Origin of the sequence: Streptomyces chartreusis (assembly GCF_008704715.1) — a bacterium.
Taxonomy (GTDB): Bacteria; Actinomycetota; Actinomycetes; order Streptomycetales; family Streptomycetaceae; genus Streptomyces; species Streptomyces chartreusis.
On record NZ_CP023689.1, the window covers coordinates 2,805,052 to 3,035,737 of the forward strand.

188 protein-coding genes, 1 tRNA gene, 3 rRNA genes and 2 pseudogenes (2 of these 194 running past the window's edge) are annotated in these 230,686 nt (G+C 70.0%); 68 read left to right on the plus strand and 126 right to left on the minus strand.

Annotated features, from left to right (window positions below; all coding sequences use genetic code 11):
• The 3 genes in view from CP983_RS11640 to CP983_RS11650 are tightly spaced (at most 47 nt apart) and all read left to right on the plus strand, a layout consistent with a single transcriptional unit that may run on beyond the window.
• Nucleotides 1–168 carry the end of a GTP cyclohydrolase II gene (locus tag CP983_RS11640; protein WP_150499550.1) on the plus strand. It extends 525 nt beyond the left edge of the window, so the window shows 168 of its 693 coding nt (coding positions 526–693); the start codon falls outside the window, past its left edge; the stop codon is at nucleotides 166–168.
• Between the two features lie 47 nt (nucleotides 169–215).
• On the plus strand, nucleotides 216–530 hold the full coding sequence (locus CP983_RS11645; RefSeq protein ID WP_150499551.1) for a DUF2218 domain-containing protein: 315 nt from the start codon (nucleotides 216–218) through the stop codon (nucleotides 528–530).
• Between the two features lie 34 nt (nucleotides 531–564).
• Nucleotides 565–1,512: an NADP-dependent oxidoreductase gene (locus tag CP983_RS11650; protein WP_150499552.1), complete on the plus strand. Its 948-nt coding sequence runs from the start codon at nucleotides 565–567 to the stop codon at nucleotides 1,510–1,512.
• 20 nt (nucleotides 1,513–1,532) lie between these two features.
• Here CP983_RS11650 and CP983_RS11655 read toward each other — a convergent pair.
• Nucleotides 1,533–1,929 (minus strand): annotated as a pseudogene (locus CP983_RS11655) (pyrophosphohydrolase domain-containing protein).
• Between the two features lie 118 nt (nucleotides 1,930–2,047).
• Between CP983_RS11655 and CP983_RS11660 the strand changes: the two are divergent.
• A complete protein-coding gene (locus tag CP983_RS11660; RefSeq protein WP_150499553.1) occupies nucleotides 2,048–3,043 on the plus strand; it encodes a TAXI family TRAP transporter solute-binding subunit in 996 nt (331 codons plus the stop codon).
• An 18-nt stretch (nucleotides 3,044–3,061) separates the two neighbouring features.
• On the opposite strand, the gene CP983_RS11665 is transcribed toward CP983_RS11660, so the two are convergent.
• Both CP983_RS11665 and CP983_RS11670 read right to left on the minus strand, forming a co-directional pair.
• Complete coding sequence (locus CP983_RS11665) at nucleotides 3,062–4,453, minus strand: sensor histidine kinase (RefSeq protein ID WP_125528946.1); 1,392 nt, start codon at nucleotides 4,451–4,453, stop codon at nucleotides 3,062–3,064.
• 8 nt (nucleotides 4,454–4,461) lie between these two features.
• Nucleotides 4,462–5,148 carry a response regulator transcription factor gene (locus tag CP983_RS11670; protein WP_107907445.1) on the minus strand — a complete coding sequence of 229 codons (687 nt, stop codon included), beginning with the start codon at nucleotides 5,146–5,148 and terminating at the stop codon, nucleotides 4,462–4,464.
• 288 nt (nucleotides 5,149–5,436) lie between these two features.
• Between CP983_RS11670 and CP983_RS11675 the strand changes: the two genes are divergently transcribed.
• The 8 genes from CP983_RS11675 to CP983_RS11705 all read left to right on the plus strand — a co-directional run bounded on the left by CP983_RS11675 (nucleotide 5,437) and on the right by CP983_RS11705 (nucleotide 12,554).
• Entirely contained in the window at nucleotides 5,437–6,213 is a 777-nt protein-coding gene (locus CP983_RS11675; RefSeq protein ID WP_107907444.1) for an amino acid ABC transporter ATP-binding protein, read from the plus strand.
• A gap of 141 nt (nucleotides 6,214–6,354) precedes the next feature.
• Nucleotides 6,355–7,197, plus strand: a complete 843-nt coding sequence (locus CP983_RS11680) for a glutamate ABC transporter substrate-binding protein (protein WP_167537686.1) — start codon at nucleotides 6,355–6,357, stop codon at nucleotides 7,195–7,197.
• Between the two features lie 96 nt (nucleotides 7,198–7,293).
• The gene (locus tag CP983_RS11685; RefSeq protein ID WP_125528945.1) at nucleotides 7,294–7,968 is read left to right on the plus strand and encodes an amino acid ABC transporter permease; all 675 of its coding nucleotides are present in this window, start codon (nucleotides 7,294–7,296) and stop codon (nucleotides 7,966–7,968) included.
• Nucleotides 7,965–8,897, plus strand: a complete 933-nt coding sequence (locus CP983_RS11690; protein WP_150499554.1) for an amino acid ABC transporter permease — start codon at nucleotides 7,965–7,967, stop codon at nucleotides 8,895–8,897. Before CP983_RS11685 ends, CP983_RS11690 begins: the two co-directional genes overlap by 4 nt.
• Nucleotides 8,898–9,074: 177 nt before the next feature.
• Nucleotides 9,075–10,721 (plus strand): FAD-dependent monooxygenase, encoded by a 1,647-nt coding sequence (locus CP983_RS11695; RefSeq protein ID WP_150499555.1) that lies wholly within the window; start codon nucleotides 9,075–9,077, stop codon nucleotides 10,719–10,721.
• Nucleotides 10,722–11,220: 499 nt separating this feature from the next.
• Complete coding sequence (locus CP983_RS45070; protein WP_309544753.1) at nucleotides 11,221–11,292, plus strand: putative leader peptide; 72 nt, start codon at nucleotides 11,221–11,223, stop codon at nucleotides 11,290–11,292.
• A 90-nt stretch (nucleotides 11,293–11,382) separates the two neighbouring features.
• Nucleotides 11,383–11,979, plus strand: a complete 597-nt coding sequence (locus CP983_RS11700) for a cupin domain-containing protein (protein WP_150499556.1) — start codon at nucleotides 11,383–11,385, stop codon at nucleotides 11,977–11,979.
• A 125-nt stretch (nucleotides 11,980–12,104) separates the two neighbouring features.
• Nucleotides 12,105–12,554, plus strand: coding sequence for a rhodanese-like domain-containing protein (locus CP983_RS11705; protein WP_150506557.1), 450 nt, complete (start codon nucleotides 12,105–12,107; stop codon nucleotides 12,552–12,554).
• A gap of 217 nt (nucleotides 12,555–12,771) precedes the next feature.
• Here the strand turns inward: CP983_RS11705 and recX are convergent, their stop codons facing one another.
• The 3 genes from recX to CP983_RS11720 form a co-directional block, all read right to left on the minus strand.
• The gene (gene recX, locus CP983_RS11710; protein ID WP_125529498.1) at nucleotides 12,772–13,704 is read right to left on the minus strand and encodes a recombination regulator RecX; all 933 of its coding nucleotides are present in this window, start codon (nucleotides 13,702–13,704) and stop codon (nucleotides 12,772–12,774) included.
• Between the two features lie 3 nt (nucleotides 13,705–13,707).
• On the minus strand, nucleotides 13,708–14,835 hold the full coding sequence (recA, locus tag CP983_RS11715) for a recombinase RecA (protein ID WP_093747493.1): 1,128 nt from the start codon (nucleotides 14,833–14,835) through the stop codon (nucleotides 13,708–13,710).
• A gap of 305 nt (nucleotides 14,836–15,140) precedes the next feature.
• Nucleotides 15,141–15,662: a GNAT family N-acetyltransferase gene (locus CP983_RS11720; RefSeq protein WP_150499557.1), complete on the minus strand. Its 522-nt coding sequence runs from the start codon at nucleotides 15,660–15,662 to the stop codon at nucleotides 15,141–15,143.
• Between CP983_RS11720 and CP983_RS11725 the strand changes: the two genes are divergently transcribed.
• Nucleotides 15,661–16,251 carry a helix-turn-helix domain-containing protein gene (locus tag CP983_RS11725; protein WP_150499558.1) on the plus strand — a complete coding sequence of 197 codons (591 nt, stop codon included), beginning with the start codon at nucleotides 15,661–15,663 and terminating at the stop codon, nucleotides 16,249–16,251. The genes CP983_RS11720 and CP983_RS11725 overlap by 2 nt on opposite strands.
• The gene (locus CP983_RS11730; protein ID WP_150499559.1) at nucleotides 16,248–17,408 is read left to right on the plus strand and encodes an MFS transporter; all 1,161 of its coding nucleotides are present in this window, start codon (nucleotides 16,248–16,250) and stop codon (nucleotides 17,406–17,408) included. The genes CP983_RS11725 and CP983_RS11730 overlap by 4 nt, the downstream gene beginning before the upstream one ends.
• 86 nt (nucleotides 17,409–17,494) lie before the next feature.
• Here CP983_RS11730 and CP983_RS11735 read toward each other — a convergent pair whose 3' ends face one another.
• Complete coding sequence (locus CP983_RS11735) at nucleotides 17,495–18,778, minus strand: AI-2E family transporter (RefSeq protein WP_150499560.1); 1,284 nt, start codon at nucleotides 18,776–18,778, stop codon at nucleotides 17,495–17,497.
• Nucleotides 18,779–18,838: 60 nt separating this feature from the next.
• Nucleotides 18,839–19,033, minus strand: coding sequence for a DUF3046 domain-containing protein (locus tag CP983_RS11740; protein WP_030946683.1), 195 nt, complete (start codon nucleotides 19,031–19,033; stop codon nucleotides 18,839–18,841).
• An 80-nt stretch (nucleotides 19,034–19,113) separates the two neighbouring features.
• On the opposite strand from CP983_RS11740, the gene CP983_RS11745 reads away from it, so the two are divergent.
• Nucleotides 19,114–20,058 carry a hypothetical protein gene (locus tag CP983_RS11745; RefSeq protein WP_150499561.1) on the plus strand — a complete coding sequence of 315 codons (945 nt, stop codon included), beginning with the start codon at nucleotides 19,114–19,116 and terminating at the stop codon, nucleotides 20,056–20,058.
• Nucleotides 20,059–20,064: 6 nt separating this feature from the next.
• Here the strand turns inward: CP983_RS11745 and CP983_RS11750 are convergent, their stop codons facing one another.
• From CP983_RS11750 to CP983_RS11760, 3 genes and pseudogenes are all read right to left on the minus strand, one after another.
• Nucleotides 20,065–20,373, minus strand: a complete 309-nt coding sequence (locus tag CP983_RS11750; protein ID WP_150499562.1) for an AzlD domain-containing protein — start codon at nucleotides 20,371–20,373, stop codon at nucleotides 20,065–20,067.
• The gene (locus tag CP983_RS11755) at nucleotides 20,370–21,092 is read right to left on the minus strand and encodes an AzlC family ABC transporter permease (RefSeq protein ID WP_150499563.1); all 723 of its coding nucleotides are present in this window, start codon (nucleotides 21,090–21,092) and stop codon (nucleotides 20,370–20,372) included. Before CP983_RS11755 ends, CP983_RS11750 begins: the two co-directional genes overlap by 4 nt.
• Nucleotides 21,093–21,123: 31 nt before the next feature.
• Nucleotides 21,124–21,951, minus strand: a pseudogene (locus tag CP983_RS11760) (AraC family transcriptional regulator); the annotation flags it as partial.
• Nucleotides 21,952–22,257: 306 nt separating this feature from the next.
• Here CP983_RS11760 and CP983_RS11765 point away from each other — a divergent pair.
• From CP983_RS11765 to CP983_RS11775, 3 genes are all read left to right on the plus strand, one after another.
• Nucleotides 22,258–27,252 carry an ATP-dependent helicase gene (locus CP983_RS11765; protein WP_150499565.1) on the plus strand — a complete coding sequence of 1,665 codons (4,995 nt, stop codon included), beginning with the start codon at nucleotides 22,258–22,260 and terminating at the stop codon, nucleotides 27,250–27,252.
• Between the two features lie 67 nt (nucleotides 27,253–27,319).
• Entirely contained in the window at nucleotides 27,320–28,237 is a 918-nt protein-coding gene (locus CP983_RS11770; RefSeq protein ID WP_150499566.1) for a DNA-formamidopyrimidine glycosylase family protein, read from the plus strand.
• Between the two features lie 32 nt (nucleotides 28,238–28,269).
• Nucleotides 28,270–29,034, plus strand: coding sequence for an SDR family NAD(P)-dependent oxidoreductase (locus CP983_RS11775; protein ID WP_150499567.1), 765 nt, complete (start codon nucleotides 28,270–28,272; stop codon nucleotides 29,032–29,034).
• A gap of 66 nt (nucleotides 29,035–29,100) precedes the next feature.
• Here CP983_RS11775 and CP983_RS11780 read toward each other — a convergent pair whose 3' ends face one another.
• The 9 genes from CP983_RS11780 to CP983_RS11820 all read right to left on the minus strand — a co-directional run bounded on the left by CP983_RS11780 (nucleotide 29,101) and on the right by CP983_RS11820 (nucleotide 43,518).
• Entirely contained in the window at nucleotides 29,101–29,385 is a 285-nt protein-coding gene (locus CP983_RS11780) for a hypothetical protein (RefSeq protein WP_150499568.1), read from the minus strand.
• A gap of 310 nt (nucleotides 29,386–29,695) precedes the next feature.
• Nucleotides 29,696–30,076 (minus strand): helix-turn-helix domain-containing protein, encoded by a 381-nt coding sequence (locus CP983_RS11785; protein WP_030960654.1) that lies wholly within the window; start codon nucleotides 30,074–30,076, stop codon nucleotides 29,696–29,698.
• A gap of 109 nt (nucleotides 30,077–30,185) precedes the next feature.
• Nucleotides 30,186–30,731 (minus strand): CinA family protein, encoded by a 546-nt coding sequence (locus tag CP983_RS11790; protein ID WP_107907426.1) that lies wholly within the window; start codon nucleotides 30,729–30,731, stop codon nucleotides 30,186–30,188.
• Nucleotides 30,728–31,519, minus strand: coding sequence for a CDP-diacylglycerol--glycerol-3-phosphate 3-phosphatidyltransferase (pgsA, locus tag CP983_RS11795; protein WP_150499569.1), 792 nt, complete (start codon nucleotides 31,517–31,519; stop codon nucleotides 30,728–30,730). Before pgsA ends, CP983_RS11790 begins: the two co-directional genes overlap by 4 nt.
• A complete protein-coding gene (rimO, locus tag CP983_RS11800; RefSeq protein ID WP_107907424.1) occupies nucleotides 31,516–32,997 on the minus strand; it encodes a 30S ribosomal protein S12 methylthiotransferase RimO in 1,482 nt (493 codons plus the stop codon). Before rimO ends, pgsA begins: the two co-directional genes overlap by 4 nt.
• Nucleotides 32,998–33,091: 94 nt before the next feature.
• The gene (locus CP983_RS11805) at nucleotides 33,092–33,928 is read right to left on the minus strand and encodes a helix-turn-helix domain-containing protein (protein WP_030957744.1); all 837 of its coding nucleotides are present in this window, start codon (nucleotides 33,926–33,928) and stop codon (nucleotides 33,092–33,094) included.
• Between the two features lie 281 nt (nucleotides 33,929–34,209).
• Nucleotides 34,210–36,948 (minus strand): DNA translocase FtsK, encoded by a 2,739-nt coding sequence (locus tag CP983_RS11810; protein WP_229914695.1) that lies wholly within the window; start codon nucleotides 36,946–36,948, stop codon nucleotides 34,210–34,212.
• 161 nt (nucleotides 36,949–37,109) lie between these two features.
• Entirely contained in the window at nucleotides 37,110–37,793 is a 684-nt protein-coding gene (locus CP983_RS11815) for a response regulator (RefSeq protein ID WP_150499571.1), read from the minus strand.
• A gap of 244 nt (nucleotides 37,794–38,037) precedes the next feature.
• Nucleotides 38,038–43,518 (minus strand): HAMP domain-containing protein, encoded by a 5,481-nt coding sequence (locus CP983_RS11820; RefSeq protein WP_150499572.1) that lies wholly within the window; start codon nucleotides 43,516–43,518, stop codon nucleotides 38,038–38,040.
• Nucleotides 43,519–43,899: 381 nt separating this feature from the next.
• Between CP983_RS11820 and CP983_RS11830 the strand changes: the two genes are divergently transcribed.
• Nucleotides 43,900–46,644 (plus strand): SpoIIE family protein phosphatase, encoded by a 2,745-nt coding sequence (locus tag CP983_RS11830; protein WP_150499573.1) that lies wholly within the window; start codon nucleotides 43,900–43,902, stop codon nucleotides 46,642–46,644.
• 58 nt (nucleotides 46,645–46,702) lie between these two features.
• Here CP983_RS11830 and CP983_RS11835 read toward each other — a convergent pair.
• From CP983_RS11835 to thyX, 8 genes are all read right to left on the minus strand, one after another.
• Nucleotides 46,703–46,778: transfer RNA gene (locus CP983_RS11835), tRNA-Thr, on the minus strand.
• 76 nt (nucleotides 46,779–46,854) lie between these two features.
• Complete coding sequence (locus tag CP983_RS11840; protein ID WP_107907420.1) at nucleotides 46,855–47,517, minus strand: DegT/DnrJ/EryC1/StrS family aminotransferase; 663 nt, start codon at nucleotides 47,515–47,517, stop codon at nucleotides 46,855–46,857.
• 113 nt (nucleotides 47,518–47,630) lie between these two features.
• Nucleotides 47,631–47,747 (minus strand): 5S ribosomal RNA (gene rrf / locus CP983_RS11845).
• A 90-nt stretch (nucleotides 47,748–47,837) separates the two neighbouring features.
• A 23S ribosomal RNA gene (locus CP983_RS11850) occupies nucleotides 47,838–50,957 on the minus strand.
• Between the two features lie 312 nt (nucleotides 50,958–51,269).
• Nucleotides 51,270–52,795 (minus strand): 16S ribosomal RNA (locus tag CP983_RS11855).
• Together the 16S, 23S and 5S rRNA genes form the textbook arrangement of a ribosomal RNA operon.
• A gap of 500 nt (nucleotides 52,796–53,295) precedes the next feature.
• On the minus strand, nucleotides 53,296–54,981 hold the full coding sequence (locus CP983_RS11865) for a ribonuclease J (RefSeq protein WP_125526530.1): 1,686 nt from the start codon (nucleotides 54,979–54,981) through the stop codon (nucleotides 53,296–53,298).
• A gap of 157 nt (nucleotides 54,982–55,138) precedes the next feature.
• A complete protein-coding gene (dapA, locus tag CP983_RS11870) occupies nucleotides 55,139–56,038 on the minus strand; it encodes a 4-hydroxy-tetrahydrodipicolinate synthase (RefSeq protein WP_030956132.1) in 900 nt (299 codons plus the stop codon).
• Between the two features lie 200 nt (nucleotides 56,039–56,238).
• On the minus strand, nucleotides 56,239–56,979 hold the full coding sequence (gene thyX, locus CP983_RS11875) for an FAD-dependent thymidylate synthase (protein ID WP_150499574.1): 741 nt from the start codon (nucleotides 56,977–56,979) through the stop codon (nucleotides 56,239–56,241).
• Nucleotides 56,980–57,189: 210 nt separating this feature from the next.
• Between thyX and CP983_RS11880 the strand changes: the two genes are divergently transcribed.
• A complete protein-coding gene (locus CP983_RS11880; protein WP_107902161.1) occupies nucleotides 57,190–57,426 on the plus strand; it encodes a hypothetical protein in 237 nt (78 codons plus the stop codon).
• A gap of 90 nt (nucleotides 57,427–57,516) precedes the next feature.
• The gene (locus tag CP983_RS11885) at nucleotides 57,517–58,071 is read left to right on the plus strand and encodes a PH domain-containing protein (RefSeq protein ID WP_107902163.1); all 555 of its coding nucleotides are present in this window, start codon (nucleotides 57,517–57,519) and stop codon (nucleotides 58,069–58,071) included.
• A gap of 82 nt (nucleotides 58,072–58,153) precedes the next feature.
• Here CP983_RS11885 and CP983_RS11890 read toward each other — a convergent pair whose 3' ends face one another.
• The 6 genes from CP983_RS11890 to eccD all read right to left on the minus strand — a co-directional run bounded on the left by CP983_RS11890 (nucleotide 58,154) and on the right by eccD (nucleotide 65,280).
• Nucleotides 58,154–58,606, minus strand: coding sequence for a tetratricopeptide repeat protein (locus CP983_RS11890; protein ID WP_125526528.1), 453 nt, complete (start codon nucleotides 58,604–58,606; stop codon nucleotides 58,154–58,156).
• Entirely contained in the window at nucleotides 58,606–59,358 is a 753-nt protein-coding gene (gene dapB, locus CP983_RS11895) for a 4-hydroxy-tetrahydrodipicolinate reductase (protein ID WP_125526527.1), read from the minus strand. Before dapB ends, CP983_RS11890 begins: the two co-directional genes overlap by 1 nt.
• A 36-nt stretch (nucleotides 59,359–59,394) precedes the next feature.
• Nucleotides 59,395–60,774, minus strand: a complete 1,380-nt coding sequence (locus tag CP983_RS11900; protein ID WP_107902169.1) for a M16 family metallopeptidase — start codon at nucleotides 60,772–60,774, stop codon at nucleotides 59,395–59,397.
• Nucleotides 60,771–62,999, minus strand: coding sequence for a polyribonucleotide nucleotidyltransferase (locus tag CP983_RS11905; protein ID WP_107902171.1), 2,229 nt, complete (start codon nucleotides 62,997–62,999; stop codon nucleotides 60,771–60,773). The genes CP983_RS11900 and CP983_RS11905 overlap by 4 nt, the downstream gene beginning before the upstream one ends.
• Before the next feature lie 336 nt (nucleotides 63,000–63,335).
• Entirely contained in the window at nucleotides 63,336–63,623 is a 288-nt protein-coding gene (gene rpsO / locus CP983_RS11910) for a 30S ribosomal protein S15 (RefSeq protein WP_020138875.1), read from the minus strand.
• A gap of 199 nt (nucleotides 63,624–63,822) precedes the next feature.
• Nucleotides 63,823–65,280 carry a type VII secretion integral membrane protein EccD gene (gene eccD / locus CP983_RS11915; RefSeq protein ID WP_150499575.1) on the minus strand — a complete coding sequence of 486 codons (1,458 nt, stop codon included), beginning with the start codon at nucleotides 65,278–65,280 and terminating at the stop codon, nucleotides 63,823–63,825.
• 274 nt (nucleotides 65,281–65,554) lie between these two features.
• On the opposite strand from eccD, the gene eccCa reads away from it, so the two are divergent.
• The 6 genes from eccCa to CP983_RS11945 all read left to right on the plus strand — a co-directional run bounded on the left by eccCa (nucleotide 65,555) and on the right by CP983_RS11945 (nucleotide 74,297).
• Nucleotides 65,555–69,499, plus strand: coding sequence for a type VII secretion protein EccCa (gene eccCa / locus CP983_RS11920; RefSeq protein WP_150499576.1), 3,945 nt, complete (start codon nucleotides 65,555–65,557; stop codon nucleotides 69,497–69,499).
• Nucleotides 69,500–69,653: 154 nt separating this feature from the next.
• A complete protein-coding gene (locus CP983_RS11925) occupies nucleotides 69,654–70,037 on the plus strand; it encodes a hypothetical protein (protein ID WP_126899460.1) in 384 nt (127 codons plus the stop codon).
• A gap of 85 nt (nucleotides 70,038–70,122) precedes the next feature.
• Nucleotides 70,123–70,440, plus strand: a complete 318-nt coding sequence (locus tag CP983_RS11930) for a DUF397 domain-containing protein (RefSeq protein ID WP_107902181.1) — start codon at nucleotides 70,123–70,125, stop codon at nucleotides 70,438–70,440.
• A gap of 111 nt (nucleotides 70,441–70,551) precedes the next feature.
• A complete protein-coding gene (locus CP983_RS11935) occupies nucleotides 70,552–72,489 on the plus strand; it encodes an ATP-binding protein (RefSeq protein WP_150499577.1) in 1,938 nt (645 codons plus the stop codon).
• A gap of 106 nt (nucleotides 72,490–72,595) precedes the next feature.
• Entirely contained in the window at nucleotides 72,596–73,918 is a 1,323-nt protein-coding gene (locus CP983_RS11940; protein ID WP_150499578.1) for an SUKH-4 family immunity protein, read from the plus strand.
• 70 nt (nucleotides 73,919–73,988) lie between these two features.
• On the plus strand, nucleotides 73,989–74,297 hold the full coding sequence (locus tag CP983_RS11945) for a hypothetical protein (protein ID WP_030949654.1): 309 nt from the start codon (nucleotides 73,989–73,991) through the stop codon (nucleotides 74,295–74,297).
• A 71-nt stretch (nucleotides 74,298–74,368) separates the two neighbouring features.
• Here the strand turns inward: CP983_RS11945 and CP983_RS11950 are convergent, their stop codons facing one another.
• Nucleotides 74,369–74,800, minus strand: coding sequence for a hypothetical protein (locus CP983_RS11950; RefSeq protein ID WP_150499579.1), 432 nt, complete (start codon nucleotides 74,798–74,800; stop codon nucleotides 74,369–74,371).
• A 215-nt stretch (nucleotides 74,801–75,015) separates the two neighbouring features.
• Between CP983_RS11950 and CP983_RS11955 the strand changes: the two genes are divergently transcribed.
• Nucleotides 75,016–75,564: an LppU/SCO3897 family protein gene (locus CP983_RS11955; protein WP_150499580.1), complete on the plus strand. Its 549-nt coding sequence runs from the start codon at nucleotides 75,016–75,018 to the stop codon at nucleotides 75,562–75,564.
• 89 nt (nucleotides 75,565–75,653) lie between these two features.
• Here the strand turns inward: CP983_RS11955 and CP983_RS11960 are convergent, their stop codons facing one another.
• Complete coding sequence (locus tag CP983_RS11960) at nucleotides 75,654–76,025, minus strand: hypothetical protein (protein ID WP_125526519.1); 372 nt, start codon at nucleotides 76,023–76,025, stop codon at nucleotides 75,654–75,656.
• Between the two features lie 196 nt (nucleotides 76,026–76,221).
• Between CP983_RS11960 and CP983_RS11965 the strand changes: the two genes are divergently transcribed.
• From CP983_RS11965 to CP983_RS11990, 6 genes are all read left to right on the plus strand, one after another.
• On the plus strand, nucleotides 76,222–76,806 hold the full coding sequence (locus tag CP983_RS11965) for a hypothetical protein (RefSeq protein WP_107902193.1): 585 nt from the start codon (nucleotides 76,222–76,224) through the stop codon (nucleotides 76,804–76,806).
• Between the two features lie 254 nt (nucleotides 76,807–77,060).
• The gene (locus tag CP983_RS11970; protein WP_229915072.1) at nucleotides 77,061–83,105 is read left to right on the plus strand and encodes a toxin glutamine deamidase domain-containing protein; all 6,045 of its coding nucleotides are present in this window, start codon (nucleotides 77,061–77,063) and stop codon (nucleotides 83,103–83,105) included.
• A gap of 47 nt (nucleotides 83,106–83,152) precedes the next feature.
• The gene (locus tag CP983_RS11975) at nucleotides 83,153–85,396 is read left to right on the plus strand and encodes an SUKH-4 family immunity protein (protein ID WP_167537687.1); all 2,244 of its coding nucleotides are present in this window, start codon (nucleotides 83,153–83,155) and stop codon (nucleotides 85,394–85,396) included.
• 137 nt (nucleotides 85,397–85,533) lie between these two features.
• Nucleotides 85,534–87,732: an ATP-binding protein gene (locus CP983_RS11980; RefSeq protein WP_150499583.1), complete on the plus strand. Its 2,199-nt coding sequence runs from the start codon at nucleotides 85,534–85,536 to the stop codon at nucleotides 87,730–87,732.
• Between the two features lie 288 nt (nucleotides 87,733–88,020).
• On the plus strand, nucleotides 88,021–90,054 hold the full coding sequence (locus tag CP983_RS11985; RefSeq protein WP_167537688.1) for an SUKH-4 family immunity protein: 2,034 nt from the start codon (nucleotides 88,021–88,023) through the stop codon (nucleotides 90,052–90,054).
• A 322-nt stretch (nucleotides 90,055–90,376) separates the two neighbouring features.
• Nucleotides 90,377–90,931 (plus strand): hypothetical protein, encoded by a 555-nt coding sequence (locus CP983_RS11990; RefSeq protein ID WP_229915060.1) that lies wholly within the window; start codon nucleotides 90,377–90,379, stop codon nucleotides 90,929–90,931.
• A 76-nt stretch (nucleotides 90,932–91,007) separates the two neighbouring features.
• Here the strand turns inward: CP983_RS11990 and CP983_RS11995 are convergent, their stop codons facing one another.
• The 7 genes from CP983_RS11995 to CP983_RS12020 all read right to left on the minus strand — a co-directional run bounded on the left by CP983_RS11995 (nucleotide 91,008) and on the right by CP983_RS12020 (nucleotide 95,414).
• Nucleotides 91,008–91,349: a hypothetical protein gene (locus tag CP983_RS11995; RefSeq protein ID WP_150499586.1), complete on the minus strand. Its 342-nt coding sequence runs from the start codon at nucleotides 91,347–91,349 to the stop codon at nucleotides 91,008–91,010.
• Between the two features lie 4 nt (nucleotides 91,350–91,353).
• On the minus strand, nucleotides 91,354–91,524 hold the full coding sequence (locus CP983_RS43940) for a hypothetical protein (RefSeq protein WP_167537689.1): 171 nt from the start codon (nucleotides 91,522–91,524) through the stop codon (nucleotides 91,354–91,356).
• Between the two features lie 18 nt (nucleotides 91,525–91,542).
• Nucleotides 91,543–92,673: a hypothetical protein gene (locus tag CP983_RS12000; RefSeq protein WP_150499587.1), complete on the minus strand. Its 1,131-nt coding sequence runs from the start codon at nucleotides 92,671–92,673 to the stop codon at nucleotides 91,543–91,545.
• A 99-nt stretch (nucleotides 92,674–92,772) separates the two neighbouring features.
• Nucleotides 92,773–93,153 (minus strand): hypothetical protein, encoded by a 381-nt coding sequence (locus CP983_RS12005; RefSeq protein WP_229915061.1) that lies wholly within the window; start codon nucleotides 93,151–93,153, stop codon nucleotides 92,773–92,775.
• A 305-nt stretch (nucleotides 93,154–93,458) separates the two neighbouring features.
• The gene (locus CP983_RS12010) at nucleotides 93,459–93,875 is read right to left on the minus strand and encodes a hypothetical protein (RefSeq protein ID WP_189749091.1); all 417 of its coding nucleotides are present in this window, start codon (nucleotides 93,873–93,875) and stop codon (nucleotides 93,459–93,461) included.
• 64 nt (nucleotides 93,876–93,939) lie between these two features.
• Nucleotides 93,940–95,040, minus strand: coding sequence for a WXG100-like domain-containing protein (locus CP983_RS12015; RefSeq protein WP_150499589.1), 1,101 nt, complete (start codon nucleotides 95,038–95,040; stop codon nucleotides 93,940–93,942).
• 47 nt (nucleotides 95,041–95,087) lie between these two features.
• Nucleotides 95,088–95,414, minus strand: coding sequence for a WXG100 family type VII secretion target (locus CP983_RS12020; RefSeq protein WP_107902222.1), 327 nt, complete (start codon nucleotides 95,412–95,414; stop codon nucleotides 95,088–95,090).
• Between the two features lie 456 nt (nucleotides 95,415–95,870).
• Between CP983_RS12020 and CP983_RS12025 the strand changes: the two genes are divergently transcribed.
• The 6 genes from CP983_RS12025 (at nucleotide 95,871) to CP983_RS12050 (ending at nucleotide 100,079) form a co-directional block, all read left to right on the plus strand.
• On the plus strand, nucleotides 95,871–96,122 hold the full coding sequence (locus tag CP983_RS12025; protein WP_150499590.1) for a hypothetical protein: 252 nt from the start codon (nucleotides 95,871–95,873) through the stop codon (nucleotides 96,120–96,122).
• A 30-nt stretch (nucleotides 96,123–96,152) separates the two neighbouring features.
• A complete protein-coding gene (locus tag CP983_RS12030) occupies nucleotides 96,153–96,761 on the plus strand; it encodes a hypothetical protein (protein ID WP_150499591.1) in 609 nt (202 codons plus the stop codon).
• 331 nt (nucleotides 96,762–97,092) lie between these two features.
• Nucleotides 97,093–97,413, plus strand: a complete 321-nt coding sequence (locus CP983_RS12035) for a hypothetical protein (RefSeq protein ID WP_150499592.1) — start codon at nucleotides 97,093–97,095, stop codon at nucleotides 97,411–97,413.
• Nucleotides 97,413–98,654, plus strand: coding sequence for a tropomyosin (locus CP983_RS12040; protein WP_229915062.1), 1,242 nt, complete (start codon nucleotides 97,413–97,415; stop codon nucleotides 98,652–98,654). Before CP983_RS12035 ends, CP983_RS12040 begins: the two co-directional genes overlap by 1 nt.
• A 28-nt stretch (nucleotides 98,655–98,682) precedes the next feature.
• Nucleotides 98,683–99,387, plus strand: a complete 705-nt coding sequence (locus CP983_RS12045) for a hypothetical protein (RefSeq protein WP_150499593.1) — start codon at nucleotides 98,683–98,685, stop codon at nucleotides 99,385–99,387.
• Between the two features lie 35 nt (nucleotides 99,388–99,422).
• Nucleotides 99,423–100,079 carry a hypothetical protein gene (locus tag CP983_RS12050; RefSeq protein WP_150499594.1) on the plus strand — a complete coding sequence of 219 codons (657 nt, stop codon included), beginning with the start codon at nucleotides 99,423–99,425 and terminating at the stop codon, nucleotides 100,077–100,079.
• 29 nt (nucleotides 100,080–100,108) lie between these two features.
• Here the strand turns inward: CP983_RS12050 and CP983_RS12055 are convergent, their stop codons facing one another.
• From CP983_RS12055 to eccB, 8 genes are all read right to left on the minus strand, one after another.
• Nucleotides 100,109–100,579 carry a hypothetical protein gene (locus CP983_RS12055; RefSeq protein ID WP_150499595.1) on the minus strand — a complete coding sequence of 157 codons (471 nt, stop codon included), beginning with the start codon at nucleotides 100,577–100,579 and terminating at the stop codon, nucleotides 100,109–100,111.
• 626 nt (nucleotides 100,580–101,205) lie between these two features.
• The gene (locus CP983_RS12060; RefSeq protein WP_308436559.1) at nucleotides 101,206–102,558 is read right to left on the minus strand and encodes a S8 family serine peptidase; all 1,353 of its coding nucleotides are present in this window, start codon (nucleotides 102,556–102,558) and stop codon (nucleotides 101,206–101,208) included.
• A 72-nt stretch (nucleotides 102,559–102,630) separates the two neighbouring features.
• Nucleotides 102,631–104,172, minus strand: a complete 1,542-nt coding sequence (locus tag CP983_RS12065; protein ID WP_150499596.1) for a WXG100 family type VII secretion target — start codon at nucleotides 104,170–104,172, stop codon at nucleotides 102,631–102,633.
• Between the two features lie 42 nt (nucleotides 104,173–104,214).
• Entirely contained in the window at nucleotides 104,215–104,547 is a 333-nt protein-coding gene (locus tag CP983_RS12070) for a hypothetical protein (RefSeq protein ID WP_150499597.1), read from the minus strand.
• 82 nt (nucleotides 104,548–104,629) lie between these two features.
• The gene (gene mycP / locus CP983_RS12075; protein ID WP_167537690.1) at nucleotides 104,630–106,006 is read right to left on the minus strand and encodes a type VII secretion-associated serine protease mycosin; all 1,377 of its coding nucleotides are present in this window, start codon (nucleotides 106,004–106,006) and stop codon (nucleotides 104,630–104,632) included.
• A 231-nt stretch (nucleotides 106,007–106,237) separates the two neighbouring features.
• Entirely contained in the window at nucleotides 106,238–106,522 is a 285-nt protein-coding gene (locus CP983_RS12080) for a WXG100 family type VII secretion target (protein WP_030943852.1), read from the minus strand.
• Between the two features lie 153 nt (nucleotides 106,523–106,675).
• The gene (locus CP983_RS12085) at nucleotides 106,676–106,987 is read right to left on the minus strand and encodes a WXG100 family type VII secretion target (RefSeq protein WP_030943862.1); all 312 of its coding nucleotides are present in this window, start codon (nucleotides 106,985–106,987) and stop codon (nucleotides 106,676–106,678) included.
• 253 nt (nucleotides 106,988–107,240) lie between these two features.
• On the minus strand, nucleotides 107,241–108,821 hold the full coding sequence (gene eccB / locus CP983_RS12090) for a type VII secretion protein EccB (protein WP_150499598.1): 1,581 nt from the start codon (nucleotides 108,819–108,821) through the stop codon (nucleotides 107,241–107,243).
• A gap of 408 nt (nucleotides 108,822–109,229) precedes the next feature.
• On the opposite strand from eccB, the gene eccE reads away from it, so the two are divergent.
• The 3 genes from eccE (at nucleotide 109,230) to CP983_RS12110 (ending at nucleotide 114,960) form a co-directional block, all read left to right on the plus strand.
• Nucleotides 109,230–110,549 carry a type VII secretion protein EccE gene (eccE, locus tag CP983_RS12095; protein WP_189749096.1) on the plus strand — a complete coding sequence of 440 codons (1,320 nt, stop codon included), beginning with the start codon at nucleotides 109,230–109,232 and terminating at the stop codon, nucleotides 110,547–110,549.
• The gene (locus CP983_RS12100) at nucleotides 110,549–111,388 is read left to right on the plus strand and encodes a hypothetical protein (protein WP_107902239.1); all 840 of its coding nucleotides are present in this window, start codon (nucleotides 110,549–110,551) and stop codon (nucleotides 111,386–111,388) included. The genes eccE and CP983_RS12100 overlap by 1 nt, the downstream gene beginning before the upstream one ends.
• Nucleotides 111,389–111,642: 254 nt before the next feature.
• Complete coding sequence (locus CP983_RS12110) at nucleotides 111,643–114,960, plus strand: SCO5717 family growth-regulating ATPase (RefSeq protein ID WP_268256309.1); 3,318 nt, start codon at nucleotides 111,643–111,645, stop codon at nucleotides 114,958–114,960.
• Between the two features lie 87 nt (nucleotides 114,961–115,047).
• On the opposite strand, the gene CP983_RS12115 is transcribed toward CP983_RS12110, so the two are convergent.
• From CP983_RS12115 to rimP, 9 genes are all read right to left on the minus strand, one after another.
• Nucleotides 115,048–115,995, minus strand: coding sequence for a bifunctional riboflavin kinase/FAD synthetase (locus CP983_RS12115; protein WP_126904138.1), 948 nt, complete (start codon nucleotides 115,993–115,995; stop codon nucleotides 115,048–115,050).
• A gap of 145 nt (nucleotides 115,996–116,140) precedes the next feature.
• Nucleotides 116,141–119,785 carry a trypsin-like peptidase domain-containing protein gene (locus tag CP983_RS12120; RefSeq protein WP_150499600.1) on the minus strand — a complete coding sequence of 1,215 codons (3,645 nt, stop codon included), beginning with the start codon at nucleotides 119,783–119,785 and terminating at the stop codon, nucleotides 116,141–116,143.
• Nucleotides 119,786–120,059: 274 nt separating this feature from the next.
• Nucleotides 120,060–120,965: a tRNA pseudouridine(55) synthase TruB gene (gene truB / locus CP983_RS12125; protein ID WP_107902248.1), complete on the minus strand. Its 906-nt coding sequence runs from the start codon at nucleotides 120,963–120,965 to the stop codon at nucleotides 120,060–120,062.
• Complete coding sequence (gene rbfA, locus CP983_RS12130; RefSeq protein WP_150499601.1) at nucleotides 120,962–121,408, minus strand: 30S ribosome-binding factor RbfA; 447 nt, start codon at nucleotides 121,406–121,408, stop codon at nucleotides 120,962–120,964. Before rbfA ends, truB begins: the two co-directional genes overlap by 4 nt.
• Before the next feature lie 32 nt (nucleotides 121,409–121,440).
• Nucleotides 121,441–121,734 (minus strand): DUF503 domain-containing protein, encoded by a 294-nt coding sequence (locus CP983_RS12135; protein WP_030944944.1) that lies wholly within the window; start codon nucleotides 121,732–121,734, stop codon nucleotides 121,441–121,443.
• A gap of 145 nt (nucleotides 121,735–121,879) precedes the next feature.
• Nucleotides 121,880–125,020: a translation initiation factor IF-2 gene (gene infB, locus CP983_RS12140; RefSeq protein WP_150499602.1), complete on the minus strand. Its 3,141-nt coding sequence runs from the start codon at nucleotides 125,018–125,020 to the stop codon at nucleotides 121,880–121,882.
• Nucleotides 125,021–125,168: 148 nt separating this feature from the next.
• Nucleotides 125,169–125,465: a YlxR family protein gene (locus tag CP983_RS12145; protein WP_125529584.1), complete on the minus strand. Its 297-nt coding sequence runs from the start codon at nucleotides 125,463–125,465 to the stop codon at nucleotides 125,169–125,171.
• Nucleotides 125,466–125,567: 102 nt separating this feature from the next.
• On the minus strand, nucleotides 125,568–126,554 hold the full coding sequence (gene nusA, locus CP983_RS12150) for a transcription termination factor NusA (protein WP_030958814.1): 987 nt from the start codon (nucleotides 126,552–126,554) through the stop codon (nucleotides 125,568–125,570).
• 2 nt (nucleotides 126,555–126,556) lie between these two features.
• Entirely contained in the window at nucleotides 126,557–127,054 is a 498-nt protein-coding gene (rimP, locus tag CP983_RS12155; protein ID WP_125529585.1) for a ribosome maturation factor RimP, read from the minus strand.
• Nucleotides 127,055–127,378: 324 nt separating this feature from the next.
• Here rimP and CP983_RS12165 point away from each other — a divergent pair, with 324 nt between their 5' ends.
• The 3 genes from CP983_RS12165 to CP983_RS12175 are packed head-to-tail and all read left to right on the plus strand — an operon-like array spanning nucleotide 127,379 to nucleotide 129,341.
• Nucleotides 127,379–127,930: a hypothetical protein gene (locus CP983_RS12165; RefSeq protein WP_150499603.1), complete on the plus strand. Its 552-nt coding sequence runs from the start codon at nucleotides 127,379–127,381 to the stop codon at nucleotides 127,928–127,930.
• The gene (locus CP983_RS12170; RefSeq protein ID WP_125529587.1) at nucleotides 127,927–128,391 is read left to right on the plus strand and encodes a DUF4439 domain-containing protein; all 465 of its coding nucleotides are present in this window, start codon (nucleotides 127,927–127,929) and stop codon (nucleotides 128,389–128,391) included. Before CP983_RS12165 ends, CP983_RS12170 begins: the two co-directional genes overlap by 4 nt.
• A 50-nt stretch (nucleotides 128,392–128,441) precedes the next feature.
• Nucleotides 128,442–129,341: an aminoglycoside phosphotransferase family protein gene (locus tag CP983_RS12175; protein ID WP_107902259.1), complete on the plus strand. Its 900-nt coding sequence runs from the start codon at nucleotides 128,442–128,444 to the stop codon at nucleotides 129,339–129,341.
• Between the two features lie 143 nt (nucleotides 129,342–129,484).
• On the opposite strand, the gene CP983_RS12180 is transcribed toward CP983_RS12175, so the two are convergent.
• The 4 genes from CP983_RS12180 to CP983_RS12200 all read right to left on the minus strand — a co-directional run bounded on the left by CP983_RS12180 (nucleotide 129,485) and on the right by CP983_RS12200 (nucleotide 132,763).
• Nucleotides 129,485–130,027, minus strand: coding sequence for a hypothetical protein (locus tag CP983_RS12180; RefSeq protein ID WP_229915063.1), 543 nt, complete (start codon nucleotides 130,025–130,027; stop codon nucleotides 129,485–129,487).
• 302 nt (nucleotides 130,028–130,329) lie between these two features.
• Entirely contained in the window at nucleotides 130,330–131,067 is a 738-nt protein-coding gene (locus CP983_RS12185) for a WhiB family transcriptional regulator (protein WP_150499605.1), read from the minus strand.
• A complete protein-coding gene (locus CP983_RS12195) occupies nucleotides 131,064–132,176 on the minus strand; it encodes a BN159_2729 family protein (RefSeq protein WP_229915064.1) in 1,113 nt (370 codons plus the stop codon). The genes CP983_RS12185 and CP983_RS12195 overlap by 4 nt, the downstream gene beginning before the upstream one ends.
• A complete protein-coding gene (locus CP983_RS12200) occupies nucleotides 132,173–132,763 on the minus strand; it encodes an RNA polymerase sigma factor (protein ID WP_229915065.1) in 591 nt (196 codons plus the stop codon). Before CP983_RS12200 ends, CP983_RS12195 begins: the two co-directional genes overlap by 4 nt.
• 313 nt (nucleotides 132,764–133,076) lie before the next feature.
• Between CP983_RS12200 and CP983_RS12205 the strand changes: the two genes are divergently transcribed.
• Together CP983_RS12205 and CP983_RS12210 are read left to right on the plus strand one after the other, a co-directional pair.
• A complete protein-coding gene (locus tag CP983_RS12205; protein ID WP_229915066.1) occupies nucleotides 133,077–133,499 on the plus strand; it encodes a helix-turn-helix domain-containing protein in 423 nt (140 codons plus the stop codon).
• A gap of 206 nt (nucleotides 133,500–133,705) precedes the next feature.
• Nucleotides 133,706–133,933: a hypothetical protein gene (locus tag CP983_RS12210; protein ID WP_229915067.1), complete on the plus strand. Its 228-nt coding sequence runs from the start codon at nucleotides 133,706–133,708 to the stop codon at nucleotides 133,931–133,933.
• A gap of 90 nt (nucleotides 133,934–134,023) precedes the next feature.
• Here CP983_RS12210 and CP983_RS12215 read toward each other — a convergent pair whose 3' ends face one another.
• From CP983_RS12215 to CP983_RS12245, 7 genes are all read right to left on the minus strand, one after another.
• The gene (locus CP983_RS12215) at nucleotides 134,024–135,727 is read right to left on the minus strand and encodes a proline--tRNA ligase (protein ID WP_150499607.1); all 1,704 of its coding nucleotides are present in this window, start codon (nucleotides 135,725–135,727) and stop codon (nucleotides 134,024–134,026) included.
• A 72-nt stretch (nucleotides 135,728–135,799) separates the two neighbouring features.
• Nucleotides 135,800–136,366, minus strand: coding sequence for a GNAT family N-acetyltransferase (locus CP983_RS12220; RefSeq protein WP_125529437.1), 567 nt, complete (start codon nucleotides 136,364–136,366; stop codon nucleotides 135,800–135,802).
• A gap of 26 nt (nucleotides 136,367–136,392) precedes the next feature.
• Entirely contained in the window at nucleotides 136,393–137,241 is an 849-nt protein-coding gene (locus tag CP983_RS12225) for a GNAT family N-acetyltransferase (RefSeq protein WP_150499608.1), read from the minus strand.
• Nucleotides 137,242–137,535: 294 nt separating this feature from the next.
• Nucleotides 137,536–138,693: a flavodoxin-dependent (E)-4-hydroxy-3-methylbut-2-enyl-diphosphate synthase gene (gene ispG / locus CP983_RS12230; RefSeq protein ID WP_150499609.1), complete on the minus strand. Its 1,158-nt coding sequence runs from the start codon at nucleotides 138,691–138,693 to the stop codon at nucleotides 137,536–137,538.
• A 169-nt stretch (nucleotides 138,694–138,862) separates the two neighbouring features.
• Nucleotides 138,863–140,155 (minus strand): M50 family metallopeptidase, encoded by a 1,293-nt coding sequence (locus CP983_RS12235; protein WP_176579152.1) that lies wholly within the window; start codon nucleotides 140,153–140,155, stop codon nucleotides 138,863–138,865.
• An 8-nt stretch (nucleotides 140,156–140,163) separates the two neighbouring features.
• Nucleotides 140,164–141,420: a 1-deoxy-D-xylulose-5-phosphate reductoisomerase gene (gene dxr / locus CP983_RS12240; protein WP_107902286.1), complete on the minus strand. Its 1,257-nt coding sequence runs from the start codon at nucleotides 141,418–141,420 to the stop codon at nucleotides 140,164–140,166.
• A gap of 121 nt (nucleotides 141,421–141,541) precedes the next feature.
• The gene (locus CP983_RS12245; RefSeq protein WP_150499610.1) at nucleotides 141,542–143,476 is read right to left on the minus strand and encodes an acyl-CoA dehydrogenase family protein; all 1,935 of its coding nucleotides are present in this window, start codon (nucleotides 143,474–143,476) and stop codon (nucleotides 141,542–141,544) included.
• Nucleotides 143,477–143,829: 353 nt separating this feature from the next.
• Here CP983_RS12245 and CP983_RS12250 point away from each other — a divergent pair, with 353 nt between their 5' ends.
• The 3 genes from CP983_RS12250 to CP983_RS12260 all read left to right on the plus strand — a co-directional run bounded on the left by CP983_RS12250 (nucleotide 143,830) and on the right by CP983_RS12260 (nucleotide 148,358).
• Nucleotides 143,830–144,882 carry a LacI family DNA-binding transcriptional regulator gene (locus CP983_RS12250; RefSeq protein ID WP_107902290.1) on the plus strand — a complete coding sequence of 351 codons (1,053 nt, stop codon included), beginning with the start codon at nucleotides 143,830–143,832 and terminating at the stop codon, nucleotides 144,880–144,882.
• Between the two features lie 209 nt (nucleotides 144,883–145,091).
• Nucleotides 145,092–147,122 carry a glycoside hydrolase family 31 protein gene (locus tag CP983_RS12255; protein ID WP_373309899.1) on the plus strand — a complete coding sequence of 677 codons (2,031 nt, stop codon included), beginning with the start codon at nucleotides 145,092–145,094 and terminating at the stop codon, nucleotides 147,120–147,122.
• Nucleotides 147,123–147,170: 48 nt separating this feature from the next.
• Nucleotides 147,171–148,358 carry a sulfotransferase family protein gene (locus tag CP983_RS12260; protein WP_150499612.1) on the plus strand — a complete coding sequence of 396 codons (1,188 nt, stop codon included), beginning with the start codon at nucleotides 147,171–147,173 and terminating at the stop codon, nucleotides 148,356–148,358.
• A gap of 35 nt (nucleotides 148,359–148,393) precedes the next feature.
• Here CP983_RS12260 and CP983_RS12265 read toward each other — a convergent pair whose 3' ends face one another.
• The 7 genes from CP983_RS12265 to CP983_RS12295 are packed head-to-tail and all read right to left on the minus strand — an operon-like array spanning nucleotide 148,394 to nucleotide 159,279.
• Complete coding sequence (locus CP983_RS12265) at nucleotides 148,394–149,110, minus strand: glycoside hydrolase family 12 protein (protein WP_167537691.1); 717 nt, start codon at nucleotides 149,108–149,110, stop codon at nucleotides 148,394–148,396.
• 50 nt (nucleotides 149,111–149,160) lie between these two features.
• A complete protein-coding gene (locus CP983_RS12270) occupies nucleotides 149,161–151,386 on the minus strand; it encodes a glycosyl hydrolase family 95 catalytic domain-containing protein (protein WP_150499614.1) in 2,226 nt (741 codons plus the stop codon).
• On the minus strand, nucleotides 151,383–153,362 hold the full coding sequence (locus tag CP983_RS12275) for a beta-galactosidase (RefSeq protein ID WP_150499615.1): 1,980 nt from the start codon (nucleotides 153,360–153,362) through the stop codon (nucleotides 151,383–151,385). The genes CP983_RS12270 and CP983_RS12275 overlap by 4 nt, the downstream gene beginning before the upstream one ends.
• The gene (locus CP983_RS12280) at nucleotides 153,362–155,536 is read right to left on the minus strand and encodes a sialidase family protein (protein WP_150499616.1); all 2,175 of its coding nucleotides are present in this window, start codon (nucleotides 155,534–155,536) and stop codon (nucleotides 153,362–153,364) included. The genes CP983_RS12275 and CP983_RS12280 overlap by 1 nt, the downstream gene beginning before the upstream one ends.
• Before the next feature lie 43 nt (nucleotides 155,537–155,579).
• Nucleotides 155,580–156,515 carry a carbohydrate ABC transporter permease gene (locus tag CP983_RS12285; protein ID WP_125526029.1) on the minus strand — a complete coding sequence of 312 codons (936 nt, stop codon included), beginning with the start codon at nucleotides 156,513–156,515 and terminating at the stop codon, nucleotides 155,580–155,582.
• A complete protein-coding gene (locus CP983_RS12290; protein WP_150499617.1) occupies nucleotides 156,512–157,555 on the minus strand; it encodes an ABC transporter permease in 1,044 nt (347 codons plus the stop codon). The genes CP983_RS12285 and CP983_RS12290 overlap by 4 nt, the downstream gene beginning before the upstream one ends.
• 26 nt (nucleotides 157,556–157,581) lie before the next feature.
• Nucleotides 157,582–159,279, minus strand: coding sequence for an extracellular solute-binding protein (locus CP983_RS12295; protein WP_150499618.1), 1,698 nt, complete (start codon nucleotides 159,277–159,279; stop codon nucleotides 157,582–157,584).
• A gap of 177 nt (nucleotides 159,280–159,456) precedes the next feature.
• Here CP983_RS12295 and CP983_RS12305 point away from each other — a divergent pair, with 177 nt between their 5' ends.
• Entirely contained in the window at nucleotides 159,457–162,294 is a 2,838-nt protein-coding gene (locus tag CP983_RS12305; protein WP_150499619.1) for a glycoside hydrolase family 3 C-terminal domain-containing protein, read from the plus strand.
• Nucleotides 162,295–162,429: 135 nt separating this feature from the next.
• Here the strand turns inward: CP983_RS12305 and CP983_RS12310 are convergent, their stop codons facing one another.
• The 3 genes from CP983_RS12310 to CP983_RS12320 all read right to left on the minus strand — a co-directional run bounded on the left by CP983_RS12310 (nucleotide 162,430) and on the right by CP983_RS12320 (nucleotide 168,222).
• Nucleotides 162,430–163,875 carry an aldehyde dehydrogenase family protein gene (locus CP983_RS12310; protein WP_150499620.1) on the minus strand — a complete coding sequence of 482 codons (1,446 nt, stop codon included), beginning with the start codon at nucleotides 163,873–163,875 and terminating at the stop codon, nucleotides 162,430–162,432.
• A gap of 383 nt (nucleotides 163,876–164,258) precedes the next feature.
• Nucleotides 164,259–165,935 carry a PucR family transcriptional regulator gene (locus tag CP983_RS12315; RefSeq protein ID WP_150499621.1) on the minus strand — a complete coding sequence of 559 codons (1,677 nt, stop codon included), beginning with the start codon at nucleotides 165,933–165,935 and terminating at the stop codon, nucleotides 164,259–164,261.
• Between the two features lie 166 nt (nucleotides 165,936–166,101).
• The gene (locus tag CP983_RS12320; RefSeq protein WP_150499622.1) at nucleotides 166,102–168,222 is read right to left on the minus strand and encodes an ATP-binding protein; all 2,121 of its coding nucleotides are present in this window, start codon (nucleotides 168,220–168,222) and stop codon (nucleotides 166,102–166,104) included.
• A 284-nt stretch (nucleotides 168,223–168,506) separates the two neighbouring features.
• On the opposite strand from CP983_RS12320, the gene gabT reads away from it, so the two are divergent.
• Both gabT and CP983_RS12330 read left to right on the plus strand, forming a co-directional pair.
• On the plus strand, nucleotides 168,507–169,841 hold the full coding sequence (gene gabT, locus CP983_RS12325; RefSeq protein ID WP_125526036.1) for a 4-aminobutyrate--2-oxoglutarate transaminase: 1,335 nt from the start codon (nucleotides 168,507–168,509) through the stop codon (nucleotides 169,839–169,841).
• Between the two features lie 222 nt (nucleotides 169,842–170,063).
• Complete coding sequence (locus CP983_RS12330; protein WP_229915075.1) at nucleotides 170,064–170,867, plus strand: phosphatase PAP2 family protein; 804 nt, start codon at nucleotides 170,064–170,066, stop codon at nucleotides 170,865–170,867.
• Here the strand turns inward: CP983_RS12330 and CP983_RS12335 are convergent.
• The 8 genes from CP983_RS12335 to CP983_RS12370 form a co-directional block, all read right to left on the minus strand.
• Nucleotides 170,855–172,648, minus strand: coding sequence for a chitinase (locus CP983_RS12335; RefSeq protein WP_150499623.1), 1,794 nt, complete (start codon nucleotides 172,646–172,648; stop codon nucleotides 170,855–170,857). The two genes, CP983_RS12330 and CP983_RS12335, sit on opposite strands and share 13 nt — an antisense overlap.
• 174 nt (nucleotides 172,649–172,822) lie before the next feature.
• A complete protein-coding gene (locus tag CP983_RS12340) occupies nucleotides 172,823–173,269 on the minus strand; it encodes a hypothetical protein (protein WP_150499624.1) in 447 nt (148 codons plus the stop codon).
• A gap of 129 nt (nucleotides 173,270–173,398) precedes the next feature.
• Nucleotides 173,399–174,826, minus strand: coding sequence for an NAD(P)/FAD-dependent oxidoreductase (locus tag CP983_RS12345; RefSeq protein ID WP_150499625.1), 1,428 nt, complete (start codon nucleotides 174,824–174,826; stop codon nucleotides 173,399–173,401).
• Between the two features lie 22 nt (nucleotides 174,827–174,848).
• Entirely contained in the window at nucleotides 174,849–175,649 is an 801-nt protein-coding gene (locus CP983_RS12350; RefSeq protein ID WP_107902325.1) for an ABC transporter permease, read from the minus strand.
• Nucleotides 175,650–176,576 carry an ABC transporter permease gene (locus CP983_RS12355; RefSeq protein WP_150499626.1) on the minus strand — a complete coding sequence of 309 codons (927 nt, stop codon included), beginning with the start codon at nucleotides 176,574–176,576 and terminating at the stop codon, nucleotides 175,650–175,652.
• The gene (locus tag CP983_RS12360; protein WP_125529372.1) at nucleotides 176,576–177,721 is read right to left on the minus strand and encodes an ABC transporter ATP-binding protein; all 1,146 of its coding nucleotides are present in this window, start codon (nucleotides 177,719–177,721) and stop codon (nucleotides 176,576–176,578) included. Before CP983_RS12360 ends, CP983_RS12355 begins: the two co-directional genes overlap by 1 nt.
• 7 nt (nucleotides 177,722–177,728) lie before the next feature.
• Nucleotides 177,729–178,976 (minus strand): polyamine ABC transporter substrate-binding protein, encoded by a 1,248-nt coding sequence (locus CP983_RS12365; protein ID WP_107902331.1) that lies wholly within the window; start codon nucleotides 178,974–178,976, stop codon nucleotides 177,729–177,731.
• Between the two features lie 74 nt (nucleotides 178,977–179,050).
• Nucleotides 179,051–180,586, minus strand: coding sequence for a gamma-aminobutyraldehyde dehydrogenase (locus CP983_RS12370; protein ID WP_150499627.1), 1,536 nt, complete (start codon nucleotides 180,584–180,586; stop codon nucleotides 179,051–179,053).
• A 167-nt stretch (nucleotides 180,587–180,753) separates the two neighbouring features.
• On the opposite strand from CP983_RS12370, the gene CP983_RS12375 reads away from it, so the two are divergent.
• Complete coding sequence (locus CP983_RS12375; RefSeq protein WP_150499628.1) at nucleotides 180,754–181,344, plus strand: NADAR family protein; 591 nt, start codon at nucleotides 180,754–180,756, stop codon at nucleotides 181,342–181,344.
• 44 nt (nucleotides 181,345–181,388) lie between these two features.
• Here the strand turns inward: CP983_RS12375 and CP983_RS44675 are convergent, their stop codons facing one another.
• On the minus strand, nucleotides 181,389–182,198 hold the full coding sequence (locus tag CP983_RS44675; RefSeq protein ID WP_229915068.1) for a DUF4190 domain-containing protein: 810 nt from the start codon (nucleotides 182,196–182,198) through the stop codon (nucleotides 181,389–181,391).
• Nucleotides 182,199–182,254: 56 nt separating this feature from the next.
• On the opposite strand from CP983_RS44675, the gene CP983_RS12385 reads away from it, so the two are divergent.
• The 3 genes from CP983_RS12385 to CP983_RS12395 all read left to right on the plus strand — a co-directional run bounded on the left by CP983_RS12385 (nucleotide 182,255) and on the right by CP983_RS12395 (nucleotide 185,962).
• Nucleotides 182,255–183,415: an adenosine deaminase gene (locus CP983_RS12385; RefSeq protein WP_107902337.1), complete on the plus strand. Its 1,161-nt coding sequence runs from the start codon at nucleotides 182,255–182,257 to the stop codon at nucleotides 183,413–183,415.
• 55 nt (nucleotides 183,416–183,470) lie between these two features.
• A complete protein-coding gene (locus CP983_RS12390) occupies nucleotides 183,471–184,160 on the plus strand; it encodes a glycerophosphodiester phosphodiesterase (protein ID WP_150499629.1) in 690 nt (229 codons plus the stop codon).
• 638 nt (nucleotides 184,161–184,798) lie between these two features.
• Nucleotides 184,799–185,962, plus strand: a complete 1,164-nt coding sequence (locus CP983_RS12395; protein WP_150499630.1) for a serine hydrolase domain-containing protein — start codon at nucleotides 184,799–184,801, stop codon at nucleotides 185,960–185,962.
• On the opposite strand, the gene CP983_RS12400 is transcribed toward CP983_RS12395, so the two are convergent.
• On the minus strand, nucleotides 185,952–186,488 hold the full coding sequence (locus CP983_RS12400; protein WP_150499631.1) for a hypothetical protein: 537 nt from the start codon (nucleotides 186,486–186,488) through the stop codon (nucleotides 185,952–185,954). The genes CP983_RS12395 and CP983_RS12400 overlap by 11 nt on opposite strands.
• A 125-nt stretch (nucleotides 186,489–186,613) precedes the next feature.
• Between CP983_RS12400 and CP983_RS12405 the strand changes: the two genes are divergently transcribed.
• Nucleotides 186,614–187,963 (plus strand): diacylglycerol/lipid kinase family protein, encoded by a 1,350-nt coding sequence (locus CP983_RS12405; protein WP_150499632.1) that lies wholly within the window; start codon nucleotides 186,614–186,616, stop codon nucleotides 187,961–187,963.
• Between the two features lie 20 nt (nucleotides 187,964–187,983).
• On the opposite strand, the gene CP983_RS12410 is transcribed toward CP983_RS12405, so the two are convergent.
• Both CP983_RS12410 and CP983_RS12415 read right to left on the minus strand, forming a co-directional pair.
• Entirely contained in the window at nucleotides 187,984–189,174 is a 1,191-nt protein-coding gene (locus CP983_RS12410) for a polyamine ABC transporter substrate-binding protein (RefSeq protein WP_150499633.1), read from the minus strand.
• Nucleotides 189,175–189,319: 145 nt separating this feature from the next.
• Entirely contained in the window at nucleotides 189,320–190,759 is a 1,440-nt protein-coding gene (locus tag CP983_RS12415; RefSeq protein ID WP_150499634.1) for a gamma-aminobutyraldehyde dehydrogenase, read from the minus strand.
• 168 nt (nucleotides 190,760–190,927) lie between these two features.
• On the opposite strand from CP983_RS12415, the gene CP983_RS12420 reads away from it, so the two are divergent.
• The 7 genes from CP983_RS12420 to CP983_RS12450 all read left to right on the plus strand — a co-directional run bounded on the left by CP983_RS12420 (nucleotide 190,928) and on the right by CP983_RS12450 (nucleotide 197,720).
• Nucleotides 190,928–191,446, plus strand: coding sequence for an Lrp/AsnC family transcriptional regulator (locus tag CP983_RS12420; RefSeq protein ID WP_030950898.1), 519 nt, complete (start codon nucleotides 190,928–190,930; stop codon nucleotides 191,444–191,446).
• Nucleotides 191,447–191,465: 19 nt separating this feature from the next.
• Complete coding sequence (locus tag CP983_RS12425) at nucleotides 191,466–192,839, plus strand: aspartate aminotransferase family protein (protein ID WP_125528973.1); 1,374 nt, start codon at nucleotides 191,466–191,468, stop codon at nucleotides 192,837–192,839.
• A gap of 216 nt (nucleotides 192,840–193,055) precedes the next feature.
• Nucleotides 193,056–193,796: an ABC transporter ATP-binding protein gene (locus CP983_RS12430; RefSeq protein ID WP_107905157.1), complete on the plus strand. Its 741-nt coding sequence runs from the start codon at nucleotides 193,056–193,058 to the stop codon at nucleotides 193,794–193,796.
• Entirely contained in the window at nucleotides 193,778–195,178 is a 1,401-nt protein-coding gene (locus tag CP983_RS12435; protein WP_150499635.1) for a hypothetical protein, read from the plus strand. The genes CP983_RS12430 and CP983_RS12435 overlap by 19 nt, the downstream gene beginning before the upstream one ends.
• A gap of 130 nt (nucleotides 195,179–195,308) precedes the next feature.
• Entirely contained in the window at nucleotides 195,309–195,728 is a 420-nt protein-coding gene (locus tag CP983_RS12440; protein WP_030959124.1) for a VOC family protein, read from the plus strand.
• A gap of 37 nt (nucleotides 195,729–195,765) precedes the next feature.
• Nucleotides 195,766–196,887 (plus strand): LOG family protein, encoded by a 1,122-nt coding sequence (locus CP983_RS12445; RefSeq protein ID WP_150499636.1) that lies wholly within the window; start codon nucleotides 195,766–195,768, stop codon nucleotides 196,885–196,887.
• A gap of 185 nt (nucleotides 196,888–197,072) precedes the next feature.
• A complete protein-coding gene (locus CP983_RS12450; RefSeq protein ID WP_229915069.1) occupies nucleotides 197,073–197,720 on the plus strand; it encodes an LAETG motif-containing sortase-dependent surface protein in 648 nt (215 codons plus the stop codon).
• Between the two features lie 208 nt (nucleotides 197,721–197,928).
• Here the strand turns inward: CP983_RS12450 and CP983_RS12455 are convergent, their stop codons facing one another.
• The 13 genes from CP983_RS12455 to rpsB form a co-directional block, all read right to left on the minus strand.
• Complete coding sequence (locus CP983_RS12455; RefSeq protein ID WP_150499637.1) at nucleotides 197,929–199,656, minus strand: DEAD/DEAH box helicase; 1,728 nt, start codon at nucleotides 199,654–199,656, stop codon at nucleotides 197,929–197,931.
• Nucleotides 199,657–199,741: 85 nt separating this feature from the next.
• Nucleotides 199,742–199,945 carry a cold-shock protein gene (locus CP983_RS12460; protein WP_031013754.1) on the minus strand — a complete coding sequence of 68 codons (204 nt, stop codon included), beginning with the start codon at nucleotides 199,943–199,945 and terminating at the stop codon, nucleotides 199,742–199,744.
• Between the two features lie 208 nt (nucleotides 199,946–200,153).
• Complete coding sequence (locus CP983_RS12465; protein ID WP_150499638.1) at nucleotides 200,154–200,945, minus strand: maleylpyruvate isomerase family mycothiol-dependent enzyme; 792 nt, start codon at nucleotides 200,943–200,945, stop codon at nucleotides 200,154–200,156.
• A 25-nt stretch (nucleotides 200,946–200,970) separates the two neighbouring features.
• A complete protein-coding gene (locus CP983_RS12470) occupies nucleotides 200,971–201,990 on the minus strand; it encodes an ABC transporter ATP-binding protein (RefSeq protein WP_150499639.1) in 1,020 nt (339 codons plus the stop codon).
• A complete protein-coding gene (locus CP983_RS12475) occupies nucleotides 201,991–203,670 on the minus strand; it encodes an ABC transporter permease (protein WP_167537693.1) in 1,680 nt (559 codons plus the stop codon).
• Entirely contained in the window at nucleotides 203,646–204,731 is a 1,086-nt protein-coding gene (locus tag CP983_RS12480) for a thiamine ABC transporter substrate-binding protein (RefSeq protein WP_150499641.1), read from the minus strand. Before CP983_RS12480 ends, CP983_RS12475 begins: the two co-directional genes overlap by 25 nt.
• A 218-nt stretch (nucleotides 204,732–204,949) precedes the next feature.
• Complete coding sequence (rlmN, locus tag CP983_RS12485) at nucleotides 204,950–206,056, minus strand: dual-specificity RNA methyltransferase RlmN (protein ID WP_150499642.1); 1,107 nt, start codon at nucleotides 206,054–206,056, stop codon at nucleotides 204,950–204,952.
• Between the two features lie 65 nt (nucleotides 206,057–206,121).
• Complete coding sequence (locus CP983_RS12490) at nucleotides 206,122–206,571, minus strand: SRPBCC family protein (protein ID WP_150499643.1); 450 nt, start codon at nucleotides 206,569–206,571, stop codon at nucleotides 206,122–206,124.
• Between the two features lie 147 nt (nucleotides 206,572–206,718).
• On the minus strand, nucleotides 206,719–207,873 hold the full coding sequence (locus CP983_RS12495) for a phosphatidate cytidylyltransferase (protein WP_107902361.1): 1,155 nt from the start codon (nucleotides 207,871–207,873) through the stop codon (nucleotides 206,719–206,721).
• Complete coding sequence (gene frr, locus CP983_RS12500) at nucleotides 207,873–208,430, minus strand: ribosome recycling factor (protein WP_030952117.1); 558 nt, start codon at nucleotides 208,428–208,430, stop codon at nucleotides 207,873–207,875. The genes CP983_RS12495 and frr overlap by 1 nt, the downstream gene beginning before the upstream one ends.
• Before the next feature lie 168 nt (nucleotides 208,431–208,598).
• A complete protein-coding gene (pyrH, locus tag CP983_RS12505) occupies nucleotides 208,599–209,357 on the minus strand; it encodes a UMP kinase (RefSeq protein WP_030048937.1) in 759 nt (252 codons plus the stop codon).
• Between the two features lie 195 nt (nucleotides 209,358–209,552).
• The gene (gene tsf / locus CP983_RS12510; RefSeq protein WP_107902363.1) at nucleotides 209,553–210,389 is read right to left on the minus strand and encodes a translation elongation factor Ts; all 837 of its coding nucleotides are present in this window, start codon (nucleotides 210,387–210,389) and stop codon (nucleotides 209,553–209,555) included.
• 155 nt (nucleotides 210,390–210,544) lie between these two features.
• Nucleotides 210,545–211,486: a 30S ribosomal protein S2 gene (rpsB, locus tag CP983_RS12515; protein ID WP_150499644.1), complete on the minus strand. Its 942-nt coding sequence runs from the start codon at nucleotides 211,484–211,486 to the stop codon at nucleotides 210,545–210,547.
• 341 nt (nucleotides 211,487–211,827) lie between these two features.
• Between rpsB and CP983_RS12520 the strand changes: the two genes are divergently transcribed.
• Complete coding sequence (locus tag CP983_RS12520; RefSeq protein WP_150499645.1) at nucleotides 211,828–212,460, plus strand: M23 family metallopeptidase; 633 nt, start codon at nucleotides 211,828–211,830, stop codon at nucleotides 212,458–212,460.
• Nucleotides 212,461–212,614: 154 nt separating this feature from the next.
• Here CP983_RS12520 and CP983_RS12525 read toward each other — a convergent pair whose 3' ends face one another.
• The 18 genes from CP983_RS12525 to proS all read right to left on the minus strand — a co-directional run bounded on the left by CP983_RS12525 (nucleotide 212,615) and on the right by proS (nucleotide 227,489).
• Nucleotides 212,615–213,172: a TetR/AcrR family transcriptional regulator gene (locus CP983_RS12525; RefSeq protein WP_150506568.1), complete on the minus strand. Its 558-nt coding sequence runs from the start codon at nucleotides 213,170–213,172 to the stop codon at nucleotides 212,615–212,617.
• A gap of 94 nt (nucleotides 213,173–213,266) precedes the next feature.
• Nucleotides 213,267–214,109 (minus strand): RNA polymerase sigma factor WhiG, encoded by an 843-nt coding sequence (gene whiG, locus CP983_RS12530; RefSeq protein ID WP_107902371.1) that lies wholly within the window; start codon nucleotides 214,107–214,109, stop codon nucleotides 213,267–213,269.
• Between the two features lie 312 nt (nucleotides 214,110–214,421).
• Nucleotides 214,422–215,576: a DNA-processing protein DprA gene (dprA, locus tag CP983_RS12535; protein ID WP_150499646.1), complete on the minus strand. Its 1,155-nt coding sequence runs from the start codon at nucleotides 215,574–215,576 to the stop codon at nucleotides 214,422–214,424.
• Nucleotides 215,573–217,198: a YifB family Mg chelatase-like AAA ATPase gene (locus tag CP983_RS12540; RefSeq protein ID WP_150499647.1), complete on the minus strand. Its 1,626-nt coding sequence runs from the start codon at nucleotides 217,196–217,198 to the stop codon at nucleotides 215,573–215,575. Before CP983_RS12540 ends, dprA begins: the two co-directional genes overlap by 4 nt.
• Nucleotide 217,199: 1 nt before the next feature.
• Nucleotides 217,200–217,562: a YraN family protein gene (locus CP983_RS12545; protein WP_107902378.1), complete on the minus strand. Its 363-nt coding sequence runs from the start codon at nucleotides 217,560–217,562 to the stop codon at nucleotides 217,200–217,202.
• A gap of 107 nt (nucleotides 217,563–217,669) precedes the next feature.
• On the minus strand, nucleotides 217,670–217,978 hold the full coding sequence (locus CP983_RS12550) for a DUF2469 domain-containing protein (protein WP_003965949.1): 309 nt from the start codon (nucleotides 217,976–217,978) through the stop codon (nucleotides 217,670–217,672).
• A gap of 56 nt (nucleotides 217,979–218,034) precedes the next feature.
• Nucleotides 218,035–218,547, minus strand: coding sequence for an NUDIX hydrolase (locus CP983_RS12555; RefSeq protein ID WP_030952221.1), 513 nt, complete (start codon nucleotides 218,545–218,547; stop codon nucleotides 218,035–218,037).
• Entirely contained in the window at nucleotides 218,537–219,310 is a 774-nt protein-coding gene (gene lepB / locus CP983_RS12560; protein ID WP_150499648.1) for a signal peptidase I, read from the minus strand. The genes CP983_RS12555 and lepB (CP983_RS12560) overlap by 11 nt, the downstream gene beginning before the upstream one ends.
• Before the next feature lie 238 nt (nucleotides 219,311–219,548).
• Nucleotides 219,549–220,514 (minus strand): signal peptidase I, encoded by a 966-nt coding sequence (gene lepB, locus CP983_RS12565; RefSeq protein ID WP_107902382.1) that lies wholly within the window; start codon nucleotides 220,512–220,514, stop codon nucleotides 219,549–219,551.
• Nucleotides 220,402–221,493 carry a signal peptidase I gene (gene lepB / locus CP983_RS12570; RefSeq protein ID WP_150499649.1) on the minus strand — a complete coding sequence of 364 codons (1,092 nt, stop codon included), beginning with the start codon at nucleotides 221,491–221,493 and terminating at the stop codon, nucleotides 220,402–220,404. Before lepB (CP983_RS12570) ends, lepB (CP983_RS12565) begins: the two co-directional genes overlap by 113 nt.
• Nucleotides 221,486–222,202 carry a signal peptidase I gene (lepB, locus tag CP983_RS12575; protein WP_150499650.1) on the minus strand — a complete coding sequence of 239 codons (717 nt, stop codon included), beginning with the start codon at nucleotides 222,200–222,202 and terminating at the stop codon, nucleotides 221,486–221,488. Before lepB (CP983_RS12575) ends, lepB (CP983_RS12570) begins: the two co-directional genes overlap by 8 nt.
• A 60-nt stretch (nucleotides 222,203–222,262) precedes the next feature.
• A complete protein-coding gene (gene rplS, locus CP983_RS12580; protein ID WP_018531094.1) occupies nucleotides 222,263–222,613 on the minus strand; it encodes a 50S ribosomal protein L19 in 351 nt (116 codons plus the stop codon).
• 134 nt (nucleotides 222,614–222,747) lie between these two features.
• On the minus strand, nucleotides 222,748–223,581 hold the full coding sequence (gene trmD / locus CP983_RS12585; protein WP_150499651.1) for a tRNA (guanosine(37)-N1)-methyltransferase TrmD: 834 nt from the start codon (nucleotides 223,579–223,581) through the stop codon (nucleotides 222,748–222,750).
• Nucleotides 223,578–224,123, minus strand: a complete 546-nt coding sequence (rimM, locus tag CP983_RS12590) for a ribosome maturation factor RimM (RefSeq protein WP_107902392.1) — start codon at nucleotides 224,121–224,123, stop codon at nucleotides 223,578–223,580. Before rimM ends, trmD begins: the two co-directional genes overlap by 4 nt.
• 82 nt (nucleotides 224,124–224,205) lie before the next feature.
• Nucleotides 224,206–224,445 (minus strand): RNA-binding protein, encoded by a 240-nt coding sequence (locus CP983_RS12595; RefSeq protein ID WP_003973401.1) that lies wholly within the window; start codon nucleotides 224,443–224,445, stop codon nucleotides 224,206–224,208.
• A 2-nt stretch (nucleotides 224,446–224,447) separates the two neighbouring features.
• Nucleotides 224,448–224,867: a 30S ribosomal protein S16 gene (rpsP, locus tag CP983_RS12600; protein ID WP_107902394.1), complete on the minus strand. Its 420-nt coding sequence runs from the start codon at nucleotides 224,865–224,867 to the stop codon at nucleotides 224,448–224,450.
• A gap of 348 nt (nucleotides 224,868–225,215) precedes the next feature.
• Complete coding sequence (locus CP983_RS12605; RefSeq protein WP_030953381.1) at nucleotides 225,216–225,812, minus strand: hypothetical protein; 597 nt, start codon at nucleotides 225,810–225,812, stop codon at nucleotides 225,216–225,218.
• A gap of 261 nt (nucleotides 225,813–226,073) precedes the next feature.
• On the minus strand, nucleotides 226,074–227,489 hold the full coding sequence (proS, locus tag CP983_RS12610; protein WP_125527048.1) for a proline--tRNA ligase: 1,416 nt from the start codon (nucleotides 227,487–227,489) through the stop codon (nucleotides 226,074–226,076).
• Between the two features lie 199 nt (nucleotides 227,490–227,688).
• On the opposite strand from proS, the gene CP983_RS12615 reads away from it, so the two are divergent.
• Complete coding sequence (locus tag CP983_RS12615; RefSeq protein WP_150499652.1) at nucleotides 227,689–228,552, plus strand: SAM-dependent methyltransferase; 864 nt, start codon at nucleotides 227,689–227,691, stop codon at nucleotides 228,550–228,552.
• Between the two features lie 30 nt (nucleotides 228,553–228,582).
• Here CP983_RS12615 and ftsH read toward each other — a convergent pair whose 3' ends face one another.
• Nucleotides 228,583–230,520 carry an ATP-dependent zinc metalloprotease FtsH gene (gene ftsH, locus CP983_RS12620; protein ID WP_150499653.1) on the minus strand — a complete coding sequence of 646 codons (1,938 nt, stop codon included), beginning with the start codon at nucleotides 230,518–230,520 and terminating at the stop codon, nucleotides 228,583–228,585.
• Nucleotides 230,521–230,636: 116 nt separating this feature from the next.
• Nucleotides 230,637–230,686: the final stretch of a signal recognition particle protein gene (gene ffh / locus CP983_RS12625; RefSeq protein ID WP_126902387.1), read on the minus strand. Its footprint extends 1,504 nt past the window's final position; 50 of the gene's 1,554 nt are visible here — the last part of the coding sequence; the start codon falls outside the window, past its right edge — the gene reads right to left on this strand; the stop codon is at nucleotides 230,637–230,639.

The window sequence follows — 230,686 nt, forward strand, 5'->3', positions numbered from 1 at the left end:
GGCCAGTTGCGCGACCTGGGCGTCCCCGTGCGCTTCGTGCGGCCGACCGGCGTCTTCGCCACCGACAGCAACGTCCGCTATCTGCACGCCAAGGCCGAGCGGACCCACCACACCATCGCGCTGCCCGAGCAGGCCGGCCCCGGCACGGTTGCCACGCTGGCCGGCTGACCGTCCCCGCCCGACAGGCACGGACCCGTCGACCCCGGAGCATTCCCATGCCCTCTTCCCTCGCCCGCGTCGCCACCGACGCCGCCCCGCGCTACGCCAAGCAGCTCGCCTCCCACTTCGGCCGGAAGATCCCGGTCGAGGAGACACCGGACGGCGGCCACCGCCTCACCTTCCAGAACACCGACGTCGTCCTCGAACCCCGACCCGAGCACCTGCTGATCCGCGTCACCGCACCCGACGCGTCCACGCTGGCCACCGTCCGGGACGTCGTGGGCAGCCACCTCGAACGCTTCGGCCGGCGCAACGAACTGATCGTCGTCTGGGACGAGCCCACCGCTCAGGAGAACCCCGCACAGGACTGACGCGCCCCCCGGCGTCCGAGAGAAAGGCACCGTCATGAAGGCCGTCACGATCACCGGCTTCGGGGCCGAGCCGCTCCTCACCGATCTGCCCGTGCCGGAACCCGGACCGGGCGAGCTGCTGGTCCGGCTGCACGCCGCCGCGCTCAACCCCTTCGACTGGAAGGTCGCCGACGGAGCCCTCAAGGGCCTGGTCGACCACGACTTCCCGCTGGTCATGGGCTCGGACGGAGCGGGCGTGGTCGAGCGCATCGGCCCCGGCGTCATCCACTTCCGGCCCGGCGACACCGTCTACGGCCAGTTCATGAACCTCGCGCACGGCCGCGGCTCCTACGCGGAGTACGTGATCGCCGCCGAGAACGGCACCCTCGCCCGGATGCCCGACGACCTGCCGTTCCCGGTCGCGGCGGCGCTGCCCACCGCCAGCGTGACCGCCTACCAGGCCATCGAGGCGGCCCGCCTCGACACCGGGCAGGTGATCCTCATCAACGGCGCGTCCGGCGGAGTGGGCCAGTCCGCGATCCAGTTCGCCGCGCTCCAGGGGGCCAGGGTGCTGGCCACCGCCACCGGCGACATCGCCGGTCACCTCCGTGATCTCGGCGCCGACGAGACCGTCGACTTCACGGCCGCGCCCACCGCCGAGCAGGTCCTGGCCGCCCATCCCGACGGCATCGACGCGGTCCTCGACCTGGTCACCGCACCCGGCGGTGACGTCGACGCCCTGGCGGGGCTGCTCAAGCCCGGCGGCACCTTCGTGAGCACCAACCGGGCCGCCGACCCCGACGCCCTGGCCGCCCGCGAGGTGCACGGCGTCAACCTCGTCAACGATCCGAGCCGCAAGGAACTGGAGTCCCTCGCCGCACTCGCCGACGCGGGCAGGCTCCGCATCACGATCGACGCCGAGGTGCCCCTGGCCGACGCCCCCGCGGCCGTGAATCGCGCCCGCGCGGGTGGCTCGCGCGGCAAGACGGTGATCCTGCTCTGACGCCACCCGGCGCCGGACGCTCACGCGCCCTCGGCCGCCCACCCCTGGCTGCGCAGCACGCCCGACACGTCCGGTGCCTCGTAGTGCTCGCCCTTGAGGACCTTGCCGTCGGCCCGGCGGGCGACCTGGCCGTCGGGGCCCAGCTTGGTCATGTTGGAGCGGTGGATCTCGGCCAGGACGGTCGATGCCGTGGACCAGAGCCGTGCCGTACGCGACATAGACGACGTCCGCCAGCTCGTGCGCGAGCCTGTCCAGCGGGCCGGTCACCGACACCTCGGCGACCTCCGCGGCCTCCTCGGCGAGCAGCTCCCCTCTGTGGGCGGCGAGGTCCCGGGACACCTCCGTCGGCGTACTGCGCGCGGCCAGCCCGAAGGCGAGGTGGAATTCACGGACCAGGTCGGCAGGAGAGGAACTCATGCGGCGACTGTAGCGACCGACCGGGACAGCCCCGGTCGCGGTTCCGATCATGGACGCGGCCTCCCCCTGTGACCTCGGCCCTGGTCAGCACGGCGTACCGGCTGGCAGGATCGCCGCCATGTCCAAGGCACTCGACCGCATCAGCAGGAGCCGGGCCGCGCAGGCCGCGGTCGCCGGGGTCGTGGCCCTGGGGTTGCTGCTGTGGTGGCTGCTGCCCCTGGGCGAGGACCCGCCGAGCGGCACGATCACGTTCAGCACCGGCACGCGCGCGGGGGTCTACCAGGAGTACGGCGAGCTCCTGCGCAACGAGCTCGCCAAGGACATGCCGCAGCTGAAGGTGAAGCTGCTGACGAGCGCCGGCTCGCAGGAGAACGTCGAGCGCGTGGCGACCGGCAAGGCCGACTTCACGATCGCCGCCGCCGACGCGGTGGACTCGTACAAGATGAGCGGCAGGCCCGTCACCGACCGGCTGCGCGGTGTCGCGCGCCTGTACGACGACTACGTACAGCTCGTCGTCCCGCCGGACTCGGACATCCGCTCCGTCGCGGACCTCAAGGGCAAGCGGGTGGCCATAGGGCTGCCCAACTCCGGCGTACGGCTGATCGCCACCCGGGTGCTGGAGGCCGCCGGCATCGACCCGGAGAAGGACATCACGCCCAGGTCGGACGGCATCGACACCGGGCCGAAGCGGCTGGGGCACGAGCTCGACGCCTTCTTCTGGTCGGGCGGCGTACCGACGGACGGACTGGAGAAGATCGCCGAGTCGTCCGCGTTCCGGTTCGTGCCGATCGACGCCGACCTGGTCGCCAAAGTGCACGCGCAGGGCGACACGGCGCACTTCTACAGGGCGACCAACATGCCGGAGTCGGCGTATCCGACCGTGCAGAACGGCGACACGGTGGCGACGATTGCCGTCTCCAATCTGCTGATCACCCGCAAGGACATGGACCCCCGCCTCACCGAGTGGCTCACCCGTACGGTGATCAAGAGCCGCGACGGCATCGGCGCCCACGTCCACTCCGCCCAGCTCGTCGACCTGCGCACGGCGATCTACACCGACCCACTGGCACTGCACGACGGGGCTCAGCGGTACTACCGCTCGGTCAAGCCGTAGCAGGCACAGAAGGGCTGGTCAGGCGGACGGTCCCGACCTCGGCACCGTCACCGTCACCCGCAACCCCCGCGGCTCGTGATGGCCGTACGAGATGGTGCCGCCCCCTGCCGAGAGCAGCGCTCGGGAGATCGACAGGCCGAGGCCCGAGCCCTTGATGTTCTGGTGGCGGCCACTGCGCCAGAAGCGGTCGCCGATGCGGGCGATCTCCTCGTCGGTGAGACCGGGACCGTGGTCGGCCACCTCGATCGTCGACATGGCGCCGACGGAGGTGACGGTCACCTCGACGCTCTCGTCCTCCGGCGTGAACTTCACCGCGTTGTCGATCACCGCGTCCAGCGCGCTGGACAGCGCGACCGGGTCGGCCCATGCCGTCGTGGGCGGGCAGTTCCCGACCAGCCGGACCCCCTTGGCCTCGGCGGTCGGCGCCCATGCCGCGACCCGCTCGGCGGCCAGCGCGCCGACGTCGGTCAGCCGCAGGTCGGCCGCGGTGTGCTCGGCCAGGGCGAGGTCGAGCAGATCGTCCAGGACCTGCGCGAGGCGCTTGCCCTCGGCCTGCACCGAGGCGATCTCCTCATTGCCCTCGGGCAGCTCGAAGGCGAGCAGCTCGATGCGCAGCAGCAGCGCCGCGAGCGGGTTGCGCAACTGGTGCGAGGCGTCGGCGACGAAGGCGCGCTGCTGCTCCAGCACGTCCTCGACGTTGTCCGCCATCTCGTTGAACGACCGGGCCAGCCGCCTTAGTTCCGGCGGACCGCTGGCCACCGCGACCCGTGACTTCAGCCGGCCGCTGGCGATCTCGTGGGTGGTGACGTCCAGTACGCGCACCGGCCTGAGCACCCAGCCCGTCAGCCGCAGGGCGGCGCCGACGGCCACCAGCATCGCGGCCGTGAGACCGCCGGCGATGATCAGCCAGCCGTTCAGGATCCGCGAGCGCATCTCGCCGGTGGGCGAGTCGGTGACGACGACCGCGACGACGTCGCCGTCCCGGATCACCGGCGAGGCGACCACGAGACGCCCGCGCTGCCAGGGCCACACCTGCTTGGGGTCGTGGCTGCGGCGGCTGAGCAGGGACTCCTCGAAGGCGTCGCGCACCTCACCGGTCTCGGGCAGGAACCAGGTCGTCGGTCCATTGGCGAGCGGCGTGTCGTTCGGCAGGAAGACGCCGGCCCGGATGCCGTAGACGTCGTAGTAGCTCTCCAGCTCCCGGCTCAGGATGCGCAGGTCGTCGCGGGAGCCGGAGGTGACGTCCGCGGCGGGCCGCGCGATGGCCGCGAAGTAGGCGGTGTCGTCGATCCGGTCGACGACCACGTTCTGCTGCTGGGCCGAGGCGAGGCTGATGCCCAGCGGCACGCCGAGCGCGAGCAGCACGGCCGCCATCAGAACGATGAGCAGCGGAAGGAGTCGAGTGCGCACCGTGCCCGCTACGAGGCCGGGGCGACGAGCCGATAGCCGACTCCCCGTACGGTCTCGATCAGTGCCGGCATGCGCAGCTTGGCGCGCAGGGACGCCACATGCACCTCAAGAGTGCGCCCGGTCCCCTCCCAACTCGTGCGCCACACCTCACTGATGATCTGTTCCCGGCGGAAGACCACCCCGGGGCGCTGGGCCAGCAGGGCGAGCAGATCGAACTCCTTGCGGGTCAGCTGGACGACCGAGCCGTCGACGCTGACCTGCCGGGTGGGCAGTTCGATGTGCACGGCGCCCAGGCGCAGCACGCCTTCGCCGCCCGGCCCGGTGTCCTCGGGCGCGGTGCGCCGGCTGACGGCGTGGATCCGGGCGAGCAGCTCCCCCGTGTCGTACGGCTTCACCACGTAGTCGTCGGCCCCGAGGTTGAGGCCGTGGATACGGGAGCGGACGTCGGAGCGCGCGGTGACCATGATCACCGGCGTGCTGGTGCGCTTGCGGATCTTGCCGCAGACCTCGTATCCGTCCTGGTCGGGCAGGCCGAGGTCGAGGAGGACGACGCCGAAGCCGTTCCCCTCCGGGACGAGCGCCTGAAGGGCCTCCTCGCCGCTGCGCGCGTGCGTGACGTCGAAGCCGTGCCGTGCCAGCACCGCGGACAACGCGGCAGCGACATGGTTGTCGTCCTCGACGAGGAGGAGTCTCATCCCGGCCTCCCTCAGTTCACCGGCCGTACGATTCGGATAGATACACAGTGTGTGCGCACGCGCGCGTGCACCATGAGAGTCACGCTGATGGACGAGGACGCCGTCAAGAGGGTTCCGGTTGCGGGCGGCTTCCGTTATCCAGCCGGTACGCGCGCAGGTCGCAAGTGCTACGACATGTGTCCGATTGCTATCGGATCGTGATGCTCAGATTCCCCTCAGAACTGATGACGCAGGTCGGCAACGGTTATTACTGTCCTCCGAAACCGAGGAGGACGGAGCCTGAGAGCGATGACCGATGTATCGGTGGCCAAGGAAGATGTGGCCGCGACCGGCGACCTGGTCGTCCTGAAGAACGTCAACAAGCACTTCGGCGCGTTGCACGTGCTGCAGGACATCGATCTGACGATCGCCCGCGGTGAGGTGGTCGTGGTCATCGGCCCCTCCGGGTCCGGGAAGTCCACCCTGTGCCGCACCATCAACCGCCTCGAGACGATCGACTCCGGCGCGATCGCCATCGACGGCAAGCCGCTGCCCGCAGAAGGCAAGGAGCTGGCCCGGCTGCGTGCCGACGTCGGGATGGTCTTCCAGTCCTTCAACCTCTTCGCGCACAAGACCGTGCTCGAGAACGTGATGCTGGGGCAGATCAAGGTCCGCAAGACGGACAAGAAGAAGGCCGAGGAGAAGGCCCGGGCGCTGTTGGACCGCGTGGGTGTGGGTACCCAGGCGGACAAGTATCCCGCACAGCTCTCCGGTGGTCAGCAGCAGCGTGTGGCCATTGCCCGGGCTCTGGCCATGGACCCCAAGGTCATGCTCTTCGACGAGCCCACGTCGGCGCTCGACCCGGAGATGATCAATGAGGTCCTGGAGGTCATGCAGCAACTCGCTCGCGACGGCATGACCATGATCGTCGTCACCCACGAGATGGGCTTCGCCCGCTCGGCCGCCAACCGGGTGGTCTTCATGGCGGACGGCAAGATCGTCGAGGAAGCCGTACCCGACCAGTTCTTCAGCAATCCGCGCAGCGACCGCGCGAAGGACTTCCTGTCCAAGATCCTTCACCACTGAGGATCCCGCACCACTGACGGAGTGCGCACCCGCTCCACGGACTGCGTCACCACTGACGGACTGCGTCTCGCAGCCGACGACCTGCGTCACCCCGCCGCTCCTGGCGGCACGCATCTCTTCTCCACACAAAGGATGTTCACCATGAAGCTCCGCAAGGTCTCCGCCGCGGCTGCCGCCGCCCTCGTCCTCTCCATCACCGCCACGGCCTGTGGCGGCGACGGCGACAGCGACAGCGGGTCGGGTTCCGGTGGTGGCGACAAGATCAAGATCGGCATCAAGTACGACCAGCCCGGTCTCGGCCTGAAGGAGCCCGACGGCTCCTTCTCCGGCTTCGACGTCGACGTCGCCACGTACGTGGCCAAGGAGCTCGGCTACGAGCCCGACCAGATCGAGTTCGTCGAGACGAAGAGCGCCGACCGTGAGAACGCGCTCGCCCGTGGCGACGTGAAGCTCATCGCCGCGACGTACTCGATCACCGACGAGCGCAAGGAGAAGGTCGACTTCGCCGGCCCGTACCTGCTGGCCCACCAGGACCTGCTGGTCAAGAGCGACTCGGACATCACCGAGGCCACGGACCTGAACGGCAAGAAGCTGTGTTCGGTGACGGGCTCCACCTCGGCGCAGAACGTCAAGAACGACTTCGCCCCGAAGGCCAACCTGACGGAGCGTGGTGGCTACTCGGAGTGCATCGCCGCGCTGCAGAGCGGCGCTGTGGACGCCCTGACCACGGACGACTCGATCCTCGCCGGCTACGCCGCGCAGGAGCAGTACAAGGGCAAGTTCAAGCTCGCCGGCCTCAAGCTGAGCAACGAGAACTACGGCATCGGTGTGAAGAAGGGCGACACCGAGACCGTGAACAAGGTCAACGCCGCCCTCGAGAAGATGGTCAGCTCGAAGGCCTGGGACAAGGCGGTCGCCGACAACTTCGGTCCGGCCGACTACAAGAACGAGCCCGCGCCGAAGATCGGCAACATCGTCCAGTAGCGCAAGGGTCCACCGGCGCGCCGCCGTCCACCGCGATCAGGGCGGCGGCGCGCCGCGCTATCCACGTACGCCACCCACCCGGAAGCGCGGGAGATCGTGTTCGATTTTCTTTCTGACTACAACGACCCGACCCTGTTGGGTGCCTTCTGGATGACGGTGAAGCTCACGTTCTTCTCCGCCATCGGTTCCATGATCCTTGGCACTCTCCTGGCGGCGATGCGGGTCAGCCCGGTCCCGCTCATGCGCGGGTTCGGCACGGCCTATGTGAACATCGTCCGGAACATCCCCCTGACGGTCATCATCATCTTCACCTCGCTCGGTCTCGCCGACATCTTCGGTGTGACGATGGGCGCCTCCGACTTCGGCGTCCGGGGCTTCCGCCTGGCGATCCTCGGTTTCGTCGCCTACACCGCGGCCTTCGTCTGCGAGGCGATCCGCTCCGGCATCAACACCGTGCCGATGGGCCAGGCCGAGGCGGCCCGCGCCATCGGACTGACCTTCAGTCAGACCCTCCGGCTGATCATCCTGCCGCAGGCTCTCCGCTCGGTCATCGGTCCGCTGGCCAACGTGTTGATCGCCCTGACGAAGAACACCACCGTGGCGGCCGCGATCGGCGTGGCCGAGGCCGCCTACCTGATGAAGACAATGATCGAGAACGAGGCTGAGACGGTGCTCATCGGCGCGGTCTTCGCCTTCGGTTTCGTGGTGCTGACCCTGCCCACCGGCCTCTTCCTCGGCTGGCTGAGCAAGCGACTGGCGGTGAAGCGATGAGTTCCGTTCTCTACGACTCCCCGGGCCCCCGCGCCAAGCGGCGCAATGTGGTCATCTCGGTGGTCTTCTTCGCGCTGCTCGCCCTGCTCGCATGGTTCGTCTGGGACACCCTGGACGAGAAGGGCCAGTTGGAATGGGCCCTGTGGAAGCCGTTCACCCAGTCGCAGGCCTGGACGACCTATCTGCTGCCGGGTCTGGCCGACACGCTGAAGGCCGCGGCCCTGGCCATGGTGATAGCTCTTCCCTTGGGCGCGTTCTTCGGTATCGCACGCATGTCCGACCACCGCTGGGTTCGGCTTCCGGCCGCCTGGGTCGTCGAGTTCTTCCGGGCGATCCCGGTCCTGCTGCTGATGCTGTTCGCCAACGAGTTCTACAACCGGTGGACGGACGTCAGCAGTGAGCAGCGGCCTCTGTACGCGGTCGTCACCGGTCTCGTTCTCTACAACGCGTCCGTCCTCGCCGAGGTCGTACGGGCCGGCATCCTCTCCCTGCCCAAGGGGCAGTCGGAAGCCGCCATGGCGATCGGCCTGCGCAAGGGCCAGACGATGCGGACCATCCTGCTGCCGCAGGCCGTCACCGCGATGCTGCCGGCCATCGTCAGCCAGCTCGTGGTCATCGTGAAGGACACCGCGCTGGGCGGCGTGATGATCGGGTTCACCGAGCTGCTCAACGCGCGCCAGACCCTGGCGGCCTTCTACGCCAACGTCATCCCCAGCTTCATCGTGGTGGCGATCATCTACATCGTCCTCAACTTCATCCTCACCAGCTTCGCGAGCTGGCTGGAGAAGCGGCTGCGGCGCAGCAAGCGGGGCACGGGTGCCGTGCTCAGCGCCGAGGACATGGAGGAGCTGAACCCGGCGGCGGTGGGTGGCAGCTTCGGGACCGGCGGCGAGGGCGGCGGCCTCCCAGGCAGTAGGACCTACACCTGACGTACAGTCAAGCAGCATGAGCGACACGGAGGGCAGTGGCATGATCGCCACTGCCCTCCGTCACTTGACGCAAGCACCGGCAATGGGTTGCATACGTTCTGTGATCGTGCACCCTGCTCCAACTTTCTGTTCACTCGCGTTCCTGGGGACACCGCTGCGGGCAGGGGGCGCCGCGCCGTGGACCCGGTGATCATCGTCGGAGCGGGGCCCGTCGGGCTCACGCTCGCCCTGGCACTGGCCCGCCAGGAAGTCCCCTGCGTCGTCCTCGACGAGGGCCCCGGCAAGGACGAACCCCGTCTCGCACGCTCCGTCGTGCTGCGCGAGGACACCACCGCCCTCATCGAACGTCTGACCGGTGTGCCGCTCGGCGAGGCCGGGACCCACTGGGCCGGATGGCGGTCGGTACGGCGCAAGCAGGTGATGCGCGAGGTCACGTTCGACGACGCCGCCGAAGACCCCGAGAACCTCGGCGCCCCGAACCCCGCTCCCCTGCACATCGCCCAGCACGTCCTGACCGGCGCCCTGCGTGCGGCACTCGCCGGCGAGCCGCTCGTCAAGATCGCCGTGGAGAGCCGCCTGGACGCCATAGAGCAGGAGACCTCGGGCGTCACGGTCCACACCCGCGGCCCGAAGGGCACCTGGTGGCGCGGCAGTTATGTGGTCGGCTGCGACGGTCCGCGCTCCACCGTCCGCAAGCTCATGGACATCCGCTTCCCCGGCCGTACGGCGGTCGAACGACACGCCGTGGCCGCGCTGCGCGTGGAACTTCCGTGGGAGGGCCAGGCGTTGCTCCATCGGATGCCGCCGTGGCGGACGTCCGGAGCCTCGGGCGGGGAGGTCACCGGACGACCGCTCCCGGAGGGGGTGTGGCGCCTGGACTGGCTGCTGCCACCGGGCAAGGACCTGGTCACACCCGAGCTGCTCGTGGGGCACGTCCGCGAGACGCTGGCCGGCTGGTCCGAGGGACCGGCACCGTCGTACGAGCTCCTCGACACCGGGGTTCACACGGTCCACCACCGCCTGGCGCGCCGCTGGCGCGTGGGCCGCGTCTTCATCGCCGGGGACGCGGCGCACTGCCTCGGCGCACTCGGCACGCACGGCCTCGACGAGGGCCTGCGCGACGCCGACAACCTCGCCTGGAAGCTGGCGCCGGCCTGGCACCAGGGGCCTCGCGAGGGGCTGCTCGACAGCTACCAGACCGAGCGGCGCGCGGTCGTCGCCGCCCGGTTGCGCGCCGCCGACCAAGCGCTGCCGTTGCTGCGCACGGGCAGCGGGCTGCGCTCGTACGTCCGCGGCTCCGCCCGGGGCCTGGACGCCCTTCTGACGGACGGCCACCTGGGGCAGGGAGCGATCGGTTCGCCCGGCACGTACGCCGAGTCGCCGCTCGCGCCCAAGGAACTGGAGGGCGAGGTCCCGGTGGACACGCCGCGCGGTGCGCCGGTCGCGGACGTACGGGTCACCGCGGAGGACGGTTCCTTCGTCCAGTTGCGGGATCGGCTCGGGCGCGGCGCCATGCTGGTCCTGCTGATCGCGCCGGGCACGGGCGTTTGGGAGCGCAAGCACTGGGCGACCGCCGGGATCATGCCCCGGCTCGCGGCCGCGGTGACGGCACTGCCGTATCCGGCCGAGCTGCTCGTCGCCGAGAGCTATCCGGGCGCGGCCGCACACACGGTCCTGCTGGTACGGCCCGACGGTCATCTGGTGACGGCACTGAGCGGCGTACGGCCCGCGGACCTGTACACGGCGGCCGAGACGGCACTGGGCGGACCGGCCAAGGCGAGCGCGGAAGAGGAGGAGGCGAGCGCGAAGGCGGGCTCGCGCTGAGTCCGGTCATCGCCCCGGGGTCCGACCGTCAGGGGCTGCTTGGCCGAGGGCCTGCCCGTCCGACGCCTGCCCGTCCGACACCTGCCCGCCCGACGCCTGCCCGTCCAAGCCTCGTCCGCCCGACGCCTGCCCGTCCAAGCCTCGTCCGCCCGACGCCTGCCCGTCCAAGCCTCGTCCGCCCGACGCCTGCCCGTCCAAGCTTCGTCCGCCCGACGCCTGCCCGTCCTGAGGGCTGCCACCCACGACCCCATCGTCGCCCCGATGCTGCTTCCAGCGACCCCGTCGTCGCCCCGGCGCTGCCTCCCGCAGCCCAGCGATCGCAGAGAGCCGCCCACCACCCGCCGGGCGGAATCGGAGGGCATCCGGGCAGGAGGTGATCACCCCCAGCACCGATCACGCCCGAAAGCAGCACTCACCGTCACTGTGCGGTCCGCATAGTGACAGTGAGTTGACCGGCCCCCACCGGCGTGGTGTACTCCGGATCGTGACCGACACCTGTGTGCGCCTGTGGCGGAGGGTCCATATGGACCTCGTCCGCTATGCGGGCTGCGTGTGTCGCCCGTCCTGCTGAATTCGCATCCCCCTTCTTCTTCCCGCACGTACCGCGCCCTCCGCCGGTGCCGTAGCGGGCTCTTCGCGAACTCTCATCAGGACGGTGCCCGTGTCTGTCTCTCCCGCCGCCGTCGGCGCTTCCAAGCCGGTTGCCACGCCGAACTCCGCTTCGGATCCCGCTCCCCACTCCACCCCGGCCTCTGCCCCGCACTCCTCCCCTACGCAGGCGGAACTCCTCGACTTCGTACGCCGCACAGCCTCCGACGCCGAGCTCATCGCCTCACTCACGCTCGACCCCGAGGGCCGTACCTGGGTACGGCTCGAAGGCCCCGGCGGCAGCGAGGCGTGGCTGATCGGCTGGCCGCCCGGCACCGGCACCGGCTGGCACGACCACTCCGACTCGGTCGGGGCCTTCGTGACGGCGGCCGGTGAGCTCAAGGAGCACTCCCTCGCCGTCCGCCTGCCGGCCGACGGCTGGAAGACCCTGGAGCTGGCGGACGACGTGGACCGCTCACGCCGTCTGCCGGCGGGCAAAAGCCGCTCCTTCGGCCGCCACCACGTGCACGAGGTCCTCAACGAGTCCACCGACCTGCACGCGATCTCCGTCCACGCCTACTACCCGCCCCTGCCACAGATGCGCCGCTTCAGCCGCAGCGGACCGATCCTGCGCCTGGAGCAGGTGGAACGTCCGGAGGACTGGCAGTGAGCGTGGCGGGAGGCGAGTCTGTGGTGCATGGTGTCGGCGAACGGCCCGTTGGCGGGCCGGAGTTGAGGGGCAGCGACGTGAGCGATGGGGGCGAGCAGCAGGCCGTCGGGAGCTTCCGATCGCCGGTGGGCGGCAACAGCACGGCTGAACCGCCGGTCGGCATCGACGAGTTCCTGGAGCGGGTACGCGCCGGCTACGAGCGGATCAAGCCCCAGGAGGCATACGAAGCCTTCCAGGGCGGCGAGGCTCTGCTGGTCGACATCCGGTACGCGGCCCTGCGCGAACGGGACGGCCTCATCCCCGGTGCCCTGGTCGTCGAGCGCAACGAACTGGAGTGGCGGCTCGACCCTCAGGGCAGCCATCGCGCCCCCGAGGCAACCAGCCATGACGTGCGGGTCGTGGTGATCTGCAACGAGGGATACGCGTCCAGCCTGGCAGTCGAGTCGCTACGGCGGCTGGGGCTGCGCCGGGCCACCGATCTGGTCGGCGGATTCCAGGCCTGGCGGGCTGAGGGCCTGCCGGTGACGACGGAGGTGGGCCCGCCTCCACCGCCCCGTGCCGTGCACTCCCCGTGATCAACGGCTCAGCCCGAAGCGCGCTGACCACCAACCACTGACCAGTGACCACCAACCACTGGCCACCGACCGGTCACCGCCCCGACAGGCGCGGCTACACACCCACACACGCCGATCCCGGCCCGGAACGCGATGGGCGCCCCCGCGCGTCCACAGTGCTCCGGGCCGGGATCCCGCGGCTCGGTCGGTCTGTCAGTGGGCGGGCGGGGAGCGACGCTCAGAAACCCTCGTCTCCCAGGAACTCCGTGTCCTCGCCCTCTTCCTCCAGTGCCTGCCGCACCACCCGCAGGGCCATGCCCTCGGGGTAGCCCTTGCGGGCGAGCATGCCCGCGAGGCGGCGCAGGCGTTTGTCGCGGTCGAGGCCCCGCGTGGAGCGGAGCTTGCGGTCCACGAGTTCGCGGGCGGTCGCCTCTTCCTGCTCGGAGTCGAGCTGGGAGACGGCCGCGTCGATCAGTGTGGAGTCGACGCCCTTGGTGCGCAGTTCCTGGGCGAGCGCGCGCCGCGCCAGCCCTCGGCCGTGGTGCCGGGACTCCACCCAGGCGTCCGCGAACGCACTGTCGTTGATGAGGCCGACTTCCTCGAACCTCGACAGCACCTCCTCGGCGACGTCGTCCGGGATCTCCCGCTTGCGCAGGGCGTCCGCGAGTTGCTTCCGCGTGCGCGGGGTCCCGGTGAGCAGGCGCAGACAGATCGCCCGCGCCCGCTCCACCGGGTCCGCTGGGGGCATCCTCTCCTCGGCCCTCGACGAGGAAGAGGCACCTCCGTCCTCACCGGACGACTCCGTACGACCGCGTCGACGACGCCCCCGTGAGCCGTCCGAGCCCCGAGTCCCACTGCGGCCACGACGCGAGCCGCCACCGGAGGCACCGGCGCTGTACGCCGGGCCCGACTCGTCGCCGTAATCGCCGTATCCCCCGTGAGAACCACCCGCGCCGTCCGAGTCACCCGTACCGTACGCATCGCCAGTGCCGTGAGAGCCACTCGCGCCGTACGGCGGCGTGCCGTCATTCCCCCCGTCCGCGTCATGGACCGTGTCTCCTCCGGCGGTGTGTCCGCCCATGCCGGAGGAGCCCTCGTCGCCGCCTCTCCCCCGCCCCCGCGGAGTGTCCGGATAGGCGGTGTACTCGGCCCAGTCGGTTCGCCGTGTCACGGATCAGCTCTTGGCGGTCGCGGCCTTGGTCTTGGCTGCCTTGGTCGCAGCCGGTGCCGGCACCGTCTTCGCGGCGTCGTCCGGGGTGGCGGAGACCGCGGCGTCCGCGCCCGGCTCGGCGGCCGGCTCCTCGGGCCGAACCCCGACACCCAGCTTCTCCTTGATCTTCTTCTCGATCTCGTTGGCCAGGTCGGGGTTGTCCTTCAGGAAGTTGCGCGCGTTCTCCTTGCCCTGGCCGAGCTGGTCGCCCTCGTACGTGTACCAGGCGCCGGCCTTGCGCACGAACCCGTGCTCCACGCCCATGTCGATCAGGCCGCCCTCGCGGCTGATGCCGTGGCCGTAGAGGATGTCGAACTCGGCCTGCTTGAAGGGCGGCGCGACCTTGTTCTTGACGACCTTGCAGCGAGTGCGGTTGCCGACCGCGTCAGTGCCGTCCTTCAGGGTCTCGATGCGACGGATGTCGATACGGACCGAGGCGTAGAACTTCAGCGCCCGGCCACCGGTCGTGGTCTCCGGGGAGCCGAACATCACGCCGATCTTCTCGCGGAGCTGGTTGATGAAGATCGCGGTGGTCTTGGACTGGTTGAGCGCACTGGTGATCTTCCGCAGCGCCTGGCTCATCAGACGGGCCTGGAGACCGACGTGGCTGTCACCCATCTCGCCCTCGATCTCCGCGCGCGGGACGAGCGCGGCGACGGAGTCGATGACGATGAGGTCGAGGGCGCCGGAGCGGACGAGCATGTCCACGATCTCCAGGGCCTGCTCGCCGTTGTCGGGCTGGGAGAGGATCAGGTTGTCGATGTCGACGCCGAGCTTCTTCGCGTACTCGGGGTCGAGGGCGTGCTCGGCGTCCACGAAGGCGACCTGGCCGCCGGCCTTCTGCGCGTTCGCCACCGCGTGCAGGGTCAGGGTCGTCTTACCGGAGGACTCCGGGCCGTAGACCTCCACCACACGGCCGCGCGGCAGACCGCCGACGCCGAGGGCTACGTCGAGCGCGGTCGACCCGGTGGGGATGACCTCGATGGGCTCATTCGGCCGCTCGCCCATGCGCATGACCGCGCCCTTGCCGAATTGCCGTTCAATCTGTGCGAGTGCGGCATCCAGGGCCTTCTCGCGGTCGGTTCCTGCCATGGGTTCCACCCGGTTTGCTTGAGTCGATCGCTTCACGTCAAAGACGCTAACGCCTGCCACTGACAATGCGCCCCGACGCCCGTCCGGCCTGTGGATAACTCGGGCACTTCTCCGTCGAAACCATGGCGAAATGCCTGCCGAGCGCCTCGCCGGCACTTCCATGAGAATGGATGTTCGATTTTCGTGTCAAGCGCACCACGCGACACCTGTGGACACACGCCCGCGACCGGCGCCACACGCACCACGACCGGACCCGGGCACGCCTCGACGGGCCCGCCAACTCCCGCTCGATACCGCCCTCGGCCTCAGCTCAACGCCAGCCTCATGAGCGTCAGATCGAGCCACCGGCCGAACTTCGTGCCCACCTCCGGGATTACGCCGACGCACTGGAACCCGAATCGCTCGTGCAGCCGGATCGACGAGGCGTTCTCCGACTCGATGCCGGCGATGACGACATGGTGGCCCGCCTCGCGCGCGGCGGTGATGAGCGCGGCAAGGAGCGCGGAGCCGATGCCGAGTCCGTGCCGGCCTTCGCGGACGTAGACCGAGTCCTCCACCGTGTGGCGATAGCCCTCTAGCTCCCGCCACGGCCCGTAGACCGCGAACCCGGCCACCTCGCCATCCACCTCGGCCACGAAGGCCGAGCCGCGCTCCAGGTGGGCGGCCAGCCAGGTCACGGCCTCGGCCGGGGACTGCGGCGTCTGCGTCCACAGGGCCGTCGAGTGCTCGATCGCGTGGTTGCGGATCGCACGGATGACCTCCACGTCGCCGGAGTCGGCCGGCCGCACTGTCACGACCGCCCGCTCTCTCTCGTATATTGGATTCATGTCCAACATAGTAGATCCTCTGGTGGGGCAGATCGCATCCCGCATCCGCACCGAACGGGAGCGGCGCCGCTGGACGCTGGCCCAGCTCGCGGACGCCTCCGGTGTCTCGCAGGCCATGATCAGCAGGATCGAGCGCGGCGAGAGCAGCCCCACCGCCGTCGTCCTCGGCAAGCTGTCGGCCGCCTTCCAGCTCAGCGTGTCCTCCCTGCTCGCCCTCGCAGAAGGAGCGCACGACGAGACGGACGGGCTCGGGGAGGTGCGCCGCCGGGCCGAGGCGGCCGAGTGGCGCGACCCCGCCACCGGCTACCGGCGCCGCCAGATCACCAGCCCCCACTTCCCCGCCGAGATCGCCGAGATCCGCCTGCCCGCCGGCGCCCGCGTCCCGTATCCGGCGGCGGCGTTCGCCTTCGTCCGGCAGGTCGTCTGGGTCCTCGACGGCCGTCTGACCTTCCACGACGGCGACACGGTCCACGAACTCGACGCGGGCGACACCATCGAGCTCGGGGAGCCCAGCGACCGCGTCTTCGCCAACACCACCGACACCGCGTGCCGTTACGCCGTCGTCCTCACCCGCGGCACCCAGCCGTGAGCCACGCCCTGCCCCGGGGCGGCACGTTCCTGCTCGCCTGCATAGCCGGTACGGCGATCGCGAACAACTACGCCATCCAGCCCGCGCTCACCGCCGTGGCCGCCGACCTGGACGTCCCCACCCCGGTGATCGGCCTCGTCCCCACGGCCGCACTGGTCGGCTGCATGTTCGGCTTCGCCTTCCTGCTGCCCCTCACCGACCACCTCGCCCCGGGCCGCCTGGTCACGGCGCAGCTCGGCACGCTGGCCGCCGCCCTGGTCCTCGCCGCGGCAGCGACCGGCCCGGTACCGCTGCTGGCCGCCTACCTGCTCATCGGCGCCTCCGCCAGCGTCGCCGCGCAGGCCGGCAACATCGCGGGTCGCCACGCCCCGCCCGGGCGCCGTGGGACGGGCGTTGCCACCGTGGCAGCCGGCATGTCGGCCGGCATCCTGCTCAGCCGTCTCGCGGGAGGGGCGCTCGCGGACATCGTCGGTTGGCGCCGGATGCTCCTCGTCTTCGCCGCCATCGCCCTGCTCGGCGCGATCGCCGCTCTCACCCTCCTGCCGAGGCAACGGCCCCGGCCGGACCGCAGCTACCGTGCCACCCTCGCCTCGCTTCCCCCGCTCCTGCGCCACCACCCGCAACTGCGCCGAGCCGTGGCCACCGGTGGCCTGTGGTACTTCGCCTTCAACCTCATATGGGTCGCCCTCGCCCTCACGCTGGCCCGGCCGCCGCACGCCCTGGACCCCACCGCGATCGGCCTGTACAGCCTGGCCGGGCTCCTCGGTTTCGCCGCGCTCCCCGTCACCGGGCGCCTCACCGACCGCTACACGCCCCGGACCGTGATCACCGCCTGCATGCTGACCGCCGCCGTGGGCACGGCCCTGCTCGCCACGGGCCTGGACAGCCCACCGGCCACGGCCCTCGGGCTCGCCCTGTTCGACGCCGGCTGCTTCGCCGCGCAGGCCGCCAACCAGAGCCGCGTCATCGCCCTCGATCCCCATCGTTCGGGCAGCCTCAGCAGCGTCTATCTGGTGCTCTACTTCACCATCGGCGCCATCGGCACGGCCCTCGCCGCACCACTGCTCGACTCGGTCGGCTGGCAGGGCACGGCACTCACGGCCATCACGGCGCTCCTCCTGGCCGCCGCCTTGGGACGCGCGCCCTCTGCCTCATAACTCGGACAACGCTCTATAAAGCTCGACGCTGCATGACTCGGACGACGCTTCCCCGCGTCACGCGCGGCAAGCCCACCCAGCCAAGGTCAATCCGCCCCGTCCCCCGACCCTCCTGATCCCCCGTCCCCCTCCGGGGGCTTCTTGCCGGGCTGTTCCGGCGGACGTATCCAGAACTCACGCGCGCGTGCGAACAACCCCTGCCCCCGCTCCCGGTGCCCGTGCACGCGGGGGTCGTCGGTGACGTCGTAGCGCTTCACGTACGCCCCCAGGAACGCCTGCAACGTGGCGACGGCCGGGATGGCGATCAGCGCGCCCACCGCACCCAGGAGCGCCGTGCCGGCGATGACCGAGCCGAAGGCGACCGCGGGGTGGATGTCGACGGTCTTGGCGGTCAGCTTCGGCTGAAGGACGTAGTTCTCGAACTGCTGGTAGACCACGACGAAGATCAGCACCCACAGCGCATACCAGGGATCGACCGTGAACGCGATCAGCATGGGCAGGGCGCCCGCGAGATACGTGCCGATGGTGGGGATGAACTGCGACACCAGACCGACCCACACCGCGAGCACGGGTGCGTACGGCACATCCAGGATCTCCAGCAGGATGTAGTGGGCGATGCCGGAGATGAGCGCCATCAGACCGCGCGAGTACAGATAGCCGCCGGTCTTGATGACAGCGATCTCCCAGGCACGCAGCACCTCGGCCTGCCGGGCGGGCGGCAGTACGGAGCACAGTGCGCGGCGCAGGCGGGGGCCGTCGGCGGCGAAGTAGAACGAGAACAGCGTGATCGTCAGCAGTTGGAACAGACCGCCGAGTACCTGGGCGGACACGTCCAGGACGCCGGTGGCGCTGTTCTGCACGTAGTTGCGCAGCCAGTCGGACTTGAGCAGGCCCTCCTGGACGTCGACGCGGCGCAGTTCGGTGTGGAAGTGCGCGTTGATCCAGTTGATGACGGAGTCGAGGTAGTTCGGGAAGTCCTCGACGATCTTGATGATCTGGCCCGCGAGCATGGACCCGAGCAGGGTCACGAATCCGGCCGACACGATGATCACGGCGAAGAACACAAGAGCGGTGGCCAGTCCCCGGCGCAGACCGCGCGAGGCCATCCAGCTCACCGCGGGCTCGATGGCGAGGGCCAGGAAGAACGCGATGAGGATGTTGACCAGCAACCCGGTGAGCTGGTGAAAGGCCCAGCTGCCCAGCTGGAACACGCCTACGAGCGCCAGCGCGAGCACCAGGGCGCGCGGCAGCCAGCGCGGCATACGGCCGTTCGCCCCGGCATCGCCCCCGACCGGAGGCGGATCGGGCGGCGTCGTGCCGAACGGGGACCCGTGCCGGGCGATCTCCCCGGTCTCGTCAGTGCGTGCCACGGAGCAAGTCTCGCCCACGCCACCGACAATCGGCCCCGGTCCGCCGATCTTCGTTACCGGTCAGCGCTTCTCCCCCGGAACGTTCATCACGGCACACACCACACGCCACACGTCCTTGGCCTCCCAGCCGGACTCCAGCGCCTCGTGCACCGTGCGTCCGCCGAGCTCCGCCATCACGTGATCGCGCGCGAAGGTGTCGGCGTACCCCGAACCGAAGTGCTCCGCCATCCGCTGCCAGAAGACCGTCAACCGCATGCCTCCAGTATCCCGCCCCTGGGGGTGGGCCTGAGCCGGGACCGCTTGCCGAGACCGCTTTCCGCCCTACGGTCTGACGCATGCCCGAACCCGGAGCTTCCGTACTCCCACCGACGCCCCCGGCGCACTCTCCGCTCTTCCGAGCCGAGCAGTTCGTCTGGCTCACCGCGCGCGTGCTGGAACAGCGCCTCTTCGCGTACCACTTCCTGAACGGCGCCGCCGACCCGGTGGAGACCGCCCTGGACGCCTACCGCAACGAGGACGGCGGGTACGGCCACGCGCTGGAGCCGGATCTGCGCGGCCCGGTCAGCCAGCCGCTGCACGTCGGTCACGCCCTCCACGTCCTGGACGCCGTCGAGCGCTGCGGCGGGCAGCGCGTGGACCGCGTGTGCCGGTATCTGACGTCGGTCTCCACGCCGGACGGTGCCCTGCCGGCGGTCCACACCGGCCAGCGCGGCTACCCGACGGCCCCGTTCATCCCGGTCGTGGAAGACCCGCCCAGCTCGCTCCTGGCGACCGGTCCGGTGGTCGGTCTGCTGCACCGCAACGAGGTCTGGCACGCCTGGCTGTTCCGGGCGACGGACTTCTGCTGGCAGGCGGTGGAGTCCTTGGAGAAGTCGCATCCGTACGAGATCGAGGCCGCCGTGGCCTTCCTGGACTCCGCTCCCGACCGCCCGCGCGCGGAGGCGGCCGCGGACCGACTGGGCCGCCTGGTGCGCGATCAGCGCCTCGCGGTACTGGAGCCGGACAACCTCGACTCGTACGCCGTCCCGACCGGCTACGCCCAGGGCGAGCACCACTTCCCGCACGACTACGCGCGGACGCCGCGCTCGCTCGCGCGCGCGTGGTTCACCGACGACGAGATGAGCCGCTCCCTCGACCACCTCGCCGGCGAGCAGCAGGAGGACGGCGGCTGGCCCGTCCGCTGGCGCCAGTGGACACCGGGCATCCTGTTGGAGGCCCGCCCCATGGTGACGATCCAGGCGCTGCGCACCCTCAGGGCGTACGGCCGCCACATCGGCTGACCGGCCTCAGCCACTCAGCGCCCGCACCCCGGCGGTCACCACCACGGCAGCTCCGACGACGAGCAGGAAGGGCGCTCTCAGGACGAGCGCCACGGCGGCGGCCGCGACCCCTGCCGCCCTCGCGTCCAGCACCAGCGCCTGCCCGTCGCCGAACGTCTGCTGGGCCGTGAGGGCGGCGAGCAGGGCGACGGGCAACAGGGCGGCAAGACGCCGTACGAGAGGCTTCTCCAGGGCGCCCGCCGGCACCAGGAGCCCTATGAGTTTGACGGCGTAGCAGCCGACGACGGTGGCGCCGATGGCGATCCAGGTGTTCACCGCGCCTCCCCGCCCAGACGCCGTCCCTGCGCCCACAGCACGACCGGCGCGGCGAGCGCGGCCACGAGTACGGGCACCCCAGCCGGCAGCACGGGCAGCAGCCCGAGCCCCAGAACCACCGCCAGCCCGGCGACGGCCCGCTCGGTGCCGGTCGTCAGCATGGGGGCGAGCAGCGCGAGGAACACGGCGGGCCCGGCGGCGTCGAGCCCCCAGGCGGCGGTGTCACCGATGGCCTCGGCCCCCAGTGCGCCCAGCAGCGTCGTGAGATTCCACAGCACGTAAAGGCTCAGCCCGGTCACCACGAACCCGATCCGCGCACTGCGCCGAGTGGGCTGCGCCAGTGCGACGACCGTCGTCTCGTCGATCACCCACTGCGCGGCGAACGGCCGCACCGCGCGCGTGAGGCGCAGCACCTGGGACAGCCGCAGCCCGTAGAAGGCGTTGCGCACGCCCAGGAAGAAGGCCCCGGCAGCCGCGGTGAACGGACTGCCACCGGCCGCGATCGCCCCGACGAGCGCGAACTGCGACGCCCCCGTGAACACCAGCAGGCTGAGCACACAGGTCTGCAGGAGCGTGAGCCCACTGCCCGCCGACGTCACCCCGAAAGCGAACCCGGACAGCCCGACGGCGACCCCGACGCCCAGGGCGTCCCGTACGACGGCGGCATCGGGCTTCTCCGGGCCGACGTGAAGATCTGTGAGAGCGTTCTGTTCTTGCACGCCCTCGACGCTAGGCAACCCGCTACCGCAGGTCTTGTACGTTCTTGCGCTCCCGCTGATAGGCCCCCGGCGGCACGCCGATGATCCGGGCGAAGTGCCGATTCAGATGCGGCTGATCGGTGAACCCCACGACGAGCGCCGCCTCCGCCGGCGACACCCCTGCATCCAGCAGCCTCCGGGCCCGCCGCACCCGCGCATCGGTCAGCCAGGTGTGCGGCGGCATCCCGTACACATCCCGAAAGGCCCGCAGCAGGGCGAACGGACTCGTATCAAGGTCGGCAGCCAGCTGCTCCAGACTCGGCGGCTCGGCCATCCGCCCTTCCAGCACCTCACGCGCGCGTACGGCGACGAGACCACCCGCAGTCCGCACCTCCCGCTGCGGCATCGCCCCACCGTTCAACCGGAGCAACCGCGTAACGGCCACCCGCAACAAGGTGTCCGCCGCCAGCGCATTCCCCTCGTCAGCGGCCCGCAGCACCTGATGAACCAGCCTCACCGCATAAGGATCATCAAGCACAGGCCGCACAAACCCGGGCGTACCCCGCACAGAAGTGGTCTCGGCAGCGATCTCAGCCACAAGCTCGGGCGACGGATACACGGCCCCGTACTGCCACCCCTCAGGCACCCCGGCCCGCCCGGTATGCGGCGTATCAGGATTGACCAACGCCAGCGCACCGGCCGCCGCGTACTGATCGGCCCCCCGATGATGAAAGACCTCCACACCCTCAGCGATCGCAGCGATCACAAAGTGCTCATGGGTATGCCGCACAAAGGTCTTCTCGATATACCGGGCCCGAAGCAGATCGACACCGGGCAACGCGGCATACCGCCAGTGCCGCGCCCGCTCCCGAGAACCCATACCCCCATTCTCCGCGAACGGTCAGGACACGCCGTCAGTGGCTTCCCCACAGCGCGGCACCCGCGTACGGCGGTGAGGGGACGTGCCGGGGGGTGTCCGCCCGCAGCGGCGGGCGTCAACGCCGAGCACCCTCCTGAGAGAGGGCAACCGCCCGACCGAGGACGGACACCCCCGGCACGTCCCCGACCCACCCCCCCCCACCCCCAGGCGCTACCCGCACCCCCACCGAACCCGCACAGGCCGCCGCAGGCACCACCATTCCCCCAGCTCAGCCCGATTGTCAGACCCCGGGTGCAGGATGGACGCATGGTCAGCAACCCACACCGAGCCTTGACCGGCTTCTCCCCCGCAACCCGCGGCTGGTTCACGGGCGCCTTCTCCGCGCCCACCCCAGCCCAGGCAGGCGCGTGGCAAGCCATCAACGAGGGCTCGGACGTGCTGGTCGTAGCCCCCACCGGCTCGGGCAAAACCCTCGCGGCCTTCCTCGCCGCCCTGGACCAGCTGGCCTCCACACCCCCACCGGCCGACCCCAAGAAACGCTGCCGGGTCCTCTACGTCTCCCCCCTCAAGGCCCTCGCCGTCGACGTGGAGCGCAACCTCCGCAGCCCCCTGACCGGCATCCGCCAGGAATCCGTCCGCCTGGGCCTCCCCGAACCCGAGGTGAAGGCCGGCATCCGCTCCGGCGACACCCCCGCCGCAGAGCGCCGAGCCCTGGCGACCCGCCCCCCGGACATCCTCATCACGACCCCCGAGTCCTTGTTCCTGATGCTGACGTCGGCCACCCGCGACGCCCTGACCGGCATCGAGACGGTGATCCTGGACGAGGTCCACGCGGTGGCGGGCACCAAGCGCGGCGCCCACCTGGCCCTCACCCTGGAGCGCCTGGACGAACTCCTCCCGAAGCCGGCCCGCCGCATCGGCCTCTCCGCGACGGTCCGCCCGGTCGACGAGATCGCCCGCTACCTCTCCCCCCACCGCAAGGTGGAGATCGTCCAGCCGAAGTCGGGCAAGGAGTTCGACCTCTCGGTCGTCGTCCCCGTCGAGGACCTCGGCGAACTGGGCGGCTCCCCGGTGGCAGACGGCTCCGAAGGCGCGGAGCGTCCCTCGATCTGGCCGCACGTCGAGGAGCGCATCACCGACCTCGTCCAGTCCCACCGCTCCACGATCGTCTTCGCCAACTCCCGCCGCCTCGCGGAACGCCTCTGCAACCGCCTCAACGAGATCGCCTACGAGCGCGCCACCGGCGAAACCCTGGACGAACACCACGCCCCGGCGGAACTCATGGGCGGCTCAGGAGGAGCCCAGGGCGCACCCCCGGTCATCGCCCGAGCCCACCACGGCTCCGTCTCCAAGGAGCAGCGCGCCCTCGTAGAAGAGGATCTCAAGGCCGGCCGCCTCCCCGCCGTCGTAGCCACCTCCAGCCTCGAACTCGGCATCGACATGGGCGCGGTGGACCTTGTGGTCCAGGTCGAATCACCCCCTTCCGTGGCCTCCGGCCTCCAGCGCGTGGGCCGCGCGGGCCACCAGGTCGGCGCCGTCTCCACCGGCGTGGTGTTCCCGAAGTACCGCGGCGACCTGGTCCAGGCGGCAGTGGTCACCGAGCGCATGCGCACGGGCGCCATCGAGTCCCTCAGGGTTCCCGCCAACCCTCTCGACGTCCTCGCCCAGCAGATCGTCGCGATGACGGCGATGGACACGTGGCAGTTCGACGACCTCCTCGCCACCGTCCGCCGGGCAGCGCCCTTCGCGTCCCTCCCGGAGTCCGCCTTCACCGCGGTCCTCGACATGCTCGCCGGCCGCTACCCGTCCGACGCCTTCGCGGAACTGCGCCCGCGCGTGGTCTGGGACCGGGTCGCCGGCACGATCACCGGCCGCCCAGGCGCCCAGCGCCTCGCCGTCACCTCCGGCGGCACCATCCCCGACCGCGGCCTCTTCGGTGTGTTCCTCGCCGGCTCGGACCCCAAGAAGGGCGGCGGCCGGGTCGGTGAGCTCGACGAGGAGATGGTCTACGAGTCCCGCGTCGGCGACGTCTTCACGCTCGGCACCAGTTCCTGGCGCATCGAGGACATCACCCGCGACCGCGTCCTGGTCTCCCCGGCACCGGGCGTACCGGGCCGCCTGCCGTTCTGGAAGGGCGACCAGCTGGGCCGCCCGCTGGAACTGGGCCGCGCGGTAGGTGCGTTCCTGCGCGAGGTCGGCTCGCTGTCCAAGGACGACGCCCGCCTGCGCCTGGTCACGGCGGGCCTGGACGCGTGGGCGGCCGACAACGTCCTGTCGTACCTGGACGAGCAGCGCGAGGCGTGCGGTCACGTCCCGGACGACCGCACGATCGTCGTCGAGCGCTTCCGGGACGAGCTCGGCGACTGGCGCGTCGTCGTGCACTCCCCCTTCGGCGCCCAGGTGCACGCCCCCTGGGCCTTGGCGCTGGGCGCGAAGCTCTCCGAGCGGTACGGCATGGACGCGCAGGTCATGCACGCCGACGACGGCATCGTGCTGCGCCTGCCGGACGCCGACCTGATGGGCCTGGACCTGCTGGACCAGGAGCCGCGCAAGGCCGGCACGGAGTACGACGCCGACCAGGCGCCCGTCGGCGCGGCGGACGTCGTCTTCGACAAGGGCGACGTCGACCAGATGGTCACCGATCAGGTCGGCGGCTCGGCGCTGTTCGCCTCCCGGTTCCGCGAGTGCGCCGCTCGCGCGCTGCTGCTGCCGCGCCGCAACCCCGGCAAGCGCACCCCGCTGTGGCAGCAGCGCCAGCGCGCGGCCCAACTGCTCCAGGTGGCGAGCGAGTTCGGCTCCTTCCCGATCGTCCTGGAAGCGGTCCGCGAGTGCCTCCAGGACGTCTTCGACGTGCCCGGGCTCGTGGAGCTGATGGGCGACCTGGAGTCCCGCAAGGTGCGCCTCGTCGAGGTCACCACCCCCGAGCCGTCCCCCTTCGCCCGCTCCCTCCTCTTCGGGTACGTCGCGCAGTTCCTGTACGAGGGCGACTCCCCGCTCGCCGAGCGCCGCGCGGCCGCCCTGTCGCTGGACTCGCGGCTGCTTGCGGAGCTGCTCGGCCAGGCGGAGCTGCGTGAGCTGCTGGATGCCGAGGTGCTGACCGAGCTGGAGCGCGAGCTCCAGTGGCTCACCGAGGACCGCCGCGTGAAGGACGCCGAGGGCGTCGCGGACCTCCTGCGCCTGCTCGGCCCGCTCACCGACGCCGAGTTGGCCGAGCGGGGCGCCGAGCCGCACTGGGCCCAGGAGCTGGCCGGCGCCCGCCGCGCCATCAAGGTCCGTGTCGCCGGCACCGACCACTGGGCGGCGATCGAGGACGCGGGCCGCCTGCGCGACGCGCTCGGTACGGCTCTGCCCGTCGGCGTCCCCGAAGCCTTCACCGAGCCGGTCAAGGATCCGCTCGGCGATCTCCTCGCCCGCTATGCCCGCACCCACGGCCCCTTCACCTCGGCCACGGCGGCGGCCCGCTTCGGCCTGGGCGTGGCGATCACCGACGGCGCCCTACAGCGGCTGGCGGCCGGCGGGCGCGTCGTACAGGGCGAGTTCCACCCCGCCGGCATCGGCCAGGAGTGGTGCGACGCGACGGTCCTGCGCCGACTGCGCCGCCGTTCCCTCGCCGCGCTGCGGCACGAACTGGAGCCGGTGCCGCCGGCCGCGCTCGCACAGTTCCTGCCGCAGTGGCAGCACATCGGCAAAGGCCACGGTCTGCGCGGCATCGACGGACTCGTCCGCGCCATCGAACAGTTGCAGGGCGCGTCCGTGCCCGCGTCCGCCCTGGAGAAGCTCGTCCTGCCGTCACGCGTCGCCGGCTACAACCCCGCGATGCTCGACGAGCTCACCTCGGCCGGCGAGGTCGTCTGGGCCGGAGCTGGCTCGCTCCCCGGGAAGGACGGCTGGGTCTCCCTCTATATGGCGGACGCGGCTCCACTGCTCCTGCCGCAGCCCCACCCCCCGGAGCTGACGGCACTGCACCAGTCCGTCCTGGACACCCTCTCCGGCGGCTACGGCCTGTTCTTCCGCCAGATCGCCGACCAGATCCGAGCGACCACCCACCCCGACGCCACCGATCCCCAACTCGCCGACGCCCTCTGGGAGCTGGCCTGGTCGGGCCGTCTGACCAACGACACCCTTGCCCCCATGCGTGCCCTGCTGGGTTCGGGCCGCACTGCGGGCTCCACGGCCCACCGCGCCAAGCGCACGATTCCCCGGGGCCGCTACGGCTCCCTCACGTCCGCCGCCCGCCCCGCGTCCCGCACCGGCCCGCCGACGGTCGCCGGCCGCTGGTCCGTGCTCCCGGCACACGAACCCGACCCCACGGTCCGTGCACACGCCCTCGCCCGCACCCTCCTCGACCGGCACGGCGTGGTGACCCGGGGAGCGGTCGGCGCGGAAGGCGTGGAGGGAGGCTTCTCGGCGACGTACCGCATCCTGTCCGTCTTCGAGGAGAGCGGCCAGGCCCGCCGCGGCTATGTGGTGGAGGGACTCGGCGCGGCCCAGTTCGCGATGGACGGCGCGGTGGACCGCCTCCGCGCGGTCTCCAACGCCCGCGACCGAGGCGACGACCTGCCGGGCCCGGCCGCTCCCGGCCCCTTCGGCCCAACTCCTCCGTACGGCACAGGGAATCCCGACGCCGACGGGGCCGGCACATCGGCGTACGACAACCCGGATGGCGCCCCCACGTCCGACAACCCCGACGGCTCTCCCGCCTACGAAAACCCCGACGGCACCCCCGCCTACGACATCCCCGACCTCGACCACGACTTCCTGGACGCCCACCTCGGACCGAGCGAATGGGTCTCGCCCCGCGACCTCGCCCCCGAGGCCGGCCGACGTACCCCGCAGGGGCCGGCCGGGCACAACGGCGGAAACCAGTACGGTCCCGGCACCGCCTCCCGCCGCACCCGGCCCACCCCTGACACCCGGGCCGTCGTACTCGCCGCCGCCGACCCGGCGAACGCCTACGGCGCCGCACTCGGCTGGCCCGAGCCCCCCACCGGCGCCGGGCACAAGCCAGGCCGCAAGGCGGGCTCCCTGGTGGTCCTCGTCGACGGGGAGCTGACCCTCTACATGGAGCGCGGCGGCAAGACCCTGCTGGCCTGGCCGTCGGCCCCGGACACCGAACCCACCGACGACCCCCGTCTGCACACGGCGGCGGAGGCCCTCGCCTCGGCCGCCCGCGCGGGCTCCCTCGGCACGGTCACCGTGGAACGGGTGAACGGCGCCTCGGCACTGACGTCCCCCATGGGCACCCTCCTGGAAGGAGCGGGGTTCATCGCAACGCCCAGAGGCCTGCGCCTACGCGCCTGACGCCGGAGACATGGCACCCAGCCCTGACCAGCCCACCCTGACCGTCCCCCCATGCCACCCTTGACCCATGCCCGAAGGAGACACGGTCTGGCAGACGGCGAAGCGGCTGCACGCCGCCCTCGCCGGCGGGACGCTGTCCCGTAGCGACTTCCGGGTGCCCAAGTACGCCACGGCCGACCTCACGGGCCGCACCGTCCTGGACGTCACCCCCCGCGGCAAACACCTCCTGACCCGCGTCGAAGGCGGCCTGACGATCCACTCGCATCTGGGGATGGAAGGCTCCTGGAAGATCTTCACCGACCAGCAGCGCTGGACAGGCGGCCCCGTCCACCAGATCCGAGCGATCCTCACCGCCACCCCCGCCCCCACCCACACGCCCAACACCCCAGCCACCCCCGACGCCCACCCAGCCACCTACACAGCCGTCGGCTACCGCCTCCCCGTCCTCGAACTCCTCCGCACCACCGAGGAAGACCGCGCCGTAGGCCACCTCGGCCCCGACCTGCTGGGCCCGGACTGGGATCCCGACCGCGCCCTCGCCAACCTCCTCACGGACCCTGCCCGCCAGCTCGGCGAGGCCCTGCTGGACCAGCGCAACCTCGCCGGCATCGGCAATGTCTACAAGAGCGAGCTCTGCTTCCTCCTCCGCGTCACCCCCTGGCTCCCCATCGGCGCGCTCCCCGCCGAGCACACGGCCCAACTGCCGCTCCTCGCCAAGAAACTGCTGGAAGCCAACCGCGACCGCCCGATCCGCAACACCACGGGCCGACGAGGCCAGGATCTCTTCGTCTACGGCCGTGCCCGCCGCCCCTGCCTGCGCTGCGCCACCCCGATCCGCGTGGCCGACCAAGGCGACGGTTCCCGCGAGCGCCCCACCTACTGGTGCCCCAACTGCCAGGCGGGCCCGACCCCCAGCCGGACACCCGGCGCCACCCCACACCACGGAACCCAGCACCGAGAAACCCAGCACCGTACGACCAATTGACGACCCGTCAGATTCACTCGTACCGTCCCTTCATGGCCGTAAAGGCGTACGACCTCACCGGACGCACCGCATTCGTCACCGGCGCCGCCAGCGGCATCGGCCGCGCGTCGGCCGTGCTGCTCGCCGAGGCCGGCGCGACCGTGCACTGCGCCGACCGTGACGCGCAGGGCCTGCACGACACGGCGACCCTGATCAAGTCGAGCGGCGGCACCGCCCACGTCCACCACCTCGACGTCACCGACCGCGCCCAGCTCGGCCAGGCCGTCGCCGCCTGCGAGCGGCTGGACGTGATGGCGGCGGTCGCCGGGATCATGCACAGCAGCCCGGTCCTGGAGACCCGCGACGAGGACCTCGACCGGGTGCTGAGCGTCAACTTCAAGGGAGTGCTCTACGCCTGCCAGGAGGCGGCCCGCGCGATGCTCGCCCAGGGGGTCCGGGGCAGCATCGTCACCATGGCCTCGGGCGCCGTGGACACCGGCGGCCCCGGCCTGCTCTGCTACGGCGCGGCCAAGGCAGCCGTCGTGCAGCTCACGAAGACGCTGGCGACCGAGATGGGCCCGCACGGAATCCGCGTGAACGCCGTCGCGCCGGGCTGGATCCGCACTCCCATGACCGACCGACACGACACCGAGGCACAGACTCACACCGAGACGTTCATGGCGCGGATGTCGCCGCTGGGCCGGGTCGGTGAAGCGGAGGACGTCGCGCACGCGGTGCTCCACCTGGCATCCGACGCGTCGGCCTTCACCACGGGCCAGATCCTGCGCCCGAACGGCGGTGTGGCAATGCCGTGGTAACGCCCCTCATCACGGCCCAGAACCTGCGCCCGAACCACGGTGTGGCACTGCCGAGGTAACCGCCCCTCACCACCGTCCAGATCCGGCATCCGAACCGCGAGTAGCCGCCGCGGCGACCCGCCCCGTCCGCCCGGCCCGCCAGGCCCGCGCCCACCGCCGTGGATCGACGGCGCCCACGGCCCGCGCCTTCGGCACACAGTGCACCGGCAACAGGCTCAGCCCCCATCCCCCGGCGGCGACGCCCGCTTCCAGCACTCCGGCGTCCGGCGCCAGCGCGAGCCGCAGCACGGCCCACCACCACAGCGCCCCGAACCCGAGAGCCGCCCCCCAGCGGACTATCGGCCGTGCCATCCGCTCACCTCCAGCCCGAGGCTAGGCCGCCCGCCACACCGGCCGGGAGGGCGCAGCAACGGCAACAGTGACGGCGCGGGCCAACGCCTTCACGCCGCGTCGCGCGCCATCACACCCACCATGACCGCGTGATCACACTCCGGCAAACGGACCCGACGGCGACGACAGACCCGCCGGCCCAGCCGAAGGCGCCGACCCCGGACAGCACGAAACCCCGGCCGCTCTCCCCCAGGTCTCCCTGGAGAAGCCCCGGCCGGGGTCTCACACAACTCCTCAGCGCATGGTCAGCCCATGCGCACGGGCGTCACCGTCACGCGGCGACCACGTCCACGGCCTCGGAAGGCGCCTTGATGGTCACCCGTTCCGGTGGCACACCGGTCACCGACACGGAACCCAGCATCGGACGGACCGACGCGGGTACAGGCTCGCTGGGTGTGGCCGCAGCAGACTGGGCCAGCTCGGCGAGGGCGAGCTCGTCGCTCACTTCCCGCATGAGCTCGGACATCCGTACGTCCAGCGCGTCGCAGATCGCGGAGAGCAGCTCGGAGGAAGCCTCCTTCTGCCCCCGCTCCACCTCGGAGAGATAGCCGAGTGAGACTCGGGCGGACGAGGAGACTTCGCGCAGAGTACGGCCCTGGCGCTGGCGCTGCCGACGCAGCACGTCACCAAGCAGGCGACGGAGCAGAATCATCGGTGGCTCCCTCCTCGGACCGCGTAGCCGCATCCTTCACGCCCCACCGTACCGCCTTGCGCCGCGGCCGTGCGGGGAGCGATGTCGTGTTCACTCAGGGCTGCAAACATCAAAACCCCCCGTTCCGTTCCGTATCCTGTGCCCGCTCATTCCCACTGTGTTCGCCCGCAAGCTCCTTCAGGAGCAGTGCGAGTACGCTCCGTACACTCTCCATACGAATTTCCTCGCGGCCGCCGTTCAACCGCAGGGCCTCCACTTTTCCGCCACCGGCAGAACCGGGACCAAACCCGATCGGGCCGTCCAGGGCGACGAAAACGGTCCCCACGGGGTGTCCGTCCTGCATGTCGGGCCCCGCGACACCGGTCGTCGCGATGCCCCAGTCGGCACCCAGCGCCTTCCGTACGCCGGCCGCCATCTGGGCCGCCACCTGCGGATTCACCGCACCGTGCTGCTCCAGCAGGGTGGCGTCGACGCCGAGGAGCCGGTGCTTCAGCTCGGTGGCGTAGGCAGTCACCGACCCCCGGAAGACCTGTGATGCCCCCGGGACGGCTGTGATGTCCGCCGCAACCAGCCCGCCCGTCAGCGACTCCGCCACAGCGAGCGTCTCACCGCTCACTTTGAGTAGTCGCACCACGTCGGTGGCCCGGGAACTCACGCTTCCGTCTCCTCCAACGCGGCCTTGCGCTCTGCGATTCCCTGCCTGCGCAGCACAATGGCTTGTCTCACATAGTCGAGCCCGGTCAGCACGGTCAGGACGACCGCTGCGGCCATCACCCACCACCGCAGGGTGGCCAGCCACCCCGTCAGCGCCAGGATGTACATCCCGACGGCCACGCCCTGCGTGAGCGTCTTGAGCTTGCCGCCCCGGCTTGCCGGGATCACGCCGTACCGGATGACCAGGAAACGCAGGAGCGTGATCCCGAGTTCCCGGCCGAGGATGACGCCCGTCACCCACCACGGCAGATCGTCCAGTGCCGACAGACAGATCAGCGCCGCCCCCATGATCGCCTTGTCGGCGATGGGATCGGCGATCTTCCCGAAGTCGGTGACGAGGTTGTACGTACGCGCCAGATGACCGTCGAACAGGTCCGTGATCATGGCGATGGCGAAGGCCGCCCAGGCGAGGGAGCGCCACGCCGGGTCGTATCCGCCGTCGGCCAGCATCAGTGCGACGAACGCCGGCACCAGGACCAGCCGGAGCATGGTCAGGAGGTTGGCGATGTTCCAGACGCTGGCCTGGTTGACGGCCGCGGCCGCGATCTTCCCGCCGCGCGGTGATCTCGCCCCGCCCTCGGCACCGGTATCGGCGCCGCCCGCCGTCGAACCGCCCGCCCTCGGGCCGACGCCCTTGGCCGAGCCGGCCTTGGACGAGCCCATCGCACTCGCCTTGCCCGCCGCACCCGCCTGGGAGCCTCCCGCGGCGGACGCCGGAACTCCGGTCATCTGTCCGCCTCCTCACTACACGCGAGCGAGCCCGGCAGCGGCTCGGCCACCAGGTCGACACCTTCCGTACCGACCACCTTCGCCTCGACCATACGGCCGACGCGCAGCCCCTCGCCGCTCGTGAGCAGGACCTGGCCGTCCGTCTCGGGCGCCTGGTGCGCCCCGCGGCCGTACGCGCCCTCCTCCGAGTCCTCGTCGCCCACCGACTCGACGAGCACGTGCACGGTCTCGCCGACGCGCTCCTCGGACCGCTGCGAGACGAGCTCCTCGGCCAGCCGGGAGACACGCGCCAGCCGCTCGGCGACGACGTCCTCGTCGAGCTTGTTGTCGTACGTCGCGGCCTCGGTGCCGTCCTCGTCGGAGTAGCCGAAGACGCCGATGGCGTCCAGCCGCGCGTGGTTCAGGAAGCGCTCCAGCTCGGCCAGGTCGGCCTCGCTCTCGCCGGGGAAGCCGACGATGAAGTTGGACCGCACGCCGGCCTGCGGGGCCTTGCCGCGGATGGTCTCGAGCAGTTCGAGGAACCGGTCGGTGTCGCCGAAGCGGCGCATCGCGCGCAGCACGTCCGGCGCGGAGTGCTGGAAGGACAGGTCGAAGTAGGGGGCGACCTTCGGCGTGGAGGTCAGTACGTCGATCAGACCGGGCCGCATCTCGGCCGGCTGGAGGTAGCTGACGCGGACACGCTCGATGCCGTCGACCTCGGCGAGCTCCGGCAGGAGGGACTCCAGCAGGCGGATGTCGCCCAGGTCCTTGCCGTAGGAGGTGTTGTTCTCGGAGACCAGCATGATCTCCTTCACGCCCTGTTCGGCCAGCCACCGCGTCTCGTTCAGCACATCGCTGGGCCGGCGCGAGATGAAGGAGCCGCGGAAGGACGGGATGGCGCAGAAGGAGCAGCGCCGGTCGCAGCCGGAGGCGAGTTTCACCGAGGCGACCGGGGAGCCGTCGAGGCGGCGGCGCAGGGGCGAGCGCGGGCCGGAGGCCGGAGCGAGCCCCTCCGGAAGGTCGACGGGGGCGTGCCCGGGCAGTGCGACGTCGGCCGCGGACTCCTGCCGTTCGGCAGGGCTGATCGGCAGCAGCTTGCGCCGGTCGCGCGGGGTGTGCGCGGCGTGGATGCCGCCGGAAAGGATGGTCTGGAGGCGGTCCGAGATGTCCGCGTAGTCGTCGAAGCCGAGCACTCCGTCGGCCTCGGGGAGGGCCTCGGCGAGGTCCTTGCCGTACCGCTCGGCCATGCAGCCCACCGCCACGACGGCCTGGGTTCTTCCATGGTCCTTGAGGTCGTTGGCCTCCAGGAGGGCGTCGACGGAGTCCTTCTTGGCGGCGTCGACGAAGCCACAGGTGTTGACGACCGCGACGTCCGCGTCGGCGGCGTCCTCCACGAGGTCCCAGCCGTCCGCCTCCAAGCGGCCTGCGAGCTCCTCCGAGTCCACCTCGTTACGGGCGCAGCCAAGAGTGACGAGTGCGACGGTACGGCGTTCAGACATGGGCTCAAGACTACTTTGTCTCACTGACAGCCCACGTCGACGGGGTTGGCCGATCTTGGCCAACCCCGTCCTCAGCTCGACCGTTCAGCCGGACTTATCCCGCCTGGGGGTCGCCCTTGGTGTACGTCAGGCGCTCCACGGCGCCCGGCTGCCAGTCGTCGTCGATCTTCTTGCCGTTGACATACAGGTCGATCGCACCCGCGTCACCGAGGACGAGGTTGATCTTCTCGCTGTCCTGGAAGGTCTTCGAGTCGCCCTTCTTGAGCAGGTCGTCGAAGAGCAGTCGGCCGTTGTGGTCCTTGACCCCGACCCAGCTCCTGCCGTCGACGGCGCTCACCTGGACGGTCACCTTGTCCTGCGGGACGGCCGCGATGGCGCTGTCCGAAGGCTCCGGGTCGGGATCCTTGGGCTTGTCGGTCTTCGGGGTGGGCGTGGTCTTGTCGGACGTCGGCGTCGAGCCGCCCTCGGCGACGGCGGACTTGCCGCTGTCGTCGCCGCCCTTGAACGCGGTGAATCCGACGAACCCGACCACCGCGACGATCGCGGCGACCATGGCCGCGGTCCAATTCGGCCCGCGCCGCTCGGGACGGATGCGCTCCGCCTCGAACAGAGGGGCGGCGGGGGTCGGCGCCGGCCGCCCGCCGTGCGAGTCGTCGTACTGGGCGAGCAGCGGAGCCGGATCGAGGTGGACGGCCTTCGCCAGGGTTCGGATGTGGCCACGGGCGTACACGTCGCCGCCGCAGGGGGCGAAGTTGTCCGCCTCGATGGCCTGCACGATGGCGATGCGGACCCTGGTGGCGTTGGTGACGTCGTCGACGGTCAGCCCGGCATCGAGGCGCGCCTGCCTCAGGGCACGGCCGATCGAGGGGCGGGCTTCCTCGGATACGTCTTCGAACGGACGCTCGTCTTCAGGGGAGTTGCCGATGGACACGGGGGCGCCTTTCGAGCGTTTAAGCCACCTGTGCTGGAGGTTCAGTCTAGGGGGGTAACGAAAGGGTGGGGCAACCGGGCGGTGGGACTTTGTACGCCATCGGTATGGCCGGTCAGACCGATGGTGGGGCACGAGAATGTCGCTTCCCTCAACTTGACGTACGCCGAACGGGAACGGTTGCTCAATGATCCCTTACGGGTGAGTCACGATCGGGCATCGGCTCCTCACCCACCCACCCGCGAGGCGACCACTGCACTCCCGTATTCCGCGTAGGGCTCGCTTTATGCCTCCCCGCGGATCACGGCGAGCACTCCGTCCAGCTCATCAGGTTTCACAAGAACGTCACGAGCCTTGGATCCCTCGCTCGGACCCACGATCCCGCGGGACTCCATGAGGTCCATCAGCCGCCCCGCCTTGGCGAAGCCGACCCGCAGCTTGCGCTGGAGCATGGACGTCGAACCGAACTGCGTGGAGACCACCAGCTCCGCCGCCTGGCACAGCAGGTCGAGGTCGTCGCCGATCTCCTCGTCGATCTCCTTCTTCTGCTTCGTCCCGACGGTCACGTCTTCCCGGAAGACGGGCGCCATCTGGTCCTTGCAGTGTTGGACGACGACCGCGACCTCTTCCTCGGTCACGAACGCGCCCTGCATACGCGTGGGCTTGTTCGCGCCCATCGGCAGGAACAGCCCGTCGCCCTTGCCGATCAGCTTCTCGGCGCCGGGCTGGTCGAGGATGACGCGGGAGTCGGCGAGCGAGGAGGTGGCGAACGCGAGCCGCGAGGGCACGTTCGCCTTGATCAGACCGGTGACGACGTCCACGGAGGGCCGCTGCGTGGCGAGCACCAGGTGGATGCCGGCCGCACGCGCGAGCTGCGTGATGCGGACGATCGCGTCCTCGACGTCACGCGGGGCGACCATCATCAGGTCGGCGAGCTCGTCGACGATCACCAGCAGGTACGGGTAGGGCTGGAGCTCGCGCTCACTGCCCTCCGGCGGCTTCACCTTGCCGTTGCGGACGGCTTCGTTGAAGTCGTCGATGTGCCGGTATCCGTACGCCGCGAGGTCGTCGTAGCGGAGGTCCATCTCCCGTACGACCCACTGGAGCGCCTCGGCGGCCCGCTTCGGGTTGGTGATGATCGGCGTGATCAGGTGCGGGATGCCCTCGTAGGCGGTCAGCTCGACGCGCTTGGGGTCGACGAGCACCATGCGGACGTCCTCCGGGGTCGCCCGCATCATGATCGAAGTGATCAAGCAGTTAATGCACGACGACTTACCGGAACCGGTCGCACCGGCGACCAGCACATGCGGCATCTTCGCGATGTTCGCCATCACGTAGCCGCCCTCGACGTCCTTGCCGAGCGCGACCAGCATCGGGTGGTCGTCCTCCGCGGCGGCCGCGAGGCGCAGCACATCGCCGAGGTTGACCATCTCGCGGTCGGTGTTGGGGATCTCGATGCCGACCGCCGACTTGCCGGGGATCGGACTGATGATCCGCACGTCCGGGCTGGCGACCGCGTACGCGATGTTCTTCGTCAGCGCGGTGATCCGCTCGACCTTCACGGCCGGCCCGAGCTCGACCTCGTAGCGCGTGACCGTCGGCCCGCGCGTGAAGCCGGTGACGCGGGCGTCGACCTTGAACTCGGAGAAGACGGTGGTGAGCGAGTCGACGATGGCGTCGTTGGCGGCGCTGCGCGACTTGCCCGGGCCACCGCGCTCGAGGAGGTCCAGCGACGGCAGCGAGTAGGTGATGTCACCGGACAGCTGGAGTTGTTCGGCGCGCGGCGGCAGGTCGCGCATCTCGTCGGGCGCGGACTTCGTGAGGTCCGGCACCCCGGACTTCACCGGGTCCGGCACCTCGGTCTTCGGGAGCTTCTCCTGCTTGGGGCGCGCGGCCGGGACGGGCGTCGGCACCGGGGTGGTCTCCGCGCGGTCGCCCACGCTGACGCCCTGGGTGAGGTCGGCGACGATCGGCGACGGCGGCATCCCGTGCAGGACGGCACCGTCGAGTGCGGCAGCGGCGGCCGCCGCGACGTCCACAGCGTCCATGGGACGGTCCATCTCGGGCTGCGGGACCGCGGAGCGCCTCGGCCGCCCACGACGCCGCGAGAGGGCCTCCTGTTCGGCGCCGTCGGGGTCGTACGCGGCGCGCGCCGGCGCCCGCTTGCGCCCCCGCGCCGCGGGCAGTGCCTCGCGCCACTGGTCGTCGTAGCGCTCGTCTTCGTCGGTGTACTCGTCGTCCTCTTCGGGGTCCGGCAGGATGCCGAGCTTGATGCCCAACTGCCGCAGCCGCTGCGGGATGGCGTTGACGGGCGTGGCGGTGACCACCAGCAGCCCGAAGATGGTCAGCAGCACGAGCAGCGGTACGGCGAGTACGTCGCCCATGATGTGCGTCAGCGGGGTCGCCGCGCCCCAGCCGATCAGCCCGCCCGCGTCCCGTATGGCGGACATGCCGTCGCTGCGGGCGGGCGAGCCGACGGCGATGTGGACCTGGCCGAGCACGCCGATGACGAGCGCGGACAGACCGATGACGATACGGCCGTTGGCCTCGGGCTTCTCGGGGTGCCGGATGAACCGCACGCCGATGACCGCGAGCAGTATCGGCACGAGGAGGTCGAGCCGGCCGAAGGCGCCGGTCACGATGATCTCGACGAGGTCGCCGACGGGACCGCGCAGATTCGACCAGGTGCCGGCGGCGACGATCAGCGCGAGGCCGAGCAGCAGCAGCGCGATGCCGTCCTTGCGATGGGCGGGGTCGAGGTTCTTCGCGCCCTGCCCTATGCCGCGGAAAACGGCGCCGACCGCGTGCGCGAGCCCGAGCCAGACGGCGCGCACGAGCCGGTACACGCCCCCGGTGGGGTTGGGCGCGGGCTTCGGCGGCGCGGCTTTCTTGGCCGCGGCCTTCTTCGCCGGCGCCTTCTTCGCGGGGGCTTTCTTGGCGGCGGCCTTCTTCGCCGGAGCCTTCGCTGAAGCGGCCGCCTTCTTCGCGGGCGGCTTCTTGGCTGCGGAGGAACGTGAGGCCATGGGTGTGAGGTTACCGGTGGAGAAGACAGTGGACACGTGTGCCCACTGCTTCACCCGTTCGTGTCGCCCTTGTGAGGGCGGCGGACTGACGCCGGTTCACGGACCCGTCACGCACAGGACTGTCGGGCGCCGCCCGCCCGCCAAGCGGAATAGACGCGGGGTCAGTTCTGCGAAGGCACCGACGAGTTGCTCCCGGCGCCCGGTTCCAGCGCGTCCAGCGCCCGCCGCAGTCCGGTGAGTTTGCGTTCGAGATGAGCCGCCGTGGCCACCGCGGCCGCGTCCGCGGACTCGTCGTCCAGCTGCTTGGACAGCGCCTCGGCCTGCTCCTCGACGGCCGCGAGCCGTGCCGACAGCTCGGCCAGCAGCCCCGCCGGCTCCTTGGAGTCGGCGCCCGCGGCCTTGCCGCCACCGCCCTCCAACTGGAGCCGCAGCAGCGCCGCCTGCTCCCGGAGCTGGCAGTTCTTCATGTACAGCTCGACGAACACGGAGACCTTCGCCCGCAGCACCCACGGGTCGAACAGCTTGGAGATGTAGTCCACCGCGCCTGCCGCGTAGCCGCGGAAGGTGTGATGCGGGCCGTGGTTGATCGCGGTGAGGAAGATGATCGGGATGTCCCTGGTCCGTTCCCGCCGCTTGATGTGCGCTGCGGTTTCGAAACCGTCCATTCCCGGCATCTGGACATCCAGCAGAATGACCGCGAAGTCGTCCGTCAGAAGTGCCTTGAGCGCTTCCTCCCCGGACGATGCCCGCACCAGGGTCTGATCGAGCGCAGAGAGGATCGCCTCCAGCGCAAGCAGATTCTCCGGCCGGTCATCGACCAGGAGGATCTTGGCCTTCTGCACCATGGCCCGCCCTCCTCGCCCCGGCAGTGCACCGGGCTCCGCCCCAGGGGACGACTCCCTTACGCCGCCCGCCCTCGTGCCGGTCATGGTAGCCGCACCCCGCCTGTCGCCACACCCTGTCACCGCGATGTCACTGTGCACGTAGCAGAAACGCAGCAGGAGACCAGAAGGTTCCCCGAATCCCGCACTTCTACACGACCTCGACCACACTGAGTCAGCAACTCCGTGTGAACACTTTCGGCTCTCGTCACTGGTCCCTCATCCACTGGTCCATCACCGCCAGGAGATGATCGGGATCGACCGGCTTGGTCACGTAGTCGGAAGCGCCCGACTCGATCGCCTTCTCCCGGTCGCCCTTCATCGCCTTCGCGGTCAGCGCGATGATCGGCAGCCCGGCGAACTGCGGCATCCTGCGGATCGCCGTGGTCGTCGCGTATCCGTCCATCTCCGGCATCATGATGTCCATCAGGACGACCGCCACGTCGTCGTGCTGCTCCAGGACCTCGATGCCCTCACGGCCGTTCTCGGCGTACAGCACCGACAGGCCGTGCTGCTCCAGGACGCTGGTCAGCGCGAAGACGTTGCGGATGTCGTCGTCGACGATCAGCACCTTCTCACCGCCGAACCGGATCCCGCGGCGCGACTTCGGAGCCGGCTCCCGCCGCTCCGGCGCCGACCACTGCTCCAGCTGCGACGGACCCTGCTCCAGCTCGTGCGCGGCCCGACGACGGCGCCTGAAGAGCGCGGCGGCGCCGTTCTGGGTCTCGCGGTACGACCGCACCTCCGCCGGCGTCTCGATCTCCACGTCGGACATCTCCGCCAGGTCGGCCGCCGACGCCACCAGGGCGCCCGCGTCGAGGGCCGGCAGCTGCTGCTGATAGCCCTGCGGGGGCAGCTCGCTGGGGTGCAGCGGCAGGTACAGCGTGAACGTCGAGCCGCGTCCCGGTTCGCTCTGCGCGTGGATCTCGCCGCCCAGCAGCTGCGCGATCTCCCGCGAGATGGACAGCCCAAGACCCGTACCGCCGTACTTGCGGCTGGTCGTGCCGTCCGCCTGCTTGAACGCCTCGAAGATCACCCGCATCTTGCTGGCCGCGATCCCGATGCCGGTGTCCGTCACGGAGAACGCGATCAGCGGCGCGTTCACCTCGGTCAGCGAACCGGCCTCCAGCAGCTGCTCCCGGATCACCTGCGGCACGTCCATCCCGGCGGGCCTGATGACCAGCTCGACCGAGCCGGAGTCGGTGAACTTCACCGCGTTCGACAGCAGGTTCCGCAGCACCTGGAGCAGCCGCTGCTCGTCGGTGTGCAGCGTGGCCGGCAGCTCCGGGGAGACCCGTACGGACAGGTCCAGGCCCTTCTCCGCGGTCAGCGGCCGGAAGGTGGCCTCCACGTAGTCGACGAGTTGCACGAGCGCGATGCGCGTCGGGGAGACGTCCATCTTGCCCGCCTCGACCTTCGACAGGTCGAGGATGTCGTTGATCAGCTGGAGCAGGTCGGAGCCGGCGCCGTGGATGGTCTCGGCGAACTCGACCTGCTTGGGCGAGAGGTTGCCCTCGGCGTTGTCGGCGAGCAGCTTGGCCAGAATCAGCAGCGAGTTGAGCGGCGTACGCAGCTCGTGCGACATGTTGGCGAGGAACTCGCTCTTGTAGCGCATCGAGACGGCGAGCTGCTCGGCGCGCTCCTCCAGGACCTGCCGGGCCTCCTCGATCTCGGTGTTCTTCACCTCGATGTCGCGGTTCTGCTGGGCCAGCAGCTCGGCCTTCTCCTCCAGCTCGGCGTTGGACGCCTGGAGGGCCTTCTGCCGGTTCTCCAACTCGGCCGAGCGCTCACGCAGTTGCTCGGTCAGCTCCTGCGACTGCTTCAGCAGCACCTCGGTCTTGGTGTTGACCGAGATCGTGTTGACGCTGGTCGCGATCATCTCGGCGATCTGGTTCAGGAAGTCCTTCTGGATCTGCGTGAACGGGGTGAAGGAGGCCAGCTCGATGACGCCGAGCACCTTGCCCTCGAACAGCACCGGAAGGACGATCACCTGCGCGGGAGGCGCCTCGCCGAGCCCGGAGGAGATCTTCAGATAGCCGCTGGGCGCGTTCTCCACGAGGATCGTGCGCTTCTCCTCGGCGGCCGTCCCGATGAGCGCCTCACCCGGCCGGAAGGACGTCGGCATGGAACCCATCGAATAGCCGTACGACCCGAGCATCCGCAGCTCGTAGGCGTCGTCGTTCTCGGCGGCCAGGTCGGTGCCGTCGAGGAGCGGCATGGCGACGAAGAACGCGCCGTGCTGCGCGGTCACCACCGGCGTCAGCTCGCTCATGATCAGCGAGGCCACGTCGTGCATGTCCCGGCGGCCCTGCATCAGCGCGGAGATCCGGGCGAGGTTGCCCTTGAGCCAGTCCTGCTCCTTGTTCGCGATCGTGGTGTCGCGCAGGTTGGCGATCATCTTGTTGATGTAGTCCTGGAGCTCCTGGATCTCGCCGGACGCGTCGACGTCGATCTTCAGGTTCAGGTCGCCACGGGTCACCGCGGTAGCCACGCGCGCGATGGCACGCACCTGACGAGTGAGGTTCCCTGCCATTTCGTTCACGGACTCGGTGAGGTCGCGCCAGGTTCCGTCGACGTCACGCACGCGTGCCTGGCCGCCGAGCTGCCCTTCGGTGCCCACCTCGCGGGCGACTCGGGTGACCTCCTCGGCGAACGACGACAGCTGGTCGACCATCGTGTTGATCGTCGTCTTCAGCTCGAGGATCTCGCCACGGGCGTCGATGTCGATCTTCTTGGACAGGTCACCCTTGGCGATCGCGGTCGTGACAAGGGCGATGTTGCGCACCTGGCCGGTCAGGTTGGACGCCATCTGGTTCACGGACTCGGTGAGGTCCTTCCACGTACCGGCCACACCCGGTACGTGCGCCTGACCACCGAGGATCCCGTCCGTGCCCACCTCGCGGGCCACCTTGGTGACCTGGTCGGCGAACGAACTCAGCGTCTTCACCATGGTGTTGAAGGTGTCGGCGAGCTGCTGGACCTCGCCGCGCGCCTCGATCGTGACCGTCCGCGTCAGATCGCCGTTGGCGACGGCCGCCGCGACCTGGGAGATGTTCCGCACCTGCATGGTCAGGTTCTTGGCCATCAGGTTCACGTTGCCGCTGAGGTCCTTCCAGATGCCCGTGACACCCGGAACGTGCGCCTGGCCGCCCAGGATGCCCTCGGTGCCCACCTCGCGGGCCACCCGGGTCACCTGCTCGGCGAAGCTGGAGAGCTGGTCGACCATCGTGTTGACGGTCGTCACGAGCTCGAGGATCTCGCCCTTGGCGTCGACGGTGATCTTCTTCGACAGGTCGCCCTTGGCGACCGCGGTCGTGACCTCGGCGATCTGGCGCACCTGAATGGTCAGGTTGTTCGCCATGAAGTTCACGGACTGGGTGAGGTCCTTCCAGGTACCGGAGACGCCCTGCACCTCGGCCTGACCGCCGAGCTGGCCCTCCGTACCCACCTCACGGGCGACCCTGGTGACCTCCTCCGCGAACGACGACAGCTGGTCCACCATCGTGTTCAGCGTGTTCTTGAGCTCCAGGATCTCGCCGCGCGCGTCCACGGTGATCTTCTGCGACAGGTCACCCCGGGCCACCGCGGTGGCGACCTGGGCGATGTTGCGCACCTGGGCGGTCAGGTTGCCTGCCATTCCGTTCACGGAGTCGGTCAGGTCCCGCCACACGCCGGCCACACCGGGCACCTGCGCCTGTCCGCCCAGCCGACCCTCGGTACCCACCTCGCGGGCCACCCGGGTCACCTGGTCGGCGAAGCCGGAGAGCTGGTCGACCATCGTGTTGATGGTGTTCTTCAGCTCCAGGATCTCGCCGCGCGCGTCGACGTCGATCTTCTGCGACAGGTCACCCTGGGCCACCGCAGTGGTGACCTGCGCGATGTTGCGCACCTGGGCGGTCAGGTTGCCTGCCATGCCGTTGACGGAGTCGGTCAGCTCCTTCCACGTACCGGCGACCCCCGGTACGACCGCCTGACCGCCCAGCCGGCCCTCGGTACCCACGTCCCGGGCCATCCGCGTGACCTGGTCGGCGAAGGACGACAGCTGGTCCACCATCGTGTTCACGGTGTTCTTCAGCTGGAGCATCTCGCCCGAGACGTCCACGGTGACCTTCTGCGACAGATCACCGTTGGCCACGGCCGTCGTCACCTGGGCGATGTTCCTCACCTGTCCGGTGAGATTCCGGAACGCGGTGTTGACGGAGTCCGTCAGGTCCTTCCACGTCCCCGCCGCCCCGGGCACCTGCGCCTGACCGCCCAGCTCACCTTCGACACCGACCTCACGCGCGACACGCGTGACCTCGGAACCGAACGCGGACAGCTGGTCGACCATGCCGTTGACGGTGTTCTTCAGCTCCAGCATCTCGCCGGCCACGTCGACCGTGACCTTCTGGGACAGATCACCGTTGGCCACCGCCGTCGTCACCGCGGCGATGTCCCGCACCTGAGTGGTCAGGTTCCGGAACACCGTGTTGACGGAATCCGTCAGGTCCTTCCACGTCCCCGCCGCACCCGGCACGTTCGCCTGACCGCCCAGCTGGCCCTCGGCACCGACCTCATTGGCGACACGCGTGACCTCGTCGGCGAAGATCCGCAGGGTCTCTGTCATCTGATTGATCGTGGTCGCGAGCTGGGCGACCTCGCCCCGCGCCGACACGGTCACCTTCTGCGACAGATCACCGTTGGCGACCGCCGTAGTCACCTGCGCGATACCGCGCACCTGCGCCGTCAGGTTGCCGGCCATGAGGTTCACCGAATCGGTGAGGTCCTTCCACACGCCGGCCACACCCGGCACCTGCGCCTGCCCGCCGAGCTCGCCCTCGGTGCCCACCTCGCGCGCGACTCGCGTCACCTCGGAGGAGAAGGACGACAGCTGGTCCACCATCGTGTTGACGGTGTTCTTCAGCTCCAGCATCTCGCCGGCCACGTGGACGGTGACCTTGCGGGACAGATCGCCCTTGGCGACGGCCGTGGTCACCAGCGCGATGTCCCTGACCTGCGCGGTCAGCCGGTACGCCATCGTGTTGACGGAGTCCGTGAGGTCCTTCCACGAACCCGACATCCCACGCACGCGTGCCTGCCCGCCGAGCTTGCCCTCGGTACCGACCTCACTGGCCACACGCGTGACCTCGTCGGTGAACGTCGAGAGCTGATCGACAAGGTTGTTGACGGTCCGCCCGACCTTGAGGAACTCACCCCGCAGCGGATGCCCGGTCCCGTCCGACCCCTGCGTACGCAGCTCCATGCGCGGCGACAGATCACCCTCGGCCACCGCGGTCAGCACCCGGCCGACCTCGGAGACGGGGCGTACGAGATCGTCGACCAGGGAGTTGGAGTTGTCGATCGCGACACCCCAGGAGCCCTCGCAGGCACCCGTCTCCAGCCGCTCGGTGAGCTTGCCCTCACGGCCGACCATCCGACGCACGCGCGCCAGCTCACCCGTGAGGTGGAGATTTCGGTCCGCCACCTCGTTGAAGACGGCGGCGATCTCCGACATCACGCCGTCCCCGGACACCGTGAGCCGCTTCCGGAAGTTCCCGTCGCGCATCGCCACGAGAGCCGTCAGCAGCCGGTTCAGGGCAGCCGTGTCCACGGCCGTGGTGCCGCCGCCACGCGACTTGCGCTCGTTCTTCAGGGACTGTCCGCCTTTCGCGCGCGTCTTAGTGCCCCGCGTCGCTGCGCCAGACTCCACTGTGTCCCTCCCGCAGGGGTCGACCGTTACTGCTGTGCTCAGGTTGCTACTAGCTCCGCGTACCCATTACTGCTGGGTATTCCTGCCGGATATACCAGGCCACACCCACGTGCTGCTGCCCGCGGTACGCGAATCACACTCAGCCTGCCCGGACCTTCACAAGAAGCTTGCCCAGTGTTTCACCCTGCCTGAACCCGGCCATAACAGTTCGGCAGCTTCGCACATCGTCCGCACACCCTCCGGGCGGAAACACTGCAGACCGGCATCCGCATGGACGGCGAAGGTAAGTAACCTTGCATGCGGCTGTCCAGCCGCGCCGGTCCCGTCCGGCCTGGGCGGTGACAGGAGGAGCACGAGCGGGCATCGGAGGGGCAGCCGGACATGACCACCGGACTGATCCCGGGGGGACCATCCCCGGACCGGCCGACGGGCGCGCACATGCCGCACCAGCGGCATGAGCCGGTCGGCCAGGTAGCCCTGCACGTCGACAACCGGACGAGGAGTTCAGTGATCACCGCGCGCGCGGCAGCCAGCTTCGATCCCGTCGGGCGATCGGTCGCGAGCGCCCGCTCCTTCGTCCGCGACACATTGCAGGGCTGGGGTTTCGCCGACATCGTCGACGACGCAGTCGTCCTCACCAGCGAACTGGTGACCAACGCCGTCGTACACGCCGGCACCTCCGCGGACGTCCTGTGCCTGCGCAGTGAAGAAGGCGTACGAATCGAGGTGGCCGACCGGTATCCGGAGCGCGAGATCCCGCTCCAGGGCTCACCGGTCAACATGGGCAGCCCCGACCGCGAGGGCGGCCGCGGCCTCCAGCTCTGCGCGGCCCTGGCCGGCCGCTGGGGCGTCGAGTACACACCGACCCACAAGCAGGTCTGGTTCCAACTCGACCTCCCCGAGCGCCCGGTGGGCACCCGCGCGGCCGGCCCGTCGCTGCCCTCCGACCTCCTCCCGCTCGCCGACGGCCGCGTCCGCGTCGCGGTGATCCAGATCGACCGCACGGGCTCCATCTCGTCGTGGAACGAGGACGCGGAAGAACTCTTCGGCTACGCGGCCGAGCAGGTCACCGGAAAGCCCCTCACCGACCTCGCCGCCTGGCCGCACACCCCGGGCACCAGCACCGGTATCGCCGAGGCACTCCAGCTCTCCCGCTGGGAGGGCAGCTACGGCATCCGGGGCGCCAACGGCCGCGTCACCCCCGTGTACGCCTCCCACCTCCGGGTCCGCGACACCGGCGGCGAGCCCTCCACGGTCTGCCTCCTGGTCCGCAACCACGAGCGCGCCGTCCTCCAGACCCCGCTGCGCGTCCCCGCCTCCGACTCCGCCAACGAGGCCACGAGCACCGACCCCTTCGAGGTCTTCATCGGCTCGCCCGCCCCGGACGACCTCGACGGCCTCCTCCAGCGCACGGTGGAACGCGCCCGCGACATGCTCGACGGAGACTCCGCCTTCCTGCTCCTCGCGACCGACGACGAGACGGAACTGGAGGTCCGCGCCTCCACCGGCCTGCCCTCGGCCCGCCAGCGCTTCGCACGCGTGCCCGTAGAGGCGGGCCCCGGCCGCTACGGCTCTGCCCGGATGCCGGCGGTCCACGAGGACCTCACCATGGTCCCGGGCGCCGTGCCCCTCCTCAGGGGCACCGGCATGCGCTCGGTCGTCACGGTCCCCCTGAAGGTCGAGGGCCGCCTCACCGGCTCCCTGGGCGTCGCGGCGGAGGGCCCGGCCAGATACTCCAACGAAGAGGCGCTGCGCCTCCAGTTCGCCGCCGACCGCATCGCGCTCGCGGTCGAGTCGGCCCGCCTCGGCGAACTCGAACGCCTGCGCCGCGGCTCGCTCAGCTTCCTCGTCGAGGCCTCCGACCTCCTCGCCGGCACCCTGGACCGCGACCAGACTCTCGCCCTGATGGCCCAGATGACGGTCCCGACCCTGGCCACCTGGTGCGCGGTCTACACGATCGCCGACCAGGCCTCGGAGCCGTACCTGTCATACGTCCTCCATGAGGACGAGGAACTCATCGACGGCATTAAGTCGTTGCTCTCCAAGATCCCCCCGCCGGACCCGGTACCCACCCCCGGCGCCCGCGTCTGGTCGGCCCCGGCCGAATCCGCCCATCAGGCCGCCCTGCGCACCTCCATGCGCAGCCTCGGCCTCGGCGAGCCCATCGGCCGCATCAGCGCCGGCATCGGCCCCACGCTGGCCACGGCGTCCGCGGTCGGCGGCGAGACGGTCGTCCTGCCCCTGGTGGCCCGCAACCGCGTCATCGGCATGCTCACCCTCGGCAAGCCCACCGACGAGCACTTCCGCCAGGAAATCCTGGAGTTGGCCGAAGACCTCTCCCGAAGGGCCGCCCTGGCCCTGGACAACGCCCGCCTCTATTCCGAGCGCACGGCCATCAGCCAGTCCCTCCAGCGCAGCCTGCTGCCGCCCGAGCTCCCCGAGATCGACGGCGTCGAGGTCGAGGTCATCTACCGCGCCGCCGGTGAGGGCAACGAGGTCGGCGGCGACTTCTACGACCTCTTCCCGATCAGCGACGGCGCCTACGGCTTCGCCATCGGCGACGTCTGCGGTACGGGCCCGAACGCGGCGGCGGTCACGGGCCTCGCCCGGCACGCCCTCCGCCTCCTCGCCCGCGAGGGCCTCAGCGGCCCGGCGGTCCTGGAGCGCCTGAACTCCGCGATCCTCGACGAGGGAGCCCGCAGCCGCTTCCTGACGCTCCTCTACGGCGAGTTGAGGCCCCAGGAGGACGGCAGCGCCGAGCTGAAGGTGGTCTGCGCCGGCCACCCGCTCCCCCTCCGCCTGCGCCAGGACGGCACGGTCGAGCCCGCTGCGGAACCGCAGCCCCTGCTCGGCGTCATGGAGGACCTGGAGCTCTACGAGCAGACGGTCACGCTCGACCCGGGCGACGTTCTGCTCTGCGTCACGGACGGAGTCACCGAACGCCGCGAAGGCACCCGCATGCTGGGCGACGACGGTCTCACCGACGTCCTCACGACCTGCACCGGCCTCACGGCGGGCGCAGTGGCGGCCCGCATCATGCGCGCGGTCGAACGCTTCGCCTCTGACGCCCCGTCCGACGACATGGCCATCCTGGCGATGCGGGTCCCCGGCATCCACAAGGACTGAGGCGGACAGGAAGAAGGGCATGAGAAAGGCCCCGCCCGAATGGGCGGGGCCTTCTGCGTGGAGCCCCCAAACGGAATCGAACCGTTGACCTTCTCCTTACCATGGAGACGCTCTACCGACTGAGCTATAGGGGCCGGCTGCCTTTTGCGAAGTTTCCCTCGCGGCAACGAAATAGAGCATACCCCGAACGCGCCGTGCTCCCAAACTCGCTCAGAAAGCGGGCTGAAGCAGTCCTCCGAGCGCATTGCAGGCGGACACCACGCGCTGCATGTCCCTCTTCGTCAGCGAGGCGTCAACCGGCAGAGCCAACGTTTCATCAGCGGCCCGCTCGGTCTCCGGCAGGGACACACACCGCCGGTACTCGGGCAGCCGATGCACAGGGGTCTTCACCGGCACCCGGCACTCAACTCCCCTGGCCCGCACGGCCCGAGCGAAGGCGTCCCGATCCGGCCGCCCGTTCCCGGGAACCCGCACGATGTACTGCTGGTATGTGTGCCCGTCACCGCCATCCGGCGTGTAGACACCCTTGAGCTTCGCATCCAGGTACGAGGCCCGCTGCCTGCGCTGAGCGATCTCGTCGTACGGAGCCTCGGACTCACCCTGCTCCAGCACCAGCAGCCCGTGCCGCTGCCCGATCTCGTGCAGCCGCGCGATATCGGCCGACCGCCCGAACCGGTGTACGGCCACAACGGCCGCCGTGCGCCGAGTGACAACCGCCGCGACAGCGCCGGCGTCCAGGCAGTACGTCACCGGATCTATGTCGGCGAACACCGGCAGCGCTCCGGCCAGGACCACGGCCTCGGCGACTTCGACGTTCCCGAAGGCCGGTACGACAACCTCATCACCGACACCTACGCCGGCAGCCCTGAGCATTGCAGCAGTACCCATGTGGGTGATGTTGGTTGCGGAACGTGAACGTCAGGTGACGGACAACAAAAAAGGGTTGGACCCGGAACCGAAGTTCCGGGTCCAACCCGATACAAGGAGTTCGGCGGCGTCCTACTCTCCCACAGGGTCCCCCCTGCAGTACCATCGGCGCTGTAAGGCTTAGCTTCCGGGTTCGGAATGTAACCGGGCGTTTCCCTCACGCTATAACCACCGAAACACTATGAAACTGTCGAACTTGCCGCACCGTATGTGGCCATACGGGGCTGTTCGTGGTTTCAGAACCAACACAGTGGACGCGAGCAACTGAGGACAAGCCCTCGGCCTATTAGTACCGGTCACCTCCACACGTTACCGTGCTTCCAGATCCGGCCTATCAACCCAGTCGTCTACTGGGAGCCTTACCCCATCAAGTGGGTGGGAATACTCATCTCGAAGCAGGCTTCCCGCTTAGATGCTTTCAGCGGTTATCCCTCCCGAACGTAGCCAACCAGCCATGCCCTTGGCAGAACAACTGGCACACCAGAGGTTCGTCCGTCCCGGTCCTCTCGTACTAGGGACAGCCCTTCTCAATATTCCTGCGCGCGCAGCGGATAGGGACCGAACTGTCTCACGACGTTCTAAACCCAGCTCGCGTACCGCTTTAATGGGCGAACAGCCCAACCCTTGGGACCGACTCCAGCCCCAGGATGCGACGAGCCGACATCGAGGTGCCAAACCATCCCGTCGATATGGACTCTTGGGGAAGATCAGCCTGTTATCCCCGGGGTACCTTTTATCCGTTGAGCGACGGCGCTTCCACAAGCCACCGCCGGATCACTAGTCCCGACTTTCGTCCCTGCTCGACCCGTCGGTCTCACAGTCAAGCTCCCTTGTGCACTTACACTCAACACCTGATTGCCAACCAGGCTGAGGGAACCTTTGGGCGCCTCCGTTACTCTTTAGGAGGCAACCGCCCCAGTTAAACTACCCATCAGACACTGTCCCTGATCCGGATCACGGACCCAGGTTAGACATCCAGCACGACCAGACTGGTATTTCAACGACGACTCCCCCTGAACTGGCGTCCAGAGTTCACAGTCTCCCAGCTATCCTACACAAGCCGAACCGAACACCAATATCAAACTGTAGTAAAGGTCCCGGGGTCTTTCCGTCCTGCTGCGCGAAACGAGCATCTTTACTCGTAGTGCAATTTCACCGGGCCTATGGTTGAGACAGTCGAGAAGTCGTTACGCCATTCGTGCAGGTCGGAACTTACCCGACAAGGAATTTCGCTACCTTAGGATGGTTATAGTTACCACCGCCGTTTACTGGCGCTTAAGTTCTCAGCTTCGCCCCACCGAAATGGAGCTAACCGGTCCCCTTAACGTTCCAGCACCGGGCAGGCGTCAGTCCGTATACATCGCCTTACGGCTTCGCACGGACCTGTGTTTTTAGTAAACAGTCGCTTCTCGCTGGTCTCTGCGGCCACCCCCAGCTCATGGAGTAAATCCAATCACCGGACGTGGCCCCCCTTCTCCCGAAGTTACGGGGGCATTTTGCCGAGTTCCTTAACCATAGTTCACCCGAACGCCTCGGTATTCTCTACCTGACCACCTGAGTCGGTTTAGGGTACGGGCCGCCATGAAACTCGCTAGAGGCTTTTCTCGACAGCATAGGATCATCCACTTCACCACAATCGGCTCGGCATCAGGTCTCAGACACATGTCAGGCGGATTTGCCTACCTGACGTCCTACACCCTTACCCCGGGACAACCACCGCCCGGGATGGACTACCTTCCTGCGTCACCCCATCACTCACCTACTACCACCTTGGTTCGGCGGCTCCACCACTCCCCTTTGCCCGAAGGCTCCAGGGCGGCTTCACGGCCTTAGCATTAATGGGTTCGATGTTTGACGCTTCACAGCGGGTACCGGAATATCAACCGGTTATCCATCGACTACGCCTGTCGGCCTCGCCTTAGGTCCCGACTTACCCTGGGCAGATCAGCTTGACCCAGGAACCCTTAGTCAATCGGCGCACACGTTTCTCACGTGTGAATCGCTACTCATGCCTGCATTCTCACTCGTGAACCGTCCACCACTGCCTTCCGGCGCGGCTTCACCCGGCACACGACGCTCCCCTACCCATCACAGCCTCCGTTGGGAGTATTGCTGCAATGACACGACTTCGGCGGTACGCTTGAGCCCCGCTACATTGTCGGCGCGGAATCACTAGACCAGTGAGCTATTACGCACTCTTTCAAGGGTGGCTGCTTCTAAGCCAACCTCCTGGTTGTCTCTGCGACTCCACATCCTTTCCCACTTAGCGTACGCTTAGGGGCCTTAGTCGATGCTCTGGGCTGTTTCCCTCTCGACCATGGAGCTTATCCCCCACAGTCTCACTGCCGCGCTCTCACTTACCGGCATTCGGAGTTTGGCTAAGGTCAGTAACCCGGTAGGGCCCATCGCCTATCCAGTGCTCTACCTCCGGCAAGAAACACACGACGCTGCACCTAAATGCATTTCGGGGAGAACCAGCTATCACGGAGTTTGATTGGCCTTTCACCCCTAACCACAGGTCATCCCCCAGGTTTTCAACCCTGGTGGGTTCGGTCCTCCACGAAGTCTTACCTCCGCTTCAACCTGCCCATGGCTAGATCACTCCGCTTCGGGTCTTGAGCGCGCTACTATACCGCCCTATTCGGACTCGCTTTCGCTACGGCTTCCCCACACGGGTTAACCTCGCAACACACCGCAAACTCGCAGGCTCATTCTTCAAAAGGCACGCAGTCACGAGATATGTGCAAGCACATATCCGACGCTCCCACGGCTTGTAGGCACACGGTTTCAGGTACTATTTCACTCCCCTCCCGGGGTACTTTTCACCATTCCCTCACGGTACTATCCGCTATCGGTCACCAGGGAATATTTAGGCTTAGCGGGTGGTCCCGCCAGATTCACACGGGATTTCTCGGGCCCCGTGCTACTTGGGTGTCTCTCAAACGAGCCGCTGATGTTTCGACTACGGGGGTCTTACCCTCTACGCCGGACCTTTCGCATGTCCTTCGCCTACATCAACGGTTTCTGACTCGTCTCACAGCCGGCAGACTGTGAAAGAGAGATCCCACAACCCCGCATACGCAACCCCTGCCGGGTCTCACACGTATACGGTTTGGCCTCATCCAGTTTCGCTCGCCACTACTCCCGGAATCACGGTTGTTTTCTCTTCCTGCGGGTACTGAGATGTTTCACTTCCCCGCGTTCCCTCCACTTGCCCTATGTGTTCAGACAAGGGTGACAGCCCATGACGACTGCCGGGTTTCCCCATTCGGAAACCCCCGGATCAAAGCCTGGTTGACGACTCCCCGGGGACTATCGTGGCCTCCCACGTCCTTCATCGGTTCCTGGTGCCAAGGCATCCACCGTGCGCCCTTAAAAACTTGGCCACAGATGCTCGCGTCCACTGTGCAGTTCTCAAACAACGACCAGCCACCCATCACCCCGCTGTCATCAGCGAGTTCACTGGGGCCGGCACCTGAAGGCAGCCTGACCGGCCGTACCTTCAGACACCCAACAGCGTGCCAGGCCGGACCCTGTCCGGAGATCATGCGTTCCACGCTCCGAAGAGCAGTACTGGCAAGCCTCCGACCCAGAAGATCGGCCGAATAATCAACGTTCCACCCATGAGCAACCAGCATCAGACATTCGCCGATGTACTGGCCTCTGACCAACCGGAGTTGGTGAGAAGTGCTCCTTAGAAAGGAGGTGATCCAGCCGCACCTTCCGGTACGGCTACCTTGTTACGACTTCGTCCCAATCGCCAGTCCCACCTTCGACAGCTCCCTCCCACAAGGGGTTGGGCCACCGGCTTCGGGTGTTACCGACTTTCGTGACGTGACGGGCGGTGTGTACAAGGCCCGGGAACGTATTCACCGCAGCAATGCTGATCTGCGATTACTAGCAACTCCGACTTCATGGGGTCGAGTTGCAGACCCCAATCCGAACTGAGACAGGCTTTTTGAGATTCGCTCCACCTCACGGTATCGCAGCTCATTGTACCTGCCATTGTAGCACGTGTGCAGCCCAAGACATAAGGGGCATGATGACTTGACGTCGTCCCCACCTTCCTCCGAGTTGACCCCGGCGGTCTCCTGTGAGTCCCCATCACCCCGAAGGGCATGCTGGCAACACAGAACAAGGGTTGCGCTCGTTGCGGGACTTAACCCAACATCTCACGACACGAGCTGACGACAGCCATGCACCACCTGTACACCGACCACAAGGGGGGCACTATCTCTAATGCTTTCCGGTGTATGTCAAGCCTTGGTAAGGTTCTTCGCGTTGCGTCGAATTAAGCCACATGCTCCGCTGCTTGTGCGGGCCCCCGTCAATTCCTTTGAGTTTTAGCCTTGCGGCCGTACTCCCCAGGCGGGGAACTTAATGCGTTAGCTGCGGCACCGACGACGTGGAATGTCGCCAACACCTAGTTCCCACCGTTTACGGCGTGGACTACCAGGGTATCTAATCCTGTTCGCTCCCCACGCTTTCGCTCCTCAGCGTCAGTAATGGCCCAGAGATCCGCCTTCGCCACCGGTGTTCCTCCTGATATCTGCGCATTTCACCGCTACACCAGGAATTCCGATCTCCCCTACCACACTCTAGCTAGCCCGTATCGAATGCAGACCCGGGGTTAAGCCCCGGGCTTTCACACCCGACGTGACAAGCCGCCTACGAGCTCTTTACGCCCAATAATTCCGGACAACGCTTGCGCCCTACGTATTACCGCGGCTGCTGGCACGTAGTTAGCCGGCGCTTCTTCTGCAGGTACCGTCACTTTCGCTTCTTCCCTGCTGAAAGAGGTTTACAACCCGAAGGCCGTCATCCCTCACGCGGCGTCGCTGCATCAGGCTTTCGCCCATTGTGCAATATTCCCCACTGCTGCCTCCCGTAGGAGTCTGGGCCGTGTCTCAGTCCCAGTGTGGCCGGTCGCCCTCTCAGGCCGGCTACCCGTCGTCGCCTTGGTGAGCCATTACCTCACCAACAAGCTGATAGGCCGCGGGCTCATCCTTCACCGCCGGAGCTTTTAACCCCCGTCCAGGAGGACAGGAGTGTTATCCGGTATTAGACCCCGTTTCCAGGGCTTGTCCCAGAGTGAAGGGCAGATTGCCCACGTGTTACTCACCCGTTCGCCACTAATCCCCACCGAAGTGGTTCATCGTTCGACTTGCATGTGTTAAGCACGCCGCCAGCGTTCGTCCTGAGCCAGGATCAAACTCTCCGTGAATGTTTACCGGTCATCCGGTGCACACACACGAGAGCGGAACCAGGAGAGGAATAGTCTCCCGGTTCACAGCGTCCTCGCTGTGTTATTTCAAAGGAACCTCGCCCCAACCGAACGGTCGGAGACGGGGTATCAACATATCTGGCGTTGATTTTTGGCACGCTGTTGAGTTCTCAAGGAACGGACGCTTCCTTTGTACTCACCCTCTCGGGCTTTCCTCCGGGCTTTTCCCTTCGGTCTTGCGTTTCCGACTCTATCAGATCTTTCCGATCCGATTTCCTCGGCGCTTTCCAGGTTCCCGCTTTCGCGTTTCCCTTTCCGGCGGTTCCAACTTTATCAGAGATTCTGAGTCGGAATTTCCACCGTCTCCGGGGACTGGTTCCGACGCACGAAGCGGTCGGGTTCCCGGTCAGGCGGAGCCGTAAACGTACTGGAGCGGGGCGCCCCGATGCAAATCGAGGCGCCCCGCTCCAGGTTCACGCAGTCGAACGTCCGACGGACCGTCAGACCTCCACCACCACAGGCAGGATCATCGGCCTGCGCCGGTAGGTGTCGGAGACCCACTTGCCCAGGGTGCGCCGCACCAGCTGCTGCAGCTGGTGGGGCTCGACCACGCCGTCCTGGGCCGACCGCTCCAGCACCTCCGTGATCTTCGGGATGACATCCCCGAAGGCGGAGTCCTCGATGCCGGAACCGCGGGCCTGGATGTGCGGGCCGCCCGTGATCTTGCCGGTGGACGAGTCCACCACCACGAAGACCGAGATGATGCCCTCGTCGCCGAGGATCTTGCGGTCCTTGAGCGCCGGCTCGCCCACGTCGCCGACCGAGAGGCCGTCGACGTACACGTATCCGGCCTGGACCTTGCCGGCGATCTTGGCCTTGCCCTCGATGAGGTCGACGACGACGCCGTCCTCGGCGATGACGATGCGGTCGTGCGGGACGCCGGTGAGGGCGCCCAGTTCGGCGTTGGCCCGCAGGTGGCGCCATTCGCCGTGCACCGGCATCAGGTTCTTCGGTCGGCAGATGTTGTAGAAGTACAGCAGCTCGCCGGCCGAGGCGTGGCCCGAGACGTGGACCTTGGCGTTGCCCTTGTGGACGACGTTCGCGCCCCAGCGGGTCAGGCCGTTGATCACGCGGTAGACCGCGTTCTCGTTGCCGGGGATGAGGGACGACGCCAGGATCACCGTGTCGCCGTCGACGATGCGGATCTGGTGGTCGCGGTTGGCCATCCTCGACAGGGCCGCCATCGGCTCGCCCTGGGAGCCCGTGCAGACCAGGACCACTTCGCTGTCCGGGAGGTCGTCGAGGGTCTTGACGTCCACCACCAGGCCCGGCGGGACCTTCAGGTAGCCCAGATCGCGTGCGATGCCCATGTTGCGGACCATCGAGCGGCCGACGAAGGCGACCCGGCGGCCGTACTCGTGGGCCGCGTCCAGGATCTGCTGGATGCGGTGGATGTGGCTGGCGAAGCTGGCCACGATGATCCGCTTGCGGGCACCCGCGAACACCTGGCGCAGGACGTTGGAGATGTCGCGCTCGGGCGGGACGAACCCCGGGACCTCGGCGTTCGTGGAGTCCGAGAGAAGGAGGTCGATGCCCTCTTCGCTCAGTCGTGCGAACGCGTGCAGATCTGTCAGACGGTTGTCCAGCGGGAGCTGGTCCATCTTGAAGTCGCCGGTGTGGACCACCATGCCCGCGGGCGTGCGAATGGCCACGGCCAGGGCGTCCGGGATGGAGTGGTTGACCGCGACGAACTCGCAGTCGAAGGGACCGATGCGCTCGCGGTTACCCTCCGCCACCTCCAGGGTGTAGGGGCGGATGCGGTGCTCCTGGAGCTTGGCCTCGATCAGGGCGAGGGTCAGCTTGGAGCCGATCAGCGGGATGTCCGGCTTCTCGCGGAGCAGGAAGGGGACGCCGCCGATGTGGTCCTCGTGACCGTGCGTGAGGACGATGCCCTCGATGTCGTCGAGGCGGTCCCTGATGGACGAGAAGTCCGGCAGGATCAGGTCGATTCCGGGCTGCTCCTCCTCGGGGAAGAGCACTCCGCAGTCGACGATCAGCAGACGGCCGCCGTACTCGAAGACCGTCATGTTGCGGCCGATCTCGCCGAGGCCGCCGAGCGGGGTGACCCGCAGGCCGCCTTCGGGGAGCGGCGGGGGCGGGGCAAGTTCAGGATGCGGATGACTCAAAAGACTCTCCTCACCACACGCGCCACGTACCGGTCGGGCACGTGGCGCGCGTGACGTTCGTGCAGAAGCAGTTGTCGTTGTGTGTAGTGCGCAGGCACCGGTGGCCCGCTTATTCAGTTGTGGAGTCTGCTGCGCGGCCGGCGCGCGAAGTCTGGTGTTAGAGCTGTACCCCGCCGGCGGCAAGATCGATCTTGAGCTGCTCGATCTCCTCGGGCGAGCACTCCGCCATGGGGGCGCGCAGCGGCCCGGCGGGCAGGCCCTGGAGGGCAAGCGCGGCCTTCGTCGTCATGACGCCCTGGGTGCGGAACATGCCGGTGTAGACCGGGAGCAGCTTCTGGTGGATCTCCGTGGCCTTCTGGACGTCGCCGGAGACGTGCGCGTCGACGAGCGCGCGCAGGTCGGGGGTGACGAGGTGGCCGACGACCGAGACGAAGCCGACCGCGCCCACGGAGAGCAGCGGCAGGTTCAGCATGTCGTCGCCGGAGTACCAGGCGAGGCCGGAGCGGGCGATGGCCCAGCTGGCTCGGCCGAGGTCACCCTTCGCGTCCTTGTTGGCGACGATGCGCGGGTGCTCGGCCAGGCGGACGATCGTCTCGGTGTTGATCGGGACGCCGCTGCGGCCAGGGATGTCGTAGAGCATGACCGGCAGCTCGGTGCTGTCGGCGATGGCCTTGAAGTGCCGGTACAGGCCCTCCTGCGGGGGCTTGTTGTAGTACGGCGTGACGACCAGCAGGCCGTGTGCGCCCACCTGCTGGGCGGTGCGGGCTAGCTCCAGGCTGTGGTGGGTGTCGTTGGTGCCGACTCCGGCCACCACGTGGGCACGGTCGCCGACGGCCTCCACGACCGCTCGTACGAGGTCGGCTTTCTCCGCGTCGCTGGTGGTGGGGGACTCGCCGGTGGTGCCGTTGATGATCAGGCCGTCGTTGCCTGCGTCCACCAGGTGCGCGGCGAGCCGCTGTGCGCCGTCGATGTCGAGTGCGCCGTCCGCCGTGAAGGGCGTGATCATGGCGGTGAGGACCCGCCCGAAGGGGGTCTGCGGAGTGGAGGTCGGAGCCATGGGTTACACGCTACTCGTTGCGCACGGCCGGGTCTGCCCTAGGGGGGTGCGGGTAAGTCCGGACAAATATGGAGCCCGGCACTGCCTGCTCGGGGGTTCAAGCAGTGCCGGGTCCGTTTGATCAGGCTAGATGAACTTCTCTAAATGCCGCAATACGGACACTTCATGAGGCTGACGCCTGCGGCCGTGCCCGGGTCGCGTTACGGCGCCATGCGGCCGTTCGCATTGAAGGCGGCGTACGTCAGCGGCATGAGCCTGGCCCACTCCGCCTCCATCTTCTCGCCGACCATCTCGATCTCCCGCTGCGGGAAGGACGGGACCTTGGCCAGCTCGTGCTGGGTGCGCAGGCCGAGGAAGTGCATCAGCGAGCGGGCGTTGCAGGTGGCGTACATCGAGGAGAACAGGCCGACCGGGAGGACGGCGCGGGCCACCTCGCGGGCGACGCCGGCGGCGAGCATCTCCTGGTAGGCCTCGTAGGCCTGCCGGTAGGAGTCCTCCATGGTGCGGCCGACCAGCTCCTGCTGGGCCTGGGTGCCCTCCACGAAGACGTACTTGCCCGGGCGGCCCTCCTGGACCAGCTTGCGGGAGGCGTCGGGGACGTAGAAAACGGGCTGGAGCTCCCTGTACCGGCCGCTTTCCTCGTTGTACGACCAGCCCACGCGGTGCCGCATGAACTCGCGGAAGACGAAGATCGGGGCGCTGATGAAGAAGGTCATCGAGTTGTGCTCGAAGGGGCTGCCGTGCCGGTCCCGCATCAGGTAGTTGATCAGGCCCTTGGAGCGCTCCGGGTCCTTGTTGAGCTCCTCCAGGGACTGCTCGCCGGCGGTGGAGACACGGGCGGCCCACAGCACGTCGGAGTCGGCCGCGCTGTGCTTGACCAGCTCGACGGAGACATCGCTGCGGAAGCTGGGCTTGAGGTCGTCTGCGGGGGTGTCGGTCACGGCTCGGGGGGTCCTTCCATCACTTCTGCGGGGCGGCGCCCACTCTACGGGGCGGCACTGACAACGGGGCGTTCGGTGCCGGGTCGCGACATACGTCCGCGAACGGCCGCGAATTTCTGTGAATTCGGTGAAACCGGGCACCTTTTGGGGCTCTCGCTCGTCTGTGTTGATGACGGTCACCCATACGATCCCGAGAGGAGAAGACTCCCGATGTTCCGTCGGCGCGAGTCCGTACCCTTCGCCTTCCTCGCCGAAGCCGACCGATTCCGCAGCAATGTCGCTCCCCCGCCCCGTGAGCGGGCGTCCGCCGGTCAGATGGCCGGCCGCTGGCTGCTGGGGCTCACCATCGTCGCAGGCCTTGTGGGCTCGCTGGTGGTCGGCATGCCGGCCCTGTCGACCGACACCGGCTCACCGACCCAGCAGTCCCAGGCGTCCCAGGGGCGCTGACCCCTTCGGACCCCCAAGGGTGGTGAGCGGGGACTCGGATAGATAGCCTCACCGGGCACAGCCCATGCATGGATTGAGTGAGGACCAGCCGTGCCCCTGCCCTTCCTGACGGCCGATCGCGCGTTCGAGGCAGCCGACGATGTCGCGCTGCCCTTCGACGACCACGAGCGCTGGCGGCGGCCCTACCGCCCCGGCCCGTGGCGGGTGGGCGCGGCCGCGCTGTGGCTGCTGCTCGCCTCGTACGTGCTGTTCGCGGCCGTCATCATCGCCCTGACCGGCACGCTCCCCGGCGCCGCTGCCGTCTTCGGCATCGCGCTCGCCATCATCGCCGGCGCGCTGCGGCTGCTGCGCATGGGCGTGTGGGTCAGCTCGCGCGGGCTGCGGCAGGTGAAGTTCCTCGTCACGCGGACGGTGCCCTGGGAGCAGGTCGCCGCGGTGCGCACGGTGCAGCAGCCGGTGCGCTGGCTGGGACTGCCGCGCACCGTGCAGGGCCAGGCGCTGATGCTCGTACGGCGTGGTCGCTCGGCGGACGACGTGCCGATGCTGATGACCACGCACAACGCCGACTTCCTCGCCCGGGTCGCGGCGTTCGAGCGGGCCACCGACTCGATCGAGGCGTGGGCCGCGGAGAACTCGCGCGGCTGACCTCGCGAAGCACGCGAAGGGGCCGGTCCGCAGCTGCGGACCGGCCCCTTCGGCATACGGCCAGGTCAAACGTTTCGGCCGGTCAGGCCTCGATGGTCCTGCCGTCGTGCAGGGCGATCGCGCGCTGCATCGCCTTGCGGGCGCGCGGGGTGTCGCGCGCGTCGTGGTAGGCGACCGCGAGGCGGAACCAGCTGCGCCAGTCGTCCGGCGCCTCCTCCGTCTCGGCCTTGCGCCTGGCGAAGACCTCGTCGGCCGAGTCGCGGTCGATGCGCCCGCCGGGCGTGCGCTTCAGCTCGTCGACGGGCAGGCCGCCCTCGGCGTCGAGCTGGGCGGCCAGCGCGTTGGCCCGGCGGACGAACTGGGTGTTCTTCCACAGGAACCACAGACCGATGACCGGCAGGATCAGCACCGCCACCCCGAAGGTGACGGTGAGGACCGTGCCGGACTGGATGAGCATCACGCCACGGCTGCCGACCAGGACGAAGTAGACGACCAGGACGGCGGCCGTTATGGCGTAGGACAGCTTTGCGCGCATCAGCCCAGGTCCAGGAAGTGTTCCAGGCCGAAGGTGAGGCCCGGAGTGGTCACCACGCGGCGGGCGCCGAGCAGGATGCCCGGCATGAAGCTGCTGTGGTGGAGGGAGTCGTGGCGGATGGTGAGGGTCTCGCCCTCGCCGCCGAGGAGGACCTCCTGGTGGGCCAGCAGGCCGCGCAGGCGGACGGAGTGGACGGGGACGCCGTCGACGTCCGCGCCACGGGCGCCGTCCAGGGCCGTCTCCGTGGCGTCCGGCGCCGGGGCGGTGCCGGCGGCGCGGCGGGCCTCGGCGATGAGCTGGGCCGTGCGCGTGGCCGTACCGCTCGGGGCGTCGACCTTCTTCGGGTGGTGCAGTTCGACGACCTCGACCGACTCGAAGTAGGGCGCGGCGATCTGCGCGAACTTCATGTTCAGGACGGCCCCGATGGAGAAGTTCGGCGCGATGAGCACGCCGGTCTCCGGGGAGGCGGCCAGCCAGCCGTTCAGCTGCGCGAGGCGCTCGTCGGTCCAGCCCGTGGTGCCGACGACCGCGTGGATGCCGTGGTTCACGCAGTAGTCGAGGTTGGCCATGACCGAGTCGGGCGTGGTCAGTTCGACGGCCACCTGGGCGCCCGTCTCCGCGAGGGACTCCAGCTTGTCGCCCCGGCCGAGGGCGGCGACCAGCTCCATGTCCTCGGCGGCCTCGACCGCCCGTACCGCCTCGGAGCCGATCCGGCCCTTGGCGCCGAGGACCGCCACGCGCAGCTTGCTCATCTCTTGTGCTTCCTTCAGCAGAGGGTTGTCGGGCTGTCAGGCCACGGCGTCGTTCAGCCGGGACGCCTGCTTGTCCTTCAGCGGGCCGATGACCGACAGCGAGGGCCGCCGGCCCAGGATGTCGCGGGCGACCGAGCGGACGTCGTCCGGGGTCACCGCCGCGATCCGGGTCAGCATGTCGTCGACGGACATCTGCTCGCCCCAGCACAGCTCACTCTTGCCGATGCGGTTCATGAGCGCACCGGTGTCCTCCAGGCCGAGGACGGTGGAGCCGCGGAGCTGGCCGATGGCGCGGTCGATCTCGTCGTCGGACAGGCCGTGTTCGGCGACGTGGTCGAGTTCGTCGCGGCAGATCTTCAGCACGTCGTGGACCTGGGAGGGCCGGCAGCCCGCGTACACGCCGAACAGGCCGCAGTCGGCGAAGCCCGAGGTGTACGAGTAGACGCTGTAGGCCAGGCCGCGCTTCTCGCGGACCTCCTGAAACAGGCGGGACGACATGCCGCCGCCCAGGGCCGTGTTCAGCACACCCAGCGCCCAGCGGCGGTCGTCCGTACGGGCCAGGCCCGGCATGCCGAGGACGACGTGGGCCTGCTCGGTCTTGCGGCCGAGGAGCTCGACGCGGCCCGCGGTGCGCAGGGCACGGCTGCCGCCCCGCGCGGCGATGGGGGCCGCGTCGCCGTTCTTGAAGGCACCCGCCTTCTCGAAGGCCGCGCGGACCTGCCGTACGACCTTGTTGTGGTCGATGTTGCCGGCGGCCGCCACGACCAGGTGCGTCGGATCGTAGTGCTTCTTGTAGAAGCGGCGGATGCGGTCGGCGGTGAGGGCGTTGACGGTGTCGACGGTGCCGAGGACCGGGCGGCCGAGGGGGTTGTCGCCGAACATGGTGTGCGCGAACAGGTCGTGCACGCAGTCGCCCGGGTCGTCCTCGGTCATGGCGATCTCTTCGAGGATCGCGCCCCGCTCGACGTTGACGTCGTCCTCGAGGATGAGCGAGCCGGTCAGCATGTCGCAGACGACGTCGATGGCGAGCGGCAGGTCGGTGTCGAGCACACGCGCGTAGTAGCAGGTGTACTCCTTCGCCGTGAACGCGTTCATCTCGCCGCCGACGGCGTCGATGGCGGCGGAGATGTCCAGGGCGGACCTGCGGGTGGTGCCCTTGAAGAGCAGGTGCTCCAGATAGTGCGTGGCGCCGTTCAGGGCCGGCGTCTCGTCGCGGGAGCCGACGTGCGCCCAGATGCCGAAGGTCGCGGAGCGGACCGAGGGCAGGGTCTCGGTGACGATGCGCAGGCCGCCCGGGAGGGTGGTCTTGCGGACGGTGCCGATGCCGTTCTCGCCCTTGATCAGGGTTTGGGTACGGGCGACGGCCCGCGCCTCCGAGGAGGTGCGGGCCGTCGTCGTGGAGCTACTCGACGTCACTTGTCGGAGTCGTCCTTCTTGTCCTCGGAGGCGTCGGCCCCTTCCTCGCCCTCGATCACGGGGACGAGGGAGAGCTTGCCGCGGGAGTCGATCTCGGCGATCTCGACCTGGACCTTCTGGCCCACGCCGAGGACGTCCTCGACGTTCTCCACGCGCTTGCCGCCGGCGAGCTTGCGGATCTGCGAGATGTGCAGCAGACCGTCCTTGCCCGGGAGCAGCGACACGAACGCACCGAAGGTGGTCGTCTTGACGACCGTGCCCAGGTAGCGCTCGCCGACCTCCGGCATGGTCGGGTTGGCGATGCCGTTGATCGTGGTGCGGGCGGCCTCGGCGGCCGGGCCGTCGGCGGCACCGATGTAGATGGTGCCGTCGTCCTCGATCGTGATCTCGGCGCCGGTGTCCTCCTGGATCTGGTTGATCATCTTGCCCTTGGGGCCGATGACCTCACCGATCTTGTCGACCGGGATCTTCACGGTGATGATCCGCGGCGCGTTCGGGGACATCTCGTCCGGCGTGTCGATCGCTTCCATCATCACGTCGAGGATGTGGAGGCGGGCGTCACGGGCCTGCTTGAGGGCCGCGGCCAGGACGGAGGCCGGGATGCCGTCCAGCTTGGTGTCGAGCTGGAGGGCGGTCACGAACTCCTTGGTGCCGGCGACCTTGAAGTCCATGTCGCCGAAGGCGTCCTCCGCACCGAGGATGTCGGTGAGGGTGACGTAGTGGGTCTCGCCCTCGATGTCCTGGGAGATCAGGCCCATGGCGATACCGGCGACGGGGGCCTTCAGCGGCACACCGGCGTTCAGCAGCGACATGGTGGAGGCGCAGACCGAGCCCATGGACGTCGAGCCGTTGGAGCTCAGCGCCTCGGAGACCTGGCGGATCGCGTAGGGGAACTCCTCGCGCGTCGGCAGGACCGGGACCAGGGCGCGCTCGGCGAGGGCGCCGTGGCCGATCTCGCGGCGCTTCGGGGAGCCGACGCGGCCGGTCTCGCCGGTGGAGTACGGCGGGAAGTTGTAGTTGTGCATGTAGCGCTTGCGCGTCACCGGCGACAGCGTGTCCAGCTGCTGCTCCATGCGGAGCATGTTCAGGGTGGTGACGCCCAGGATCTGGGTCTCGCCACGCTCGAACACGGCGGAACCGTGGACCCGCGGGATGGCCTCGACCTCGGCGGCGAGCGTACGGATGTCCGTCACGCCACGGCCGTCGATGCGCTTCTTCTCCTTGATCACGCGCTCGCGAACGAGCTGCTTGGTCAGGGAGCGGTACGCGGCGGAGATCTCCTTCTCGCGGCCCTCGAACTCCGGCAGGAGCTTCTCGGCGGCGAGCGCCTTGACGCGGTCCAGCTCGGACTCGCGCTCCTGCTTGCCGGCGATGGTCAGCGCGGAGGCGAGCTCCGGCTTGACGGCGGAGGTCAGGGCCTCGAGGACGTCGTCCTGGTAGTCCAGGAAGATCGGGAACTCGCCGGTCGGCTTGGCGGCCTTCGCGGCAAGGTCGGCCTGGGCCTTGCAGAGCACCTTGATGAAGGGCTTCGCGGCGTCCAGACCGGCGGCGACGACCTCCTCGGTCGGGGCCTCGGCGCCACCCTGGACCAGCTTGATGGTGCCCTCGGTGGCCTCGGCCTCGACCATCATGATCGCGACGTCGCCGTCCTCCAGGGTGCGGCCCGCGACGACCATGTCGAAGACGGCGTCCTCGAGCTCGGTGTGCGTCGGGAAGGCGACCCACTGGCCGCGGATCAGCGCGACGCGGACGCCGCCGATCGGGCCGGAGAAGGGCAGGCCGGCCAGCTGCGTGGACGCGGACGCGGCGTTGATCGCCACGACGTCGTACAGGTGGTCGGGGTTGAGCGCCATGATCGTGGCGACGACCTGGATCTCGTTGCGCAGGCCCTTCTTGAAGGACGGGCGCAGCGGGCGGTCGATGAGGCGGCAGGTGAGGATGGCGTCCTCGGAGGGGCGGCCCTCACGGCGGAAGAAGCTGCCGGGGATCTTGCCGGCGGCGTACATCCGCTCCTCGACGTCCACCGTCAGGGGGAAGAAGTCGAGCTGGTCCTTGGGGTTCTTGGAGGCGGTGGTGGCCGACAGCACCATGGTGTCGTCGTCCAGGTACGCCACGGCGGAGCCGGCGGCCTGCTTGGCCAGGCGGCCCGTCTCGAAGCGGATGGTGCGGGTGCCGAAGGAGCCGTTGTCGATGACGGCCTCGGCGTAGTGGGTCTCGTTCTCCACTAGCGTTTTCTCCGTTACTTGTCGTCTTTTGTCCCGTCGCTGCCCGTGTGGCAGGGGGACGGTGGCGGAGAAGCGCTCCGTGCGGTGCGGGCCGGTCTTCGATCGAAGCACCCGGGGCTCGCTCCCCCGGGGGCCACTACCGAGGACCGGCGGCGGCTAGGCGCGCTTCTCCTCTGTTCGTACTCGTCGTGCTGTGTCGTCCGTACTGCGTTGTGCTACCACACTACAAAGCGTGTGTGACACTCCGCATGTTTCCGCACGCACGGTTGACTTTCCGTACGTACGGCAAAGGGAGCGGCTCCCGATCGTTCCGGGAACCGCTCCCCTCATGGCGTCTTACTTGGCGCCCGCCGCACCGCGGCGGATGCCGAGGCGGTCGACCAGCGTACGGAAGCGCTGGATGTCCTTCTTCGCCAGGTACTGGAGAAGGCGGCGACGCTGACCGACGAGGATCAGCAGACCACGACGGGAGTGGTGGTCGTGCTTGTGCGTCTTGAGGTGCTCGGTCAGGTCCGAGATACGGCGCGAGAGCATCGCGACCTGGACCTCGGGGGAGCCGGTGTCGCCCTCCTTGGTACCGAACTCGGTGATGATCTGCTTCTTCGTAGCGGCGTCGAGCGACACGCGTACTCCTCGTGAGTCTTCTGTTGCCACCGAGTGCCCCTGGTCTGCTTCTCAGGGGGGCTTCCGTGACTCGGGTGGCGGGGATCCGCTGGGCGCTTCCCCCAGGTGAACCGGAGGCGCGTACACAAACGGCCGTCACACAGCGTACCAGCACGCGGGCACGCTCCTGACCGGCGGTGCCCCGGGGCACCGCCGGGGTTCAGATGCCGCCGCGGACCTTGCCGTAGACGTCGAGGACGGCCAGGCAGATCGGGATGAGGGAGAGCAGGACCAGGGAGTCGGCGAGGTCCAGCATGCGGCCCCAGAAGGGGGACAGACCCTTCTGGGGCACGATCAGCGCGATCGCGATCAGCAGCAGCACACCGGCCCCGACGGAGGCGCCGAGCCAGAGGGTGCGTACGTCGACCGGGCCGGAGTCGCCGCGGAGCAGGTCCATGATGACGTCGGCCGGCGGCGAGATCGCGAGGCCGAGGACCAGCAGGGCGAGCGTGACCACGCCGGCCACGAAGAGGCAGGTGACCTGCGCGGTGTAGCGGAACAGGCGGGCCCGCAGCATCGCTGCGAGGCCGGTGCACAGGGCCAGCAGCTGGGCCCAGCCGTTGTCGCTGAAGCCGAGCACCGCGCCGCCGGCGCCGATGATCACCGCGGCGCAGCCGCCGACGAGGCCGAGCAGCAGCTCGTGACCGCGACTGGTCTGGGCGACGATGCGCTGGACGTCGACGGCCTCGAGGTCGCCCTCCTGGCCGTCGCGACGCGCGCGGGCCAGCTCCTCCGGGTTGCGGAAGCCGATCGGCAGCTTGGCGAACCGGGACGACCAGCCGGGCAGGAAGCCGACGACCGCCAGCGCGACGACCGAGGTGCCGGCGGCGATCTCCCGCGGCTCCGCCTCGGTGAGCACCCCGCAGAACACGGCGAGCGTGCCGATCGCGGAGGCCAGTGCGGCGGCGACGAAGGGGGCGTCGCCCTGCGGCAGCAGCATGATCAGTACGACGGAGAGAAGCAGTACGGCGACACAGCCGACGAGGAACTGGATCCTGCCGGGGCCCTCGCCCGCGTCCTGGGGAATGGCGCCGGAGCCCGCGATGAGCGCGTGCGGCAGCGCCGAGATCCCGAGCGCGACGGCGGAGCCGCGGTCGTCGTACACCCGGGCCCGCACGCCGGCCAGTGCCGTCAGGGCGAGCGCGGTCACGCCGGCCAGGATGCCCTGGAGGCCGTGCATGTCGTGGCGTACCGGGTCCGCGAACCAGAAGACGAAGCCGAGCATGACCAGCAGGAGCGAACCGGCGACGAGGCCGGCCACCCGCATCAGGTTGTCGTTCCAGCTGCGGGTGTCCTGCTTGACCGCGGCGGCGATGGCGTCGACGACGTCGTCGTGCACGGCCGGCGGCAGCGAGTCGGCGAAGGTGCGCAGCAGCAGCACCTCGCCGTCCCTGACCCGGTGCTCCAGCAACGAACGGCTCGCGTCGAGTACTTGGCCCTCGCGGGTCACGAGGTGGTAACCGGCGGGACTGGTGTCCGACTGGACCAGGCCCGAGAGTCTGACGATCTCGGGAAAGAGGTCCTGGACCGGCAGGTCCTCCGGCAGCGCCACATCGACGCGACTGTCCGGCGCTGCGATGGTGATTCGGCAGAAACCTGTCGAAGTCCCCGTGCTCACCTGGTGTTCCCCCTGCTAGACAAGGCTCTTCGCACCGCTCCTACGGCGCGGGTCGCCACCCTATCCGCTGCCACCCCCGCGACAGGACCTACCTCCCGCATTCCTCCCAGGACCTGCGCCGCATCTCCATCCGCCTCCCTCCCTCGGGCACCCGGCGCATCAGTAGGATCGACCTCTACGCGAACGACGCCTACGCGAACGAACAATCACGTCGCGGTACACGGGGGCGTCGGTGCCAAGACGTACGTATCAATCGCGAAGGATGAGTGCATCGGTGAGCGTCGTCATCATCAAGCGGCCACCGCGGATAGTGCCGCCAGCCGTCCCGGACGGCGAGGTCAAACTGGAGACGCCCCCCGAGATCCCTCGCGAGGGCGACGAGAGCATGCTCATGAACCTGCTGCCCATGATGGGCATGCTGGGTTCGGTCGGCTTCTTCTTCATGCCCAACCTGCCCTCCTATATGAGGGTGGTCGGCGGGCTGATGCTGGCCTCGACGCTGGCCATGGCCATCGCCCAGTTCGCCAAGTCCCGGCAGGGCGGCGGCGCGGGGATGACCCAGGACCGGCGTGACTACTTCCGCTACCTGGAGCAGGTCCGCAAGGACGTGCACAAGACCGCGGAACTCCAGCGGCAGAGCCAGCTCTTCCAGCACCCCGACCCGGAGCAGCTGTGGGCGGTGGCCGCCGACGGCAAGCGGCTGTGGGAGCGGCGGCCGACGGACGCGGACTTCGCCTCCGTGCGGATCGGGCGCGGTGTGCAGCAGCTCAACACCCCGCTCGTCGCACCGGAGACGGCTCCCAAGGAGGAGCTGGAGCCGCTGACCGCGGCCGCCATGAAGGCGTTCCTCGACGCGCACGGCAGCCTGTCCGACCTGCCGGTCGCCATCTCGCTGCGTGCCTTCTACCACGTGACGATCTGCGGCGAGTCGGACACGGTCTACGCCAACGCGCGCGCGAGCCTGTCCCAGCTGGCGACGCTGCACTCGCCCGAGGACATGATGATCGCGGTGGTGGCGCACCCCTCCGCGGCGGCGGACTGGGACTGGATCAAGTGGCTGCCGCACAGCCAGCACCCGAAGGCCAAGGACGGGGCGGGCTCGTCCCGTCTCCTCTTCGACGACCTCGGGGAGCTGGAGGAGGCGCTGGCGGACCAGCTGGGCGACCGGCCCCGCTGGAACCGTGAGGCCAACCCGGTCTACGACCAGCCGCACCTGATCGTGGTGCTCGACGGCGGCACCGTGCCGCCGGACTCCGAACTCGCCAGCAGCGAGGGCCTCCAGGGCGTGACGTTCCTGGAGATCTCGCCCGGTCCGCTGGAGGAGGAGCTGCGCGCGGGTCTGACGGTCTACGCGAAGCCGGACCGGATGCGGCTGTTCGTCGGCCACGAGTCGGCGTACACCGGCAGGCCCGATGTCCTCAACCAGGCGCAGGCCGAGTCCCTCGCGCGGCAGCTGGCCCCCTTCCGGGTCGGTTCCGCGGAGGAGGGCGAACCGCTGCTGTCCAACCTGGACTTCACGGACCTGATGGGCATCGGCGACGCGGGCACGGTCGACGTCTCCCGCACCTGGCGGCCGCGCACGCTGCACGAGCGGCTGCGGGTGCCGATCGGTGTCGGCGAGAACGGCGAGCCGGTCATGCTGGACCTCAAGGAGGCCTCGCAGGAGGGCATGGGCCCGCACGGCCTGTGCGTCGGCGCCACCGGTTCCGGCAAGTCCGAGGTGCTGCGTACGCTCGTGCTCGGTCTCGCGGTGACGCACTCCTCGGAGACGCTGAACTTCATCCTCGCGGACTTCAAGGGTGGTGCGACCTTCGCCGGCATGGCGGACATGCCGCACACCGCGGCCGTGATCACCAACCTCGCCGACGACCTCACCCTCGTCGACCGCATGCGTGACTCGATCATGGGTGAGACGCAGCGCCGCCAGGAGCTGCTGCGCTCGGCCGGCAACTACGCCAACCTGCACGACTACGAGAAGGCCCGGGCGGCGGGTGCCGCGCTGGAGCCGATGGCCTCGCTGGTGATCGTGCTCGACGAGTTCTCCGAACTCCTCACGGCCAAGCCGGACTTCATCGACATGTTCATCCAGATCGGCCGTATCGGCCGTTCGCTGGGTGTGCACCTGCTGCTGGCCTCGCAGCGCCTGGAGGAGGGCAAGCTGCGCGGTCTGGACACCTACCTGTCGTACCGGATCGGTCTGCGGACCTTCTCCGCCGCCGAGTCCCGTACGGCGATCGGTGTCCCGGACGCCTACCACCTGCCGTCGATCCCCGGTTCCGGTTATCTGCGCTACGACACCGACACCATGGTCCGCTTCAAGGCGGCGTACGTGTCGGGGGCGTACCACGGCGAGGGTCCGTCCCGGGTGCACCGCTCGACGCAGCTGCGGCCCGCGCTGTTCTCGGCGGAGCACGTGGAGCTGCCGCCGCAGCCGGTGATCGAGGAGCCGGAGCCCGACAACCGGGTGGACGACGCGCTCGCGGACACCGTCCTGGACGTGCTTGTCAGCCGCATGATCAACCAGGGTCCGCCGGCGCACCAGGTGTGGCTGCCCCCGCTGGAGGAGGCGCCGTCGCTGGAGCAGCTGCTCCCGCAGCTCGCCGTCACCCCGGAGCGCGGCCTGACCGCGCCCGACTACACCGCGCTCGGCCGGCTCAATGTGCCGGTCGGTCTGGTCGACAAGCCGTTCGAGCAGCGGCGTGACGTGCTGTACCGGGACTTCGCTGGCGGTGCGGGCCACGGTCTGTTCGTCGGTGGTCCGCAGTCCGGCAAGTCGACGCTGCTGCGTACGCTCATCTCGTCGTTCGCGCTCACCCACACGCCGTCCGAAGTGCAGTTCTACTGCCTGGACTTCGGTGGTGGCTCGCTGATCTCGATGGAGGAGCTGGCGCACGTCGGCGGTGTCGCGAACCGTCTCGACGCCGAGAAGGTGCGCCGTACGGTCAGCGAGGTCGAGGGGATCCTCAACGCGCGTGAGGAGTACTTCCGCGAGCACAACGTCGACTCGGTCACGACCTACCGGCAGCGCCGGGCCGCGGGCCAGCTGCCCGACCAGGTCTGGGGTGACGTCTTCCTCGTCATCGACGGCTGGGCCACGTTCAAGACCGACTACGAGATGCTGGAGGCGACCGTCACGGAGATCGCGACCCGCGGTCTCGGCTTCGGCGTGCACGTGATCCTGTCGGCGAGCCGCTACACCGAGGTGCGGCCGGCGCTCAAGGACATGCTCCAGAACCGCATCGAGCTCCGGCTCGGTGACCCGACGGAGTCGGAGATCGACCGCAAGGTCGCGCAGAACGTCCCCGCGACCGTGCCGGGCCGTGGTCTGACGCAGGAGAAGCTGCACTTCATGACGGCGCTGCCGCGTGTCGACGGCTCCTCGGCGACGGAGGACCTGTCCGAGGCGACGTCGATCCTCATCGGCGGCATCAACGAGAACTGGCAGGGCAACCACGCCCCGGCCGTGCGGCTGCTGCCCACGATGCTGCCGGTGGACCGGCTGCCCAAGGGCTTCGAGCACCCGGAGCGCGGTGTCGCCGTCGGTATCGACGAGTCGTCGCTCTCGCCGGTCTTCGTCGACTTCGAGACCGACCCGCTCTTCATCGTGTTCGGTGAGAGCGAGTCCGGTAAGTCCGCGATCCTGCGGCTGCTGGTCAAGCAGATCACCGAGCGCTACACGCCGGACCAGGCGAAGATCGTCATGGGTGACTACCGGCGTGCCCACCTGGAGGGCGTGCCCGACTCGCACCTGTCGCGGTACTGCGCCTCGGCGCCCGCGCTCACGGAGACGCTGGAGGGCCTGGCCGGCTCGATGCACCGCCGGATGCCCGGCCCGGACGTCACGCCGGAGCAGCTACGCAACCGCAGTTGGTACAGCAGCCCGGACGCGTTCGTCATCGTCGACGACTACGACCTGGTGGCGACCGGCGTGAACCCGCTGGCGCCGCTGCTCGAGTACCTGCCGTTCGCCCGTGACATCGGTCTGCGCGTCATCATCGCCCGTGCCTCGGGCGGTGCGAGCCGCTCGCTGTACGAGCCGGTGATGCAGCGCATGCGCGAGCTCGGCGCCCAGGGTGTGGTGCTCTCCGGCGACCGGTCCGAGGGCCAGCTGCTGGGCAACATCACGGGAACTCAACTGCCGCCCGGCCGTGGCTACTTCCACACGCGCCGGCGTGGTGGCCAGCTGATCCAGACGGGATGGCTGCCGAACCGGTTCTGAAGGACGCTCGGTCGAGCCGGAGGGGCGGTACCCGCGTGGGGTGCCGCCCCTCTCCCGTCGCCGGTGGGGGCTGGGGCTCGCGCGGGCACCCCGGTTAAGGTGGCCGTGCGACAGAAATGACGAGCCACGGGGGGCAGTTGTGCCGTCGGACTACATGGATTCCGATCCCGAGGTCCTCAAGACCGAGGGCTTCCACATGTTCAACGTCGGCCTGGACTTCGGCAAGGCCGTGACAGCCCTGCAGACCGGGCTGACCGCGCTCGAGAAGGGCGACACCCCGCCGTGGGGCGACGACGACATCGGCGAGAAGTTCGGCGTCGTCTACGAGGGCCTGCGCGACGGCATGTACGAGTCGATGGCCAGCCTCGCGGAACGTCTCGCCGGGATGGGCGTCGCCTTCACCAAGATGGGTGTGGCCCACGAGCTGAACGAGGCCGAGCAGGACGCCATCTGGAAAGAGACCACGGCCCAGTACGACGGCCAGGTCCAGGTACCGACCGGGGTCGCACACGCGAGGCTGCGGCCGCACGACCTCTGATCCGCGACGGGCACGTGCGGGGCGACCGACGTCAGTAGGGTGAGACCCGTACGTCGTTCGCACGTCAGGGAAGAGGCCCAGCGGCATGACCGAGGCAAGCAACAACGAGGTCGGGACTCAGGCCGAGGACATCAAGGCGCGCAAGGAGCGGGAGCGCGACGAGCTGTACGCCCTCGACATCTCCGGTGTCGAGTGGATCTGCGCGCCCGGCACCGAGCAGCACGAGGAGCGCGTCGAGATCGCGTACCTGCCCGAGGGCGCGGTGGCCATGCGTTCCTCCCTCGACCCCGGCACCGTGCTGCGGTACACCGAGGCGGAGTGGCGGGCGTTCGTACTCGGCGCACGGGACGGGGAGTTCGACCTGGAGGCGTCGCCTCGGGGTGGTGGGGTGGCGGCCGAGTAGAGCGCCGCCGTCCGGCAGCGGGCAGGGTCCTCCACCTGCCCGCCGGACCTGCTCGACGCCTAAGATCAGGGTCGTATCGAACGCGTCCGCGACGGCGGAGGACGGGGACCCATGACCGGCTCGACCGAGGAATACGCACCACACCCCCACATAGGCGGCCGCGCCGCCGCGCTGCGCGCGCTGAGCGCATGGCGTGGATCCGCGCCGGGCGCTCCGCGCGTGGTGGTGCTCACCGGCGGTTCGGGCAGCGGGCGTTCGAGGCTGCTCACCGGGTTCCTGATGCTGTGCGATCCGGAGTACCGCAAGCGGCTGCCGCTGGACGAGATGGATCCGTCGACGGTGCCGCCGGAACTGCCCGCGCCCGCGGTACCGACCGCCGAAGGACTCACCGCCGCACAGCTGCTCTGGCTGCTCGCCGACCACTACCAGCTCGACGCCGGCAGCACCGAGGACGTGTTCACGGAACTGGCGGCGCTCGCCGAGCCGGTGACCGTCGTCGTCCCGGATGTCGACCGTGCCGGCCCGGTGCGGGCCACCGATGAGCCAGCCCGGGTCGTCCGGGAGGTCCTGGCTCCGCTGGCCGCCACCGGGACGGTCCGGCTGCTGACCGAGGTGCCGCGTCCGCTGGTCGCCGAGCTGACCTCGCAGCTGCCGTCCGGCACCGTGCGGGTCATCGATCTCGACGAGCCGGAGTGGGCCGACCCCGAGGGCCTGGTGCTGCACGCGCAGGCCGCGCTGAACCCGGAGTTCGGCGCACCGGAGCTGCCGTTCACCGTGGATCCCGCCGTACGTCTCGCTCTGGGCGCGGCGATCGGACGCAGGGCCGGAAGCCCGCTGGTCGTCCAGCTCGCCGTCAACGGCATCCTGATGGCTCCGGAGGGCTTCGACCCGGCCGACGAGAGGCATCTGCCGACCTCCGTCGGCGAGGCGCTGGACCTGCACGCAGGGCGGCTGGGCGCCGACCCGCAGACGCTGAGGCTCCTGCTGGCGCCGCTGGCCCTGGCCGAGTCCGACGGCATGCCCGTCGGCCTGTGGGCGAGGCTGGTCAGCGCGGTCGCCGGGCGGGACATGAGCCAGGCCCTCGCGGACGGGATGCTCCTCGCCGGGCCCTTCGTGCAGCCGAGGGAAGAGGAGGCGGCGGACACGGAGGACGGCCCGCGTATGTCGCTGGGGCTGCTGCACCCGGCCGTCGGTGACGAGATCCGCGCCGGGCTGCCCAGCGTCCGCGCCGCTCAGACGCAGGTCGCGATGGCGCTGCTGGAGGCCGTGCCCGAGCAGGACTGGAGCAAGGCCGACCCGTACGTCCGCGACCAAATCGCCGGCCACACCCTGGAAGCCGGTCTGCTCCCCCAACTGCTCACGGACCCCGGTCTGTTCGTGCACGCCGACCCGGTGCCGCTGCGCGCGGCCGTCGAGGCGGTACCGGCGGCGGAGCTGGGCGCTCCGGCCCGGACGTATCTGCGTACGGCTCCTGTGCTGACCCGGACCCAGCCGCCCGCGCTGCTGCGCGCCGCGCTGCTGGAGACGGCGTTCGTCGAGGACGGCCTGCCCGAGTACGCCGACGCGATCCACCAGCGGCTCGGCCTCGAACTGCCGTGGCGGACGCTGTGGAGCCTGCCCGTGCCCGGCATCAGCGCCGTGACGGTCGGCAGCCTGCCCCAGCCCGACGGTACGGCGACTCCAGTGGCCGTACTGGTGGTCCCGGCCGGCACGCCCGGGGCGCGGCCGGTCGGTGGCCCCGGGGAGGAGTCCCGTGCCGCGGTGCTCGTCCATGGCCTCGTAGGACCCGGTGACCTCGGTGACGTCGACCCGGCGCTGATCGTCCGTCCCTCCGAGGAGCAGCGTGCCGCGGCCCCGCTGGGCCTGAGCCGGGGCGCCGACTACCTGCGTGTCTGGGCCAGGGCCGACCAGGAGGTCGTGGCCGCGCTCATTTCCGACACTCCCTTCACCGCCGCCGACCTCTCCCCCGACGGGATCCTGCTCCTCGCGACCGAGCGCGGGGCGAAGGCCCTCCGCATCCGCGCGGCGGACCCGGGGATAGCCTCGTAGACGCGTACGACGGCCGGACCGACACCGTGCCACGGGCGCCCCACCCGACCCACACCACCCATATGACTCGCACCACCAGCGACCGACCCCTCCGAAGGAGCCTCCCGTGACCAGCCAGGAGCAGGCGCTCGCCATCGCCGACCGTTGGCTCAACCCGGAAGGCTCGGCGCAGCCGCACCGCGAGGTCCGGATGCAGGAGTTCGACCTGGGCTGGGTCGTGTGGGCCGCGCCGGCGGAGCCCGAGCGTGACCCGGAGACCGGGGAGCGGCGGCCGCCGGCCGAGATCGGCAACGCCTGCGGGGTCGTGGACCGCCGTACCGGCGAGCTCACGATCTGGCCTTCGGTGCCGGTCGACGAGGTCGTCCAGACGTACCTGCGGAAGCACGGCGACCCGGGTCAGGGCGCGTCGGGAGAGACCCGGCCGGTCACCGGGCCCGGCAACACCGCCGTCTTCACGTACACCGACCCGGCGAACGGCGAGGAGACGACCCTCTTCCGCAACTCCGGCCCCGGCCTCGCCCCTTCCGAGTACCAGGCGTGGGCCGACCTGCGACGGATGAACGTCCCCGTCGAAAGCGTCACCGCCATTCACACGGACCTGAGTCCCAGCCTCCTCCCCGGCGGCTACACGGCCGAGCTCCTCAACACCTTCCCCAACGCGCAGCTGTCCTGCTCGCAGAGCTACGGGGCCCGCCCCGAGGTACGCGCCGAGGGCATCGAGGCGCTGGTCGAGCAGGTCGACACGATGCACCGGATCGCAGGCCGGCAGCCGCCGCCCCGCCCGCACCGGGCGCCGGTGCCCGCGCAGGTGACGCCCGCGGAGCCGATGGACGACGAGGCCCTCGGCCGGTATCTGACCGAGGTCTTCGGCGAGGACGGCGTACGTCGCTTCGACGCCGAGGCCGTCGCGGGCAGCACGCTGCCGGAGACCACAGCCGCCACGCTCGCCGGGGCCGGGCTCCCCGCCGACCTCCCGCTCTTCTTCACCGCGGACCGGCCCGAGGCGCCGCCTGCCGGTGGCCTGTTCACCGACGTCGCCACGAATCTGCGGGAGCGGCGCAGCCCCGCCGGCGAGGAGAAGATCGCCGTCCTGGCGCACCTCGCCCGGATCGGCTTCGACGGCGTCGCGGTCATCGCGGTGCAGTGCCGGCCCGGCGCGGGGCAGCCGGACGGGCTCGGCGCGCTGTGGGCCGTGGATCCGGTGACCGCCGCCTCCCGCTACGTCAACGTCTCGGCCGCCGCCTTCGCCCGCTCCCTGGCGCTGCTCGCGGACGCACGGCAGCGGATGCGCGGCCTCGACCCGGTCGCGGCGGGCGGCGAAGTGGCCGCGCTGCAGGAGCGGTTGGTGGCCGTCGACGCCTCCGCGCTCGCGAGTGCGGACACCTGGTGGTCGCTGATCGTCGAGCAGATGTGGCACGGGCTGTTCTGACCCGCCCCGGGCTCAGCACCGCGAAGATCCCGCCGAGAGATCCAGACCCAGCCGACTAGGAGCGCAGCACGTGACTTCGGACAACCCGGCCCCGCCGACCACCGCCGAGCAGGCCCTCGCCATCGTGCGCGGCCGGTACGCGCAGCCCAAGCTGCCGGACGGCACTCCGGCCGAGCTGCGCGTCGAGGAGTTCGACATCGGGTACCTGGTGTACGCCGTGTTCCCGCCGGTCACGGACGCGGCCGGCCGACCGCAGCCCGCCCCGCCCGGCGGCAGCAAGATCGTGGTCGCCAAGGACACCGGCGAGACCGTCACCGTCCCCAACTACCCGACCCAGACGGCCATCGCGCTGTACCGCAAGCAGCGCCAGGCTCAGTGAGCCGTACGCGGTTCGGTACGGGTTACGGAGTTACGGGATTACTGGGTTCGTGGGTTCCTCGGTTACGGGGATCAGTACAGCGAGAAACCGCCGCTGTGCCGGCCGCCCTGGCCGTTCTTCCCGTCCTGGGAGGACTGATCCTGCCGGCCCTTCGGATCTGCGGACCCTGAGGACGGGCCACCGCTCCCCGGCGTCTCCCCGTGCCTGACCTGGTCGCGCTCCTCCTCCGAGAGCGACTCCCACTGACCGCGCAGCGACGCCATGCCACCGCCGAGGGCGCGTGCCACCGCGGGGTCGTCAAGGGCGTCGCGCAGCGCGAGGCGGCCGGAGAGCATCCGCTTGGCGGCCTCCTGCATGTCCTTGCTGACGCCGTCGGTCTCGGTCAGCTTGCGCAGGGCGGAGTTCAGCGAACGGATCTGGGCCGGTTCGAGGGCCTCGTCCAGCACACCGCGCTCCTGCGAAGGGCCGTGCGGGTTCGATGAGTTATCGGGTTGCCTGGCCATGTCGCTTCTCCTCGCTGCTCCTGCCCGAACTCGACATCCGCAGTATCTCCCGTCACGCGCGGGTGACGCGCGCCGCCCGCCCTCGGACTTGATCGGCTCCAGCCGACCCCCGTGACGACCCGGTCGGCCGCAGAAGGTAGCGTGCGCCCGGTCAACTTCATGTTGATCTTGTTCCCGCTCATACAAAATTCAGTCAATTACGGGGTTCCCCAGGCATGTCGACGCCTCCTCCGCAGTACCCGAATCAGCCGTACGGCCAGCAGCAACCGCCCTATGGGCAACCGCAGCAGCCTTACGGGCAGCAGCCTCAGCCGTACGGGCAGCAGCCGCAGCAGCCGTACGGATATCCGCAGCAGCCGCAGCCCCCGCAGCAGCCGCGCGGTCCTCAGCGTCCGCCGGGAGCCGCGCTGCGGATGGTGAAGGCGGCCGTCGTCGTCATCGCGATCGTCGGTGGCCTGGGCTACTACGTCTGGGACTACAACACCAGCCCCACCGGCGGCAAGGCGAAGGCGGAGGCCTCGGCTTCGGCGGCCGCCGAGGAGGCGAAGACGCACGACCCGGAGGTCGGCGACTGCGTCAAGGTCGCGGACCCGAAGGGCAAGCCGGTGCCCACGGTCGTCGACTGCGGCTCGCCGGAGGCCGAGTACAAGATGGGCGAAATGCTGCCCGGCCAGGGCCAGGAGTGCTCGGCGAAGTACGACTACGGCATTCAGTACTACAGCAGCCGGGGCTTCGACTACACCCTGTGCTTCACCAAGGTGTGAGCATCCCGTTCATCCGGATCATCCGGTAAATCGGGCTCATCGGGCTCATCGGATTCATCGCGTGGGCTGGGGACGGCTGACCGGGCCCGTCAGGGCAAGGCGTTCCCCAGCGTCGCGCCCACCGCTCCCACGATGATCGCCATCAGGGCCCAGCGGGTGCGTCCGCGTCGGGCCCACTCCACGGCGGAGCCGGCGCAGGCGAGGCCCAGGGCGTGTGCCGCGGTCCATGCGCCCGCGCCGCCGTCGAGGCGTCCCGCGATACCGACGAGGCTGTACAGCGCGACCAGGGCCCCGGCACCCATGAGGGCGGTCCGGGCGCTCCGCGCCTGCTGGGACCGTGCCCGCGCGACGCCCGGATCCGGCAGCTGCTGGAAACGCACGCGGAGTTCATCCGCTTCTTGCCGGACCGGCTCGCGCTCGTCGCGTCCCGCCAGCGTCTGTTCCCCATCGTGCGTAGTCATGACGAGGGAGCGTAATGCCAGTGGTGGGAGATCGAGGCATCGGGCAAGTGCGGTGCGACGGTGGCTCGTCCACAGGCCGCCGAGCGCCCCGCCGACCGCCCTCCCGGATTCGATAGGCTCACGCACCATGTTGCCGCCGCACACCCCCACACCCTCCCCGAACGCCGTCGTCATACGTACCGGCCGCCGGGGCGCCATGACCGGTCTCCCTTGCTCCGTCGTCCTGATCGTGATCGGCGCGGTGGGCGTGTTCGGTGCCGCCTTGGTTGCTACCGGGAACCAGAAGGGCGAGTCGAGCATCGCCGGCTACGCGGGCATGGTGTTCATGCTGGCGCTCGGTGCCCTCGGCGTGTTCCTCTTCATCGGCCACTGGGCGAACCGCCACAACAGGATCCTCGTCGACCACACCGGCCTGTGGGTCGCCGGCAAGAAGGCCCAGAACGTCATCCCCTGGCAGACCCTCGCCGGAGTCGGCCTGTTCTGGAGCAAGCTCGGGCAGGGCGGCAAGGTCTACTCGCTGGAACTGTTCCCCGTCGGCCCGATCGACCGCGACGATCCGGTCCTGTGGACGCTGGTCCGCGACGAGGAGCCCCTGCACCCCGACATGCCCGGCCTGCGCTACCGGCTGCCCTTCCCCGCCGCCCAACAGCAGCAGGTGGTCTCGGCGGTCAGGCAGTACGTACCGCACATCTGGCTCGGCGAGTCCGAGCGCGCGCAGGGTCACATCGGCCGGCCCGACGTGAAGGGACACCGGGAGCGCACCCGGGGCCGTACGCAGTGAGCCGTGGGATCGCGGTCGTCCGGCCAGCGTGATCGCGGTCGGCCGACGTGATTGCAGTCGGCCTGCCGACGTGATTGCGTACCTCTCCGGACAACCGCGGCATCCTGCAACGGATTTGTGACAGCAACCCCCTGAACCAGCCTGCTGGTGAGTCCGTAAACTTTGCGGGCGGCTGTACTCCTGTGTGATTTCCCTTGACGGGTGAGGGAGTTGTACGGCCGTTCTGGCTTACGGGGGTGCTAGCTGCTGTGTCGATGATGCTGCCGGACGAACTCGAGTGGGTTCTCGAGATGCTGGGCTACAGGTGGCCCACTGCGGACGAGGACAAGCTCAGAGACTCGGCCGCGCTGTGGCGCGAGTTCGGCGAGAAGGTCAACGGCCTGCACACCACGGCGAACACCAGCGCCCGGCAGGTCCTGGCGCACAACGCCGGTGAGTCGATCGACAAGTTCTCCAAGACGTACGAGAAGTTCGACGGCGGCGGAGGCGACGGCTACCTCCAGAACGCGGCACAAGCCGCCTTCATCATCGCGAACGTGATGGAGGCCTGCGCCTACCTGGTCGAATTCGCCAAGTGGGCGGTGATCGCGCAGCTGATCGCCCTGGCCATCGAGATCGTGGCCGCGCACGCCGCCGCGCCCTTCACCTTCGGCCTGTCGGAGGTCGCCGGTCTCGGCGCCACCCAGGTCACACGGCTGATCGTGCGCCGCCTCCTCGACGAGCTGAAAAAGGCGTTGATGGAGGCGATCGTCGAGGCGATGAAGGAGCCGGCGATCTCCGCGATCGAGGCGATCATCACCGACCTCATCCGGCAGACCGTGAACGTCGGCTTCGGCGCCCAGGAGGGCTACGACGTCAGCGCCACCATCAAGGCCGGTGGCCAGGCGGGCCTGGACGCCCTGAAGCAGACCCCGCAGACCCTTGCCGAGGGCGTCCGCGACAGCCTGGGGCAGAAGGCCGGCAACAAGTTCCACCACGCGGTGGACAGCCGTATCGACGGGTACAACGGGCCGTCGAGCAATGGCCTCGGGGCCGACGGGGCGGGCGGTGACGGCGGCAGCGACACGGGCAAGAGCGACGGTGACTCCGGCTCGAACGGCTCCAACTCGTCGTCTGATTCCAACTCGTCGTCGTCGAACTCGAATTCCAACTCGTCTTCCGACTCGGGCTCCGGTTCGAGCTCGGACTCGCGGTCCTCGGACTCCTCGTCGGATTCGTCCTCGACACGTTCGACCAACGATGTCGGCTCGAACATAGGTCGCGGTATATCCGCAGACACGGGCGGCAACGACATCGGCGGGCCGGATGTGGGCGCGGGCCCGGACTCCGGCCCGGGTTCGGACTCGGGACGCGACTCGTCCTCGTCGGACTCCTCGTACCCGCGGCCGACGGGGTCCTCCTCGGGCCCGTCCCTTTCGGACTTCGACGACCCGTCGCCCGGCGGCCCGTCGTCCAACGCCGGGGACGGGAACGGCTCTTCCAACTCCCCCAGTTCGTCCGGCACCCCGTCCAACAGCGGCGGCGGCTCCCATGTCTCCGGGCTCTCCTCCCCCACGGCACATTCGGCGCCCACGCCGTCGTCGTCCGGCGGTACTTCGTCGTCGCCTGGGAACGGGGCGATCGGCACGTCGATCGACAGCCTGGCGGCGACCACGCCGACTCAGTCGAACGCCGCGCCGACGACGGCCACGTCCGATCCGTCGCCGTCGAGCTCGGGTGGTCGTTCGGACGGCGGCTCGGCCATTCCGTCGTCGCCTGTCGCCTCCGCCACGGCGGCGGGTGGTGGTGCGGGGTCGCATCACGGCGGTAGCGCGTCGGGCGGTGGCTCGCCCTCCGCGACGAGCCCGACGCCCAACTCGGGCCCGGCGAGGAATCCTTCCGCCGCCACACCGTCTGCCACGGGGACCGGGCCTGCCTCTACGCCCAGCCCGACAGCGGGCACCGGGCCTCGGAGCACGCCGGCTACGACGCCGACCTCAACGCCGACGTCGACGCCGGACGGTCGAGGCGCCGGGGCGGGGGATGGACGTACCGGGCCTCAGCGGGCTCCTGGGGGTGCGACTCCGGGGGACGGGGCCGCGGCCGGGGCTCGTAGTACGGCTGGGAATGCGGCGGGGAGTACGGCCGGTAACACGGCTGGGAATGCATCCGGGAATACGACGCCGGGTGGCGACCGCAGTACGCCGCGGAACACGCCTGGGACGACACCGGGTGATCGGACGTCGCCGCAGAACACCCCGGGCGACCGAACTGCGCCCCGAAACACACCCGGTACGACGGCGACGCCGGGTGATGGCAGCACTCCCCGGAACACACCCGGGAACACGACCCCGGGTGACCGGACCACGCCGAACAACACGCCTGGGAACACGACCCCGGGCGATCGGACGTCGCCTCGCAACACCCCGGACGGGTCGGGCAACACCCGTACGCACACTCCGGGTCAGGACCCCCGGACGACCACCCCGAACCAGACGCCGTCCCATTCGAACCCGTCGCAGTCGAACCCGTCGCAGTCCAACCCGTCCCGGTCGAATCCGTCGCAGTCGAACCCGGCTCAGTCGAACCCGTCCTCGTCGACGCCGTCCAGGACCTCACCGCCGTCGACGAACCCGAATACGAATACGACGACGCCGTCCACGTCGGCCGGTACGGGACCGGACCGCAGCTCGACTCCGAACAGCGGCACGCCGAGCAACTCCAACCCCTCGACGCCGAGCAACCGCACGCCCAACGCGTCGAACCCATCGCCCCCGTCGAACCACCCCACTCAGGGCACGCCCAGCACACCGGGCACGCCGAGCACTCCGAACCAGCCGAGCGCGAGCCCGACGCCCAACAAGCCGACGCACCAGCCCACGGGCAACACACCGAACACCCCGCAGCAGCCGGCCGCGCACCCCGACAAGCCGGAGAACTCGCAGCAGAACCCGGATCAGCAGCAACAGCAGCAGGTGACGCCGGTCCCGATCCACACGGTCGTGACCACCCCGCCGCCCGCGCACGCGGACCCGACCGCGCCCCAGAACCCGGGCTCACCCCAGGCCACCCCCAACGACCCCGGCAACCAGCACCACCCCAACCAGGACAGCCTGGACGACATCCGTGCCGACCTGGACCACTACCCGGGCGGCCTGACCGAGCCGGACCCGGCGGACCAGCAGGCGCTGGCGGACGCCGTACCGCGCAACGACGACGGCACGCCGGAACGCTTCCCGGACCCGCACGGCCCCTGGTCCCAGCTCCAGAACGACGGCGGCAACACGGTCCCGGGCCGCAGCAACAACTGCGCCGACTGCTCCCGCTCCTTCCTGGAGACCTGGTACGGCAACCCGCAGGTCTCGGCGCCGCGCACGGTCGACACCGACGCGAACGGCAACCCCGACTACTGGTCCCCCGAGGACAACGCCAACGACAACCAGATCCGCTGGACGGGCGCGTCGCACGCCTACGCCGGTCCGGGCGGGGACCCCAACACCGCCAACAACATCGCGTCGGTCCTGCAGCAGTCCGGCCCCGGCTCGGCGGCCATCGTCCAGGTCGACTGGCCCGGCGGAGGCGGCCACGCCTTCAACGTCGTCAACCACGACGGCAACATCGTCTGGATCGACACCCAGAGCGGCGACGTCAGCGACCAGCCCCTCCACCTCGACCAGGCGGAACACGTCTGGCACATCCCCCTGGACGCCAACCGCAACCCGATCGACCTGAGCCAGCCGGACGCAACGGACTCCAACCAGGGGACGGACACCTCCCAAGAGGGAACGGACACCTCCCAGGACGGGACGGACACCACTCAGGACGGGTCCGACACCAGCCAGGAGGGACAGGACACCTCCCAGCAGGAACCGGACGACAACTCGAACCAGAGCTCCGACGACTCAAAGCCGGGCCCCGAGACCGCGCAGCAGGACCCGCAGACCGCTGAGGACGGGCCCGACACCACTCAGCAAAAGGCCGACGACTCCCCCGACACGAGTCACAGCCAGAACCAGAACCAGGACCAGCAGACCAACGAGTCGGACCCGTCACCCGAAACGACGGACGACAACCCTTCCGACAACTCGGACGCCACCAAGTCCGAGAGCCCGGACACCACCCAGTCTGAAAGCCCGGACTCCGCCAAGCCCACGGACCCGGAGCCTTCCCAGACCAAGGATCCCGACCCCACCCAGTCCGAGAACCCGGACACCACGCAGACCGGCAACCCGGATTCCAACCCGCACACCGACCCGGACTCGACTCCGCCCACCGACCCGGATTCCAGTCCGCCGTCCACCGACCCGGACGCATCCGAGGCCAAGGACCCCGACGCCGCCGAGTCCACGGACCCGGACCACACGACCCCCGAGGACTCCGCCGACGGCTCCCCGCAGGATCCTTCGCATCCGGACCCGCTCCCGGCCACCGCCACCCGCGACACCACCCCTCCCGGCGGCGTCACCCACCCCACCCCCGCCGAGCAGCAGTCGCTGGAGAACTCGGTCCCGCGAGACGAGAACGGCGACCCCACCCGGCCGCCGGACCCGGCGGACGGCCCCTGGGTCCGCAACATCAACGGCGACGGTGCCGACAGCCCCGGCCGCAACAACAACTGCACCGACGTGGCCCTGTCCACCGTCGACACGTACGCCGGCAACCCCACGGCAGCCGCCGCCCGCACCCCCGACCCCAATCCGGACGGGACCCCGTCGGACCGCGGCGAGAAGGCCGGCCGCGACCGCATCGAGAACACCCTCGGCGCCCGCTTCAGCGACATGGGCAACGGCCGCGGCGCCTTCAACCGCCTGGAGAACACCCTCCGCAACAGCGGCCACGGCTCCCAGGCCGTCATCATCACCCAGGACGCCAACGGCCGCGCCCACGCCTGGAACGCCGTCAACCACAACGGCCGCGTCACCTACATCGACGCCCAGACGGGCCAGCAGAGCTCGAAGCCACTGCACAACGGCAACAACGGCGTCTTCGCCATCCCACTGGACTCGAACCGACAGCCGGTCGCCCCGGACAACGACACGCGGTCACGCCCCGCAACAGAACGGAAGCCCGACGGGCAGACGCCCGAGACGCGAGGTAGTACGGATCGTCGGGTCCCGCAGGATCCCGCAGGGGCGACCCCGGAGGGAGACAAATCTCCCGAGCGGCCACGCGGCAGCGCCGAGTACGAATCCGTTCAGGGGCCGAAGGACACGCACTACGACATGCTCCCCGAGCCGTCCCAGGCTCACCTCCGGGAAAGCAATGAAGTCCGACAGACCGACCTCAGGCCCGTATACGACAACCTCAAGAAGTGGAGCACGGACGGCGATCTCCGTGCCCTCCTGCACGACGGTCTCGCTGCTGAGCAGGGTGGTATCCGTAAGCAGACCCTGATCGATGCCTTGCCCGGGTTCGGGGACATGACCGAGGGGCAGCAGGGAGCCGTCGTCGCGGCACTGGCCCGGATGGACCTGCGCTTTCATGCGACAAGTTCGGTCGGAATCGCGCTCGACCCCAATGCCGACAACCCGAACTCACCCACCAACTTCACTCCGACCACAGACGATCCCGAAAAGATTGAGCGTTCCAACAAGGCTCGTGAGACCATCCAGAAGCTCATGGACAAAGCGGGTATCAAGTCGGGTGGATTGCACTACCACAACAGGTACGACATACCGAATCGAGCTGGCCTGGAAGCGGCCATCGCCGATCGTATCGACGACGGCCAGGGACTGACTGACAGCGAGATCGAGGATGCAGTCCAGCAGGAACTCAAGGCGCTTGAAGAGCACAAGGGTGACTGGTCACGCAAGAACTACGCCGTGGTCGAAGTCCGCGATCCGGAGAATAACAACGAGATCCGATATGTCGTGGACAGCTCACTGCCGATGAGTCAGCCTTGGGGCTCCGGTGTCCACTCAGAGCCGCATGCCATGGACTGGATCAATTCGGTGAACGAAGGGCGCGAAGCCGCGGGACAGCAACCGTTCGAGCCCATCAGTCTCTATACCGAACGCGAACCCTGTGGCCACGCCTCTGGGAACGACTGCTCGGACTATCTGGCGAATGAAGTCGAAGACGGCAAACCCGACGACGAGCTGAGTGAGGGAGAGAAGAAGAACAAGCTCCGCATTCACTACGGTGTCGGATTCCGTAGGGGCGCAATTGATGAGAATGCGGACCTGACGCAGGACGACGGCACCACGATGACCCCCGCCGAGGCCAAGGATGCGGCCCGCGTCAAGTTCAAGGCCGACTTCAACAATTATGTGAACCGAGTCAAGGGTATTTGGGAGAACAACGCCAAGTCGGGTCAGTAGCGTCGCCGGACGCCCCACCACCCATGAAATGGAAGGGATTCACCCCAGTGCCCGAGATCAACGCTGAGGACTGGGCCCGCATCGAGATCTGGCGGGAGCTCCCCGCGCGGCAGCGGCAGGTGTTCTCCGTCATGGGTCCGGCACTCAGCGGGAAGACCGCGTATCTACGAGCGGTACGGGACCGCTGGCCCAGCGCCATTCTGATCGATTGCCGGGGCATGAGTGCCGACACCGTGGCCACGCGCATGCGCGAAGAGTGCCGCGCCGCCCCTGTCGGTCGTCCCTGTGTCCTCCTCCTCGCCAATGTGCAATACGCCGGTGAGGTCCTGACCTCGACCGAACCGGCCCGCGTGGCGAAGATCCTGGCTCCGGGATTCAGGCGGTTCGAAGGCCGTGAAGTCTGGGTCATGGCGGAGTACGACCCGGACCTCGTGGCTCCGCCCCGGGTCGCCGAATACGAAGTCACGCTGCCCGCGCCCACTACGGCCGGTGGGGCTGCCGAAGAGGAACCGGCCGCAGCGATCCGGCTGGGAGCACTGGCCGCCGCTGAACTACGTCAAGTGCCGCTGTCCGTCTGGGGGCTGCTAGTTGCCGCCAGCGATTCTCCTACGACGGCCCAAACCCTCCTCTCCTTCGCCGAACAGCATTCGGATGTCCTCGTCGTGGACGAGGACCGGTCATCGGTCGCTTTCCGGTCGGAAGCTCTCCTCCACGCATGGCGACGCAAGCAGCCATGGGATTCCGCGGCTCAGTCTCGTGCCGTCGAGGCGCTGGTGTCCGCAACCGCGGACGGCGGACCGGGGCTCTGGTCCCAGCAGGGACCAATGAGCCGGTACGCCGCTCATGCTCTTCCCATGCATGCGGCGCTCGCCGGTGCCTTGCCCCGCCTTGTGGACGACGGGCGGCTGCTGGCCCAGTGCTCGGCCACCGCACTGTATGAGGGCCTGGCCATCGCCCATCCCGACGGAGTGCCGTACGCAAGCGTCGCAGCAATGCTGCACTATCTGGAGGTTCAGGGGATCTCTCCCTCGTCCCAGGGTGAGTGGGTGGCCTGGCTCCATCACGCGGCACTCAGCGCGGGGCGTGCGGAGCTGGCCGAACAACTACTCGACGCAGGGGTCCCGTTGCCGTGGCGGACCACTTGGACCCGCTGGCGCCCCATGGGCTTCTTCGGCCGAATCCAAGGCGAGGCCGGCCGTGTCGACGAACTCGGCGTGGCAGACGGCGAGTCCGGCGTGACTGTCGTTACGGCCCGGGACGTGACGACAGGCAGGAACGCCTACCGGAAAGACCGGTACATCCGTCAGGTGTGGGTCCCGGCGACCGGCGAGCCCGCCTCAGCTTCAGTCGAAGTGCAAGCCTCTCTGGCAGAAGGCGATCTCGCCTGGAGCACGGCACGCCGCTCGGTAGGTTCCGAGGCGTCCGCCGTCATCTTCGCCGAACACACGGACAGCGGGTGGCAGCTGGGGGCGTCCACACTGCCTCATCCGCCCAACTGCCCGTCCGCCGTGACACAGGGCCTGTACGTCGACGGGCAGTGGGTGCTCGCCGGTGTCGGAGGACTGTTCGCCGTATCCGTCCAAGCGGCTGGAATCGCGGCACAGGACACGTACCGCAAGCGGCCCCTGGTCGCCGCACACACGCGTCCTGCTCCCTGGCCGCTACCGCCGTCTGCGTCCACTGCTCTGCGCGGTGACAGCATGCGGAACTGGCTCGAGGAGACCTTTGGTGCGGGGACCTGTCATCGACTGACCGAGGATCAGCTCCCCCAAGGGCTGTCCGACCGAGCAGCGCGCAGCTTCCTCACCGAGACAGGGCTGCCGGAGATCGACGACTTCCTGCATCTCGCCATCACCCCGCGCGGCGACAGCTCGCTACCCGAAGTGACCTGGCCCGGTCGCGGCCGCGACGTGCCACGGCAGCGTCGCGCCAGGAGCGAGGCACCCAGCAGCGGCCCGTTCTACGAACTCGGTACCTGGATGTACTCGAGGCTCCTGCTCGACGGCAGTACCGGTCAGCTCTTCAGGGACACCACAGGTGGTTCGCCCGACCCTGTCGCCGGCAGCAGCCTCACACAGTTCTTCGCCATGGTCCGCCTGTACGACGAGTTCCGCAGGACGCACTTCCCCTACGTCACCGACCACAAGGACGCACAGCACAGCCTCGCCAGGTGGTGCGAGCAGATCGATGATGTGGCCGCCCGAGCCGAGGCTTGGACGCTCATCCTTGAGGGGCACGACTTCGATGACAGCACCTGGGACTTGGCCTCCTACGGGGATGAATGGGTCTGAGACCGGGGCGAAGGCCTGTACGAGCTCGATCCGAAGACCGCCACCCCCAAGCTGGTGGCTCCCGTCGCCATCAGTGCGTCTGGGCTCACGTCGGCTGCGTAGGCTGACCGGCCAGGGCTGATCGGAGTGATGAACAAGTGATCCTTGCTGAAGCCGAGCGCGCCGTGAGTGACTGGCTGGTCGAGCCTCGGCAGCGCGGATCGGTACTTCCGGTACTGGGAGCCGCCGGAGTGGGAAAGACCGCGCTTCTGCGCACGATTCACGAGCAGTTTCCCTCGTCCGTTCTCGTGGACTGTCGTGGTCTGACCATGGATGAAGTGGCCCATGGACTGCTCGAGGAATTCGGCATCGACGCCGCAAGCCTTCGGGGACAGGATCCGCTCTTCGACGCCGTCGTGAAAATTCGCCGCGATGCCATCGTGCTGCTGTGCAACGTGCAATGGTCAGGCTCCTCGTTCACATCACGCGAGCCGGATCGAATCGCGGGCCCGTTGGCCACAACATTCGGTGCGCACAGTCGTGGATGCGTGCGAATGGTCGTCGAGGCCGACTCGGCCCGCAGCCGGGTGCACATCCGCCGCACGAACGAGATCGTCCTGGACGACGAACCCGATGGTCCGGATGTCGCGGGGCTTCTCGGCTCATACCCTCAGCTACGCGCACTCGCAGCATCCGAGGTGCGCGACACTCCGCTGCCGGTTTGGGAGTTCCTCTGCTCCGTGCTGCAGGAGCGCACCAACGAGGAATCTCTTCGGCGGCTGGCGCAAGAGCTCCCGGATGTAGTAGCCGTACAGGACACAGCTGCCCAACTCACCGCGGGTCTTGCATCCGATGCGCTGAAGTACGCCATCAGGTCGCACGGCACACTGGCCCCCGCTGAACAACTCGCCGTGGCCGAGGCCCTGCTGGCCTCCTCCACGCGGACCGCCCCGGCATCTCCTGTCTCCGCCGACACGTCTACTCCCGTCAATGACTACGGAGCTCGCGCCGCCGCCGTCCACGCGGCTCTGGGAGGAGGCCTGCCCCGCCTTCTCGACGATCGCCCGGACTTCGTGGCCCTCTGCGACCGGACCGGCTTGCTAGAAGGGATCGCCGAGGCGTGGCCGGACGGCGTGCCCATGGGAGGTACCACCGCCGACGCGCACTACCTGGACGCCGAGGGTGTCGCACCGCAGTCTCAGGGCGAGTGGCTGGCCTGGCTGCACTGGGCCGCCGTGAACCGCGGGCGTACGGAGTGGGCGGACGCATTGGCCGACTCGGCCGCGCGGCTGCCCTGGCGCACCACGTGGTCCCGGTGGCGTCCGTACGGCGTTTTCGGGGAGTACGCCGGCACGAGCGGGGCCGTGGACTTCGTCGAGCTCGGATCCAGCGACGGCATCCCCCTGGTGATGACCCAGCGCGAGATGCCGCTGCCGACGGATGATGAGTCGGAGGAACCGGGCGACGAGCGCTATCTGGAACGGGTGTGGAAGCTGACGGACGGCACAGAACTCGTGGCCCCGTCAGTCGTCGACGTCTTCCTCGACAACGACGGAGAGGTCGACCGCGTGGTCGGCCGCGCTGTCGACCTTCGCCCCGCCGCTTCCGAGCCCGCCCACCCGGAACTCCCCTGTCCCCAACTGCCCCGCAGTGTCCGGGATACGGCGCAGGCCGGGGACGATCGCTGGGTGCTGGGCGGCAGCGGAGGGCTCTTCGCCCTCGATGTACTGGAGCCCAAGGGCCCTGGAGCGGGGCGATCGCGCTGGCCCAGCCCGCTCGTCGCCCCGATCCGGCGTGCGGCGGTCTGGCCCATGCCTGCCGCGCTTCTGGCAGCCGAGGGGCCCGATCGGTCCTGGTTCGCCAGCAGTTTCGGCGAGGAGGCACTCCGCCGGCTTGAGGCAACCGCCATCCCTGCCGGGGTCGTCCACCCCCAGGCGCGAGCCATCCTGACCGGTCTCGGCTTCCCCGCTCTTGACGGCGGCGAGCCGCGCTTCCTGACCACGGTGGCCCTCGACCGGACCGGCCTGGAAGCCACCGAGCCACTGGCGCAGCACGAGCCGGGCTACCGCCTGGGCACCTGGCTCGGCGAGGAAGTGGTCCTGGGCGGCGAATCCGGCCGCGTGTTGTTGGCCTCCGTCGCCGGAACACAGCTGCTCGGCAGCAGCCTGCGGCAGTTCATGACCTTGGTGGCGCTGTACGTCATGTTGCGTCGCAGCGAATTCCCCACGCGCTACGAGGAACGAGACGCTCGCCGTAGCCTCGCAGCCTGGTCACAGCAGATCGACCAGGCGGCCGGAACTTCCGCCCCCTGGAAAGCAGCATTCGGCGGAGAGTTGGACGTCCCAGAATCCTTGTGATGCGCCTGCCCGCCACCCGGTGCCGGCACCCACGGCAGCCCCGAAGCGTACGGACTGAGCCACGGCGTAGGCGCCATTCCGTACTGTCACGACGAAGGGCCGCAGATTCCAGCGATGAGCCGTCAGACACCCACCCCTTCACCAGTATCACCAGAACAAGCCCTGGCCGAGCTCCTGGAGTGGTCGGACAACGGGCCCCAGCGAGTGGCCGAGCTGACCGGCCCCCCTGGGTCCGGACGAACAGCGACTCTGCTCCGGCTGAGTGAAGCCCGCAGCGAGGCGCTGCTCGTGGACGCGACCGGGCTGACCTGTGAGGACGTCATCGATCGGGTCATGACCGCTGCTGGGTTCACCGCCCTGCCTGAGAAGCGGGCGGACTGGGGATTCGAGCTCGAGGACTCCCCGCTCGGTGGCGGGCTGGTCATCATCGTCAATGCCCACCGTGCGGGTCATACTCGACGCTCCACGGAACCCGAGCGCATGGTGAACCGCTTCACCGGTGAACTGGCCGTCGGCGGCGGTCTCAGGGTCGCGATCGAACGGGACCTCCCGGACGTCCGGTTGGGGCACGATCACTTGGTCGTGGCACTGCAACCGAGCAGTTCGGAAGAGGCTGTGGGGCAGCTGCCCGACGGGACGGACGTCGATGCGCTGCGTGCACTCGCACTGGCCGAGCCCCGTCGTGTTCCCGTGCCTGTGTGGACCGTACTCGCCCAGGCTCTGGGGTCCCATGTCGGCCGGTCTCCGGATGTCGCCACGGCGCTGGGGGCCTCTGGTGAGCTGCTGGAGGTGGCGAACGACGGCTGGGTCCGGTTCCGTGATGAGCGGCATGCCGAATGGCTGCGTCTGACCACCGATGCCGAGATCGTACGAGCCGTGAACGCAGAGCTGGTCGCGTGGCTGCGCGATCTGCCCGCGGCAGCGACAACCGGCCAGGGCTCGTACCTGGCACAAGGACTGGCGATGCACGCTGTGCAGGCCGGCGAATTCGACTCCGTTCAGCGCTCCGGTCGGCTCGCTGCCCATATCGATCAAGTCGCCCTGATCGACGCGGCCCGCGCCGACTCGTATGTGGTGAACGGTGATTGCCCAGCCGGGGACGCGGTCAACTTGTGGATGTGCGGCGTCGATTCCCTGTCCCAGGGCGAATGGGCATCGTGGCTGCACCTGATGAGTACGGCGCGTGGCGATGCCGAGACCGCCGCACAGATCGCCTCTTCCGGCCAGCCACTGCCGTGGCAGGTGCGCTGGGCCCATTGGCGGCCGCCGGGTGCCGTGAACTCAGCGTACCTTCGGCCCGGTCCACTGGGGGATCCGGTCATCGCCCCTGAGGACTATCTCCCTGGCCGGCACGCCGTTTACGCTCCGGGGGAATGGGACGAGCGCTACCGGGTCTGGGACGCCGAAACCGGCGAAGAGCTGGCCGGACCCTGGCCGGAGGCGCTCCCGGCACCGGGGCGGCGCGAGCCACTCTGGCTCACCGACGTGGAACGCAACGTCACACCCGACTGGGACGATCTGACCGTGTTCGACACCCTGGAACCCCCCTTCGTGTCGGATCAGGTGAAGGTCGGTGACCTCCTGGTCGTGACCGGACTCGGCGGCATTTTCACGGTCGAGCTCCACGACCCAGCCGTAAGTCCGCACATCAGCAAGGTGCACGGGGAGCCCCTCTTCGACGACTCCGGTTTCCTCCCCGCACTGCACCACGGGACAGCACGGCGCCGAGGCTCGTACGACCACGACCTCTTCGAACCGGGCGTCGTACGACTCCTGCCCACCGACCTCTTGCCCGAGGGGGTGACGGACGCCGAGGCACGCCGCGTTCTCACGGAGGTCGGACTGCCCGCCTTCGAAGGCGCCGCAATCCGGCTGGAGGCTCTGGACGAAGTGGGGCTGCCCCAGCTCGCCCCTGACGCCCTGTCGGCAGAGGGCGTCCCAGGTGCGTACTACAAGATCGGTACGTGGGGGGCCGGCGACCTGGTCCTGCACGGCGGAACGGGGCAGGTCGTCCTGTTCGGTGCGGACGACTGGAGCAACTCAGACGACGACTTCGATGCCTACTTCGACGACGAGCCCGACGAACACGGCGACGGCGACGGCCAAGGGCAGGAAACCAGCACCGTGTTGATCGCCGGCAGCCTGGCCGCGTTCATCGGCCTGCTCCAGCACTACCTTGTGGCCCGGTGCATGCTGGCCGCGGCGGGGAGCCGTATCGAGCGCGTCGCGATCAGAGACGACCTGGAGGATACGCTGTCGGACCTCAACGACGCGGACACGAACACCAGTTACTGGACTGCCGCGCTGCGAACCACCGACTGACGATCCTCCTGATCGGCCTTCGCGCCAGCGTGAGTGGTTGACGCCGCCGCACCGGACGGTTCGGCGAATCGCATCATCCTCCGCGCCCTTCACACCGCCCGCTCCGCCCCCGACGGCCCTCTCCTGATCTCACTGATAACTTGCTGTTCCTACTCGATCACTCCGTGGGAATCCAATGAGCCAGCCGCCCTTCCAACCACCCCCGCAGCCTCCTCAGCCGCCGCAGGACCCCAACAACCCGTACATGCAACCGGCCCCGCCGCAGCACGCACCGGGTTTCGGCCCACCGCCGGTTCCCGGTCAGCCTCCTATGCACCCCGGCATGCCCGCTGCCCCAGGACAGCCGGTGCAACCGATGTACCCGATGCAGCCCACCCCACCATTCCAGGCGCCCTACGGGCAGCGCCCGACCGCGAGCGGTCATCCCGTAGGGGCGGTCTTCCTCGGATTCTTCGCGTCGGTCATCGTCTCGTTGCTCTACAGCGGTCTCATCCTGGCCACGTACGAGGATCAGACGGTCACCCAGGCCAACACCATGTACCTGGTGCACGCGTTGATCAACGGAGCGATCGTCGGCTGGTTGATCGGCCTCGTGGGTCACCGCAACACAGGCGCCCACGTCAGCGGTGCCATGATCGCCGCGGCCGGCGCCTTCTTCGGCTACACCAACGCCCTCCCGCTGATCATCGCCGACCGCCAGTCACCCGCCGCCATCGGCGACATGATGGAGGCCGACCCGCTCATCCCGGCCAAGGCCTGGTGGAACAACGAGTTGGAGGGCGGCGTCGACTGGTTCTCCCCACTCGGGCTCCTGCTCGCCGCGGCGGCCGCCTGGGGTCTCGCGTACCTCATCGGCAGCAGGCGCCGCCAGGTGTGACGTCAGGTCAGGTGCCGCTCCGGGCCGCCCTCTTGGGCCCGGTCGGCTGCCGAACGGAGCCTTCGGTCGGCCTACTTCAGCGGAACGCTGGACTGTCACCAAGACTCGCCACCGCCACGGCGACGCAAATAGCGGCCAACGCCCAACGCGTACGACCACGCCGGGCGAGCAGAAAGCCCAAACCGCCGAGCACCGCGCCCACCGCGTACGAGGCGACCCAGACGCCCGCCGAATCACCCGCCCCGAGCCGTACGACGGTGAGGCCGAGGCAGACCACGACCACCAGGCCCGCGAACGCCACGTGCATCCCACGGGCCCGCCGCGCCTCACGCTGCCGGCCCTCCTCGAGGTCCGCCCGCCCCTGAGCGCGGAACCGCTCCCGCAGCTCCTCGCCATCCCCGCCCGGCAGCAAGCCCATCGCGCTACGCCCCCTCGATCGACGCCAGGAACAACGCCGACGGCAGCGTGGCCGCGGCACGGCCGAGCCCCGACGCCGGCGTCGCGGCCAGGCAGACCTGCACCGCACCGACGCTCATGACACGGGCCCGGGAGAGGAAGAGGTCGAGGTCACCGGCCCCACCGAAGCAACTCATGACGCGGGCTCCCAGCTCCTAGACGGCGGCGTGATCGTAGCCACTGCTGCCCACCTGCGGAAAGCCGTCCGCCGCGGAGAAGCCGTTCACAGCAGCGGACATGACCACGCCGAGCGCGGCCAGCGCCGAGGCGAACGTATCGAATGCCTTGGCCGCCTCCGCCCACATCTGCATCAGCCGGATGGCCTGTGCCGCGGCCAGCGCGAACATGGCGATCGACGCGGCCTGCCCGCCGACCGGGATGGCGTTGACGGCCTGCGCGGCGAGCAGATTCACCAGCCAGATGACGAGCAGATCGGAGAACATCACCAGGAACGACTTCAGGAATTCCGCGAACTGGAACGCCATCTGCGCCGCCTGCGCATAGCAGGTCTGGAGAGACTTGAAGGTCTCCTTGATCTCCTCGAGCTTCCTGGTGAACTCGTCGAAGTACACGGTCGCGGCATTCGCGGCATTGCCGTCCCAGCTCAGACCGACGTTCTGCGTGCCCTTGCGGACATTGGCGGCGACCGCATCGCAGAAGGAGGCGAGATTGCCCCATACGTCGGAGCAGTCGTTGTACTTGTTCCAGTCGCCGAACACCCAGTTCGTGCATTCGGCGAAGGGGTCGAAGTCGAAGAGCAGCTTGCACGCCTCGACCGCCATCGCGGACGGACTGCCCAGGTCGAGGACGCTGCCGAGCGTCTTCTGCACCGGGTTCATCTTGTACTCGTCGGCGTGACCGGACGCGTATTTGACGATGGGGTTGCTCGGGTCGCCGGGCGCCTTCAGTACGTCGACGGCGTCGCTGGCATCGGAGAAGTCCTGCGGGTCGCCGCCGGAGCCGCCGTCCCCGACTTTGGAACCCGGGTAGGTGGCGTCGAGCTTGGCCGCCGTGTCCCGGTCCGTCTCCCGGTAGTACTTGGCAGTCCCCGTCAGTTCCTTCTCGGAGGACTCCATCAGGCTCTTGACCTTCTCCAGAGCCTTCTTCGCCTCGGTCACGTACTGGTCGTGGTCGCCCGCGACGAGGTCCCAGGCGGCTCCGCCCACGGAGTTGTCGATCTGAGCGTTCGTACCGGTGTACGACACGGCCTGGGCGCTGCCGTCGGCGGCACGCCCCACCAGTTTCGAGAAGCCGTCGATCGCGCCGGGCTCTACCCGAAAGTTCACATCTCCCCCATTGCCTGCATCAGATCGACGACCGGCGGTCCGACCTCGGCCGCGAGGTCACCGGCCACGGCCCGTCCGTCTCCCCACTCAGTCGTGGGCTCAGTACAAGGACCAGCCACTACCGTCGTGACGCGACTTCGTGCCCGACCGGTTCTCGGACTCCGTACGCCGCTCGTCGTCGAGCTGCCGCCGCTCCTCCTCCAGCCGACGCTCCCCGTCCGCGGCGAGCGCCTCACGTTCGCTGTCGGACATGGCGGCCCATTTCTCGGCCAGCGGGGCGGACTGTACGACCGCCTCCTCGGCGTAAGCGGACACATTGGCCGCTTCCCGCAGCCCCATCCGTCCGGAGAGAACCTCCTGGGCCATCTCCTTGAGCGCCGGACCGCCGAGTCCCGAGGCGAGATGCTCCAGGGACTTCCGCAGGATCTTGGCCTGTGCGGGATCCTGCTGGGTCATCTCCAGAAACTCGGAGTCGTCCACGCGCTTTTCGGAACTATTCGCGGCGCTGTCCAAGGGGTACCTCATCGGGCGGTTCGGCATGTCTCGACCGGCGTGAACCTACCAACGCACTTGCGAACGCTCAACACACGCCCTGTGCGTCAAGCTCACGCACCGCAGCAACTCGACAACGACTATGCCGCGTTGACGTATCGAAAGCCGTTCTCCCCGCTCACTCCCTGGATACTCGCGCGATTGCGACGATTTAATAGCGTGTGGATCTTTTCAGGGAAATCACCCTGAAATGACCGGCAGTCGCGTCGGTGTGAAAATTTCGAGGAGAAACCTCAACGCCGAGCGGACCGCCCGGGGCCGCCCGCCGCCCCGCCGGCCCCTGTACGCCCGGAGCCGTGCACCGGCGCGTCCCGCTCGGCGCGCTCGCGGTCCAGGTCCGCCTCCTGCCGGGCGTCCCACTCCGCGAAACGGGCCTTGGACTGCTGCTGCTCCACATACGTCTGCTCATCCGCCGCCCGGCGGATCTCGTGCATCCGCTGGAATACGGCCTCGGTGTACCGCAGGTCCTGGAAGGCGTCCTTGATGTCGACGCCCCCGCTCAGCACGGACCGCGCCATCTCGCGCAGGTCCGGGTCGAGCGACGTCGCGTCGGCGATGGTCCGCAGCGACCGGTGCAGCCGCAGAGCCTGCTCGGAGTCCTGGGCGACGCCCGTCAGTTCCTCGTCCTGGATCTCCCGCTGCGCGGTCATGGGTTCGGTACGTCCTTCGGGTCGGCGGCGGTGGGCACGGGCGGCGGCGGTGACGGCGGCGCCATCACCCGAACTCGTTCCGGGCCCAGTCGTCCGCGACCGCACCGGCACCGGAGGGGCTGGAGGAGCCGGCGGTACGGGTGGATCCGGAGCGCCCCGCGGAGGCGGCGGCCGGAGCCCGTTCGGCGGCAGGCCTGCCGTCGGCACCGGAAGTGGTGCCCGTACCGGAGTCGGGGGTGGCGTCCGCGCCGCCGTCGGCACCATGCCCGACCACCGCATCCACACCCTGCTGCGCACGATCCGAGACCGCCCCCGTGGCGGTCTCCTTCGCATGGTCGAGGTAGGTGTTCGGATCCGCGTACCCGGCGAGCGTCGACCCCTCGCCCCCGGTGACCTCGTTCTTGAGGTCGCCCAGATAGTCACCGGCCGCGTCCTTGGCGACGTCCGCGGTCTCGCCCAGGTCGATGCCGGACCGGGCGTCGAAGTACGCCTCGATGCTCTGCCGGCCGACGTTCTGGGCCATGCCGACGGCGGCCTCGCGGGCCTTGTCCTTGGCGGCGTCGACGACCTTCTCCTGGACGAACTGCTTGACCTGCTCCTTGACCACCTTCTTGGCGATCTTCTTCAGGGCGTCCATGGTGGCGTGCTCCATGGCCTTGGTGACCGCCTCCATGACCTCCTTCTTGAGCCGGTCCAGCAGTTCCCGGACGATCAGCCGAGTGGCCTGGGTCGCGCCCAGCGCACCGACCTCGGACAGCCCGAAGGTGAAGGGGGCAGCGGCCTGCGCCGCGATGATCTCGATGGCCAGGGCGATGAGTTGCGCGATCACGGCCAGCTTGGCCGTGAGCACCGCCACCGCGGCCGAGTCGAAGGCGAAGGCGATCACTTCGCACGCGGTCTTGGCGTCCGGGAGGTAACTGTCCTCGCCGTTCGCGCCGGTGTAGGCACCCCAGTCCTTGCTGAAGCCCTCCATGGCCGTTCCGAAGTTGCTCGCGACGACGGTCCGGGCGAGACCCTCGCCCTGCGCCTCGATCTTCTCCAGTTCCGCGCCGAAGGCACGCCAGGTCTCGGCGACCTGATGCAGTGCTTCCTCGTCGGCCTCGGGCCAGCTGTAACCGAGCAGATCGAGCACCCAGACAAGCTCGCCGGGCAGAGTGAGCGACATACCAATATCCCCGTTTGACCCCGATAACCCAATAGACGTGAACGCTCTTACAGTTGGCCGGCGATCCCGCCCAGAAGGCCACTGTTCGACACATCAGAGGTGTCGTAGTTGCGGGCGTTGTCCTGGAGGTTGTGCCCGATCTGCTGAAGCCGTTCGGCGAGGCTGTCCATCGACGTGAAGAGCCCGTCACGAATGGGCGTGTAGATCTCGCCGAAAATCTCTCCGAAATCAGCGTCCGCCCACGGCTCCCCGATCCCTTCGAGATCGCTCTGCAGCCGCTTGGAGGAGCGGGCGAAATCACCCCCGAGATCGGCGAACTTCTGCCCCTGCCGCCGGAGTACGTCCGTGTCCACGCCAAAGAAGTCGTACGTCATCACTCTCCCCCGAAGTCCCTTTGCAGCACGTCATATTGCATGACAGGCCGATAGCTTAGACTCCTCGCGCACGACCCCGAAAGTCGATCGGTAAAGAGATCGTCAAGTTATCCAAGGGACCCCCAAGTGGCGACAGCACAACCGCGTTACAGCAGCTCAGAGAGCCTGTGGATGGGGAGACTCATCGGATTGGGACTGCTGTTGACGGCTGCCCTCGTCGCCACGGTGACCATTCCGGAACTGCGCAGTGAACTCGCAGGCGACGGCACCGAAGGAACCCTCACGGTTTCTTCATGCGAAGTACACACGAAGACCCATTACGGCACGCATCGGCGTTCTACAGAACTCCAGTTCAGTTGCACAGGAAACTGGACCGCACAACACGGTGAGTCCTCTTACCGAAATATCGAAGTGGACACTTCATCGCGTTTCGAGACCGGGTCGAAAATCCCCGTGGTGCAGGTGGACGATTCGTTCGAGCAGCCCCAGGACCGCGCTCCCGGAGACGACGCCGCGATCCTCGCGCTCTGCCTCGCCATGCTGGCCGCCGGCATCCACTGCCTCCTCACCGGCTTCGGCTCCCGCAACGGCCCCGCCTTCACGACGTCCTGGCAGCGCCTGCCGACCCCGACCGTCACGGGCCCCCTGGTGGGCGGCCTCTTCACCCTGGGCGTCCTGGCAGCACTGGTCTGCGCCTTCGCCCTGTGACACCCGCAACCGCCCTCTGAGGAGCCCCCCATGACGCAAGTACACGGAAACCTGCCGCCCACCGCCACCCCCGGCGACCGCACGGGCCTCGGCCGCCTGATCGGCGCCGGCCTGATCCTCGTGAGCCTCGTCCTCCTGGCCCTGGGCGCCTACCTCGGCCCGTACACCTACTCCTCGTCCTCACAGGGCAAGCTCACGGTCGAGACCTGCACCGTCGACTACAAGTACCGCTCCAGCACGTCGAGCAGCTCACGCAAGAAGACGAAGACCAAGTGGTGCTACGGCACCTTCACCTCGACCGACGGCTCCACCAAGGACATCAACGCCGAACTCAAGAGCGACGCCCTGCACCAGCGCGGCGACGTCATCGAGGCCCTCAAGACCGGCGACACCTCCTACCAGCAGGACCACGGCTGGACCGGCGCCATCGCGGTCGGCTGCGTCTGGTGGTTCGCCGCCCTGATCCCCCTGGCCCTGGGCCTCCTCAGCACCACCACAGGCTTCGCCTTCGGCGGCACGACCGACTTCCGCAACGCTCGGCAGACCGCGGGCCAGGGCCTGATCAACACGGTCTACACCTTGATCGCGGCAGGCGTGGCCGGCTTCGCCATCAGTCTGCTGGTGATGTTCTTCGTGTAGCGGAGCCCGGGGTGGCACGGCGGGCGCGCGGCCGCTGCCAGTTCCATGGGACTTCGGTGCAGGAACTGTGCCCGGAGGGTGGACAGTCTCGTTCACGAGAAGCCGAGTCGGTGCTCGCCGACGGCAGTTGCCGTCGGCTCGTGGCGCTGCTCAGCGCGGGTCATGCCGCATGCGAGCACCCATCCCACGGTGACTCTGCGGAGGGCCAAGCGGCGGCAAAGGCTCGGTCATGACGCCTGATCAGTCCATGTATGGTGCTTCGGAGGCCTGGGTGATCATCTGATTCACCCGGGCCCGTTGTGTCCAGAGCCGAGCGGGGAGAGACCGGCCCATGGGGGACCACTTCAAGACGGACATCGGGCAGCTCGAGCAGTTCCTGTCGAGTCTGGAGAGATGCGTCGACGAGCTGAACGAAGCTCGGTCCGCCCTCGACCACGTGCGTGCCGACCAGATCGGCACCCCCCGGCTCGACGAGGCCTGTGACAGGTTCCAGGACGAGTGGAAGTACGGGTCCGACAAGACCAAGGAATTGGTCAGCGAGGTCAAAGAGGGCGTGAAGGCCAACAAGAAGGGCTACGAAGAGGTCGAGGAGGCCTTGGAGAAGGTGCTCAAGCAGATCGCGGACAAGAGCACCACTGGGGGCGGCAAGTAGTGGCCGCGAACCCGTACCCGAACATCGGCTGGAACCCCGTACCGGGCATCCCCGCCGAGGTCACCAAGCTCCAGCAGCGAGTGGCCGCGGCCGCGACAGCGCTTGAGAACACACACCGTCAGCTGACGAAACTCACCGGCGAGAGCAGCTACTGGGAGGGCGACGCGGCCGACGAGTTCCGCAAGTCCATCGACGGCGACCTGACGACGTACATCAAGAAGGCCGCCTCGGCGCTGCGCTCCGCCTCGACCCAACTGCACAAGTGGGACGGCCAGTTGGCCTCGAACCAAGGACTGGCGAAGAAGTACGACGACGAGGCGGCCGACAAGAAGGCCGCGGCCGACAAGGCCAAGCACGCTTACGACCAGGCAGCCCGGCACCCGGACCTCAAGCTCGCCAACCAGACCTTCCCCTCGCAGGAGGAGGCCGACGACGCGACCGCGCGGCTGCGCTCCGCCGAGCGGGAGCTGAACGAGGCGAGCACGGCCGTGACCAAGGCCAACAGCGAGTACGAGTCCCTCAACCGCAGGGTCAAGGAGCTCGAGTCCGAGCACTCCCACGAGGCCGAGATCATCGCCAAGGCGCTGGAAGGGACCGCTGAGAAGGCTCCGGACAAGGGCTTCTGGGAGAGCGTCGGCGACGTCCTCGAGTCGGTCGGCAAGTTCCTGGCGGAGCACGCGGGCACCATCGGTGCCATCGCCGGTCTGCTCGCCCTCTTCCCCGCCCTGGCTCCGATCATGGGACCCATCGCGCTCATCGCCAGCGCGGTGTCCATGGGCAAGAACCTCTCCGACGACGAGTTCCGCAAGAACCTGATGTTCCAGGGCAGCGGTATGGACATCTTCTCCGCCTATGCGTCCATGGCCGGTGACCTGGTCGGCATGGTTCCGGGTGGGAAGGCACTGGGCGCCGCGGCCAAGGAAGGCTTCGAGAGCGCGGCCGACGGCGCCAACCTCGCCACCAAGACCTGGGGTGGCGTGAAGGGCGGATTCCTCGGAGTCGGCCGCTCTGCGGCGGATGACGCCAATGACGCCTGGCGGGCGGCCGGTGACAGCGCCATGGGTTCGCTGAAGCTGATGGGCGACATCAAGGTCAACATGGTGAACGTCGCCGCCAATGGCATCTCCTCCGCTGAGAGCTTCGGCCTCATCGGCGACGACGGCTCCGAACACAACACCGCCGAGGGCACGAAGGCCGCCGCGACGGCACACTCCATCGCCGGGTTGATCGGCCTCGTATGACCCGCCACGGCGAGAGTGAAGGCACAGCATGACCGTGAGCACCACCACACCACGGAACACCCGCAGGCCGTCGTTCTGGTACGGGCTGCCCGTCGGCTACATCTCCATGGACCTCAATCCGCCGGCCGAGCAGCTCCTGGAGGTCATCAACCAACTCCGTGGATTGCCGGACGGACAACGGGAGGAGGCGGACCGGGCCCTGCGCCTGTACGCGGGCATCGTCAACCAGCTGAACACCAACCGGGTACAGGCGTGCGCGCTCGGGATGCATCCCGATGATGCCGGCGGCTACACGACGTCGGTGTTCACCGTGTCGACGCTACCGACGTCCGGCAGCCCGAAGCTCGTGGTGGCCGGCCTTGCGGGCAGCGCCTCGGACGGCAGGGGCGAGGGAACCCGACCACTGGAACTGCCGAGCGGCCTCGGCTACCTCTCCGAGAAGCGGCTGCCCGCCCCACGGTCGTCGCGACGGCCCGAGCTGAATGACACTCTTCCGAGTCACATCTGGCAGGGCATCGTCGCGGTGGCCGCACCGAGCACGCCCGAACTCATCGTGCTCCAGATGGTGACCCCGGACCTCGACGCCGCCGACGACTACCGGAACATACTGCTGGGGATCTCCCGCACCCTCACCTTCACAGATCCCGAACGAGCCACGGCGGACGGCAGTTCCGCCCAGGGATCAGAGGCGCCGACCGGTGCCGCCGCTGTCATGCGGAACGACTTCGGATAGCACCAGCCAGGCTGGGACGGACTTCAGGAGAGCCAGTGCCGGACAACATGCAAGGCACCCACGTACCGGGAACTTTGGACGCCGCCGCGCTGCGCGGAAAGCTGACCACCCGGATGTGGTGGGCCGGTATCCGCAACACCTTGATCTACGCCCTCATGGCCTTCGCGGTCCCTCCGCTCGGCGCGGCGGCGAACCGCGCCGGCATGTCCTGGATCTTCATCATCGGCGGGCCGATGATCCTCATCGGCATCTTCGGTCTCCTCGCCACGCTCAAGACGATCCCGCTCGCGGTGCTCCTCACCCGCACCTGCCGCAGGACGCTGACGCAATACTCCTTCGACACCTTCCGTCCGCAGATCACCAAGGTGGACGGCGCCGAAGCGACCAAGGTCCGCCCGAAGAGCATGACGCTCACACTGCACACCGATCAGGGTGAGGAGTCGCCGGTGATGCGAATGAACCCGGTGCCGCGGCGGGGCCCTTGGCGGAACCCCTGGCCCGAAGGCATCGAGAACGGCGTGTACATCGCGGGCGATCTGCCTTTTGGCGCGGTCGGCTACGTGCCGAGCAGCGGGACGTTCTTCCTCATGCAACCCGACGACTGGGACGCGACGGAGCACGCCCGCAAGCAGGCAGGCCCGGACCGCGTCGCCCGGGCCCAGGCCGCCGACCTGGCACGGAGGATCCTCTAGCGGTACGTGTCCGAGGGCGACCTCAGGACCTAGTGATCACCAGAGCGATGCGTCACTGAAAGCAGGTCACCGAGCCCCGGCAGCGTCAGGACCCCGCGCCCCTTGCTGCTTGCGGTCCGGGCGTTGAACGTGTCACCCGCGTACCAGGCGCCGTACTCCATGGTCTCGGGCCAACGGCGATAGGTCCTGACGGGATTCCACACGGACATGAGGCCGGTCAGCCTCTCATTCTCCGCGTATTGCAGCTGCACGGCGGGGGTGTACGTCGTGCCGGACCGGTGCGCCTGCGGAATCAAGCGCCAAGGGTGCGCCTCCAGGACGCGCCGCATGCGCTTGACGCAGCCCACCGATTTGGTGGAGATGTAGAGAACGGCCGGATAGGAAAGAACCCAGGCGATCAGGGCGATGCCGCCGATCTTGTTGACCGTTTCACCGAAGTCCGGACTCATGAGAGAGGCGACGGCGATAAACGACGGCAGGCACAGGACCCACCAGACCACCCGCCGCCTCTTCAACTTGCGGTTCGTACGCTCCCAGGCAGCCCGAGTCTCAGGGTGATCAAAGGCGCGCCTGTAGGCGGGTGCCGGAAGGCGGAAATCGCCTTGCACGCGCACACTCATTCCTACTGACCCTGATGCGGCGGCTGCTGGGTGTAGGGGTTCGGAGGCGGCGGGGACTGCGCAGGGTGATTGGGGTAGCCGTGGTTGGCGCTCGGCGGGTACGGCGGTTGGGCATTCGGGTAGCCCGGCTGCTGGGGCGGGTAGCTCATGTTCTGGGGGTGTGGGTGCATTCCGACCCCAGGATTGAGCGGGCCAGTGCCTGTGTTGCTCCGCTTGCGCAGTACAGCGACGACGACGATGGCACCGATCACAGCGCCCAAGCCGACTACACCAACCACGAGCACAATCGCACCCATTGAAATGGGCTCCCCTCGTTCTAATTACCTAGATCGCTAACTAACCTGTGTCCGCACTCAGTCAGTACGGATACGCCGTTCGGCGTTTGAGGCGACGGGAGCTCGTCGTCTCCGGCCCATCATGAAGCAGGCGCATCCGTGAGTTGATCCGGATGCGCCTTCAGCTGCCTCATGGACGGAGATGAATTCGGCTCCTCCCGACCTACTGACCTACTGGCCTTGATTCGGAGGCTGTTGGGCGTAGGGGTTGGGGTGCTGCGGAGCCTGACCCGGGGGCGTGGGGTAGCCCTGGTTGGGGTACTGCTGGTATCCCGTGGGGGGCTGGGGCGGGTAGCCGGTTCCCTGGGATGGGGTTCCGCCGCCGGAGCCGGGGCCGCCGTTGCCGCCGTTGCGGCGACTGCGGAGCACCACGAAGAGGATGCCGCCGACTACGAGCACTGCGGCTGCGATGCCGGCGATCAGCAGGATGCCGCCCGAAGAGGACTTCTTCTTTTTCTTGGCCTGGCTGGTGCTGTCGTTGTCGTCGGAGCCAGCGGCGGAATTCGTGGACGTGGACGAGGAGCCCTTGGCCAAGGGGTTTTCCTTGGGACCCGCGGGGATGTTCATCGTCAGTGCCGTGCCGGGGCGGGCAATTCCGTAGCCCAGCTCCTTGTCGGGGGCGGTCTTCCCCTCGTGCTGAAGGAAAGAAGCCGACTTGATGAGACGGTTGATAATCTGCCCGGCGGTCAGGTCGGGGTACTTGGAGCGGAGGAGCGCGACAATGGCAGAGACATATGCGGAAGAACCAGACGTGCCGTCGGCCTGCGCATAACCGCTGCTACTCGTCGGGTCGGCCTGAACCGTTTCGACCCCGGGAGCTGCAACAGTGACATTCCCTGTGTTCGATTTAGACCAGAAATCAAGGGCTTTGTCCACCGCAGTAACGGCAACCACTCCTGGTAGCGCAGCCGGGTAGCTCACGTTACCGGCATCGTTACCCGTCGCTGCTACAACCACGGCATCGTGCTGCTGCGCGTAGGCAATAGCCTTGGCTGCTTTGGAACCAGGGTATGCACTGGTGTCGCCGAGGGACAGGTTGATGACCGAAGCACCTTGGTCAACCGCGTAGCGGACACCCGCAGCCAAGCCTGCTGTATCAAGCTTGTCCTCGGTCGTGTCTACCCGCACGGGAAGAATCTTTGCCTTCGGTGCGAGACCCATTACGCCAGCGGATCCGTTAGCCCCATGCCCATGGCCTGCAATGAGGCTAGCCAATCCAGTGCCGTGCCCATCGTTGTCCTCTGTGGGCTCTCCTGCTTCGGTGTAGTCCTTGCCTTGCAGGACTTGCCCGGTCAGATCAGGGTGACTGGCGTCTACGCCCGAATCGATAACCGCAACGGTTACCCCGGCTCCCTGAGCGGTCTTCCATACTTTTGCCGCGTCATACACCGTCAGCGGCCACTGAGCGTCTCGAACTTGATCCGCCCACGCAGTTGGGGTTGAAGTGAGGAGCAAGGCTCCCGCCAAAGCCACGACTCCTGTCGCAGACGAGGCTCGTTTGAAACCCAATTCCTTGCTCCTCACTCAGCTACGGCTGGGCCCACCAGCCTTCATATTTGGGCAGACGATTTCACTCGTCTCGCCCGGTTCAGGTGCTTACTCGATGGTCCGCGGGACGTTGCGGTTGCGGTCCTCTTCTGAGATCCAGGTCTCTTCATCCTCGACCAGGTAGTCGGGACGGTCGCCCCTGCTGTTCTCGTCCTCAGACCGGCGGCCGTTGCGACCACCCATACCACCAGCTCCGCCCGCCATTGCACCACGCTGCGATCCTCCACGACTTCCGTGGAGACCAGCACCACCACCAGCGCCTTTACCAGCCACGCCCTTGGCCGCGCCGACCACACCGCCGCGGGACCGAGCCAGGGCTCCACGGCCACCGGCACCGGCACCGCCTCGACCAGCGGCGCCAGCTCCGGCGCCGCCACCCATGCCACCCATACCGGCCCGGCCTCCGGCACCACGGCCGGCTGCCCCGCCTCCAGCGACACCGCCACGACCGCCCGCAGCTCCGATACCACCACGTGCGGCGGCCCCACCCGCAAGACCAGACGCCCCGCCAGCAGCGACAATGCCTGGTCCTTGAGCGCCCCCGGTGCCGATTCCGCCACCGCCACCGCTGATGCCTCCGCCTGTACCGGGTGTTGGACCGGTACCACTCAGGCCGGGCGAAATGCTGTCGATCTTCGTCTTAGCCGTCGGCAGCTGCGCGCCTCCGGTAATGCCCGGGTCACGGGGTACGCCAGGGGTCGGCTTGATGCTGGTTGTCGGGCCTGCGCTCCACGGCTTGGCAGCGCCGCTTCCCATGCCCGGACTCTTACTCCCAGAAGACGGCATGGAAATTGGCGTCGGCATTGGCGTTTCAGGGCTGGGAGGCGCAAACGTGTCCCGTTTGTCGTCGTACCCGCCGCTGCCCTTCGCGTACGCCTTGTAATTGACCGCCAACTGCTCCATGATCGCCACCCCCTGCAGCTGCGCTTCCTTGCCCGCAGACAGAGAGTCGGCATTTGCCTGGCGTGCGGCGTCAGTGCTTACGCCCTTGTTGATGTCGTCCAGCAGCTGCTGGTCGCTGCGCTCGTCGTCCCACATCTTGTCCCAGGCCTTGTCCCAGAACCCGGGCTCCTCGACCTCGCGCATCTTGGACATCGAGTTGCGCAGATCGTTCTGCACGCCGTGCATGGACTCACCGTAGTGGTTGGCCCAAGCAGCGCCGTTGCGGACGTTCTGCATGATCTCGTTGGCCTTCTTGCGGAAGGCCTCCGCCGCGTCGCCCTCCCAGTGCTCGAGGACATTCTCCACGGCGCTCTGCATCATGCCCGCGACACTGTCCTTCGCGGACACCGAGTCGACGCCACCGCTCTTTCCGTCGCCGTCGCCGCCGGACAGGATGTTGTGGATCGACTTCCAGTGCTGGCTGACCTCGTAGATCCGGTTGGGATCCGCGTCCAGGATCATGGCGCGCAGGTCAGGAATGCTCATCTTCATGAAGGGCGTGTCGAGCTTGCTGCGGTCCGGACCGCCCATACCGCCGTTGGGAAGCGACTCGAGCTTCCCGTCGTGCTTGTCCTCGATCCGCTGCTGTCGTGCCTTCTCCTGAGCCTCGTAGTACTCAGGGCTCTGGTAGTAACCGCCGTAGGCCATGGTTGAAACGTCCCCTCTGTCAGTGACCAGTCGCTGAACGGCTTAGTTGGCTGCGCCCGGAGCAGCACTCACACCTTGCGCATTCGCCTGCTCCTGGTTGCTGTACTTGTCCCTGACCTTCGAGGTGCTCTTGCCGAAATCATCGATCAGCTGGTGCAGATCCTTGATGATCTTTTCGATTCTCGTCTTCTGGTCCTGGTGTGCGCTGTGAAGCTCGTTGGACTCCAGGAACTTCAAGCTGCCGAAGGCCGTGCTCGGGATGTCCGTCTCGTACTTGGCCTTCGTGTTGGCCTTGTCCATGTCCGACAGAAGGCCGTTGAGCTTGCGGATGACGTCATCCAGCTGGCTCAGATCAACCCGCATTCCGTTACTCATACCCCGTTGTCCTCTCCCCTGTTTCTCAAGTTGTCCGCACCCACTCGGTGCCCGCGCCACGCCATCGTCGCTGTCGTCGCCGTCATCGCCCAGGCCCCTGACCGGCCCGCCCGGCCCGACCGGATGCGCCGGATCGGCCCGACGTTGCGACGCGTCGGCTACGCCAGTCCCGCACAGCCACCCCGCTCCCCGCAACCACAAGGGCGAGCGCAAGTCCCGTTCCCAGGACGTAGATTGCGACCCGGCGTTCCCGTTCCGCCTCGGTCTCACCCATGGTGACAGCCATGGGGACGACGCCGCCCGAGCCGGCCTCGACCGGCGGGTCCGGCTTCGGGGACTCGGCGGGCGTGGAGCCGTCGGACAGGGCCGCGACCGGGTCGACGACGCCCCAGCCGATGTAGCGGTTGGGGCCACGCCCCGGCCGCTGGGCCGTTTCCTGGATGCGCGTGGCGATCTGGGCCGCGCTCCAGTCCGGGTACTTCTCCTTCAGCAGTGCCGCGACGCCCGCGACGTACGGCGCCGCGAAGCTCGTGCCGTCGGCGCTGCACTGGCCGTCCAAGGGAACCGTCGAGACCATGCCGACGCCCGGTGCCGCGACGTCGACGAAGTCGCCGGCCTGTGAGAAGAAGGCGCGTTCGTCGTTGCGGTCGGAGGCGGCCACGGCCAGGACGCCCGGGTACGAGGCCGGGTACGTGTCCGCGGACTTGCCGTCGGCCCCGTCGTTGCCGGCGGCCGCGATGATGAGGGCGCCCGAGGCCACGGCGGCCGCGACGGCGTCCCGCAGGGGACCGTTGTCCTTGCGGTTCGCGGTGTCCGAGGAGATGTTGATGATCTTCGCACCCGCGGCCACCGCGGCCTTGATCGCGGAGGTCATCGTCCCCGAGTTGCCCTGCTTCTCCTTGCCGCCCGTGTAGCGGTAGGAGAGGACCGTGGCCTCCGGCGCGATGCCCACGAAGCCCGTGCCCTTGAGCGGGCGCGCGGCGATGATGCCCGCGACCCTCGTGCCGTGGCCTTCGATGTCCTTGTCGGCCGCGCCGTCGACGAAGGTCTTGCCGCCCGCCACCGCGCTGCGCAGCTGCTGGTTGGAGGCGTCGACGCCGGTGTCGATGACGGCGACCTTGACGCCCTTGCCCTTCGCCTGTGCCCACAGCTGGTCCAGGAGGATCCGCTGGAGCGACCACGGCGTGGACTTGATGACGTCGCCGCCGAAGACGCACTCCGTGCTGTCGGCCAGGCCGAAGTCCGGGCTCTCGTCGGAGCCGGGTGCGCCCGTGTCGGTCGGGCGGGAGGCCGCGGGCGTCGCGGACACCGGCGGTGCCGACGCCAGGCAGACACCGGTCACCGCGAGCACGCCGAGAACCCGCTGGAGTGCGCGGGTTCCACTGTTGCGGCCGATGCGGCTACGCGAACGGGCTGTCCGGTCCTTCACGTTCAGGCCCTTCACGTCCAGGCCCTTCATGCTCAGGCCCCCCGGGTTTGCTTGCTTCCTTCGAAGCTCGGTCATGTAGGTGTCACACGTGTGGCTGCGAGTGTGAATGTTTGCGGGATTTGCTGTGTGCACTCCCGCAGGAGGAATGCACGGCCCCGCAGGAGGTGTGGGCGGCCCCGAAGCAGAGGTCGGCCCAGCGGTCGCCTTGGCGTCCGCTGGGCCGATTCCCTTCATCTCATGTCCCTCGGGTCGCCGACGGGCTCAGCCCCAGGTCGAGGCGTTGCTCTTCTCCGTGGCCTGGTAGTTCTCGGCGGCGTTCTGGAGCGCCGTGGAGATCTTCAGGAGGGTGGCGTGCAGGTCGGCAGCGGTCTGGTCCCACTCACGCTGCTTGCGCTGGTAGCCCTCCTGCGCCTCACCCTCCCAGGAGTTGGCGACGCGCTTGACGGCGGCCTCGAGGTCGTCGAGCTGCTGCTTGATACGGCCGGCGGTCGACTTCACGTCCGTGGACGCGTTGGTGATCGTTGCGTAATTGACGAGGATCGACATCGTCGTTCCCTTTCAGGAAGAGTCGTGGGAAGTCAGTGGATTCAGTCGGGATCGACTGGATCAGACAGAATCGGGCGGAACCGCTTGACTCCGGTCAGGCCCGGAGAGTTCCGGTCAGGCCCGGAGGGTTCCGCTGGATTCCGGTCGGCTCGATCAGCCGAAGTCCGACATGATCTTGCTGATCTCGGAGTTCTGCTGCTCTTCCGACGCGGAGTAGTTGCTCCGCGTGGAGTCCACGGCTTCCTTGATGTCGTTGAGGATGTCGCTCATCCGCTTCGCGTCGGCGTTCCAACGGTCCTGCAGCTGGCGGTACGACTGGGCCGCCTGGCCCTTCCAGCCGCCGGCGATCTGGTCGATCACTCCGTTGAGGCGGCGGATCTCGCCCTGCAGCGACCCGTTCACGGTGCTGATGTCACCGGAGAGCTTGGTGAGTTCGTCCTCTGTTACCCGGAACTGGCCGGCCATGTTGAACCTTCCCCCATGTCGTCGTTGTCCGGGAAACCTGGTTCCGGTGCCCGGAGGTACTTCGCACGCTTGAGCGCTGCAAACACTCTATCGTCAGCCTGTCACTCAACCACAGGCAAGGCCAATCAGTTACACGGCTCACACACTTGGGCGACGATCCTGTGACCCGTGCATCGTCTTACTTTCAAGTGCCTTTGCCCACCGGCCCGTTGGCCGTCGAGGCGATGACCGGAGGGCCGGTGGGCGGCGCGTGTCACTGGCTCTGCGGCTGCGTCGCGCTCGTGGTGTCCAGCGTCGGGCCCTTCGGGATGAAGGTGGCCCAGGTCTGCGGCACGATCGACGGGCTGGACAGGTCCTCGTAGCCCAGCCGCGTGCGCGCCTTGTCGGTCTCGCTCGGCCCGTTCTGCGACGAGCCGCCGTCGGACGAGTCCGAGGACGAGCCGGAGTCGCCGTTCTCCGCCTCGCTGTCGTTGGTCGAGGGCAGGGAGTACCGCAGGCCCGTGTCCGTCAGCAGGTACTGCGCGCCGCCGCCCGCGGCCGTACCGGCGACCTCCTGGAAGAGGAGGCCTGAGCCGGAGGACACGTAGGCGCTCAGCGAATCGCTGATGACCTTCTTGGGGTAGTTCGTCCCGGCCCACGCGGCCAGTTGCGGCTTCTTGTCCGTGCCGAACTCGCCCGTGTAGACGCTGCACGAGGCGAGGCGGGCGTCACCGGAGGCCGTGGCCTGGGAGTTGGCCTGCTTCGGGACGACCTGGGGCCAGCCGTTGTCCTTGTAGAAGCTCTCCGCCGGGCCGCCGTTGGCCTTGATGATGTCCGGGGTACTGGCCTTGACGGGGGCGGACCCGTCATGGGCGACCAGCAGGGCGGCGACGAACGGCGTGATGGAGGCGACCTCGTCCTTGAGGACGACGTAGAACTCGTCGGTCTGCGCGTCGCGGGCGCGCAGCACCTGGCCGACCGTGCTCACGCCGGAGAGTCCCTGGACCGAGGTCGCGGCGCCGGCGGACGGGACCGTCGGGAAGTCGATGTCCTCACCCTCGTTGAGGGTGCTCAGCCACTCCTGGCTCACCGGCTGCGACTTGGCCGTGGTGCTGCTTCCGATGACGGCGGAACGCAGCTGCTCCATGGCGACTTCGCCCAGGCCCGACTCGCCGCCCATCCGGAACCGGTTGCCCTTGCCGTCGACCAGGTACTCACGCGAGGTCTTGGTGTCCTTGACGTACAGGGCCTCGAGCGGGTCGACCTTCCCCGAGTTCCCCAGCGACTTGGCGTCGTCGGAGTCGAAGACGAAGACCGCGCGATCGATGGCCCCCTCCGAACCCGGCGCCGGACGCTCGCACACCGCCCAGGTCTTGGCCTTCTCCGCGTCCTCCTTGGAGGGCAGCCGGTCGGGGGCGTACGGGATGCCGATCGTCGCGCCGTGCCGGATGCCGCTCTTGTCGATCTCCTTGCCGGGGACCTCGAGGACGGTGCCCTTGCCCTTGTCGAGCAGGAGCTTGGCGGAGGCGTAGTTGAGGACGGGGTGGAGGACCTTCTCCACCTTGCCGTCCTTCGGGTTCGGGTCGAGGACGACGTAGCGCGTCGTGGAGTCGCTGTCCACGATGATGTACTCGCCCGGAGTGTCCCAACCCTTGGGCGCGGTGGGCTTGATGACGCCCCATGCGATGAAGCCGATCACCAGCACCACACCCACCGCGAGGCTGGGCATCACCGTACGGACCGGACGCGGCGCGCCCTCCTCCGAGCCACCGGGCGACGGCGCGAGGAACGCCGCGACGGTGCGCTTGCGCGCGAAGGTGTAGGCGGCGAGCTCATCCCGACGCTGCTTTGCCATGGTCCCCGTTTCTCCCGTTTGTGATGCTCGATCGCGATGCGGTACTCCGCGGCAGTTCGCGGCACTCGATCGCGTTTGTGATGACCCGACCGTGCTCATGCGGTCGCGCGCGTCGCGCAGGCACCTACTATGCCCTGCGCCGCGCGAGCGGGATTCATCAGGTGCGCGGCCGTCCCCGCATCTTCACAGAGCTTCACCACAGCGCTCCACCAGGCGAACCCGGTCCATGACAGGCTGGACCACCTGGGGTTTCGGTGTCCCCTGTGTCGCCTCGCGTTCCGCAACGGGTACCGTGAGCCACTCGCATGGATGTTGTGGGCCATCGGTGCCCCTGGCCCGTCGCCGGGATCCCGGACAGAGGATCTCGCCTACGTACGGCCATACTTCGCGAAAGGGATGTCCCGGGGGATGACCAGCGCTACGAGCACTCGGCGCGGACGCCGCGCACAGCAGCAACAGGGAGGGCCGAACGGCAGACGTACGTCGCCTGCTCCCGCCGCCCCCGCCGCCGCGTCGCCGCGCACCCTGCCCCGCCCGGGCGGTCTCGGCCCGGTGCGGCTGCAGCAGCTGATCCTGGTGGAGCTCGCGGCCGCGGTCATGCTGGTCGCCTGGGCCGCCGACGCCTCCTGGCTGCTGGCTCCGGCCGGTGCCGTGGCGGCGCTGCTGCTCCTGATGGCGGTTCTGCGCCGCGGCCGCCGTCCGCTGCCCGAGTGGTACGACACGACGCGCGCGCTGCGACAGCGCAAGCGTGACGCCAAGCTGCCCGTCCCGCCCGGCACCGACGCGATGCTGGCGCCGGTCGTGGAGTGCGACCCCGCGCTGCGGACGTACTCCTTCGTCTCCCGTGACGACCGCTCCGTCGGCATGATCGGCGACGGCACCTTCCTGACCGCCGTCCTCTTCGTCCAGCCGGCCGATCAGCCGCTGCGCCCCGGGGCCGCCGGGCGTCAGCTGCCGCTGCGGCTGATCCAGGACGCGCTGGAGGTCGACGGGATCCGCCTCGCCTCCGCGCAGGTCGTGCAGCACACGCAGCCCGCGCCCGCACCGCACCTGCCGCAGCAGTCGCTCGCCGCGCGTTCGTACGGCCCCCTCCAGACGCAGGCCGGTTCGCCCGCGCTGCGGCTCACCTGGGTCGCCCTCAAGCTCGACCCGGAGCTGTCCCCGGAGGCCGTGCAGGCCCGCGGCGACGGCGTTCCCGGCGCGCAGCGCGCACTGCTGCGCGTGGCCGACCAGTTGGCGAGCCGGCTGGCCGGTGCCGGGTTCAAGGCGACGCTCCTGGACGAGACCGAGCTCGTGCAGGCCCTCGCGACCTCCAGCTGCCTGAACCCGCGCGCCAACGCGCAGCACGGGCAGGACGGCCGGACCCAGCGCCGTACGGTCGAGGCGGTGCGCACCTGGCGGGTCGACGACCGGTGGCACACCACGTACTGGGTGTCCCGCTGGCCGCAGTTGGGCAGCGGCGGTGCGTCGCTGCCGGAGCTGGTGACGCGGTTCACCTCGCTGCCGGTGCTCGCCACGACGTTCAGCATGACCCTGAGCAAGGCCGGCAACCGCGGTGTCTCACTCACCGGCCACATCCGCGTCACCGCCCGCGGCGACAGCGAACTCGGCGAGGTGGGACGGGAGTTGGAGCGGGCCGCGAGCGCATCGAAGGTCGGCCTGGTCCGTCTCGACCGGGAGCAGGTCCCCGGAGCACTCGCCACTCTGCCGCTCGGAGGTACGTACTGATGTCCCACCCCGCACCGACCGCGCCGGGACAGCAGGGCCGTAACCCCGCACGCCCGCCGGCCCACGTGGCCTCGCCCACCGACACCGGCATGATCCCGATCATCCGGCAGCCGGAGCCGCCGCAGCAGCAACGCCGCATCTTCAGCCCCGGTTTCGGGCTGCGCGGTCCCCGCCGCAACCGCCATGTCGTCACCGCCGACGAACTCGCGGCGATCAGCATGCCGCTCGGAGACGACGGCGTGATCATCGGCACCGACCCCGAGTCGCACCCGGCCGTGCTCGGGCTGTCCCGCCCGACCCCTTTCGACGTCGTGCTCGTGGGCGGCCTGTGGCTCGCCCAGGTGCTGGCGCTGCGCGCCGCCGCGACGGGCGCGCGCGTGGGTGTCGAGACCGGTCGTCCGCAGGCCTGGCAGCAGTTGGCCCAGGCGGCGGGTGGCGGTCAGCAGTGTGTGACGGTCTACCCGGTGGGCCGGGTGCCCGCGCAGGGTCCGTCCGTGTCGAGTCCGGTCGTGCTGTTCCGGGACTGCGGCATCCGTCCGCCGCGCGGTCGTGTGACGTCCGTGCCGTGGCAGGCCGTCGTGACGGTGCTCCCCTTCGTCAGCGAGCACGCGCCCCGCTGGCTCTCGCAGGCCCATCTCGTGGGTATTCAGCGCATTTCGCCCTACGAGACCGAGGCCGTACGGGACACGCTGGGCATCCCCGAGGACCAGCTCCAGCACCTGCCGACCCTGCACGACGGGGTGGCGCTGTGGTGCACCCGCAAGCACCAGAAGTTCGTGATGACCGAGCCCACCGATGCCGAGACGGGCCTGCTCGGTGTGGCCCGCCGCATGGACTGACCGTCGTCGTCGACGGGCGCGGACCGCGAACTGCGCCGCGCCCGGCGGGCGTTCCGCCCACACCCAGCAGACTCTTCCGTCCAGGCACCCGGCGCTATACCGTCCGCGCCCATGGGGGCTTTTCCGTAGCGCCATGCGAGTGATTAGGCTTCTGGTGGTGCGGTGACGATCGCAGTCGCGTGGGACTCGCCACTCGGTCCGCCCGACCGCGACGACGACACGCTCAGCAGCAGTGGCTGACCAGGAGGCAAGCAGTGAACAGGGATCGGTCCGAGTACAACGGCGGGAGCCCTTCCTCGGACGGGGACGATCACGAGGTGGATCTCACGGGCGAGTTCGAAATCGTCTACACACCTCCCGCCTGGTACGCCCAAAGCACGCAGGGTGGCTCCTCCGGAGGCGGACAGGACGCCGGCCAGAGCTCACCACCACCCCCGACCGGGCCACCCGTCGGCACCCCCAACGGGCCGCCCGGCGTACCGGCGCAGGGGCCGCCGGGAACTCCCGCACCGGCGCAGCCCCAGAACTTCGGCGTCCCGTCGCAGCAGCCCGCCCAGCCGTCCCAGCCCACCCCGGCCCAGGGCACGCCCGCGGGCCAGCAGGGCGGCTACGGCTTCCCGCAGCAGCAGTCCCCCGCGGCCGGCGGTTACGGCTACCCGCAGCAGGGAGCCGGTGCGCCGCAGCCGGGCCAGGACACGTCGGGTGGCTTCGCCGCGCCTCAGCCCGGTCAGGACACCTCCGGCGGCTACGGCTACCCCCAGCAGCCCGCGACCGGCACGCCGCCGCAGGGCCAGGACACGTCCGGCGGATTCGGCACGCCTCAGCCGAGTCAGGACACCTCCGGCGGATTCGGCACGCCTCAGCCGAGTCAGGACACCTCCGGTGGCTACGGCACGCCCCAGCCGGGCCAGGACACCTCCGGCGGTTTCGGTGTGCCTCAGCAGCACACGCCTGCCCAGCCGCCCGCCCCTGCCGCCACGCCCACGCCGCCGCCCGCCGCACCCGCGCCCGTGCAGCCGCCGTCGGCCGCCCCCGCCGCGCCCGGCTTCCCGGTGCTGCGTCCCGTCGACGACGACGCCCAGGCCGCCGCCCCGGCCCCGACCGCCACTCCGGCGGCCGGCGTCCCGGCAGCGCCCGCTCCGGAACAGCCCACGCCCGTACCGCCGGTGGCGCAGCAGCCCGAGGTCGAGCTGAACCACGCCGCCGCGGACGCGGAGGCGGCCCGGCTGTTCGGCGGCGCCGATGACGACGAGCCGGAGGAGGAGCGCGCCGACGAGACGGAGCCGGGCGACGCCACCGGGCCGGTGTCCGGCGCCGGGGACGACGAGCCCGCACAGGTCCGGCCCGACGCGGACTCCCCCGCGCAGGCCGACGCCGAGGCGGCACCGGCGACGGCGGAACCGGAGCCCGAGCCCCAGCCCGAGCCGGAGGCCCAGGCAGCTCCGACGCCGCCCGCCCCGGCGACCCTGCCGACGGCCCAGGACGCGCAGCAGCAGGCTCAGCAGCCGCACGCACAGGCCACCGGCCAGGCTCCCGAGCAGCCGCAGCAGCAGCCCCAGGCACAGCCGCAGCAGCCCGTCGGCCAGGTCCCCCCGCAGCAGCAGACCGGCCAGGGACTCCCCCCGCTGCCGCAGGGCTTCGTGCCCGCGCACCCGCAGCAGGGTGCGGGCCACCCGGACCCGCAGGCGGCGGCCGCCGCTGCCGCCGGCCAAGCCGGCTACGGCTACCCCCAGGCCCAGCCCCAGCCCCACCCCGACCAGCCCGGTCAGCCCGGTCAGCCTGCCCATCAGGCCCCGCCGCAGGGCGGGTTCGGCCCGGCCCAGCCGCAGCCCGGCTACCCCGCACAGGCCGGACAGCCCGCGCCGGTCGACCCGCGCCAGGCGGCGCAGCAGCCCGGCTACCCGCAGCAGCCCGTACCGCCGCAGGGCCCCGGATACGGCTACCCCCAGCAGGCACAGCAGCAGGCCCCGCAGCCGCAGCAGCACCCGGGCCAGCCCCACCCTGCCCAGCCGCAGCAGCCCGCGCACCCCCAGCAGGGCCAGTCCCAGCCCGACGGCTACGGCTACCCCCAGCAGCAGGCACAGCCCGGCTACGGCTACCCGCCCCAGCAGCCGCAGCAGCAGCCCGGTTACGGCTACCCGCAGCAGCCCGGCCAGCCGCAGCAGCAGGCGCCCCAGCAGCAGCCCCAGGCCCAACCGCAGCCCCAGCCGCAGCCGCAGGCCCAACCGCAGCCTCAGCCGCAGGCCCAGCCTCAGCCCCAGCAGCAGGCCCCGCAGCCCCAGCCCCCGCAGAACCCGGCCCAGCAGAACCCCGCCGCCTACGGCAACCAGGGCTGGAGCGCCCCGCCCGGCCCGCAGGCCGGACCCGGTGCGCCCCAGCAGCAGCAAGCGGCGCCCGGCACCCCGCTCGGCTACAACGCCGCGGTGGAGCTGTCCTCGGACCGTCTGCTGCGCAACCAGCCGAAGGCCCGCAAGAACAACCAGGGCCCGTCCCGCTTCAAGCTCGGTGCCAAGAAGGAGCAGGCGGAGCGGGAGCGCAAGCTCGGTCTGATCCGTACGCCGGTGATGTCCTGCTACCGGATCGCGGTCATCAGCCTCAAGGGCGGCGTCGGCAAGACCACGACGACCATGTCGCTGGGCGCGACCCTCGCCACCGAGCGGCAGGACAAGATCCTCGCGATCGACGCCAACCCGGACGCCGGCACGCTCGGCCGACGTGTGCGGCGCGAGACCGGTGCCACCATCCGTGACCTGGTCCAGGCGATCCCGCAGCTGAACAGCTACATGGACATCCGCCGCTTCACCTCGCAGGCCCCCTCGGGCCTGGAGATCATCGCCAACGACGTGGACCCGGCGGTCTCCACCACGTTCAACGACCAGGACTACCGCAGCGCGCTCGACGTGCTGGGCCGCCAGTACCCGATCATCCTCACGGACTCCGGTACCGGTCTGCTCTACAGCGCCATGCGCGGTGTGCTGGACCTCGCCGACCAGCTCATCATCATCTCCACCCCGTCGGTGGACGGTGCGAGCAGCGCCTCGACGACCCTCGACTGGCTGTCGGCGAACGGCTTCGCCGACCTCGTCCAGCGTTCGGTCACGGTGATCTCCGGTGTCCGCGAGACGGGCAAGATGATCAAGGTCGAGGACATCGTCGCGCACTTCGAGACCCGTTGCCGCGGTGTCGTCGTGATCCCCTTCGACGAGCACCTCTCGGCGGGCGCCGAGGTGGACCTCGACATGATGCGCCCGAAGACCCGTGAGGCCTACTTCGACCTCGCGGCGCTCATCGCCGAGGACATCGCCCGTACCCAGCAGGGCTTCGGCAACCCGAACATGCAGTACCAGCAGCAGCCGCAGCAGGGCTACCCGGCCCAGCAGCCGCAGCAGCAACCCCAGCAGCCCTACGCCCAGCCCGGCGGCGCCCCGCAGCCCGGTCAGGGCTGGGGCCAGCAGGCCCCGCAGCAGCCCGCGCCGGGCCAGGGCTGGCAGCAGCAGGCGCCCCCGCAGGATCCGCAACAGGGCCAGCAGGGTCAGCAGGGCTCCGTGCCGCCGGGCTGGACCCAGCAGTAGCGGACGTACGACAACACGAAAGGGCCGGCACCCCACGGTGCCGGCCCTTCGTCGTATCAGGCGTGGAAGTCGTGTCCGCCGTACCTGTCAGGTGGCGTTCTCGATCAGTTCCCGGCAGCGCTGCACGTCCTTTGCCATCGCCTTCAGCAGCGCGTCCAGCGACTCGAACTTCTCCTGGCCGCGCACATAGGCGAGGAAGTCCACCGCCACGTGCAGGCCGTACAGGTCGAGCCCGACGCGGTCGATGGCGTACGCCTCCACCGTGCGCTCGGTGCCGTCGAACTGCGGGTTCGTGCCGACGGAGATCGCAGCCGGCATGATCTCGCCCTGGGCGTGCAGCCAGCCGGCGTAGACGCCGTCGGCGGGGATGGCGGTGTGCGGCAGCGTCTCGACGTTGGCGGTCGGGAAGCCGAGCTCACGGCCCCGCTGGGCACCACGGACGACGACGCCCTCCACGCGGTGCGGGCGGCCGAGGATCTCGGCGGCGCCGGCGACATCGCCCTCGGCGACCAGGCGCCGGGTCAGCGTGGAGGAGAACGGCTCGCCGCCGCCCGCCTCGCCGGTCACGTACAGATCTACGACCTCGACCTCGAAGTCGTAGACCTTGCCCTGCTCGGCGAGGAACTCCACATTGCCCGCCGCGCGGTGCCCGAAGCGGAAGTTCGGGCCCTCGACGACCGCCTTGGCGTGCAGCTTGTCGACCAGGACCTTGACGACGAAGTCGGCCGGCGACAGCTTCGAGAACTCGGTCGTGAAGGGCAGGATCAGCACCGCGTCCACGCCCAGCTCGGCCATCAGGTCGGCGCGGCGGTGGTGCGGGGCGAGCAGGGGCGGGTGGCTGCCGGGGCGGACGACCTCGCTGGGGTGCGGGTCGAAGGTGACGACGACCGCGGGAACTCCCAGCTCACGGGCGCGGTCCACGGCATGCCGGATGATCAGCTGGTGCCCGCGGTGGACTCCGTCGTAGGAGCCGATGGTGACGACGCTGCGCCCCCAGTCCTGGGGGATGTCCTCCAAGCCACGCCAGCGCTGCACTGTGCCTGCTCCTTGTCGCAAACTCGTCGAACCCGTGTCCGTCTTTGCTCATACGGTCTTACGCAGGTCTAAGGGTGCCATGCCGGGGGCTCCCCGCCCGCATCGGCATGGACGCTGTGACGGGGTGCACGTGCCGCGGCGGTGGTCAGGCGGGGACCCGCACACCGGCCAGGTTCTCGATCATCCGCCGGGTACTGGGGCCCACCACGGCCGACCAGTCCTGCGGGGTGTCGGTCAGCCAGCCGGCGACCCGCACGGCGAAGCCCGGGACGTGCCGGCCCAGGTCGACCAGGCCGCGGTCGAAGCGGGCCGCGCCGTCCGGGGTGCGGACGAGCAGCAGGCCGGTGTGGTGGACCAGGCCGCGCAGATCGTCGTCCGGCCGCTCCGCGCCCTCCTGGACGGTCGCGTGCAGGAAGGCGTCCAGCACGACGGGTGCGCGTTCGTGGGCGAGGAGGAATTCACGCAGCTCGCGGCGGAGCGGACGGGACGCTGCCGTGCCGGGGGTGGCGAGTACGGCGGCGAGGGCGGCCCGCACGTGTTCGGCGCCGCCGTCGAGCAGGCCGGTGACCAGCGGGAGGAGTACGGCACGGGCGCTCGGGCCCTGGTCCAGGCGCCGGTCGACGTAGGCCGCCATGTCGGCCGCGGTTCCCGGCTGCCGCTCCACGGCCTCCTGGACGAGGGCGGCGACCCGGCGGGCGAGGGCGGGCGTGGTGACGTCGGCGAGGGTGCGCAGCGCGTCCCCGGCGCCCGGCCGGTGCAGCCGGGCCCGGAAGGCTTCGAGGACCGGCTCGGTGTGGGTGGCCAGGGCGGCGACCAGGGCACTGGCCGGGAACTGCGGGTCGGCCGCCGCGAAGTGCGCGAGCGCCTGCGGGAGATGACGGGCACGCGTGCGCGGATCCCGTACGAGAAGGGCGAGCGCGCCGCCGTGCAGGGTGCAGTCGTCGGGGCGGGCGAGCAGGGCGAGGGCGGCGTAGCGCAGCAGCTCCAGGTCGGCCTCGCTCCGGACGTGCGGGGCGACCCGCAGTCCGTACGCCACCGCGGCTACCCGTCGGGCGGGCCGCTCGTCGTGGGCCCAGCGGTCGACGGCCCGGCAGACGGCGGACGTCTCGTCCTCGGACAGCACGGCGAGCAGTTCGTCGGCCTTGCGGTGCGCGCTGTCCACGAGCGTCTCGGTGAGGTCGTCCAGGGCGCGGTGCCGGTGCGTGTGCAGCAGCGCCTGCGCGGCGCACGCGACGGTCGCGTGCGGGGTCGCGGGCAGCGGACGGTCGTCGTCGAACCAGCGCGTGAGAAGGCGTTGTACGGCTGTGGGGTCGGCGGCGAGGAGCCGGGCCACGGCGTCGAGGTACCGGGGGTGGCCGGGGTCGTCGGCGTCGGTCGGCGGGCCGTCGGCGAGGACGAGGCGGCGCAGCAGGTCGAGCCGCTCGCTCTCCGGGAGCGGCAGCGCGGTCCAGAAGTGCGGGCCGAACTCGCGGGACACGGACCGGTGGTGCCGGCGCCAGGTCACGAGCCGGTCGGTGAGCAGGTGCAGCACGTCCAGGTACGGCGTCGCGTCGGGGACCCGCAGCAGGGTCTCGGTGAGGAGCCGGGCGGCCCACCAGGAGTGCCGGTCGGCGTCCAGCGCGTGCGTCAACTCCTGCAGCCGGCGGGAGAGTTGACAGGTGCCGTGGTACCGCGGGATCAGCAGGAGGGCCTGGACGACGGGGCCGATCCGGTGGCGCGGCACGGGGAGGGGGTGCGTGGTGCCGGGGTGGATGCGGTTGCGGTGGACCAGGGCGTCCAGGGCCTCGTCGAGGTCGAGGTGCATGCCCTGGATCCAGTCGGCGAGCTCCTCGTGGGCGAAGCGGTAGCCGGTGCCGGCGGGGACCAGGAGGCCCTCGGTGAGGACGGCGGACGCCCAGCCGGTGCCGCCGCCGAACCACGCGGGGGCGGGACCCCAGGGGAACACGGCTTCGAAGGACGCCCGGTCCAGCTCGCCCTGCCCGGGGCCGAGGCTGCGGCGGGCGGCCTCGTGGACCTGCCCGGAGACCTTCGCGGCGAGGCGGCGCACGGCGGTGCCGCGCAGGCCGTTCTCGGCGGCGAGACGGACGGCGATGCGCAGGCACATGAGGTCGAGGTACGCGGAGAGGACGTCGTCCCGGTCGGCGGCGGGTGGGGCGGGTGTGCCGGGGAGGGCGGCGCGGACCTCGGAGAGCAGGCGCAGGGTGAGGGGGTGGCGGGCATCGGGTTCGGCGAGGGCGCCTTCCGGGATGCCGTAACGGGCGCGTGCCTGGCGGGCCTCGTCCGGGGTGAGGTCGGCGAGCCGTACGCACGCCGGGAACCGTGGGGTTGTCCCGCCCCCGCCCAGGGGCTCCGCCCCCGGACCTCCATCGGCCTGAACGGCCTCGCCCTCAAACGCCGGACGGGCCGGGAAGATCTCGGCCTCCGCCTCGTGGCGGCCCTCGTACAGCATCTCCCCCGGGAACTCCGCCCCCGCCGTCTCCCAGTACTCCGCCCGGCACGCCACCATCAGTCGTGCGCCCGTCTCCCGCAGCCACTGGGCCGTGCCGTCCGTCCAGTCCGTGAGGCGGTGGGCCAGCACGGGAGGCATTTCCTCGGGGCTGTCCAGGAGCAGCAGGAGCGGGCGGCCGGTGTCGAGGGCGAGCCGGGCCAGGCGCTCCGGGGTCGTGTCGCCGAGGGTGGAGAGGTCGGACGGGGCGGCGACGATACGGGCGGCCCTGGCCAGCGCCCTGCGCGCGGCGTCGGCCACCGACGCGTCCTCGTCCTTGAGGTCGGCGCCGCGCAGCCACAGCGTGGGAGCGGGGCTCGGCCCGCGGTTGCGGCGGGCGGCGAGGGCCGCGAGTTCCGTCGTACGGCCGCTGCCCGGCGGCCCGACCAGGGCCAGCACCGAGGCGCGGCTGTCGGCGAAGGCCTCGAACTCCCTTGCCGTGGCGGCCCGTTCGACCGGGTCCACGGCTCCCGCTCCCCCGGCGTCCGCCCGGCCCACATAGCCCGCCAGCGTCCCGGGCGGGCCGTCCTGCCCGACGGAGGTGGCCGTCAGTTCCAGGACGCCCGCGAGGTTCAGGTCGGTGCCGTACGCGGGCACCGTCGCCGCGTTCTCGGCGAGCAGCTCGGCCAGCGGCCCGTCCGGAGGCGGGCACAGCGGTACGGCGAATCCGGCGTCGCGCTGGCCGGACTGCAGGGCGGTGCCGAGGACGCCGACGACGGCGCCGGTCCCGGCGTCGAGTACAGGCCCTCCGGCAGCGCCGCCACCGAGGCGCAGGGCGTCCCGTCCTGCCGTGCCGACCGCCAACTCCAGGGCGTGGCCGAGGAGATGGACGCGGTCCGTCGCCGTGTAGGTCGCGGACGTCGTGCCCAGGACCCTGGCCTCCCGCCAGCCACCGGCCGCGATCCGCACGTAGGCGCCGCACTCGATCCGTTCGCGCCCGGTCACCGGCAAGGGGTCCACGCCCAGTCCCTCGGTACGCACGAGGGCCAGGTCAAGTTCGGGCAACGAGGTCACCGCGCTCGCCGGCACCACACAGCTGCGGTCGCCGCCCGCTGCGAGCAGGACCAGCCGGGGCAGACCGTCGACGGCCTCGTGGCTGGTGACGACGGTGCCGTGGTGATCGGCCACGAAGCCGAGGCCCCGGGGCCGGCCGGCCAGGTCGTGGATGCGGACCAGGGCGTCGTCGCGGGAATCGGAGCGGCGCGCGTCCTGCGTGCCGTCGTCCCGCTCGCCCCACCGGTCCTCGTGCCGTGTACCCTCCGACGTCCGGTGGGCGTCGCCCGCCCGGGGGCCCCGTCCCGCCATTGTCGAACCTCCCCGCGCCGCGCCCGTTCGCTGATCTGCCCCCGTCCTTTTCCCGACGGTAGGGGCCCGATGATCAGCGGGACAGATCACGTGGCGAACGCGCCCCCTTCCGCTCCCTCGGTTCACTCCGAGCGCCTGCCCGGACGGGTGAATAGGCGGGGGTCGTTGGATACACCCTAGAGGTGGGGGAACCGAGGGGGGACCGTGGAGCGGCGGGCAGAGGACGACCCCGTGACCGCCGCTCCACGGGCAGGCTCTCGAAGGAGCGGGTGCCTCAGCCGAACACGGCCAGGCTCTTGGCCTTGCCCTTCTGCTCCTCGACGAGCGCGAGGAAGCGCCCCTCGGGGTCGAAGACGGCCACCGGCCCGGAGCCCGCGTACTCGTCGGGCATGTCGAGGCGCACCCCGTTGGTGAGCAGCCGGGCACGCCGGCCGTCCACGTCCCAGCGCGGGAAGGCAGCGGTGGCGGCCTCGGCGATCGGCAGCACCGTGAGCTCCTGCTGGAGCTGGTCCAGCGTCTTGGCGGAGTCCAGCTTGTAGGGCCCGACGCGGGTGCGGCGCAGCGCCGTGAGGTGGCCGCCGACGCCCAGATCGGCACCGAGGTCCCGGGCGAGGGCCCGGATGTACGTGCCCGAGGAGCAGACCACCGAGACGACCAGGTCGAGGACCGCGGTGCCGTCGTCGGCGACGGCCTCCCGGACGTCGTACACGGCGAAGGACGAGATGGTGACCGGGCGGGCCGGGATCTCGAACTCCTCGCCCTCCCGTGCCCGCTTGTAGGAGCGCACCCCGTCGATCTTGATGGCGCTGACCTTGGACGGCACCTGCATGATGTCGCCGCTCAGCTTGGCGATCCCGGCGTCGATGGCGTCGCGGGTGACCTTCGAGGCGTCGCTGGACCCCGTGATCTCGCCCTCGGCGTCATCGGTGACGGTGTTCTGGCCCAGGCGGATGGTGCCCAGGTACTCCTTCTCGGTCAGCGCGAGGTGACCGAGCAGCTTGGTGGCCCGCTCGACGCCGAGGACGAGCACGCCCGTCGCCATGGGGTCCAGGGTGCCCGCGTGCCCGACGCGACGGGTGCGCGCGATGCCGCGCATCTTGGCGACCACGTCGTGCGAGGTGAAGCCCGACGGCTTGTCGACGATGACAAGCCCGTCGGGCGTCCGGTTCTTCTCGGTCATTCGGCGGCGTCGTCCTCGTCCTCACCCGGCTTCTTGTACGGGTCCGCCTCACCGGCGTAGGTGGCGCCGGCCGAGACCTCGCGCACCTTCGCGTCGGACTGGCGCGCCTTGTCGAGGAGGTCCTCGATGGTGCGGGCGTTGTCCGGCAGGGCGTCGGCCACGAAGGTCAGCGTCGGCGTGAACTTCACACCGGCCGCAGCACCGACGGCGGAGCGGAGCACGCCCTTGGCGCTCTCCAGACCGGCGGCCGCGGCCGCCCGCTCCTCGTCGTCCCCGTACACCGTGTAGAAGACGGTCGCCTCCCGCAGGTCACCCGTGACGCGGGTGTCCGTGATGGTGACGTGCGAGCCGAGCCGCGGGTCCTTGATCCCGCGCTGCAGCTTCTGGGCCACCACCTCTCGGATGAGGTCCGCCAGCCTCTTGGCGCGCGCGTTGTCGGCCACTGGTCCGTCTCCTTAAGTGCTTACTTCTTGCTTCAGTCTTCGTCGCTGTGGAGCCTGCGTCGAACCGAGAGCAGTTCCACCTCGGGCCGCCCGGCGACCAGCCGCTCGCAGCGGTCCAGTACGTCGGAGAGGTGTCCCGTGTCCCCGGAGACCATCGCGAGCCCGATCTCGGCCCTGCGATGGAGGTTCTGGTTGCCCGTCTCCGCCACACTCACCGCGTACTTGCGCTGGAGCTCGGCCACGATCGGACGGACGAGAGAGCGTTTCTCCTTGAGCGAGTGGACGTCGCCGAGGAGAAGGTCGAAGGACAGAGTCCCCACATACATATGTGTATCCGGATGTCCCGCCGGTTCGGGGTACGGGCGCCACGCTTCGACGCCGATACGGGAACCGTACACGCAACGGCCGGGGCCGATCGACGGAGTTTCCCTGAGGGAACTGCCGCCGACCGGCCCCGATCGCGTGCTGGGATCAGACGCGCGGCTTCTCGCGCATCTCGTACGTCGCGATGACGTCGTCGACCTTGATGTCGTTGAAGTTTCCGAGGTTGATACCACCCTCGTAGCCTTCGCGGATCTCGGTGACGTCGTCCTTGAAGCGACGCAGACCCTCGATGTTGAGGTTCTCCGCGATGACCTTGCCATCGCGGACCAGGCGCGCCTTGGTGTTGCGCTTGACCTCGCCGGAGCGGATGAGAACACCCGCGATGTTGCCCAGCTTGGACGACTTGAAGACCTCGCGGATCTCCGCCGTACCGAGCTCGACCTCTTCGTACTCCGGCTTGAGCATGCCCTTGAGGGCCGCCTCGATCTCCTCGATCGCCTGGTAGATGACCGAGTAGTACCGGACGTCCACGCCTTCGCGCTCGGCCATCTGCTGCGCACGCCCGGCGGCGCGCACGTTGAAGCCGATGACGATGGCGTCGGAGCCCATGGCCAGGTCGATGTCGGACTCCGTGACCGCACCGACGCCGCGGTGCAGGACGCGGATGTCGACCTCTTCGCCGACGTCCAGCTGGAGCAGCGAGGACTCGAGAGCCTCGACCGAACCGGAGGCGTCACCCTTGATGATGAGGTTGAGCTGCTGGACCTCACCGGCCTTGAGCACCTTGTCCAGGTCCTCGAGGGAGACACGACGCGTGCGCTTGGCGAACGCGGCGTTGCGCTCACGGGCGGCGCGCTTCTCGGCGATCTGACGGGCCGTACGGTCCTCGTCGACCACCAGGAAGTTGTCGCCCGCACCCGGGACGTTGGTCAGGCCCAGGACCTGAACCGGCGTCGAGGGACCGGCCTCGGCGACGTTGTTGCCGTTGTCGTCGAGCATGGCGCGCACGCGACCGTAGGCGTCGCCCACGACCATCGTGTCGCCGACCCGCAGCGTGCCTCGCTGGACGAGGACCGTCGCCACGGCACCGCGGCCGCGGTCGAGACGGGACTCGATCGAGATGCCCTGCGCGTCCTGGTTCGGGTTGGCCCGCAGGTCGAGCGAGGCGTCCGCGGTGAGGACCACGGCCTCCAGCAGGGAGTCGATGTGCAGACCCTGCTTGGCAGAGATGTCGACGAACATGGTGTCGCCGCCGTACTCCTCGGCCACCAGCCCGTACTCGGTGAGCTGACCGCGCACCTTGGTCGGGTCGGCACCCTCGACGTCGATCTTGTTGACCGCGACGACGATCGGGACGTCGGCCGCCTTGGCGTGGTTGAGCGCCTCGACCGTCTGCGGCATGACGCCGTCGTTGGCCGCGACGACCAGGATCGCGATGTCCGTCGACCGGGCACCACGGGCACGCATGGCGGTGAACGCCTCGTGACCCGGGGTGTCGATGAAGGTGATCGCGCGGTCCTCGTCGTTGACCTGGGTCGAGACCTGGTAGGCACCGATGTGCTGGGTGATGCCGCCGGCCTCGCCCGCGATGACGTTCGTCTTGCGGATGGCGTCGAGGAGTCGGGTCTTACCGTGGTCGACGTGACCCATGACGGTGACGACGGGCGGACGGACCACCAGGTCGTCCTCGTCGCCCTCGTCCTCGCCGAACTCGATGTCGAAGGACTCGAGCAGCTCGCGGTCCTCCTCCTCGGGGCTGACGATCTGAACGGTGTAGTTCATCTCGCCGGCGAGGAGGTGCAGCGTCTCGTCGGAGACGGACTGCGTGGCCGTGACCATCTCGCCGAGGTTCATCATGACCGCGACGAGCGACGCCGGGTTGGCGTTGATCTTCTCCGCGAAGTCGGTGAGCGACGCACCGCGCGACAGGCGAATGGACTCGCCGTTGCCGCGAGGCAGCATCACGCCGCCGACCGACGGGGCCTGCATGGCCTCGTACTCCTGGCGCCTCTGACGCTTCGACTTGCGGCCACGGCGCGCGGGACCACCAGGACGACCGAAGGCGCCCTGCGTGCCACCACGACCGCCCGGACCACCGGGACGACCGCCGAAGCCGGGACGGCCACCGCCGCCACCGCCGGGACCACCCGGACGGCCGGCGAAACCGCCGCCACCGCCACCGGGACCACCGGGACGACCGGCGAAACCGCCACCGCCGCCGCCACCGGGACGGCCGGCGAAGCCGCCGCCACCGCCGGGACGACCGCCGCCACCGGGACCACGGCCACCGCCACCGGGACCACGGCCACCGCCGGGGCCACCGCCGGGACGCGGGCCGGCAGCCGGACGCTGCGGCATCATGCCGGGGTTGGGACGCGGGCCACCGGGGCCGCCGCCGGGACGCGGGCCGCCGCCCTGCGGACGGGGCATGCCGCCCGGCGAGGGACGGGAGCCGCCCGGAGCCTGCGGACGGGGACCGCCCTGACCCTGGGGACGGGGACCGCCCTGACCCTGCGGACGCGGAGCGCCGCCGGGCGCGCCGGCGCCACCGGGGCCGCCGGGACGCGGAGCGCCGCCCGGACGGGGCGCCTGCGGGCGCGCCATGCCGGTGGAGCCACCAGAGGTGAACGGGTTGTTGCCCGGACGGGGACCGGCCGGACGGGCACCGGGACGCGGGGCGCCGCCACCCGGGCGCGGAGCGCCGGGACGGTCGCCGCGGTCACCGCGGTCACCACGGCCCTGGCCACCCTGACCACCCGGACGCGGGGCGCCGGGACGCGGCGCCTGGCCGGCCGGACGCGGGGCGCCCGGACGCGGGCCGGAGCCCTGACCCTGGCCGCTCTGACCCTGGCCCTGAGAGGCGGCAGGAGCGGCGGGAGCCGCCGGCGGTGCCGTGAACTCGGGCGCGCTCGGAGCCGGGGACGCCGGGGCGGGCCGCGGCGCGGGCTTCGGGCCCGGGGTGGGACGGGGGCCGGAAGAGGCCGGCGCGGCCGGGGCCGCGGGCTTCTCGGCGGCCGGCTTGGGGGCAGCCGGGCGCGGCGGCGCCGGACGGGCCGCCTGTGCCGGAGAGGGGGCTCCCGGCTTCGCCGGGGCAGCCTTGCGCGCGGGGGCGGACTTGCCGCCTCCGCTGCCCTGCTGGAGGGCGTCCGTCAGTTTGCGGACGACGGGCGCTTCGATGGTCGAAGACGCCGAACGGACGAATTCACCGAGTTCCTGGAGCTTGGCCATGACGACCTTGCTCTCCACACCGAACTCCTTGGCGAGTTCGTATACCCGGACCTTAGCCACTTCGCTCCTTTTAGGTCCGGGTTGCGTCCGGACCGTCGCTACTTCATGGGCGTACTCATCGCGTGCTCATCGAGTGCTCATCGCAATCTCGACCTACTTCCAACTCGCGGGGTACCTGGGCCGCACGGCGGTTCCGCACGACGCTTTCTTACGGTGTTGCCTGCTCAGCAACTGTTGTCTGCTCGACGTACCGGCGCAACGCCTTTGTGTCCAGCGCTCCCGGGGCGCGCAGCGCCCGCGTGAACGCCCGACGGCGCACCGCCTGGTCGAGACAGACCAGGGCGGGGTGTACGTACGCACCCCGGCCGGGCAGCGTACCGCTTGGATCAGGGACGCACTCGTCCTTGATCGCCACGATCCGCAGCAGATCAGTCTTGGCCGCTCGCTCCCGGCACCCCACACAGGTACGTTCAGGGCAGGCGCGGGCGCGTGTCCGGCCAGACACCACTAAGTCTACCTCCCCGTACCGACCTCACCCCTTTGGGGCAGGATTCGAACAGTTGCCGCTCGGTAACCTGACGTGATCTGAGCGTCAGGCGGCTTGGATCTATTCCCCGGCCTGCTCGGTGTCCGGGCGGATGTCGATGCGCCAGCCGGTGAGCCGGGCGGCAAGCCGGGCATTCTGGCCTTCCTTGCCGATGGCCAGTGACAGCTGGTAATCGGGCACGGTCACCCGCGCGGAGCGGGCCGCCATGTCCACGACCTCGACCTTGGAGACCCGGGCCGGGGACAGCGCGTTCGCCACCATCTCGGCCGGGTCGTCCGACCAGTCGACGATGTCGATCTTCTCGCCGTTCAGCTCGCCCATGACGTTGCGCACCCGGCCGCCCATGGGGCCGATGCAGGCGCCCTTGGCGTTCAGGCCGCTGCGGGTGGACCGTACGGCGATCTTGGTGCGGTGGCCGGCCTCGCGGGCGATGGCGGCGATCTCCACCGAGCCGTCGGCGATCTCCGGCACCTCCAGGGCGAAGAGCTTCTTCACCAGGTTGGGGTGGGTGCGCGACAGGGTGACGGAGGGGCCGCGGACGCCCTTGGCCACCCGGACGACGTACGACCGCAGCCGCATCCCGTGCGGGTAGGTCTCGCCCGGGACCTGCTCCTGCACCGGCAGGATGGCCTCCAGCTTGCCGATGTCCACGAGCACGTTCTTCGGGTCGCGGCCCTGCTGGACCACGCCGGTGACGATGTCACCCTCGCGGCCCGCGTACTCGCCGAGCGTCGCGTCGTCCTCGGCGTCACGCAGACGCTGGAGGATGACCTGCTTGGCGGTGGTGGCGGCGATCCGGCCGAAGCCGGAGGGGGTGTCGTCGAACTCGCGGGCCTCCTGGCCCTCCTCCAGATCCTCGGGATCCTCCTTCGCCCACACGGTCACATGGCCGGTCTCCCGGTTCAGCTCCACGCGCGCGTGGCGGCGGCTTCCCTCGGTGCGGTGGTAGGCGATGAGGAGGGCCGACTCGATCGCCTCGACCAGCAGGTCGAAGGAGATCTCCTTCTCCCGAACCAAGCCCCGCAGGGCACTCATGTCGATGTCCACGGCTACGCCTCCTCTTCCTTCTTGTCCTTGCGGTTGAACTCGACCTGCACGCGCGCCTTCTCGATCTCCGGGAAGCCGAGTCTGCGGCTGGTGGCCTTGCGGCCCTTGACTCCGGGCACTTCGAGATCGAGGCCCTCGTCGTCGACGTCCAGGATCCGTGCCACCAGTTCCCCGCCCTCGGCCAATTGGAACTTCACCAGCCGGTCGACGGCACGCACGTAGTGCCGGTGCTCCGTCAGGGGGCGCTCAGCGCCGGGGGTGCCGACCTCGAGGGTGTACTCGCCCTGGCCCATCGCGTCGGTCTCGTCGAGCTTCGCCGAGAGCTCGCGGCTCACATCGGCGATCCGGTCCAGGTCCGCCCCGGTGTCGGAGTCGACCACGACACGCAGCACACGCTTGCGTCCGACGGAGTCCACTTCGATCTCTTCGAGATCGAGGCCCTGAGAGCTGACGAGCGGTTCCAGAAGTTCTCGCAGCCTCTCGCTCTGGGTGGTGCTCATCCGGGTGACTCCTCGGCCGCGTGTGCTGTTGTGGGATGGGTCGCGTGTCTGGTCAAAGGGTATCGGGTCGCGAGGAGTGTTGCGTCCAGCCTCCGGCGGCGGGGCCGCGTCGCCCAAGGGGTCGGGACTGCGGGTTCGTGGGCGAATACGGGCTGCCCGTGGCTGCTCGCGCCCGCGCGGCGGAGCCGCATGTCGACACGGCCCCGCGCCCCTTGAGGGCGGCTGTCGAGCCGGTGACATGACTATGCCGGACGCGCGGGTACGGTGATCAGCGGCGGGCGCGTCCCGCCTGCGTGTTCGTACGAGTCCCCGAGGACGTGTGCCGTGCCGTACCCCCCGCCCTCGCGCCACCCCTCGGGGCCGCGCCGAAGAGCCCTGCTCGCCTCCGTCGCCGGTGCCGCCCTGCTGGTGGGCTGCACGTCCCGGCCCGACGAATCGGACGGCGGGACGAGCGGCAGTCCGTCGCTCGCCGAGAAGGCACGCGCGCGTGCGGCCCGCGACAGCGACGACCTGGTCGGGCGCTACGACGCCGTGCTCGCCGCCCATCCGGTGCTGGCCCCTGTGGTGGGGCCGTTGCGGGCGGAGGCCCTGCGGCACGCGGCGGCGTTCGGCCCGGATCCGTCGGCCGGATCACCCACGCCGTCCGGGACGCCGACCGGCGGTACGGCGTCGCCGTCGGCCTCACCCTCCGCGAGCGTGTCCGTCCCGACGGACGAGCGGGACGCGCTGGCCGGCCTCGCCGCCGCCGAACGGGCGCTCGCGGACCGGCGGGCGAAGGCACTGCTCGACGTACCCGGTGAACTGGCGCGGCTGCTGGCCTCGGTGGCCGCGGCCGGGGCCGTGCACGCGTACCTGCTGACGGAGGGGGCCAAGTGAGCGAGGCGAAGAAGGCGACCGTCAAGGCCCTCCAGTCGGCGCTCGCCGCCGAGCACGCGGTCGTGTACGGGTACGGCGTCGTGGGGGGCCGGATCAGCGAGGAGCGGCGCTCGGAGGCGCGTGCGGCGTACGCGGCACACCGGGCGCGGCGGGACGCGCTGGCGCGCGAGGTGAGCGACCGGGGCGCCGAGCCGGTCTCGGCGAGCGCCGGTTACGCGCTGCCCTTCCCGGTGCCGGACTCGGCCGCGGCCGTGCAGTTGGCCGCCGAGCTGGAGGACCGGGTGGCCGGGGTGTACTCCGACCTGGTGCGGGCAGCCGAGGGGGAGCTGCGGGGCAGGGCCGCCGAGGCGCTGCGGGAGGCCGCGGTGCGCGCGGTGCGCTGGCGCGGCGGGAGCGTAGCCTTCCCTGGGCTCGCCGAGCGTGCGGGCACCGCGGCCCCGTCGGAGGCGCCCACCGCCTGACGGGGACCGCAGCACACGTACGGGCAGTACGGGAAGGGAACGACTCGCGCATGGCTTTCGAACCGCCGCAGCGTCTGGTCAGGGCGCTCGGTGAGACGGCACCGGACGGTGACGACTGGTTGGAGAGGCTGCCGGAGGCGGCCCACCAGGCCGTCGCGCTACGCGAGTTGACCGTGGAGCGGGTGCAGATGCCCGGTGGCCGCAGCAGCCTGGTGGTCCTGGTACGGCAGCCGGACGGCACCCCGGCGGTGCTGAAGCTCGCGCCGCCCCGGGCCCGCCCCGAGAGCGAGCGGGCCGCGCTGGCGCACTGGGGCGGCACGGGAGCCGTACAGCTTCTGGAGCCCTTCGTGAGCGAGGGTGTGCTGCTGCTGGAGCGATTGCGTCCGGATCTGTCGGTGCGGTCGCTGCCGGAGGCGAAGGCGTTGCTGGAGGCGGCGGGGACGCTGCGGCGGCTGTGGGTTGAGCCCCCGGCCGGCCATCGCTTCGAGACGGTGGCCGAGCGGACGGGGCGGCAGGCCGAGGCGATGCGGGCGACCGCGTCGGCGGACGCCGAGGTGGCGACGCTGGTCGACGCCGCGCTGGCCGCTCGCGAGGAGCTGCTGGCCGCGCCGCCCGAACGGCGGTTGCTGCACGGGACGTTCCGGCAGAGCAAGGTGCTGGCCGGGGAGCGGATGCCGTGGCTGGCGGTGGGGCCGGATCCGGTCGTGGGTGAGTGCGCGTTCGATCTGGCGCGTCTGGTGCGGGACCGGGTGGAGGATCTGATCGCCTCGCCGTCGGGTGCGGCGACGACGCGGCGGCGGGTCAAGCGGCTCGCGGAGTCGCTGGAGGTGGACCAGGAGCGGCTGCGGGGGTGGACGCTGTTCCGGGCCGTGGAGTCGGGGGTGCGGGCCCGCCGGGTGGGGCGGCCGCAGGACGCCGAGTTGCTGCTGGAGTTCGCGGGCTGGCTGTAGCCGCCCCGGCGCCGGGTGCCGTGGACGGGACCACGCCCCCCTGCCGTGGTCGGAGCAGAGGGGCGTGGTGGATCCGGTCGACTTGCCTCCCGAGCCTGCCGACCGGAGTCTCGGGGGTCGCCGGGACGGCCGTCCGGGCGACCTCAGTGTTCGCCGGGCCGCAGAGGCATCACCGCCGCCCATGTCTCGGCGGTCGCGCCGAACAGGGTCCCCTCCATCGCCAGCAGCCGGGTGTGCGGACGGATGTGAGCGGTCTGATCGGGGGGCGCGGGAGAGTCCGGGATGACCGGCTGGGCGTACGGGACATGGGCGAACAGCGGGAGGTCGGCCGGTGACAGCCGCCAGGACAACTGCCGCCCGCCGGCCTCCACGCACAGCAGGTGCGGGCCGTCCGGTCCGGAGCCGGCGTCGGGGGTGAGGACCGCGCTCGACGGGTGCAGCGCCGCCAACCAGGCGAGCAGATGGGCGCGTTCGTGCCGGGTGCGGGTCAACTCCCGCTCGTAGGAGTCGGCGTGCAGCCGCCAGCGGTCGCGCTCCTGCCGACAGGCGTCCAGCTCGCGCCCGAGACGCTGCCGGGACCCCGTCCGCCGCGCGAGGGGCTTGCCGCGGCGCCGCAGCGCTCGCAACAGGACGGCGGCGGCACGGCCGAGGGGGCCCGGGCTCCGGGGGTGACGGGTTCCGGGCACGTCGGGCAGGGGATCCGACGGGGGCGAGGACATGAGGTACTCCGATTGCGGTGAGGAAACGTCAACTCGGCTCGCCGGACGCCCCGGCGGGGTGTCGGACGGGAGCACGGAGGCGGGGCTTCTCGCACTGGGCACCGGCGGAGCCGGTATGGCGACCGGGGTCGCGGGGCCTGGCCTTCTCCGGCCGGTCACCGGTCGAGCCGGTACGGCGATCGGAGTCGCGGGGCTAGGCCTTCTCCCGCCGGTCACGGGTCGACCCGGTTCGCCGATCGAGGTCGCGGGGCCTCGCCTTCTCCCGCCGGTCACGGACAGGAGCCCGTACGGCGATCGGGGTCGAGGGGCCCGGCCTTCTCCAACTGGCCACGGGTCGAGCCGGAACGGCGATCCAGGTCGCGGGGCCTCGCCTTCGCCAATTGGTCACCGGCCGACCCGGTTCGGCGATCGAGGTCGCGGGGGCTCGCCTTCGCCAGCTGGTCACCGGCCGACCCGGCTCGGCGGTCGAGGTCGCGGGGCCCGGCCTTCTCCCGCCGGTCGCGGGTCGAGCCGGTTCGGCGGTAGCGGCCGGCCTCCCTGGCGTTGGCGGCGCGGCATGCTTCGTCGACGGGTTCGCCCCGGCGCAGGTGCCGTTGGTAGGCGGCGCGGGTGCCGCAAGGGGCGGGCAAGGGGCGCGGGGACACGGCCGGGGCGCGGGGTACGGCGCGATCGGCGGGCTCACCGGGCCGGGGTGCCGGTCGGCGCTGCTGTGCCCGTGACAGGTTCGCGGCGCGCTCCAGGTCATGCCGCTGAGGCCCCGTCAGTCCGGCCACGACGCCCTGGCGACGGCACCGGGGCAGGCCCTTCTCCCGTTGCAGCACGGCGGCCAGGCACGGTTCGAGCACCGGACAGGCCGCGCAGATGGCGACGGCCGTCGACCAGGAACTGCGCGAGAACCAGAGGTCCGCATCCCGCTCCCCGCAGGCGGCGTTCGCCTCCCAGACCCGCGAACCCCCGTCCGCTCCCGCCTCGCCCGGGAACCGCGCACCACCCCCACCGGCTGTCATACGACCGGCCCGATCGGGCCGCACATCGGTCCGGAGGGCACTGTCGGCACGGGTAACGCCCGGTCGCCGGGCACGACGTCCGGCACGACGGCACGCACCGGCGCCAACGGCCCCAGATGCACCGCCAGATTGACCAGGGAGCACCGCTCGGGCCGGCCGTCCAGGGACATCAGGGGCATGCCGTCATGACTCCGGCAGCCCTGGAAGTACCAGACGTCACCCTGCGCGTCGCGCTGCGGAAGCGCCAGGTCGTACGTGACGCCGCCGAGCCGGAAGAGATGCGTCTGCGGTCCGGGCGCGGAGGAGGCGGGGGCGGGTGCCGCCAACGGGATTGCGGTGGGCAGCGTCGTCACGGGTGAGGCTGCCGCGGGCAGAGCCACCACGGGTGAAGTTGCCGCAAGCGGAGGCGCCACTGGCGAGGTTGTCGCAGGCGAAGACACCACGGGTGAAGGCGCCGTGGGCGAATGGGCCACGGCCGGAGTTGCCACGGGCGAGGGTGCTACCGGTAAGGGTGCCGGGGGCGAAAGGGCCACGGCCGGTGTCGCCGTGGGTGTGGCTGTCGGCGCCGGGGCTGCCGCAGGCGTAGGTGTCGTCGAAGTCGCGCCGTGGGCCACCACCGTCACCCGGACGCCGCCGCGCTCCCCCTCGCCGACCACCGTGTGGGGGCGGGTGCCCGCGCCGACGGCCGTGATGCCGAGGTACGCCCGCCAGCGGGCCCATGGGAGGGGGCCGTCGACGCGGAGCACGACCCGCACCCGGTCGCCGTCCACGCGGACCCCGGAGGGACCGGTGTGCCCGGCCAGCCGGCGTTCGATGGCGTGCGCGAGGGAGCGGGCCCGTGCGCAGGAGGCGTCCCAGGCCAGGGCCTTGCGCTCCAGGTCGGTGAGCGGGCGCGGGGCCGGGGCCCAACCGCCGTCCGGAGTCCAACCGCCGTTCGGAGTCCAACGGCCGTCCGGGGTCCGGTGCAGTACGACGCCGAAGGAGCGCCCGGGATCGACGAGGAGGCGGGCCGTGTCGAGCGCGTGCGCGACCGCGGTCGCCCGGTCGGCCCCGGTGGACTCCAGTACCGCGCGGATCACGCCGACGGCGTGCGGGAAGTTGCTGTTCACACGGACACCGCCCCGGTCGGCCGGCGCAGCTTGCGCAGCGCGCGGTAGGTCAGCGTCTTGACCGCGCCGACGCTCCTGCCCATCGCCAACGCCGTCTCCTGCGGCGTCAGTTCGTCGAGGAAGCGCAGCTCAACGCAGTGCCGCTGCTGGGCGTTGAGGGTGTGCAGGGCGGTGCGGACCGTCTCATGGGCCTCGACGGCCTCCAGTGCGCGCAGGACGAGCGCCTCCGCGTCCCGGCCCGCCTCCCCCGGGTCGTCGAACTCGGCGACCGGCGTTTCCAGGCGGGTGCGGCCGCGGCCGAGTTCGTCGAGGTAGAGGTTCTTCGCGATGGTGGTCAGCCAGGCAGCGAAGGCCGTGCCCTGCCAGCTGAAGGCGTCGATGCGCCGCAGGGCGCGGGTGAACACCTCCTGGGTGAGGTCCTCCGCCAGGTGTCTGTTGCGCGTGCGCACCAGCAGGAAGCCGTACACGAGGCGGTAGTGCTGGTGGTACAGGGCCGCGAACGCCTCCCGGTCGCCGGTGCGGGCCCGGGCGACGAGCTCGGGTTCCGGGTCGCCCGCAGCGGTGATGGCGTTGTCCGGTAGGGACACGATCGGTTCTCCCGTCGATCTCGGTCCAACGAATCTCAACGAATCTTCAATATTCATGTAGATGTAGATTTCCTGAACGTACGAAAGCGCACGCCAGGAGCCGCGATCCACATCCGGAGCCATCTACAGTCTTCATGTAGATGCAGATTGTGTCAAGATATCTACGGAGCGTGAGGAAGAGCGCGCTCCGGCGGCGGCCGGGGGCGCGCGGTTGCGCGGTCGCCTGCATGGTGCTTCCGCACGCTCCCGAAGCCCTCACGACCGATCTGCGATCTACTTGCGCTTGTAGATATTGATGCCGGATCCTCGATGCGTGACGATCCAGCAGAGCAGCCCAGGAGACCCGGACCCCGGCCAGGATCCGCCCCGCCGGGACGAGGACCTGGCGGCTCTGCTCGAACGTCTTCTGGCGCAGGTGCAGGACAGAACGCAGAAGGACCTGGCGGCCGAGGCCGGCATCTCCTATCCGACGCTGAATGCCTGGATGAACCGCACTCGCGGCACCTCGCGCATCGATCCGGAGAAGCTGCGGGCCATGGTCGAGGTGTTCCGGCGCTGGGGCGTGCGGACCACGCCGAGGGAGTTCTTCGAGGCGGTCGGCCGCCCCGTTCCGGGACCCAGCGGGGACGAGCGCGAGGCCCGGCTGCTGAAGCTGTACCGGCAATTGCCGGAGGCACGTCAGCGGGCACTGCTGAAGGACGCCGAGGCGATGCTCCAGGTCAGCCGAATCGGCTGAGGTCAGGGGCTCGTTTTCGGCCACCGGGCCGCACCGCGGGTGTGTGCCGGGTGTGACGGACGCTTCCGGTGCGACGGGAGAATATGACGAAACTCCTCACGCACCCGACCGCCGTCGGTACCATCAGTCAGCCGCTGACCTCCCGGAGCGGATCACTCATGCCGTAGTGCATCCCTGGGGAGACAGTTGTGTGCGTCCACATTGCCGTGACAGACGGTCTGGCGAGCATCGCGGTCTGGGACCCGGACGAGGTCAGCATCCGCGTCGCCAGAGGTGCCCCGACGCGTGACGTGCTCCGCGAAGTGGCGGACATCCTGCTCATCGATCTGGGCGCCCCCGGCTCACGGGGCGGGCCCCTGCGCTGCTTCTGCGGCATGCGCGTCGAGCTTCCGCACGAACTCCTCCCCCGCGTGCTCACGGCCGAGGCGGGCTGAACCCGGCTCGCGGCCTGAAAAGCAGGACCGTCCCCCATCGTGTGACGCTGTGTCACACGGCGAAGGACGGTCCAGGGGGTTCGGGTCGCGTTACGCCGTCAGGCGGGCGATCGCCTCGTCCACCGTCAGTTCCTCGCGCTCACCGGTCCTGCGGTCCTTGAGCTCGACGACGCCCTCGGCCGCGCGCCGCCCGGCCACCAGGATCTGCGGTACGCCGATCAGCTCCGAGTCGGTGAACTTCACGCCCGGCGAGACACCGGCGCGGTCGTCGCACAGGACGCGCAGGCCGGCCGTGGCCAGCTTCTCGGAGACGTCGAGGGCGAGTTCGGTCTGGAGCGCCTTGCCCGCGGCGACCACGTGGACGTCGGCCGGGGCGACCTCGGCCGGCCAGCACAGGCCCTTGTCGTCGGCGGTCTGCTCGGCGAGGGCGGCGACGGCACGGGAGACGCCGATGCCGTAGGAGCCCATGGTGACGCGGACCGGCTTGCCGTTCTGGCCGAGGACGTCGAGCTTGAGGGCGTCGGCGTACTTGCGGCCCAGCTGGAAGATGTGGCCGATCTCGATCGCGCGGTCCAGGTTGAGGCCGGTGCCGCACTTCGGGCAGGGGTCGCCGTCCTGGACGACCACCACGTCGACGTACTCGTCCACCTCGAAGTCACGGCCCGCGACGACGTTCTTCGCGTGCATGCCCTCCTTGTTGGCGCCGGTGATCCAGGAGGTGCCGGGGGCCACGCGCGGGTCGGCGAGGTACTTCACCTTCTCGCCCAGGCCCTGCGGGCCGACGTAGCCGCGCACCAGGTCCCGGTTCTCGGCGAAGTCCGCCTCGGTGACCATCTCGACGACGGCCGGGGCGAAGTGGGCCTCGACCTTGCCCATGTCGACCTCGCGGTCGCCGGGGACACCGACGGCGACGATCTCGCCGTCGACCTTGACCAGCAGGTTCTTCAGGGTGGCGGAGGCCTCGACGCCGAGGTGGGCGGCGAGGGTCTCGATGGTGGGGGTGTCCGGGGTCGGGATCTCCTCGAGCGCGGCCACGCCGGCGGCGTCGACCGGCTTCAGTTCGTAGGTGATCGCCTCGGTGTTGGCCGCGAAGTCGCAGTTCGGGCAGTCCGCGAAGGTGTCCTCGCCGGCCTCGGCCGGGGCGAGGAACTCCTCCGACTTCGAGCCGCCCATCGCGCCCGCGGTAGCGGCGCAGATGCGGTAGTCGAGGCCGAGACGCTCGAAGACGCGCTGGTAGGCCTGGCGGTGCAGGGCGTAGGACTTGGCGAGGCCCTCGTCCTCGGTGTCGAAGGAGTAGGAGTCCTTCATCAGGAACTCGCGGCCGCGCAGGATGCCGGCCCGCGGACGGGCCTCGTCGCGGTACTTGTGCTGGATCTGGTAGAGGATGACCGGCAGGTCCTTGTAGGAGGACGCCTGGTCCTTCACCAGCAGGGTGAAGATCTCCTCGTGGGTCGGGCCGAGGAGGTAGTCGCCGCCCTTGCGGTCCTTGAGCCGGAACAGCTCCTGGCCGTACTCGTCCCAGCGGCCGGTCGCGTCGTACGGCTCACGCGGCAGCAGCGCGGGGAGCAGCACCTCCTGGGCGCCGATCGCGTCCATCTCCTCGCGGACGATGCGCTCCACGTTGGCGAGGACGCGCTTGCCGAGGGGCAGCCAGGACCAGATGCCGGCCGCCGTGCGGCGGACGTAGCCGGCGCGGACGAGCAGCTTGTGACTGAGGACCTCGGCGTCCGCCGGGTCGTCGCGCAGCGTCTTCGCCATCAACTGGGACATGCGCTGGACCGGTACGTTGGCCATGGTTCTCGTACTCCTGCCGGATGTGGGTTATGGCAGGAGGTTAGCCGGGCGGTACGGGACGGTGGAAATCGGTTAACGACGGCGCAGCGGGAGAGGGGCGCCCATCACGGCGTACGGCTTGGGCGCGCTGGGGAAGAGGACCTGCCGGGCGAGGTCCTCGTAGCCCAGGGAGTGGTAGAGGCCGCGGGCCGGGCTGTCCACGTCGATCGCCGAGAGGATCGAGCGGGGTTCGACGGCGCCGTCCGTGATCGTGGTGATCAGCGAGCGGCCCACGCCCCGGTTCTGGTAGCGGGGGTGGACGTGGAGCTCGGTGATGACGAAGGAGTCGTCGAGCCACCTGTCGTGGCCCTGGGCCCGGAGGTAGGGCTCCACGACCGTGGACCACCAGTGGGTACGGTCGTTGGGCATGCCGTAGACGAAGCCGACGAGGGTGCCCGCGGTGGTCGCGCCCAGGGCTCTCGCTCCCGGGTAGGTCATGTGGCGCAGAACGATCTGCCGGCGTACGGCGACCTCGTCGGGGCCCAGGCCGAACGCCACCGCCTGGACGGCCAGTGCCTCGTCCACGTGGGCCGAGAGGTCCAGGGGGCCGATCACGATGTCGTCTGCTTGGCGGCGGTGTGCGTGACCGGGAAGGCGCATGGTGGGGAGCCTACCTGGACGGACCTTCAGAACAGGACGCTCATGAAGGCGCCGACCTCCTTGAAGCCGACCCTCTGGTACGTCCTTCGCGCCGCCGTGTTGAAGTCGTTGACGTAGAGGCTGACCACCGGGGCCACGTCCGCGAGGGCGTAGCGCAGGACGGCCGCCATGCCGGGGGCGGCGAGGCCCTGGCCGCGGTACTCGGGGGCCACCCAGACGCCCTGGATCTGGCAGGCGCGGTCGGTGGCGGCGCCGATCTCGGCCTTGAAGGCGACCTTGCCGTCCTGGTCGAGGCGGGCGAAGGAGCGGCCGGAGCCGACGAGTTCGGCGACCCGGGCCTGGTAGAGAAGTCCGCCGTCGCCGGCCATCGGGGAGACGCCGACCTCCTCGGTGAACATCGCCACGCAGGCCGGCATGATCGTCTCCATCTCGTCCTTGCGGATGCGACGGACGTACGGGTCCGGGGCGATGTCGGCCGACATGCGGTCGGTGATCATCAGGGGCTGGTGGGAGCGGATCTCGCGGGCCGGGCCCCAGTTGGGCTCCAGCAGGCGCCACAGCTGGGCGGTGGACTCCGCGGGGCCGACGATGGAGGAGCAGCGGCGGCCCGCGCGGCGGGCGCGGTCGGCGAAAGCCCGTACGGCTCGGGGGGTGGCGCAGATCGGGACGAGGTTGGCGCCCGCGTAGCACAGGGACGTCAGCATGCCGTCCTCGTACCAGCCCCACATCTCGCCGCCGAGGCGCCACGGGTCGAGGCCGGCGATCTGGACGCGGGACGTCACGAAGGCGTTCGCGACGGGCTCGCGGTCGAGGACTGCGAGCGCCGCGTCCAGGTCACTCGGTTCGAGGACCCGTGAGGTGGTCTGGGTCAACACGGTGCGGGGGCCTCACGCTGGGGTTCTGCTGGTCCCCGCACTGTACCTGCGGAAGCTTTGCCGTGCCGCCCCTCGGCTGCGCCGCCGGGCCGGGCGCCCAGGAGCTCGGTCGCCAAGGAAGGCGGCGGCTGCGGGCCCGCGGGGGCTGGTCGCGCAGTTCCCCGCGCCCCTGGGGGCCTGCGGCCGCCCCATCCAGCCCGTCCGGCGTTTGAGGACGAGGCCCGTTCAGGGCCGAAGCGGGGGTCCGGGGATGGCAGCCCCCCGGGGACGGGTAGGGGCGGCGGGGGCGGAAACTCAGCCCGCGACCGCCACCGACGGCTCGCCCGATGCCACGCCGTCCGCCTCCATCTGCTCGGCGATCTTCATCGCCTCCTCGATGAGGGTCTCGACGATCTTGGACTCGGGGACCGTCTTGATGACCTCGCCCTTGACGAAGATCTGGCCCTTGCCGTTGCCGGAGGCGACGCCGAGGTCGGCCTCGCGGGCCTCGCCGGGGCCGTTGACGACGCAGCCCATGACGGCGACGCGGAGGGGGACCTCCATGCCGGTCAGGCCCGCGGTGACCTCTTCGGCCAGCTTGTAGACGTCGACCTGGGCGCGGCCGCAGGACGGGCAGGAGACGATCTCCAGGCCGCGCTGCTTGAGGTTCAGGGACTCCAGGATCTGGTTGCCGACCTTGACCTCCTCCACCGGCGGCGCGGAGAGGGAGACGCGGATCGTGTCGCCGATGCCCTGGGAGAGGAGGGCACCGAAGGCGACCGCGCTCTTGATCGTGCCCTGGAACGCCGGTCCGGCCTCCGTCACACCGAGGTGGAGGGGGTAGTCGCAACTCTCCGCCAGCAGCTGGTAGGCCCGGACCATGACGACCGGGTCGTTGTGCTTGACCGAGATCTTGATGTCGCGGAAGTCGTGCTCCTCGAAGAGCGACGCCTCCCACAGGGCCGACTCGACCAGGGCCTCGGGCGTGGCCTTGCCGTACTTCTGGAGCAGGCGCCGGTCCAGGGAGCCGGCGTTGACGCCGATGCGGATCGGGGTGCCGTGGTCATTGGCGGCCCGCGCGATCTCCTTGACCTTGTCGTCGAACTGCTTGATGTTGCCCGGGTTGACCCGGACCGCGGCGCAGCCGGCCTCGATGGCGGCGAAGACGTACTTCGGCTGGAAGTGGATGTCCGCGATCACCGGGATCTGGGACTTGCGGGCGATCGTGGCGAGCGCGTCGGCGTCGTCCTGTGTGGGGCACGCCACACGCACGATCTGGCAGCCGGAGGCGGTGAGCTCGGCGATCTGCTGGAGCGTGGCGCCGATGTCCGTCGTACGCGTCGTCGTCATGGACTGGACCGAGACCGGAGCGTCCCCGCCGACCGGGACGGTCCCGACCTGGATCTGACGGCTCTTCCGGCGCTCGGCGAGCTTGGTCGGTACGGACGGCATGCCGAGAGAAATCGCAGTCATCTGCTGTGCAACCCCAAGTCGTGGATCAAGGTCCGGTCCCGTCAGCAGCGGGCTCCAGGCTTCGAGATTACGGCACCGGACCAGACCCCAGCACATCACGGCCCGTAAACCCACTCATTCGAAGGCGGCCCGGGACAAAGGATCCCGGGCCGCTTCGAACGCTGTGTGACTAGGAGATTCTGACCGGGTTAACGAGGTCCGCGACCAGCACCAGCAAGGTGAAGCAGACGAAGATTCCGGCGACGACGTAGGCGACCGGCATCAGCTTGGCCACGTCGAACGGACCCGGGTCCGGCCGGCGCAGCACCCTGGCCAGGTTGCGGCGCAGCGACTCCCACAGGGCGCCCGCGATGTGGCCGCCGTCGAGCGGCAGCAGCGGGAGCATGTTGAACAGGAACAGCGAGAGGTTGAAGCCGGCCAGCAGGAAGACGAACGTCGCCAGCTGCTGCGAGGCCGGGATGTCGAGCGTCGCGATCTCGCCGCTGACCCTCGCCGCGCCGACGATGCCCATCGGGGAGTCGGGTTCGCGCGGGCCGTCGCCGAACGCGGCGTCCCACAGGGCGGGGATCTTGGAGGGCAGGGCGACGAGGGAGTCGACGGCCTCGCCGACCCGGTCGGTCATCCAGGACACGGACTCGCCGAAGTCCTGTTTGACGACGCCGGTGGCCGAGCTGAAGCCGAGGAAGCCCGCCTTGACGTACTCGCCCTCGACGTAAGCCCCGGCCGCGTCCTTCTTGACGACCCGGTTGGTGGCGATCGTCGCCTGCAGGGTCACCTGCTCGCCGCCCCGGTCGACGACGATCGGCACCTGCTTGCCGGCGCTGTCGCGGATGAGGTCGGAGAGGGTGTTCCAGTCCTCGGTGCGCACCCCGCCGAAGGCGACGATCTTGTCGCCGGCCTTCATGCCCGCCGCCGCGGCCGGCGACTCGGGGTCGGACGCCTTGCACTCGTCACGCTTCTCGGTCTGGGCGATGACGCACGGGGAGACCGAGCTCACGGTGGTGGTCTGCTGCTGGATGCCGAAGCCCATCAGCACGGTGAGGAACAGTCCGAAGGCGAGGACCAGGTTCATGAACGGGCCCGCGAACATCACGATGACCCGCTTCCACGGCTTGCGCGTGTAGAAGAGGCGGGACTCGTCGCCGGGCTGGAGCTCCTCGAACGCGGCCGAGCGGGCGTCCTCGATCATGCCGCGCCAGGGCGAGGTGGAGCGGGCCTCCAGGCGGCCGTCGGGGCCGGGCGGGAACATGCCGATCATGCGGATGTAGCCGCCGAAGGGGATCGCCTTGACGCCGTACTCGGTGTCGCCCTTCTTCCGCGACCAGAGGGTCGGGCCGAAGCCGACCATGTACTGCGGCACCCGGATGCCGAACATCTTGGCCGTGGACAGGTGGCCCAGCTCGTGCCACGCGATCGAGGCCAGCAGCCCGACGGCGAACAGCACTATGCCGAGGATGAACATCAGGGTCGTCATGCACGGGCCTCCGCCGTGTGTGCCGCCAGTTCCCGGGCCCGCTCACGGGCCCAGCTCTCCGCTTCGAGGACGTCCGCGACGGTCAGCGAAGTTCCCGAGCGCGGGGTGCCGTGCTCCTCCACCACCCGCGTCACGGTCTCGATGATCCCGTTGAACGGCAGTGCGCCGGACCGGAAGGCCTCCACGCACTCCTCGTTGGCCGCATTGAACACCGCGGGAGCCGTGCCCGCGAGCTTCCCCACGTGGCGCGCCAGGCCGACCGAGGGGAACGCGTCGTTGTCGAGCGGGAAGAACTCCCAGGTCGACGCCTTGCTCCAGTCGAAGGTGGGCGCGGCGTCCGGGATGCGCTCGGGCCAGCCCAGGCCGATGGCGATGGGCCCGCGCATGTCAGGGGGCGTCGCCTGGGCGATCGTGGATCCGTCGGTGAACTCAACCATCGAGTGAACATACGACTGGGGATGCACGACCACCTCAATGCGGTCGAAGGAAATGTCGTAGAGCAGGTGCGCCTCGATGACCTCCAGGCCCTTGTTGACCAGGGTCGCGGAGTTGATCGTGATCACCGGGCCCATGGCCCAGGTGGGGTGGGCGAGGGCGTCCTCGACGGTCACGTTCGCGAGCTCGGCCTTGGTGCGGCCACGGAAGGGGCCGCCGGAGGCGGTCACCACCAGCTTGCGCACGTCCGCGCGGGTGCCGGACGCCAGCGCCTGGAACAGGGCGGCGTGCTCGGAGTCGACCGGGATGATCTGCCCGGGCTTGGCGAGCGCCTTGACCAGCGGGCCGCCGACGATGAGCGACTCCTTGTTGGCGAGCGCGAGGGTGCGGCCCGCCTCCAGGGCGGCGAGGGTGGGCGCGAGGCCGATGGAGCCGGTGATGCCGTTCAGGACGGTGTGGCAGTCGGAGGCGGCGACCTGTGTGGCCGCGTCCGGTCCGGCGAGGATCTCGGGGAGCGGCTCGCCCGTGCCGTACTGGGCCGTCAGTGCCTCGCGCAGCGCCGGCACGACGTCCTCGCGGGCGACCGCGACGGTCCGCGCCTTCAGCCGGTACGCCTGCTCGGCGAGGAGGGCGACCCGGCCGCCGTTGGCGGACAGGGCGGTGACCCGGAACCGGTCGGGGTTGCGCAGCACGAGGTCGATGGCCTGGGTGCCGATCGAGCCGGTGGAGCCGAGGATCACCACGTCCTTGGGGCCGTCGCCCGCCACGGGGTCGTAGACGAGATGCGGGTCGGCGAGTGGGGCTGGACTGTCGCTCATCCCCCCATTGTGGCCGCAAGGACCGACGGGGAGGACAGGGCGTCCCCGTCCGGCAGGTAACAGGATGGTGAGGGGTCGCCGCCGACAGTGAGTTGTGTGCGGCGACCCCTCACCGTGACGGTCACCGGATCGGGCGGTGCACGTTCTCCCGCTCGCTCGGGCCCGGGGTCGCGTCCGCGATCCACACACCGCCGTCGTCCGAGGGGTCGACGATGCCCGATTCCAGCCACTCGTAGGTGCCTGCCATGACTCCCTTGACCACCTTGCGGTCGAGGTCGTCGGTGTTGGACCACAGCCGGCCGAAGAGCTCCTCGACGCGCAGCCGGGACTGCCGGCAGAAGGCGTCGGCGAGCTGGTAGGCCTCGCGGCCGTGCTCGCCCCGGGCCCGCAGGTGCTCGGCGCGGACGCAGGCGGCGCTCATGGCGAACAGTTCGGCGCCGATGTCGACGACCCGGCCCAGGAAGCCCTGCTTGGTCTCCATGCGGCCCTGCCAGCGTGACATGCCGTAGAAGGTGGACCGGGCCAGCTTGCGGGAGGTGCGTTCGACGTAGCGCAGGTGCGGGGAGAGGTCGACGCCGCGTTTGAACTCGCCGTACGTGTACGGCAGTTGTCCCTGTCCGGCGACCAGCTTCGGCAGCCACTTGGCGTAGAAGACGCCGGCGCTCGCGCCCGCCTTGGCCTTGTCCTGGAGGGACTTGTCGGGGTCGATGAGGTCACCGGCGACCGAGAGGTGGGCGTCGACGGCCTCGCGGGCGATCAGGAGGTGCATGATCTCCGTCGAGCCCTCGAAGATGCGGTTGATCCGCAGGTCGCGCAGGACCTGCTCGGCGGGGACGCCGCGCTCGCCGCGCGCCCTGAGCGAGTCGGCCGTCTCGAAGCCCCGGCCGCCGCGGATCTGGATGAGCTCGTCGGCCATGAGCCAGGCCATCTCGGAGGCGTACAGCTTGGCGAGGGCGCCTTCGATGCGGATGTCGTTGCGGTCCTCGTCGGCCATCTGCGAAGCGAGGTCGGTGACGGCCTCCAGCGCGAAGGTGGTGGCCGCGATGAAGGAGATCTTGGCGCCGACGGCCTCGTGCTGGGCGAGCGGCTTGCCCCACTGCTCGCGTGCCGCCGACCACTCGCGGGCGATCTTCAGGCACCACTTGCCGGCCGCGACGCAGGACGCGGGCAGCGACAGCCGTCCGGTGTTCAGCGTGGTGAGCGCGATCTTCAGGCCGGCGCCCTCGGGACCGACGCGGTTGGCGGCGGGGACGCGGACCTGGTGGAAGCGGGTGACGCCGTTCTCGATGCCGCGCAGGCCCATGAAGGCGTTGCGGTTCTCGACGGTGATGCCGGGCGAGTTGCTCTCCACGACGAAGGCGGTGATGCCGCCCTTGTGTCCCTCGGACTTCGGCACCCGCGCCATGACGACGAGGAGGTCGGCGACCACGCCGTTGGTCGTCCACAGCTTCACGCCGTCGAGGACGTAGTCGTCACCGTCGGGTACGGCGGAGGTGGCGAGACGGGCCGGGTCGGAGCCGACGTCGGGCTCGGTCAGCAGGAAGGCGCTGATGTCGGTGCGGGCGCAGCGCGGCAGGAACCGTTCCTTCTGCTCCGGGGTGCCGAACAGCTTCAGCGGCTGCGGTACGCCGATCGACTGATGGGCGGAGAGCAGGACACCGATCGCCGGGCTGGCGGAGCCGGCCAGGGTGAGGGCCTTGTTGTAGTAGACCTGGGTGAGGCCGAGCCCGCCGTACTTGGTGTCGATCTTCATGCCGAAGGCGCCGAGTTCCTTGAGGCCGTCGATCACCTCGTCGGGGATGCGGGCCTCGCGTTCGATGAGGGCGCCGTCGACCTTCGTCTCGATGAAGTCGCGCAGTTTGGCGAGGAACTCCTCGCCGCGCTGGGTGGCCTCGTCGGTGGGCATCGGGTGGGGGTGGATGAGGTCCAGGCGGAAGCGGCCGAGGAAGAGCTCCTTGGCGAAACTGGGCTTGCGCCAGTCCTGTTGCCTTGCCTCCTCCGCCACTTGGCGTGCCTCACGCTCAGTGACAGTGGGCTTCGTGGGTGCTGCGGACATGAGGCTCACCTCGCCGCGAATCGGGATCTTGGGCCGTTTGGTTACCGACGGGTGCTACCCGATCGTATGTACCCGATTACAGGCGCGCCCACCACCCCGCGCGCGACCGTTCGGCCGATGTCTGCGGATCGGGGGCCGGTCTTCGCGCGGACCGTACGCTGGAACCCCGGCCGCGAACCCCGCCGGGCGGCTTGCGCCGAACGGGTGCTCGCACCGCCTCAGAAAAATTGTCGAAGCGCTTCGACAACCTATGGACACCCACGCGCGCCAGAGTTAGTGTCGAACCACCCTCACACCTGACCCTGTTCCTGTCGCGCACTGTCGAAGCGCTTCACACAAGCTTGGAGAGCTGGATGGTCACCCTCGCCGAGGTCGCCCAGCACGCCGGAGTCTCGGCGAGCACGGTGAGCTATGTCCTCAGCGGCAAGCGGTCCATCTCCGCGAACACCCGGCAGCGGGTCGAGCAGAGCATCCGTGAGCTCGGCTACCACCCGAACGCGGGTGCCCGTGCCCTGGCCAGCAGCCGGTCGAACATCATCGCGCTGATGATCCCGCTGCGCACCGACATGTACGTGCCGGTGATGATGGAGATCGCCATCGCCGTGGCCACCACGGCCCGCACGCACGGCTACGACGTCCTGCTGCTGACCGGCGAGGAGGGCCCCGACGCCGTGCGCCGGGTCACCGGCAGCGGGCTCGCGGACGCGATGATCCTGATGGACGTCGAGCTGGACGACGAGCGGCTGCCGCTGCTGCGCGATGGGGGCGCCCCCGCTCGAGCGAAGCCGAGAGTGGGGGACCACCAGCCGTCCGTGCTGATCGGGCTGCCCGCCGACACCGCCGGGCTGACCTGCGTCGACCTCGACTTCAAGGCGACCGGGGCGCTGTGCGTGGAGCATCTGGCGAAGCTGGGGCACCGCGACATCGCTGTCATAGGAGAGGCCCCGGCGGTCTACGAGCGGCACACGGGTTTCGCCGAGCGCACGCTGGACGGACTCCGGCTGCGTTCGCAGGAGTTGGGGATGCGGCTGCTGCACCGGCCGTGCGAGGGCGGCTACGACGCCATGGCCGTCACCCTCGCCCGGATCTTCGACGAGCGCCCGAGCACCACGGGGTTCGTCGTGCAGAACGAGTCGGCCGTCGAGCCGCTGCTCGCCCTGCTGCGCCAGCAGGGCCGCGCCGTACCGGAGGACGTGTCGGTCGTCGCGATCTGCCCCGACCAGGTCGCCACACAGGCCTCGGTGCGGCTGACGTCGGTCTCCATCCCCGCGCAGGAGATGGGCCGGCATGCCGTGCGGCAGCTGGTCGCCAAGCTGGACGGGCACGGCAGCGACGAAGTCGTGCTGATCGCACCCGAGTTGACGGTCCGGGCGAGCACGGGTCCGGCACCGTCCGCGACCCACTGATCACCGCACGCTCCGCCGCCCGCCGCCCGCCGCCCGCAGATCATCCGCACCCCCCGCCACGCACCGGTCATCGCACGCCTGCGACGGACCGGTCACCTCACGCCCGCCACGCACCGATCACCGCACCACCGTGCCCCCGCCCGGGCACCGCCATGCCTGCACCCGCCTCCCTCCCCTGGAGCGCTCACGTGAATCAGCTCGCCGAAGACATGTCCCAGCCGGGCGCGGTCAGCCTCGCGCAGTCGTCGCCGACCGTCGGCACGTTCCGTGAGCGGGACGGTGCGCTGGAGTGGAGCGGCCGGCAGGAGACCGTCCGCGTCGAGCCGTGGGGGCCGGACGCGGTCCGGGTGCGTGCCCGGCTCGGTGGTCCGATCCTCGACGGGCTGCCGGGTGCGCTGCTCGACGAACCGCCGGCCACGGAGAGCTCGGTCAAGATCGGTGACGGGGAGGCGCAGCTGACCGTGGGCGCCCTGACCGTCCACGTCGACGCCGAGGGCCTGATCCGTTTCCTGCGCACCGAGGACTCCGCCGAGCTCCTCGCGGAGGCCCGCGCCCACTTCTGGTGGCCGGGCCCGCGTCTGTACACCGCCGTCGGCAACGGCCATCACCGCCTGGAGCAGCGGTTCGCAGCCTACGACGACGAGCGGCTGTACGGCCTCGGCCAGCACCAGCACGGCCGGTTCGACCAGAAGGGCCTGGTCCTGGACCTGGTGCAGCGCAACGCCGAGGTCGGCATCCCGGTGCTCGCCTCCAGCCGGGGCTACACCCTGCTGTGGAACAACCCGGCGATCGGCCGCGTGGAGCTCGCGCACAACGGCACCCGCTGGGTCGCCGACTCCGCCCGGCAGATCGACTACTGGATCACCGCGGGCTCCCCGGCCGACGGCCAGCGCCGCTACAGCGCGGCGACGGGCCGTACGCCGATGCTGCCGGAGTGGGCGGCGGGCTTCTGGCAGTGCAAGCTGCGCTACCGCACGCAGGACGAACTCCTCGGTGTGGCGAGGGAGTACAAGCGCCGGGGTCTGCCCGTCTCGGCGATCGTGTGCGACTTCTTCCACTGGACGCACCTGGGCGACTGGAAGTTCGACCCGGCCGAGTGGCCCGACCCGGCGGCCATGGTCCGCGAACTGGAAGAGCTGGGCATCAAGCTGGTCGTGTCCGTGTGGCCTTCGGTGTCGCCGCTGAGCGAGAACCATCCCCTGATGGAGCAGCGCGGCTACTTCATCGGCACCCAGTACGGCCCCATGGCGCACGCCGACTGGCCCGACAAGGAGGTCGCCTCCACCGTCCAGATCGCCTTCTACGACGCCACGAACCCCGAGGCCCGGGAGTTCGTGTGGTCGAGGATCAAGGAGAACTACCTCGACCCGTACGGCATCACGGCCTTCTGGCTGGACGCCTGCGAGCCCGAGCTCAAGCCCGGTTTCCCGGAGAACCTGCGCTACTGGGCGGGCCCCGGCTTGGAGGTCGGCAACAGCTACCCGGCCGAGAACTCCCGCACCTTCTACGAGGGGCTCCGCGCGTCCGGCGAGGAGGAGATCGTCACCCTCAACCGCTCGGCGTGGGCGGGCAGCCAGCGCTACGGCGCCGCCCTGTGGTCCGGTGACATCGGCACCGACTTCCCGACCCTGCGCCGCCAGATCGCGGCCGGCCTGAACACCGCGATGTCCGGCATCCCGTGGTGGAACACGGACATCGGCGGCTTCCACGGCGGCGACCCGGACGACCCCGCCTACCGCGAGGTCATGATCCGCTGGTTCCAGTTCGGCGCCCTGTCCCCGCTGATGCGTCTGCACGGCTTCCGCGACCCGGGCATGCCGCTGGGCCCCGAGATGACCGGCGGCCCGAACGAGGTGTGGTCCTACGGCGAGCAGGCCCGCCCGATCCTGGAGGCGTACCTGCGGCTGCGCGAGCGCCTGAAGCCGTACGTCCTCGACGTCATGCGCGAGGCCCACGAGGAGGGCCTGCCGGTGATGCGGCCGCTGTTCCTGGAGTTCCCCGCGGACAAGCCGTGCTGGCAGGTCTCGGATGCCTATCTGCTCGGCGCGGACCTGCTGGTGGCACCGGTCCTGGAGCCGGGCGCGACGGCCCGGACGACGTACCTTCCGGCCGGGGCACGGTGGACGGACGCCTGGACCGGGGAGGCTTACGAGGGCGGACGGGCCGTCACCGTCGACGCCCCGCTGGACCGCATCCCGCTGTTCCTGCGGGACGGGGCACGGCTGCCGATCAAGGAGTAGCCCAACTGCCCATCTTGTAAGGCAAGTTAGGCGCGATAGGGTCGCCCCGTGTCCACGCCTCCCCTGGCTCTCGCCCTGGCCAATCAGCTGCTGCGGCCGGCGTTCCGTTCCCGGCGCAGTCCCGACCGGATCTTCGACCGGATCGTCGTGGAGACGGGAGAGGCGAAGGGGGACGGACAGTTCGTCGACGACTTCCGGGCGCTGCTGGGCTGGTGGGCGAAGGCCGACAACCTCACGCCGGTCGGCTGGCAGTCCGCGCAGGTCTTCGTGCGCCGGCATCTCGCCAACCGGGCCAGGATCCGGAGGCTGATCGCCGAGCATCCGGAGATCGAGCGGGAGCCGATCGAGAAGCCGGTGTTCGTGGTGGGCCTGCCGCGCACCGCGACCACGGTCACGCACGCCGTGCTGGCGCTGTCGGCCGAGCACCGCGGCCCGCTGCTGTGGGAACTGCTCTCCCCCGACCTGGAGTTGCCGCCCCGCGAGCGCCGCAGGGCGATCACGGCCGGGCGCCGGATGGTCCAGGGCACCCACCTGTTCACGCCGCGCTTCCGCGACATCCACCCGATGGCGGCCGAGGGCCCGGAGGAGTGCACCTTCGCCCTGCCGCACGCCCTGATGCCGCTGTCGCAGGCACTGATCCCCGAGTACACGGCGTGGTACCGCGAGCGGGACTTCACCGACGACTACCGGTATCTCAAGCAGGTGTTCCAGGTCCTCCAGTACGGCCGTCCGCGCCGCCGCTGGGTGCTGAAGTCCCCGCTGCACCTGGGCAACCTGGACGCGCTGCACCGGGTGTTCCCGGACGCCACGCTCGTGTGGTGCCACCGTGACCCGGTCACCGCCGTGGCCTCGTTCTGCAGCCTGATCGAGCACGGCATGACCGTCAGCACCCGCCCGCTCGACCTGCACGGCATCGGCGCGACCTGGTTCGGCCTGCTCTCTCGTGCCGTTCGCCGCGGGCTCGCGGCCCGTGCCGCACTCCCCCGCGAGGCGGTCGTGGACGCCCCGTACTCCTGGCTCGGCGCCGAGCCGGCCGTCGGTGCGCCCAAGCTCTACGACGCGGTCGGCGCACCATGGACGCAAGCGGAGGCCGCCCGGCTCGCCGGCGTGGTCGCCCGGCCGAAGGGCACCCGCCCGCACCGCTACGACCTGGCCCGTTACGGCCTGGACCGCGACGAGGTCGAGGCCGCCTTCGCGGACTACAACGCGCTGCGGGCCGAGGTCGACCCCGCCTGAGGCGGGACGTGGGCCGGCCCCGGCCGCGTGAGACGTCAGCTGCTGCTGACGGTCAGATTGTTGGTGACGAAGTCCAGGCCGCCCGACGACGAGGTGATCTCGTAGCCGAACTGGACGTCACCGATGGTCTCGGAGCTGGACATCCAGCCCTTGGTGCCCGAGATCCAGGTCAGGATCGGCTTGATGTTGACGCTCCCGGAGCTGGAGTCGGAGGTCCGCAGGAACGAGAACACCTCGTTGGCCCCGTTGCTGCCCTTGTAGACGGTCCAGGTATGGCCGCCGAGGGTGACATTGCCCTGCGAGGTGCCGAGCGGGCCGACGGCGCCGTTGTAGTTGACCCAGAGCATGATCTCGTAGTCGTAGTCGGTGTCCCAGATGTCGTACGACGTGTTGTACGCGCCGGACGACGGGACGGTGACGTTGTAGTTGCTGGTGAGCGAGCCGAGGGAGGCGATCGTCTTGTTGATCACCTTCTTGGAGTTCGGGTAGGACTTGATGCCGCCGGTGTTGGGATGGTTCGCCCAGACGCCCCAGTTGGTGCCGGAGTTGGCCCAGACGCACTGGCTGCCGGCGCCGGAGCCCCAGATGTTGTTGTAGAGCGTGTAGCCGTTGAGGCTGGTGTTGCCCCACTGGTCGCAGGAGTTCCAGACGGCGGCCGAGGCGGGGGCGGAGGCGAGGCCGACGGTGGCGCCGAGGGCCATCGCCGGGGCCAGCACGACCGTGGCGATCTTGCGCAGTGTGCTCCTTGCCATGGTGTCCCTTTCCATGGGTGGGGGGGAGTTGCCTTGGAATTGCGGGGAGGTCACCACGCCCCGAGGCTGAGGACGTGGTCTTCTCCGGCGACGAGATCGAGCGGACGCGCGGCGCGATCGCCGTCGCCGGGGGAAGTCCGGAGTTCGATGCGCAGGGTGCGGGTCGGCATGAGGACGGCCGTGGCCCCGTCCGGGCCCCAGCTCAGATCGAGCCGCGCCCCGAACCGGGTGCGGATGCCGCTGAGCCGCCCCCGTGGGCAGGTCCGCGGGACCGCGGGCAGCAGGACCAGCCGGTCCGGGGTCGACTGCACGAGCATCTCGATCAGTACGGCGGGCAGCGTGTGCGCGGCGTCCGCGTTGTAGACGTCGCGGCGCGGATAGTGGGCGCTCATCAGGGAGGCGTGGAAGAAGTCACCGCCGAGGACCTGGTCGAGGGCGTGGGCGACGCGCTCTCCGTCCCCGAGCCGGGCCGCGATCAGGGCGTGGTGCAGGTGGCCGTGCGCGGAGTCGTTCTCGGCGCCGCGCAGTTCCAGGGCACGCCGGGCGGCCGCCGCGAGGCCGGGGGTGTCGTACGGGGTGATCTCGTCGAGCGGCCAGACGCCGTAGAGGTGGCTGAGGTGGCGGTGGTCGTAGCTGTCCTCCAGGCCGGGCCCGGCCCATTCCGCGAGGGCGCCGTCGGCGTTGATCCGGTGCGGTGGGAGGCGGTCGGCGAGGGTGCGCCAGCGGTCGGCCTCGGGGGTGCCCTGGTGGTAGCGGGCCGCCGTGCGCAGGGCGTGCCGGGCCGCCGAGAGGTCCATGGCGGCGTTGACGCTGCCCCAGCTCGCGTTGGCCGGGCGGTTCTCCGGCGAGTAGGAGGGGACGACGACGAGACGGCCGTCCTCGTCGGTGCGGGTGAGGAAGTCCTCGTAGAACAGGGCGACTTCGGCGAGTAGGGCCGCGGTGCGCGGGTCGCGCTCGCCCCAGGTCTCGTCGTGGTCGACGAGGGGCTTGAGGAGCCAGTCGGCGCCCGCGGTCCACAGGTGCAGGGGGTACTCGCGGCTGAAGTGGTAGACGTGCCCGGACTCGCCGTCGGTGTGGGCGGGCGCCACGACGCCCCGGGCGCCGAAGATCGCGCGCGCGTTGTCGCGCCAGTGGTCGACCTGCCCGTGCACGAGGGCGGCGTGGGCCTCGGTGACCTCCGGGAGCGCGGCGGCCGCGGCCGAGGAGGTCTGGAGGTTGAGGTTGGCGTCGGCGGTGAAGGCGCCCGACCACGCCGTGTTCCAGTCGCCGGTCCACAGGCCGGTGAGGCGCGGCGGCAGCATGCCGGAGGCGGACAGCAGGTGGTAGCGGCCGGCCGCGAAGAGGCGCTCCAGGAGGGCGGCGCTCTTCGGACGGCGGACCAGCTCCGAGCCGGGCAGGGCCCTTTCGGTGTCGTCCGCGTCGAGGTCGAGGCCGGCACGGAGATAGGCGGGGCGGTGCAGGGCCCGGTGGCGGCCGAGGAGAACGGTGTACGGGTCCTGGTCGGCGTCCTCGGGCAGGAGCGCGCGCAGCTCACGTGCCTCGGCGAGGACGTCCAGCTCACCGGCGTGGCGCCGGACCCGGGTGAGGAGGAGCAGGGCGCCGGCGTTCTCGATCCGGATGCCGGGCAGTGAGGTGCGGGTGCGACCGCCGGTGACGACGGCGAGGGTGACGCCCGTGTAGGCGCGATCGCCGCCGGGATACCGGACCCGGAGGGTGAGGAGTGCGCCTTCGGGGGTGAGGACGGTGCCGTGTCCGACGGCCAGGTTGCCCGGCGCGCCCGGGAGTTGGTGGTCGAGGGTCACTTCTGCGGTGAGGCCGGGCTCGGTGACGCGGTGGACGATGACGTCGTCGGCGCGGGAGACGAAGGTCTCGCTCTGCCAGGCGCCCCGTACGGCCGTGCAGACGCCGGTGGTGAAGTCGACCTCGCGGCGGTGGTCCTCGCGCACCTCGGTGGCCGAGCGGTTCAGCCGTATCTGGAAGGCGGGGTGGAAGGGCTGCACCCACTGGAGTTCCCGCCCGTCGGTGAAGGTCTCGGCGGCGGTGACGTCACCGGCCAGCAACCGGTCCTGGAGCAGCGGGAGTTCGTCGGCGAGGGCGGGCGGTCGGGCGTGTTCGCCGCCGTTGGGGCGGACCAGGCTGTGATGGTTGACGACGACCCGGTCGACGTTCGGATCACCGAACACCATGATGCCGTGCCGGCCGTTCCCGCTCAGGAAGGCGTCCTCCCAGCGGGCGGCGGGAGCCGGCTCCCAGGTGCCGTGCGTGGGTCCGTTCATGAGGCGGCCTCCAGCACGGCGACCCCGTAGCGACCGAGTTCGACCGTGCCGGTGACCTCGGCGCCGGTCAGCAGGTCTCGATGGCGGCCCGGCACCGGCACGGTGACGCGCTCGCGCCCGTGCTGGAGCAGGAACAGCAGCCCGCCCCGCCGTACCGCCTCCACCCCGGCCGGAAGCCCGGCGAGGGTCGGCCGTACGCCCGCCTCGGCTGCGATCTCGGTGAGCAGCGCGCGCAGGGCGTGCGGCTCGGGGAGGGTGGAGAGGTACCGGGCGCGGCCCTTGCGCAGGATGGCCGGGAGCCCGTCCAGCTCGCCGCCCTTGTAAGGGGTGACGGCGTCGACGTCGTCCGCCGCCTCGATCTCCTCGGACCACAGGGTGCCGCGGAATCCGTCGGCGTCCACCGTCTCCCCCGCGTCCAGCGGCCACCACTCGTGCAGGACGCGGATGCCGAACAGGTCGCGCAGCCGGGCGTCCATGCCGCCTTCGCGGACCCGGTCGTCCTCGTCGGCGACGCCGGTCTGGAAGCCGGCGACCAGGGTGCCGCCTTGGTGCACGTAGGTGACGAGGTTGTCGACGGCCGCGTCCGTCATCAGGTACAGCTGCGGTACGACGACCAGCCGGTAGCCGGACAGGTCGTGCTCGGGGTGCGCGAAGTCGGCGACGGTGTGCCCCTCCCACAGGGCGCGGTGCCAGGCGCGGACGACCTGCGCCTGGTCGACCTCGCGGGAGAGCCGTCCGTCCTGCTCGGCCGCCCACCAGGAGTTCCAGTCGAGGAGTACGGCGACCTCGGCGGCCTCGACCCGGGTGTCCGCCACCTTGCCGCTCAGCAGGGCGAGTTCGGTACCGATCCGCTTGACCTCCTGGAAGGTGCGGCCCCGCTCGCCGGCGTGGCCGACCATCCCGGAGTGGAACTTCTCCGAGCCCTGCCGGGACTGGCGCCACTGGAAGTAGCAGACGGCGTCGGCGCCGCGGGCCACCGCCTGGAGGGACCAGAGCCGGTTGAGTCCCGCGGGCTTGGGGTGGTTGACCCCGCGCCAGTTGACCGGTCCGGCGGCCTGCTCCATCACAGCCCAGGGGCCGCCCCGGGCCTGCGAGCGGGTCATGTCGTGCACCAGTGCTCCGTACTGCCCGCCGAACGGGTCCCTCGGATCCGGGTAGACGTCGATGGAGACGACGTCCTCCTGCCCGGCCCACCGCCAGGCGTCCAGACCCTGCCACAGCGCCATGAAGTTGGTGGTCACCGGGGTGTGCGGGGAGTGCCGGGCCACGATGTCCCGTTCGGCGAGGTAGCACTCCAGCAGGGCGTCGGAGGTGAAGCGCCGGAAGTCCAGAACCTGGGTGGGGTTCTTCATGTAGTGCGCCCTGCGCGGCGGCAGGACCTCGTGCCAGTCGCCGTAGCCCTGGCTCCAGAAGGCCGTTCCCCAGGCCCGGTTGAGGGCGTCCAGCGTGCCGTATCTGGCCTGCAGCCAGCCTCGGAAGGCGTCCTCGGCCTCGTCGCCGTAGTCGTAGGTGCAGTACTCGTTGTTGATGTGCCACAGCCGCAGCGCGGGGTGGCCGCCGTAGCGGGCGGCGAGGTCCTCGGTGATGGCGGCGGCGTAGCGGCGGTAGGTCGCGCTGGAGTGGGAGAAGTGCTGGCGGGAGCCCCACCACTCGGTCCGGCCGTCCTCGTCGCGCGGGAGGGTCTCGGGGTGCAGGCGGCCCATCCAGGGCGGCGGTGAGGAGGTCGGGGTGGCGAGGACGACGCCGATGCCGTTCTCGTGCATCAGGTCCATCAGCCGGTCCAGCCACTCGAACTCCCGCGCGCCCGGCCGGGGTTCGAGCTTCGCCCAGGAGAAGACGCCGAGGGTGACCGAGTTGACCCCGGCCTCCTTCATCAGCCGGACGTCCTCGTGCCAGGTCTCCTCGGGCCACTGCTCGGGGTTGTAGTCGCCGCCGAAGAGGAGGCGGCCGCGGGTGGCGTCGCTCAGGTCCGGCATCAGGCGGGCTCCCCGTACTGCACGCCCCGCCCGTTGGTGGCGAGGTAGACACGGCCGTGGATCCGCGGGTCGCCGGTGACGGCGGTGCCGGTCCAGCCCCACTGGTGCCGGTCGTCGTTGATCCGCACCCAGGTCCTCGCCTCGTCGTCGGAGCGGTAGACGGCAGTGATGGCCTCGGTCGAGCCGACCAGGTAGACAGCCGGATAGGAGGCGCCCCTGGCGGCCCTGCCGAAGCCGAGGGTGTACGAGGCCCAACAGCTTGAGACCTTGGTGAAGGTCGCGCCGCCGTCGATGGAGCGGTGGAGCCCGTTCCACTTGAGGCTCAGCCACAGGTCGCCGGACCTGCCGGGCGCCACGGCCAGCTGGAACTCCCTGTCGCCCGAACTGAGCCCGCCGGACCGCGCGGCGAAGGTCAGTCCGCCGTCGGTGCTGGCGTGGAGGGTGCCGGTCGCGGTGTCGAAGGCGTAGAAGACGGACGGGTCGACCGGGTCCGCGACCGGGGCGGCCCCCTTCGGGAAGGTGGCGACCTCGGACCAGGTGGCGCCGTTGTCGGCGGAGCGCCGCGCCGCATACGGAGTGCCGTCCCAGTGCACGAACGACCACAGCAGCACGCTGCCGTCGGCGTTGGCGGCGATCGGCCCGGGCGCGTCCTTGGCGATGGCGGGCTGCGCGGGGAAGGGCGCCCAGGTCCGCCCGCCGTCTTCGGAGTACGCACCGTTGCCGTGGTCGCCCCATCCCGCACGGACGACGTACGACGGCCTGGCCGCGGCCTGCGCGAGCCCCGTGGCGGTCCCGAAAACAGGGTTGGCGGCCATGCCGCGCGCCGGCGACGCGGTGAGCGACTCGTGGTACATCACGCCGATGTCTCCGTTGCCGCTGATCAGATGCGCCTTCCCGGCCGGCGGCGAGATCAGCTGACGGACCGACGTCTCCTCCAGGCCGCGGATCTGCGGGGCCCAGTGCCTGAGGTCCCGGGTGCCGTAGAGGGTCGCGCCCGTGCCGTACACGAGGTGCCGGGAGTCGTACGGGTCGAGGGCGACCGCCTGGATCCACCAGCCGAACTTGGGCTCGTCCTCACCCCACTTCAGGTAGGGCGTCTCGGAGACGTCGAGGACGGCCGTGTCCTTCAGGGACGTCCAGCTGCGACCGCCGTCGGTGGTCCGGTACAGGGTGTCGACGGCGGCCCAGCGGTTGTTGGTGGAGACGACGACGGTGCCGGGGCGGCGGGCGTCGACGGCGACCCCGCCGTACCCGAAGGTGTCGGTGCCGCCCGGCTTCACCGGGGTGACCTCGGTCCACCCGCCGTCCGTCGTGCGCAGCCTGTGCACACTGCCGTCCGCCTGCCCGTTGGGCCCGGGCGCGTCGGCATACGTCACGTACAGCTCACGGGTGTGGCGGTCGTACGCGGCGCGGACCGGGACCTTGGCGGCGGCACCGGTGGGCCGGCCGGGGACGGGCTCCCAGGTCGTGCCGTCCGACGTGCGGTAGAGGTTGGGGCTGTCCACCGTGCCGTCGGAGTCGCCCCATCCGGCGTACACGGCACGGCCGGCGGCAACGAGGAAGGTGACGCCCTGACCGGTGCCGCTCGGGTCGGCGGGGAACTCCGCTGCCCGCCAACTCGCGCCTCTGTCGGTCGACTTGAGCAGTCCCTCGTGCCGGGTGCCGAGCCACAGCGTGTCACTGTCCCGGGGATCGACGAGCAGCCGCTCCCCACAGCCACGCCCGTCCTCGTTGGCCCCGAGCTTCACGGCGAGATCGGTGCGCTGCCAGGTGTTCCCGCGGTCCTCGGAGCGCAGCACGGCTCCGTTGCCGGCCCAGGGCTGGGCGTAGGTGCCGAGCGCGAGGTACAGCCGGTCGGGGTGCTGCGGATCGACGGCCATCGCCTCCACCCCGAGCAGATTCCAGTCGTCCCACCCGATGTGATCGGTCAACGGCACCCACCGCTCGCCCCGTTCGTCCCAGCGGTAGGCGCCCCCGATGTCGGTACGGGCGTAGGCGAGTCCGCGAACGGAGGGGTGGAAGAGCACGCCGGTGACGAATCCGGTACCACCCATGACGACGGTGCGCCAGCGGTAGGCGGAGGCGGCGGCCAGGGCGCGCCCGGACAGAAGGGGGACGCTGGTGAGCGCGGCCACGGCAGCGGTGCCGGCAAGGACGGTTCTCCTGCTAGGCATGACATACCTCGTTCTTACGAATGGGGGAGGGTGCGGGCGCCTGCTAACCCTTGACCGCGCCGGTGAGCATGCCCTTCTTGAAGTGCTTCTGGACAAAGGGAGAAAGCACGGCAACTGGCAGCAACGCCATCACCATCACGGCCATCTGCACGGCCAGCCCCGACAGCTGCCCCGTCTTGATGGCCTGTCCAAGGCCGACCGGCGCCTCCTGCTTCTGCACGAGCTGGATCATGACGTTCTGGAGCGGCATCATGTCCTGGTCGTTCAGGTACAGCGAGGCGTTGAACCAGGCGCTCCAGTACCCCACCGCGTAGAACAGCGTGATCACCGCGATGACGGCCCGCGACAACGGCATGACGATCTGCCAGAGGATCCGCAGATCCCCGGCACCGTCGATGCGCGCACTGTCGATGAGCTCCTGCGAGATCCCCATGAAGAACCCGCGCAGCACCAGGATGTTGAACACGCTCACCGCACTCGGCAGGATCAGCGCGAGATAGGAGTCCGTCAGCCCGAGGGTCTGCACCAGCAGATACGTCGGGATGAGCCCGGCGCTGAAGAACATCGTCGCCAGCAGGGTCAGCAGGATCCAGCGGTGACCCAGCGACCCGGTCCGCGACAGCCCGTACGCGCACAGCACGGACACGGCCATCGAGAACAGCGTGCCGACGAGGGTGACCAGGACGCTGATGACGGCCGCGCGTGTGACCTGCCCGCCGCTCAGCAGCTCCTTGTAGGCGATGAAAGTGATGTCCTTCGGCACCATCACCAGACCGCCGGCCTCGTCGATCGTCTTCCTCGACGACAGGCTCGTCACGACGACGATCCACAGCGGGAAGAGGATCCCGAGGCAGGCCAGCGTCAGCGCGAGCCCCTTGCCCGCGAGGCCGGCCCTGGAGGGCTCCTCCTCCCAGCCGGGCCGGGGCGGCGCCGCCCAACGGCCGGGCCCGCGCACCGTCTTGTCGATCACGGCGGTCACTTCTTGTACACCCCCTGCTCGCCCATGAGATGGGCCACCTTGTTCGCGGCGAGGACCAGTCCGAGGCTGACGACGCCCTTGACCAGGCCGGCGGCGGCCGCGTAGCCGAAGTCCTGGTTGCGCACTCCGTTCCACCACACGAAGGTGTCGAGGACCTCCGCGGCGCCCGGTCCGACCATGTCCCTTTGCAGCAGGATCTGTTCGAAGCCGACGGTGAGCGCGTCGCCGACGCGCAGCACCAGCAGCAGGGCGATCACCGGGCGCAGCGCGGGAAGCGTGACGTGCCACATCCGGCGCCAGCGGTTCGCGCCGTCCATCGCGGCGGCCTCGTAGAGGTCGGGCGGCACCGAGGCGAGCGCGGCGAGGAAGACGATGATCCCCCAGCCGGCGTCCTTCCACACGCTCTGCGCGGTGATGAGCAGCGGGAACGTACTCGGGTCGGTCATGAAGTCGAGGCCGTCGTAGCCGTGTTGCCGCAGCAGCTGGGAGAAGATCCCGGCGCCGCCGAACAGTTGCTGGAAGACGGCGATGACCAGCACCCAGGAGAAGAAGTGCGGCAGATAGAGGATCGCCTGCGAGACCGCCCGTATCCGGGGTCTGACCACGCTGTTGATGAGCAGGGCGAGCAGGACCGGGATCGGGAAGAACAGCACGAGCTGGAGGAAGAACAGGATCAGCGTGTTCTGGACGGCGTTCCAGAAGGCCGAGTCCTCGAAGATCCGCTGGAAGTTCTCCATGCCCACGAAGGGGCTGTTCAGGATGGAGACGACGCCGTTGTCGCTGATGTAGGGGTCGTAGTCCTGGAAGGCGACGACGTTGCCGAGGATCGGTACGTAGTTGAAGAGCAGGACCAGCACGACGGCCGGCAGGGTCATCAGGAGCAGTACCCGGTCGCGCCGGAATCTGACCTTCAGGCCCAGCTTCCCCGACCGGCCGCTCCCCGGGGGACCGGTGGCGTCGCCGGACACCACCGGGGTCTCCTCCCGCGGGGTCTTGGTCTTCGCCTCGGTCCTGCTCCGAGGCACCGTGCTGTGCGACACGGCCTTCTCCTTGCCTCGGACCCGGATCAGTTGGCCGCGCTGCCGTTCTCGTCGAGGATCTTCTTGTACCAGTCGCGGAGCTTGTCGCCGCCCTTGCTCTTCCAGTCGGAGACGGCCTGCTGCATGTCGCCGATCTTCTTGCGGCCGCGGACGATGTCGTCCTCCAGCTGCTCGAAGTCGTTGGAGAGGTTGGTGTAGCGGGCGGGCTCGGTGATCTGCATGCCCCAGAACGACGACTTCTTGGTGAGCGCGCCCATCCGCTGCTGCCACTCGACCTGCGCCTTGGCGATGTCCGGGAAGTCGGGGTGGGCGAGGGTGGAGGCGGGGCTCGCGACCATGACGTAGGCGTTGAGGACCTCGTTGTTGCCCTGGTCGGTCTTGACCGGGACGCCGTCCTTGAGGGTGTAGTGGGTGCCCTCCACGCCGTAGTTGGTCAGCATGTACTCCTTGGTGCCGTACGGCGCCGCCGTCACGTTGGCGACGGCCAGCGCGTCGCGGACCACGGCCTCGGAGGCGTTCTTGTTGATGAACGCGAAGATGCCGGCGGGCTGTGCGGCCCACGGGGTGGGGCCGCTGCCGCCGGCGCCGAAGATGTCCATGCCGGAGACCTTGAAGTCCGGGTTCTGGGTGGCCTGGGAGGCGGTGAGGCCGTACCAGCTGGAGATGTCGTTGTTGTAGATCAGGAACTCACCGGCGGCGAACTTGGTCGACGGGTCGGTGGCCTGGCTCTTGCCGAGCTTGAAGTCGGGGTGGACGACGCCGGCCGCGAACAGCTTGCGCGTCCACTCCAGCGCCTCCAGGTACTCCTCGGTCTCGATGCGGTAGACCAGCTTGCCGTCGACGAGGTTCCAGCCGAGCGGCTTCTCCGAACCGGACAGCACACCGAAGGAGTTGAAGGCGGTCCACTTCATGTCGCCGCAGGCCCACACCTTGGCCTTGGCGTTGGTGATGTCCTTCGCCAGCGCCAGGAACTCGTCGGTGGAGGCGGGGACCTGGTACCCCTCCTTCTCGAAGACGTCCTGACGGTAGAGGGGCACGATGTTGGTGACGTACGACGCCGGCATCGGCAGTCCGCGCAGCGCGCCGCCGAATATGGAGCGCTGCCAGGCGTCCGTCGGGATCGCCGCGAGGTTGGGGTACTCCTTGACCTCGTCCCCGGAGAGGTAGGGGCCGAGGTCGGCGAACTTGCTGATGATGGCGCTGGGTATCTTGCCGCCCATGTTCCAGCCGGGGACAACGACGATGTCGGGTACGTCGCTGGAGGCGAGAACCGCGCCGAGCTTCTGGTCGTAGGTGTTGCCGTCCTGGTTCTGCCACCGGACGTCGACGCCGGTCAGGTCGTTCATCGCCGTGTAGTAGGGGTTGTTCCCCTTCGGCGGGGAGCCCCAGAACGGCGACATGACGGTGACCTTGCCGCCCTTGCCGAGCTTCTTCGCGACCGACGTCTTCAGGTCCGCGATGTCCAGCTTGCCGGTGAAGCCGTTCGAGGAGCCGTTCTTCGACGGGATGTCCGGCGTCACCACGCTGCCGGCCACGTACGTCGGAAGGATCTTCTTCGCGTCCTTGCCCGAGGTGGTCCCCTCACGCGAACCGCTGTCCGAACCGCCGCAGGCGGCGAGCAGCGGCATGCCGCCGGCCACCGCCGCGGTGGCGACCGCCGTGGAGGCGAGGAAGCTTCTCCGGCTCGGTCCGGAGGAGGCGGAGGAGGCGGCTTTCGGCGTCATTGCGTCAACCCCACTGTCGAAGCGCTTCGATGTTGCAGCGAGGTTAAGTGAACGCCCAGGGGTGCACAAGAGTCGCTTCCAAGATTCCTCTAGGCGTCTTGACACCCACCCTCCGGTCGAAAGAGCATCGAAGCGCTTCGAAAGCGCCGAGCCGATCCATCGCAAGGGGATCCCCACGTGACCGCACACACCCCGCACACGCCGCCTTTCCGCGATCGGCGACTGCCGTTCGCGAAGCGCATCGACGACCTTCTGTCGCGGCTCACGCTCGACGAGAAGATCGGATTCCTGCACCAGTTCACGCCCGCGGTCGAGCGCCTGGGCATCGCGGCCTTCCGCACCGGCCAGGAGGCGCTGCACGGTGTGGCGTGGATGGGCCCGGCCACCGTCTTCCCGCAGGCGGTGGGCCTCGGCGCGACCTGGAACACGGACCTCGTACAACGGATCGGCGAGGCCGTCTCCAAGGAGACCCGCGCCATGCGCGCCCGCGACGACCGCGTCGGCCTCAACGTCTGGTCCCCCACCGTCAACCTGCTGCGCCACCCCCTGTGGGGGCGTGGCGAGGAGGGCTACTCCGAGGATCCCGGCCTCACCTCCGCCATCGCCACCGCGTACACCCGCGGCCTGCGCGGCGACCATCCGACGTACTGGCGCACCGCGCCGGTGCTGAAGCACTGGCTGGCGCACAACAACGAGACGGGCCGCGACGTCACGTCCTCCTCGGTCCGCCCGCGCGTGCTCAACGAGTACGACCTGCGCGCCTTCCGCGCGACGGTCGAGGCGGGCGCCACGGCCGGGGTGATGCCGGCGTACAACCTGGTCAACGGCCGCCCCAACCATGTCTCGCCGTACTTGCGGGAGCACCTGCGCACCTGGACCGATCAGGACCTGCTGGTCTGCTCGGACGCGGGCGCGCCCTCCAACCTGGTCGACTCCGAGCACTACTTCGACACCCACGAGGAGGCCACGGCCGCGGCCCTGCTGGCCGGCGTCGACAGCTTCACCGACCACGGCACCGACAGCTCGCCGATCACCGCCCGGGTCCGCGGTGCCCTGGACCGGGGCCTGCTGACCGAGGCGGACCTCGACACGGCCGTCCGCCGTCAGCTCTCGGTCCGCTTCCGGCTCGGCGAGTTCGACCCCGAGTACGACCCGTACGCGCTCACCGGGGACTTCGATACCCCGGCGCACCGGGCCCTCGCCCAGGACGCCGCCGAGCAGGCGGTCGTGCTGCTGAAGAACAGCGCGGGCCTGCTGCCGCTCGCGCCCGACACCCGCCTCGCGGTGGTCGGCCTGCTCGCCGACGAGTGCAAGCTCGACTGGTACAGCGGCACGCTCATCCACCGCTCGACCCCGCTGGAGGGCATCTACGAGCGGTTCGGCGCGCAGCGCGTGGAGTTCGCGGAGGGCGTCGACCGCGTCCTGCTGAGGACCTCGGCCGGCGCCTTCCTGCACGTCCCCGAGGCGGACGCCGGCGACGAGGTGCGCGGCGCCGGGGGCGCGCTCGACCCGGCGCTGCTGGCGGGCCGCACCGACCTGCCGGCGCTGACCGCCGGCCCGGCCGGCACCGAACTCGCGCTGGTGGACTGGGGCGAGGGCGTGCTGACCCTGCGCGCGCCCGACGGGCGTTATCTCTCGGTCGCCGAGGACGGCCGGGTCCGCGCCTCCGCCGACCAGCCTGGCGGCTGGGTCGTCCAGGAGACGTTCCGCCTGGAACCGCACGCGAACGGACACCTCCTGAGGCACATCGGCACGGGTCACCACGTCTCAGTCGCCGCCGACGGGGTGCGGGTTGCCGAGGCCGGCCCGGAAGTCTTCGAGCTGATCGTGGTCGAGCGCGGCGAGGACGCGGTGGCCAGGGTCGCCGCGCAGGCCGACGTGGTCCTGGTCGTCGCGGGCAACGACCCGCACATCAACGGCCGCGAGACCGAGGACCGTACGACGCTCGCCCTCCCCGCCCATCAGGAGCGCCTGCTGCGCGCCGCCCGCGCCGCCAACCCGAGCACGGTCCTGGCGCTGGTGTCGGCGTACCCGTACGCGGTCGACCCCGCCGAACTCCCGGCGGTGCTCTGGACCTCCCACGGCGGCCAGGCGGCCGGCACCGCCCTGGCCCGGGTGCTGGCGGGCGACGTCTCCCCCGCCGGCCGTCTCCCGCAGACCTGGTACGCCGACGACGCCGACCTGCCGGACCTCCTCGACTACGACGTGATCGGCGGCCGCCAGACCTATCTGTACTTCGAGGGGACCCCGCTGTTCCCGTTCGGCCACGGCCTGTCGTACGCATCGTTCTCCTACGCCGGCCTCGCCACCCGCACGGCGGACGGCTCGCTGCACGTCACCTTCGCGGTCACGAACACCGGCGACATGACGGCCGACGAGGTGGCCCAGGTCTACTTCCGTGCCGTGGATCCGACGGTGCCACGCCCGCGCCGCGAGCTCCTTGCGCACGGCAGGGTGCGCCTGGAGCCGGGCGAGCGCAGGGAGCTGGCCTTCGAAGTCCCCTTGTCCGCCTTCGACTTCTGGGACGTGGCGCGGGACGGCTGGCGCCGCGAGCCGGGTGCGTACGAGGTGCTGGCCGGCGCCTCCAGCGAGGACGTCCGGCTGCGGACGACGGTGGTCCTGGACGGGGAGCCCGCGGCCCCGCGCCCCGTCCTCCGACGGGGCCTGCCGGCGGCCGACTTCGACGAGCAGAGCGGCGTCGCGATCGTCGACCGCACGAAGAGCTCGGGCGACGCGGTGACGGCGGCCGAGGGCGGCTCCGGTGAACTGCTGTACCGGGACTGCGACTTCGGCGACGGTGTCACCGAGGTGACGGTGACCGTGGCGGGCGAGGGCACGGTCGAGGTGTCGCCGGCCGGCGGCGCGGTGTCGGCCGTACTGACGTCGAAGGCGGCCGGGTCAGACCCGTACGACTACCGGACGCTCACCGCCCGGATCGTCACCGAGGGCGTCCGCGACGTCCGTATCGGACTGCGCGGCCCGCTGCGGCTCGCGCACGTCGGCTTCTCCGGTTGAGGGTCCGGACCAGGCCGACGCACGGAAGGGCCCGGCACCGGAAGGCATCGGTGCCGGGCCCTTTTTCATCCCGGGATACGGGGACCACTCTACCTGAAAATGATTGTCACAAGCCAGAGTGGTTCGTGAACCTGCTCAGAGCGAGATGCCGGTGAGGACCATCACGCGCTCGTAGGTGTAGTCGTCCATCGCGAACTTCACGCCCTCACGGCCGACACCGGACTGCTTGACGCCGCCGTACGGCATCTGGTCGGCACGGTAGGACGGGACGTCGCCGACGACGACACCGCCGACCTCCAGCGCCCGGTGGGCACGGAAGGCGGTCTGGAGGTCGTGGGTGAACACGCCCGCCTGGAGGCCGTACTTGGAGTCGTTGACGGCGGCGAAGGCGGCGGCCTCCCCGTCGACCTTCTGGACGGTGAGGACGGGTCCGAAGACCTCCTCGCAGGAGAGCGTGACGTCGGCCGGTACGTCGGTGAGGACGGTCGGCGCGTAGGAGGCACCGTCGCGCTTGCCGCCGGTGAGGAGGGCGGCGCCGGCGGCGACCGCCTCGTCCACCCACGTCTCGACGCGCTTGGCGGCGTCCTCGCTGACCAGCGGGCCGACATCGGTGGCGTCGTCGTTCGGGTCACCGGTGACCTGGTTCTCGACGGCGGCGACGATGCGCGGCAGCAGCCGCTCGTACACGGAGGCGTCCGCGATCACCCGCTGCACGGAGATGCAGGACTGGCCGCCCTGGTAGTTGGAGAAGGTCGCGATGCGGGTCGCGGCCCAGTCCAGGTCCTCGTCGGAGGCGAAGTCGGCGAGCACGACCGCCGCACCGTTGCCGCCCAGCTCCAGGGTGCAGTGCTTGCGCGGCACCGAGTCCATGATCGCGTAGCCGACCTTCTCGGAACCGGTGAAGGAGATGACCGGCAGGCGCTCGTCCTGGACCAGGGCGGGCATCTTGTCGTTCGGCACCGGCAGGATGCTCCAGGAGCCGGCCGGCAGCTCGGTCTCGGCGAGCAGGTCACCGATGATCAGGCCGGACAGCGGGGTGGCCGGGGCGGGCTTCAGGATGATCGGCGCGCCGGCGGCGATGGCCGGGGCGATCTTGTGGGCGCACAGGTTCAGCGGGAAGTTGAACGGCGCGATGCCGAGGACGACGCCCTTGGGGAAGCGCCGGGTGAAGGCGAGGCGCCCCTGGCCGCCGAGGTCGGTGTCGAGGCGCTGGGCCTCGCCGCCGTTGAAACGCCGGGCCTCCTCGGCCGCGAACCGGAACACGGACACGGCACGGCCGACCTCGCCCCGGGCCCACTTCATGGGCTTGCCGTTCTCGGCGGAGATCAGCCGGGCGATCTCCTCGGTACGCTCGACGAGGCGCCGGCTGACGTGGTCGAGGGCGGCGGCCCGCACATGCGCCGGGGTCGCGGCGAACTCGTCCCGGACGGCGTACGCGGCGGCCACGGCCCCCTCGATCTGCGCGTCGGTGGGCACGCTGACCGTGCCGACGACCCGCCCGTCCCACGGGGAGGTCACATCGAAGCTGTCCTCGCCGGTGACCTGGCGGCCGGCGAGCCAGAAGGCGTGGGTGGAAGTCATAGCGATTCCCGGCCCTTCCGCGTTGAGTCCTGTGTGTCGTGGTCCACGGTAGGGGCGCACGGGCGGACCGGCGTTTGTCCGGGGTGTAGTGATGGCGGGTCGGGGTTCGACGGTTTGGCAGAGCAGAGGAACTACTGCGGGCCGGTCCGTGTCTTCCAGCCCGTCCGGCGATCGAGGCCGGACGGGCCCGCATCAATCAGCCCGTCCGGCGATCGAGGACGAACCGGCCCGCGTCAATCAGCCCGTCCGGCGTTTGAGGACGAGGCCCGTTCAGGGCCGAAGCGGGGGTCCGGGGGCTGCAGCCCCCGGGGATGGGACGGGTAGGGGCGGCGGGGGCGAGAAAAAGCCGGGCCGCGACCACCACACCGCACACCCCACCCCGCCTACTCCGTCGACGTCGCCTTAAGCGCCAGCCAGAGCTCCATCCGTACGTCCGCGTCGTCCAGCGAGCGGCCGAGGATCTCCTCCACCCGCCGCATCCGGTACCGCAGCGTGTGCCGGTGCACCCCCAGGTCCGCCGCCGCCGCGTCCCACTGCCCGTGCCGGGACAGCCATGCCCGCAAGGAGGCCACCAGGTCGCCGCGGCCCGTCGCGTCGTGCTCGTGCAGCGCCCGCAGCAGCCCGTCGGCGAACGCCTTCACCGCGTCGTCCGCGAGCAACGGCAGCACGGACCCCGCGGCCAGCTGCTCGTGCTCCACGAACACCCGCCCGCGCCGCCGGGCCACCGACAGCGCCTGCTCGGCCTGCTTGTACGCCGCCGCCGCGGCGATGGGCCCGGCCGGCGCCGACAGGCCGACGACCAGCTCGTCGTCGATGAACCCGGGCTGCTCCGACACGGTTCCCACGCGCGTCGCCTCCAGCGCCGCCGCGTACTCCGCGCTCGCCGAGACCGCCGCACCGCCGTCCGCCGCGAGCACCACCAGCCGCGCGCTCTCGCCCTCCCCCTCCGGCACCACCAGTACCGCCTCCCCGGCGCGGGCCGCCGCGGACTCGACGATCTCGGTGAGCGCACCCAGCGGATCGCCGCCCGCCTCGCCGGCCGCGACCAGCACCGCGGCGGACGCCTTGGTCAGCGGCACCCGAGACCCGGAGTCCACGACCCGCGCGGCCGACACCGACGCCGACTCGGCGATGATCATCCGGAAGGGTGCGTCCAGCAGCCCGCCGTACAGTCCCCCGGCCACGGCCCGGGCATGGTCCGGCTGGCCGGCGAGCAGCATGCGCAGCACGGCCGCCCCGATCCGCTGCTCGGCGGCCTGCAGCGAGCGGGAACGCTCGGTCGTCAGGGTCAGCAGGGCGATGGCGGAGTGGACGGCGTAGCGCTCCGCGGTGCCGAGTGCGGTCGCCGTTCCCACGGCCAGGGCCGCCCGGGGGCGCCGGCCGGTGCCCAGGCTGTGCAGTTCGACCCGGTCCTCGTTCTCCGGTCCGCCCACCACGGACGACGCCGGCGCGGGCCGCTCGCGCAGCCGCTCGACGTCCGCCGTGAGCCGGGCCGCCCGCCGCCCGGCCCACTCGGGCGCGGTCGCGACGACGGCACCGGAGGCGTCGTACAGCGCGGCCCAGCCGTCCACCTGCGAGGCCAGCGCGGACAGCAGCCCTTCGGGGCCGTCGGTCAGGGCGTGCTTGGTCAGCTCCCGCTGGGCGGCGAAGCCCGCCGTCACCGCGCGGTACTGGTCCGCCGCGATGGCCGCGGAGACCGCCTTGCTGATGGCGAGGAAGGGCGTGCGGCGCGGCACCTCGAGCAGCGGAAGGTCCTCCGCCGTCGCGGCCTCGACCAGGGCCTCGGGGATGTCCTCGTAGTTGACGCCGACGGCGAAGCCGAGCCCGACCACGCCCGCACCGACCAGGCGCCGCACATAGCGGCGCATCGACTCGGGGTTCTCGGCGTCCAGCTTCAGCGCCGTGATCAGCAGCAGTTCCCCGCCCTCCATGTAGGGCACGGGGTCGGTGAGCTCGCTGGCATGCGCCCAGCGCACGGGCACGTCCAGGCGGTCCTCGCCCGCCCGCACGGTCAGCTTCAGCGCGGAGTGGTGGACGAGCGAGGAGAGCGTGGGGGGCATGCGGCCTTCAAGTCGGTGTGATCTCGGTGATCGTCGGTTCGATCTCAGTGATCATCGGCAGGATCTGTACGATCTCTGTGATCTTTTGGCCGCTGTGTATGAACGACCTGTGTCGATTCTGCCTCACCGTACGGTCCCCGCGTGGCCCGGTGCCCGGATACCCAGGTCAGCCCCGCAGATCCACCAGCAGCGGCGGCGCGTGCTCGCCCTGAACGCTCGTGAGCGAGAGCACGGCATGCCCGGGCGGCACCCCGTGCGCCAGCTCGGACGCCGACCACCGCTCCCGCTCGACCTGCCGCACGGTGACCGCCCGCGCGGTCGGCGCCTTGCCGGTGATGACCCGGCGCACCGCGTGCAGCGCCTTGCCGGCCGGGGTCTCGGCGATGATCTGCCGGTCGGTGACGTCCCGCGCCTCGGTCCACTCCTTGCCCCACACCTCGGCGAAGTCCTGCCCGTCCCAGGGCGTGACCCCGGCCAGCGCCATCCGGCACCCGGTGGACCCCAGCAGCGGCCCGCGCAGCGGCCTCGGTACGTCGTCCAGGGTGCGCAGCGTCAGCACCGCGCCGGCGTTGCCGGACCGCAGCCGCTGGATCCCCCGCACGGCCTCCGGCGTCACGACGCCGGTCGCGTCGTCCAGCACCAGACAGGCGAACAGCGATCGGTCCTCCCGTACCGCGACACTCGCCGTGAACTGCGCGAGCACCAGCCGGGCCAGCATCCGGGAAGCCTCTGCGTGCCCCCGCGCGGGCAGGTCGATGCGGACCCGGACGGGGTGGTCGAGGGCCTTCAGCGTGAACGGCCGCGACTGCCCCGAGGTGTCGAAGAACCCGGCGAACGCCGGCCTGTCGAGCAGCGCCACCCGGTCCGCGAGCACGGCCGCCACATCGCCGGGGTGCCCCAACTGCCGCTCCCGGGCGTCCAGTTCCCGCAGCAGCGACTCCTGCCCGGATCCTTCCAGCCCCGTGCGCAGCGCACCGAGGGCGCCGGGCGAGCCGTCAAGCAGCTGCCGCAGCTCGGGCACGGACGGGAAGCGGTCGTGGACCGCCCTGAACGGCCCGAGGAGCTGGGCCAGCACGGTCGTGGAGCGGCGGCTGTCGCTGCCCGGGTGCGGGTCGGCGAGGTCACCGACCAGCGCCTCCGCGAGCACGGCGGCCGCCTCGTCGGGGTCGTTGGTGCCGCCGTACAGGTCCAGGTCGTAGATCGACTCCGGGTTCCCGATCCGTACGACGACGTCGAACGCGTCGGCCGGTCCGAGCCCGGTGCCCGCCGCGCCGACGACGACCACGGAGGCCCGCCCGGCCAGCGCCTGCAGGCACAGCGACTCGGCGAGCGGCCGCACCACGGTGCCCGTCTTGCCGGATCCGGCCGGCCCCACCGCGAGCAGGGACGTACCGATCAGGTCGGGCCCGAGGCCCAGTCCGGTGCCGCGGTAGGCGTACGGATTGCGCGGGTCGTCGGCGGTCGTGCCGAGCCGCACCTGGCCGCTGACGAGGTCGTGCCGGGCGACCCGGGCGGACAGGTCGCGCTCTCCGGAGGGGTGCAGGCAGGCGGCGGCGCCGTCCTTGAGCACGGCGCCGCTGAAGGTGGGCAGGTCGTGCCGCCCGGAGCGCACGCCCTGCCAGGCCCGGACGATCCGGGCGTAGTCGACGTCCCGCATCAGCCCGGACCGTGCGTCGGAGGCCAGCCGCTCGGCGGCGTCCGCGGCCCCGGCGGCACGCAGCGCGGGCCAGGACGCGGGGTCCTGCCCGGGGGCGGGCGCCCGCTCGGCCACGGGGGCGGCACGGCGCCAGGCGGGCGGCCCGAAGCGCCGCCAGACCTCGCCCCAGCGGCCGAGGCGGCCGACGGCGAGCATGATGGCGAGCGCGATGAGGGTGTAGTAGCTGTACCAGAGGAAGGCATTGCCGAAGCGGTCGTTGTTCTCGCGCCAGGAGTCCGGGGTGAACAGCTCCAGGGGCAGCACCCACCAGCCGCCGAGATAGCCGTTCCACAGCAGCGACCAGACCAGCCATCCGCACAGGAACGCGATCAGCGCCCCGCTCAGCAGCTGTCGCGTCGGGATCTGCTCGGGCTCCTGGTCCGGCCGGGGCACATGTCCGAACCGCCAGACGCCGGGCTGCGCCTCCGGTCGGGGTGCCCGTAGCCAGGTCAGGAACGTCGAGCCGTCCGGCCCCGCACCCGGCGCCCGCGTCGGCCGCGGCGGCACCGCCGGGGCCTCCGGTGGGGTCGCCGGACGTGGCACAGGCGTCGCGTGTGTGCCCCGCGCGTCCTGCGTCCCGTCGCTGTCCATCGCCCTTGCCCCCTGACCAGCCGTTCCATCCGTGCCATCCACCATCAGCGAGTCAATCTAACGCCCTCTCCTGGGGAGTTCACCGCTTACACGGCCGACGGAGCGGACCGAGATGATCCGGATCTCGTCGTGGCCCGCGCCGGGCCCGTCCCCGTCGCTATGTCCACCACGGACAACCGACATCGCTGACAACGCCCACATGGAGCATGCCCACCCCCCACTCCCCGCCCTAGCCTGCGAGAAAAGAACAAGACAAGCGTCAGCAAAACCCCCAGGAGCCCCTCATGAGCGCAGTTCCGCAGGAGCGCCGCGTAGTCACCGCCATCCCCGGTCCGAAGTCGCAGGAGTTGCAGGCCCGCCGTACCGCCGCGGTCGCGCAGGGCGTGGGCTCCGTGCTGCCCGTCTTCACCGCGCGCGCGGGCGGCGGCATCCTCGAGGACGTCGACGGCAACCGGCTCATCGACTTCGGTTCCGGCATCGCGGTGACCAGCGTCGGCGCTTCCGCCGAGGCCGTCGTACGCCGGGCGTCCGCCCAGCTCGCGGACTTCACCCACACCTGCTTCATGGTCACGCCGTACGAGGGGTACGTCGAGGTCGCCGAGGCCCTGGCCGAGCTGACGCCCGGTGACCACGCCAAGAAGTCCGCGCTGTTCAACTCGGGCGCCGAGGCCGTCGAGAACGCCGTCAAGATCGCGCGCGCCTACACCAAGCGGCAGGCCGTCGTCGTCTTCGACCACGGCTACCACGGCCGGACCAACCTGACGATGGCGCTGACCGCGAAGAACATGCCGTACAAGCACGGCTTCGGTCCGTTCGCGCCCGAGGTCTACCGCGTCCCGGTCGCCTACGGCTACCGCTGGCCGACCGGTCCGGAGAACGCCGGCCCCGAGGCCGCCGCGCAGGCCATCGATCAGATCACCAAGCAGGTCGGCCCGGACAACGTCGCCGCGATCATCATCGAGCCGGTGCTCGGCGAGGGCGGCTTCATCGAGCCGGCCAAGGGCTTCCTGCCCGCGATCCGCCAGTTCGCCGCCGACAACGGCATCGTGTTCGTCGCCGACGAGATCCAGTCCGGCTTCTGCCGCACCGGCCAGTGGTTCGCCTGCGAGGACGAGGGCATCGTCCCGGACCTGATCACCACCGCCAAGGGCATCGCCGGCGGTCTGCCGCTGGCCGCCGTGACCGGTCGCGCGGAGATCATGGACGCCGCGCACGCCGGTGGCCTCGGTGGCACGTACGGCGGTAACCCCGTCGCCTGCGCCGGCGCGCTCGGCTCCATCGAGACGATGAAGGAGCTGGACCTCAACGCCAGGGCGAAGAACATCGAGGCGATCATGAAGGCCCGCCTGGGCGCCATGGCCGAGAAGTTCGACATCGTCGGCGACGTCCGCGGCCGCGGCGCCATGATCGCCATCGAGCTGGTCAAGGACCGCGCCACCAAGGAGCCGAACCCGGAGGCGACCGCCGCGCTCGCCAAGGCCTGCCACGCCGAGGGCCTGCTGGTCCTTACCTGTGGCACCTACGGCAACGTGCTGCGTTTCCTGCCGCCGCTGGTCATCGGCGAGGACCTGCTGAACGAGGGTCTCGACATCATCGAGCAGGCCTTCGCCCGCATCTGAGGTCACAGCGAAACCACTGGTGGGACCTGGGGTTCCCGGGGCGGGAACCCCAGGCGCCCCAGCGCTGACGACTCCCGGGATTCCGGGGGCGGGGCCGCGTTAGTCAGAGCGTGTGAAGAAGGTGTGCGAGGTGGATGTCAGGACGCGATTCCGTCTGTCTAACGCCTTCGCCCTGCCGTAGGTTCTAACCAGATGAGAGATACACCCCGTCCAGAGGGGACTCTGGGCGACATCAGGCCGTGGCCTCCCCAGCTTCGACCTGGTCGTGCCCTCGCGCACACACCCGGAGCTTCCGGCTCCGGATCTCCTCACCGATCGGACAGTCGCCCGCCCCAAACCCCCCGGGGCGCGCGACCATCCGGTCCGGACGGCCGCCTCGGAACCACCCCCCCTGTTCCGGGGCGGCCGACCTCCCTCTTTCTCCTTCTCGGGCTTCCGGCCCTTCTCTTCGCGCTCATCACCTGGCAGGTGATGGCCGACGGCCGGCTGGTCGACCTCGACGAGGCGGCCAGCCGGGCCCTGATCCACCCCGACCGCCTCTCCGAACTCCTCGCGGACCTCGGCAATGTGCCGGTCGCGGTACCGGTCCTCGCGGTCGTCCTCGTCTACGTCACCTGGCGGCATCGCCGCACCGGTACAGACCATTGGTGGCAGCCGGCCGCCGCAGCGGCCGTCCTGATGGCCCTGGTCCCGGCCCTGATCGTCCCCCTCAAGGAACTGACCGACCGTCCGGGCACCCCGGCCGTGCCGCCCGCCACCGGCTACTACCCGTCGGGCCACACGGCCACGGCGGTCGTCGCGTACGGCGCCGCGGCCCTGCTCCTCCTCCCCTGGCTGCGCACCGCGCCCGCCCGCCGCACCGTCCTCGCCCTGTGCGCCGCCCTCAACCTGGGCGTCGCCTTCGGCCTGGTCCGGCGCGGCTACCACTGGCCACTGGACGTGGTGGCCAGTTGGTGCCTCGGCACGGTGCTCATGACGCTGCTGTGGCTGTTCCTCGCCCGCGCAGGCCGTTCTCAGCCGAAGTAGCCGTCGAACGTCCGCTGGAACTCCCAGTTCGAGTAGCGGTCCCAGTTGATCGACCACGTCATCAGGCCGCGCAGTGCCGGCCAGGTGCCGTGGGTCGCGTAGGAACCGCAGTTGGTCTTCTTGGTGAGGCAGTCGAGGGTCTTGGTGACCTCGGCCGGGGGGACATGACCGTTGCCCGCGTTGGTCGACGCCGGCATGCCGATGGCGACCTGGTCGGGGCGCAGCGGCGGGAAGACGTTGTTCGCGTTGCCTGCGACCGGGAAGCCGGTCAGCAGCATGTCGGTCATGGCGATGTGGAAGTCGGCGCCGCCCATGGAGTGGTACTGGTTGTCCAGGCCCATGATCGGGCCCGAGTTGTAGTCCTGGACGTGCAGCAGCGTCAGGTCGTCGCGCAGGGCGTGGATGACCGGGAGGTACGCCCCCGCCCTCGGGTCCTGGCCGCCCCACTGGCCGGTGCCGTAGTACTGGTAGCCGAGCTGGACGAAGAAGGTCTCCGGGGCCATCGTCAGCACGAAGTCGTCGCCGTACTTGGCCTTGAGGGTCTTCAGTGCCGCGATGAGGTTGACGATCACCGGGGTCTTCGGGTTCTTGAAGTCGGTGTCGTCGGCGTTCAGGGACAGCGAGTGGCCCTCGAAGTCGATGTCCAGACCGTCGAGACCGTACTGGTCGATGATCTTCGAGACCGATGTGACGAAAGTGTCCCGGGCGGCCGTGGTGGTCAGCTGGACCTGGCCGTTCTGGCCGCCGATCGAGATCAGCACCTTCTTGCCGGCCGCCTGCTTGGCCTTGATCGCCGCCTTGAAGTCGGCGTCGGACTCGACGTTCGGGCACTCCGCCACCGGGCAGCGGTCGAAGCGGATGTCGCCCGAGGTGACCGAGGTGGGTTCGCCGAAGGCCAGGTCGATGACGTCCCAGCTGTCGGGGACGTCGGCCATGCGCGTGTAGCCGGAGCCGTTGGCGAAGCTCGCGTGCAGGTAGCCGACCAGGGCGTGGGCGGGGAGGTCGGTGCCCGGGCCGCTCGGTCCGGCGATGGTCGTGGCGGTCACCGTGGCCGACTTCGCCGACTCGCCCGCGTCGTTCACCGCGGCGACCTGGAAGCTGTACGCGGTGGACGGTGTGAGACCGCCGACGGTCGCCGAAGTGCCGGTCGCCGTCTGGACCTTGGTGCCGTTGCGGTAGACCGCGTAGCCCGTCGCGCCCGCCACCGGGGACCAGGACAGGGCGATGCTGGTCGCGGCGATCGCGCCCGTCTTCAGTCCGGTCGGCGCCGCGGGCGGCTGTCCGGCGTCCACGCCGGGGCCGACCAGGGAGATGTCGTCGGCCTGGTAGGCGCCGGTGCCGTACCAGCCGTGGGTGTAGATGGTGACCCGGGTGGTGGAGGGGCCCGTGCGGAAGGTCGTCGACAGCTGCTGCCAGGAGGGGGCCGACTGGGTCCAGGCGGAGACGTCGGTGGTGCCGGTGCCGCTGGCGCCGAGGTAGACGTAGGCGCCGCGGACGTATCCGGACAGCGTGTACTGGGAGTCCGGTTTCACGGTCACCGTCTGCGCGCACCGGGCGTTGTCGGACCCGGCCGGGGTCGCCTGGAGCGCCGAGGCGCCGCTGCGGACGGGGGAGTTGACCGTCGTGCCGGCCGTGCAGGTCCAGCCGTCCAGGCCGGACTCGAAGCCGCCGTTGCGGGCGAGGTCGGCGTCGGCCGCACGGGCGGCCGACGAGAGCGCGGTGAGGCCGGGCAGGGTCAGTGCCGCGGCGGTGAGGAAGGCGAGGGATCTGGAGCGGTCCACAAGTGCCTCCGGGCATGGGGGATTTGGAGAGGTGGAGCGCACTCAATTTGGTCCAGACCAATCCGCGTTGTCAAGATATTCGACGGCTCGGCAACGCCCTTAAGGGGCACGGGGAACTGCGCGACCAGCCACGACACAGCCGCAGCCGACCGACAACCAGGCGCGGCACCCTCCTTAGTCGCCGTCGGCCAGGCCGGCGGCAGCCTCGTGCATGGCCAGTTCGAGGAGCGCCGGATCGGTGAGGGTTCCGGTGCCGTCCGGCGCGACCAGCCAGCGCACCCCGCCGGTGACCCGGCCCGGGTACGGCACGACGATCCAGGTGCCGGCCCCGGCCGTGCGGATGCCGGTGCCGAGCCAGCGCGCGGCCGTGCCGGGCGGCACGAAGAACCCCATCCGGGAGTCGCCGAAGTCGACCAGGACCGGCCCGAGTTGGTCGATGATGCGGGTGAGGACATCGAGCGTGGGATAGCCGAGCTCGCCCGGCAGGATGAGCACGTCCCAGGCCTTGCCGGCGGGCAGCAGCGCCACCCCGAGGGGATTGCGCTCCCACTCCCAGCGGCAGGCCTCGGGGTTCGGAGCCACGGACGCCAGCCACTCGACCGCCGTTTTCGCCCCTGTCATGACGGTGACCTCCCTCTCTGTCGTGGACGCCGATCGCGTCACGAGGGAGAGGGAGGTCACCGGCCTGCATTACGCGAGTTTTCGCGACCGGTTCAAAAAATGATCCAGATCACTTCACTCAACGGCTCATCAGCTGTCGAAGCCCAGGCCCAGCCTGTCCATCGCCTTCAGCCACAGATTGCGCCGGCCGCCGTGCGCGTCCGCGCGGGCCAGCGACCACTTGGTGAGCGCGATACCGGTCCAGGCGAACGGCTCGGGCGGGAACGGCAGCGGCTTCTTGCGGACCATCTCCAGCTCGGTGCGCTCCGTGCGCTCCCCCGCCAGCAGGTCCAGCATCACGTCCGCGCCGAACCGGGTGGCGCCGACGCCGAGCCCGGTGAAGCCAGCCGCGTAGGCCACCTTGCCCTGATGGGCCGTGCCGAAGAACGCCGAGAAACGCGAGCAGGTGTCGATGGCGCCGCCCCACGCGTGCGTGAAGCGCATGCCCTCCAGCTGCGGGAAGCAGGTGAAGAAGTGCCCGGCGAGCTTGGCGTACGTCTCCGGGCGGTCGTCGTACTCCGCGCGCACCCGGCCGCCGTACGGGTAGATCGCGTCGTAGCCGCCCCACAGGATGCGGTTGTCGGCGGAGAGGCGGAAGTAGTGGAACTGGTTCGCCGAGTCGCCGAGGCCCTGGCGGTTCTTCCAGCCGATCGACGCGAGCTGGTCCTCGGTGAGCGGCTCGGTCATCAGGGCGTAGTCGTAGACCGGGACGGTGTAGGCGCGGACGCGCTTGACCAGGCTCGGGAAGATGTTCGTGCCGAGAGCGACCTGGCGGGCGCGGATCCGGCCGTACGGGGTGCGCACGGCCATGCCGGCGCCGTACGGCTTCAGGGTGAGGGCGGGGGTGTGCTCGTAGACACGGACGCCGAGGTCCATGCACGCCCGCTTCAGGCCCCAGGCCAGCTTGGCCGGGTTGACCATCGCGACGCCCCGGCGGTCGTACAGGCCGGCCTGGAAGGTCGGTGAGTCGACCTGGGCGCGCACGGCATCGGCGTCCAGGAACTCGACCCCGTCGGCGAGGCCCTTCTCGCGCAGCTCCTCGTACCAGTCGCGCAGTTCCAGCGCCTGGTACGTCTCGGTGGCGACGTCGATCTCGCCGGTGCGTTCGAAGTCGCAGTCCATGGAGTAGCGGGCGACCGCGCTCTCGATCTCGTCGAGGTTGCGGGCGCCCAGCTCCTCCAGCTTGTGGATCTCGTCCGGCCAGCGGGTCAGCCCGTTGGGCAGCCCGTGGGTGAGGGACGCGGCGCAGAAGCCGCCGTTGCGGCCGGAGGCGGCCCAGCCCACCTCGCGGCCCTCGACCAGGACGACCTCCCGCTGCGGGTCGCGCTCCTTGGCGATGAGCGCGGTCCACAGTCCGCTGTAGCCGCCGCCGACGACCAGCAGGTCACAGGTCTCGGCGGTGGTGAGGGCGGGCTCGGGGCGGGGGCGGCCGGGGTCGTCCAGCCAGTACGAAACCGGCTGGGCTTCCGATAGTGCTTTCGTCCAGTGATTGCCAGAACTCATGGCGCTTGGGGCCATGATTTCAACTCCCTACAGAGGCTTATGCCTTTTGCTTCTTACGGCGGTTTCCGATGGCCATGGAGGCCAGGACGAACAGTACGGCGATGATGAACATGGCCGTACCGATGACATTGATCTGAACGGGCGTTCCGCGCTGCGCCGAGCCCCAGACGAACATCGGGAAGGTGACGGTGGAGCCCGCGTTGAAATTGGTGATGATGAAATCGTCGAAGGAGAGCGCGAAGGCGAGCATCGCGCCCGCCGCGATGCCGGGGGCGGCGATCGGCAGGGTGACCCTGACGAACGTCTGGACCGGTCCCGCGTACAGGTCCTGCGCGGCCTGTTCCAGCCTCGGGTCCATCGACATCACGCGTGCCTTGACGGCGGTGACGACGAAGCTCAGGCAGAACATGATGTGCGCGATGAGGATCGTCCAGAAGCCGAGCTGAGCACCCAGGTTGAGGAACAGGGTGAGCAGCGAGGCGGCCATGACGACCTCGGGCATCGCCATCGGCAGGAAGATCAGCGAGTTCACGGCGCCGCGTGCGCGGAAGCGGTAGCGGACCAGCGCGAAGGCGATCATCGTGCCCAGCAGTGTGGCGCCGACGGTCGCCCAGAACGCGATCTGGAGGCTGAGCGACAGCGAACCGCACATGTCGGAGACTCCGCACGGATCCCGCCAGGCGGCCGTGGAGAACTCCTGCCACTGGTAATTGAAACGCCCCTTCGGTTTGTTGAAGGAGAAGATCGTCACAATGACGTTGGGAAGCAGGAGATAAGCAAGCGTCAGCAGTCCCGCGATGACGACGAGATTGCGCTTGAGCCAGTTGACGACCGTCATTTAAACCAGATCCTCCGTGCCGGACCTGCGGATGTAGAGCGTCACCATGACGAGGATGGCGGCCATGAGGATGAAGGACAGGGCCGCGGCCGTCGGATAGTCCAGGATCCGCAGGAACTGCGTCTGGATGACGTTGCCGACCATGCGGGTGTCGGTGGAGCCCAGCAGGTCCGCGTTGACGTAGTCACCGGCCGCCGGGATGAAGGTCAGCAGCGTGCCGGAGACGACGCCCGGCATCGACAGCGGGAAGGTGACGCGGCGGAAGGTGGTGACGGGCCTGGCGTACAGGTCGCCGGCGGCCTCGTGCAGCCGTGGGTCGATGCGCTCCAGCGAGGTGTAGAGCGGCAGCACCATGAACGGCAGGAAGTTGTACGTCAGACCGCAGACCACCGCGAGCGGCGTGGCCAGCACGCGGTCGCCCTCGGTCATGCCGAGCCAGCTGGTGACGTCGAGGACGTGCAGCGTGTTGAGGGCGCCGACGACCGGGCCGCCGTCCGCGAGGATCGTCTTCCAGGCGAGGGTGCGGATCAGGAAGCTGGTGAAGAACGGCGCGATCACCAGGATCATGATCAGGTTCCGCCAGCGGCCCGCGCGGAAGGCGATGAGGTACGCCAGCGGATAGCCGAGGAGCAGACACAGGATCGTCGCCGAGCCGGCGTAGAGCACCGAGCGCAGGAACTGCGGGTAGTACTCGGACAGGGCGTCCCAGTAGGTGGCGAAGTGCCAGGTGACCTTGTAGCCCTCCTCCAGGGAGCCCGTCTGCACGGACGTGGAGGCCTGGTAGATCATCGGCATCGCGAAGAAGACCAGCAGCCACAGGATGCCGGGGAGCAGGAGCCAGTACGGCGTCCAGCGCCCCCTCTTGCGCGGTGGTTTCGGTTCCTCGGGAGTCGGCGCCAGGGGTGGCGCCTCGGTGACTGTCGCCATCAGACCCCCGCCTCTTCCTGGATGCCGGCGTCGATGTCCTGGGACGCGTCGAGGCCGAAGGTGTGCGCCGGGTTCCAGTGCAGGACGACCTCGGCGCCGGGCACGAGCCGGGTGTCGCGGTCGATGTTCTGGGCGTAGACCTCGAACTCGGGGCAGACGGGGCTGTCGATGACGTACTGCGTGGAGACGCCGATGAAGGAGGAGTCGGCGATCCTGCCGGTGATGCGGTTGCGGCCCTCGGGTATCTCGCCCGCGTCCTCGGCGGGGATGAGGGAGATCTTCTCCGGGCGTACGCCGACCAGCACCTTGCCGCCGGTCGTCGTGGGCGCGGAACATCGCGCCTCGGGCAGGATCAGCTTGCCGCCGCCCGCCTTCAGCACGATGTCGTCGCCGCTCCTGGAGTCGACCTCGGCCTCGATGAAGTTGGAGGTGCCGAGGAAGTTGGCGACGAAGGTCGTGCGCGGGTTCTCGTAGAGGTCGGTCGGGGAGCCGAGCTGCTCGACGCGGCCCGCGTTCATCACGGCGACCGTGTCGGCCATCGTCATGGCCTCCTCCTGGTCGTGCGTGACATGGACGAAGGTGATGCCGACCTCGGTCTGGATGCGCTTGAGCTCAAGCTGCATCTGGCGGCGCAGCTTCAGGTCGAGGGCGCCGAGGGGCTCGTCGAGGAGGAGCACCTTGGGGTGGTTGATGAGCGCGCGGGCCACGGCGACGCGCTGCTGCTGGCCACCCGACAGCTGGTGCGGCTTCTTGCGGGCCTGCTCGCCGAGCTGGACGAGTTCGAGCATGTCCTCGACCTGCTTCTTCACCGACTTGATGCCGCGTCGGCGCAGGCCGAAGGCGACGTTCTCGAAGATGTCGAGGTGCGGGAAGAGGGCGTAGGACTGGAAGACCGTGTTCACGGGCCGCTTGTAGGGCGGGAGGGCCGTGACGTTCTGCTCGCCGAGGTGGACGGTGCCGCCGGAAGGTTCCTCCAGACCGGCGATCATGCGCAGGGTGGTGGTCTTGCCGCAGCCGGAGGCGCCGAGCAGGGCGAAGAAGGAGCCCTGGGGCACGGTGAGGTCGAGCGGGTGCACGGCCGTGAAGGAGCCGTAGGTCTTGGCTATGCCGGAGAGGCGGACGTCGCCGCTGGTGTCGTTGGTCATGGTGTGGTCACGCCCCTGTGAGCTTCGCGAACTTCTCTTCGTAGGCCGTCTCTTCCTTCGAGCTCAGTGAGCGGAAGGCACGGGAGGCGGCCTGCATGGCCTTGTCGGGGAGGATCAGCGGGTTGTTCGCCGCGTCCTCGTCGATCTTCGCGAGCTCTTCCTTCACGCCCTCCACCGGACAGACGAAGTTGATGTAGGCGGCGAGCTCCGCCGCGGCCTTCGGCTCGTAGTAGAAGTCGATGAGCCGCTCGGCGTTCGTCTTGTGACGGGCCTTGTTGGGGATGAGCATGTTGTCGCTCGACGTCATGTAGCCGCTGTCCGGGATCAGGAAGTCGATGTCCGGGCTGTCGGCCTTCAGCTGTACGACGTCGCCGGCCCAGGCGAGGCAGGCCGCGAAGTCGCCGCTGCTGAGGTCGGAGGTGTAGTCGTTGCCGGTGAACCGGCGGATCTGCTTGCTGTCGACGGCCTTCTGGAGCCGGGCGACGGCGGCGTCGTAGTCGTCGTCGGTGAACTTCGCCGGGTCCTTGTCCATGTCGAGCAGCGTCATGCCGATGGTGTCGCGCATCTCGGTGAGCAGGCCGACACGCCCCTTGAGCTTGGGGTTGTCGAGCAGGTCGGAGAGCGACTTCACCTCGACGCCGTCGAGCGCCTTCTTGTTGTAGGCGATGACGGTCGAGATGCCCTGCCAGGGATAGGAGTACGCGCGTCCCGGGTCCCAGTCCGGGTCGCGGAACTGCTGGGACAGGTTGGCGAAGGCGTGCGGCAGGTTGGCCGCGTCCAGTTTCTGGACCCACCCGAGGCGTATGAGGCGGGCGGCGAGCCAGTCGGTGAGGACGATGATGTCCCGGCCGGTGTCCTGACCGGCGGCGAGCTGCGGCTTGACCTTGCCGAAGAACTCGTTGTTGTCGTTGATGTCCTCGGTGTACTTGACCTTGATGCCGGTCCGCTTCGCGAACTGCTCCAGCGTCGGATGGCGCTTGCCGCTGTCGTCCACGTCGATGTACTCGGTCCAGTTGGAGAAGTTGACCTGCTTCTCCTTCGCCGAGTGGTCCTCGGAGGACGTGCCCCCCTCGGTCTTGCCGGCCGCGGGAATCCCGCAGGCACTGAGTGTTCCCAGTCCGCCCAGCGCGAGCGCTCCCCCCGTGGAGGCGCGCAGCAGGCTGCGGCGGGTCATGGCCGCCCGGCCGTTGCGCAGGCTGCGCCGCATGGCGGCCACTTGGGCCGGGGAGAGGCGGTCGGGCTCGTACTGCTCCATGCGCTTGGTGCCCTTTCGGGAGGGGGGGAACGGCCGGACGCGGGTCGTGCGGCCGGCCGTGCCTGCTGATCTGGCTATCGGTCCCCGAAGACGGTGCGGTGCCAGTCCTTCGCGGCGACCGCGGTGTTGTCGAACATGACGTGCTTGATCTGGGTGTACTCCTCGAAGGAGTACGCGGACATGTCCTTGCCGAAGCCGGACGCCTTGTAGCCGCCGTGCGGCATCTCGCTGATGATCGGGATGTGGTCGTTGACCCACACACAGCCCGCCTTGATCTCGCGGGTGGCGCGGTTCGCCCGGTAGACGTCGCGACTCCACGCGGAGGCGGCCAGCCCGTACGGGGTGTCGTTGGCCAGCCGGATCCCCTCATCGTCACTGTCGAACGGGAGAACGACCAGTACCGGGCCGAAGATCTCGGACTGGACGATCTCGCTGTCCTGGGCGGCGTCGGCGACGAGCGTGGGCAGATAGTACGCGCCGTCCTCCAGTTCCCCCTTGGGTGCGGCGCCGCCGGTCACCACGCGCGCGTAGCCACGCGCACGCTCGACGAAGCCGGCGACCCGGTCGCGCTGGACGTGGGAGATGAGCGGCCCGAGGTCGGTGCCGGCGGCGAACGGGTCACCGAGCCGGACGCTCTGCATCAGCTCGGCGGTGCGCTCGACGAACGCGTCGTACAGCGGCCGCTGCACGTACGCGCGCGTGGCGGCGGTGCAGTCCTGCCCGGTGTTGATGAGCGAGCCGGCGACGGCGCCGTTGGCGGCGGCCTCCAGGTCGGCGTCGTCGAAGACCACGAACGGCGCCTTGCCGCCGAGCTCCAGGTGGATCCGCTTGACGGTGGCGGTCGCGATCTCGGCGACACGCTTGCCGACGGCGGTGGAGCCGGTGAAGGAGGTCATGGCCACGTCGGGGTGACCGACGAGACGCTCGCCGGCATCCTTGCCGGTGCCGGTGACGATGTTGATGACCCCGTCCGGGATGCCGGCGTCGGTGGCGGCCTGGGCGAACAGGAGCGAGGTCAGCGGGGTGAGCTCGGCGGGCTTCAGCACGATGGTGTTGCCCGCCGCGATCGCCGGGAGGATCTTCCAGGCGGCCATCTGCAGCGGGTAGTTCCAGGGGGCGATCGAACCGACGACGCCGATGGGTTCGCGGCGTACGTACGAGGTGTGGTCGCCGGAGTACTCGCCGGCCGACTGGCCCTGGAGATGCCGGGCGGCACCGGCGAAGAAGGCGGTGTTGTCGATGGTTCCGGGGACGTCGAACTCACGCGTCAGCTTCAGCGGCTTGCCGCACTGGAGGGACTCCGCGCGGGCGAATTCCTCGGCGCGTTCGGCGAGCACGGCGGCGAAGCGGTGCAGCGCGTCGGAACGCTCGCCGGGGGTGGCGCCTGACCAGCCGGGGAAGGCGGCCCGGGCGGCGGCGACCGCCGCGTCGACGTCATCCGCACCGGCCAGCTCGTACGTGTACACCTCCTCCCCGGTGGCGGGGTCGACGACGGCGTGCGTACGTCCCGAGGTGCCCTTCGCATACCGGCCCGCGATGAACTGCGCGCCGTCCGCGAAGCGGTCCTGGGCCGGGAATCGATCCGGGGTGAGGGTGCCCGGGTTGTGCATGTCGCTCCCTCCGTGCCCCATCAGGGGCCGGCGTGGCTCGGGCTCGAATTGAGTGCCGATCCTGACAGAGCAGAGGGACTCCAACAAGTGATTCCGTTGTTGCCTTTTGGTTACGCGACGGAATCTGTCGACCAGGTGTCGAGTGGGCCTGGAAAACCTAGGACGGAATGTCGGTGGTGCGTGCCAAACTCGGCCACATGGCGAAGATCGATTCTTGGGATGTCCTGATCCAGGAGGTCCGCTCGGGGGCGAGGGTCAGGTATCTCCACTTCTGGGGACACCGCCCGCTGCCCGACGGCCGTGTCGGCGCGAGCTGCCTGAGTCAGTGGTGGCCGTCGCCGTTCACGGTGTCCGGCGTGTCGTACGCGACGGCCGAGCACTGGATGATGGCGGAGAAGGCGCGGCTCTTCAAAGACGCGGACGCGGAGCGGCAGGCGCTGGCCGCGGACCACCCGTCCCTGGCGAAGAAGGCCGGGCGGCTGGTGCGGGGGTTCGACGATGCGGCGTGGGAGCGGGAGCGGTTCCGCATAGTCGTCGAGGGGTCGGTCCACAAATTCGGTGCGCATCCGGAGCTGAGCGCGTTCCTGCTGGGGACCGGCGACCGCGTACTGGTCGAGGCGAGCCCGGTGGACCGGGTGTGGGGCATCGGTCTGGCGGCGCGGGACAAGGGGGCCGACGATCCTGAGCGGTGGCGCGGGCCGAATCTGCTGGGGTTCGCGCTGATGGAGGCGCGGGAGCGACTGCGACTGGGCTGCTAGCCCGCCCGACGCCTCCCCTCCATGTTCGTCTGCATATTCGTCGTCTACATATTCGTCGCGACGACCAGCACCAGCATGCCCAGGCCCAGGGCCACACCCGCCGCGCCGCAGATGATCCCGGCCAGCGCCTGCCCCGGATTCGTCGCCTCGCCGCGACGCGCCTTGCCGCGCCCGATCGCCCCGAAGATCACGGCGAGCACACCCACCACGATGGCCACCGGCCACAGGCAGAAGATCACGGCGGAGATGATCCCGAGCACCAGCCCGGCCGTCCCCATGCCGTTGCTCGGCATGGGGTGCATGCCGGGCCAGCCGTAGTAGCCGGCGCCACCCGGACCGGGAGCGGGATAACCGGGGCCGCCGGGCCCGGGGGCGGGGTACCCGGCTCCGCCCGTACCCACGGTCGGATAACCGGCCCCGCCCGGATAGCCGTAGGGAACCTGCCCCGGCCCGTCGGGCGCGATCGGCGGCGGCGGGACGGGCTCGCCGTGGGCGGCGTAGGGGACGGATGCCGTCGGCGGTACGAAGGGGTTCGCCGGCGTGGCGCTCGGCGGCGCGAACGGATCGGTCGCCGAGTGGGTCGCGGGCTGCGGCGCCGGTGACGGATTCACCCACTGCGGCGCGGGCACGGCGTCCTGCGGCTCCCCCGCCGCACCGGCGGCCAGCATCGACGTGACCGTCCGCTGATCGTGCACCGAAGGCGCGGCCCAGGCCGGAGTGTCGTTCGAGACAAGAGTGTGTCCGGGCCCCGCGGGCTCGGCGGGAGGCGACGGCGCGGCCTGCTTGTCGAGCGAGGTCTTCGACCCCTCCCCCGATACCTCCGGCGCTTCCGGCGTCTGCGCGTCGTCGGACATGCGCGGGATCCCCTCTGTCGTACGTCCCGTCATGCTAAGGCCCTGGCATCAGCGCCGTGGGCCCGGCCTACGATGATCCCCGAGTCACCGATCAGCCGATCACCGCGCCCCGCCGGCCACGAACCGGACGGAGGGCGCCGTTCCGGGGAGGAACCTTGACCGACCATCTCGTCGACGCCCGCGTCCCGCGCGATCTGCACGCCTTCATCGCCGGGCTGCCCAAGGCCGAGCTGCACGTCCACCACGTCGGCTCCGCCTCCCCCCGCATCGTCGCGGAACTCGCCGCCCGCCACCCCGACTCCAAGGTCCCCACCGACCCGGAGGCCCTGGCGGACTACTTCACCTTCACGGACTTCGCCCACTTCATCGACGTGTACCTGTCCGTCGTGGACCTGATCCGCACCCCGGAGGACGTACGGCTGCTGACGTACGAGGTGGCGCGTGACCTGGCCCGGCAGCAGGTCCGCTACGCGGAGCTGACGATCACGCCGTTCTCCTCCACCCGCCGCGGCATCGACGAGCGCGCCTTCATGGCGGCGATCGAGGACGCCCGCAAGGCGGCCGAGGCCGAGTTCGGCACCGTGCTGCGCTGGTGCTTCGACATCCCCGGCGAGGCCGGCCTGGAGTCCGCCGAGGAGACCGCGCGGCTCGCCACCGACGACCGGCTGCGCCCGGAGGGCCTGGTCTCCTTCGGGCTCGGCGGCCCCGAGATCGGCGTGCCGCGGCCGCAGTTCAAGCCGTACTTCGACCGGGCCATCGCCGCCGGCCTGCACTCGGTGCCGCACGCCGGTGAGACGACCGGCCCGGAGACGGTCTGGGACGCCCTCACCCACCTGCGCGCCGAGCGCATCGGACACGGCACCAGCTCCGCACAGGACCCGAAGCTGCTCGCCCATCTCGCCGAGCACCGGATCGCGCTGGAGGTGTGCCCGACCTCCAACATCGCCACGCGTGCGGTGCGCACCCTGGACGAGCACCCGATCAAGGAATTCGCGAAGGCCGGGATCATCGTCACGATCAACTCCGACGACCCGCCCATGTTCGGCACCGACCTCAACAACGAGTACGCGGTCGCCGCCCGCCTCCTCGACCTCGACGAGCGGGGCCTCGCCGACCTCGCGAAGAACGCCGTGACCGCGTCCTTCCTCGACGAGCCCGGCAAGGCCCGGATCGCCGAGGAGATCGACACGTACACGGCCGGGTGGCTCGCGCCCTGAGTCCCACCCGCCCCGCAGGCCTCCACGCCGGCCCCTCGCCCACCAGAATGTCCTCATGCTGAACGTGACCGCCGTGGCACACCGCGGCGACCCCTATCGCGTCCGCGAGAACACGCTCGACTCCCTGCGCTCCGCGCTCGCCCTGGGCGCGGACGCCGTGGAGATCGACGTGCGCCTCACCAGGGACGGCGTGCCCGTACTGCTGCACGACGAGACGCTGAAGCGGCTGTGGGAGCAGGACCGGCCGCTGCGCGCGCTGTCGGCGGCCGAGGTGCGGGGGCTGACGGAGGGCGGGGTGCCGACGCTGGCCGAGGCCCTCGCGGTGTGCGAGGGGACCCGGGTGCTGCTCGACCTGCCGGGCAGGCCCGATGTCCGGACGGCCCGCCGGATCGCGGACGTCGTGCGGGAGTGCGGGGCCCAGGACCGCGTGTACTACTGCGCGGACGCCGCCGCCATGCTCGCCGTGCGGGAGGCGGACCCGACCGCGGAGATCGCCCTGACCTGGACGACGCTGGCGCCCCCGCGCCCCGCGCTGCTGGACGCGGTGCGCCCGCGCTGGCTGAACTACCGCTTCGCCCTGGTCGACCACGCCCTCGCCGAACGCGTCCACCGCGGCGGCCATCTGCTCTCCGTCTGGACCCCGGACACCCGCCGCTCGATCCGCCGTCTCCTCGACCTCGGCGTCGACTCGATCACCACGAACCGCCTCGACGTCCTCCTGGAGGCACGGCTGCGCGGCGGCTGAGCCCTCGCCGGAAGTGCCGCGTCATGCAGCCACTCGTCCGCGGCGCCGTCGTGGCCGGTCGCGCAGTTCCCCGCGCCCCTGACGGGCGTCCGCCCGACCCGGTTGCCGGCTACACGCGCGTGCGTTGCGCCACCGCCGCCGGATCGGTGGGCGTCTCGCGGGAAGACGATCAGACCGTAGTCGGCACCCCGTTCGTTCTGGTGGAGCGTGACCGGGCCGTCAAGGTAGAAGTACTCGTTCTGCCACATCTGCTGGGTGCCGTCCGGCAGGACCGTGTACCCGGTGGAGCGCCTGCCGGTCCCCGGCCTGCGCCGACGCGATGGTGGAGCGCCACTCGGAGATCACATTCCGCTTCCGGTGCGGGCGGGACATCACGGGGGCTCCCGAGTGTGGAGGGTGGGGACGCGAAGGGAGACGGGCGAGCGAGGGCGGCGATAACACTTTTCGGCGCTGCCGCTCGGCCCGCCACGACGGCCCATCGCCGGGCCCGTAAGGGCCATCCCCCACAACACCCTTGCTCCGTACGGCACTTGCTCCGGGATCCCCCAGGGTGCGAGCCCCTCCTCACCGACGATCCGGCCGGGCCCCGTACCGCCTGAGGATGATCACGGACCTCCCACCGACCTCAGGAGCAGTCGATGCCCGTACGCCCGCTTCCCGCCCTCCTCACCTCCGCGCTCGCCCTGAGCCTGACCGTGCTGCCGCTGGCCGGTACGGCGTCGGCGCGTCCCGCACCGCCCTCGTCCTGCTCCGCGCGTGCGATCGAGGCCGCGTCGCCGGACGGCCCGGACGTGCGGGCCCTGTGCGCCGCACTGGCGGGGCTGCCCGACAAGGACGCCACGGCCGCGCTGATCCGGGTCGGCGGCAACGGCAGCTGGCACGGCGCGGCCGGCGTGCGGGACATGCGGACCGGGGCGCCGGCGCTGGAGAACGCCCGCTTCCGCGCCGGTTCGACGACGAAGATCGTGACCTCGGCGATCGTCCTGCAACTCGCCGCCGAGGGACGGATCTCGCTCGACGGGACCGTGCAGCAGTACCTGCCGGGCCTGCTCACGAAGGACTTCGCGCCCATCACCGTACGGCAGTTGCTGAACTTCACCAGCGGCCTCCAGCCGGGGGCGTCCCTCGGCGAGGACGTCGACGACGGCTACCCGCACCGCTTCGAGACGCTGACCCCCGAGGAGGTGGTGGCCGCGTCGGTCGCGAAGGGGCCCGACCCGGACCACGCGCCCGGCGAGTTCCAGCGGTACGGCAACATCCACTACACCGTGCTGGGCCTGCTGATCGAGAAGGTCACCGGCGACTCCTACGCCCATCAGGCGGCCGTACGGATCTTCCGGCCGCTCGGTATGCGGCACACCTCGTTCCCGGCGGGCCCCGATCCGCGGATCCACGGTCCGCACAACCGGGGCTACGACTGGATCGACGGCAAGCTGGTCGACGTGACCGAGTGGAACATGTCGGACCGGTTCGCGGCCGGCGACCTGATCTCCACCACTGCCGACCTGGAGCGGCTGCTGTTCGCGCTGTTCCGCGGCCAGGTGGTGCCCGAGCCGCAACTGGCGGAGATGTTCACGGTCCCCGACATCGACGGGGCCACGATGGGCGCCGGGCTGGAGCGCTTCGAGCTCAACGGCAGGGAGATCTGGGGCAAGACGGGTGCCCGGCCCGGCTATCACACCGTGATCGCGGCCACCCGTGACCTGTCCCGGACGGTCGTCTACTCCGTCAACTCCACCGACGCGAAGGGCGACGGCCTGGCCATCGCCCAGCGCTTCGCCTTCCCCGCGTTCAACCGCTGACGGCGGCGGCAGCGGCCGGGGGCGCCGACGGCTCGGTCAGCGCCTCCAGCCGCTTGATCCTCCTGCGCACGACGTACAGCGGGATCACCCCGAAGACGCCGAACGACATGTCGATCACCGACCACCACAGCGGGATGCCGCGGATCGGCCCGCAGATCAGGGCAAGCGGGATGATGCCGGCGCAGGCGATCATCCCGAACTCGACGACCCAGATGTTGCGGACGGGATCGCGGTAGGGCCCGTAGAAGGCGACGGCGATGACGAGGTGGGCGAAGGCCAGCCAGTCCGTGCCGTAGAGCAGGAACGGGTACTCGGCGTCGGCGGTGTCGAGGCCGCGCCGGACGCGCTCGATCCAGTCCGTCAGACCGGGCAGGTGGTCCTGGACGGACAGGGCGCGCAGCAGGTCCTCGGTCCAGCGCAGTTCGTGGACGAGAGGGAAGGCCGTGGCGCCGCTGAGCACCAGGCAGACGACGAAGAAGGCCAGCCAGACGCGGATGCCCTTGAGCAGGGCGGCTCTGTCGCTCATGGGGGAAGCGTACGCCTGGAGTTGAACACGTTCAAAACAGATACTTGCAGTACGGCCCGAACCGGCGGCCCCTGTGCGGCATGTACCTGCCCGGCCCTACGATGTCCGCCGACGAGGGAGGATGCATGGGCCTGGACCTGAGCGAACGGGCTTACCGGGGGCAACGCTGGGCGGCGCGGGCCTCACTGGCCGCGGCCGGACTCGCGGTGCTCGTGCCGCTCGCCTACGGCGGGGTCGGCGGCGTGCTGCTGCTGGTGGCCGGAGTGGTGGGCCTGGGCATCGGCATGGTCGCGGTGTGGTGGACGCTGACGCTGCGCGGACCGCTGCGCTGGGTGGCCGGCGTGGTGGCGCTGTCCGTACCGGCCGCCGTGATCGCGCTGTTCGCGGCCACCCTGTTCTGGGCGCTGCTGGCGTCCGTGGCGCTGTGGACAGTGGCCGTGTGGAGCGGCCGGTACGCGCTGCGGGGCACGGGCAGCCCACGGGTGCGGGTGATGCGAGGGCGCAAGGCGGCGCCGCCGCGGCGGGCGGTCCTGATCATGAACCCGCGCTCGGGTGGCGGGAAGGTGGATCGCTTCGGGCTCAAGGAGAAGGCGGAACGGCTCGGCGCCGAGGTCGTCCTCCTCGACCCCGAGGAGCAGCAGGACGTCACCGCCCTGGCCCGCAAGGCCGTTTCGGACGGCGCGGACCTGCTGGGCGTCGCGGGCGGGGACGGCACCCAGGCGCTGGTCGCGGCCGTCGCCGCCGCCTACGACATCCCGTTCCTGGTCATCAGCGCCGGCACCCGCAACCACTTCGCCATGGACCTCGGCCTCGACCGCGAGGATCCGGCCGCCTGTCTCGACGCGCTCGTCGACGGTGTGGAGCTGCGCGTCGACCTGGGCTTCGCGAGCGGACGGCCCTTCGTCAACAACGCGTCCTTCGGGGCGTACGCGGCCATCGTGCAGAGCCCCGGCTACCGCGACGACAAGATCGGCACCAGCCTGGAGCTGCTGCCCGACCTGCTCACCCGGCAGCAGGGCCCGCTGCTGACCGTCCGGGCGGCGGGCACCACGCTCGAGGCACCGCACGCCGTGCTGGTCAGCAACAACCCCTACCGCACGGACGACCCCTTCGGGCTCGGCCGCCGCGACCGCCTGGACGCCGCCGTGCTCGGCGTCCTCGGCATCAGGGTGGACAGCGCGGCCGAGGCCGCCGCCCTGCTCCTCGACCCCGCGCCGCCCGGCCTCAGCATCCTGACGGCGACCGAAGTGGTCGTCGACGCGGACCTCGAGGAGATCGAGGCCGGCATCGACGGCGAGGCCCTGGTCCTGCCCACCCCGGTCCACATCCGCATCACCTCGGGCGCCCTGCGCGTCCGCGTCCCCCGCAAACGCCCCGGCGTCCCCCAGCGCGGCCCCCGCCTGGACTGGCGCCGGCTGCGCAAGCTGGCGGCGACGGTGGGACGCACGGCGGTGCACCGGCAGGGTCACTGGTAGGCGCGCCGGCAGCAGGCCCCCTACAACCCGGCGATCGCGTTCCACCGCTTGGCGAATTCCACCCGCTCCTCCGACGTGATGTCCCGGGCGATGGCGAGGCGTTCGCGCATCGCCTTGTCCGGGAAGATCAGCGGGTCCTCGGCCAGGGCGGCCGTCTCCTCGTCCTTGGCCGAGGCGAGGACGTCCCGGGCGGCGGGGACGGGGCAGACGTAGTTGACCCAGGTCGCCAGGTCGGCGGCGACCTCGGGCTCGTAGTAGAAGTCGATCAGCCGCTCGGCGTTGGCCTTGTGGCGGGCGAGGTTGGGGACCATCAGGGACTCCGACCACAGCTCGGCGCCCTCCTCGGGGACGACGAAGCGGATGTCGGGGTCGTCCGCCTGGAGCTGGATGACGTCGCCCGAGTACGCCTGACAGGCCAGGACGTCCCCGCTGGACAGGTCCTTGATGTAGTCGTTGCCGGTGAAGCGGCGGATCTGACCCCGCCCGATCTGCTTCTCCACCTGGTCGCACACCTTGTGGAAGTCGTCCGCCGTCCAGCGGGTGATGTCGACTCCGTTGCCCTGCATGAGCAGGGCGAACGCCTCGTCGAGACCGGAGAGCAGAGTGACCCGGCCCTTCAGGTCGTTCGCCCACAGATCGGAGACATGGCGTATCTCGCGGCCCAGCCGGCGGCGGTTGTACGCGATGCCGGTGATGCCGGACTGCCACGGCACGGTGAACTTCCGTCCGGGGTCGAAGGCCGGTGAACGCAGCAGCGGATCCAGGTACTCGGTCACGTTCGGCTGACGGGCCCGGTCCAGCTCCTGCACCCAGCCCAGCCTTACGAACCGGGCGCACATCCAGTCGCTGATGACGATGAGGTCGCGGCCGGTGCGCTGGTGGTTCATCAGGGCCGGGCTGATCTTGCCGAAGAACTCGTCGTTGTCGTTGATCTCCTCGACGTAGTCGACGGAGATGCCCGTGCGCTTCTCGAACGCCTCCAGCGTGGGCCGGCGCGTCGTGTCCTCGTCGTCCGTGTCGATGTACAGCGGCCAGTTCGCCCAGTTGAGCCGCTTGTCGGTGGCGGAGACGTCGGTGGCGGCCCGGTCGGCGGGCGACACATAGGCGGGCCGCACACCGCATCCGGCGAGCCCGCCGAGCAGGGTGCCCGCACCCAGCGTGCGCAGCAGATTCCGGCGGGACAGCGGGGAGTTCATCGGTGGGAGGGCCATTGGCGCAGCATGCCGCCGCGACCGAGGGCCGGGCAATCGACGCCGTGTCGAGTGGACCGGTACCCGGCGGACAGGTTGTCGATCAAAAACGCCGCAGCCCCGGACGGCACTCGGCTCGTCCGGGGCTGCGCCGCACTCGTGAGGGCTACGCGTCCAGCGACGTCATGACGTGCTTGATCCGCGTGTAGTCGTCGAAGCCGTACGCCGAGAGGTCCTTGCCGTAGCCGGACTTCTTGAACCCGCCGTGCGGCATCTCCGCGACCAGCGGGATGTGCGTGTTGATCCACACGCAGCCGAAGTCCAGCACCTTGGACATCCGCATCGCGCGCCCGTGGTCCTTGGTCCACACCGACGACGCCAGCGCGTACTCGACGCCGTTCGCCCACTCGACGGCCTGCGCCTCGTCCGTGAAGGACTGGACGGTGATGACCGGCCCGAAGACCTCCTTCTGGACGATCTCGTCGTCCTGCTTCAGCCCGGACACGACGGTCGGGGCGAAGAAGTACCCCTTGTCACCGACCTGGTGACCGCCGGCCTCGACCTTGGCGTGGGCCGGCAGCCGCTCGATGAACCCGGAGACCTGCTTGAGCTGGTTGGGGTTGTTGAGGGGACCGAAGAGCACGTCCTCGTCGTCCGGCTGGCCCGTCTTGGTGTCGGCCGCGGCCTTCGCGAGCGCCTGCACGAACTCGTCGTGGATGGACTCGTGGACGAGGACGCGCGTGGCGGCCGTGCAGTCCTGGCCCGCGTTGAAGAAGCCCGCGACGGAGATGTCCTCGACGGCCTTGGCGATGTCGGTGTCCTCGAAGACCACGACCGGCGCCTTGCCGCCGAGCTCCAGGTGGACCCGCTTGAGGTCCTTGGACGCGGACTCCGCGACCGACATGCCGGCGCGCACGGACCCGGTGATGGAGGCCATCGCGGGGGTCCGGTGCTCGACCATGAGGCGGCCGGTGTCACGGTCGCCGGTGATGACGTTGAAGACGCCCTTGGGCAGGACCGAGCCGATGATCTCGGCGATCAGGACCGTCGACGCGGGGGTCGTGTCGGACGGCTTCAGGACGACCGTGTTGCCCGCGGCGAGCGCCGGGGCGAACTTCCATACGGCCATCATCATCGGGTAGTTCCAGGGCGCGACCTGCGCGCAGACGCCGATCGGCTCACGGCGCACGATGGAGGTCAGGCCCTCCATGTACTCGCCGGCCGAGCGGCCCTCCAGCATCCGCGCCGCGCCGGCGAAGAAGCGGATCTGGTCGACCATCGGCGGGATCTCCTCGGACCGCGTGAGGCCGATCGGCTTGCCGGTGTTCTCCACCTCGGCCGCGATCAGTTCCTCGGCGCGCTCCTCGAAGGCGTCCGCGATCTTCAGCAGAGCCTTCTGGCGCTCGGCGGGGGTGGCGTCGCGCCACGCGGGGAAGGCGCGCGCGGCGGCCTCCATCGCGGCGTCGACGTCCGCCTGCCCGGACAGCGGCGCGGTCGCGTACGCCTCGCCCGTCGCGGGGTTGACCACCTCGGTGGTCCGTCCGTCGGCGGCGTCCCGGAACTCACCGTCGATGTAGTTGCGCAGACGACGCAGCTCGGTGCTCACTGCCGGCCTCCTGTCAGGTGCAGCTGTCCATTCTCTGAGACACCCACCCTAATCGCCCGACCCACGTTTTCAACACCCCCACTGGCGCCACTTCTGCGAAATCCGCAGCACTCAGTCACGTAAACAACGAATTTCATCGCCTCGACCTTGCGGAACTGTCGAGACGTCGTGCACAGTGACGTCGTGGCCAGTCGAAGCGCAGAGCACAGGGACTCCCGCGAGTCCAGGAACGGCGGCGGTCCCACGCTGGACGCCGTCTCCCTCGCCATCATCGAACAACTTCAGGAGGACGGCCGCCGGCCGTACGCCGCCATCGGCAAGGCCGTGGGCCTGTCCGAGGCGGCCGTGCGCCAGCGCGTCCAGAAGCTGCTCGACCAGGGCGTCATGCAGATCGTCGCCGTCACGGACCCGCTCACCGTGGGCTTCCGGCGGCAGGCGATGGTCGGCGTGAACGTCGAGGGCGACGTGGAATCCGTGGCCGACGCGCTGACCGCCATGTCCGAATGCGAGTACGTGGTGATGACCGCCGGGTCCTTCGACCTGATGGTGGAGATCGTCTGCGAGGACGACGACCACCTCCTGGACGTCATCAACAGACGCATCCGGGCCCTCCCCGGAGTGCGCTCGACGGAGAGCTTCGTCTACCTCAAGCTCAAGAAGCAGACCTACATGTGGGGAACCCGATAACCGTGAGGACCCGATAACCGTGAGCACCGACACCCCTCAGGACCTCAGCAGGACCGCGTACGACCACTTGTGGATGCACTTCACGCGTATGTCCTCGTACGAGAAGGCTCCCGTCCCGACCATCGTCCGGGGCGAGGGCACCTACATCTACGACGACAAGGGCAGGCGCTACCTCGACGGGCTCGCCGGCCTGTTCGTGGTCCAGGCCGGCCACGGGCGCACCGAGCTCGCCGAGACCGCGTTCAAGCAGGCCCAGGAGCTGGCGTTCTTCCCGGTGTGGTCCTACGCCCACCCGAAGGCGGTCGAGCTGGCGGAGCGGCTGGCCCACGAGGCCCCGGGCGACCTCAACAAGGTCTTCTTCACCACCGGCGGCGGCGAGGCGGTGGAGACCGCCTGGAAGCTCGCCAAGCAGTACTTCAAGCTGGTCGGCAAGCCCACCAAGTACAAGGTCATCTCGCGCGCCGTCGCCTACCACGGCACCCCGCAGGGCGCCCTGTCCATCACCGGCCTGCCGGGCCTGAAGGCGCCCTTCGAGCCGCTGGTGCCGGGTGCGCACAAGGTCCCGAACACCAACATCTACCGCGCCCCGATCTTCGGCGACGACCCCGAGGCCTACGGCCGCTGGGCCGCCGACCAGATCGAGCAGCAGATCCTCTTCGAGGGCCCGGACACCGTCGCCGCGGTGTTCCTGGAGCCGGTGCAGAACGCGGGCGGCTGCTTCCCGCCCCCGCCCGGCTACTTCCAGCGGGTGCGCGAGATCTGCGACCAGTACGACGTGCTGCTGGTGTCGGACGAGGTCATCTGTGCCTTCGGCCGCCTGGGCACGACGTTCGCCTGCGACAAGTTCGACTACGTCCCGGACATGATCACCTGCGCCAAGGGCATGACCTCGGGCTACTCCCCGATCGGCGCCTGCATCATCTCCGACCGGCTGGCCGAGCCGTTCTACAAGGGCGACAACACCTTCCTGCACGGCTACACCTTCGGCGGCCACCCGGTCTCCGCGGCCGTGGGCCTCGCCAACCTCGACCTGTTCGAGCGGGAGGGCCTCAACAAGCACGTCCTCGACAACGAGGGCGCCTTCCGCGGCACGCTGGAGAAGCTGTACGACCTGCCGATCGTCGGCGACGTCCGCGGCAACGGCTTCTTCTACGGCATCGAGCTGGTGAAGGACAAGGCCACCAAGGAGTCCTTCAACGACGAGGAGACCGAGCGCGTCCTGTACGGCTTCCTGTCCAAGAAGCTCTTCGAGAACGGCCTGTACTGCCGTGCGGACGACCGCGGCGACCCGGTCATCCAGCTCGCCCCGCCGCTGATCTCCAACCAGGAGACGTTCGACGAGATCGAGCAGATCCTGCGCGAGACGCTGTCGGAGGCGTGGACGAAGCTGTGACCCCCGACTGATCCCCCGCCGCCCCGGCGGCCGGCATGATCAACACACCGGCCCCGGTGCCGCCCGTTCGAGTGAGACACGGCGGCCCGGGGCCCTGTGCTGTCCCGGCTTCGGGCGACGACTGCCTAGCGTGCCAGTGACCGATCGGCCCAGCCTTCGTTCCCCCGCACGGGGGAACGAAGAACGGGAAAACGGATCAGAACCGAGGTGTACGCCATGGTGGCCCCGCCGGACAACGACGTGCTCTGGGCACGTGCCCTGCACTTCTCGTACAACGACGGCTCGCCCGCGCTCAGCGGCGTCTCGCTCGGTGTCCAGGAGGGGGAGATCCTCGCCGTCATCGGTCCGCGCGGCAGCGGCAAGACCGCCCTGCTGCGCTGTCTGTCCGGCCTGGCCCCGGCGGGGCGCGGCGAGGTCTGGTTCAACAGCGTGCCGGTGCACACGATGGGCCCGGTGGCCCGCGAGCGGCTGCGCCGGGACCGGTTCGCCTGGGTCGATCCCACACCGTCGCTCGTCCCCGAACTGAACGTCTGGGAGAACACGGCCCTGCCGCTGATGCTGCGCGGCACCAGCCGCCGCCGCGCCAAGAAGGCCGCGCTGGAGTGGCTGGAGCGCCTGGACGTCGGTGAGGCGGCCCGCAAGCGCCCGCACCAGCTGGTCCAGGCGGTACGTCAGCGAGTCAGCATCGCCCGTGCGCTGGCCCCCTCGCCGACGGTGCTGTTCGCAGACGAGCCGACGGCACCCCTGCACCGCGCCGACCGGACGCACGTGCTGCGCACCCTGACGACGGCCGCCCGCTCGCACGGCATCACCGTGGTGCTGGCCAGCCATGACGCGGACACGGCAGTCCTTGCCGACCGCAGCGTGACACTGCTCGACGGGCGGCGCGTGAACACCGTGCAGCTGCCTCCGGTCACCGAGGCGGAAGGCCGGGCCGCGTGCTCGCTCTCCGCCTGACCCGCAGCGCCCACCCCGCCGTACAGCTGCGCCGGCTGCTCGTCGCGGCGGCGTCGGCGGGCACGGGCTTCCTGCTGCTGTCCGCCCTCGGCTACGCGATGTCCCACCCGGACTCCCCCGCGGCGGCCACGCTCAGGCTGGCCTGGTGCGCACCCCCGCTGGCCGCGACGATCCACCTCGCGGTGGCCGTGGCCCGCACGGACCCCGGCACCAGACCGCGCCCCGGCCTCGCGGCGGCCGGCCTCGGACCGGGCCGGCTCATGCTGGTCTCGGCCACCACTACGGCCCTGTCCTGCCTGCTCGGCTCGATGCTGGCCCTCCTGGTCTTCCTGCACCTGCGGGGCGATCTGAGGGGCATGCCCTTCGACGGCGACGCCTCCCAGTTCCTGGCGGCGGACAGCCCCCTGCCGCTGCCGGCCGCCCTGACTCTCCTGGCCCTGACACCGGCACTGGCGTCGGCAGCGGTCGCCGTGCTGCTGCGCCCGAGGCTCGCCGCGCCCGCCACGACGAAGGCCAAGGCACGGCCGTACGGCCGCTTCGGGGTGTCCGGCAGGTCGGCCGACCGCGAGACGTTCGGGGCGTACGGGCGGTTCGGGGCGAGGCTGCGGGATGCGGTACGCGGCGGCGCGACGACGCCGGATACCGCCTCGGCGGCCTCGCAGGACGGCGGCGGCCCGCAAGCACCGGCGAGCCCCCCGGCCTCCGCGCCGGCCGAAGAGGACGGCAGCCGGCAGGCGCCGGACGACCTGACCCTCTTCCCGGTCCCCCGCAAACCCCCGGCGGGCCTCCCCTGGGGCATCACCATCCTCACCGCGGGCCTGGCCGTGGAGACCTACGCCGGCCGCGTCACCGCCGACGACACACTCGCCCTCCCCACGGCCCTGCCCACCGGCCCCACCGCGGTCCTGGTCGGCTGGGTGCTCGCCGCCGTCGGCCTCGCCCTCGCGGCACCCGGCCTCGCCCATCTCTGCGGCCGGGTGCTCCAGGCCGTACGGCCGGGCCCGCTCCGGCTCCTGGCGGGCCGCGGCCTGATGGCGGAAGCCACCCGGATCGGCCGCCCCCTCGGAGTCGTGTGCGCGGTGGCCGCCGCCGTCTACGCGATGGCCCCCCGGCCCGACTCCGCGGCCACCGCCGCCATCGGTCCCCTCTCCGCCCTCGGCGCGACCGTCGTCGCCGGTGCGACCGTGACCACCCTCTTCATGGCCGCGCTGGAGGCCAGGCAGGCCCGCGCCGACACCACGGCCGCGCTGCTGCGCCTCGGCGCGCCGACCGCGATGCTCCGCAGCGCCGCAGCCCTGCGCGCCGGCGTCCTGCTGGCCGTCTTCGGCCCGCTGACCCTGGTCGTGGCGGAGCTGGCCGCACTGCCGCTGGCCGCCCGCTGAGGCGGCCGGCGCGCTCGTTCGCGGGCGCCCCGAAAAACTGGTGAGAAAAAATCTCCGCCGGGCGATGAGTTCCGACCGGACCCCCGGTCTACCCCACCGAACAGCAACCACCCTGATGGGAGAGACCACGATGAGCGCCCCCGCCTACCAGCAGATGATCTTCGTCAACCTGCCCGTGAACGACCTCGACGCGTCGAAGAAGTTCTTCACGGGGCTGGGTTACTCGATCAACGCGCAGTTCAGCGACGAGAACGCGGCGTCCGTCGTGATCAGCGACACCATCGTCGCGATGCTGCTCACCAAGCCGTTCTACTCGACCTTCACCAAGAAGGAGATCGCGGACGCCACGACGACCAGCGAGGTGCTGATCTGTCTGAGCGCCGAGAGCCGCGACAAGGTGGACGAGCTGGTCGAGAAGGCGGTCGCCGCCGGCGGCACCGCGTCGGACAAGGTCCAGGACATGGGCTTCATGTACGGCCGCGCCTTCGACGACCTCGACGGCCACACCTGGGAGGTCGTGTGGATGGACCCGTCGGCCGTCGAGGGCTGACAACCGCCGTACGACACGGGGTGCCTAGCATGGGCGGGTGCAGACGATGCCCGCCCATGCGGCCCACCACGACGACCGTGAGATAGAGACGATCGAGGAGTTCGACGCGACCGTCTCGGCGCGCGGCTCCCTCGCCGGATTCCGTGTCCAGGCAGTCGACCTGACGGACCGTACGCGCGAACTGCTCGGCACGGACACCAGCGGTGCCGTCTTCCTCGGCTGCGCGATGCGCGAGGAGGCGGCCGCGAAGATCCGCACCGGCGGCGCCCTGGTCTTCCCGCCGGTCCCGGACCTCCCCTTCGACCCGTACCGGGGCCTGGTCTACTCCCCCGACGAACTCTTCGCCTCCCTCTCGGACGGCTACGAGAGCACCCCGGACGCCCACGCCTACGCCTGGTTCCAGCGGACGAAGGCCGACCGCGACGTCTACGCCTCCATGCTCCGCGCCATCCACGACGACTCCGTCTCGGACGCCCTCGACGAACTCCTTTCCGGCGCCCGGGTGGTGGGCGTGATGGGCGGCCACGCGATGCGCCGCGGCACACAGGAGTACGAGGGTGCCGCGCGGCTCGGCCGGGAGCTGACCCGCGCCGGTCTCACCGTCGCCACCGGCGGCGGCCCGGGCGCGATGGAGGCCGCCAATCTCGGCGCGTACGCCGCCCCGCTCGATGACGCGATGCTCACCGACGCCCTCCGACTCCTCGCGAAGGCACCGGGGTTCACGCCCTCGATCACCGACTGGGCGTCGGCGGCCTTCGAGGTGCGCTCCCGCTGGCCCAAGGGCGGCCGCTCCGTCGGCATCCCGACCTGGTTCTACGGCCACGAGCCGCCGAACCCCTTCGCCTCGCACATCGCGAAGTACTTCGCCAACGCCACCCGCGAGGACGGCCTGCTGGCCCGCTCGAACGCCGGCGTCGTGTTCCTGCCGGGAGCCGCCGGGACCGTACAGGAGATCTTCGACAACGCGACGCCGAACTACTACGAGTCGCGCGGCGAACCGACCCCGATGGTGCTGGTCGACCGAGCGCACTGGACGGAGCGGCTGCCCGCCTGGCCGCTGCTCAAGTCCCTTGCCCGGGAGCGGTCGATGGACGCCCGGATCGCCCTGGTTGACCGGATCGAGGAGGCGCCGGAGGCGTTGAAACGCCTCGGCAGTTAATAAGAGGGCAAAGCCAACGCCTGTAGGCTGCATATGCGTTGACACTCCTTATGCCACGCTTATAAACCTGTGAGACTCCTGGGGACGGTGATGTCGCGTCACCGCCCCTCTCCGAACCCCCCTCAGTGGTGCAACTCCCGTAAAGGACAAACGTGTCCATAAACCGCCGTACTGTTGCGCGTTCCGTGCGCGCTCTGGGTGTCGCCTCCGCGTCGGCCGCACTCGCGCTCTCCGCTGCGGGCACCGCGCTCGCGTGCAACATCAGTGAATTCTCCGCCGAAGCCAAGTGCGACGGCGACAAGGGCGTCATCACCGTCACCGACGTGGACCCCAGCGGTGTCCCGGCGACCATCACGGTGTTCCTCCAGAACAACGGCGCCGACCTGAAGAAGGTCGGTGAGCAGGTGGTCAAGGGCTCCCGCGAGGGCGTCACCATCACCTTCGCCGAGGACTGGAAGCCGGACGCCGAGTACCGCGTCCACGTCAAGGCGGCCGGCTATGTCGACGAGGACATCAAGCCGAACCTGACGACGCCGTCCACGGCCTGCAAGAAGGAGGAGCCGCCGGCCCCGTCGGACACCCCGACCCCGTCGGCCCCCGCCTCGACCCCGGCCGAGGAGACCGACTCGCCGACCCCGACCCCGTCGGAGAGCGACAGCACCCCTCCCGCGAGCAGCGCCCCGTCCCCCGCGGCCGGTGACTCCAACCTCGCCGAGACCGGTGCGAACTCCAACACCGGCATGATCGCGGGCATCGCGGTCGGCCTGGTCGCCCTCGGCGGCGGCGCGGTCTTCTTCGGCCTCCGCCGACGCGGCGCGAGCAGCGACCGCTGACGCACCCGCCCGGCAATACGCACGTAGGCCCGCCCCCGTGAACGGGGGCGGGCCTACGTCGTTCTCGTCGATGCGCTGTCGGCGCGGCGGCTACGGGATCGCGGCGCCGGTCGGCAGAGACTCGGCCGGCAGTGGCCGAGGCGCCGAACGCAAGGGCGGTGGCGCCGCCCGGGCCGCGCCGAACACGGCGCGGCCACAGGGACACGGCCTAGTTGGCGGAGGTGCGCCGGCCGCCGCGGCGGTCGACGTTGCGGTTCCCCGTCGCGCCGGCGTCGCCCGTGCCGGCCGACCGTCGGCCGGCGCCGCCGCGCGGGGCCTTGCCGGCGCTGGAACCGGCGCCCGCGCCGGACGCCGCACCGGCTGCGGACCGGCGGTCGGAGCCACGACCACCCGCCCGGACGGTGCCGCCCGACGCCCCGCCGGACGCCGTCCGGCGAGCGGTTCCTCGCCCGCCCGTGGCGGAGGTGCCGCCGGACGCCGGTGCCCCGGACGCGGTCCGGCGCTCCGTGCCCCGGCCTCCCGTCCTGGGGGCGCCACCGGCGGCCGCCTTGGCCTCGCCGCCGCTCCGGCGCCGGCCGGCGGACCGCCTGCCGGTCTTCCCGTCGGCGCGGGAAGCCGCCGGCGTCACCGGCTGGGGGACCTCGATGGTGACGGCCACGCCGGAAGGCTCGCGCGCGCCGGTGATGACGGCCAGTTCCGGGTCGCTCGACGTGATCCGGGACGTCCGGGGGCGGATGCCCGCGTCCGACATGAGCCGGGTGACTTCCCGCTTCTGGTCGGGCAGGACCAGCGTGGCCACACTGCCGGAACCGCCGGCACGGGCCGTACGGCCGCCCCGGTGCAGGTAGTCCTTGTGATCGGTGGGGGGATCGACGTTCACGACGAGGTCGAGGTCGTCGACGTGTATACCCCGGGCGGCGACGTTCGTCGCGACCAGTGCGGTGACCTGGCCGCTCTTGAACTGCTCCAGGGTCCGATTGCGCTGCGGCTGCGAGCGGCCCCCGTGCAGCGCCGCCGCGCGGACACCGACGGCCAGGAGCCGCTTGGTCAGCCGGTCGGCGGCCCGCTTGGTGTCGAGGAAGAGGATGACCCGCCCGTCCCTGGCCGCGATGCGCGTGGTGACGGCCTTCTTGTCGGTCTCGTCCTGGACATGGAGAACGTAGTGCTCCATGGTCGTCACCGCGCCCGCGGACGGGTCCACGGAGTGCACCACGGGGTCGGTCAGGAACCGCTGCACGAGGCGGTCGATGTTGCGGTCCAGCGTGGCCGAGAAGAGCATGCGCTGCCCGTCCGGCCGTACCTGCTGGATCACCTTGGTGATCTGCGGCAGGAAGCCCATGTCGGTCATCTGGTCGGCCTCGTCCAGCACCGTGATGCGCACGTCGCCGAGCACGCAGTCGCCGCGTTCCACGAGGTCGTTGAGCCGGCCGGGAGTGGCCACGAGCACTTCCGCGCCGCGCCGCAGCGCACCCGCCTGCTTGGTGATCGACAGCCCGCCCACCACGGTGGTCAGCCGGAGGTTCACGGCCGTCGCGTAGGGGGTCAGGGCGTCCGTCACCTGCTGGGCGAGCTCACGGGTGGGCACCAGCACCAGGGCGAGGGGCGCCTTGGGCTGCGCGCGCAGCCCGGCCGTGCGGGCCAGCAGCGCCAGACCGAACGCGAGGGTCTTGCCGGAGCCGGTGCGCCCGCGTCCGAGCAGATCACGGCCGGCGAGCGAGTTGGGCAGGGTGGCGCCCTGGATGGGGAAGGGGGTGGTCACGCCCTGCGCGGTGAGCGTCTTCAGCAGCCCGGCCGGCATGTCCAGAGCGGCGAAGTCCTCCACGGCGGGAAGTGCGGGGGTCGTGCTCTCCGGCAGCCGGAATTCCCTCGGCGGCGACGCGGACGGTGCGGGCGACGACGAGGCGCGCCGATTCGGCTTCTGGGGCCTGCGGGGCATGCTGCTTTCTGCCTTCCTGAAACAGCACAAACCGGGGTCCGCACCATGCGGTGCGGACCCCGGTATGCGGATACGCGTCCGGCTATCAGGCGGGAACGATGTTCTCCGCCTGCGGGCCCTTCTGGCCCTGCGTGACGTCGAAGGTGACCCGCTGGCCTTCCTGGAGCTCACGGAAGCCCTGGGTCGCGATGTTCGAGTAGTGGGCGAAGACGTCGGGGCCGCCGCCGTCCTGCTCGATGAAGCCGAAACCCTTTTCAGAGTTGAACCACTTCACGGTTCCCTGTGCCATGACCTTCTCCTTCTGTAGGCAGAGGCCCCATCCGGAGATGCCGGGAAAACAACTAATGCGCCCGATGGATAGCATTCCCGTCAGGCGCACATAGGTTCATGGGTACCACAACTGCAACGGGTAAACCGTAGCACAGCTCGGCGCTCGAAGTAGATCACCAAAGGGCACACCGCGCGGTTTTTCCGGAGCCGTCGCCCTCGCACGGCCGCTAGAAGCTGGCCCGCTCCAGCCAGAACTCCAGCAGTTCCCGCTCGCCGAGCACCTCCAGCTCGTCGCTGTCCAGCGGCAGCCGACGGTAGAACCCGAGCAGTACGGCGGTGAGCGGCCCCCTGAGCGCGACGGTCGCCTTCTCATGGCCGCGCCGCCAGGCGATCACGTCCCCGGAAAGATCGATCAGCCACTCGGCGTCCAGCGTCGGGCTGCCGTCCGCGGCATGCAGGTGGATGCTGCCCGGCCGGCGCAGGTCCGTCGTCGGATCGTCCGGCATGTTCCGCTGGGCCCACTCGATGATCTGGAGCCACTCGTCGATCGCGTCGGCGGCGATGTCGGGCGCGACCTCGTAGGGCAGTCCGGCGGCGAGCGTGGCGTCGGCGCGGTGGATGGTGAGCTCGTGGGCCATACGGCGGGCCCAGAACCCGGAGCTGTGGACCCCGGCCCAGCCCCACATCGTCGTGTCGGGCCCGGCCTCCCTCAGCGCGCCGACCAGCATGTCGCCGGTCTCCGCCAGCCAGGCGTCCAGGGCGACTGGGTCTCCCTCGCCGTCGGGGCCGCCGTGGAGCGGGACCTTCTCCTCCGGGATCTCGTCCTGCGCCCGCGTCCGCACCATCAGCTCCACCCAGCGCAGGGCGCCGCCGGTGTGCCGCACGAGCTGTTCCAGCGACCAGTCCGGGCAGGTGGGGACGGTCGCCGACAGATCGGCGCCGGAGGTCAGCACGGCCCGCAGCAGGCCGACCTGGTGGGCGATCTCGTCGCAGTAGCGGTCATGGGCCAGGAGTGTCATGTCCCGCACCCTATGCACGGCGTGATCAGCCCAGCACGACAATTTCGGCCGCGTCGAACTCGACCCCGACGGTGTCCCCGACCTCCGGGGCGTCCCGCAGCGCGCAGGCCGCCTCCAGACGCGGCGCGTCCTCCGGCTGGAGGTGCACGGCGACGTGCGTGCCCTTGAACGTGCGGGCGGCGACCGTGCAGCGCAGCCCCGTGTCGGGGCCCACGAGCCGCACCCCGGCCGGCCTGACCAGCAGTGTCCGCGGGCCCTGAGCGGCGTCCTCGCCGACCGGCAGCTTCCCCCAGGGCGTGTTCGCGGCCTGACCTGCGACGGTGCCGCCGACCACGTTGTCGAAGCCGAGGAAGCGCGCCACGAACTCGTCCACCGGCCGCTGCCACACCTCAAGCGGCGTGCCGCTCTGCGCGATCCGCCCGTCCCGCATCACCACGACCCGGTCGGCGAGCGCGAACGCCTCGCCCTGGTCGTGCGTCACGGCCAGCACGGTGGTGCCCAACTGGCCGAACAGCTCACGGAGTTCGACGACGAGCCGCTCCCGCAGCGAGCGGTCGAGCTGCCCCAGCGGCTCGTCCAGCATCAGCAGCCGCGGCCGGGGCGCGAGGGCGCGGGCCAGCGCGACCCGCTGCTGCTCCCCGCCGGACAGCGAGGCGACGGCACGCCCGGCGGCGCCCGGCAGTCCGACCAGATCCAGCAACTCCCTTACCCGCTCGGCCTGTTCGGCGCTGGAGGCGCCGCGCATCCGGGTCCCGAAGGCGACGTTGCCGCCGACGTCCCGCTGCGGGAACAGCTGATGGTCCTGGAACATCAGCCCGACGCCCCGCTTGTGCGCGGGCACCCCCGACTGGTCCCGGCCGTCGAGCGACACCCGCCCGGCGTCGAGGGGTTGCAGCCCCGCCACGGCCCGCAGCAGCGTCGACTTGCCGCTGCCGCTCGGCCCGAGCACGCACACGATCTCGTGCTCGGCGACATCGAGGTCCACGGCGTCGAGCACGGGCCGCCCACCGAAACGGACGGTCGCACCCGCCAGGCTCAACAGCATCTAGAACTCCCCCGTCCGATCCGTACGGAGCCGCTCCAGGATCAGCAGCGCCACCGCGCACACCACCATCAGTACCGTCGAAAGGGCCATCGCCTGGCCGTAGTTGAGCTCGCCGGCCCGCCCCAGAAGCCGCGCGACGGCGACCGGCAGGGTCGGGTTGTCGGGCCGGGCGATGAACACGGTCGCGCCGAACTCACCCAGCGACACCGCGAAGGCGAACCCGGCCGCGATCAGCAGCGCCCGCCGCACCATCGGCAGGTCGACCTCGCGCCAGACCCGCCAGGGCGAAGCCCCCAGCACGGACGCCGCCTCACGCAGCCGCTGGTCCACGGCCCGCAGCACGGGCAGCATGGTCCGTACGACGAAGGGCACCCCGACCAGCGCCTGGGCCAGCGGCACCAGGATCCAGGAGGCCCGCAGATCGAGCGGCGGCTCGTCCAGCGCGATCAGGAACCCGAACCCGACCGTCACCGCGGACACCCCGAGCGGCAGCATCAGCAGCGCGTCGAAGCCCCGCACGAACCGCCCCGCGTCCCGCCGGGTCAGCGCGGCGGCGGCCAGACCGCCGATGACCACGGCGATGAGGGTCGCGACGACGGCGTACTGGAGCGAATTGCCGATCGCCTCGATCGGCGCGACGAGGAAGACACCGCCGTCGGCGCTGGTCAGCGCCCGGTAGTAGCCGAAGTCGGGGGCGTCGAACGACCTCTGCACCAGCACGGCCAGCGGCAGCAGCAGGAGTACGACGATGACGGCCAGGACGCCGGCCAGCAGCGCCCACTGGCCGGCCCCGCGCGGCCGCCGGGCGGTCACCGACGCGTCCACCAGGCGCAGGGCGCTCTCCCGCCGCCGTACCGTCCAGGCGTGCACGGCGAGGATCGCGGCCACCGCCAGGAACTGGATGATCGTCAGGACGGCGGCCGTGGACAGGTCGAAGATCTCGGAGGTCTGCCGGTAGATCTCCACTTCGAGGGTGGAGAAGGTCGGTCCGCCCAGGATCTGCACCACACCGAAGGAGGTGAAGGTGAACAGGAAGACCATGAGCGCGGCGGCGGCCACGGCCGGCGCGAGCGCCGGGAGGGTGACCTGACGCCAGGCTTTCAGGGGCGAGGCCCCGAGCATCCGCGCGGCCTCCTCCTGCCGCGGATCGAGCTGCGCCCACAGACCGCCCACCGTCCGTACGACGACGGCGTAATTGAAAAAGACGTGCGCGAGCAGGATCGCCCACACGGTGGTGTCGAGCCGTACGCCCCACAGCTCGTCGAGGAGTCCGCCGCGGCCGACGAGCGCGAGGAAGGCCGTACCGACGACGACCGTCGGCAGCACGAACGGGACGGTCACCACGGCCCGCAGGACCTGTTTGCCGGGGAAGTCGAAGCGGGCGAAGACGTAGGCGCCCGGCAGCGCGATGAGCAGGGTCAGCGCGGTGGAGGCGAACGCCTGCCAGGTGGTGAACCACAGGACGTGCCGGATGTCGGACTCCCCGAGCACGTCCCACAGCCGCCCGAACTGCCATGCCCCGTCGACCTTCAGACCGCGCGAGACGATCGCGGCGACGGGGTAGGCGAAGAAGACCGCGAAGAACGCGACGGGCACGGCGATGAGGCCGAGCCGCATCGCCGCGCCCCTCTTGCGGGGTGCCGAAGCCGGGGCCGCTACTTCAGTACGAGCGAGGTCCACGACTTGACCCAGTCGTCACGGTTGTCGGCGATCTTCGCCGGGTCCAGGGTCTCGGGGTTCTTGGCCCGGGGCCCGTACTTGGTGAACTCCGCCGGCACCTGGGCGGCCTCCCGCACCGGGTACACGAACATGTTCAGAGGCATGTCGTCCTGGAATTCCTTGGTCAGCAGGAAGTCGAGGAGCGCCTTACCGCCCTCGGTGTTCTTGGCATTGCTGAGCAGGCCCGCGTACTCGACCTGGCGGAAGCAGGTGCCGTCCGCGACACCCGTCGGCGCGCTGGTCGGCTTCGGGTCGGCGTAGATCACCTCGGCCGGCGGTGAGGAGGCGTACGACACGACGAGCGGCCGGTCGGCCTTGGCCTTCTTGCCGCCGGCGGAGCCGGAGAACTCCTCGTTGTAGGCCTGCTCCCAGCCGTCGACGACCTTGACACCGTTGGCCTTCAGCTTCTTCCAGTAGTCCTGCCAGCCGTCGTCGCCGTACTTCGCGGCCGTGCCGAGCAGGAAGCCGAGGCCGGGCGAGGAGGTGGAGGCGTTCTCGGTGACGAGGAGGTCCTTGTACGCGGGCTTGATCAGGTCGTCGTACGACGTCGGCGGGGTCAGCTTGTGCTCGCTGAAGTACGCCTTGTCGTAGTTGACGCAGATGTCGCCGGTGTCGACGGGGGTGACCCGGTGCTTGTCCTGGTCGACCCGGAACTCGGGCAGGATCAGGTCGGAGCCCTTGGCCTCGTACGACTGGAACAGGTCGTTGTCGAGGGCCCGGGACAGCAGGGTGTTGTCGACGCCGAAGAAGACGTCGCCCTGCGGGTTGTCCTTGGTCAGGATGGCCTTGTTCACGGCCTGCCCGGCGTCGCCGTCCTCCAGGACCTTGACCTTGTACCCGGACTGCTTCTCGAACGCGGCGAGGACGCCCTTGGAGACGGCCCACGAGTTGTGACTGACGAGGGTCACGGTCTTGCTCCCGGCCTCGGAGCTGTCGCTCCCCGAGTCCGACGAACCGCACGCGGACAGCGTGACGAGACCGAGCCCGACGGCGAAGACCGTGGCCTTCTTGGTGATGCTCACTGGATTCCTCCTGGGGTTGACCAGGAAGAGACGCGGCCCTGCCCAGGGGCCTCTTCGGCTCCCGGGCAGGGCGCAACAGCTTGAGTGATGACCGAACTTCCTACCCAGAATGACCTGGGCAAGGTTCAGAGGGTCTGCGGCCCGATTGCCGCACTCTCAGCGCTGTGGCGCTCCCCTGTCGGAATATGAAGATGTACGTACGGGTGTACGCGCTCAGATTACCGCTCGGTGGCCGCGAGCTGACCGCAGGCCCCGTCGATCTCCTGACCGCGGGTGTCCCGGACCGTCACCGGTACCCCGTGCGCGGCGATGGCCTCGACGAACGCCTTCTCGTCCTCGGGCCGGGAGGCGGTCCACTTCGACCCGGGCGTCGGGTTCAGCGGAATCAGGTTCACATGCACGGGCTTGCCCCTGAGCAGCCGCCCGAGCCGGTCACCACGCCAGGCCTGGTCGTTGATGTCCCGGATGAGGGCGTACTCGATGGACAGCCGGCGGCCGCTCTTCTCGACGTACTCGAACCCGGCGTCCAGGACCTCGCGCACCTTCCACCGCGTGTTCACGGGGACGAGGGTGTCGCGCAGCTCGTCGTCGGGAGCGTGCAGGGAGATCGCGAGCCGGCACTTGAAGCCCTCGTCGGCGAACCGGTGGATGGCCGGGACGAGACCGACGGTCGAGACGGTGATCCCGCGCTGGGACAGCCCCAGCCCGTCGGGCTCGGGGTCGGTGAGCCGGCGGATGGCCCCCACGACCCGGTTGTAGTTGGCGAGCGGCTCGCCCATCCCCATGAAGACGATGTTGGAGAGCCGCGCGGGCCCCCCGGGAACATCCCCGTCCCGAAGCGCCCGCATCCCGTCCACGATCTGGTGGACGATCTCGGCGGTGGACAGATTCCGGTCCAGCCCGGCCTGCCCGGTGGCGCAGAACGGGCAGTTCATCCCGCACCCGGCCTGCGAGCTGATGCACATGGTCACCCGGTCCGGGTACCGCATCAGCACGGACTCGACGAGCGTCCCGTCGAACAGCCGCCACAGCGTCTTACGGGTCTCGCCCTGGTCGGTCGACAGATGCCGTACGACGGTCATCAGCTCCGGGAACAGCTCCTCCCGCAGCCTGGCGCGCGAGGCGGCGGGGATGTCGGTCCACTGCTCGGGGTCGTGCGTGTACCGCGCGAAGTAGTGCTGCGACAGCTGCTTGGCACGAAACGGCTTCTCCCCGACCGCAGCGACGGCGTCCTTACGCTCCCCAGGCGTAAGGTCAGCAAGATGCCGCGGCGGCTTCTTGGCTCCGCGGGGGGCGACGAAAGTAAGTTCTCCGGGTGCAGGCATAACTCAACCAGTGTCGCAGATCCACTCGTGTGGCCCGCTCCACCGCCGACCGGTGAGATCGCTGCCTAGTCCGTCGTGCCCTCCAGCCGGTCCTTCAGCAGCTTCTCGTCGCGTGGTAGTTCCTTGCGGACCTGCGGGCGGACGACCAAGGGGATCAGGACCTTGCCGAGGCCGTAGCCCTCGAAGTCGATGTCGATCGTGACGCGGGAGCGGCGCCCGTCGTCGAGCGGCTCGATGCGGCCGTGGGTGCGGGCCCGGACGGGGCCGTCGATCCCGTGCAGGTCCCAGCTGTACGGAGGGTCGAGCTGGTCGAACCGTATGGTCATCGGCATCTGGCGGTTCCCGACGCGCCTGGTGACCCGGACCCGGGAGCCCGTGTGGATCGGGCCCTCGTCCAGCGACTCGGCCGAGACGGCGCTCAGCTGCCATTCCGGCAGGTGAGAGGGGTCCGTGATGTACGCGTAGACATCGGCTGGGGTCCGGTCGACGTCGATGATTTCTCGGATGGCGGTCATGGCGACCCCCTTTGAGTACCTTTACGGGCGTATACGAAAATCGTCCCACACGGCCGGGAGCGGTCGCTCTGCGAGACGCGAGGGCCGGAAATCGAAGAGCCCCCGTTCCACGAGGGAACGGGGGCTCTTCGGACAACTGCCGAGCCGTCAGCCGGAGCCCACGAACAGGACCAGCAGCAGCCACACCACGGGCGCCGTCGGCAGCAGGGAGTCCAGTCGGTCCATGATCCCGCCGTGCCCCGGCAGCAGCGTGCCCATGTCCTTGATGCCGAGGTCCCGCTTGATCATCGACTCACCGAGGTCACCCAGCGTGGCACTGGCCGCGACGGCGAGGCCCAGGAGCAGGCCCTGCCACCAGCTGCCGTCGTCGATGAGGAACTGCATGCACAGCGCGCCCGCCACCATCGCGAAGCCCACCGCTCCGAGCAGGCCCTCGCGGGTCTTGCCGGGGCTGATCCGCGGGGCGAGCTTGGTCTTGCCGAAGCGCCAGCCGACCGCGTACGCGCCGGTGTCGCTGACGACCGTCAGGAGCAGGAACGTCAGGACGCGCCAGGGACCGTCGTCGGCCGTGAGCATCATCGCGACGAAGGTCGCCAGGAACGGCACGTAGAACGCCGCGAAGACACCCGCCGTGACGTCCTTGAGGTAGCCCTCCGGCGGCTCGGTCATCCGCCAGACCAGCACCGCCAGCGCGGTCAGCGCCATCGCCACCCAGGCACCCTCGGCACCGCGGACGTACCCGGCGACGACCATGGCCGCGCCGCCCAGCGCGAGCGGCACGAGCGGAGCGTTGATGCCCTTGCGCTCCTCCAGCCGCTTGGTCAGCTCCCACAGACCCACGACGACGGCGACCGCGACGACACCGACGAAGACGGCCTTGACGACGAACAGCGACGCGACGATCACCACGCCGAGGCCGACACCGACTCCTATTGCCGCGCCCAGATCGCGCCCAGCGCTCTTCTTCTGCTGGGGCGCCGGCGGCGGGGCGTCGGGCATGGGCTCCGGATTCTGCGACGCCGCCTCGAAGGGCCGCGCCTGCGGCGTGTCATGAGACCGCGACTGCGGTGGCCGGCTGCTGAACAGGGGGCCGCTCAGCCGAGCGGCCCCCCGGTCGTCATCCTGGTCTCCGCCATACGCGGGTACGTCGGGCACGATGGGCATGGGGCGAGTGTGAGGCGCCTCAGGCGCATCGTACGCGGGACCCGCCGGGGCAGCCCCCTGGACAGGTCCACGCTCGGAGGTGCCCCAGTACCCGGCCTGCCCGGCCGCGGGCGGCGCCCCCCAGGAAGAGTCGTTCATCAGACCTCGAGCAGCTCGGATTCCTTGTGCTTGAGGAGCTCGTCCACCTGAGCGACGTACTTGTGCGTGGTGTCGTCGAGCTCCTTCTCCGCACGGCGGCCCTCGTCCTCGCCGATCTCGCCGTCCTTGATCAGCTTGTCGATGGCGTCCTTGGCCTTGCGGCGGACCGAGCGGATGGACACCTTGGCGTCCTCGCCCTTGCCCTTGGCGACCTTGATGTAGTCGCGGCGGCGCTCCTCGGTGAGCTCCGGGAACACCACACGGATGATGTTGCCGTCGTTGCTCGGGTTGACGCCGAGGTCGGAGTCGCGGATCGCCTGCTCGATGTTGCGCAGCGCGCTCTTGTCGAACGGGGTCACGACCGCCATGCGCGGCTCCGGCACGGAGAACGAAGCCAGCTGGTTGATCGGCGTCGGCGCACCGTAGTAGTCGGCCACGATCTTGTTGAACATCGCCGGGTGCGCACGGCCGGTGCGGATCGCGGCGAAGTCCTCCTTGGCGACCACGACGGCCTTCTCCATCTTCTCCTCGGCCTCGAGGAGGGTCTCTTCGATCACCACTTGCTCCTGCGTGTCTTGAGTAAGGCCCGGCTGCGGTTCCTCGGTGGGGCGGCGGCCGGCTGCGTCGCGTCTTCTTCCTGCACGGTTCCCGACCGGCAGGACATTGTCCATCCCCCGGTCAGGGTCCGTCCCGTCCGTCCCCCGGACGGGCTTGTTGTCGAAGCGTCAGCCCCGACCGCCCTGCTCACCCACAAGCGTGCCGATCTTCTCACCCTTGACGGCACGGGCGATATTGCCCTCCGCCAGAAGCTCGAAGACGAGGATCGGGAGCTTGTTGTCTCGGCACAGCGTGACCGCCGTGGCGTCGGCGACCTTCAGATCGCGTGTGATGACCTCGCCGTAGCCGAGGGAGTCGAACTTGACGGCGTCCGGGTTGGTCTTGGGGTCGGAGTCGTAGACCCCGTCGACACCGTTCTTGCCCATCAGCAGCGCCTCGGCGTCGATCTCCAGGGCGCGCTGGGCCGCGGTGGTGTCGGTGGAGAAGTACGGCATGCCCATGCCGGCACCGAAGATGACCACGCGGCCCTTCTCCAGATGCCGTACGGCACGCAGCGGGATGTAGGGCTCGGCGACCTGCCCCATGGTGATGGCCGTCTGGACGCGGCTGTCGATGCCTTCCTTCTCCAGGAAGTCCTGGAGGGCGAGGCAGTTCATGACGGTGCCGAGCATGCCCATGTAGTCGGAGCGCGCCCGGTCCATGCCTCGCTGCTGGAGCTCCGCGCCGCGGAAGAAGTTGCCGCCGCCGATGACGACAGCGACCTCCGCGCCGTCGCGCACGACGGCCGCGATCTCACGGGCGATCTTGTGCACCACGTCCGGGTCGACGCCGAGGCCCCCGCCACCGGAGAAGGCCTCTCCGGACAGCTTCAGCAGAAACCGGCCGCGTACTTTGCCGTCGTCGCTCTTCTGGGCCTTGGTGGTCATCGAGATCCCGCCTTTGTTACGTGGTGCACATACGAAGAAGGCCACTGCCGGCTCGGGTGTGTTTCGCATCCCATGCGCGGCAATGGCCTCCTCGTCAGATCTGCTGTCGTCCGTCACACGCGCGTGCGCGGTGGCGGCGTCCGCCAACGACTGCCTTCGACCCTATAGGGACGGGGCGTCGATCGCGGTACGGACTCAGATGCCGACCTTGATGCGCGAGAAGCGCTTCAGGGTGACACCGGCCTCGTCCAGAATCTTCTGGACCGACTTCTTGTTGTCCAGCGCGTACGGCTGGCCGAGCAGCGTGGCGTCCTTGAAGAAGCCGTTGAGGCGACCCTCGACGATCTTCGGCAGGGCGGCCTCGGGCTTGCCCTCGGCGCGGGTGGTCTCCTCGGCGACGCGGCGCTCGGACTCGACGACCTCGGCCGGCACGTCCTCCTTGGAGAGGTACTTCGGCGCGAAGGCGGCGATGTGCTGGGCGATGCCCTTGGCGACGTCGGCGTTCGGCTTGTCCAGCTCGACGAGGACACCGATCTGCGGGGGCAGGTCGGGCATCGTGCGGTGCATGTACGCGAGGACGAAGCCGTCGGTGAACTGCGCGAAGCGGTCCAGGACGATCTTCTCGCCGAGGTTGGCGTTGGCCTCGTCCACGAACGCCTGGACGGTCTTGCCGGCCTCGATCTCGGAGGCGAGCAGGGCCTCGATGTCGGCGGGGGAGGTCTTCGCGACGTGCTCGGCGATCGCGTTGGCGACGGCCTGGAACTTCTCGCCCTTGGCGACGAAGTCCGTCTCGCACTTCAGCTCGACGATGACGCCGGAGGAGTTGTCGTCGGCGATGAGGGAGACCACGGCGCCGTTCTCGGCGGAGCGGCCCTCGCGCTTGGCGACGCCCTTCTGGCCCTTGATACGGAGCGCCTCGACGGCCTTCTCGACGTTGCCCTCGGCCTCGTCCAGCGCCTTCTTGCAGTCCATCATGCCGGCGCCGGTGAGCTCGCGGAGCTTCTTGACGTCAGCGGCGGTGTAGTTCGCCATGAGTCTGTGAGTCTTTCTCGAAGTCTGGAAGATCGGAGATCTACGGGGTCCAGGGCCCCCGTTTAGTCGGGAGCCCTGACCTTCCGTCGACCTACGGGTGAACGGCGGGAGCGGATCTCATGTCACCGCTCCCGCCGTCAACGCTGACGGGGTGGTCAGGCCTGCTCGCCCTCGGCGCTCTTCTCGCCCTCGGCAGCCGTCTCGCCCTCGGCGGCCTTCTCGCCCTCGGCGGGGGCAGCGGCCTCGGCGGGGGCACCGGCCTCGGCGGGGGCAGCGGCCTCGGCGGCGGGGGCAGCCTCGGCGGCCGGGGCCTCCTCAGCCTTCTTCTCGCCCTCGAGCAGGTCGCGCTCCCACTCGGCGAGCGGCTCGCCCGCGGCCTTCTCGCCCTTGTCACCGGTGGCGACGCCGGAACGGGCGATGAGGCCCTCGGCGACGGCGTCGGCGATCACACGGGTGAGCAGGGTGACGGAGCGGATCGCGTCGTCGTTGCCCGGGATCTTGTAGTCGACCTCGTCGGGGTCGCAGTTGGTGTCGAGGATGGCGACGACCGGAATGTTGAGCTTCCGGGCCTCACCGACCGCGATGTGCTCCTTCTTGGTGTCCACGATCCAGACGGCGCTGGGCACCTTCTGCATCTCGCGGATACCACCGAGGGTCTTCTCCAGCTTGGCCTTCTCGCGCGAGAGCACGAGAAGCTCCTTCTTGGTCAGACCGGAAGCGGCGACGTCCTCGAAGTCGATCTGCTCGAGCTCCTTGAGGCGCTGCAGACGCTTGTAGACGGTCGAGAAGTTGGTGAGCATGCCGCCCAGCCAGCGCTGGTTGACGTAGGGCATGCCGACGCGGGTGGCCTGCTCGGCGATGGCCTCCTGCGCCTGCTTCTTCGTGCCGACGAACATGACCGTGCCGCCGTGGGCGACGGTCTCCTTGACGAACTCGTAGGCGCGGTCGATGTACGACAGCGACTGGAGCAGGTCGATGATGTAGATGCCGTTGCGCTCCGTGAAGATGAAGCGCTTCATCTTCGGGTTCCAACGACGGGTCTGGTGACCGAAGTGGACGCCGCTCTCCAGCAGCTCCCGCATCGTGACGACGGCCATGGCCGTATCTCCTTGAATTTCTCGGTTGTGCCGCGGGGACCGGATGGCTCCCGCGCCTGACGCCCGCATGCGCCGTGCCACTAGGGACCGAGGGGCGCTGACACGGACCGTTTCCGGCTGTCGTGTCGGGGCGTGCGAAGTCGACCCGGTGACCCGGATCGCCAGAAGAAGTGTACGGGACCCACGGGGTACCGGGTGACGCCGCTGTCCACAACCCAGGAGTTATCCACAGATACCGGCCATGATCCGTGGAGGTGCGGGACGGTTCTCTCATGCGAGCTGAGCGATGTGAGAGGGCAGCGGGGACTGCGGGGGCCGCAACGGCGGCTTGGGCGACCCCGATGGCGAGAGCGCCGAGGGCGGCTACGGCGGCGAGGGCGTACGGACGGTCGGTGGTGCGGCTTGTGTTGCTGCTGTTCCTGACGGCGGCCGTGCTGCTGGCGCCGGTCCCGCGGTTGACGCCGACCGCCACGAGCGTGCCGGCCGCCCCCGACCCTGCCCCGGCCCCGGCCGTGCCGGCTGTCGGCCGGGCATGGCCCGTGGGTGTACGGCCCCCGATCCTCCGCGGCTGGGAGCCACCGGCGACCACGTACGGCCGAGGCCACCGCGGCGTCGACCTGGCGGCCCCGGCCGGGACACCGGTACGTGCGGTTGCGGCGGGCCGGGTCTCCTTCGCGGGCCGCGTGGCCGGGAAGGGGGTCGTGTCGGTGGAGCTGCCGGGGACGGGAGATCCCCGGCTGCGGACGACGTACGAACCGGTGCGGGCGACGGTGAAGAAGGGCGACGAGGTGGAGGCCGGCGAGGTCGTGGGGACCGTGGAGGCGACCGGGTCGCACTGCACGGAGACCTGCGTGCACTGGGGTCTGCGGAGAGCCGACACCTACCTGGACCCGCTCTCGCTCCTCCCGCCGTGGCTGCTGCGCAGCGGGCCGTCGAGACTGCTGCCGGTCCTCGGGGTGCCGCTGCCGTCGTAGTCGACGGGCCGCTGAGCATTTGAGCCACGGCTGGGGCGGGCAGCGCTCGCAGCCACGGCTGGAGGCGGGGCAGCGCACGCAGCCACGGCTGGGATAGGACGCCGCCCCAGCCACGCCACGCCACGAGTGGGGGCGTAAGGCGCCCCCACCGACGTCAGCCCCGAACGCCCCGCAGCGCCATGGCCACCGCCGCCTCCGTGATCGCCGTCGGCTCCTCCGCCGCACCGAGCTCGATCCTGCGTACGGCCGCGTCCACGACGCCCTGCAGCAGCATCGCCGCCAGCCGGGGCTCCGCGTGCCCAATCTCCCCCAGCGCCTCGACGATCATCGCGACGAGCCCGCCGTGCGCCGCCCGGATCTTCTCCCGGGCCCCGGCGTCCAGCTCGCTCGCGGAGATCGCGACCACCGCGCGGTGCCGCCGGTCCCCCACCAGCCCGAGCTGCTTGCGCACATACGCCTCGACCTTGCCCTCGGCCGAGTCCGCGCGCTCCATCGCCGCCGAGACCTCCGCGGCCCACACCGGGAAGTCGACCTCGCACAGCTCCTCGACCACGGCGGCCCGCGAACGGAAGTACTCGTAGACGGACGACCGCGCGAGCCCTGTCCGCTCGGCGAGGGCCGGGAAGGTCAGCGCTTCCGTCCCGCCCTCGGACAACAGGGATCGCGCCGCGTCCAGCAGGGCGGCTCGCTGCATCGACCGGTGCTCGGCCACGGAGGCCGCTCGAATCCTTGGCACGTCAACCACTTTACGGACGTGCCCTCGCGGACGGGAGTGTCTCCGCGAACCCCGCACGCGTCCGGCCAGGTCAACGACCGAAGCCGGCCAGTTTCGCCCGCAACTGGAGGACCGACTTGGTGTGGATCTGGCTCACCCGGCTCTCGGTCACCCCGAGCACGTTGCCGATCTCTGCGAGCGTGAGGCCCTCGTAGTAGTACAGCGTCACGACGGTCTTCTCGCGCTCCGGGAGCGTGTTGATCGCCCGTGCCAGGAAGCGCCGCAGCTCCCGGTCCTCGGCCACCTCCACCGGGTTGTCGGCGGCGGTGTCCTCAAGCGTGTCCATGACGCTGAGCCCGTCGCCGCCCTCGCCCCCGACGTGCAGCAGCTCCTCCAGCGCCACCACGTTCGCCAGCGACAACTGACTGAAGACCGAGTGGAGTTCGTCCACCGCGATCCCCATCTCGACGGCCACCTCGGCCTCCGTCGGCGTCCGCCGCAGCCGCGCCTCCAGGGTGGCGTACGCCCGCTCGACGTTCCGTGCCTTCTGCCGCACCGACCGCGGGATCCAGTCCAGCGCCCTGAGCTCGTCGATCATCGCGCCCCGGATCCGCGTGATCGCGTACGTCTCGAACTTGATCTCCCGGTCGATGTCGAACTTCTCGATCGCGTCGATCAGCCCGAACACCCCCGACGACACGAAGTCCGCCTGCTCCACATTGGGCGGCAGACCGACGCTCACCCGGCCCGCCACGTACTTGACGAGCGGCGAGTAGTGCAGGATCAGCTGCTCGCGCAATCGCTCGTCCCCCGTCGCCTTGTACGACCGCCACAGCTCGTCGAGCGTCGAGGGAGCGGGCGGCCGCACGCTGCCACCGTCACGGGCGGCTGGGGGGACCGCCGCCCGGTCGGACCCGGAGGTGTGCTGGGGCATTCGTTGCCTTGTGCCGTTCTGCCGTGAAGTGGGGGGTGCTTTGGGGGATCTGTCGGTCCGATGTCGCTCTGGTGCCGTTCTGGGGACCTTCCGGTGTCGAGGTGCCGGTCTGAGCCGGAATCCTCGTGAGCGTAGCGTGACTGAAGTGTCGCGGTGCGCGAAGGACGGAGCACAAGCCGTACGCAGATACGTTCCGCTGGACGCCCCGCCGGGTCATGCCGGTCGCTCTACGTGATCACTCGAACACCCCAACTGGGGGAATTCACAAGGGCGTCCGTGTTCCCCCGTACGGCCGAACACGCTCGGTCAGCATCACCTTCGACCGGTGCGAACGGAGATCATCGCCTGGCGTGTCAACTTCCAGCCGTCGCCGTGTCGTTCGACGTAGCCAAGTGAACGGAGCTCGTACAGCCTCGCGACGGCGTCGTCCTCGGTGGTCTGCGCCCCGCGCGCGATCTCGTCCGCTCTCGCGGCACGGCGGCCGGGCAGCGCGGCCAGGACTCTGCGGGCCGCCGGCTCCAGCAGATCGCGTGGCAGGACGGGCCCGCGTCGCTCCGGGGCCAGCTCCCCCATGTCGCCGACGAGTTCGACGACCTCGGCGGCGTCGGTGACGAGCACGGCGTCTCCGCGCAGCAGTTCATGGATGCCCGCGGAAAGGCCGCTGGTGGCCGGGCCGGGCACTCCCATCGTGTGACGGCCGAGCCGCTGTGCCGCCCGGGCGGTGACCAGGGAGCCGCTGCGGTGGGCGGCCTCCACGACGACCGTGCCCCGCGTCAACGCCGCGATCACTCTGTTCCGCACGATGAATCTGCTGGGCGTCGGATGGTCGCCCGGTGGCAGTTCCCCGATCACCAGGCCCTGTTCCGCGATCCTGTTGATCAGCTGGGTGTGCCCGCGGGGGTAGGGGCGGTCGACGCCGCAGGCGAGCACGGCGACGGTGGCGCCGCCGGCTCCCAGCGCTCCCCTGTGGGCGGCTCCGTCGACCCCGTAGGCGCCGCCGGACACGACCACCCAGCCACGCTCGGCGAGACCGCCGGCGAGGGTGGCCGCCATGTGGGCGCCGTACTCGGTGCAGGCGCGCGCTCCGACCACGGCGACGGACTTCAGGGCCCACATCCGCAGACTGGCCGGCCCTCGCACCCATAACCCGACGGGCCGGGCGTCCCCCAGATCGTCGAGCTGTCCGGGCCACTCCACGTCCCCGGGACACACGAACCGCACCCCCGCCTCCCGAGCGACGGCAAGATCCACCCGGGGCTCGGCCCTCGCGCCCCGAGCCCGCAGCCCCTCCCACCGCTTGGCACTCACCCCGGGCAAGGACTCCGCCTCCGCCCGCAACCGCCGCACCACTTCCCCCACGCCGAACTCCCGCACCCACCGCCCGACGACGTCGTCCCCGGGCTCGACGACACGGCTGAGGAAGACCCGGTCGAGGAGTTCGCCGTCCGGTTCACCATCACCGTTCATGTGAGCGCCCCGATGGCCATGGGGACGCCTCGCGGCACACCGGTGCGCAGTTGCAGTGCCAGGGCGACGTCCGTCGCCTCCGGCCTGTCGTGACCGAGCAGGTCGGCGACGGTCCAGGCGACCCGCAGGACGCGGTCGAGTCCACGGGCGGTCAGCACGCCTCGTTCCAGGTTCCGCTCCGCCTCGTCCATGGCGCCGATCGCGGCGTACCAGCGGCTGCGCAGCTCGCGTCCCGGGATTTCGCTGTTGGTTCGCCACGGGGTACCGGCGAGCCGGGCCGAGGACCGTTCGCGAGCCGCACGCACCCGGTCGGCGACCGTCGCGGTGGACTCGCCCCGCGCCCCGCGCTCGGTCAGCTGCGCGCGGGTCACTCGGTCGACCTCGACCCTCAGGTCGACGCGGTCGAGCAGCGGTCCGGAGAGCCGCGCCTGATAGCGGCGGATCACCGAGGGCGGGCACTCGCACATGTCGTCCGTCTGGGAGAAGCGGCCGCAGGGGCAAGGGTTGGCGGCAAGGACCATCAGGAACTTCGCCGGGAAGCGCACGACGCCCGCGCTGCGCGCGATCACAACATGACCGGCCTCAAGAGGCTGTCGCAGCGCGTCGAGGGCCTGACTCCTGAACTCGGGCGTCTCGTCCAGGAACAGGACACCCCGATGGGAGAGCGACACCGCGCCGGGCCGCGCGATGCCCTGGCCGCCGCCCACGAGCGCCTGCATCGTCGCCGAGTGGTGCGGGGCGCAGTACGGGGCCACGTCGATCAGAGGCTTGCCGGGAGGCAGCAGACCCGCCACCGAGTGCACCGCGGTGACCTCCAGCGACTCTCCCCTGCTGAGGCGGGGCAGGATGGCCGGCAGCCGCTCCGCGAGCATCGTCTTGCCGGCCCCGGGCGGCCCCTCCAGGAACAGGTGATGCCCGCCCGCCGCGGCCACCTCCACGGCCGTACGCGCCGAGGTCTGGCCGACCACATCGGCGAGGTCGTGCCCGTGGTCGGACTGGATCGCGCCGAGGCTGTGCATGCCCGTGGCCGCGCCCGTCCCCGGCACGCGCAGGCCCGCGAGCAGCGGATCCGGGCGGCCCTGGTCGTCGGGTTCCTCTTCGGGCACGGGCTCGTCCGTGAGGACGGCGATCAGCTGGCGCAGACTGCGTACGCCCAACACGGACACACCCGGCACCAGCGAAGCCTCGGCCGCGGCGCATTCCGGGACGACCACTTGCTCATAGCCTGCGTCCGCCGCAGCGATCACCGCTGGAAGGATGCCCCGGACCGGTCGCACACGGCCGTCCAGGCCGAGCTCTCCGATCATCACGATGTCGGCGAGAACCCGTGGGTCGATCCGCTCGGCCGCTCCGAGGACGGCGCAGGCCACCGCCAGGTCGAAGCCGCTGCCCGCCTTCGGCACCGACGCCGGGCTGAGCCCGACAGTGAGCTTCTTCTGCGGCCATTCACCGCCCGAGTTCACGACGGCCGCCCGCACCCGGTCCCGGCTTTCCGACAGGCTCTTGTCCGGCAGGCCCACCAGGGTGAACGCCGCCACCCCGGGCTCCAGGTCCGCCTGGACCTCGACCACGACCCCTTCGACGCCCACCAGCGCCACCGAGCACGTACGCGCGAAACCCATGTCAGGCCACCCCTCGCGCGTGCTCGACCACGGGCGCGCCCCGGTCGGGCAGGATCACTCCGACCAGATCGATTCGCACACCTCCCGGCGGCGCCCCTCCGTGAGCGTGGATCCAGTGTTCTGCGAGGCCGCGCAGGCGCTGCGCCTTCTCAGGGCTGACAGCGGCCATGGGATGCTCGTAGCCACCGCTCCTGCGCGTCTTCACCTCACACACCACCAGGACGTCCCCGTCCCGGGCCACGATGTCGATCTCACCGGTCCTGCCGCAGCGCCAGTTGCGCTCCAGAACCGTCATCCCGGCCTCGGTCAGCCGCCTCGCGGCCAGTTCCTCGCCGTACCTGCCGAGTGCACTGCGTGCGTTCATGTCGGCACCACCTCCGGCGCCAACAATGCGAGCAGCTCAGCGAGCTATTGGATCTTGGTGGACAAGTCCGTGACTGTGGATAACTTCCTCACCCCCGCGAGTGAACGTCACCCGCCCGGAAGCTCCAGATCGCTCTTGTTCAGCTCCTCAATGTTCACGTCCTTGAACGTGAGCACCCGAACCTGCTTCACGAACCGCGCCGGCCGGTACATGTCCCACACCCAGGCGTCCGCCATGGACACCTCGAAGAACACCTCACCCTGAACCGAGTGCACCTGCATCTCGTAGTCGTTGGTCAGGTAGAAGCGCCGCTCGGTCTCGATCACATACTTGAACAGACCGACGACATCGCGGTACTCCCGATAGAGCTTGAGCTCCATCTCGGTCTCGTACTTCTCGAGGTCCTCGGCGCTCATGGCATGTTCCCCTTCAGCCGTGCGATCCCACCATTGTGCGCCAGTCCCGTCAGCACCTAGACAATTTCGGTGTCAAGGGTCACGGGCCCGGCGGGGGGACCTTCGTCGAGCAGAGTGCGCAGCAGCTCGGCGAGTCTGGTCGGATACACCGTCTCATGCGCTCGGGCAAGTTCCTGACACGTCCACCAGCGCGCACCGGCGACGCTGCGCCGCTCCAGCTCGGTGAGTGCCACGGCCCGGGTCGCCGTCTGTGTCGTACGTGCCAGGTAGTACCACTCGTCCTGGTCCCAGCGGCGTCCCGCGAACGGGAACGAGCACGTCCGCCGCCACAGCACGGGGCCGAGCTCGACCTCCGTGATGCCCGTTTCCTCTGCGAGTTCCCGCAGTGCGGCCTCTTCTCGCGTCTCATCGCCCTCGAGTCCCCCGCCGGGCGTGAACCACCAGTCGTCGGCCGGATCCTCCGGCTCATGGCCGTAGAGCAGCAGGATGCGGTCGTCGGGGTCCAGCAGCACGACCCGGGCCACCTTGCGCAACCCGTCGTCGTGTCCTTGCACCGCCTCAGCGGGCACTGGCGGGCTCCGTCCGCACGCGGGAGCGGCCCGCGAAGCGCTTCTCGATCGGGCCGTAGGCCCCGCCCACCAGGACCAGCACCCCGCCCACGAGGATCAGCGCGACGACCGTGCGCAGCGGCCCCTGCGGCGACAGCGCGCCGAGCTGCTCGAAGCCCGTGGGGCGCTCCAGCACGCCGCTCATGGGCCATACGACGGCGTCCACCCGGGCCGAGACGGCGCTGCGCGCCACGGTGCCGCTGGCGGCGTCCGTGAGGTGGGCCGTGGAGTCCAGGGAGCCGCTGCGCTCGTCGCCGAGGAGGAAGAGCCTGCCCTCGGGCACGGTCACGCTCGGGAAGTTCTGGAGCTCGCCGAGGCCGTCGTCGGCCAGGTACGGCTCGTCGATCTTCTTGCCGTTGACGGTCAGCTTGCCGCCCGTGCTGGACACCGTGTCACCGCCGGTCGCGACCACGCGCTTGACGACGGGCGCGTTGGTCACCCAGGTCTTGTCGGTGAACACGACGACGTCGCCCCGGCGGATCTGGTCGCCGTCGATGCGCTCGGCCAGGACCCGCGCGCCGGCGCCGATCGTGGGCGCCATCGAACTGGTGGGCACGGTGTACGGCCGGTAGACCACCGCTCCCCAGGCGAACCCGCCCAGGAACAGCACCAGGCCCAGCGCCACGGCCAGCCCGGACAAGCGCTGTCCGGTCCGGCTGCCCGCCTGGACCCTGCTCGCGCCACCGTCACGCGGCGCCGTACGTGTAGTGCTCTCGCCACCCATGAATCGGCACCCTACCCGGCGGTACCGAAAGGGGGCAGCCCCTCCCGAGCCCCGGAAGCACCGGCTCGGCAAAGCTTTCGCCAGTCTTCGGCGCCGGCCGGAGCACGGTCCCGGGGGTGCGGCGGCGAACCTTGCGGGCGCCTCACGAAGACGGCCCCGGAAAGCGCCATCAGGCGCCCCGGGGCCGCAAGGGCTCACGGCAGCAGCCCCAACGGGCCCGCTACCGGCGATCGGGCGGTCAGCGCGTCTCCGCCGCCTCGGCCCGACGCCTGCGCCACAGCACGAACGGCACAGCGCCCACCAGGGCGACGCCCTGCGGCGCCACCGTCAGCGCGGCGGAGCCGGCACCCAGGTTCTGCGAGAAGGTGTCCGGCACCGGCAGGGTGTCCCAGCGGTTGATCGGCCAGGCGATGACGACCGCACGGCCGACGACCTTGTCGACGGGGACCATGCCGTGGTTCACGTCGGACTGGTTGTAGCGCGAGTCCCGGGAGTTCTGCCGGTGGTCACCCATGACCCAGATGAAGCCCTTGGGGACCTTCACCTTGAACTGGCCGCCCTGGTCGTCCTGGCTGCACGGGGTGTTGCCGGGGTACACGTACGGCTCGTTCAGCGCCTTGCCGTTGACCGTGAGCGGGCCGGTGCCCTCGCACTGGATCGTGTCGCCGCCGACGCCGACGACCCGCTTGATCAGGTCCTTCTCCTCGGCGGACGGCATCAGGCCGATCCAGCTGAGGAAGGTCTGCAGGGCGTTGGGATCCGGGGTGGGCTCACCCGCCAGCCAGTTGTCGGGGTCGTGGAAGACCACGACCTCGCCGCGTTCGGGCTCCGAGCCGAACCACGGGGTGAGCTTGTCCACCAGGACGCGGTCACCCTGCTGGAGGGTGTTCTGCATCGAGTCCGAGGGGATCGAGAACGCCTGCACCAGGAATGTCTTGATCAGCAGCGCGAGGACGAGCGCGATGCCGATGAGGATCGGCAGTTCCTTCCAGAACGAGCGCTGCTTCTTGGCGGGGGCGGCCCCGCCCGACCCCTGGCCGTCGGTCGGGGGCTGCCCGCCCGACCGTCCGCCGTCACTGTCCGATCCGGGCTCATTCCCGGAGGTCACGGCGCCGTCCGCGGCCGGGTCGGCAGCGTCCACGGGGCGTCCGCGGTGCTCCTCGCCGTCGTGCCCGGACCGTGCGCCAACCGCCACATCCCCCACGCCAACTCCTTACTCTGTGCCGCTGCCTGCCCCATAGACGACGCAGGCCCACCACTCCCATAACGAGCGGGAGTTCCGCAGGGGTCGGGAGCTGGATCGTTCCGTTCGAATCGTCGGAAGCAACCCTATGCGACAGCTGGGGAGACGCGGTCGACCCTGCCGCCGAGTCGGAGACCGAAGCGTAGGTATTCGGCTCCTCCAGGTTGGTCCAGTGACCGAGCGGCCAGGCGATCCACTTCGCCCGTCCGACGACCTCCTCCTCGGAGACCGTGCCGCCGTAGTCCTGGTCCTGGTGCGCGCGGGAGTCCGCGGAGTTGGCCCGGTGGTCGCCCATCACCCACAGGCGTCCCTGCGGCACGGTGATGTCGAACTTCGCCTCGGAGGGGGAATTGCCGGGATACAGATAGTCCTCGTTCAGGGGAACCCCGTTGACGGTGACCCGTCCTTGCGTGTCGCAGCACTTGACGCGGTCTCCGCCGACGCCGACGACACGCTTGATCAGGTCCTTCTCGTCGTCGGACGGCAGCAGGCCGATGAAGGTCAGCGCCTCCTTGACCTGCTTGACGACGACGGGGTCCTCCTTCTTCACCGTCGTCTGCTCGTCCTGGAGCCAGCCGCCGGGGTCCTTGAAGACGACGACGTCACCGCGCTGCGGCTTGGAGCCGAACCAGGGGGTGAGCTTGTCGACGAGGACACGGTCGCCGATCTGGATCGTCGCCTCCATGGAGCCGGAGGGGATCACGAAGGCCTGGACGAGGAAGGTCTTCAGGACGAGCGCTATGAGGACCGCGACTCCGACGAGGAGGGGTATCTCCTTGATCGCCGAGCGCCTGCGCCGTCGTTTGACCTTGCGCTGGAGCTGGCGCCGCTCCGCGCGGGTACGGCCGCCGGCGGGGCCGGAGGCGCGCCGGACGCCGGTGGGCAGGAGATTGTCGGCTGCGCTGCTGGGCACGCCGCGCGGCTTGCCACGGTTACCCATGCGCGCCCTCCGCAGCAGGCACGCGCGCGTAGGCGTCGGGGCGGTGCAGTCGGGTCCAGTGGGCGCTCGGCCAGACGATCCAGTCGGCGCGGCCGATGACGTCGTCGACCGGGATCATGCCGCCGCCGGGCGAGCCGAGGCGGTCGCGGGAGTCGCTGGAGGCGCTGCGGTGGTCGCCGAGGACGAACATGCTGCCGTCGGGCACGACGACGTCGAAGCGCACCGCGGACGGGCTGTCGCCGGGATACAGGAACGTCGACTCGTCGACCGACCGGCCGTTCACCTGGATCCTCCCCTCCTTGTCACAGCAGACCACGTGGTCTCCCCCCACACCCACAACGCGTTTGATGTAGTCGGCATCCCCGAAATACCCGGTTCCGTCGAACACCACAACATCACCGCGCCGCGGATCGGCACCGAAACGGTACGCCAACTTATTTACGAGAACGCGGTCCCCGATCCTCAATCCGGACTCCATGGATCCGCTGGGGATCTCGAACGGTCGTGCCACGAACGTGTTGAGCAGCAGCAGGAACACGAGCAGGACCAGCAGGGTCAGGCTGATCCGCCCGCCCGGCAGCCACTCGGTGATCCGCGCCACCAACGCGAAACGCGACCGTCCCTCCTGGCCCTCCGGGTCCGGGGCATCCCCGGTGTCGGAAGGGCGGGAGGAGCGGTCGCGCTCCGTCGGCTGTGCTTCGGTGTCCATCGGGGCCAGATGTTATCCGGCCCCGCTGCGGACCCCGTGGGGGCGAGCCCCCTGAAGCGCTCAGTTCTCGCGCTTCTCCTTGATCTTCGCCGCCTTGCCGCGCAGCTCGCGCAGGTAGTACAGCTTGGCGCGGCGGACGTCACCCTTGGTGACGAGCTCGATCTTCTCGACGATCGGGGTGTGCACCGGGAAGGTGCGCTCGACGCCGACGGAGAAGGAGACCTTGCGGACCGTGAAGGTCTCGCGCACGCCGGCACCCTGGCGACGGATCACAACGCCCTTGAACTGCTGCACACGGGAGCGGTTGCCCTCGATGACGCGGACGTGGACGTTGACGGTGTCGCCGGGGCGGAAGGCCGGGACGTCGCTGCGCAGCGACGCGGCGTCGACGGAGTCGAGCAGGTGAGACATTTCGTCTGCTTTCTTCGCTGATGCCACAGGTCATCAACGGGAACTAGATGTTCGGTGAGAGTGTCGTGCCCGTCGGGGCGGGCGTCGTGTCCCCCTGCGGCAGGGGCGCACGCCGGACGGCGCACAACAGCGGCCTATTCTTCCACGGCCTCGGTCCTGCGCCAAAATCGGCCGAACCGCTCCCCTTCCGGGTCGGGCATCCAGCCCAGGATGGAGAGCATCTCGCGGTCCTTCTTGTCGAAGGCCCGCGGGTCGCAGCGCTCGATGAGGTCGGGCCGGTTGGCGGTCGTACGCCTGAGCGCCTCGTCGCGGCGCCAGCGGGCGATCTTGCCGTGGTGGCCGCTGAGCAGCACGTCGGGGATGTCCCGGCCGCGCCACTCGGGGGGCTTGGTGTAGACGGGCCCTTCCAGGAGGCTCGCCATCGCGCCGGGCGCGAAGGAGTCGTCCCGGTGGGACTCGGCGTTGCCCAGCACGCCGGGCAGCAGGCGGGCCACGGCCTCCGTGACGACCAGGACGGCCGCCTCGCCCCCGGCGAGGACGTAGTCGCCGATGGACACCTCGTGGACGGGCATACGGGTGGCGTACTCGTCGATGACGCGGCGGTCGATGCCCTCGTAGCGGGCCGGCGTGAAGATCAGCCAGGGGCGCTCGGACAGCTCGACGGCGAGTTCCTGGGTGAAGGGGCGGCCGCTGGGGGTGGGGACGATCAGCGTGGGGGCGCCGGAGCCGCTCTCGTAGCCCTCGGCCAGGACGGAGTCCAGCGCTTCGCCCCAGGGGTCGGTCTTCATGACCATGCCGGGGCCGCCGCCGTAGGGCGTGTCGTCGACCGTGTTGTGGCGGTCGTACGTCCACTCGCGCAGGTCGTGCACCCGGACGTTCAGCTGTCCACGCGCGCGCGCCTTGCCGACCAGGGAGACGTTCAGCGGCTCCAGGTACTCGGGGAAGATCGTGACGACGTCGAGTCTCATTCGCCGTCGTCCCTGGTGGAGACGATCTCCGCGCGGTCGTCGATCAGACCTGGCGGCGGGGTGATGACCGCCCGCTGCTCCTCGAGGTCGATCTCCGCGACGATCTCCGAGACGAAGGGGATCATCACCTCGCTGCCGTCGGGCCGCTCGACGATGAAGAGGTCCTGGGAGGGCAGGTGCGAGACCTCGGTGATCCGGCCGACCTCGACGCCGTCGGCGGTCACCACGTCCAGGTCCATGAGCTGGTGGTCGTAGTACTCGTCCTCCTCCTCGGGCAGCTCGGCCGGGTCGACCTCGGCGATCAGGAGGGTGTTGCGCAGCGCTTCGGCGCCGGTGCGGTCGCGCACGCCCTCGAAGCGCAGGAGGAGGCGACCGCTGTGGACACGGCCGGCCTCGATGGTGAGGGGTCCCGTGGAGGCGGGATCGGTGGCGAGCACGGCTCCGGGCGCGAGCCGCAGTTCCGGCTCGTCGGTGCGTACCTCGACGGTGACCTCGCCCTTGATGCCGTGGGCGCGGCCGATCCGTCCGACTACCAGCTGCACGTGTCCAATCTCCTGTCATACGACTGCGGGCCGGGGACGGCCCAGTGGCCCTCCCCGGCCCGAGCCGGTGCTGTCTTCGGCGTCAGCGGACGTGGTCCACGTCGACGAGGTCGACACGGACACCGCGGCCGCCGATGGCGCCCACGACGGTGCGCAGAGCACGCGCGGTGCGGCCGTTACGGCCGATCACCTTGCCGAGGTCGTCGGGGTGGACCCGGACCTCCAGCACGCGCCCGCGGCGCAGGTTGCGGGAAGCGACCTGCACATCGTCAGGGTTGTCGACGATGCCCTTCACGAGGTGCTCGAGAGCCTCCTCGAGCATGCTCAGGCCTCGGCCGACTCGGACTCGGCGGCAGCCTCGTCCTTCTTCTCCGACTTCTTCTTCTGGGTGATCGCCTCACCCTTGCCCTCGTCGTCGCCACCGAGGGCCTCGAACGACGGGCGCGCCTTCTTCGGCTCGGCGACGAGCAGCGGAGCCGGGGCGGGCTCGCCCTTGAACTTCTGCCAGTCGCCGGTCTTCTTCAGAATGGCGAGGACGGGCTCGGTCGGCTGCGCGCCGACACTCAGCCAGTACGCCACACGGTCGCCGTCCACCTCGATGACCGACGGGTTGTAGGTCGGGTGGTACTTGCCGATCTCCTCGATCGCACGGCCGTCACGGCGCGTGCGGGAGTCGGCGACGACGATGCGGTAGTGAGGCGAACGGATCTTGCCCAGACGCTTCAGCTTGATCTTGACTGCCACGGGAGTGGGTTCTCCTGGTTTTGACGTGGTTGGGCACGGCGAGAGATGCCGCGTGGGGTTGCGGTACCCGAGTGCCCGATGGACGCGTCAGCCGGAGGAGAGAGGGGTCCTATGCGGCTGTCGAGTACAGCTAGCCATTGTGCCACACCCCACGGGTCACCCTCCGCCGAGGGGTACGGCCCAGGCGCCGGGGCATGACTGAGAGGCACCCGGCGCGCAGGGTGCCCTCCGGGGTTCAACGACCCGGCGCGACGGGGTGCCGCATACGAATGCGCAACGGCACCCCTCGCCTTCGATGCCACGTGCCGAACCGGCAGCCACGAGATGCCGGTGTCCGACGGGGCGTCGTTACGCCGCTCCCACGACCTCCGGGATGCGGAACGGCTTTCCGCAGCCGCCGCACACGATCGGGGCCTGGGCCAGGACCGAGGGGACGACGCGGACGTTGCGGCCGCAGTCGCAGACCGCCTTGACGCGTACGCCGCCACCGGAGGACCCGTGGCGGGCGGCCGGGCCCCGGAAGGTCCGGCTGGTGTCGGCGGAGGTCGCCGCGGTGTGTGCCTTCAGTGCGCGCTGGAGGCGTTCGATGGTCGGGCGGTAGCGCCGCTTGGCCTCGGGGTTGAGCGTGACCAGGGAGAAGCCGCTGCTCGGATGCGGCTCCTCGGGGTGGTCCAGGCCCAGCTCCTCGGCGATCGAGAGGAATCTGCGGTTGTGGTAACGGCCGGCCCGGGAGGTGTCGCGGACGCCGCGCGAGGCGGCGATCCCATGGACTGCCTCGTGAAGCAGTCGCTCGAAGGAGAGCTCGTGACCGCACGCGGACGACGACTCCCCGATCAGGGACTCTGGCGCGGCGAGATCCGGCAGCTCGGGGTGGTACCGCTGAATGTCGGCCCACGCCTGCGCCAGCTCCGCGGCGAGAACAGGTGGTGTCTGTGTCGTGCTCACGTAATGACAACGAGCCGGAGTGCCGCTGTGTTCCGATTCCGGGGCATCCCAAATAATTTGCACGTACCCGTCAGTTGCGAATGATGCGCCACGACGAGGGCGGGTGCGCCGATCTGCGGAGAAGCCTCACAGCTCGTACCAAGCTGGTGCGTAGTCTGACGTACGCCCCGGCGCGTAGCCCGTGTCCACCCGCCGGACCCCGTGTGGTTCGCGATTGCGCAAGAGGCGTTTCGGTCGCTCTCGTTCCCCACGGGCGTCATCTCAGTAAGCGCGCGCGACGACCGCGACGTTACCGGGTGCGTCGTCGGCGTCCGGCACCGACCCGTCCTCGGCGACCAGACAGCGTACGGTCACGCCCTGCTCGGCCAGCGCGGCCTCGCCTTCTTCGCCGAGCGTGGCCCACGGCAGACGTGCCCAGCCGCCGGCGGTCGCCGCCTCGACGGCCTCCTCGATCGTCGACACGTCCGACGTACGGGACTCGCGCCGCTCGCGTGACTGGCGCAGCAGCAGCGCCTGGTCCTCCTCCAGGATCGCGGGGAGCAGCCCGGCCAGGGCGTCGAGCGCGACCGGCTCCTTGCCTCCCGGGATCCGCCGCGCGAGCACCGCCGTGCCGCTCTCCAGGTCACGGGGCCCGATCTCGATCCGTACCGGCACTCCCTTGAGTTCCCAGTCGACCGCGCGACGCCCGAACGGCGTGTCCGTGCGGTCGTCGACGTGGACGCGGACACCCGCCGCGCGCAGCCGGTCGCCGGTCTCGCGGACCTTGGCCAGAACCGGCTCGTCCCCCTTGATCGCGAGGACGACCGCCTGGACGGGCGCGAGCCGGGGCGGCACCCGCAGTCCGGCGTCGTCGCCGTGGGCCATGATCAGCCCGCCGACCATGCGGGTGGAGGAGCCCCAGGAGGTCTGCCAGACGTACTCCTCGCGGCCCTCCTTCGACAGGTAGCGAGTGTGGAAGGCCTTGGCGAAGTTCTGGCCGAGCTCATGGCTGGTGCCCATCTGGAGGGCCTTGCCGTCGCCCATCATGGCTTCGAGGGTGAGGGTGTTGACGGCTCCGGCGAAGCGCTCGCTCGCGGTCTTGCGGCCGAGCACCACGTCGATGCCCAGGACGTCCACCATGAAGTCGGCGTACACCTCGCGGTGGATGTACGCGGCGTAGTCCCGGGCGTCCTCGTAGGTGGCGTGGGCGGTGTGGCCCTCCTGCCAGAGGAACTCCGTCGTGCGCAGGAACACGCGCGGGCGCATCTCCCAACGCACCACGTTCGCCCACTGGTTGATCAGCAGCGGCAGGTCGCGGTAGCTCTGCACCCACTTGGCGAAGTAGTCGTTGATGATCGTCTCGGAGGTGGGCCGGACGACGACGGGCTCCTCCAGTTCCTTGCCGCCGGCGTGCGTGACGACGGCGAGCTCGGGCGCGAAGCCCTCGACGTGCTCGGCCTCGCGCGTCAGGTACGACTGCGGGATGAACAGCGGGAAGTAGGCGTTGGAGGCACCGGCCCGTTTGATGCGGGCGTCCATCTCCGCCTGCATCCGCTCCCAGAGCCCGTAGCCGTAGGGCCGGATCACCATCGTGCCGCGCACCGGACCGTTGTCCGCGAGCTCGGCCTTGTTGACGACGTCCTGGTACCAGCGTGGGAAGTCATGTGCCCGTGGCGTGAGTACAGGTGCCTTTGCCATGGCCAGATGGTACGGGCCCATGTTGCCGGAATGTGAATTTCGGCCACTGACGCCCGGATCCCGCAAGCAGGGCCCCGAGACCCCTGGACGCGACGCATGGCGCGGAGTTTCCTGGCATACGGGGGAGCGTGAGCACATCGTCACAGGGCGCTACGGCATCGGGCACAGTGACAACTCTCGGCGGAATGGGGCGCTTTACATGACACCTACGCTCGTGCGGCAGCACCTCTCCCATACGGGCGCGACACCCCGTGTGGATCCGAGTGCACGCGCGCGTGACTGGTCCGAGATCCAGGAGCGGATGCTGGTGCCGCTCTACGAGGCCGTCTACGAGCGACTGGAAGTGGGCCCGGGCACCCGGCTGCTGGGCCTCGGCTGCGGCAGCGGGCTCGCCCTGTTGATGGCGGCGTCCAGAGGCGCGGCCGTCGCCGGTGTCGAGTCCGACTGCCCGGAACGGCTGACGCTGGCCCGGCAGCGGCTGCTGCCGGAGACGGAGGCGTGGGGCACGCGCGCGCGTGGCGACGTCAAGCTCGTCGACGGTTCGCCCCGGGACGCGGCCGGCACGGAGACGCCCGCGTACACCCTGGTGACGGCGTTCGAGCCGATCGGGTGCCTCGCGGGTGACTCGGAGGGCCTCGGTGAGGCGCTCGCGGCCGTCACCCCGCTCGCCGAGCGGGGGACGCCGGTGGTACTCGCGGGCTGGGGTCCGCCGGAGCGCTGCGCCACGTCGTCGGTGCTGCGCGTCGCGACGAAGCTGGCCGATCCCCTGCGCAGCACGGGGAGTTGGCGTCCGGCCCTGCGCGACGACCTGGAGGAGGTGGCCCAGCGCGCGGGCCTGCGGCCCGACGGTTCGGGGCGGGTCGCCTGCCCCTTCGGGTACGCGGACGTCGACAGTGCCGTACGGGGGCTGCTGTCGACGGGGCTGTTCGACGCGGCGATCCGTGCGACCGACCAGGTCCAGGTCGACAAGGAGCTGGCAGAGGCGCTGCATCCGCACCAGCGGCGGGACGGCACGGTGTGGATGCCGAACGTGTTCCGGTACCTCATCGCGCGCGTGCCGTGACCTGGGCCCGGCACCTGGCCGGCTGCCGCTCTACTCGGCCTCGTCCTTCTTCAGCCGGGTGATCCCCGCGATCCGGTAGGCGTCCGCCTCCTCGAGCGTCTCGTGCTCCAGCAGTGCCTCCGCGAGCGCGTCCAACCGGCCGCGGTGGTCGCGGAGTTTGCGCAGGGCCTCCTCGTAGCAGTCGTCGACGATCCGGCGCATCTCGGCGTCGATGGCGTCGAGCGTCTGCGGCGCGGCGGAGAGCCCGTACGCCTGCTGGGCGTCGCTCGGCAGGGCGGACAGCCGGCCCACGCGTTCGCTCATGCCCCAGCGGGCCACCATCCCGCGCGCGATGTTGGTGACCTGTTCGAGGTCGTTCTCCGCGCCGGTGGTGACGACCCCGTAGACGACGTCCTCGGCCGCCATGCCGCCCAGGGCGCCGATGATCCGGCCGCGCAGGTACTCCTCCGAGTGCGCGTACCGCTCCACCTCGGGGGTCGACATCGTCACGCCGAGGGCGCGGCCGCGCGGCACGATGGTGATCTTGCGGACGGGGTCGGCGCCCGGCTGGAGCATGCCGAGCAGGGCGTGCCCGCTCTCGTGGAACGCGGTGCGCCGGCGGTCCTCCTCGGGCATCACGAGGGTGCGTTCGGCGCCCAGCTGCACCTTCTCCAGGGCCTCGGACAGGTCCGCGGCGGTCACCTGTTCCTGGCCCCGCTTGACCGCGAGCAGCGCCCCCTCGTTGGCGAGGTTGGCCAGGTCCGCGCCTGTCATGCCCGGGGTCTTGCGGGCCAGCTGGATCAGGTCCACGTCATCGGCGAGCGGGATGTCGCGGGTGTGGATCGCCAGGATCGCCTCGCGGCCGCGGCGGTCCGGCGGGGAGACGTTGACCACCCGGTCGAAGCGGCCGGGCCGGGTGAGCGCAGGGTCCAGGATGTCTGCGCGGTTGGTCGCGGCGATGACGATCACGCCCTCGGAGCCGGAGAAGCCGTCCATCTCGGTGAGGATCTGGTTCAGCGTCTGCTCGCGCTCGTCGTGTCCGCTCACCGAGGCGCCGCCGCTGCGCACCCGGCCGATGGTGTCGATCTCGTCGATGAAGATGATCGACGGCGCCACCTTGCGGGCCTCGGCGAACAGCTCGCGCACGCGTGAGGCGCCGACGCCGACGATCATCTCGATGAACTCGGACGCTGAGGCGGAGAAGAACGGCACGCCCGCCTCGCCGGCCACCGCCCGCGCCAGCAGGGTCTTGCCGGTGCCCGGCGAGCCCGCGAGGAGCACGCCGCGGGGCATCTTCGCGCCCATCCTGCGATAGGCGTCGGGGTGTTCGAGGAAGTCGACGACGTCGTCCAGCTCGCCCTTGACCTCGTCGATGCCGGCCACGTCGGCGAACGTCGTGCGGTGCTTGCCCGGCAGCAGCTCGACCGGCTTGGGCGGCGGCTTGCGCCCGAACATGCCGCCCGCGCCGCCGCGGCCCCCGGCGAACCGGCGGGCGATGAAGAGCCACAGCGCGACGATGATGACGAGGGGTGCCAGCGAGATCAGCAGGTTGACCAGGAGACCGCGCTGCTTCACGACCGGCTGCGCGGTCACCGTGACGTCGTTCCTGCTCAGCTCCTGCCAGAGCTCGTCGTCGGCGAAGGCCGGGCGCTGGGTCTTGAACTTGGTGTACTTGCCGTCGCCCTCGGGGTTGTCCTTGGCGGTCTTCAGCTCGCCCTGGATGGCGTCGCCCTTGGAGTAGATCTTGGAGACGTTGCCGTCGTCGACCTGCCGGCTGAACTCCGTGTAGGAGATCGTCGGCTCGTTGCCCTCGTCCAGGTACGTCAGTCCGATGTACGCCAGCAGGAACACGATCACGCCGGTGACCAGCAGGCTCCACCAGCGGCCGCGTGGGCGCCGGCCGCCGGACTTCCTGGGTGGCTCGTCCGGGGTGCCCTCGGTGCGCCACGGCTGGTCAGGGGCCTTGCGTGGTGGCGCCGCATCGCTCATATCTGGACGTTACGGCAGACAGCGGGCCATGGCACGCGCAAAGGGCGCCCTTCGGGGAGAGGGACGCCCTGTGCGACGTACGGGACGGACTCGGCTCACCGGGTCCGCGGCGGCCGTCAGCCCATGAACTTCTTGAACTCGTCCGGCAGCTCGAAGTCCTGTCCGG

Excerpts from the sequence above, each read along its gene's own strand:
- CP983_RS11645 (WP_150499551.1), top strand. The coding sequence starts at position 216 with ATGCCCTCTTCCCTCGCCCGCGTCGCCACCGACGCCGCCCCGCGCTAC.
- CP983_RS11650 (WP_150499552.1), top strand. The coding sequence starts at position 565 with ATGAAGGCCGTCACGATCACCGGCTTCGGGGCCGAGCCGCTCCTCACC.
- CP983_RS11660 (WP_150499553.1), top strand. The coding sequence starts at position 2,048 with ATGTCCAAGGCACTCGACCGCATCAGCAGGAGCCGGGCCGCGCAGGCC.
- CP983_RS11670 (WP_107907445.1), bottom strand. The coding sequence starts at position 5,148 with ATGAGACTCCTCCTCGTCGAGGACGACAACCATGTCGCTGCCGCGTTG.
- CP983_RS11675 (WP_107907444.1), top strand. The coding sequence starts at position 5,437 with ATGACCGATGTATCGGTGGCCAAGGAAGATGTGGCCGCGACCGGCGAC.
- CP983_RS11680 (WP_167537686.1), top strand. The coding sequence starts at position 6,355 with ATGAAGCTCCGCAAGGTCTCCGCCGCGGCTGCCGCCGCCCTCGTCCTC.
- CP983_RS11690 (WP_150499554.1), top strand. The coding sequence starts at position 7,965 with ATGAGTTCCGTTCTCTACGACTCCCCGGGCCCCCGCGCCAAGCGGCGC.
- recA (WP_093747493.1), bottom strand. The coding sequence starts at position 14,835 with ATGGCAGGAACCGACCGCGAGAAGGCCCTGGATGCCGCACTCGCACAG.
- CP983_RS11725 (WP_150499558.1), top strand. The coding sequence starts at position 15,661 with ATGTCCAACATAGTAGATCCTCTGGTGGGGCAGATCGCATCCCGCATC.
- CP983_RS11720 (WP_150499557.1), bottom strand. The coding sequence starts at position 15,662 with ATGAATCCAATATACGAGAGAGAGCGGGCGGTCGTGACAGTGCGGCCG.
- CP983_RS11740 (WP_030946683.1), bottom strand. The coding sequence starts at position 19,033 with ATGCGGTTGACGGTCTTCTGGCAGCGGATGGCGGAGCACTTCGGTTCG.
- CP983_RS11745 (WP_150499561.1), top strand. The coding sequence starts at position 19,114 with ATGCCCGAACCCGGAGCTTCCGTACTCCCACCGACGCCCCCGGCGCAC.
- CP983_RS11765 (WP_150499565.1), top strand. The coding sequence starts at position 22,258 with ATGGTCAGCAACCCACACCGAGCCTTGACCGGCTTCTCCCCCGCAACC.
- CP983_RS11770 (WP_150499566.1), top strand. The coding sequence starts at position 27,320 with ATGCCCGAAGGAGACACGGTCTGGCAGACGGCGAAGCGGCTGCACGCC.
- CP983_RS11775 (WP_150499567.1), top strand. The coding sequence starts at position 28,270 with ATGGCCGTAAAGGCGTACGACCTCACCGGACGCACCGCATTCGTCACC.
- CP983_RS11780 (WP_150499568.1), bottom strand. The coding sequence starts at position 29,385 with ATGGCACGGCCGATAGTCCGCTGGGGGGCGGCTCTCGGGTTCGGGGCG.
- CP983_RS11785 (WP_030960654.1), bottom strand. The coding sequence starts at position 30,076 with ATGATTCTGCTCCGTCGCCTGCTTGGTGACGTGCTGCGTCGGCAGCGC.
- pgsA (WP_150499569.1), bottom strand. The coding sequence starts at position 31,519 with ATGACCGGAGTTCCGGCGTCCGCCGCGGGAGGCTCCCAGGCGGGTGCG.
- rimO (WP_107907424.1), bottom strand. The coding sequence starts at position 32,997 with ATGTCTGAACGCCGTACCGTCGCACTCGTCACTCTTGGCTGCGCCCGT.
- CP983_RS11810 (WP_229914695.1), bottom strand. The coding sequence starts at position 36,948 with ATGGCCTCACGTTCCTCCGCAGCCAAGAAGCCGCCCGCGAAGAAGGCG.
- CP983_RS11815 (WP_150499571.1), bottom strand. The coding sequence starts at position 37,793 with ATGGTGCAGAAGGCCAAGATCCTCCTGGTCGATGACCGGCCGGAGAAT.
- CP983_RS11830 (WP_150499573.1), top strand. The coding sequence starts at position 43,900 with ATGACCACCGGACTGATCCCGGGGGGACCATCCCCGGACCGGCCGACG.
- CP983_RS11840 (WP_107907420.1), bottom strand. The coding sequence starts at position 47,517 with ATGCTCAGGGCTGCCGGCGTAGGTGTCGGTGATGAGGTTGTCGTACCG.
- dapA (WP_030956132.1), bottom strand. The coding sequence starts at position 56,038 with ATGGCTCCGACCTCCACTCCGCAGACCCCCTTCGGGCGGGTCCTCACC.
- CP983_RS11880 (WP_107902161.1), top strand. The coding sequence starts at position 57,190 with ATGTTCCGTCGGCGCGAGTCCGTACCCTTCGCCTTCCTCGCCGAAGCC.
- CP983_RS11890 (WP_125526528.1), bottom strand. The coding sequence starts at position 58,606 with ATGCGCGCAAAGCTGTCCTACGCCATAACGGCCGCCGTCCTGGTCGTC.
- dapB (WP_125526527.1), bottom strand. The coding sequence starts at position 59,358 with ATGAGCAAGCTGCGCGTGGCGGTCCTCGGCGCCAAGGGCCGGATCGGC.
- CP983_RS11925 (WP_126899460.1), top strand. The coding sequence starts at position 69,654 with ATGGATTCCGATCCCGAGGTCCTCAAGACCGAGGGCTTCCACATGTTC.
- CP983_RS11930 (WP_107902181.1), top strand. The coding sequence starts at position 70,123 with ATGACCGAGGCAAGCAACAACGAGGTCGGGACTCAGGCCGAGGACATC.
- CP983_RS11935 (WP_150499577.1), top strand. The coding sequence starts at position 70,552 with ATGACCGGCTCGACCGAGGAATACGCACCACACCCCCACATAGGCGGC.
- CP983_RS11950 (WP_150499579.1), bottom strand. The coding sequence starts at position 74,800 with ATGGCCAGGCAACCCGATAACTCATCGAACCCGCACGGCCCTTCGCAG.
- CP983_RS11955 (WP_150499580.1), top strand. The coding sequence starts at position 75,016 with ATGTCGACGCCTCCTCCGCAGTACCCGAATCAGCCGTACGGCCAGCAG.
- CP983_RS11960 (WP_125526519.1), bottom strand. The coding sequence starts at position 76,025 with ATGACTACGCACGATGGGGAACAGACGCTGGCGGGACGCGACGAGCGC.
- CP983_RS11965 (WP_107902193.1), top strand. The coding sequence starts at position 76,222 with ATGACCGGTCTCCCTTGCTCCGTCGTCCTGATCGTGATCGGCGCGGTG.
- CP983_RS11970 (WP_229915072.1), top strand. The coding sequence starts at position 77,061 with ATGATGCTGCCGGACGAACTCGAGTGGGTTCTCGAGATGCTGGGCTAC.
- CP983_RS11990 (WP_229915060.1), top strand. The coding sequence starts at position 90,377 with ATGCCCGCTGCCCCAGGACAGCCGGTGCAACCGATGTACCCGATGCAG.
- CP983_RS11995 (WP_150499586.1), bottom strand. The coding sequence starts at position 91,349 with ATGGGCTTGCTGCCGGGCGGGGATGGCGAGGAGCTGCGGGAGCGGTTC.
- CP983_RS43940 (WP_167537689.1), bottom strand. The coding sequence starts at position 91,524 with ATGAGTTGCTTCGGTGGGGCCGGTGACCTCGACCTCTTCCTCTCCCGG.
- CP983_RS12010 (WP_189749091.1), bottom strand. The coding sequence starts at position 93,875 with ATGACCGCGCAGCGGGAGATCCAGGACGAGGAACTGACGGGCGTCGCC.
- CP983_RS12015 (WP_150499589.1), bottom strand. The coding sequence starts at position 95,040 with ATGTCGCTCACTCTGCCCGGCGAGCTTGTCTGGGTGCTCGATCTGCTC.
- CP983_RS12020 (WP_107902222.1), bottom strand. The coding sequence starts at position 95,414 with ATGACGTACGACTTCTTTGGCGTGGACACGGACGTACTCCGGCGGCAG.
- CP983_RS12030 (WP_150499591.1), top strand. The coding sequence starts at position 96,153 with ATGACGCAAGTACACGGAAACCTGCCGCCCACCGCCACCCCCGGCGAC.
- CP983_RS12035 (WP_150499592.1), top strand. The coding sequence starts at position 97,093 with ATGGGGGACCACTTCAAGACGGACATCGGGCAGCTCGAGCAGTTCCTG.
- CP983_RS12045 (WP_150499593.1), top strand. The coding sequence starts at position 98,683 with ATGACCGTGAGCACCACCACACCACGGAACACCCGCAGGCCGTCGTTC.
- CP983_RS12065 (WP_150499596.1), bottom strand. The coding sequence starts at position 104,172 with ATGGCCTACGGCGGTTACTACCAGAGCCCTGAGTACTACGAGGCTCAG.
- CP983_RS12070 (WP_150499597.1), bottom strand. The coding sequence starts at position 104,547 with ATGAGTAACGGAATGCGGGTTGATCTGAGCCAGCTGGATGACGTCATC.
- mycP (WP_167537690.1), bottom strand. The coding sequence starts at position 106,006 with ATGAAGGGCCTGGACGTGAAGGGCCTGAACGTGAAGGACCGGACAGCC.
- CP983_RS12080 (WP_030943852.1), bottom strand. The coding sequence starts at position 106,522 with ATGTCGATCCTCGTCAATTACGCAACGATCACCAACGCGTCCACGGAC.
- CP983_RS12085 (WP_030943862.1), bottom strand. The coding sequence starts at position 106,987 with ATGGCCGGCCAGTTCCGGGTAACAGAGGACGAACTCACCAAGCTCTCC.
- eccB (WP_150499598.1), bottom strand. The coding sequence starts at position 108,821 with ATGGCAAAGCAGCGTCGGGATGAGCTCGCCGCCTACACCTTCGCGCGC.
- eccE (WP_189749096.1), top strand. The coding sequence starts at position 109,230 with ATGACCAGCGCTACGAGCACTCGGCGCGGACGCCGCGCACAGCAGCAA.
- CP983_RS12100 (WP_107902239.1), top strand. The coding sequence starts at position 110,549 with ATGTCCCACCCCGCACCGACCGCGCCGGGACAGCAGGGCCGTAACCCC.
- CP983_RS12120 (WP_150499600.1), bottom strand. The coding sequence starts at position 119,785 with ATGGCGGGACGGGGCCCCCGGGCGGGCGACGCCCACCGGACGTCGGAG.
- truB (WP_107902248.1), bottom strand. The coding sequence starts at position 120,965 with ATGACCGAGAAGAACCGGACGCCCGACGGGCTTGTCATCGTCGACAAG.
- CP983_RS12135 (WP_030944944.1), bottom strand. The coding sequence starts at position 121,734 with ATGTATGTGGGGACTCTGTCCTTCGACCTTCTCCTCGGCGACGTCCAC.
- rimP (WP_125529585.1), bottom strand. The coding sequence starts at position 127,054 with ATGAGCACCACCCAGAGCGAGAGGCTGCGAGAACTTCTGGAACCGCTC.
- CP983_RS12175 (WP_107902259.1), top strand. The coding sequence starts at position 128,442 with ATGGCTTTCGAACCGCCGCAGCGTCTGGTCAGGGCGCTCGGTGAGACG.
- CP983_RS12185 (WP_150499605.1), bottom strand. The coding sequence starts at position 131,067 with ATGACAGCCGGTGGGGGTGGTGCGCGGTTCCCGGGCGAGGCGGGAGCG.
- CP983_RS12215 (WP_150499607.1), bottom strand. The coding sequence starts at position 135,727 with ATGGCCAACGTACCGGTCCAGCGCATGTCCCAGTTGATGGCGAAGACG.
- CP983_RS12220 (WP_125529437.1), bottom strand. The coding sequence starts at position 136,366 with ATGCGCCTTCCCGGTCACGCACACCGCCGCCAAGCAGACGACATCGTG.
- ispG (WP_150499609.1), bottom strand. The coding sequence starts at position 138,693 with ATGACTGCGATTTCTCTCGGCATGCCGTCCGTACCGACCAAGCTCGCC.
- CP983_RS12235 (WP_176579152.1), bottom strand. The coding sequence starts at position 140,155 with ATGTTCATCCTCGGCATAGTGCTGTTCGCCGTCGGGCTGCTGGCCTCG.
- dxr (WP_107902286.1), bottom strand. The coding sequence starts at position 141,420 with ATGAGCGACAGTCCAGCCCCACTCGCCGACCCGCATCTCGTCTACGAC.
- CP983_RS12245 (WP_150499610.1), bottom strand. The coding sequence starts at position 143,476 with ATGTCCGCAGCACCCACGAAGCCCACTGTCACTGAGCGTGAGGCACGC.
- CP983_RS12250 (WP_107902290.1), top strand. The coding sequence starts at position 143,830 with ATGGTCACCCTCGCCGAGGTCGCCCAGCACGCCGGAGTCTCGGCGAGC.
- CP983_RS12255 (WP_373309899.1), top strand. The coding sequence starts at position 145,092 with ATGTCCCAGCCGGGCGCGGTCAGCCTCGCGCAGTCGTCGCCGACCGTC.
- CP983_RS12265 (WP_167537691.1), bottom strand. The coding sequence starts at position 149,110 with ATGGCAAGGAGCACACTGCGCAAGATCGCCACGGTCGTGCTGGCCCCG.
- CP983_RS12270 (WP_150499614.1), bottom strand. The coding sequence starts at position 151,386 with ATGAACGGACCCACGCACGGCACCTGGGAGCCGGCTCCCGCCGCCCGC.
- CP983_RS12275 (WP_150499615.1), bottom strand. The coding sequence starts at position 153,362 with ATGCCGGACCTGAGCGACGCCACCCGCGGCCGCCTCCTCTTCGGCGGC.
- CP983_RS12280 (WP_150499616.1), bottom strand. The coding sequence starts at position 155,536 with ATGCCTAGCAGGAGAACCGTCCTTGCCGGCACCGCTGCCGTGGCCGCG.
- CP983_RS12295 (WP_150499618.1), bottom strand. The coding sequence starts at position 159,279 with ATGACGCCGAAAGCCGCCTCCTCCGCCTCCTCCGGACCGAGCCGGAGA.
- CP983_RS12310 (WP_150499620.1), bottom strand. The coding sequence starts at position 163,875 with ATGACTTCCACCCACGCCTTCTGGCTCGCCGGCCGCCAGGTCACCGGC.
- CP983_RS12315 (WP_150499621.1), bottom strand. The coding sequence starts at position 165,935 with ATGCCCCCCACGCTCTCCTCGCTCGTCCACCACTCCGCGCTGAAGCTG.
- CP983_RS12320 (WP_150499622.1), bottom strand. The coding sequence starts at position 168,222 with ATGGACAGCGACGGGACGCAGGACGCGCGGGGCACACACGCGACGCCT.
- gabT (WP_125526036.1), top strand. The coding sequence starts at position 168,507 with ATGAGCGCAGTTCCGCAGGAGCGCCGCGTAGTCACCGCCATCCCCGGT.
- CP983_RS12340 (WP_150499624.1), bottom strand. The coding sequence starts at position 173,269 with ATGACAGGGGCGAAAACGGCGGTCGAGTGGCTGGCGTCCGTGGCTCCG.
- CP983_RS12345 (WP_150499625.1), bottom strand. The coding sequence starts at position 174,826 with ATGGCCCCAAGCGCCATGAGTTCTGGCAATCACTGGACGAAAGCACTA.
- CP983_RS12350 (WP_107902325.1), bottom strand. The coding sequence starts at position 175,649 with ATGACGGTCGTCAACTGGCTCAAGCGCAATCTCGTCGTCATCGCGGGA.
- CP983_RS12355 (WP_150499626.1), bottom strand. The coding sequence starts at position 176,576 with ATGGCGACAGTCACCGAGGCGCCACCCCTGGCGCCGACTCCCGAGGAA.
- CP983_RS12360 (WP_125529372.1), bottom strand. The coding sequence starts at position 177,721 with ATGACCAACGACACCAGCGGCGACGTCCGCCTCTCCGGCATAGCCAAG.
- CP983_RS12365 (WP_107902331.1), bottom strand. The coding sequence starts at position 178,976 with ATGGAGCAGTACGAGCCCGACCGCCTCTCCCCGGCCCAAGTGGCCGCC.
- CP983_RS12370 (WP_150499627.1), bottom strand. The coding sequence starts at position 180,586 with ATGCACAACCCGGGCACCCTCACCCCGGATCGATTCCCGGCCCAGGAC.
- CP983_RS12375 (WP_150499628.1), top strand. The coding sequence starts at position 180,754 with ATGTCGGTGGTGCGTGCCAAACTCGGCCACATGGCGAAGATCGATTCT.
- CP983_RS44675 (WP_229915068.1), bottom strand. The coding sequence starts at position 182,198 with ATGTCCGACGACGCGCAGACGCCGGAAGCGCCGGAGGTATCGGGGGAG.
- CP983_RS12390 (WP_150499629.1), top strand. The coding sequence starts at position 183,471 with ATGCTGAACGTGACCGCCGTGGCACACCGCGGCGACCCCTATCGCGTC.
- CP983_RS12395 (WP_150499630.1), top strand. The coding sequence starts at position 184,799 with ATGCCCGTACGCCCGCTTCCCGCCCTCCTCACCTCCGCGCTCGCCCTG.
- CP983_RS12400 (WP_150499631.1), bottom strand. The coding sequence starts at position 186,488 with ATGAGCGACAGAGCCGCCCTGCTCAAGGGCATCCGCGTCTGGCTGGCC.
- CP983_RS12405 (WP_150499632.1), top strand. The coding sequence starts at position 186,614 with ATGGGCCTGGACCTGAGCGAACGGGCTTACCGGGGGCAACGCTGGGCG.
- CP983_RS12410 (WP_150499633.1), bottom strand. The coding sequence starts at position 189,174 with ATGGCCCTCCCACCGATGAACTCCCCGCTGTCCCGCCGGAATCTGCTG.
- CP983_RS12430 (WP_107905157.1), top strand. The coding sequence starts at position 193,056 with ATGGTGGCCCCGCCGGACAACGACGTGCTCTGGGCACGTGCCCTGCAC.
- CP983_RS12440 (WP_030959124.1), top strand. The coding sequence starts at position 195,309 with ATGAGCGCCCCCGCCTACCAGCAGATGATCTTCGTCAACCTGCCCGTG.
- CP983_RS12455 (WP_150499637.1), bottom strand. The coding sequence starts at position 199,656 with ATGCCCCGCAGGCCCCAGAAGCCGAATCGGCGCGCCTCGTCGTCGCCC.
- CP983_RS12460 (WP_031013754.1), bottom strand. The coding sequence starts at position 199,945 with ATGGCACAGGGAACCGTGAAGTGGTTCAACTCTGAAAAGGGTTTCGGC.
- CP983_RS12465 (WP_150499638.1), bottom strand. The coding sequence starts at position 200,945 with ATGACACTCCTGGCCCATGACCGCTACTGCGACGAGATCGCCCACCAG.
- CP983_RS12470 (WP_150499639.1), bottom strand. The coding sequence starts at position 201,990 with ATGCTGTTGAGCCTGGCGGGTGCGACCGTCCGTTTCGGTGGGCGGCCC.
- rlmN (WP_150499642.1), bottom strand. The coding sequence starts at position 206,056 with ATGCCTGCACCCGGAGAACTTACTTTCGTCGCCCCCCGCGGAGCCAAG.
- CP983_RS12490 (WP_150499643.1), bottom strand. The coding sequence starts at position 206,571 with ATGACCGCCATCCGAGAAATCATCGACGTCGACCGGACCCCAGCCGAT.
- CP983_RS12495 (WP_107902361.1), bottom strand. The coding sequence starts at position 207,873 with ATGAACGACTCTTCCTGGGGGGCGCCGCCCGCGGCCGGGCAGGCCGGG.
- pyrH (WP_030048937.1), bottom strand. The coding sequence starts at position 209,357 with ATGACCACCAAGGCCCAGAAGAGCGACGACGGCAAAGTACGCGGCCGG.
- tsf (WP_107902363.1), bottom strand. The coding sequence starts at position 210,389 with ATGGCGAACTACACCGCCGCTGACGTCAAGAAGCTCCGCGAGCTCACC.
- rpsB (WP_150499644.1), bottom strand. The coding sequence starts at position 211,486 with ATGGCCGTCGTCACGATGCGGGAGCTGCTGGAGAGCGGCGTCCACTTC.
- CP983_RS12520 (WP_150499645.1), top strand. The coding sequence starts at position 211,828 with ATGGCGAGAGCGCCGAGGGCGGCTACGGCGGCGAGGGCGTACGGACGG.
- whiG (WP_107902371.1), bottom strand. The coding sequence starts at position 214,109 with ATGCCCCAGCACACCTCCGGGTCCGACCGGGCGGCGGTCCCCCCAGCC.
- dprA (WP_150499646.1), bottom strand. The coding sequence starts at position 215,576 with ATGAACGGTGATGGTGAACCGGACGGCGAACTCCTCGACCGGGTCTTC.
- CP983_RS12540 (WP_150499647.1), bottom strand. The coding sequence starts at position 217,198 with ATGGGTTTCGCGCGTACGTGCTCGGTGGCGCTGGTGGGCGTCGAAGGG.
- CP983_RS12545 (WP_107902378.1), bottom strand. The coding sequence starts at position 217,562 with ATGAACGCACGCAGTGCACTCGGCAGGTACGGCGAGGAACTGGCCGCG.
- CP983_RS12550 (WP_003965949.1), bottom strand. The coding sequence starts at position 217,978 with ATGAGCGCCGAGGACCTCGAGAAGTACGAGACCGAGATGGAGCTCAAG.
- lepB (WP_150499648.1), bottom strand. The coding sequence starts at position 219,310 with ATGGGTGGCGAGAGCACTACACGTACGGCGCCGCGTGACGGTGGCGCG.
- lepB (WP_150499649.1), bottom strand. The coding sequence starts at position 221,493 with ATGGGTAACCGTGGCAAGCCGCGCGGCGTGCCCAGCAGCGCAGCCGAC.
- lepB (WP_150499650.1), bottom strand. The coding sequence starts at position 222,202 with ATGGACACCGAAGCACAGCCGACGGAGCGCGACCGCTCCTCCCGCCCT.
- rplS (WP_018531094.1), bottom strand. The coding sequence starts at position 222,613 with ATGTCTCACCTGCTCGACTCCGTCGACGCCGCGTCGCTGCGCAGCGAC.
- trmD (WP_150499651.1), bottom strand. The coding sequence starts at position 223,581 with ATGAGACTCGACGTCGTCACGATCTTCCCCGAGTACCTGGAGCCGCTG.
- CP983_RS12595 (WP_003973401.1), bottom strand. The coding sequence starts at position 224,445 with ATGCTCGAGGAGGCTCTCGAGCACCTCGTGAAGGGCATCGTCGACAAC.
- proS (WP_125527048.1), bottom strand. The coding sequence starts at position 227,489 with ATGGCAAAGGCACCTGTACTCACGCCACGGGCACATGACTTCCCACGC.
- CP983_RS12615 (WP_150499652.1), top strand. The coding sequence starts at position 227,689 with ATGACACCTACGCTCGTGCGGCAGCACCTCTCCCATACGGGCGCGACA.
- ftsH (WP_150499653.1), bottom strand. The coding sequence starts at position 230,520 with ATGAGCGATGCGGCGCCACCACGCAAGGCCCCTGACCAGCCGTGGCGC.